The organism is Bacillus sp. OV166 (assembly GCF_900177675.1).
GTDB lineage: Bacteria > Bacillota > Bacilli > Bacillales > Cytobacillaceae > Neobacillus.
The window spans coordinates 4,479,996-4,710,681 of record NZ_FXWM01000001.1 but is presented as its reverse complement, the minus strand read 5'-3'; the positions used below and the strand labels follow the sequence as shown (position 1 = coordinate 4,710,681).

Annotated in this window: 228 protein-coding genes, 10 tRNA genes, 3 rRNA genes, 2 pseudogenes, 1 riboswitch and 1 other annotated feature (2 of these 245 only partly in view); of the genes and pseudogenes, 182 read left to right on the top strand and 61 right to left on the bottom strand. The window is 38.2% G+C overall.

What is annotated here, in order from left to right:
* The 8 genes from CCK98_RS23060 to CCK98_RS23025 form a co-directional block, all read left to right on the top strand.
* Positions 1 to 272, top strand: the 3' portion of a protein-coding gene (locus tag CCK98_RS23060; protein ID WP_088088710.1) for a BrxA/BrxB family bacilliredoxin. It extends 163 nt beyond the left edge of the window; only the last 272 of its 435 coding nucleotides appear in the window; its start codon lies off the left edge, out of view; its stop codon occupies positions 270 to 272.
* A gap of 161 nt (positions 273 to 433) precedes the next feature.
* Positions 434 to 1,027, top strand: a complete 594-nt coding sequence (locus CCK98_RS23055) for a YpjP family protein (RefSeq protein ID WP_088088709.1) — start codon at positions 434 to 436, stop codon at positions 1,025 to 1,027.
* A gap of 102 nt (positions 1,028 to 1,129) precedes the next feature.
* Complete coding sequence (locus CCK98_RS23050; RefSeq protein WP_088088708.1) at positions 1,130 to 1,711, top strand: TerD family protein; 582 nt, start codon at positions 1,130 to 1,132, stop codon at positions 1,709 to 1,711.
* Positions 1,712 to 1,918: 207 nt separating this feature from the next.
* A complete protein-coding gene (locus tag CCK98_RS23045) occupies positions 1,919 to 2,698 on the top strand; it encodes a TerC family protein (RefSeq protein ID WP_088088707.1) in 780 nt (259 codons plus the stop codon).
* Between the two features lie 76 nt (positions 2,699 to 2,774).
* Positions 2,775 to 3,962: an HpcH/HpaI aldolase/citrate lyase family protein gene (locus tag CCK98_RS23040; RefSeq protein ID WP_088088706.1), complete on the top strand. Its 1,188-nt coding sequence runs from the start codon at positions 2,775 to 2,777 to the stop codon at positions 3,960 to 3,962.
* Positions 3,913 to 5,289, top strand: coding sequence for a phosphoribosyltransferase family protein (locus CCK98_RS23035; RefSeq protein WP_179195907.1), 1,377 nt, complete (start codon positions 3,913 to 3,915; stop codon positions 5,287 to 5,289). The genes CCK98_RS23040 and CCK98_RS23035 overlap by 50 nt, the downstream gene beginning before the upstream one ends.
* The gene (locus tag CCK98_RS23030; protein WP_256942449.1) at positions 5,270 to 6,391 is read left to right on the top strand and encodes a cysteine protease StiP family protein; all 1,122 of its coding nucleotides are present in this window, start codon (positions 5,270 to 5,272) and stop codon (positions 6,389 to 6,391) included. The genes CCK98_RS23035 and CCK98_RS23030 overlap by 20 nt, the downstream gene beginning before the upstream one ends.
* Entirely contained in the window at positions 6,388 to 7,188 is an 801-nt protein-coding gene (locus tag CCK98_RS23025; protein WP_088088705.1) for a hypothetical protein, read from the top strand. The genes CCK98_RS23030 and CCK98_RS23025 overlap by 4 nt, the downstream gene beginning before the upstream one ends.
* A gap of 1 nt (position 7,189) precedes the next feature.
* On the opposite strand, the gene CCK98_RS23020 is transcribed toward CCK98_RS23025, so the two are convergent.
* Complete coding sequence (locus tag CCK98_RS23020) at positions 7,190 to 7,402, bottom strand: hypothetical protein (RefSeq protein ID WP_142292196.1); 213 nt, start codon at positions 7,400 to 7,402, stop codon at positions 7,190 to 7,192.
* Between the two features lie 241 nt (positions 7,403 to 7,643).
* On the opposite strand from CCK98_RS23020, the gene CCK98_RS23015 reads away from it, so the two are divergent.
* The 7 genes from CCK98_RS23015 (at position 7,644) to CCK98_RS22985 (ending at position 13,842) form a co-directional block, all read left to right on the top strand.
* On the top strand, positions 7,644 to 9,281 hold the full coding sequence (locus CCK98_RS23015; protein ID WP_088088703.1) for a YceG family protein: 1,638 nt from the start codon (positions 7,644 to 7,646) through the stop codon (positions 9,279 to 9,281).
* A 12-nt stretch (positions 9,282 to 9,293) separates the two neighbouring features.
* Positions 9,294 to 10,388, top strand: coding sequence for a toxic anion resistance protein (locus CCK98_RS23010; RefSeq protein WP_088090522.1), 1,095 nt, complete (start codon positions 9,294 to 9,296; stop codon positions 10,386 to 10,388).
* A 48-nt stretch (positions 10,389 to 10,436) separates the two neighbouring features.
* Positions 10,437 to 11,048 (top strand): TerD family protein, encoded by a 612-nt coding sequence (locus CCK98_RS23005; protein ID WP_088088702.1) that lies wholly within the window; start codon positions 10,437 to 10,439, stop codon positions 11,046 to 11,048.
* A gap of 34 nt (positions 11,049 to 11,082) precedes the next feature.
* Entirely contained in the window at positions 11,083 to 11,661 is a 579-nt protein-coding gene (locus tag CCK98_RS23000) for a TerD family protein (RefSeq protein ID WP_088088701.1), read from the top strand.
* Positions 11,662 to 11,800: 139 nt separating this feature from the next.
* On the top strand, positions 11,801 to 12,508 hold the full coding sequence (locus tag CCK98_RS22995; RefSeq protein WP_088088700.1) for a toxin: 708 nt from the start codon (positions 11,801 to 11,803) through the stop codon (positions 12,506 to 12,508).
* A 54-nt stretch (positions 12,509 to 12,562) separates the two neighbouring features.
* Complete coding sequence (locus CCK98_RS22990; RefSeq protein WP_088088699.1) at positions 12,563 to 13,357, top strand: thymidylate synthase; 795 nt, start codon at positions 12,563 to 12,565, stop codon at positions 13,355 to 13,357.
* Positions 13,354 to 13,842: a dihydrofolate reductase gene (locus CCK98_RS22985; protein WP_088088698.1), complete on the top strand. Its 489-nt coding sequence runs from the start codon at positions 13,354 to 13,356 to the stop codon at positions 13,840 to 13,842. Before CCK98_RS22990 ends, CCK98_RS22985 begins: the two co-directional genes overlap by 4 nt.
* Positions 13,843 to 13,913: 71 nt before the next feature.
* On the opposite strand, the gene CCK98_RS22980 is transcribed toward CCK98_RS22985, so the two are convergent.
* Positions 13,914 to 14,153 carry a hypothetical protein gene (locus tag CCK98_RS22980; RefSeq protein ID WP_088088697.1) on the bottom strand — a complete coding sequence of 80 codons (240 nt, stop codon included), beginning with the start codon at positions 14,151 to 14,153 and terminating at the stop codon, positions 13,914 to 13,916.
* A 315-nt stretch (positions 14,154 to 14,468) separates the two neighbouring features.
* Here CCK98_RS22980 and CCK98_RS22975 point away from each other — a divergent pair, with 315 nt between their 5' ends.
* From CCK98_RS22975 to CCK98_RS22930, 10 genes are all read left to right on the top strand, one after another.
* Positions 14,469 to 14,663 (top strand): twin-arginine translocase TatA/TatE family subunit, encoded by a 195-nt coding sequence (locus CCK98_RS22975; RefSeq protein ID WP_088088696.1) that lies wholly within the window; start codon positions 14,469 to 14,471, stop codon positions 14,661 to 14,663.
* Between the two features lie 170 nt (positions 14,664 to 14,833).
* On the top strand, positions 14,834 to 15,577 hold the full coding sequence (gene tatC, locus CCK98_RS22970; RefSeq protein ID WP_088088695.1) for a twin-arginine translocase subunit TatC: 744 nt from the start codon (positions 14,834 to 14,836) through the stop codon (positions 15,575 to 15,577).
* A 341-nt stretch (positions 15,578 to 15,918) separates the two neighbouring features.
* Positions 15,919 to 16,170, top strand: a complete 252-nt coding sequence (locus tag CCK98_RS22965) for a DUF2535 family protein (protein WP_088088694.1) — start codon at positions 15,919 to 15,921, stop codon at positions 16,168 to 16,170.
* A 135-nt stretch (positions 16,171 to 16,305) separates the two neighbouring features.
* Positions 16,306 to 17,148, top strand: coding sequence for a DegV family protein (locus CCK98_RS22960; RefSeq protein ID WP_088088693.1), 843 nt, complete (start codon positions 16,306 to 16,308; stop codon positions 17,146 to 17,148).
* A gap of 130 nt (positions 17,149 to 17,278) precedes the next feature.
* Positions 17,279 to 18,796 carry a spore germination protein gene (locus CCK98_RS22955; RefSeq protein WP_088088692.1) on the top strand — a complete coding sequence of 506 codons (1,518 nt, stop codon included), beginning with the start codon at positions 17,279 to 17,281 and terminating at the stop codon, positions 18,794 to 18,796.
* An 11-nt stretch (positions 18,797 to 18,807) separates the two neighbouring features.
* A complete protein-coding gene (locus CCK98_RS22950; RefSeq protein WP_088088691.1) occupies positions 18,808 to 19,929 on the top strand; it encodes a GerAB/ArcD/ProY family transporter in 1,122 nt (373 codons plus the stop codon).
* Positions 19,913 to 21,079, top strand: coding sequence for a Ger(x)C family spore germination protein (locus CCK98_RS22945; RefSeq protein WP_088088690.1), 1,167 nt, complete (start codon positions 19,913 to 19,915; stop codon positions 21,077 to 21,079). Before CCK98_RS22950 ends, CCK98_RS22945 begins: the two co-directional genes overlap by 17 nt.
* 82 nt (positions 21,080 to 21,161) lie before the next feature.
* Entirely contained in the window at positions 21,162 to 21,740 is a 579-nt protein-coding gene (locus CCK98_RS22940; protein ID WP_088090521.1) for an SCO family protein, read from the top strand.
* Between the two features lie 111 nt (positions 21,741 to 21,851).
* Positions 21,852 to 22,676, top strand: coding sequence for an SGNH/GDSL hydrolase family protein (locus tag CCK98_RS22935; RefSeq protein WP_088088689.1), 825 nt, complete (start codon positions 21,852 to 21,854; stop codon positions 22,674 to 22,676).
* Positions 22,677 to 23,255, top strand: a complete 579-nt coding sequence (locus CCK98_RS22930) for a YpmS family protein (protein WP_088088688.1) — start codon at positions 22,677 to 22,679, stop codon at positions 23,253 to 23,255.
* A gap of 29 nt (positions 23,256 to 23,284) precedes the next feature.
* Here CCK98_RS22930 and CCK98_RS22925 read toward each other — a convergent pair whose 3' ends face one another.
* Positions 23,285 to 24,037, bottom strand: a complete 753-nt coding sequence (locus CCK98_RS22925) for a DUF4397 domain-containing protein (protein ID WP_088088687.1) — start codon at positions 24,035 to 24,037, stop codon at positions 23,285 to 23,287.
* Positions 24,038 to 24,379: 342 nt separating this feature from the next.
* On the opposite strand from CCK98_RS22925, the gene rsgA reads away from it, so the two are divergent.
* The 3 genes from rsgA to msrB all read left to right on the top strand — a co-directional run bounded on the left by rsgA (position 24,380) and on the right by msrB (position 26,604).
* Positions 24,380 to 25,447: a ribosome small subunit-dependent GTPase A gene (rsgA, locus tag CCK98_RS22920; RefSeq protein ID WP_088088686.1), complete on the top strand. Its 1,068-nt coding sequence runs from the start codon at positions 24,380 to 24,382 to the stop codon at positions 25,445 to 25,447.
* 235 nt (positions 25,448 to 25,682) lie between these two features.
* Positions 25,683 to 26,174, top strand: a complete 492-nt coding sequence (gene msrA / locus CCK98_RS22915; protein WP_373408545.1) for a peptide-methionine (S)-S-oxide reductase MsrA — start codon at positions 25,683 to 25,685, stop codon at positions 26,172 to 26,174.
* Positions 26,164 to 26,604, top strand: coding sequence for a peptide-methionine (R)-S-oxide reductase MsrB (gene msrB, locus CCK98_RS22910; RefSeq protein ID WP_088088684.1), 441 nt, complete (start codon positions 26,164 to 26,166; stop codon positions 26,602 to 26,604). Before msrA ends, msrB begins: the two co-directional genes overlap by 11 nt.
* Positions 26,605 to 26,625: 21 nt before the next feature.
* Here the strand turns inward: msrB and CCK98_RS22905 are convergent, their stop codons facing one another.
* On the bottom strand, positions 26,626 to 27,216 hold the full coding sequence (locus CCK98_RS22905) for a DUF502 domain-containing protein (protein WP_088088683.1): 591 nt from the start codon (positions 27,214 to 27,216) through the stop codon (positions 26,626 to 26,628).
* A 117-nt stretch (positions 27,217 to 27,333) separates the two neighbouring features.
* Here CCK98_RS22905 and CCK98_RS35985 point away from each other — a divergent pair, with 117 nt between their 5' ends.
* Both CCK98_RS35985 and CCK98_RS22895 read left to right on the top strand, forming a co-directional pair.
* Entirely contained in the window at positions 27,334 to 27,486 is a 153-nt protein-coding gene (locus tag CCK98_RS35985) for a YjcZ family sporulation protein (RefSeq protein ID WP_088088682.1), read from the top strand.
* Positions 27,487 to 27,674: 188 nt separating this feature from the next.
* Positions 27,675 to 29,141 (top strand): NAD(P)/FAD-dependent oxidoreductase, encoded by a 1,467-nt coding sequence (locus CCK98_RS22895; RefSeq protein WP_088088681.1) that lies wholly within the window; start codon positions 27,675 to 27,677, stop codon positions 29,139 to 29,141.
* Positions 29,142 to 29,297: 156 nt separating this feature from the next.
* Here CCK98_RS22895 and CCK98_RS22890 read toward each other — a convergent pair whose 3' ends face one another.
* Entirely contained in the window at positions 29,298 to 30,659 is a 1,362-nt protein-coding gene (locus CCK98_RS22890) for a TrkH family potassium uptake protein (protein WP_088088680.1), read from the bottom strand.
* Positions 30,660 to 30,772: 113 nt separating this feature from the next.
* On the opposite strand from CCK98_RS22890, the gene CCK98_RS22885 reads away from it, so the two are divergent.
* The 10 genes from CCK98_RS22885 (at position 30,773) to CCK98_RS22840 (ending at position 40,268) form a co-directional block, all read left to right on the top strand.
* Positions 30,773 to 32,119, top strand: a complete 1,347-nt coding sequence (locus CCK98_RS22885) for an aspartate aminotransferase family protein (RefSeq protein ID WP_088088679.1) — start codon at positions 30,773 to 30,775, stop codon at positions 32,117 to 32,119.
* Positions 32,120 to 32,124: 5 nt separating this feature from the next.
* On the top strand, positions 32,125 to 32,817 hold the full coding sequence (locus tag CCK98_RS22880; protein ID WP_088088678.1) for a CoA transferase subunit A: 693 nt from the start codon (positions 32,125 to 32,127) through the stop codon (positions 32,815 to 32,817).
* Positions 32,802 to 33,467 (top strand): 3-oxoacid CoA-transferase subunit B, encoded by a 666-nt coding sequence (locus CCK98_RS22875; protein WP_088088677.1) that lies wholly within the window; start codon positions 32,802 to 32,804, stop codon positions 33,465 to 33,467. Before CCK98_RS22880 ends, CCK98_RS22875 begins: the two co-directional genes overlap by 16 nt.
* 30 nt (positions 33,468 to 33,497) lie before the next feature.
* Positions 33,498 to 34,766 (top strand): peptidase, encoded by a 1,269-nt coding sequence (locus CCK98_RS22870; protein WP_088088676.1) that lies wholly within the window; start codon positions 33,498 to 33,500, stop codon positions 34,764 to 34,766.
* Between the two features lie 141 nt (positions 34,767 to 34,907).
* Positions 34,908 to 35,762: a putative beta-lysine N-acetyltransferase gene (gene ablB, locus CCK98_RS22865; protein ID WP_088088675.1), complete on the top strand. Its 855-nt coding sequence runs from the start codon at positions 34,908 to 34,910 to the stop codon at positions 35,760 to 35,762.
* Between the two features lie 67 nt (positions 35,763 to 35,829).
* Positions 35,830 to 37,224 carry a sigma-54-dependent Fis family transcriptional regulator gene (locus CCK98_RS22860; protein WP_088088674.1) on the top strand — a complete coding sequence of 465 codons (1,395 nt, stop codon included), beginning with the start codon at positions 35,830 to 35,832 and terminating at the stop codon, positions 37,222 to 37,224.
* A 123-nt stretch (positions 37,225 to 37,347) separates the two neighbouring features.
* Positions 37,348 to 38,787 (top strand): lysine 2,3-aminomutase, encoded by a 1,440-nt coding sequence (gene ablA / locus CCK98_RS22855; RefSeq protein WP_088088673.1) that lies wholly within the window; start codon positions 37,348 to 37,350, stop codon positions 38,785 to 38,787.
* A gap of 11 nt (positions 38,788 to 38,798) precedes the next feature.
* Positions 38,799 to 39,083 carry a YokU family protein gene (locus CCK98_RS22850; RefSeq protein ID WP_088088672.1) on the top strand — a complete coding sequence of 95 codons (285 nt, stop codon included), beginning with the start codon at positions 38,799 to 38,801 and terminating at the stop codon, positions 39,081 to 39,083.
* 138 nt (positions 39,084 to 39,221) lie between these two features.
* Positions 39,222 to 39,446 carry a YozE family protein gene (locus CCK98_RS22845; protein ID WP_179196031.1) on the top strand — a complete coding sequence of 75 codons (225 nt, stop codon included), beginning with the start codon at positions 39,222 to 39,224 and terminating at the stop codon, positions 39,444 to 39,446.
* Between the two features lie 126 nt (positions 39,447 to 39,572).
* Entirely contained in the window at positions 39,573 to 40,268 is a 696-nt protein-coding gene (locus tag CCK98_RS22840; protein WP_088088670.1) for a hypothetical protein, read from the top strand.
* Between the two features lie 8 nt (positions 40,269 to 40,276).
* On the opposite strand, the gene CCK98_RS35600 is transcribed toward CCK98_RS22840, so the two are convergent.
* Positions 40,277 to 40,444, bottom strand: coding sequence for a hypothetical protein (locus tag CCK98_RS35600; RefSeq protein ID WP_179195906.1), 168 nt, complete (start codon positions 40,442 to 40,444; stop codon positions 40,277 to 40,279).
* Between the two features lie 194 nt (positions 40,445 to 40,638).
* Here CCK98_RS35600 and CCK98_RS22835 point away from each other — a divergent pair, with 194 nt between their 5' ends.
* The 4 genes from CCK98_RS22835 to CCK98_RS22815 all read left to right on the top strand — a co-directional run bounded on the left by CCK98_RS22835 (position 40,639) and on the right by CCK98_RS22815 (position 43,292).
* Positions 40,639 to 40,812 (top strand): YozD family protein, encoded by a 174-nt coding sequence (locus CCK98_RS22835; RefSeq protein ID WP_066256754.1) that lies wholly within the window; start codon positions 40,639 to 40,641, stop codon positions 40,810 to 40,812.
* Positions 40,813 to 41,212: 400 nt separating this feature from the next.
* Positions 41,213 to 42,010, top strand: coding sequence for a protein kinase (locus CCK98_RS22825; protein WP_088088668.1), 798 nt, complete (start codon positions 41,213 to 41,215; stop codon positions 42,008 to 42,010).
* A gap of 11 nt (positions 42,011 to 42,021) precedes the next feature.
* Positions 42,022 to 42,792 (top strand): sporulation protein, encoded by a 771-nt coding sequence (locus CCK98_RS22820; protein ID WP_088088667.1) that lies wholly within the window; start codon positions 42,022 to 42,024, stop codon positions 42,790 to 42,792.
* Positions 42,793 to 42,983: 191 nt separating this feature from the next.
* Entirely contained in the window at positions 42,984 to 43,292 is a 309-nt protein-coding gene (locus CCK98_RS22815; protein WP_088088666.1) for a YodL domain-containing protein, read from the top strand.
* Positions 43,293 to 43,332: 40 nt separating this feature from the next.
* On the opposite strand, the gene CCK98_RS36530 is transcribed toward CCK98_RS22815, so the two are convergent.
* Positions 43,333 to 43,461 carry a hypothetical protein gene (locus CCK98_RS36530; protein WP_088088665.1) on the bottom strand — a complete coding sequence of 43 codons (129 nt, stop codon included), beginning with the start codon at positions 43,459 to 43,461 and terminating at the stop codon, positions 43,333 to 43,335.
* Between the two features lie 152 nt (positions 43,462 to 43,613).
* Here CCK98_RS36530 and deoD point away from each other — a divergent pair, with 152 nt between their 5' ends.
* The 6 genes from deoD (at position 43,614) to CCK98_RS22780 (ending at position 50,597) form a co-directional block, all read left to right on the top strand.
* Positions 43,614 to 44,318: a purine-nucleoside phosphorylase gene (deoD, locus tag CCK98_RS22805; protein ID WP_088088664.1), complete on the top strand. Its 705-nt coding sequence runs from the start codon at positions 43,614 to 43,616 to the stop codon at positions 44,316 to 44,318.
* Between the two features lie 222 nt (positions 44,319 to 44,540).
* Complete coding sequence (locus CCK98_RS22800) at positions 44,541 to 46,733, top strand: cation-translocating P-type ATPase (protein WP_088088663.1); 2,193 nt, start codon at positions 44,541 to 44,543, stop codon at positions 46,731 to 46,733.
* A 21-nt stretch (positions 46,734 to 46,754) separates the two neighbouring features.
* Positions 46,755 to 46,961, top strand: a complete 207-nt coding sequence (gene copZ, locus CCK98_RS22795) for a copper chaperone CopZ (protein WP_088088662.1) — start codon at positions 46,755 to 46,757, stop codon at positions 46,959 to 46,961.
* Positions 46,962 to 47,188: 227 nt separating this feature from the next.
* Positions 47,189 to 48,700, top strand: a complete 1,512-nt coding sequence (locus CCK98_RS22790; protein ID WP_088088661.1) for a S41 family peptidase — start codon at positions 47,189 to 47,191, stop codon at positions 48,698 to 48,700.
* 75 nt (positions 48,701 to 48,775) lie between these two features.
* Complete coding sequence (locus CCK98_RS22785) at positions 48,776 to 49,690, top strand: GTP-binding protein (protein ID WP_088090520.1); 915 nt, start codon at positions 48,776 to 48,778, stop codon at positions 49,688 to 49,690.
* A gap of 85 nt (positions 49,691 to 49,775) precedes the next feature.
* Positions 49,776 to 50,597 (top strand): hypothetical protein, encoded by an 822-nt coding sequence (locus CCK98_RS22780; RefSeq protein WP_088088660.1) that lies wholly within the window; start codon positions 49,776 to 49,778, stop codon positions 50,595 to 50,597.
* A 64-nt stretch (positions 50,598 to 50,661) separates the two neighbouring features.
* On the opposite strand, the gene CCK98_RS22775 is transcribed toward CCK98_RS22780, so the two are convergent.
* Positions 50,662 to 50,907, bottom strand: coding sequence for a DNA alkylation repair protein (locus CCK98_RS22775; protein WP_088088659.1), 246 nt, complete (start codon positions 50,905 to 50,907; stop codon positions 50,662 to 50,664).
* Between the two features lie 99 nt (positions 50,908 to 51,006).
* Between CCK98_RS22775 and CCK98_RS22770 the strand changes: the two genes are divergently transcribed.
* Complete coding sequence (locus tag CCK98_RS22770) at positions 51,007 to 51,285, top strand: hypothetical protein (RefSeq protein ID WP_088088658.1); 279 nt, start codon at positions 51,007 to 51,009, stop codon at positions 51,283 to 51,285.
* A gap of 12 nt (positions 51,286 to 51,297) precedes the next feature.
* A complete protein-coding gene (locus CCK98_RS22765; RefSeq protein ID WP_088088657.1) occupies positions 51,298 to 51,756 on the top strand; it encodes a FixH family protein in 459 nt (152 codons plus the stop codon).
* A gap of 44 nt (positions 51,757 to 51,800) precedes the next feature.
* Here CCK98_RS22765 and CCK98_RS22760 read toward each other — a convergent pair whose 3' ends face one another.
* The gene (locus tag CCK98_RS22760; protein WP_306298960.1) at positions 51,801 to 52,286 is read right to left on the bottom strand and encodes an Hsp20/alpha crystallin family protein; all 486 of its coding nucleotides are present in this window, start codon (positions 52,284 to 52,286) and stop codon (positions 51,801 to 51,803) included.
* Positions 52,287 to 52,469: 183 nt separating this feature from the next.
* Between CCK98_RS22760 and CCK98_RS22755 the strand changes: the two genes are divergently transcribed.
* Together CCK98_RS22755 and CCK98_RS35595 are read left to right on the top strand one after the other, a co-directional pair.
* Positions 52,470 to 53,240, top strand: coding sequence for an SDR family oxidoreductase (locus CCK98_RS22755; protein WP_088088656.1), 771 nt, complete (start codon positions 52,470 to 52,472; stop codon positions 53,238 to 53,240).
* Between the two features lie 91 nt (positions 53,241 to 53,331).
* Positions 53,332 to 53,490, top strand: coding sequence for a hypothetical protein (locus CCK98_RS35595; protein WP_179195904.1), 159 nt, complete (start codon positions 53,332 to 53,334; stop codon positions 53,488 to 53,490).
* Positions 53,491 to 53,550: 60 nt separating this feature from the next.
* On the opposite strand, the gene CCK98_RS22750 is transcribed toward CCK98_RS35595, so the two are convergent.
* Positions 53,551 to 54,111 (bottom strand): GNAT family N-acetyltransferase, encoded by a 561-nt coding sequence (locus CCK98_RS22750; RefSeq protein ID WP_088088655.1) that lies wholly within the window; start codon positions 54,109 to 54,111, stop codon positions 53,551 to 53,553.
* Positions 54,112 to 54,414: 303 nt separating this feature from the next.
* Complete coding sequence (locus CCK98_RS22745) at positions 54,415 to 55,542, bottom strand: amidohydrolase (protein ID WP_088088654.1); 1,128 nt, start codon at positions 55,540 to 55,542, stop codon at positions 54,415 to 54,417.
* A 170-nt stretch (positions 55,543 to 55,712) separates the two neighbouring features.
* Here CCK98_RS22745 and CCK98_RS22740 point away from each other — a divergent pair, with 170 nt between their 5' ends.
* The 6 genes from CCK98_RS22740 to dapF all read left to right on the top strand — a co-directional run bounded on the left by CCK98_RS22740 (position 55,713) and on the right by dapF (position 59,968).
* On the top strand, positions 55,713 to 56,036 hold the full coding sequence (locus CCK98_RS22740) for a DUF4870 domain-containing protein (protein WP_088088653.1): 324 nt from the start codon (positions 55,713 to 55,715) through the stop codon (positions 56,034 to 56,036).
* 102 nt (positions 56,037 to 56,138) lie between these two features.
* Positions 56,139 to 56,336, top strand: coding sequence for a PLD nuclease N-terminal domain-containing protein (locus CCK98_RS22735; RefSeq protein WP_088088652.1), 198 nt, complete (start codon positions 56,139 to 56,141; stop codon positions 56,334 to 56,336).
* Entirely contained in the window at positions 56,336 to 57,244 is a 909-nt protein-coding gene (locus CCK98_RS22730) for an ABC transporter ATP-binding protein (RefSeq protein WP_088088651.1), read from the top strand. Before CCK98_RS22735 ends, CCK98_RS22730 begins: the two co-directional genes overlap by 1 nt.
* Positions 57,241 to 58,020 (top strand): ABC transporter permease, encoded by a 780-nt coding sequence (locus tag CCK98_RS22725; RefSeq protein WP_088088650.1) that lies wholly within the window; start codon positions 57,241 to 57,243, stop codon positions 58,018 to 58,020. The genes CCK98_RS22730 and CCK98_RS22725 overlap by 4 nt, the downstream gene beginning before the upstream one ends.
* 108 nt (positions 58,021 to 58,128) lie before the next feature.
* Positions 58,129 to 58,905 carry a hypothetical protein gene (locus CCK98_RS22720; RefSeq protein WP_088088649.1) on the top strand — a complete coding sequence of 259 codons (777 nt, stop codon included), beginning with the start codon at positions 58,129 to 58,131 and terminating at the stop codon, positions 58,903 to 58,905.
* Between the two features lie 79 nt (positions 58,906 to 58,984).
* Positions 58,985 to 59,968 (top strand): diaminopimelate epimerase, encoded by a 984-nt coding sequence (dapF, locus tag CCK98_RS22715; RefSeq protein ID WP_088088648.1) that lies wholly within the window; start codon positions 58,985 to 58,987, stop codon positions 59,966 to 59,968.
* 7 nt (positions 59,969 to 59,975) lie between these two features.
* Here the strand turns inward: dapF and CCK98_RS22710 are convergent, their stop codons facing one another.
* Positions 59,976 to 61,817, bottom strand: coding sequence for a DNA ligase D (locus CCK98_RS22710; RefSeq protein ID WP_088088647.1), 1,842 nt, complete (start codon positions 61,815 to 61,817; stop codon positions 59,976 to 59,978).
* Between the two features lie 131 nt (positions 61,818 to 61,948).
* On the opposite strand from CCK98_RS22710, the gene CCK98_RS22705 reads away from it, so the two are divergent.
* The 4 genes from CCK98_RS22705 (at position 61,949) to CCK98_RS22690 (ending at position 64,783) form a co-directional block, all read left to right on the top strand.
* Entirely contained in the window at positions 61,949 to 62,779 is an 831-nt protein-coding gene (locus CCK98_RS22705) for a Ku protein (RefSeq protein ID WP_088088646.1), read from the top strand.
* Positions 62,780 to 62,899: 120 nt separating this feature from the next.
* Entirely contained in the window at positions 62,900 to 63,865 is a 966-nt protein-coding gene (locus CCK98_RS22700) for a nucleoside hydrolase (RefSeq protein ID WP_088088645.1), read from the top strand.
* 325 nt (positions 63,866 to 64,190) lie between these two features.
* Positions 64,191 to 64,391, top strand: coding sequence for a cold-shock protein CspD (gene cspD, locus CCK98_RS22695; protein WP_088088644.1), 201 nt, complete (start codon positions 64,191 to 64,193; stop codon positions 64,389 to 64,391).
* A gap of 188 nt (positions 64,392 to 64,579) precedes the next feature.
* Positions 64,580 to 64,783: a cold-shock protein gene (locus CCK98_RS22690; RefSeq protein WP_179195903.1), complete on the top strand. Its 204-nt coding sequence runs from the start codon at positions 64,580 to 64,582 to the stop codon at positions 64,781 to 64,783.
* Between the two features lie 42 nt (positions 64,784 to 64,825).
* Here the strand turns inward: CCK98_RS22690 and CCK98_RS22685 are convergent, their stop codons facing one another.
* A complete protein-coding gene (locus CCK98_RS22685) occupies positions 64,826 to 65,119 on the bottom strand; it encodes a DUF6509 family protein (RefSeq protein ID WP_088090517.1) in 294 nt (97 codons plus the stop codon).
* A gap of 934 nt (positions 65,120 to 66,053) precedes the next feature.
* On the opposite strand from CCK98_RS22685, the gene CCK98_RS22680 reads away from it, so the two are divergent.
* Genes CCK98_RS22680 through CCK98_RS22670 form a run of 3 tightly spaced genes read left to right on the top strand, consistent with a single transcriptional unit; the run spans position 66,054 to position 69,593 of the window.
* Positions 66,054 to 66,806: a DeoR/GlpR family DNA-binding transcription regulator gene (locus tag CCK98_RS22680; protein WP_088088643.1), complete on the top strand. Its 753-nt coding sequence runs from the start codon at positions 66,054 to 66,056 to the stop codon at positions 66,804 to 66,806.
* Positions 66,803 to 67,717 carry a 1-phosphofructokinase gene (pfkB, locus tag CCK98_RS22675; RefSeq protein ID WP_088088642.1) on the top strand — a complete coding sequence of 305 codons (915 nt, stop codon included), beginning with the start codon at positions 66,803 to 66,805 and terminating at the stop codon, positions 67,715 to 67,717. Before CCK98_RS22680 ends, pfkB begins: the two co-directional genes overlap by 4 nt.
* A 13-nt stretch (positions 67,718 to 67,730) precedes the next feature.
* Complete coding sequence (locus CCK98_RS22670; protein ID WP_088088641.1) at positions 67,731 to 69,593, top strand: PTS fructose transporter subunit IIABC; 1,863 nt, start codon at positions 67,731 to 67,733, stop codon at positions 69,591 to 69,593.
* Positions 69,594 to 69,621: 28 nt separating this feature from the next.
* Here CCK98_RS22670 and CCK98_RS22665 read toward each other — a convergent pair whose 3' ends face one another.
* The gene (locus CCK98_RS22665) at positions 69,622 to 70,908 is read right to left on the bottom strand and encodes an MFS transporter (protein ID WP_088088640.1); all 1,287 of its coding nucleotides are present in this window, start codon (positions 70,906 to 70,908) and stop codon (positions 69,622 to 69,624) included.
* Between the two features lie 180 nt (positions 70,909 to 71,088).
* Positions 71,089 to 71,339: a binding site (T-box leader), on the top strand.
* A gap of 60 nt (positions 71,340 to 71,399) precedes the next feature.
* Here CCK98_RS22665 and trpE point away from each other — a divergent pair.
* The 8 genes from trpE to mnmH all read left to right on the top strand — a co-directional run bounded on the left by trpE (position 71,400) and on the right by mnmH (position 79,222).
* Positions 71,400 to 72,791, top strand: a complete 1,392-nt coding sequence (trpE, locus tag CCK98_RS22660; protein ID WP_088088639.1) for an anthranilate synthase component I — start codon at positions 71,400 to 71,402, stop codon at positions 72,789 to 72,791.
* Positions 72,788 to 73,399 (top strand): aminodeoxychorismate/anthranilate synthase component II, encoded by a 612-nt coding sequence (locus tag CCK98_RS22655; protein WP_088088638.1) that lies wholly within the window; start codon positions 72,788 to 72,790, stop codon positions 73,397 to 73,399. The genes trpE and CCK98_RS22655 overlap by 4 nt, the downstream gene beginning before the upstream one ends.
* Complete coding sequence (gene trpD / locus CCK98_RS22650; protein WP_088088637.1) at positions 73,371 to 74,399, top strand: anthranilate phosphoribosyltransferase; 1,029 nt, start codon at positions 73,371 to 73,373, stop codon at positions 74,397 to 74,399. The genes CCK98_RS22655 and trpD overlap by 29 nt, the downstream gene beginning before the upstream one ends.
* Positions 74,400 to 75,191, top strand: coding sequence for an indole-3-glycerol phosphate synthase TrpC (trpC, locus tag CCK98_RS22645; RefSeq protein WP_088088636.1), 792 nt, complete (start codon positions 74,400 to 74,402; stop codon positions 75,189 to 75,191).
* On the top strand, positions 75,188 to 75,805 hold the full coding sequence (locus CCK98_RS22640) for a phosphoribosylanthranilate isomerase (RefSeq protein WP_088088635.1): 618 nt from the start codon (positions 75,188 to 75,190) through the stop codon (positions 75,803 to 75,805). The genes trpC and CCK98_RS22640 overlap by 4 nt, the downstream gene beginning before the upstream one ends.
* A gap of 5 nt (positions 75,806 to 75,810) precedes the next feature.
* The gene (trpB, locus tag CCK98_RS22635; protein ID WP_088088634.1) at positions 75,811 to 77,010 is read left to right on the top strand and encodes a tryptophan synthase subunit beta; all 1,200 of its coding nucleotides are present in this window, start codon (positions 75,811 to 75,813) and stop codon (positions 77,008 to 77,010) included.
* 3 nt (positions 77,011 to 77,013) lie between these two features.
* Positions 77,014 to 77,799, top strand: coding sequence for a tryptophan synthase subunit alpha (gene trpA / locus CCK98_RS22630; protein ID WP_088088633.1), 786 nt, complete (start codon positions 77,014 to 77,016; stop codon positions 77,797 to 77,799).
* A gap of 343 nt (positions 77,800 to 78,142) precedes the next feature.
* Positions 78,143 to 79,222, top strand: coding sequence for a tRNA 2-selenouridine(34) synthase MnmH (gene mnmH, locus CCK98_RS22625; protein WP_088088632.1), 1,080 nt, complete (start codon positions 78,143 to 78,145; stop codon positions 79,220 to 79,222).
* A gap of 115 nt (positions 79,223 to 79,337) precedes the next feature.
* Here mnmH and sda read toward each other — a convergent pair whose 3' ends face one another.
* On the bottom strand, positions 79,338 to 79,472 hold the full coding sequence (sda, locus tag CCK98_RS22620; protein ID WP_088088631.1) for a sporulation histidine kinase inhibitor Sda: 135 nt from the start codon (positions 79,470 to 79,472) through the stop codon (positions 79,338 to 79,340).
* Positions 79,473 to 79,729: 257 nt separating this feature from the next.
* Here sda and CCK98_RS22615 point away from each other — a divergent pair, with 257 nt between their 5' ends.
* The gene (locus tag CCK98_RS22615) at positions 79,730 to 79,933 is read left to right on the top strand and encodes a DUF6501 family protein (protein WP_088088630.1); all 204 of its coding nucleotides are present in this window, start codon (positions 79,730 to 79,732) and stop codon (positions 79,931 to 79,933) included.
* An 87-nt stretch (positions 79,934 to 80,020) separates the two neighbouring features.
* Entirely contained in the window at positions 80,021 to 80,608 is a 588-nt protein-coding gene (locus tag CCK98_RS22610) for a GNAT family N-acetyltransferase (protein WP_088088629.1), read from the top strand.
* 55 nt (positions 80,609 to 80,663) lie between these two features.
* On the opposite strand, the gene CCK98_RS22605 is transcribed toward CCK98_RS22610, so the two are convergent.
* On the bottom strand, positions 80,664 to 81,257 hold the full coding sequence (locus tag CCK98_RS22605; protein WP_088088628.1) for a YhcN/YlaJ family sporulation lipoprotein: 594 nt from the start codon (positions 81,255 to 81,257) through the stop codon (positions 80,664 to 80,666).
* 118 nt (positions 81,258 to 81,375) lie between these two features.
* On the opposite strand from CCK98_RS22605, the gene crcB reads away from it, so the two are divergent.
* Together crcB and CCK98_RS22595 are read left to right on the top strand one after the other, a co-directional pair.
* Positions 81,376 to 81,768 (top strand): fluoride efflux transporter CrcB, encoded by a 393-nt coding sequence (crcB, locus tag CCK98_RS22600; protein ID WP_088088627.1) that lies wholly within the window; start codon positions 81,376 to 81,378, stop codon positions 81,766 to 81,768.
* Positions 81,765 to 82,115, top strand: a complete 351-nt coding sequence (locus CCK98_RS22595) for a CrcB family protein (RefSeq protein ID WP_088088626.1) — start codon at positions 81,765 to 81,767, stop codon at positions 82,113 to 82,115. The genes crcB and CCK98_RS22595 overlap by 4 nt, the downstream gene beginning before the upstream one ends.
* A 39-nt stretch (positions 82,116 to 82,154) precedes the next feature.
* Here CCK98_RS22595 and yidC read toward each other — a convergent pair whose 3' ends face one another.
* The 5 genes from yidC to CCK98_RS22570 form a co-directional block, all read right to left on the bottom strand.
* Positions 82,155 to 82,949: a membrane protein insertase YidC gene (gene yidC, locus CCK98_RS22590; protein ID WP_088088625.1), complete on the bottom strand. Its 795-nt coding sequence runs from the start codon at positions 82,947 to 82,949 to the stop codon at positions 82,155 to 82,157.
* Positions 82,950 to 82,979: 30 nt separating this feature from the next.
* On the bottom strand, positions 82,980 to 83,270 hold the full coding sequence (locus CCK98_RS22585; RefSeq protein ID WP_088088624.1) for a hypothetical protein: 291 nt from the start codon (positions 83,268 to 83,270) through the stop codon (positions 82,980 to 82,982).
* Between the two features lie 147 nt (positions 83,271 to 83,417).
* Complete coding sequence (gene pflA / locus CCK98_RS22580) at positions 83,418 to 84,167, bottom strand: pyruvate formate-lyase-activating protein (protein ID WP_088088623.1); 750 nt, start codon at positions 84,165 to 84,167, stop codon at positions 83,418 to 83,420.
* A 96-nt stretch (positions 84,168 to 84,263) separates the two neighbouring features.
* The gene (gene pflB, locus CCK98_RS22575; RefSeq protein WP_088088622.1) at positions 84,264 to 86,489 is read right to left on the bottom strand and encodes a formate C-acetyltransferase; all 2,226 of its coding nucleotides are present in this window, start codon (positions 86,487 to 86,489) and stop codon (positions 84,264 to 84,266) included.
* Positions 86,490 to 86,824: 335 nt separating this feature from the next.
* The gene (locus tag CCK98_RS22570) at positions 86,825 to 87,277 is read right to left on the bottom strand and encodes a cupredoxin domain-containing protein (protein WP_088088621.1); all 453 of its coding nucleotides are present in this window, start codon (positions 87,275 to 87,277) and stop codon (positions 86,825 to 86,827) included.
* Positions 87,278 to 87,569: 292 nt separating this feature from the next.
* Here CCK98_RS22570 and mprF point away from each other — a divergent pair, with 292 nt between their 5' ends.
* Positions 87,570 to 90,098: a bifunctional lysylphosphatidylglycerol flippase/synthetase MprF gene (mprF, locus tag CCK98_RS22565; protein ID WP_256942448.1), complete on the top strand. Its 2,529-nt coding sequence runs from the start codon at positions 87,570 to 87,572 to the stop codon at positions 90,096 to 90,098.
* Positions 90,099 to 90,243: 145 nt separating this feature from the next.
* Entirely contained in the window at positions 90,244 to 91,401 is a 1,158-nt protein-coding gene (locus tag CCK98_RS22560) for a D-alanyl-D-alanine carboxypeptidase family protein (RefSeq protein ID WP_088088619.1), read from the top strand.
* Between the two features lie 42 nt (positions 91,402 to 91,443).
* On the opposite strand, the gene modB is transcribed toward CCK98_RS22560, so the two are convergent.
* The 3 genes and pseudogenes from modB to CCK98_RS22545 form a co-directional block, all read right to left on the bottom strand.
* A complete protein-coding gene (gene modB / locus CCK98_RS22555) occupies positions 91,444 to 92,100 on the bottom strand; it encodes a molybdate ABC transporter permease subunit (RefSeq protein ID WP_179196030.1) in 657 nt (218 codons plus the stop codon).
* Between the two features lie 8 nt (positions 92,101 to 92,108).
* Positions 92,109 to 92,351: pseudogene (modA, locus tag CCK98_RS22550) on the bottom strand (molybdate ABC transporter substrate-binding protein); the annotation flags it as partial.
* Positions 92,352 to 92,470: 119 nt separating this feature from the next.
* Positions 92,471 to 92,713: a YkuS family protein gene (locus tag CCK98_RS22545; RefSeq protein WP_026563751.1), complete on the bottom strand. Its 243-nt coding sequence runs from the start codon at positions 92,711 to 92,713 to the stop codon at positions 92,471 to 92,473.
* A 102-nt stretch (positions 92,714 to 92,815) separates the two neighbouring features.
* Between CCK98_RS22545 and CCK98_RS22540 the strand changes: the two genes are divergently transcribed.
* Positions 92,816 to 92,947, top strand: a complete 132-nt coding sequence (locus CCK98_RS22540) for a YuzL family protein (RefSeq protein WP_088088616.1) — start codon at positions 92,816 to 92,818, stop codon at positions 92,945 to 92,947.
* 45 nt (positions 92,948 to 92,992) lie between these two features.
* Here the strand turns inward: CCK98_RS22540 and CCK98_RS22535 are convergent, their stop codons facing one another.
* Together CCK98_RS22535 and CCK98_RS22530 are read right to left on the bottom strand one after the other, a co-directional pair.
* Positions 92,993 to 94,612: an ABC-F family ATP-binding cassette domain-containing protein gene (locus tag CCK98_RS22535; protein WP_088088615.1), complete on the bottom strand. Its 1,620-nt coding sequence runs from the start codon at positions 94,610 to 94,612 to the stop codon at positions 92,993 to 92,995.
* 377 nt (positions 94,613 to 94,989) lie between these two features.
* Positions 94,990 to 95,592, bottom strand: a complete 603-nt coding sequence (locus tag CCK98_RS22530) for an SCO family protein (RefSeq protein WP_088088614.1) — start codon at positions 95,590 to 95,592, stop codon at positions 94,990 to 94,992.
* Between the two features lie 184 nt (positions 95,593 to 95,776).
* On the opposite strand from CCK98_RS22530, the gene CCK98_RS22525 reads away from it, so the two are divergent.
* The 3 genes from CCK98_RS22525 (at position 95,777) to CCK98_RS22515 (ending at position 98,504) form a co-directional block, all read left to right on the top strand.
* Positions 95,777 to 96,169, top strand: a complete 393-nt coding sequence (locus tag CCK98_RS22525) for a CidA/LrgA family protein (protein WP_088088613.1) — start codon at positions 95,777 to 95,779, stop codon at positions 96,167 to 96,169.
* Complete coding sequence (locus tag CCK98_RS22520; RefSeq protein ID WP_088088612.1) at positions 96,153 to 96,830, top strand: LrgB family protein; 678 nt, start codon at positions 96,153 to 96,155, stop codon at positions 96,828 to 96,830. Before CCK98_RS22525 ends, CCK98_RS22520 begins: the two co-directional genes overlap by 17 nt.
* 312 nt (positions 96,831 to 97,142) lie before the next feature.
* On the top strand, positions 97,143 to 98,504 hold the full coding sequence (locus CCK98_RS22515) for an IS1182 family transposase (RefSeq protein ID WP_088085959.1): 1,362 nt from the start codon (positions 97,143 to 97,145) through the stop codon (positions 98,502 to 98,504).
* A 158-nt stretch (positions 98,505 to 98,662) separates the two neighbouring features.
* On the opposite strand, the gene CCK98_RS35590 is transcribed toward CCK98_RS22515, so the two are convergent.
* Positions 98,663 to 98,806 (bottom strand): hypothetical protein, encoded by a 144-nt coding sequence (locus tag CCK98_RS35590; protein ID WP_088088611.1) that lies wholly within the window; start codon positions 98,804 to 98,806, stop codon positions 98,663 to 98,665.
* A gap of 47 nt (positions 98,807 to 98,853) precedes the next feature.
* On the opposite strand from CCK98_RS35590, the gene CCK98_RS22505 reads away from it, so the two are divergent.
* On the top strand, positions 98,854 to 99,072 hold the full coding sequence (locus CCK98_RS22505) for a cold-inducible protein YdjO-related protein (protein ID WP_251032777.1): 219 nt from the start codon (positions 98,854 to 98,856) through the stop codon (positions 99,070 to 99,072).
* Positions 99,073 to 99,120: 48 nt separating this feature from the next.
* Here the strand turns inward: CCK98_RS22505 and CCK98_RS22500 are convergent, their stop codons facing one another.
* From CCK98_RS22500 to yhfH, 3 genes are all read right to left on the bottom strand, one after another.
* Positions 99,121 to 99,369: a transcriptional regulator SplA domain-containing protein gene (locus CCK98_RS22500; protein WP_088088610.1), complete on the bottom strand. Its 249-nt coding sequence runs from the start codon at positions 99,367 to 99,369 to the stop codon at positions 99,121 to 99,123.
* A gap of 17 nt (positions 99,370 to 99,386) precedes the next feature.
* Positions 99,387 to 99,560, bottom strand: coding sequence for a hypothetical protein (locus CCK98_RS35585; protein ID WP_179195901.1), 174 nt, complete (start codon positions 99,558 to 99,560; stop codon positions 99,387 to 99,389).
* Between the two features lie 151 nt (positions 99,561 to 99,711).
* The gene (gene yhfH, locus CCK98_RS22495) at positions 99,712 to 99,846 is read right to left on the bottom strand and encodes a protein YhfH (RefSeq protein WP_088088609.1); all 135 of its coding nucleotides are present in this window, start codon (positions 99,844 to 99,846) and stop codon (positions 99,712 to 99,714) included.
* A 297-nt stretch (positions 99,847 to 100,143) separates the two neighbouring features.
* On the opposite strand from yhfH, the gene CCK98_RS22490 reads away from it, so the two are divergent.
* The 5 genes and pseudogenes from CCK98_RS22490 (at position 100,144) to CCK98_RS22465 (ending at position 108,258) form a co-directional block, all read left to right on the top strand.
* Positions 100,144 to 102,297 (top strand): PAS domain S-box protein, encoded by a 2,154-nt coding sequence (locus CCK98_RS22490; RefSeq protein WP_088088608.1) that lies wholly within the window; start codon positions 100,144 to 100,146, stop codon positions 102,295 to 102,297.
* Positions 102,298 to 102,445: 148 nt separating this feature from the next.
* On the top strand, positions 102,446 to 104,506 hold the full coding sequence (gene fdhF, locus CCK98_RS22480; RefSeq protein ID WP_256942447.1) for a formate dehydrogenase subunit alpha: 2,061 nt from the start codon (positions 102,446 to 102,448) through the stop codon (positions 104,504 to 104,506).
* Between the two features lie 578 nt (positions 104,507 to 105,084).
* Positions 105,085 to 105,876, top strand: a pseudogene (ltrA, locus tag CCK98_RS22475) (group II intron reverse transcriptase/maturase); the annotation flags it as partial.
* Positions 105,877 to 106,421: 545 nt separating this feature from the next.
* On the top strand, positions 106,422 to 107,666 hold the full coding sequence (gene ltrA, locus CCK98_RS22470) for a group II intron reverse transcriptase/maturase (RefSeq protein ID WP_088087260.1): 1,245 nt from the start codon (positions 106,422 to 106,424) through the stop codon (positions 107,664 to 107,666).
* A 139-nt stretch (positions 107,667 to 107,805) separates the two neighbouring features.
* On the top strand, positions 107,806 to 108,258 hold the full coding sequence (locus tag CCK98_RS22465; RefSeq protein WP_088090516.1) for a group II intron maturase-specific domain-containing protein: 453 nt from the start codon (positions 107,806 to 107,808) through the stop codon (positions 108,256 to 108,258).
* 329 nt (positions 108,259 to 108,587) lie between these two features.
* On the opposite strand, the gene CCK98_RS22460 is transcribed toward CCK98_RS22465, so the two are convergent.
* On the bottom strand, positions 108,588 to 109,889 hold the full coding sequence (locus CCK98_RS22460; RefSeq protein ID WP_088088604.1) for an MFS transporter: 1,302 nt from the start codon (positions 109,887 to 109,889) through the stop codon (positions 108,588 to 108,590).
* 223 nt (positions 109,890 to 110,112) lie between these two features.
* Positions 110,113 to 111,609 (bottom strand): NarK/NasA family nitrate transporter, encoded by a 1,497-nt coding sequence (locus CCK98_RS22455; RefSeq protein ID WP_088088603.1) that lies wholly within the window; start codon positions 111,607 to 111,609, stop codon positions 110,113 to 110,115.
* Positions 111,610 to 111,970: 361 nt separating this feature from the next.
* On the opposite strand from CCK98_RS22455, the gene CCK98_RS22450 reads away from it, so the two are divergent.
* The 3 genes from CCK98_RS22450 (at position 111,971) to CCK98_RS22440 (ending at position 115,211) form a co-directional block, all read left to right on the top strand.
* Positions 111,971 to 113,308, top strand: a complete 1,338-nt coding sequence (locus CCK98_RS22450) for a TrkH family potassium uptake protein (RefSeq protein ID WP_088088602.1) — start codon at positions 111,971 to 111,973, stop codon at positions 113,306 to 113,308.
* Positions 113,309 to 113,338: 30 nt separating this feature from the next.
* Positions 113,339 to 113,992, top strand: coding sequence for a TrkA family potassium uptake protein (locus CCK98_RS22445; RefSeq protein ID WP_088088601.1), 654 nt, complete (start codon positions 113,339 to 113,341; stop codon positions 113,990 to 113,992).
* A 70-nt stretch (positions 113,993 to 114,062) separates the two neighbouring features.
* Positions 114,063 to 115,211, top strand: a complete 1,149-nt coding sequence (locus CCK98_RS22440) for an acyl-CoA dehydrogenase family protein (protein ID WP_088088600.1) — start codon at positions 114,063 to 114,065, stop codon at positions 115,209 to 115,211.
* A 53-nt stretch (positions 115,212 to 115,264) separates the two neighbouring features.
* Here the strand turns inward: CCK98_RS22440 and CCK98_RS22435 are convergent, their stop codons facing one another.
* Together CCK98_RS22435 and CCK98_RS22430 are read right to left on the bottom strand one after the other, a co-directional pair.
* Complete coding sequence (locus tag CCK98_RS22435) at positions 115,265 to 115,444, bottom strand: H-type small acid-soluble spore protein (protein WP_088088599.1); 180 nt, start codon at positions 115,442 to 115,444, stop codon at positions 115,265 to 115,267.
* Between the two features lie 103 nt (positions 115,445 to 115,547).
* Positions 115,548 to 115,727 carry a hypothetical protein gene (locus CCK98_RS22430; protein ID WP_088088598.1) on the bottom strand — a complete coding sequence of 60 codons (180 nt, stop codon included), beginning with the start codon at positions 115,725 to 115,727 and terminating at the stop codon, positions 115,548 to 115,550.
* A gap of 517 nt (positions 115,728 to 116,244) precedes the next feature.
* On the opposite strand from CCK98_RS22430, the gene CCK98_RS22425 reads away from it, so the two are divergent.
* From CCK98_RS22425 to CCK98_RS22410, 3 genes are all read left to right on the top strand, one after another.
* On the top strand, positions 116,245 to 118,194 hold the full coding sequence (locus tag CCK98_RS22425) for an LTA synthase family protein (protein WP_088088597.1): 1,950 nt from the start codon (positions 116,245 to 116,247) through the stop codon (positions 118,192 to 118,194).
* A gap of 85 nt (positions 118,195 to 118,279) precedes the next feature.
* Positions 118,280 to 119,182, top strand: coding sequence for a thermonuclease family protein (locus tag CCK98_RS22420; RefSeq protein WP_088088596.1), 903 nt, complete (start codon positions 118,280 to 118,282; stop codon positions 119,180 to 119,182).
* A gap of 322 nt (positions 119,183 to 119,504) precedes the next feature.
* A complete protein-coding gene (locus CCK98_RS22410; RefSeq protein WP_088088594.1) occupies positions 119,505 to 120,017 on the top strand; it encodes an HD domain-containing protein in 513 nt (170 codons plus the stop codon).
* 228 nt (positions 120,018 to 120,245) lie between these two features.
* On the opposite strand, the gene CCK98_RS22405 is transcribed toward CCK98_RS22410, so the two are convergent.
* On the bottom strand, positions 120,246 to 120,722 hold the full coding sequence (locus tag CCK98_RS22405; protein ID WP_088088593.1) for a hypothetical protein: 477 nt from the start codon (positions 120,720 to 120,722) through the stop codon (positions 120,246 to 120,248).
* Between the two features lie 197 nt (positions 120,723 to 120,919).
* Between CCK98_RS22405 and CCK98_RS22400 the strand changes: the two genes are divergently transcribed.
* From CCK98_RS22400 to CCK98_RS22345, 13 genes are all read left to right on the top strand, one after another.
* Entirely contained in the window at positions 120,920 to 124,327 is a 3,408-nt protein-coding gene (locus CCK98_RS22400; RefSeq protein WP_088088592.1) for a hypothetical protein, read from the top strand.
* A gap of 215 nt (positions 124,328 to 124,542) precedes the next feature.
* Positions 124,543 to 125,721, top strand: coding sequence for a cation:proton antiporter (locus CCK98_RS22395; RefSeq protein WP_088088591.1), 1,179 nt, complete (start codon positions 124,543 to 124,545; stop codon positions 125,719 to 125,721).
* A 206-nt stretch (positions 125,722 to 125,927) separates the two neighbouring features.
* Positions 125,928 to 126,056, top strand: a complete 129-nt coding sequence (locus CCK98_RS36525) for a hypothetical protein (protein WP_256942446.1) — start codon at positions 125,928 to 125,930, stop codon at positions 126,054 to 126,056.
* Positions 126,057 to 126,301: 245 nt separating this feature from the next.
* The gene (locus tag CCK98_RS22390) at positions 126,302 to 127,300 is read left to right on the top strand and encodes an ABC transporter substrate-binding protein (RefSeq protein WP_088088590.1); all 999 of its coding nucleotides are present in this window, start codon (positions 126,302 to 126,304) and stop codon (positions 127,298 to 127,300) included.
* A 123-nt stretch (positions 127,301 to 127,423) separates the two neighbouring features.
* Entirely contained in the window at positions 127,424 to 128,455 is a 1,032-nt protein-coding gene (locus CCK98_RS22385; RefSeq protein ID WP_088088589.1) for an ABC transporter permease, read from the top strand.
* The gene (locus CCK98_RS22380) at positions 128,430 to 129,224 is read left to right on the top strand and encodes an ABC transporter ATP-binding protein (protein WP_088088588.1); all 795 of its coding nucleotides are present in this window, start codon (positions 128,430 to 128,432) and stop codon (positions 129,222 to 129,224) included. Before CCK98_RS22385 ends, CCK98_RS22380 begins: the two co-directional genes overlap by 26 nt.
* Before the next feature lie 251 nt (positions 129,225 to 129,475).
* Positions 129,476 to 130,591: a 4-hydroxyphenylpyruvate dioxygenase gene (gene hppD / locus CCK98_RS22375; protein ID WP_088088587.1), complete on the top strand. Its 1,116-nt coding sequence runs from the start codon at positions 129,476 to 129,478 to the stop codon at positions 130,589 to 130,591.
* 104 nt (positions 130,592 to 130,695) lie between these two features.
* Complete coding sequence (locus CCK98_RS22370) at positions 130,696 to 131,316, top strand: flavin reductase family protein (RefSeq protein WP_088090515.1); 621 nt, start codon at positions 130,696 to 130,698, stop codon at positions 131,314 to 131,316.
* A gap of 5 nt (positions 131,317 to 131,321) precedes the next feature.
* On the top strand, positions 131,322 to 132,251 hold the full coding sequence (locus tag CCK98_RS22365; protein WP_088090514.1) for a fumarylacetoacetate hydrolase family protein: 930 nt from the start codon (positions 131,322 to 131,324) through the stop codon (positions 132,249 to 132,251).
* A gap of 4 nt (positions 132,252 to 132,255) precedes the next feature.
* On the top strand, positions 132,256 to 133,413 hold the full coding sequence (locus tag CCK98_RS22360; RefSeq protein WP_088088586.1) for a homogentisate 1,2-dioxygenase: 1,158 nt from the start codon (positions 132,256 to 132,258) through the stop codon (positions 133,411 to 133,413).
* Between the two features lie 118 nt (positions 133,414 to 133,531).
* Entirely contained in the window at positions 133,532 to 134,146 is a 615-nt protein-coding gene (locus CCK98_RS22355; RefSeq protein WP_088088585.1) for a CoA pyrophosphatase, read from the top strand.
* Between the two features lie 90 nt (positions 134,147 to 134,236).
* Entirely contained in the window at positions 134,237 to 134,779 is a 543-nt protein-coding gene (locus tag CCK98_RS22350) for an NADPH-dependent FMN reductase (protein ID WP_088088584.1), read from the top strand.
* 165 nt (positions 134,780 to 134,944) lie between these two features.
* Positions 134,945 to 136,306: an aspartate kinase gene (locus CCK98_RS22345; RefSeq protein WP_088088583.1), complete on the top strand. Its 1,362-nt coding sequence runs from the start codon at positions 134,945 to 134,947 to the stop codon at positions 136,304 to 136,306.
* Positions 136,307 to 136,351: 45 nt separating this feature from the next.
* Here CCK98_RS22345 and CCK98_RS22340 read toward each other — a convergent pair whose 3' ends face one another.
* Positions 136,352 to 136,930, bottom strand: a complete 579-nt coding sequence (locus CCK98_RS22340) for a hypothetical protein (protein ID WP_088088582.1) — start codon at positions 136,928 to 136,930, stop codon at positions 136,352 to 136,354.
* Between the two features lie 13 nt (positions 136,931 to 136,943).
* Positions 136,944 to 137,519: a membrane-spanning protein gene (locus CCK98_RS22335; RefSeq protein WP_306298959.1), complete on the bottom strand. Its 576-nt coding sequence runs from the start codon at positions 137,517 to 137,519 to the stop codon at positions 136,944 to 136,946.
* Between the two features lie 182 nt (positions 137,520 to 137,701).
* On the opposite strand from CCK98_RS22335, the gene CCK98_RS22330 reads away from it, so the two are divergent.
* On the top strand, positions 137,702 to 138,319 hold the full coding sequence (locus CCK98_RS22330; protein WP_088090513.1) for a TrkA C-terminal domain-containing protein: 618 nt from the start codon (positions 137,702 to 137,704) through the stop codon (positions 138,317 to 138,319).
* 57 nt (positions 138,320 to 138,376) lie between these two features.
* Here CCK98_RS22330 and CCK98_RS22325 read toward each other — a convergent pair whose 3' ends face one another.
* Together CCK98_RS22325 and CCK98_RS22320 are read right to left on the bottom strand one after the other, a co-directional pair.
* Positions 138,377 to 139,933: a glycine betaine ABC transporter substrate-binding protein gene (locus tag CCK98_RS22325; RefSeq protein WP_088088580.1), complete on the bottom strand. Its 1,557-nt coding sequence runs from the start codon at positions 139,931 to 139,933 to the stop codon at positions 138,377 to 138,379.
* Positions 139,933 to 141,057: an ABC transporter ATP-binding protein gene (locus CCK98_RS22320; protein WP_088088579.1), complete on the bottom strand. Its 1,125-nt coding sequence runs from the start codon at positions 141,055 to 141,057 to the stop codon at positions 139,933 to 139,935. The genes CCK98_RS22325 and CCK98_RS22320 overlap by 1 nt, the downstream gene beginning before the upstream one ends.
* A gap of 168 nt (positions 141,058 to 141,225) precedes the next feature.
* On the opposite strand from CCK98_RS22320, the gene CCK98_RS22315 reads away from it, so the two are divergent.
* The 6 genes from CCK98_RS22315 to CCK98_RS22290 all read left to right on the top strand — a co-directional run bounded on the left by CCK98_RS22315 (position 141,226) and on the right by CCK98_RS22290 (position 146,524).
* Entirely contained in the window at positions 141,226 to 141,897 is a 672-nt protein-coding gene (locus CCK98_RS22315) for a response regulator transcription factor (protein WP_088088578.1), read from the top strand.
* 3 nt (positions 141,898 to 141,900) lie between these two features.
* A complete protein-coding gene (locus CCK98_RS22310; RefSeq protein ID WP_179195900.1) occupies positions 141,901 to 143,286 on the top strand; it encodes a HAMP domain-containing sensor histidine kinase in 1,386 nt (461 codons plus the stop codon).
* 72 nt (positions 143,287 to 143,358) lie between these two features.
* Positions 143,359 to 144,444 (top strand): ABC transporter permease, encoded by a 1,086-nt coding sequence (locus tag CCK98_RS22305; RefSeq protein WP_179195899.1) that lies wholly within the window; start codon positions 143,359 to 143,361, stop codon positions 144,442 to 144,444.
* A 2-nt stretch (positions 144,445 to 144,446) separates the two neighbouring features.
* Positions 144,447 to 145,139 carry an ABC transporter ATP-binding protein gene (locus tag CCK98_RS22300; protein ID WP_088088576.1) on the top strand — a complete coding sequence of 231 codons (693 nt, stop codon included), beginning with the start codon at positions 144,447 to 144,449 and terminating at the stop codon, positions 145,137 to 145,139.
* A gap of 135 nt (positions 145,140 to 145,274) precedes the next feature.
* On the top strand, positions 145,275 to 145,958 hold the full coding sequence (locus tag CCK98_RS22295) for a M50 family metallopeptidase (protein WP_088088575.1): 684 nt from the start codon (positions 145,275 to 145,277) through the stop codon (positions 145,956 to 145,958).
* Between the two features lie 80 nt (positions 145,959 to 146,038).
* A complete protein-coding gene (locus CCK98_RS22290) occupies positions 146,039 to 146,524 on the top strand; it encodes a nitroreductase (RefSeq protein ID WP_088088574.1) in 486 nt (161 codons plus the stop codon).
* 50 nt (positions 146,525 to 146,574) lie between these two features.
* Here CCK98_RS22290 and CCK98_RS22285 read toward each other — a convergent pair whose 3' ends face one another.
* Positions 146,575 to 147,546, bottom strand: coding sequence for a nitronate monooxygenase family protein (locus CCK98_RS22285; protein ID WP_179195898.1), 972 nt, complete (start codon positions 147,544 to 147,546; stop codon positions 146,575 to 146,577).
* Between the two features lie 209 nt (positions 147,547 to 147,755).
* Here CCK98_RS22285 and CCK98_RS22280 point away from each other — a divergent pair, with 209 nt between their 5' ends.
* Together CCK98_RS22280 and CCK98_RS22275 are read left to right on the top strand one after the other, a co-directional pair.
* Positions 147,756 to 149,000, top strand: a complete 1,245-nt coding sequence (locus CCK98_RS22280) for a DHH family phosphoesterase (RefSeq protein ID WP_088088572.1) — start codon at positions 147,756 to 147,758, stop codon at positions 148,998 to 149,000.
* Between the two features lie 293 nt (positions 149,001 to 149,293).
* Positions 149,294 to 150,283, top strand: coding sequence for an acyltransferase family protein (locus CCK98_RS22275; RefSeq protein WP_256942445.1), 990 nt, complete (start codon positions 149,294 to 149,296; stop codon positions 150,281 to 150,283).
* A gap of 92 nt (positions 150,284 to 150,375) precedes the next feature.
* On the opposite strand, the gene CCK98_RS22270 is transcribed toward CCK98_RS22275, so the two are convergent.
* Together CCK98_RS22270 and CCK98_RS22265 are read right to left on the bottom strand one after the other, a co-directional pair.
* Positions 150,376 to 150,897: a MerR family transcriptional regulator gene (locus CCK98_RS22270; protein WP_088088570.1), complete on the bottom strand. Its 522-nt coding sequence runs from the start codon at positions 150,895 to 150,897 to the stop codon at positions 150,376 to 150,378.
* A 102-nt stretch (positions 150,898 to 150,999) separates the two neighbouring features.
* On the bottom strand, positions 151,000 to 152,058 hold the full coding sequence (locus CCK98_RS22265) for a MerR family transcriptional regulator (protein ID WP_088088569.1): 1,059 nt from the start codon (positions 152,056 to 152,058) through the stop codon (positions 151,000 to 151,002).
* Between the two features lie 234 nt (positions 152,059 to 152,292).
* On the opposite strand from CCK98_RS22265, the gene CCK98_RS22260 reads away from it, so the two are divergent.
* Entirely contained in the window at positions 152,293 to 153,129 is an 837-nt protein-coding gene (locus CCK98_RS22260) for a DMT family transporter (RefSeq protein WP_088088568.1), read from the top strand.
* An 81-nt stretch (positions 153,130 to 153,210) separates the two neighbouring features.
* On the opposite strand, the gene CCK98_RS22255 is transcribed toward CCK98_RS22260, so the two are convergent.
* Entirely contained in the window at positions 153,211 to 153,999 is a 789-nt protein-coding gene (locus CCK98_RS22255; RefSeq protein ID WP_088088567.1) for an HAD family hydrolase, read from the bottom strand.
* Positions 154,000 to 154,259: 260 nt separating this feature from the next.
* Here CCK98_RS22255 and CCK98_RS22250 point away from each other — a divergent pair, with 260 nt between their 5' ends.
* The 4 genes from CCK98_RS22250 (at position 154,260) to CCK98_RS22235 (ending at position 157,996) form a co-directional block, all read left to right on the top strand.
* On the top strand, positions 154,260 to 154,994 hold the full coding sequence (locus tag CCK98_RS22250; RefSeq protein ID WP_088088566.1) for a polysaccharide deacetylase family protein: 735 nt from the start codon (positions 154,260 to 154,262) through the stop codon (positions 154,992 to 154,994).
* Positions 154,995 to 155,296: 302 nt separating this feature from the next.
* Positions 155,297 to 155,644 carry a hypothetical protein gene (locus CCK98_RS22245; protein ID WP_088088565.1) on the top strand — a complete coding sequence of 116 codons (348 nt, stop codon included), beginning with the start codon at positions 155,297 to 155,299 and terminating at the stop codon, positions 155,642 to 155,644.
* A gap of 262 nt (positions 155,645 to 155,906) precedes the next feature.
* The gene (locus tag CCK98_RS22240; RefSeq protein WP_088088564.1) at positions 155,907 to 157,409 is read left to right on the top strand and encodes an aminotransferase class V-fold PLP-dependent enzyme; all 1,503 of its coding nucleotides are present in this window, start codon (positions 155,907 to 155,909) and stop codon (positions 157,407 to 157,409) included.
* Positions 157,410 to 157,507: 98 nt separating this feature from the next.
* Positions 157,508 to 157,996: a L,D-transpeptidase family protein gene (locus tag CCK98_RS22235; RefSeq protein ID WP_088088563.1), complete on the top strand. Its 489-nt coding sequence runs from the start codon at positions 157,508 to 157,510 to the stop codon at positions 157,994 to 157,996.
* A gap of 42 nt (positions 157,997 to 158,038) precedes the next feature.
* Here CCK98_RS22235 and CCK98_RS22230 read toward each other — a convergent pair whose 3' ends face one another.
* Both CCK98_RS22230 and CCK98_RS22225 read right to left on the bottom strand, forming a co-directional pair.
* Positions 158,039 to 160,420 (bottom strand): immune inhibitor A domain-containing protein, encoded by a 2,382-nt coding sequence (locus CCK98_RS22230; protein ID WP_088088562.1) that lies wholly within the window; start codon positions 160,418 to 160,420, stop codon positions 158,039 to 158,041.
* 289 nt (positions 160,421 to 160,709) lie between these two features.
* A complete protein-coding gene (locus tag CCK98_RS22225) occupies positions 160,710 to 161,243 on the bottom strand; it encodes a YceI family protein (RefSeq protein WP_088088561.1) in 534 nt (177 codons plus the stop codon).
* 456 nt (positions 161,244 to 161,699) lie between these two features.
* Between CCK98_RS22225 and helD the strand changes: the two genes are divergently transcribed.
* Positions 161,700 to 164,042 carry an RNA polymerase recycling motor HelD gene (gene helD, locus CCK98_RS22220; RefSeq protein WP_088088560.1) on the top strand — a complete coding sequence of 781 codons (2,343 nt, stop codon included), beginning with the start codon at positions 161,700 to 161,702 and terminating at the stop codon, positions 164,040 to 164,042.
* A gap of 146 nt (positions 164,043 to 164,188) precedes the next feature.
* On the opposite strand, the gene CCK98_RS22215 is transcribed toward helD, so the two are convergent.
* On the bottom strand, positions 164,189 to 164,329 hold the full coding sequence (locus CCK98_RS22215) for a BA3454 family stress response protein (RefSeq protein ID WP_088088559.1): 141 nt from the start codon (positions 164,327 to 164,329) through the stop codon (positions 164,189 to 164,191).
* Between the two features lie 179 nt (positions 164,330 to 164,508).
* Here CCK98_RS22215 and CCK98_RS22210 point away from each other — a divergent pair, with 179 nt between their 5' ends.
* Positions 164,509 to 164,970 carry a GNAT family N-acetyltransferase gene (locus CCK98_RS22210; RefSeq protein ID WP_256942444.1) on the top strand — a complete coding sequence of 154 codons (462 nt, stop codon included), beginning with the start codon at positions 164,509 to 164,511 and terminating at the stop codon, positions 164,968 to 164,970.
* A gap of 20 nt (positions 164,971 to 164,990) precedes the next feature.
* On the opposite strand, the gene CCK98_RS22205 is transcribed toward CCK98_RS22210, so the two are convergent.
* Positions 164,991 to 165,221 carry a hypothetical protein gene (locus tag CCK98_RS22205; RefSeq protein ID WP_088088557.1) on the bottom strand — a complete coding sequence of 77 codons (231 nt, stop codon included), beginning with the start codon at positions 165,219 to 165,221 and terminating at the stop codon, positions 164,991 to 164,993.
* Positions 165,222 to 165,421: 200 nt separating this feature from the next.
* On the opposite strand from CCK98_RS22205, the gene CCK98_RS22200 reads away from it, so the two are divergent.
* Both CCK98_RS22200 and asnS read left to right on the top strand, forming a co-directional pair.
* Entirely contained in the window at positions 165,422 to 166,303 is an 882-nt protein-coding gene (locus CCK98_RS22200) for an alpha/beta hydrolase (RefSeq protein WP_088088556.1), read from the top strand.
* Positions 166,304 to 166,478: 175 nt separating this feature from the next.
* Positions 166,479 to 167,870, top strand: coding sequence for an asparagine--tRNA ligase (asnS, locus tag CCK98_RS22195; RefSeq protein WP_088088555.1), 1,392 nt, complete (start codon positions 166,479 to 166,481; stop codon positions 167,868 to 167,870).
* Between the two features lie 57 nt (positions 167,871 to 167,927).
* On the opposite strand, the gene CCK98_RS35580 is transcribed toward asnS, so the two are convergent.
* A complete protein-coding gene (locus CCK98_RS35580) occupies positions 167,928 to 168,101 on the bottom strand; it encodes a hypothetical protein (protein WP_179195897.1) in 174 nt (57 codons plus the stop codon).
* A 124-nt stretch (positions 168,102 to 168,225) separates the two neighbouring features.
* Between CCK98_RS35580 and CCK98_RS22190 the strand changes: the two genes are divergently transcribed.
* Positions 168,226 to 168,450 (top strand): helix-turn-helix transcriptional regulator, encoded by a 225-nt coding sequence (locus tag CCK98_RS22190; RefSeq protein ID WP_088088554.1) that lies wholly within the window; start codon positions 168,226 to 168,228, stop codon positions 168,448 to 168,450.
* A gap of 92 nt (positions 168,451 to 168,542) precedes the next feature.
* On the opposite strand, the gene CCK98_RS22185 is transcribed toward CCK98_RS22190, so the two are convergent.
* Positions 168,543 to 170,024 carry an amino acid permease gene (locus tag CCK98_RS22185; protein ID WP_088088553.1) on the bottom strand — a complete coding sequence of 494 codons (1,482 nt, stop codon included), beginning with the start codon at positions 170,022 to 170,024 and terminating at the stop codon, positions 168,543 to 168,545.
* A gap of 104 nt (positions 170,025 to 170,128) precedes the next feature.
* Positions 170,129 to 170,319: riboswitch (Lysine riboswitch) on the bottom strand.
* A 227-nt stretch (positions 170,320 to 170,546) separates the two neighbouring features.
* Between CCK98_RS22185 and CCK98_RS22180 the strand changes: the two genes are divergently transcribed.
* A complete protein-coding gene (locus tag CCK98_RS22180) occupies positions 170,547 to 171,359 on the top strand; it encodes a YitT family protein (protein ID WP_088088552.1) in 813 nt (270 codons plus the stop codon).
* Positions 171,360 to 171,424: 65 nt separating this feature from the next.
* Here the strand turns inward: CCK98_RS22180 and CCK98_RS22175 are convergent, their stop codons facing one another.
* Positions 171,425 to 171,784 (bottom strand): helix-turn-helix domain-containing protein, encoded by a 360-nt coding sequence (locus CCK98_RS22175; protein WP_256942443.1) that lies wholly within the window; start codon positions 171,782 to 171,784, stop codon positions 171,425 to 171,427.
* Between the two features lie 134 nt (positions 171,785 to 171,918).
* On the opposite strand from CCK98_RS22175, the gene CCK98_RS22170 reads away from it, so the two are divergent.
* Complete coding sequence (locus CCK98_RS22170; RefSeq protein ID WP_088088551.1) at positions 171,919 to 172,551, top strand: nitroreductase family protein; 633 nt, start codon at positions 171,919 to 171,921, stop codon at positions 172,549 to 172,551.
* 43 nt (positions 172,552 to 172,594) lie between these two features.
* On the opposite strand, the gene CCK98_RS22165 is transcribed toward CCK98_RS22170, so the two are convergent.
* Entirely contained in the window at positions 172,595 to 173,209 is a 615-nt protein-coding gene (locus tag CCK98_RS22165; protein WP_088090510.1) for a PH domain-containing protein, read from the bottom strand.
* A 237-nt stretch (positions 173,210 to 173,446) separates the two neighbouring features.
* Here CCK98_RS22165 and CCK98_RS22160 point away from each other — a divergent pair, with 237 nt between their 5' ends.
* Positions 173,447 to 174,439, top strand: coding sequence for a multidrug resistance efflux transporter family protein (locus tag CCK98_RS22160; RefSeq protein ID WP_088090509.1), 993 nt, complete (start codon positions 173,447 to 173,449; stop codon positions 174,437 to 174,439).
* 51 nt (positions 174,440 to 174,490) lie between these two features.
* On the opposite strand, the gene CCK98_RS22155 is transcribed toward CCK98_RS22160, so the two are convergent.
* From CCK98_RS22155 to CCK98_RS22140, 4 genes are all read right to left on the bottom strand, one after another.
* Positions 174,491 to 175,351 (bottom strand): DUF421 domain-containing protein, encoded by an 861-nt coding sequence (locus CCK98_RS22155; RefSeq protein WP_088088550.1) that lies wholly within the window; start codon positions 175,349 to 175,351, stop codon positions 174,491 to 174,493.
* Positions 175,352 to 175,371: 20 nt separating this feature from the next.
* The gene (locus CCK98_RS22150) at positions 175,372 to 175,578 is read right to left on the bottom strand and encodes a DUF1657 domain-containing protein (protein WP_088088549.1); all 207 of its coding nucleotides are present in this window, start codon (positions 175,576 to 175,578) and stop codon (positions 175,372 to 175,374) included.
* A 66-nt stretch (positions 175,579 to 175,644) separates the two neighbouring features.
* Positions 175,645 to 175,848 carry a DUF1657 domain-containing protein gene (locus CCK98_RS22145; RefSeq protein ID WP_088088548.1) on the bottom strand — a complete coding sequence of 68 codons (204 nt, stop codon included), beginning with the start codon at positions 175,846 to 175,848 and terminating at the stop codon, positions 175,645 to 175,647.
* Between the two features lie 130 nt (positions 175,849 to 175,978).
* Positions 175,979 to 177,232 (bottom strand): erythromycin esterase family protein, encoded by a 1,254-nt coding sequence (locus CCK98_RS22140; RefSeq protein ID WP_088088547.1) that lies wholly within the window; start codon positions 177,230 to 177,232, stop codon positions 175,979 to 175,981.
* 832 nt (positions 177,233 to 178,064) lie between these two features.
* Here CCK98_RS22140 and CCK98_RS22135 point away from each other — a divergent pair.
* Positions 178,065 to 178,934 carry a YitT family protein gene (locus CCK98_RS22135; protein ID WP_088090508.1) on the top strand — a complete coding sequence of 290 codons (870 nt, stop codon included), beginning with the start codon at positions 178,065 to 178,067 and terminating at the stop codon, positions 178,932 to 178,934.
* Positions 178,935 to 179,223: 289 nt separating this feature from the next.
* Here CCK98_RS22135 and CCK98_RS22130 read toward each other — a convergent pair whose 3' ends face one another.
* Both CCK98_RS22130 and CCK98_RS22125 read right to left on the bottom strand, forming a co-directional pair.
* On the bottom strand, positions 179,224 to 179,475 hold the full coding sequence (locus tag CCK98_RS22130; protein WP_088090507.1) for a sigma-G-dependent sporulation-specific acid-soluble spore protein CsgA: 252 nt from the start codon (positions 179,473 to 179,475) through the stop codon (positions 179,224 to 179,226).
* A 132-nt stretch (positions 179,476 to 179,607) separates the two neighbouring features.
* Positions 179,608 to 180,321 (bottom strand): class I SAM-dependent methyltransferase, encoded by a 714-nt coding sequence (locus tag CCK98_RS22125; protein ID WP_088088546.1) that lies wholly within the window; start codon positions 180,319 to 180,321, stop codon positions 179,608 to 179,610.
* A gap of 269 nt (positions 180,322 to 180,590) precedes the next feature.
* Here CCK98_RS22125 and CCK98_RS22120 point away from each other — a divergent pair, with 269 nt between their 5' ends.
* On the top strand, positions 180,591 to 180,863 hold the full coding sequence (locus CCK98_RS22120) for a hypothetical protein (protein ID WP_088088545.1): 273 nt from the start codon (positions 180,591 to 180,593) through the stop codon (positions 180,861 to 180,863).
* Between the two features lie 27 nt (positions 180,864 to 180,890).
* Here CCK98_RS22120 and CCK98_RS22115 read toward each other — a convergent pair whose 3' ends face one another.
* Complete coding sequence (locus tag CCK98_RS22115) at positions 180,891 to 181,772, bottom strand: VanW family protein (protein WP_088088544.1); 882 nt, start codon at positions 181,770 to 181,772, stop codon at positions 180,891 to 180,893.
* Positions 181,773 to 181,957: 185 nt separating this feature from the next.
* Here CCK98_RS22115 and CCK98_RS22110 point away from each other — a divergent pair, with 185 nt between their 5' ends.
* From CCK98_RS22110 to CCK98_RS22030, 17 genes are all read left to right on the top strand, one after another.
* Entirely contained in the window at positions 181,958 to 182,155 is a 198-nt protein-coding gene (locus CCK98_RS22110) for a hypothetical protein (protein ID WP_066256390.1), read from the top strand.
* Between the two features lie 231 nt (positions 182,156 to 182,386).
* The gene (locus CCK98_RS22105; protein ID WP_088088543.1) at positions 182,387 to 183,595 is read left to right on the top strand and encodes an acyl-CoA dehydrogenase family protein; all 1,209 of its coding nucleotides are present in this window, start codon (positions 182,387 to 182,389) and stop codon (positions 183,593 to 183,595) included.
* A 29-nt stretch (positions 183,596 to 183,624) separates the two neighbouring features.
* A complete protein-coding gene (locus CCK98_RS22100) occupies positions 183,625 to 184,377 on the top strand; it encodes an SDR family NAD(P)-dependent oxidoreductase (RefSeq protein WP_088088542.1) in 753 nt (250 codons plus the stop codon).
* Positions 184,378 to 184,441: 64 nt separating this feature from the next.
* Positions 184,442 to 186,073, top strand: coding sequence for a long-chain fatty acid--CoA ligase (locus CCK98_RS22095; protein WP_088088541.1), 1,632 nt, complete (start codon positions 184,442 to 184,444; stop codon positions 186,071 to 186,073).
* 113 nt (positions 186,074 to 186,186) lie between these two features.
* Positions 186,187 to 186,753 carry a TetR/AcrR family transcriptional regulator gene (locus tag CCK98_RS22090; protein WP_088088540.1) on the top strand — a complete coding sequence of 189 codons (567 nt, stop codon included), beginning with the start codon at positions 186,187 to 186,189 and terminating at the stop codon, positions 186,751 to 186,753.
* A 108-nt stretch (positions 186,754 to 186,861) separates the two neighbouring features.
* The gene (locus CCK98_RS22085; protein ID WP_088088539.1) at positions 186,862 to 187,938 is read left to right on the top strand and encodes a phosphotransferase family protein; all 1,077 of its coding nucleotides are present in this window, start codon (positions 186,862 to 186,864) and stop codon (positions 187,936 to 187,938) included.
* Between the two features lie 17 nt (positions 187,939 to 187,955).
* On the top strand, positions 187,956 to 188,693 hold the full coding sequence (locus tag CCK98_RS22080; RefSeq protein ID WP_088088538.1) for a 2-phosphosulfolactate phosphatase: 738 nt from the start codon (positions 187,956 to 187,958) through the stop codon (positions 188,691 to 188,693).
* Between the two features lie 128 nt (positions 188,694 to 188,821).
* Complete coding sequence (locus tag CCK98_RS22075) at positions 188,822 to 189,601, top strand: enoyl-CoA hydratase/isomerase family protein (RefSeq protein WP_088088537.1); 780 nt, start codon at positions 188,822 to 188,824, stop codon at positions 189,599 to 189,601.
* 12 nt (positions 189,602 to 189,613) lie between these two features.
* Entirely contained in the window at positions 189,614 to 190,588 is a 975-nt protein-coding gene (locus tag CCK98_RS22070) for an NADPH:quinone oxidoreductase family protein (protein ID WP_088088536.1), read from the top strand.
* Positions 190,589 to 190,773: 185 nt separating this feature from the next.
* Complete coding sequence (locus tag CCK98_RS22065; RefSeq protein ID WP_088088535.1) at positions 190,774 to 191,475, top strand: response regulator transcription factor; 702 nt, start codon at positions 190,774 to 190,776, stop codon at positions 191,473 to 191,475.
* Positions 191,465 to 192,871 (top strand): HAMP domain-containing sensor histidine kinase, encoded by a 1,407-nt coding sequence (locus tag CCK98_RS22060; RefSeq protein WP_088088534.1) that lies wholly within the window; start codon positions 191,465 to 191,467, stop codon positions 192,869 to 192,871. Before CCK98_RS22065 ends, CCK98_RS22060 begins: the two co-directional genes overlap by 11 nt.
* Positions 192,872 to 193,037: 166 nt before the next feature.
* Complete coding sequence (locus CCK98_RS22055; protein WP_088088533.1) at positions 193,038 to 194,480, top strand: S1C family serine protease; 1,443 nt, start codon at positions 193,038 to 193,040, stop codon at positions 194,478 to 194,480.
* Positions 194,481 to 194,501: 21 nt separating this feature from the next.
* Positions 194,502 to 195,389 (top strand): peptidylprolyl isomerase, encoded by an 888-nt coding sequence (locus tag CCK98_RS22050; protein ID WP_256942442.1) that lies wholly within the window; start codon positions 194,502 to 194,504, stop codon positions 195,387 to 195,389.
* A gap of 27 nt (positions 195,390 to 195,416) precedes the next feature.
* Positions 195,417 to 195,830, top strand: coding sequence for a hypothetical protein (locus tag CCK98_RS22045; RefSeq protein WP_088088532.1), 414 nt, complete (start codon positions 195,417 to 195,419; stop codon positions 195,828 to 195,830).
* Between the two features lie 254 nt (positions 195,831 to 196,084).
* On the top strand, positions 196,085 to 197,410 hold the full coding sequence (locus CCK98_RS22040; RefSeq protein WP_088088531.1) for a Na+/H+ antiporter NhaC family protein: 1,326 nt from the start codon (positions 196,085 to 196,087) through the stop codon (positions 197,408 to 197,410).
* Between the two features lie 122 nt (positions 197,411 to 197,532).
* On the top strand, positions 197,533 to 198,108 hold the full coding sequence (locus CCK98_RS22035) for a YitT family protein (protein WP_088088530.1): 576 nt from the start codon (positions 197,533 to 197,535) through the stop codon (positions 198,106 to 198,108).
* Positions 198,109 to 198,180: 72 nt separating this feature from the next.
* Positions 198,181 to 198,687, top strand: a complete 507-nt coding sequence (locus CCK98_RS22030; RefSeq protein ID WP_088088529.1) for a mismatch-specific DNA-glycosylase — start codon at positions 198,181 to 198,183, stop codon at positions 198,685 to 198,687.
* Between the two features lie 45 nt (positions 198,688 to 198,732).
* On the opposite strand, the gene CCK98_RS22025 is transcribed toward CCK98_RS22030, so the two are convergent.
* On the bottom strand, positions 198,733 to 200,598 hold the full coding sequence (locus CCK98_RS22025; RefSeq protein WP_088088528.1) for a prenyltransferase/squalene oxidase repeat-containing protein: 1,866 nt from the start codon (positions 200,596 to 200,598) through the stop codon (positions 198,733 to 198,735).
* A gap of 150 nt (positions 200,599 to 200,748) precedes the next feature.
* Between CCK98_RS22025 and CCK98_RS22020 the strand changes: the two genes are divergently transcribed.
* The 6 genes from CCK98_RS22020 to CCK98_RS21995 all read left to right on the top strand — a co-directional run bounded on the left by CCK98_RS22020 (position 200,749) and on the right by CCK98_RS21995 (position 205,546).
* On the top strand, positions 200,749 to 201,810 hold the full coding sequence (locus tag CCK98_RS22020) for a DUF2515 domain-containing protein (protein ID WP_088088527.1): 1,062 nt from the start codon (positions 200,749 to 200,751) through the stop codon (positions 201,808 to 201,810).
* A complete protein-coding gene (locus tag CCK98_RS22015; RefSeq protein ID WP_256942441.1) occupies positions 201,737 to 202,189 on the top strand; it encodes a CBO0543 family protein in 453 nt (150 codons plus the stop codon). The genes CCK98_RS22020 and CCK98_RS22015 overlap by 74 nt, the downstream gene beginning before the upstream one ends.
* Before the next feature lie 243 nt (positions 202,190 to 202,432).
* Complete coding sequence (locus tag CCK98_RS22010) at positions 202,433 to 202,873, top strand: peptidylprolyl isomerase (protein ID WP_088088526.1); 441 nt, start codon at positions 202,433 to 202,435, stop codon at positions 202,871 to 202,873.
* 95 nt (positions 202,874 to 202,968) lie between these two features.
* Positions 202,969 to 203,769 carry a divergent polysaccharide deacetylase family protein gene (locus tag CCK98_RS22005; protein ID WP_088088525.1) on the top strand — a complete coding sequence of 267 codons (801 nt, stop codon included), beginning with the start codon at positions 202,969 to 202,971 and terminating at the stop codon, positions 203,767 to 203,769.
* A gap of 146 nt (positions 203,770 to 203,915) precedes the next feature.
* Positions 203,916 to 204,668, top strand: coding sequence for an exodeoxyribonuclease III (locus CCK98_RS22000; protein ID WP_088088524.1), 753 nt, complete (start codon positions 203,916 to 203,918; stop codon positions 204,666 to 204,668).
* Positions 204,669 to 204,880: 212 nt separating this feature from the next.
* Positions 204,881 to 205,546 (top strand): class I SAM-dependent methyltransferase, encoded by a 666-nt coding sequence (locus tag CCK98_RS21995; protein WP_306298958.1) that lies wholly within the window; start codon positions 204,881 to 204,883, stop codon positions 205,544 to 205,546.
* Positions 205,547 to 205,597: 51 nt separating this feature from the next.
* Here CCK98_RS21995 and CCK98_RS36520 read toward each other — a convergent pair whose 3' ends face one another.
* Positions 205,598 to 205,723, bottom strand: coding sequence for a hypothetical protein (locus CCK98_RS36520; protein ID WP_256942440.1), 126 nt, complete (start codon positions 205,721 to 205,723; stop codon positions 205,598 to 205,600).
* Between the two features lie 604 nt (positions 205,724 to 206,327).
* Here CCK98_RS36520 and CCK98_RS21990 point away from each other — a divergent pair.
* The 21 genes from CCK98_RS21990 to CCK98_RS21890 all read left to right on the top strand — a co-directional run bounded on the left by CCK98_RS21990 (position 206,328) and on the right by CCK98_RS21890 (position 225,333).
* Positions 206,328 to 207,877 (top strand): 16S ribosomal RNA (locus CCK98_RS21990).
* A gap of 235 nt (positions 207,878 to 208,112) precedes the next feature.
* A 23S ribosomal RNA gene (locus CCK98_RS21985) occupies positions 208,113 to 211,048 on the top strand.
* Between the two features lie 200 nt (positions 211,049 to 211,248).
* Positions 211,249 to 211,365 (top strand): 5S ribosomal RNA (rrf, locus tag CCK98_RS21980).
* Together the 16S, 23S and 5S rRNA genes with 10 tRNA genes alongside form the textbook arrangement of a ribosomal RNA operon.
* A gap of 10 nt (positions 211,366 to 211,375) precedes the next feature.
* Positions 211,376 to 211,451, top strand: a tRNA-Val gene (locus CCK98_RS21975).
* Between the two features lie 15 nt (positions 211,452 to 211,466).
* Positions 211,467 to 211,551 (top strand) — tRNA-Leu (locus CCK98_RS21970).
* Between the two features lie 34 nt (positions 211,552 to 211,585).
* Positions 211,586 to 211,659 (top strand) — tRNA-Gly (locus tag CCK98_RS21965).
* A 6-nt stretch (positions 211,660 to 211,665) separates the two neighbouring features.
* A tRNA-Leu gene (locus CCK98_RS21960) sits at positions 211,666 to 211,754 on the top strand.
* A gap of 56 nt (positions 211,755 to 211,810) precedes the next feature.
* Positions 211,811 to 211,887, top strand: a tRNA-Pro gene (locus CCK98_RS21955).
* Positions 211,888 to 211,908: 21 nt separating this feature from the next.
* Positions 211,909 to 211,981 (top strand) — tRNA-Ala (locus CCK98_RS21950).
* A gap of 21 nt (positions 211,982 to 212,002) precedes the next feature.
* Positions 212,003 to 212,079: transfer RNA gene (locus tag CCK98_RS21945), tRNA-Met, on the top strand.
* Positions 212,080 to 212,109: 30 nt separating this feature from the next.
* Positions 212,110 to 212,202 (top strand) — tRNA-Ser (locus tag CCK98_RS21940).
* 21 nt (positions 212,203 to 212,223) lie between these two features.
* Positions 212,224 to 212,308: transfer RNA gene (locus CCK98_RS21935), tRNA-Tyr, on the top strand.
* A gap of 5 nt (positions 212,309 to 212,313) precedes the next feature.
* Positions 212,314 to 212,384, top strand: a tRNA-Trp gene (locus tag CCK98_RS21930).
* Between the two features lie 413 nt (positions 212,385 to 212,797).
* Positions 212,798 to 213,439: a helix-turn-helix transcriptional regulator gene (locus CCK98_RS21925; RefSeq protein ID WP_373408544.1), complete on the top strand. Its 642-nt coding sequence runs from the start codon at positions 212,798 to 212,800 to the stop codon at positions 213,437 to 213,439.
* Between the two features lie 17 nt (positions 213,440 to 213,456).
* On the top strand, positions 213,457 to 214,272 hold the full coding sequence (locus CCK98_RS21920) for a pyruvate, water dikinase regulatory protein (RefSeq protein WP_088088522.1): 816 nt from the start codon (positions 213,457 to 213,459) through the stop codon (positions 214,270 to 214,272).
* A gap of 2 nt (positions 214,273 to 214,274) precedes the next feature.
* A complete protein-coding gene (gene ppdK, locus CCK98_RS21915; protein ID WP_088088521.1) occupies positions 214,275 to 216,944 on the top strand; it encodes a pyruvate, phosphate dikinase in 2,670 nt (889 codons plus the stop codon).
* A gap of 114 nt (positions 216,945 to 217,058) precedes the next feature.
* Positions 217,059 to 217,250 (top strand): YbxH family protein, encoded by a 192-nt coding sequence (locus CCK98_RS21910; RefSeq protein WP_088088520.1) that lies wholly within the window; start codon positions 217,059 to 217,061, stop codon positions 217,248 to 217,250.
* Between the two features lie 78 nt (positions 217,251 to 217,328).
* Entirely contained in the window at positions 217,329 to 219,902 is a 2,574-nt protein-coding gene (locus CCK98_RS21905) for a DEAD/DEAH box helicase (protein ID WP_088088519.1), read from the top strand.
* A 119-nt stretch (positions 219,903 to 220,021) separates the two neighbouring features.
* Positions 220,022 to 221,365, top strand: coding sequence for a 3' terminal RNA ribose 2'-O-methyltransferase Hen1 (locus tag CCK98_RS21900; protein ID WP_088088518.1), 1,344 nt, complete (start codon positions 220,022 to 220,024; stop codon positions 221,363 to 221,365).
* A complete protein-coding gene (locus CCK98_RS21895) occupies positions 221,365 to 223,959 on the top strand; it encodes a polynucleotide kinase-phosphatase (RefSeq protein ID WP_218780188.1) in 2,595 nt (864 codons plus the stop codon). The genes CCK98_RS21900 and CCK98_RS21895 overlap by 1 nt, the downstream gene beginning before the upstream one ends.
* Positions 223,960 to 224,058: 99 nt before the next feature.
* Positions 224,059 to 225,333 carry a glycosyl hydrolase family 18 protein gene (locus CCK98_RS21890; RefSeq protein WP_088088516.1) on the top strand — a complete coding sequence of 425 codons (1,275 nt, stop codon included), beginning with the start codon at positions 224,059 to 224,061 and terminating at the stop codon, positions 225,331 to 225,333.
* A gap of 332 nt (positions 225,334 to 225,665) precedes the next feature.
* Here CCK98_RS21890 and CCK98_RS21885 read toward each other — a convergent pair whose 3' ends face one another.
* Positions 225,666 to 226,481, bottom strand: coding sequence for an IclR family transcriptional regulator (locus CCK98_RS21885; RefSeq protein ID WP_088088515.1), 816 nt, complete (start codon positions 226,479 to 226,481; stop codon positions 225,666 to 225,668).
* A gap of 230 nt (positions 226,482 to 226,711) precedes the next feature.
* Between CCK98_RS21885 and CCK98_RS21880 the strand changes: the two genes are divergently transcribed.
* The 4 genes from CCK98_RS21880 to CCK98_RS21865 all read left to right on the top strand — a co-directional run.
* Positions 226,712 to 227,905, top strand: coding sequence for a thiolase family protein (locus CCK98_RS21880; protein WP_088088514.1), 1,194 nt, complete (start codon positions 226,712 to 226,714; stop codon positions 227,903 to 227,905).
* 142 nt (positions 227,906 to 228,047) lie between these two features.
* Positions 228,048 to 228,920: a 3-hydroxyacyl-CoA dehydrogenase gene (locus CCK98_RS21875; protein ID WP_256942584.1), complete on the top strand. Its 873-nt coding sequence runs from the start codon at positions 228,048 to 228,050 to the stop codon at positions 228,918 to 228,920.
* 24 nt (positions 228,921 to 228,944) lie between these two features.
* A complete protein-coding gene (locus CCK98_RS21870) occupies positions 228,945 to 230,093 on the top strand; it encodes an acyl-CoA dehydrogenase family protein (protein ID WP_088090503.1) in 1,149 nt (382 codons plus the stop codon).
* Positions 230,094 to 230,120: 27 nt separating this feature from the next.
* Positions 230,121 to 230,686: the 5' portion of an electron transfer flavoprotein subunit beta/FixA family protein gene (locus CCK98_RS21865; RefSeq protein ID WP_088088513.1), read on the top strand. 199 nt of this gene lie beyond the right edge of the window; only the first 566 of its 765 coding nucleotides appear in the window; its start codon is at positions 230,121 to 230,123; the stop codon falls past the right edge of the window.

Below are 230,686 nucleotides of genomic sequence, written 5' to 3'. Positions count from 1 at the left end.
GTGCTGCTGGATTGGCTCGTCCTGCTGCAACGCAAGCGGTACTAAATAGCGAAAAAAAACCAAACCACCTAGTAACAGTTTTTGCTGGACAGGATAAAGAAGCCACTGCGAAAATGCGTGAGTATTTCGAAGGAATTGAACCATCATCACCATCAATGGCATTATTAAAAGATAAAAAAGTCGTTCATTTCATTCCTAGACACGATATTGAAGGAATGCCGATGGAAACAGTTATGCATAATTTACTTGGGGCATTTGAAGCCCACTGCTAATTAGGATGTCAGCCGACATCCTTTTTCTATGATTAAATTGTGATATTTAAACTGTTTTTTTCCATTTACAAGAAAAAAGAAGTATAATATTTTGTATAATAACTAATTTTAGAAAAAAATAGATGATACAAAATCTTGCTAAGAATAAGGTGAAATGAAAAATGAGCAATTGGCTTCGTAAAACGTTATTTGTATTAGTATCTGTTTTAACTTTTGGACTTGTTACCCCCACTCAATTAATCAATACGGTAAATGCAGAGAATCTCGCCGATCGTGATGCCTTCGAAGCGCCATCGACCGAAAGTCACTTTGGACAAATAAATACGTTTATTGAAGAATCAGAGTTTGATAAAGAAAAGTTTATTGAAGAATTAAAAAAGCAAGCAGAATTCCAGTCATATCAAAAATTTGGTCCAAAGATTAAACCAGTCATTGAAAATGAATTCCGAGAAATTATTTTACCAAATATCGAAACTGCACTTGAAGAAATTGCTGTCCAATTTCCTGAAGAAGATTTGAAAAATCTCACCATAACCGAACATCCTGGTACCGGCCTTTCTGAAAAAATCTTTAATATTAACAATCGCGCTATCGGTAAAGATATACTTCGATTTCATGTAAGACGAGATAATCCACCGCAAGCAGGCTACTGGTTCAATTTTCATTACCACACCTACCATGATAATTACCAGAGCCATCATGAGTTAGGGTCCATTTTTTGGGCTAAAAATACACCACCTAAATGGATGAGTTAATGTGAATTTGCTTATTGGCAGGAAAAAATTTTATTATAATAAATGAAACCTTTTTATGACAAACTCGTAAATAGACTATTACCTAAATTGGAGGAATGAAAAATGGCAGTAAGTTTATCAAAAGGTCAAAAAGTTGATTTAACAAAAACCAATCCTGGTTTAACAAATGTTGTGGTTGGATTAGGATGGGACACAAACAAATATGACGGTGGAAATGACTTTGATTTAGATTCATCTGTTTTCCTATTAGGAGAAAATGGAAAAGTTACGAATGAAAGTGACTTTATTTTCTATAATAATCCACAAGGAGCAAATGGAGCTGTGGTACATACCGGAGATAATCGCACAGGTGCTGGTGATGGTGATGATGAAGGCATTAAAGTAAGTCTTACTACTATTCCAGCCAATATTCAGCGGATTGCGTTTACAATTACAATTCATGATGCAGAAAGCAGAAATCAAAACTTTGGACAGGTTTCAAATGCCTATGCCCGCATTTACAATGAGGCAAACGGTGAAGAATTGATTCGCTATGATTTAGGTGAGGACTTCTCGATTGAAACAGCAATTGTTGTTGGTGAATTGTATCGCCACAATGGTGAATGGAAATTTAGTGCCATCGGTAGTGGTTATCAAGGCGGATTAGCTGCACTTGCAACTGACTTTGGACTATCTATAGGTTAATATTTCAAAATGAAGAGACCCAATCAATAATGGGTCTTTTTACAAAAGCTTTGTTAACAACATGTCTAGCTGCTGCGCCTAGGGGCTCTATGGTCTATAGCCAATCCGTCATGAAGGTTAAAGAACAACCTTCACGCCGGCTCGACTTATGCTTGTCGCCCCTGAACAAGGCGCTTCCGCTTTTCTATTCTAGGAGGAATTACTTTAATGTCAGTTTTGAATCATATCTTGGACACCTATGCGCAATTTTTTGATTTGAATATGTGGGGTCAAATATTGGCCGATCCAGTCAGCTGGGGACTTATTGGGACACTTATTATTTTAGAAGGATTACTTTCTGCCGATAATGCGCTTGTTTTAGCCGTTATGGTTAAACATTTGGAACCTAAAAAGCGTAAGAGAGCCTTGTTCTATGGTTTATTAGGAGCATATATATTCCGATTTATTGCGATTGGCATCGGAGTATATTTAATCAAGTTTTGGGTCATTAAAGCCCTTGGTGCCGCGTATCTTGCGTGGTTAGCGATTAAGTATTTCATCGATAAGTATAAAGGTGATGCTGGTCACGATGAAGAGGAAGCAGAAGGAATTAACCAAGGCGGCTTGCTAATACGCTTATTTGGTACCTTTTGGGGAACGGTAGCTGCCGTTGAATTAATGGATATTGCTTTCTCGGTTGACAGCGTTCTTGCGGCATTTGGGGTCAGCAATCAGGTATGGATTTTATTTGTAGGTGGGATCCTTGGCGTTTTAATGATGCGTGGCGTTGCCGGAGTTTTTCTTACACTAATTGATAGGATTCCTGAACTTGAAACTACCGCTTATATCTTAATCCTAATCATTTCTATTAAGATGGCACTTACCTTACCGTTATTCAACATCCATATTGAATCATTACATTTCTTTATTATTCTAGCCGTAACATTTGGAGCAACCTTTATTGTTCACTTCATGAATAAGAAAAAGGAAACTAGCAAAGAAAACTAAAAATTGTTGACTAAAAAGGGGAGCTGACGAGAGTCCGTCTCCTCTATTTTTTACCTTTAAAGAGGAGTAAATAGTTATGGAATTTTTTACATACTTTTACGAAAATGAAATTAAACGATTCTTCTTTCAAAAACCGCAGGCTTATACAAAATATTCTCACCGTGAACTACTGTCCTATGGTTTAGGCGCCACGCTTTATATGCCTGCCACACGCCCTAATATTCATCAAGAAATCCTCTCTAAGAAGCATGAAGGTTTAACGTCCCTTGTCATCGACTTAGAAGATGCTGTTGGTGATAACGAGGTAACTGATGCTGAGGCAATGCTTATCAGTGAATTATTAAAGTTATTTTTTGAATTAAATAAGGGCTTTTTGAGCTATACGGATCTACCACTTATGTTTATCCGAATCCGAAACCTAGAGCAGTTAAAACGGGTTACCGAACAATTAGGGGATGCAATAGGTCTGCTTACTGGGGTGGTGCTTCCAAAATTCAGTGCTGAAATTGGTGAAGAACTATTAATGGAAGTAAACCGATTACATACAAAGGAGCACCCATTTTATGCTATGCCGATTTTGGAGACAGCAAAGGTCATTCAAAAAGAAACGAGAATGGACGAATTAATGAGTATAAAGAATCTTCTTGATCGCTACAAGGACATTATTCTTAATGTTCGGATTGGGGCTACTGATTTTTGTGGATTATATGGAATTCGCCGTAGTGCGGATACTACCGTTTATGATATCGCTGTCTTAAGAGATTGCATTTCAGATATTATCAATGTCTTTCAACGCTTTGATAGTTCCTACGTTGTATCTGGTCCAGTTTGGGAGTATTTTTCTGCGAAAAAGAGAATGTTAAAGCCGCAGCTTAGGCAAACACCGTTCCGCGAACGGTACGGGGATGAAGGGTTGAAATGGAGAGCAAAATTAATCAATGAACATATGGATGGTTTAATCCAGGAAATCTTAATGGATATTGCAAACGGAATAACAGGAAAAACGATTATTCATCCTTCACATATCAAAGTAGTGCAAGCCCTAAATGTCGTTTCCTACGAGGAATTCATTGATGCTAGCAATATCATAAATGCGGCAAATGGGGATATTGGCGTTTTGAAAAGTAATTTTGCTAATAAAATGAATGAGATAAAACCTCATTATTACTGGGCAAAGAAAACCATTTTAAAATCACAGCTGTACGGGGTGTTACATGAAGAATTCACAACCATTGACCTTATCAAAAAAGAAGTATATGTATAATATCTTAGACTCGATTGAAACAGAGATAGAAGTTTCTGAAAATCCGTATGATTTGCCACTAGAAGAGTTATTTACAATGGCAGCCAGAATAAATAAGAAACGGTCGTTTTTGTTTGTAAGTAAAGTGCTCGGTAAACACTTACCAATTGATCCTAATAAGGGACTGCAAACTGGAGCACTTCTTGGTGCGAGATTCCTTGAAACGGTAAAGAAGATAAAATGTTTAGAAACTGAGAGTCTATTAACCTCCTTTAAAAATGGAGAATCATATCAGAGTAAGGCCTTTATCCCTGACAATATTCGTCCTGTAGTGATAGGATTTGCTGAAACCGCCACCTCACTTGGGCATGCTTTCTTTGATTGCTTTATATCAGCTGAATACTTTCATACCACTAGAGAAGAACTCGAACAGGAAAAACCAAAAATCACCTTTGAAGAAGAGCATTCCCATGCTACATCACATCGTTGTTTTATTCCGTTAGAAATGATACAAAATGAACGGGAAATCATCCTCGTTGATGATGAACTGACAACGGGTAAAACCGCTTTAAATATTATCCAATCGATCCATGCTAAATTCCCTAGACGTATTTATACCGTTGTTTCCATTTTGGATTGGCGTTCAGAAGAAAATCGATATGGCTTTAGCCGTCTTGAACAGGACCTGGGGATAAAAATCAATGTGGTAAGCCTTTTGGCCGGTACAGTACAGGTTAAACAGCATAATGATATGAATAATTGGTCAATAAAAGTGGAATCGAACAAGCGCGTCGAGTCCTCTGTCGAACGAATAGACCTATCACCTTTTTTTACCATGACCCTCTATTCAGCCAATAACCCGATGAATAAGTCAGCATTTATTAAAGAGACAGGTCGATTCGGCCTAAGCAGTACGGAAAATAGGAGTCTTCAACAGAAAGCCTCTGCAGCTGCGGCCGTTTTATACAATAAAAGGATTGGAAAAAGGACGCTTTGCCTAGGCACTGGAGAGTTTATGTATCTTCCGATGAAATTAGCTGCCGAAATGGGTAAAGGTGTTTATTATCAATCAACAACCCGAAGCCCGATTTTTATTGAAGACAAAGTAGGATACGGAGCGAGGTTTGGTGCGTCTTTTCCTAATCCTGAAGACCAAGATATTACCCACTTTTTTTACAATATTCCACCAGGATTCTACGATGAAATATTTATCTTTTTTGAAAGAACAGTAAAGTTAGAGAATCTTCAACCACTACTGAAAGAACTAAGTAAATTACAAATAAAGATGATTAGACTCGTCTTTTTTTCTGAATATCGAGGTGAACAAGTTGAAAACCACAATCAATAAACCGGCAAAAATCGGAAGCTATAATGCGGAGGATGTCCAATTCCTATTAAAGGATTTAAGTGATATTAAGCTAGAGGATTCGACTGAAAATCGGGAATTGATGGTTCAATCAGGTGTTCACTACAGCGAATCACTGCCAATAGAGTACCAGCCGCCAAAGGCGTATGTGGATTTATTTTGGGAAACCTTACAGGAATACAAACAAAAAGTTGCCCTATGTATTGGTGTTGTGGCTGAACAAATCTATCAATCTAAGGGTGATAGGGCCGTACTTGTTTCTCTGGCGCGTGCAGGAACGCCTGTGGGGATATTAATAAAAAGGTATATTCACATGAATTACCATGTATTATTGCCGCATTACAGTGTTTCAATTATCCGCGACAGAGGGATTGACGAAAATGCACTTCAATATATACTTAGACAACATCCAGAGGCTGATATTCAATTTGTTGATGGGTGGACAGGTAAAGGGGCAATTTCGCTTGAATTGACCAAAGCCTGTCATGATTATCAACAAAAATATGGGATAAACCTCGACGACACATTAGCAGTCATCGCAGATCCAGGATATTGCACCACTTTGTTCGGAACTCGCGAGGATTTTTTAATTCCTAGTGCATGTCTAAACTCAACTGTATCTGGGTTGGTGAGCAGGACGGTTTTAAATGATCAATATATCGGGAAGGATGAATTCCATGGAGCTAAGTATTACGAGGAATTGATTCCTGTTGATGTTTCCAATGAATATATTGATTTGATTAGCAATGAATTTGTAAACATTGCAGGCGAAGCGGCGGAGATGGCTACACATAAGGAAAATGAGAAAATAGAAACTGGATTCTTGGGGATGGAGGACGTCAAGCGAATTCAATCTGAGTTTGAAATTGAAAGTACCCATTATATCAAACCAGGAGTCGGAGAAACAACAAGAGTTTTGCTTCGCAGGGTTCCATGGAAGATACTAATGCGCGATCCGTCAAGTCCATTTGTCAAACATATTCTAATGCTTGCCGAAGAAAAGGGTGTAGACGTTGTACCATATCCAAATTTAAAGTATTTATGCTGCGGCTTAATCAAGTCGGTTAAGGGGATTAAAAAATGATCTTTGCATCTGACCTTGATCGTACATTGGTTTATTCGAAACGGGCTATAGAAGAACTAGGAGAACTAGATAAAACAGTCATAAAACCCGTTGAAAAAAAAGATAATAATTGGGTTGCCTATATGACAGAACGATCCTTTTTTGCTTTAAAAGAGCTATCACTATCTAGTCTTTTTGTTCCGGTTACAACGAGGACAACAGAGCAATTTAACCGTTTCTACATTTTTAAGGAGGACATACAACTAAAATATGCAATTACTTCAAATGGGGCCAATATTATTAATAATGGTGAAATAATGAAAGATTGGTCGACCTATATTTTTCAGCGTATAAACGCGGAATCGGTTCTACAAAATGAGTTGCTTGCGATTTTAAAAAGAGAAGGCTTTCAATTTGATGGGCAAATAAAGCAGGCGGAGAATTTATTTTTCTATTTCATCTTAAACAGTCTTCCACCTGCTTCAGATCGAAAAGCGATTAATGATTTGGCTGTATCAAATGGTTGGAGGATCTCCATACAGGGGAGAAAGCTCTACTTTATCCCTCTTGCGATCAGCAAAGGGGATGCACTTGAATTTATCTCTAAGCGAGAAGGTATGGAAGTCATTGCGGGTGCGGGGGACTCCGTACTAGATTGGGACTTTCTGAAAAACTGCCAATATCGATTTGTCCCAGCCCACGGTGAGCTTGCAAGGGTGTCAGGCACTAGTAATTTTACACTTACAAAAAATTATGGTATTAGTGCAGGGGATGAGATTACCCAACAATTTTTACAGCTGCAACAACTTATAGTTTAATCTATTTCACTTTTCGGTTAAAAACAAATAAGTATACGCAAGAAAATAAACTATAGCATCCAAAAAAGAATAGAATCGACATGGCTAGGGAATGCAATGTTGAAGAAAGCAGCATCGTAAAGATTAAGCTAAACACAAATAAATCTAGGTAAATAAAAACATCGGAAACCATCACTTCCATCACGGTATTTAATTCTTCCTGAATGTGTTCCATCCTAGGCCGCTTATATAAAAATCTCATTCGAGTCACCTACTTTAACGTCAGTACTCAAATAGTATGTAAGGACAAGGAAAAAGGTGAAAAATGAGGAAATGGTGAAAAAGACGAAACATTTTTTTATGACATTCGTATAAACAAATGAACCAATTAAATAACTATGATATGATGTTATGGAAACCTTACATAATTTTCTAGCGCTAGAAAAATAGCTTCTTTTTTGAGGAAGGGATTATGAATGCATCCATCATTAAATCAGCTAATCGCCCATCCAGTATCCCTTTCATATGAAAATTGGCACGCCTTGCTGAAAAAACCGCTGCCTGAACGGCCAAATTATTCATTAGAAAATGGAAAAATTCACATTGGGCAAGTACTTGGAAAGTTCCTTGGGATACCAATCGATACGGATACCTATTATAACCAGCTTTTTGATTATGTTAATAATGAGGAATGGAGACTTCATTTGCTAAGTGAGGAATCACTAGATAAAACAATTAACAACACTCACTTTCAATCCATTCAAAAAGTCATAAATATTAATCGTGAACAAAAGCTGTCCATCAACCGATTTACGGCTTTTCTAGATGGGGAACAGTTATTGTTGAAATCAAAGGTACCGGTAATCCATAGGAAGATAAGAGAAGCGATGATCGCAACACTGGAGTTGTACGCAAAACTTGAAAGGGACGGGCTAAAGAACCACGAGCTTAGGCGGGTGCTTGTTGACATTGTTAAATGGTCCATCAATCATTTACAGCCCGTTTTGGAAATGGCTGATCCACAAATCGAAATGCCTAAATTTTTGTGGTACGGCGAATTTAAGAAAAGCCACCAATATTTTTTATATTATTTAAGCAGGCTTGCCTGTGATATTGTTATTTTCCATCCAGAAGGTAAGGATATTTTAGAAGGTATGATGGAGGACCCAATCTTCTCGCATCAATTTCAAAATAAGCTGCCTGCGGAACCGTTACCTAAGGAAAAGCGCAGTCGTAAGGCAACGGTTGCATATAGGGCCTCAAAAGAAATTGAAACGATTTTAAACCAAGAGGGTTCAGGTCTTTACAAACCATGGCAATTAAGGGATTATACTCCGTCCTCGATTACATTAAAAACGACTTATGATGAACTATTTATTCTTGGGAAAGAAATGGCGATGGTAAGACCAGATTTTGAGGTGGGGAACGGACAAGTCAAAATACCTTCTATCTTTGCTAAAGTACAGGGTGTTAGTAAAAATCGCAAAGAGTACTGGGACCGTCTGCAATCACTCAGTGAATTAGAGCATAGTTTACTGATTCGCCGTTTGCCAATCACGATGACAAGCACAAGTGATTTTCGCTTTCATTATCGAAATGCCCTTGATAAGGATGGCTTTATTAATCCGGCTAATATGATGCAAGCACATTACTGGCCATATTCCTTTTTATCTTCTGGCTTACAAAAAGGAATCGCTAATGCCGTTAGGAGAATCTGTGAAAAACCAGGTTTAAAGCCCTTACCGAAGGAAAGTATAGAAGACGTAAAAATGTATTTATTTACACAGGCATTGTTTATGCCAAAACCCATCATTCAGTTAATCGAGAGATTTGACTACTCGCAACATATACCTAAATTAATCATTTACAATAATGAATTAGCAGGTATATTCTCAAGGTCAGATGCAGCACTTATCTTGCTATTAAATCAATTTGGTATTGATATCATCCTGTATAATCCTCCTGGGCATAATGATATTGAAAATTTCTTGGACGATCGTTTATTTGACAAGCATTGGCTTGAAGACGTTGTTTTTGATTTAGAATTTAAAGAACCGTCTATTTTTAAAAAAGGGCTTTTTCAAGGAATCTTAAAAAATTTAAGGGGAGATTAATAAGTGACTCTTATGCCGAATCCATCAAGCGGTTTAACGCCAGCAGGTACGGATGACATCCTAACAGAAACAAAAGTCTCTGACATTAAACTTGCACTTCGGAAAGAACCAGAAATTCAAAATTTAGCCCGTACGATTGATGAGCGTGACCAAATCCAGGTTTTAGAGTTTGGGAAGGAACCAGCCGTCCAAATTTCCCGTTTTTCGGATCAGATATTAAACAATATGAAGACTTCAAAAGTGGAGGATTCTGGTGAACTACTTAAACAACTGGGCCGGATTATGGATAAGTTTGATGCTAAGGACTTTCAAAAAACTTCAGGTGGATTTTTTGGTAAGCTCTTTAAAAAGGGTGAAAAGGTGGTCGAAAAGCTGTTCGGCAAATACCAAACCATGGGCTCCGAGATTGACAAGGTATACATAGAAATATCGAAATATCAGCATGAAATGGTTGATGCAACAAATATGCTCGAGCAAATGTATGAGCAAAATTATCAATTCTATTTAACGCTTGAAAAGTATATTGTTGCGGGTGAGATAAAAGTTGAGGAACTAAAAAATAATCAACTTCCCCAGCTTGAATCCCGAGCTGGAGCAGGTGATCAACTTGCCTCCATGCAATTGGACTCGCTGAAAAATGTCATTGAGTTATTAGAACAACGCATCTATGATCTAGAAATGGCCAAAATGGTCTCACTGCAGACTGCTCCGCAGATTCGTCTTTTGCAAAGAGGAAATACGAAACTGATTGGAAAAATCAATTCGGCATTTGTGACGACTATCCCGATTTTTAAAAATGGTCTGATTCAAGCGATGGCGGCGAAAAGACAAAAGCTGGTTGCTGATTCAATGAGTGAACTTGACCGCAGGACAAATGAAATGCTTCTGAAAAATGCGCAAAACATTTCCCAGCAAAGCACGGATATTGCTAGGCTTGCCGGAGGTCCAAGTATAAAAATCGAGACGATTGAAGAATCTTGGAATATTATCATCAAAGGCATGCAGGAAACAAGGGCTATCGAAGATGAAAATAAACGGATGCGGATTGAAGGCACCAAACGTTTAGAACAACTGCAAAATAACTTTAAACAGTTGAAACAATCTTAGTTAATAAATAGGTTTTGATTTACTAAATTTCTTATTGGGGTGATTGAATTGGCTATTAATTTACAAAAAGGGCAACGTGTTGATTTAACGAAGAGTAATCCAGGATTATCTAAAATCATGGTAGGTTTGGGCTGGGATCCAGTACAAAGCGGCGGTGGCGGCGGCTTATTCGGCGGTTTATTCAGCGGCGGTGGTGCAGCTAATATAGATTGTGATGCTTCCGTTATTATGCTTGGTGCAAACGACAAGCTCCAAAACAATAAGGACGTTATTTACTTTGGAAACTTAAAGAGCAATGACGGCAGTGTACAACACTCAGGTGATAATTTAACAGGTGACGGAGACGGTGATGACGAGCAGGTAATGATCGATTTAAGCAGAGTACCGTCCAATATACAGAAACTTGTTTTCGTTGTTAATATCTATGACTGTGTGAAGAGAAAGCAGCACTTTGGGATGATGAAAAATGCTTTTATCCGAGTCGTGAATCCTGGGAACAATCAAGAGCTCATCCATTATAATTTATCAGATAATTACAGCGGGCTAACATGCCTTGTGACTGGAGAAATTTATCGTCATGGCAATGACTGGAAGTTTGCGGCAATCGGCAGCGGTACAAATGCAGCCAGCCTTAGTGAAGTTGTTCGTTCCTTTAGTTAGGTAATTAAATAAAGTTCAAAAAGAGGTGATACGTTTGGGTATAAACTTAGCAAAGGGACAAAGAATTGATTTAACAAAAACGAACCCTGGGTTAACTAAGGTAATTGTTGGCCTCGGCTGGGATACGAATCGTTATCATGGTGGAAATGACTTTGACTTGGATGCATCCGCGTTTTTAACAGATGCGAATGGAAGAGTTATCCAGGATTCCGACTTTATTTTTTACAATAATTTGATTCACTCTTCAGGCTCTGTTGAACATACGGGTGATAATCGAACCGGAGAAGGCGACGGCGACGACGAGCAAATCAAGATTGACTTTAGTAAAGTTCCCACGCATGTGCATCGAATTGCGATTACGGTGACCATTCATGATGCGGACGCAAGATTCCAGAATTTCGGCCAAGTTTCTAATGCCTTTGTTCGCTTGGTTGACGAAGATACTAATAATGAGGTCTTAAGATTTGACCTTGGCGAGGATTTTTCGGTCGAAACAGCGGTTGTTATTTGTGAACTTTACCGCCACAACGGTGATTGGAAATTTAACGCGATCGGCAGTGGTTTTGCAGGTGGATTAGCCTCGCTTTGCCGAAATTATGGATTAGAAGTTTAAATTTATTAAAATTGTGAAGCTGCTGTATTCGGCAGCTTTTTTTCCTTTATTCCCCACTTTTGGCTTGTAAATTCAAATTAACTAACTAAATCCTATGTTATAATTCAATTAATATATTGAATTATTAGGGGATGATAATTTGCGTAAATCGGTAATTACTCTACTAATCGCTGGTTTATTTCTATCATCCATAAATACATCACAAGCTTCTTATGATGGTATTTTGCTTGGAGATTATCCTAGAAATTCGCTAATCTACCAATCTCTTAAAGATGATCGGTCAGTAGCACTTTTAGATCAAATAATTGTATTACCAAAGGAGCACTTTGATCAACAAGAAGCGGCTGCTATGATTTCCAGAATCAATTCTTTACCTTTCTCCCTTTTAAAAAAAATAAACAATCAGGGAATTACCCTGAAACTTTTTAATGGAAAGCTAACGGATAATCCCACTGCAAGGCAATTAGCTGGGCAGGTTCCGCGGGGTTATACATCTAACGTAACCTGGGATGATATCCCAGGGATTGGAGGATCGAAGGTGGTCCTTGTTAAGATTGGTTCCAGTGAATCAGGAAAGGGTCATAGTTCTGTAAATCTAGAATTACATGAGTTGGCCCATTCGATCGATCGCTATGTGTATGGGGAGATTAGTGGTTCCAAGGACTTTAAGAGCGTATGGGAAAAGGAACATGAACAATTATTTCCGGGAAACAGCTATTTTTTATATCCAGAAGAATATTTTGCAGAGACCTTCTCAATGTACTATTTAAATAATGAAACAAAAGAACTATTACGGAAGAAAGCACCAAAAACATTTGAATTTTTGAAACAGCTATCGCTTCACTAATTTGCCCTTGATTGTTAAAATAGATAAATATGTGCAGATAAGGGAGTGTCCACGGTGAAGCAATATTTAGAATTATGTAAGCATGTACTTGAAAATGGAAACATAAAGGGTGACCGAACTGGTACGGGTACAATTAGCACCTTCGGTTATCAAATGAGATTTAATTTGGCAAAAGGATTTCCACTCGTGACGACCAAAAAATTACATTTAAAATCGATTATCTATGAACTGCTTTGGTTTTTAAATGGGGATACGAATGTTCGGTATCTACAGGAAAACGGGGTCCGCATTTGGAATGAATGGGCAGACGAAAATGGGGAATTAGGTCCTGTCTATGGTCACCAATGGCGTTCTTGGACAGGTGCGGATGGAAAAACCGTTGACCAAATTACGGAGCTTATCAACCAGATTAAAACGAATCCTAACTCAAGAAGACTACTTGTCAATGCCTGGAATGTTGCTGAAGTAGATAATATGGCGTTACCGCCGTGCCACTGTATGTTCCAATTTTATGTGGCAGATGGGAAGCTGTCCTGCCAGCTTTACCAACGCTCAGCCGATGTATTTCTTGGCGTCCCGTTTAATATCGCATCCTATGCACTGCTAACAATGATGGTTGCCCAAGTGTGCAACTTGGAGCCAGGTGAATTTATCCATACCTTTGGTGATGTTCATATCTATCAAAACCATCTCGAACAAGTTAAGTTGCAAATGGAGAGAGAGCTGAGAGCATTGCCGACTCTTAAAATTAATCCCCAAGTCAAGGATATCTACTCTTTTGAGTATGAAGACTTTACATTAGAGGGATATGATCCACACCCTCACATTAAAGGAGTAGTGAGTGTATGATTTCCTTTATTGTCGCGATGGACGAAAATAGAGTAATAGGGAAAGATAATCAATTACCATGGCATTTGCCGGAGGATTTAAAATTCTTTAAGAGGGTGACGATGGGCCACCCAATTGCGATGGGAAGAAAAACGCATGAATCCATTGGTCGTGTCCTTCCTGGCAGAGAAAATATTGTGATCACCCGCCAGGTTAATTATCAGAGTGAAGATTGTACGGTTTTTTATTCCATTGAGGATTTTGTAAAGAAAAGCAAAAAGCAAAGCGAAGAAATCTTCGTCATTGGTGGAGCGGAAATATTTAACGAGACATTTGAGTTTGCGGATCGTCTATACATCACGCTTATTCATGAAAAATTTGCAGGAGATACGTTTTTTCCTGAATTTGATGGTAGCAAATGGGAACTAGTGTCTAGTGAAAAGGGCTTAATGGATGAGAAGAATCCGTACGATTATGAATTCAAAATATATGAAAGAAAATCGTAGCGCGGATTGATCAGGTTTGGACTCATAAAAATAAGCATCAGCGCATCGCTGGTGCTTTCTTTTGTTTGATATTAGAAATAGGATCCATTTAATTCGTAATCTGCTAATTTAGCAAGCATACCCCTAAATTCATGTGGATGGCAAAATTCTCTTTCGTTGAAATGTGTTTTAACCCAGCTTATTAATTCCAGTGGGCTATTAAAATATTCCCCGCTACGATCGCTTTTGCGAATGGTGTATCTTCCATTATCATCATCAAGTGTTACCTCAACAGGAAGAGCCCCATCATAACTGCAAAGTGAAAATTCCATCCTCATCACATCCTATCCTTATTATTTATCATTTTAAAAATTATATGTTAGTAATGAACCAATTATATTCAAATAAAAGAAAGTTTTCAAAATATTTTAATAATTCCTTAAACGCATTTAATCATTGACTTCGTTAGTTGTAATTGTTAAATTGTCATTAGTAATTAATAATGTGATACGAAAATGCTTTATTGTTTTACTTTTTCTAGATATTGTGAATTTACTATGAATTATTGCATATAACTAACTCAAAACGATTTTTCGGTACTATAATCATAGTAGATATAATACAACAATTAAAGGGGATGTAAATCCATGTTTTCTAATATCGGTATACCAGGATTGATTTTGATTTTAACACTTGCATTGATTATTTTTGGGCCTAAGAAACTTCCGGAAATTGGCCGCGCCTTCGGACAAACATTAAAAGAATTTAAAAAGTCAACCCGTGAACTAACAGACGATGTTATGAATGATATTGATGAAGAAAAGAAAAATTTGATTAAATAAGGTGTGAGATTTTAAGTCTTACACCTTTTTCTTCTCTAGGTTTAACCTATAAAAACGCATGAAAACTTGTTCATCTTATTAAAACAATGGCACTATTTCGTTTAGAGTCAACTCTATGAGCGATATATACGTGCACATCTTTAACCTTTTGAAATTGGCAGGGGAAGTACATGGAAGATAAAGAATTAAATTTAGTTGATCATTTAGAAGAACTACGTAAAAGAATTATTGTATCTGCACTTGCATTTGTAGTCTTTTTTATCGCCGGTTTTATTTATGTAGACGATATCTATAAATGGTTTGTTGGAAATACAAAACTGATGGTTCTCGGACCAAGTGATATAATGTGGATTTATTTCATGCTGGCAACTGTTGTAGCTGTGGCGGGTACTATTCCAGTTCTCGCTTTGCAAATTTGGCTATTTGTTAGACCAGCATTAAGACCGATAGAAAGAAGAATAACGATTTCTTATGTTCCGGCTTTATTTTTCTTGTTTATCATTGGTCTTGCCTTCGGCTATTTTATTATCTTTCCGATGGTTCTAGACTTTTTGGTGAATATGGGAAAAGATATGTTTGTCACAAACTTCACTGCCGAAAGATATTTTAGCTTTATCATGAATATGACCTTGCCATTCGGGGTACTGTTTGAGCTTCCAGTCGTCGTTATGTTTTTGACTTCACTTGGCATCATTAATCCGTTTGTTTTAGCAAAAATTCGTAAATATGCGTATTTCGTTCTGATTATTATTGCAATCGTTATTACACCTCCAGACTTTATGTCTGATTTTGTGGTAACCTTGCCACTCTTGCTCCTTTATGAAATCAGTATTAATTTATCGAAGTTTGTCTACCGCAAACGCTTGAAAAAGCTGCAGGAAGAAGACAAAGAAGATGAGGTAGTCGAAGCATAAATGGAATGCAAAAAGACCTTAAGGGTTAAATCCTTTAAGGTCTTTTTTTTGTTGAGTTACCAATATTCCCAACTTAATATCTAAAAGGTTCGATTATCGGAAAAGAAAAAGGCCAGTTATTATTGGAAACTCCACTGGGTTCAAAGCGATTGCTTTCTAGATTATCAGGAACTATGTTTCCTAGAATATGCTAAAAAAAGTGACTTATTTTTTCATGAACTACAACACATACTGTGGACTTTTAATTCATAAATATTTTTTAATCCATGCATAATTAGACACAATTCGTCGTGCAAAGAGTGTATAATATACTCAAACGGGTGAAAAAGAGGATTGATATTTTGTTATTCAAAAGCCTAGAGTTCAAAAATGTTGTTGGACAGAAGGTTAAAGTCATGGACATTCCTGTATTGGAGGAAGATAGCACTTATAAATTTATGATCCAAGTCCGTTTACAGACGTTTGTTACGTCGCTTTACAACGAAAAAAACTTGAAAAAATGCTACTCCTTTAAAGATTATTTGAAAAAGGTCATGAAGTGGCCAGATTATGAACAATTGTTTAAAGTTGGAGAATTAAAGAATAACGCTTAATGCCATTCGAGCACCGCAGGGTATCCCCCAGCGGTGCTCTTTTATTTTAAAAAGCACGAAAAGTGATGGATGTTATTCCTTTCAATAGTAGTTAACTGTATAATACATAGCAGTACTGTTAGGGAAGTGATTGTTATGAGCAAAATTAAAATTGTAACCGATTCAACAATGGACATGCCGCTAGAAATGGCCGAAAAACTGGGTATTGTGGTGGTGCCATTGTCCGTAACGATAAATGGTGAATCTTACTTAGACAGAGTGGAAATTGATGCAGCTGAATACATAGAAGTAATGAAAAAATCTGAGGAATTACCGAAAAGTTCCCAACCTTCTGCGGGTACTTTTCTTGAAGTTTACGATCGGCTTGGAGAAGAAGGCTATGAGGTATTATCAATCCATATGACAGGCAAAATGAGCGGGACAGTTCGATCTGCTGAGAGTGCAGCCCAAATGACGAAAACGAAAGTTACAGTCATTGACTCGATGTTTATCTCGATTGCCCTCCAGTTCCAGGTAAAGGAAGCAGCGGAAATGGCCTTGCAGGGTAAGAGCATGGACGAAATCCTTAACCGGCTTGAAAGGGTGCGCGAACATACAAAATTGTATATTATGATAGATACCCTTGAGAACATGGTGAAGGGTGGACGGATTGGTAAGGGAAAAGCCTTTATAGGTTCATTATTAAATATCAAGCCGATTGCCTCGCTTGAAGGCGCCGAATACAATCCCGTCGCCAAGGTTCGCAGCCATACACAGGTGGTTAAATATATGGCCAAGCAATTTGCGGAGGATGTCCAAGGAAAAACAATATGTGGTGCTGGCATTGTTCATGCGGAAGCATACGAATTATCCTCTAAACTAAAAAAGGCAATTACTGAATTAACCGGGTATAAAGATATTTCGATTGATTACACGGGTCCTACGATAAGCACTCACACTGGACCTGGGACAATTGCCCTCATGTATTATTTTGAATAAATTTATCAGACGAAGGGTGTCAGGCACCATGTGAAGTTTTCACATGGTGCCTGACACCCTTTATTTTCTTTTGGTTAATATTAGAGTTTTTGGTAAAGATAAAAAAAATTGAAGAGTTAAGGTGCTGCCAATGTTTAAGCGTAAGTCAGAGAATAAAAAGTCAGAAGATAAAAAACCGCATAGTTTGAATGTGGAAGACCTTAAATTAGAGCTACAAAATGAGATAGGTGCCTGTTCAGACCTTAATTTTCGGACTTTAAAAAAGAACGGGAAAATGATTGTTTTTTGCTTTTTAAGCAGCCTTATAGATAAAACTAGCTTTGATGAATTTGTCCTGTTACCAATTCAACAAAATACTCAAAGTGAATGGACCACCGAGAGTATTGCACAAATTTTGCCGATTGCCGAAATTTCTGCTGCCAATCAATTAAAAGAAATCGTTTCATCGTTAATAGAAGGAAAAGCATACATTTATGCTGATGGTGAGCCGTACGGGATCCTAGCAAATGTCGGGACAACTGTTGAAAGGTCCCTTGAAAAGGCAGAAACAGAGTCCCTTGTTTATGGTCCGAAGATTTCTTTTACAGAATCATTAATTGGAAATTTAAATATTATAAGGAGTAATTTGAAAGATCCACAATTGTGCATGGAAGATATCACGATCGGAAAAAGAGTAAAAACACCTGGTAAACTTGTCTACGTTAAGGATATCGTCGATGAAGACAATGTGAATACCTTTCGGCAAAGAATCTCGGAGTTAGAATATGATTACATTCCGGATACAACGGTACTTGGTCAGTTGATAGAGGATAATAGTTGGACGATTTTCCCACAAATTATGTCAACAGAACTACCGGACCGAGTCACCCTTTCATTAATGAGGGGGAGAGTTGCCGTATTGATGGACCGTTCTCCGTCTGCAATTTATGGTCCAACACCATTTCTTAGTTTTTTTGAATCAACCGAAGATGTTTACATGCGTTGGAATATGGGTTTTTTCTTAAGAATGCTGAGAATTGTTTCGATTTTTTTATCGGTCCTGTTGACGCCAGCCTATGTGGCTGTATTGTCTTATCATTATGAGGTCATTCCTTCAGCATTGCTTATTTCTCTTGGTCAATCTAGGGCGAATGTTCCTTTCCCACCAGTAATTGAAGCCCTTCTCTTAGAATTTGTCATCGAGCTATTAAGAGAAGCTGGAGCAAGACTGCCTACAAAAGTTGGTCAAACAATGGGTATTGTCGGTGGTATTGTTATCGGTCAGGCAGCGGTCCAAGCGGGCTTTACAAGTAATATCTTAATTATCATTATCGCACTAAGTGCCCTCGGCTCCTTTACTTCTCCCAGTTATATCATGGGTACTGCTGTTCGTATGATTCGTTTTCCAATTATCATTTTAGCAGGTATATGGGGGGGGATTGGAATTATGTTATCGTTTTGTTTTGTGCTCATTCACCTGTTGAAATTAACCACATTAGGCAGACCCTACCTTATGCCTGTCTATCCATTTAGGTGGAAGGACTTAGGATACAGTATTATCAAATTTCCGTCTCAATTTCTATCTTACAGGCCATTAACGAACCGTCCGGTAGACAACAAACTTTTTCCAAAACAAAAAGGTCGTGAAAAAAAGGATGTAGATGAATAGGAGCGGTCAGGATGAAAGTGAATTTACAGCCAAAGGAAGGATTATTGGTAAATGCATTCCTAGTCATGTTTTTTATAAACGCTACGCAAACTGGCGTCGGAATTGTCGGATTACCGAGGATTGTATTCTTGGCGGCAAAACATGATGCTTGGATATCTGTCTTTCTTGGGGGAGTATTATCAGCCTTTGTCTTAGCGATGATGGTTTTAATGCTTCAAAAATATGATAGTGCTGATTTATATGGAATCCAGGTAGATGTTTTTGGAAAATGGCTTGGGAATGCCATGAACATTTTTTATATACTCTATATGACCTTAAGTTTTTTTGTTGTCCTGATGAACTATGTTGAAATTATCCAAGTGTGGATTTTTCCAGATTTACCAACATGGCAAATCGCTCTTGCACTAATCCTTTTAACAACCTATGCCGTTAATGGCGGCATTCGTATCATTGTCGGGATTGCTTTTCTCTCGGTAATAGGGACAATTTGGTTGATGTTTATCTTAATCGTTCCGATGCAATATGCAGACCCTAAGAATCTGCTTCCTCTTTTAAATACTGATTTGAAGCATATTGTGAATGGTGTGTATAAAACATCCCTTTCGCTAATGGGCTTTGAACTACTTATGTTTTTATATCCATATGTGAAAGAGAAAAAAAAGGTCTTTCTGTACTCGCAAATAGGGAATTTTTTAACAACCATTCTTTTCACGTCGATTACAATGATATCCATTACATTCTTTGCTGAAAATGGATTAGCTCGGACTATTTGGCCTGTTTTATCAATGTTTAAAATCGTTAGGTTACCAAACTTAGAACGGTTTGAATTTATTGCTGTTTCTTTTTGGATGTTAGTCATCTTGCCAAACATGTGCTGTTATTTCTGGGCTGCATCTAAGGGATTTAAACGGATTATTAATTGGAAACAAAATCATGGGATATGGATCCTTGGCATCCTTGTTTGGGTGGGTTCATTCTTTATCAAAGCAAGGTATCAAATGAATGAACTGACTGATTTTGTTGGTAAACTCGGCTTTTTAACTGCCTTCTGTTATCCGGTACTCCTTTCAGTGCTCGTTTTGGTTAAAAAATGGTTCCTAAGGAGGAAGAAATCAAGTGCGGAAGCTTCATAATGGCAGACATAGACTATTGTTGGTTTGTTCGATAACGATGGTTATCAGTGCTGGTTGTGTTGAGCAAAAGCCTCTTGAAAAATTAGGGCTAATTACAACATCAGGGTACGATATGGAAGGGACAAATCAAATTAGAGGAACAGCAGTCGTTCAAAAATTTGATCCGATGACCCAATCCGCTACAAAAGTAATCACTTCTGTGGCAAAAACAAGCAAAGGATTAAGACAACAACAAAATCTTCAATCAAACCAAAAACTCGTTTCAGGACAGCTCCGTTCGGTTGTCTACAGTAGAGAGCTTGCCAAAAAAGGAATTATCCAGCTTGTCGACACGTTGAATCGTGATGCCGCCATTGGGAATATGGTCTATTTAACGATTGCTGATAAATCCGCTTCAGAAATTATGGAAATAGAAACTAATAATAAAGGGAGTTTAAACCTTGGTACATATATGTACAATTTAATTAAACAAAATGTGGAGGGTGAACAAATTATCTCCCCGACCCTGCATGAGTTTAACCATAATTATTATGACATTGGGAAGGACCCTGTTCTCCCAATCCTTAAAGTAAAGGATAAAGATGTTATTATTTCTGGGGTGGGTCTTTTTAAAGGTGACCGTTTAGTTGATGAATTAAGGCAAGGGGATCTTTTTTATTTGAAAGTATTAATTGATAAATATAAAGCTGGTACAAAAGAAATGGGGTATAAGACAGATCAATTAAAAAAAATCATTATAAAAAACGAAAATTACACTAAAAAACCAATATTCAGTAAAATATATGTCAGCATTGATAACATTCGAAGTAAGACTAAAATTGAAATAGTCGATAAAAAAAACCTCCGTTTTAGAGTGGATGTAGACTTAGATTCAAGGGTATTAGAAATGACAGAAGCCTTAGATTTAGGTAAACCAACTTCGGTAAAGTTTCTTGAAAAAAAGTTAGATGAGTCGATGAAAAAAAAAATAGAAAGTTTACTTCTTCATTTTAAGGAATTAGAAATAGACCCAGTCGGTCTTGGAAATGAATACGAAGCCCACTTAAGGGGCAAACCGATCACGCAGGAGGAGTGGGACCGAAAGTATAAGGATGTTACCTTTGATGTCCATGTAAAGAATACGATTGAACGAACGGGTGTTATCGATTAACAAGCCATTTCCTTTCATCTTCATCAAATCTTTGTTAAACTATTCACGATATGGAATAGAAAAAAAGGTTGCAGGTGATGGTATGAAAGCTCGGTTTTTAGTAGTGGTCTTAGTTCTTACAACACTCATTATGTCGGCATGTGGACAAAAAGAAATAGAAAATGCCGTCGACTGGCCAATTAAGGACTTTACAGCTACAAATCAAGACAATAAACCCTTTGGATTAAAGGATTTAAAGGGTAAGGTATGGATTTCAGACTTTATTTTTACAAGCTGTGCAGATGTTTGTCCGCCGATGACTTCTAACTTGACAAAATTACAAAAAATGGTCAAGGATGAAGGCTTGAAGAATGTTGAATTGGTCTCCTTCAGTGTCGATCCAGTTGTCGATACCCCTGAAGTATTAACCCGATATGGGGAACAATTCCAAGTAGATTTTAAAAATTGGACCTTTGTGACTGGATACTCGCAAGAGTTTATTGAAAACTTCGCCCTGAAAAATTATAAAGCACTTGTCAAAAAACCTATCGAGGGTAATCAAGTGATTCATGGGACCTCTATATATTTAGTAGACAAAGAAGGACATATTAAAAAATCCTATGATGGTTACAAGAATGTTCCCTTTGATGAAATAATTCATGATATGAAAGCATTACAATAGACCCTCGGACAGGTCTATTTTTTTTGGCAGGAATAGGATATAGTACATATTGTTTTGAATGATTCAAGCCGTGTTATAATAATTATAATCTAGAAGGCAGGTGAATTTAAGATGAAAAAGCTCTTCCCCCTTCTAATTCTCACGGTATTATTCCTATGTTCATGTAATCAAGTTAGCCAATGGGCGTTACATTCTGAAAAGAAAACTGCAGCACAGGCATTTGCACAAGTTCCTGCTGACTTCGTCCCCCGCAAATTAACAGTTTTATCAGCAGGCGATTCACTTACTCAAGGGGTAGGCGATAGTACAAACAAAGGCGGCTACTTGCCATATTTAGAATCAATGCTTGAAAAAGAAAAAGGTATAAAAGAAGTTGACTTCTATAATTATGGCGTAAAAGGTAATCGGACAACTCAACTTTTAAAACGATTGAAAACGCCAGAAATGAAAGCTGTGATACAAAAGGCAGATCTTGTTATTCTAACTATAGGTGGAAACGACATTATGAAAGTCGTCAAGGACAATATTGAAAACCTTCAACTTTCCACGTTTACCACCGAAAAAGAATCCTATCGAACTCATTTAAAGCAAATTATCGAGGTTATCATTAAGGAAAATCCCCATTCTCAGGTTGTATTAGTGGGGTTATATAATCCATTTTCTAAATGGTTTTCAGAAATTAAAGAGTTGGATGAGATTGTTGCTGATTGGAATAAGATTGGTCAAAGAGTGGTTGCTAATTACCCCAATGCCTATTTTGTCTCAATAGAAGACATGTTTTTAAATTCTAACGAAAATTTATTATTTACAGATAATTTTCATCCAAATGACAAAGGCTATGAGTTGATTGCGCAAAGGTTGAACAAGACATTAGAAGAACAAGTATTACCTGAATTGGACAAAACGCCATATATGGTCAATACAGAGGAGAATTAGATGAAAAACAAATGGAAAATCGGATTCCTGCTGTTGATAGGAATCAACCTTTTGTTCGCTATTGTTATGTTGTCGCTGGTAATGTTCCCGTCGGATGGCCGGCAAACGAGCAAATTGAATGTGCCAATGGGTGAACATGTTTCCTTCCATGTTAATTCAAATAAGAATGATTTAAATAAACTCATCAATCATTATTTAAAGGAAGAGGCCGCTGATTCACCGATTGATTATCGAATCATTTTGGGAGATGAGGTTGAATTATATGGTACCTTGCCCTTCTTTAGTGAGGAATTGAATATGAGGTTAACCTTCGAGCCTAAGGCACTTGAAAATGGTGATTTGGTTTTAAGACAGAAATCAATGACAATCGGCAGTTTACACCTCCCCATTTCGTACGTCCTAAATTTTATTAGCGAAAATTATAAGATTCCAAAGGGAGTCGACATAAGACCTACAGATAAAGTTATTTATGTTAATATGCAACAGTTAAAACAAAAAAGTGATATAAGAATAAAGGCAGATAAATTTGATTTAAAGAAGGATGATATTGCCTTTACGATTTTAGTACCAGTGAAATAGGCGCCTCATCACTAGGAGGCACCTGTTTTTTATTCCTTGATAGTGATGAATTGGAATTCTGGTTGACCATTGGCTAAGCCAATAAAAACAATTGTGTAGCTTTCATTTGCCATAAATTGAACCCTCGGCAGGGGTAGAAGTATGGTCCTACTGCCAGTGGCCCTTGCTTCCAAATCGACTGTCATCGGTGTTAACCCTAAATATTGGGTTGCCTGCTTATAAGAAACATTTGGGAAAATCACATCTCGTTCTTTGACTGCAATGTCTAGTGGCGAAGTATCTGGTGATAAGTGGATAAAGCGAACCTTCGATTCATTTCTTGGTACTGATGGTTGATTCTGAAACACGAGCAGGCGCAATTTCTTAACAGAGTCAATTGCAGCAAGTGTATAGGAATTTCCAGGTTCAACAGTTATCGTTTTATTTAAAACGCTGTCCACCATATTTCCCGTTCGGTAAATGTCAATATGATGTTTTCCAGCAGGTAATGACAGAACTGTACTTACTTCTTTAAATGGTAAGTCCCTTATCACTCGTTTCCCGTCTATATAAATATCAACGTTTGGGGAATCTGGGGAGGTGTGAAGGAAACGCACCTTCGCTTCTAATTGTATTGGTTGGGAATCTGTACGCATGAAGTTCATCGCTTTATTCATGTATTTTATATGTTTTAAATAATACTGCATGTGTAAGTTTGGAAATGAGTATTTATAAAATTGAGCTAACAAATCATACATCGCCGCTTTTTGAAGATAATCGGAATGAGTTCTTTTCTCGGTCATTTTATCAACTCCTATCTAATGGATTACACCATAATTTATTCAAGCTTAAATAGGTAGGTGTCTAACTTATATCGCAGTAATTTGGAAATTTTTCATTTTTTATTTACAAATGGGAATATTACACATATACTGATAACAAATATGATTGAAAGTGGGTGAAGTGCAATGGCAATTGAATCGATGAGTCCAAACCGTAATTTGAATATTGTTGTTTGCACAGCCCAAAGATTTTCCTGTTAGGGATCCTTTGTACCCTTTATTCCATTATGCGAATAAAACCATGGGCTGTGTGTGCCTATGGTTTTTATTATGAAAAAATAATGATTCGCTGGAGGAATAAAGATGAATTTAGTAGCAATGGGTTTAACTGAAACAGTAAAAAATGATTTTCATAAATTAAATACAAATGATGAGATGATTCTTGGCCGTGTGGCACTCGAGCACAAACGAATGTATAGGGTGTGGACAGAACAGGGTGAATTATTATGTGAGGTATCGGGCAGGTTTAGCTTCAATGCCCTTAACAGAGAGGACTTCCCAGCTGTAGGTGATTGGGTTGCTCTAATGCCGAGGAGTAACGAAGGAAAAGGCACCATTTTGGCCATCATGCCGCGAAAAAGTAAGTTCTCGCGAAAATCAGCTGGTCTTACCGCACAAGAGCAAATCATTGCGACCAATATCGACACTGTCTTTCTCGTAAATTCACTGAATGAGGATTTGAATCTAAGAAGAATCGAACGCTACCTTTTGCTTGCTTGGGAAAGTGGGGCAAACCCAGTTATTGTTTTAAGTAAGGCAGACCTTTGTCAGGATCTCGAAAATATGCTGGCTGAGGTTGAAGCGATTAGCCTTGGCGGAGTTCCAGTTATTGCAGTTAGTGCCGAAACGATGACTGGCTTTGAGGAACTAGAACCTTTCTTGAAGCCAGGAAAAACAATTGCCTTGCTTGGTTCTTCAGGGGTTGGGAAATCGACTTTAACGAATCGTCTCTTAGGAGAGGAGAAACAGCTAGTTCAGGATATTCGAATGGCAGATGATAAAGGGCGTCATACAACTACCCACCGTGAACTAATCCTTCTCCCGAATGGCAGTGTTTTGATTGATACGCCAGGAATGAGGGAACTGCAACTTTGGGAAAGCTCAGACGGTTTAACAGAGACCTTTTCAGAAATTGAAGAATTAGCTACCCAGTGTCGCTACCGAGATTGTCAGCATAAGAATGAGCCCGGCTGTGCTGTGGTGAAGGCAATTGAAGAAGGATTGATTGCGGCTGAGCGGCTGACAAGCTACAACAAGCTGCAAAAGGAGTTGGCGTTTATCGAAAGGAAAGCTGATAAACGTGCACAAGCAGAAGTTAAAAAACAATGGAAAAATATAAACAAACAGATGAAGCAGCGAAAGAGCTATTAAAATAGGAAAGGCTGAACAAGTTAGGTCGATGTCGACCGTGACTTGTTTAGCCTTTTATTATTGTCTAGCCCCAGGCCCAGCGTTAGAGGACTCTGCCCTTCTTTCAGTCAGGAGATTTTATTTTTCCTAAAACATTCTGTATACTCATACTCAAAGTGAAATAAAGTTAAAGGGGTGTGGGAACTTGGAAAAAACAAATCAAGTTGCAACGTTTGCTGGCGGCTGTTTTTGGTGTATGGTGAAACCATTTGATGAACAGCCCGGAATTAATAGCGTTACTTCAGGCTATACAGGGGGATCCGTAGAAAACCCGACATATCAACAAGTTTGTACGGATACTACTGGCCATTTTGAAGCCGTGCAAATCACCTATGATCCAGAGATTTTTCCTTATGAAAAACTATTGGAGTTATTTTGGCAGCAAATTGACCCTACCGACCCGGGCGGCCAATTCCATGATCGAGGGCAATCGTATCAAACGGCAATTTTCTACCATGATGAAACACAAAAAAGGCTTGCCGAACAGTCCAAGCAAGCATTACAAGAAAGCGGCCGTTTTACTAAACCGATTGTGACGCCGATCTTGCCAGCACAGACCTTTTATTCAGCCGAAGATTATCATCAGCAGTACTATAAAAAAAATCGGGCCCATTATGAATCCTATCATGTAGGCTCGGGTCGAGCAGGCTTTATTCAAAGTCATTGGGGGGAGAAAAATGAAAAATAAGGATGTAGAACAGCTAAAAAAGGAATTAACACCGATCCAGTATGAAGTCACACAAAATAATGGCACAGAACCTCCGTTTCGAAATGAATACTGGAATGAAACGAGAGAGGGGATTTATGTAGATCTTGTTTCTGGGAAGCCGCTGTTTAGTTCGTTGGATAAATTCGATGCCGGCTGCGGCTGGCCGAGCTTCACTAAACCGATTCAAGACGAAGAAGTGATTGAAAAAGGTGATTTCAGTCATTATATGACTCGGACAGAAGTAAGGAGTAAATCAGCTGATTCCCATTTAGGTCACGTCTTTAATGACGGACCAAACCCAACTGGATTGCGTTATTGTATCAACTCTGCCGCATTGCGGTTTATTCCAAAAGACGAGCTCGAAAAGCAAGGATACGGGGAATTCACGAAACTTTTCGGAGCAATATAAAAAGCCGCGATCGCGGCTTTTTTATTTTACCTTTTGTTTTGAACTTGACGTCATTCCGCCCGATAAGATAAATTTCATCGCTTCCTCGGGTTTGACGTCGATAATTTCTACTTGTTCCTTTGGTAGAAGAAAGGTAAACCCGGCCACCTGGAATGTTTGCGGGATATAGACAGCCACATGGTCCTTTAAAGGAGAATAAAATTCCTCTAATTGTTCAGAAGTAATAAATCCCAGACTGCGCATTTCTGTTCCTGGAATCACCACTAGAGCTACCTTGGAAAAGGACTTTTTCTCGCCAAGGAAGGATTGGACCGTGTCTTTAATTACGGAATAGATGGTCTTAACAACTGGAATCTTGTCTAAAAGAATATCGATCAAGCGTATGATTTTACCCGAAATATATTTCGTAGATAGCCACCCTAAAACAGTTATTAAGATGATGGTAGTTAGTAAGCCAATCCCAGGAATGTAGTCTTCCTTTAAATAAGGCTTTAGAGTGTTACCAAGTAAACCGTCTAAAAATAGAAACGTTTTGTAAATCACATAAATTACAAGGATGATAGGGACAATCGTTAAAATACCGTTAATAAAATTTTTCAAAATACCTTTCATGGTTTCACCTACAATTTTTATCATTGTATTTCATAATATAGGCGAATGCACATACGGGTCAAGTACCTACTACATAAAGTACAGTGTTAAGAAACAATTTCGTTAGGAGTGAAGTGTATGTATTACGGACATGGTGGATGTGGTTACCCTGCATACCCTGTAGGAGGTTGCGGTTACCCTGTAGGAGGTTGCGGAATCGGCAGTGGATTTGCGTTAATTGTCGTCCTGTTTATCTTATTGATTATTATCGGGGCAAGCTGGGGCTATTAATTTGATGAAAAAAAGGCTGACTCAAAACGAGTCAGCCGTTTCTTTTTATATAATTTTCTGATAAACGAGTGAAATCCGAACGATATAATATTTTTTAAAAGAATAGTTCGTATTTATTGTTGACGGAACGAAAATAGTCTGATATATTTACAAATGTTGAGTAAAACGACTTTGGAGGTAATTGGACAATGGATACGAGATATGATGTGATTGTAGTGGGTGCTGGCCCTGCAGGGATATTCGCCTGCTATGAACTGACACTAAAAATGCCGAACGCAAAGGTTCTATTAGTGGATAAAGGACATGATATTTATCGGAGAAATTGCCCGATTTTACAAAAGAAAATTGAAAAATGCCCACCGGCTGCGGGGAAAAAAGAATTTGCTGGGTGTCTGCCGGCATGTTCGATTACTAATGGTTTTGGTGGAGCTGGTGCTTATTCGGACGGGAAGTTTAATATCACAAGTGAATTTGGCGGCTGGATGACAGATTATCTTCCAGATTCACAGGTAGTTGAATTAATTCGTTATGTTGATGAAATCAATTTACAGCATGGGGCGACGAAAAGCATTACTGACCCATTAACAGATGAGGTAAAAGACATCGAACGCCGCGGCTATGCAGCTGGATTAAAGCTATTACGTGCGCAGGTACGACACCTTGGTACGGAACAAAATCTTGAAATCATGAAAAGTATCTACGAATACTTAAAGACAAAGATTGACATGTCATATAAAACAGAAGTAGTGGATTTAATAACTGAAAAAACACCAGATGGTCTTGTGGTGAAAGGTATTAATCTAAAAGGGGACCAAAATATTTATGCGGATAAGGTGGTCATTACACCAGGCCGAGATGGTTCTAAATGGCTTTCTGGTATCTTAAAATCGCGCAGATTACGCATGATAAGTAACCAAGTAGATATTGGTGTTCGTGTTGAAACTTCCAATATTGTCATGCAAGAAATCAATGAGCATTTGTATGAAGGGAAATTTATTTTTAATACATCCGTTGGGACAACTGTACGAACATTTTGCAGTAACCCATCTGGGCATGTGGTGGTTGAAAATCATTCCGGGATTATGCTTGCCAACGGACATGCCTACAAAGATCCGAAACTTGGCAGTCCGAACACAAACTTTGCCTTACTTGTTTCCCATACGTTTTCAGATCCATTTGATAAGCCGAATGAATATGCACATGAAATTTCCCGCCTAGCTAACAGCCTTTCAAATGGCGGTCTAATCGTCCAAAAATACGGAGATATTTTAAAGGGCAGAAGATCCACTTCAAAAAGGATTAAAGAAGGTTTCCTTGAGCCGACATTGAAAGAAGCTGTCCCAGGTGACCTTGGATTAGTTCTTCCTTATAATACATTAAAAAGCTTAATAGAAATGACCGAGGCGTTGAATCAGGTGACACCAGGTCTTGCTTCAGAGCATACCTTGTTCTACGGTGTTGAGGCTAAGTTCTATTCGGCACGACCACGCTTAAACGACCGATTTGAATCAGAAATCAGCGGACTTTATGTCGGTGGCGATGGAGCTGGGATTACTCGTGGTCTTGCGCAAGCAAGTGCATGCGGAGTCTGGATTGCTAGAGACATTATTCAAAAAAAAACAACTGAACGAAAACAAGAAACTGTACTTGTCTAACCCGCAAATTTTTGCGGGTTATTTTTTTATGGAAGGGGTCGATTTTTGAAAAAACCGAAAGATGAGTTCATGTGGACAGATTTCTGAAGAATCGGGCGTGACCTGTTCTCATGAGATCTCTAAGCGGACAATCTCCACTCCTGCAATTAATGACTTTTACCCAATCGTAACCTTTTCCTTAGGGTAGTTGAACTTTTCCTTGCTGCCTTTGCCTCTTAAGATAAGTAAACAGGTAACAATGCCTACTCTTCCAATAAACATCAGGATAATGATGAGTATTTGTCCAAAGGTAGTAAGTCTTGGTGTTAAACCCAACGATAATCCATTGGTGCCAAAAGCAGAAGAAACTTCGAATATAACCTCTATCACAGTGCCTTGTTCTGTAATCGATAGGATTAAAATGGAGAACAAACATAAAAATGCTCCGGTCGCGATCACGATAAATGATTTAAGGACATCCTCACTAAGCAGTTCACGTCTAAAGATTTTGATTGAGCTTTTTCCTTGTGCGTAAAATATGATCGCTAAAATAACGATGGCAAACGTGGTGGTTCGTATACCTCCGCTCGCACTGCTTGGAGAACCGCCAATAAACATTAAAATCGACAGGAAAAGTTGGTTGCTCGGAGTAAAATCATTGATATCCATTGTTGCTAATCCAGCACTTTTAGTTGTTACGGAATTAAATAAAGAGTAGAAAAAGGATTCATGCCAATTTTTATCAGAAAAAAAGTGTTGATTATCAAAACAGTAAATCAAAAATGCACCTACTATGGTAAGGAGAACAAACGTTATCGTGGTTAACTTAGTATATAAGGTGAAATGAAATTTCTTCCTTCTATTTAGGTTTAAAAAGAATTCAAAAACCTCAACCATCACGGGAAAGCCAATTGCCCCAACAATCATCAACAAAATTATTATCGTCTGAACAAAATAATCCTCACTATATGGACTAAGTGACGCATCTGTTAGATCGAATCCCGCATTGGTCGTAGCGCTGATGGATGAAAAAAATCCATGTTTAAAAGCAGACAATGGGCTTTCGAAATAGTTTAAAAAGCGAATCCCTAAGATAATTCCCCCCACAAATTCAAACGAAATAAAGATAATCAGGATCCGTTTTGCCAGGTGGACCAAACCAGCTAAGTTGGATTGATTTTGATCAATCATAATCAGTTGTCTTTCTTTTAATCCCACTTTTTTACCCAGCATAATCCATAGGAATGTACTTAAGGACATAACCCCTAAGCCTCCCAATTGCAGAATTAAGCATAAGAGAAAGATTCCAAAGTTACTAAAGGTATCCTTAATTGAAATGACACTTAAACCGGTTACACTGATCGCACTAGCGGAGGTAAACATTGCATCAATAAAACTTAGCGAAACATTTGGACGGTGAGCCATTGGGATTTTTAATAAAAGAGTAGAAACGATTAATGCGGATAAATAAAAAATAACGATTAATTGAATGGTTGAAATATCTTTCGTTTTTAACTTTATTTTTTTTATTGTGCTCATAGGATCCTTTCCTTCTGTAATTCTAAAAGTAATTTTATATTAATCATCTTAAAAAGTAAAAGTTCATACAATTTCTATAAGGCCTGCCTAATTTAATAAGGAAGTGTTTCCCTATGGATCATTCGTTTCTAATAAAACCAATACTCGATGACATTTACCCTGTGATTGACTACGGCAAAGGAATTTATTTATTTGATATGGATGGAAAAAGGTATTTAGATGCTGCTTCCGGCGCTGTAACTGCCAATATTGGTCATGGTGTAACAGAGATTATTGAAGCAATGAATGAACAAGCAAAAAAAGTTTCGTTTGTGTATCGCTCACAATTTACGAGTGATGCTGCTGAAAATTTAGCGAAAAAAATTGCAAACATGCTTTCAGGAGATCTCAATTGGTGTTTTTTCGTTAACAGCGGTTCTGAAGCTACTGAAACGGCCATGAAAATGGCGATTCAATATTGGCAGGAAAAGGGTGTTCAAACGAAAACCAAGGTTTTATCGAGATGGGTAAGCTACCACGGGATTACCCTAGGTGCGCTTTCGATGTCAGGTCATACTGGGAGGAGAGCAAGATTTGTTCCACTTTTAGAGGATTTCCCTGTCATTAATCCCCCGTATTGCTACCGTTGCCCTTATAACCTCGAGGCACCTAACTGTGGCTATTTATGTGCCCATGAGTTAGAGACAGCTATTAAGCGGATTGGCGCCGAACAAATCGCTGCTTTTATCGCAGAACCCGTCATCGGAGCTGCAGGCGGAGCAATTGCCCCACCAATAGATTACTACAAGGTCATAAAGAAAATCTGTGAGGATTATGACATTCTTTTTATCGCTGATGAAGTCATGACTGGCTGTGGCAGAACTGGCACAATGCTTGCGAGTGAACAGTGGGGAATCAATCCTGATATTGTCGCATTAGGAAAAGGGATGGGTGCAGGCTACGCATCGATTGCAGCTGCTATTGCAACCGAAAAAGTCATCGAGCCGATAATGGCAGGAACAAAGGTGGTCATGAGCGGCCATACCTTAAGTGCCAATCCACTGGCTTGTGCAACTGCCTTAGCCGTTCTCGAATATTTAGAACAAAACAATATTATTCAAGAGGTTGAAAGTAAAGGTGCCTATTTAAGAGCACAACTTGAAGGATTAAAACCACTTTTCACGTTTATTGGTGATATCCGCGGCAAAGGGCTGTTACTGGGAATAGAGTTTGTCCAGCAAGTAGAATCCAAAACACCCTACCCTAGAAACGTCCAGGTCACACAAAGGATTGTAGCTCTTGCAAAGGAAAAAGGACTGCTTGTTTATCCAGCTGGTGCTGGCATTGATGGGATAAACGGAGACTCTATTATTATTTCTCCTCCTCTTACTATCACTCAAAAAGAAATGGAGGAATTGGTCCACTTATTAAAAGAAACATTTGAAGATTTTTCTAACCATCTAAATGAAGGGAAGGGGTGATGTAAATGGAAAATCCATTCAGAAAAATTACAACCTTAGCAGCTGTTATGGAATATTTTCATGACGGAATGACATTGATGTTTGGCGGGTTTGGCGGGGTCGGCTCTCCGCCGGCATTAATCGATGGTATTCTTGAAAAAGGAGTTCGTAATATTACTTTAATTGGGAACGACACGGGATTCCCGCAAATTGGCATAGGGAAATTAGTCAGTCAACAAAGGGCAGCGAAAGTAATTGCTTCTCATATTGGCTCCAATCCCTTTGCTGGCCAGTTCATGCATGAGGGAAAGCTGGAGGTAGAGTTTTCACCGCAGGGAATATTAGCAGAAAGAATACGCGCGGGCGGTGTTGGCCTGCCAGCGATATTGTCAGATATCGGTACAGACAATGAAATGGTTACGAAAAACAAACCATTTTTTACTCTAGGAGATAAGAAGTTTCTTGTTGAAACAGCTTTAACGGCTGAGGTGTCGATTGTTTATGCGAAAAAGGCAGATGAGTATGGGAATTTAATTTATGACAAAAGTGCCCGCAATACAAATCCGCTCGTTGCTATGGCAGGGGATATCACGATAGCAGAAGTAGAGGAAATTGTCCCGCTTGGTAGTCTTGACCCCGATGCTATCATTACGCCAGGAGTGTTTGTAGATTATGTCATTCCATCTAAGGGGGTGAATTGGAAATGGGCATGGCAGTAGATATGAGAAATCAAATGGCTAAAAGGGCTGCAGAGGAAATTCAAACGGGAATGGTTGTCAACCTTGGAATCGGGATTCCCTCGCTCGTTCCGAACCATCTATCAACCGAGACAAAGGTGATGTTTCACGCTGAAAACGGCATTACCGGCATGGGACCGACCCCAATAATGGGAGAAGAAGATGAAAACTTGTGTAATGCAGGAGGATTTCCAGTCACCCTAAACTGGGGCGGATCTTACTGTGATAGTGGAATTTCTTTTGGAATGATTCGCCGGGGCAGAGTGGATATAACGATTTTAGGATCGCTAGAGGTCAGTAAAAAGGGCGACCTTGCTAACTGGATTGTCCCAGGAAAGAAGGTTCCAGGGATGGGCGGAGCGATGGAACTTGCTCAAAAAGCTAAGAAAGTCATTGTTGTCATGAATCATTGTGATAAACAAGGTAGGCCCAAAATTGTCACATCATGCACGTTACCATTAACATCGTCAGCCTGTGTCGACTTAATTATCACTGATCTAGCTGTTTTCAAGGTAACTGAGGAGGGTTTACTATTAACAGAATTGTTTGCCCCTTACAGTTTAGAAACTGTTGTCAACAAAACCGGGTGCGAATTTAAGATACGGGAAACTGTTCGTATGATTCCGTATTAAGCTGAATCATTTCTATAAGGAGTGAATCGTTTGGACAATAATGAAATACGCATAAAACAATGGATAAAAGAGAATCGAGCGCGAGGGGCAAGACTGTTACAAATTCTCGTCCGAGAAAACAGCACACGAGGAAACGAAAGTAGTACCCAGGCGATTATCATAGAAAAATGCAGACAGTTAGGATTAACACTCGATATTTGGGAAATCGGTGGTGATGAATTAAAATCCCACCCTGCTTATTGTTGTGACCGCCAGAACTTCGGCGGGAATCCTAACCTAGTAGCGGTGTTAAAAGGTACAGGCGGCGGCAAATCGATGATTTTAAATGGTCATATTGACGTGGTCCCAGTTGGTGATGAATTAAGCTGGAAACATGACCCATTTAGCGGGACCATTGAGTGTGGCAAGCTTTATGGAAGAGGCGCGACGGATATGAAGGGTGGGAATGCTGCCCTGTTAATGGCGATTGAGTCCTTGATAGCAAATGGTATCAAACTTAAAGGGGATGTTATTTTTCAAAGTGTCATTGAAGAAGAAAGCGGCGGAGCTGGTTCCCTAGCGGCCGTTCTTAGAGGTTACCAGGCGGATGGGGCCATTATTCCAGAACCGACCAATTTGAAGATATTCCCGAAGCAGCAGGGCTCAATGTGGTTTAGAATTACCGTAAAAGGCAAAGCAGCACACGGAGGAACCAGGTATAAAGGTGTAAGCGCAATTGAAAAAGCACTAGTAGTCATTCAAAGTTTACAACAGTTAGAGAACGATAGAAATGAGAGGATTACAGACCCTCTCTTTGAAAAAATCCCCATTCCTATTCCAATTAATATCGGAAAGCTTTCAAGCGGCGAATGGCCTTCTTCGGTGCCTGATACCGCAATTATTGAGGGGAGAATGGGAGTTTCTCCGGAAGAAACGATTCAATCAGCACAACTTGAAATGGAAACTTGTTTGAGAGAAATAAGTGAAAATGATGAGTGGCTCAGGGAAAATCCGCTTAGGATAGAATGGTTTGGCGGCAGGTGGCTGCCAGGAAGTCTTGAAAATGACCATCCTTTAATGAATGAATTGACAAAGAGTTTTATAGAAGTAAAGGGTAGTAGTCCTATCATCGAGGCAAGCCCTTGGGGAACAGACGGCGGTATCCTTTCTAATATTGGTAATACTCCCGTGGTCATTTTCGGTCCTGGGATAACAGAAACTGCACATGATGCAAATGAGCATATTGTACTTGAAGATATGTTTATCGCCAGTGAGATTATTGCCCTTACTTTATTAAAATGGTGTGAGGCGGCAGAGTAAACATCAGATTTTTTCCATTTATATATCTAAAGATTGCTATAATTGATTTATACCGACCTAGTGGGAATGTCTGGCTAATCTAGGCCAGACATTTTTTCGAGAATGCTAGAGAAATTATCATTTACCGATGGGGTGAACTCGATGAATCAAACGGCATCCACTATTTTTCTAGAGGAAAACGGCTATTTCCTTGAAATATATCTTGATCCATTTAATAAACGTATTCGTGTGGATGATTATCGTGGAAACACAAAATTGCTAATTGAACGAGCGGAAGAGCTCGCAGTAAAGCACAAGGCTGAAAAGTTAATTGTCAAGGTCAGAAGCGAGGATTTTATTAGTTTTTTGGAAAAGGGACTTCAGCCAGAGGCTGTTGTGGAACGTTATTTCCTTGGCTCAGATGCCCATTTTTTTTCAAAGTATTACACGTCAGACCGGAAGAAAAATGATCATTGGGTGATCGAAGACGGGATGGTCAACAGTATATATCAATTAGACACGTCCATTCAGAAAGGGTATCCACCAAAGGAATATGAATTACGAAAGGTCGACGAGGGCAGTGCTGTGGAACTTGCAGTACTGTACAGGCAAGTGTTTCAAATTTACCCAACCCCTTTGCATGAACCGGAATATTTAATAAAGACCATCAAGGATGGGACCATCTATTACGCTTTTTTCCTTCAAGGAAAAATAGTCAGTGCAGCTTCAGCCGAAGTGAATTCTTTTTATAAAAATGCAGAATTAACGGATTGTGCAACATTATCTGAACATCGGAAATATGGGCTTATGAAAATTATTCTTCAGGAACTTGAAGGTGAGTTGAAAAGGAAAGGAATCTTTTGTGCCTATTCGATTGCAAGATCGTTATCCTTTGGGATGAATGCTGTTTTATTTCAGCTGGGATATTCGTATCGGGGCAGGCTGATGAATAATTGCTTTATCTATGACAAGCTTGAAAATATGAATATGTGGGTAAAGAATCTGGCAAACTGCTAAAATTTCGGCTTACCGTGCCAATTTTTCGGCACCTTGTTAAATTGGAAAGGATGGGCAGGTGAATTAAATGGTTCCGTTAACCGCATTAACGCAAGAAGTTCTGACAGCCATTCTAAAAGGCATTGATGAAGGAATTCATGTAGTCAATACTGAGGGAAAGACAATTTTTTATAATGAAGTGGCAGCAAAGCACGATGGGATGGATGTGAAGGAAGTGCAGGGAAAGCATTTAATTGACGCATTTCCCTCCCTAACGGAAGAGTCCAGTACCTTACTAAAAGTAATTAAAACGGGACAGCCGATCTACAACCAAACACAGGTTTATATGAATTTGCACGGGACAAGAATTGATACCATCAATACAACCCTGCCAATCTTTCTCGGGGAAGAAATTATTGGAGCGGTTGAAATAGCGAAAGATTATTCCCGAATGAAACTACTTGCGGAACGACTATTAGATTTACAAAAGGGATTAAATAAAAACAGTAAAAAGAAGGTAAACATTCAAGTAAACTATACATTAAATGATCTATTGACGGTTAATCCACCATTTCAGAGCATCAAAAATGAGGCTAAGAAACTGGCGAAATCGGATTCTCCTATTCTCGTCTATGGCGAGTCAGGAACAGGGAAAGAATTATTTGTTCAAGGAGTGCATCATGAATCCCCTCGCTCATCTGAACCGTTTATTGCTCAAAATTGCGCTGCCATACCTGAAACACTGTTAGAAAGTATCCTGTTTGGTACGGCTAAAGGAAGCTATACAGGGGCAATAGACCGCAAAGGGTTATTTGAATTTGCGGATGGGGGAACGCTATTCCTTGATGAATTACATACGATGCCGATAGAACTTCAAGCGAAGCTATTACGGGTTTTGGAGGATGGAATGGTAAGAAGAGTTGGAAGTTCGCAAAGCGTTTCTGTAAATGTACGAGTAATTGCAGCCATGAATGTCAATCCAAACAAGGCCCTTCAAGAGCAAACACTTCGTGCGGACCTTTACTACCGATTAAATGTATTTACCTTTTCACTTATCCCTTTAAGAGAAAGAAAAGAAGATATTCTTTTTTTAGCAGATCATTTTATCAAGGAATTTAATCAAAAACTCTATAAAAATATTAGCGGTTATGAGAAGAAACTTGAGCTATTCTTGATGAATTATCAATGGCCTGGTAACGTAAGGGAACTGAAACATACGATTGAATACATGATGAATGTGTGTGAAGAAAAGCAGTTGAAGTATAAAGATTTACCAAGCATGTTAAGACATCTTCCAAGCACAACCACAATTAACAATGTCGTAATGGAAAGTCTATCATTAAGGAAAAATATTGAAACATTAGAGAAGGATCTAATTTTGAATGCCCTTGAATTATCTGAAGGGAACATTAACCAAGCAGCGAAGCTTTTAGAGATTCCTCGGCAAACCTTACAATATAAATTGAAAAAAATAATAGACTAAGCTGCCGAGTTTTCGGCGTTTTTTATTTGGCAAAAAGCTAAAAGAGTAAGTTCTAAGCCTTTTTATTACATTGGCACATATCTTGCATATTATTTTAGTGAAGCAAGATGGGAGGAACTTATAGTGAAACAATTTTTATATAAACCACAAAGGCATTGGAAAGATATAGAACTTTGGAAAGATGTTACTTCAGTGCAGTGGAACGATTGGCTTTGGCAACTAACGAATACGATCCGTACGTTAGATGATTTAAAAAAGGTGATCCATTTAACTCCAGATGAAGAGGAGGGTGTAAGAATTTCTACAAAAACCATCCCCTTAAATATCACACCATATTATGCTTCCTTAATGAACCCTGATGATCCACGTTGTCCGATCAGAATGCAGTCTGTGCCTATTTCGAAGGAGATTAATAAAACTAAATATGATCTTGAGGACCCATTATATGAAGATGAAGATTCACCTGTCCCTGGGTTAACGCACCGCTATCCAGACCGGGTCCTCTTTCTTGTTACCAATCAGTGTTCGATGTATTGCCGCTACTGTACAAGGCGACGTTTTTCAGGGCAAATTGGCATGGGTGTTCCGAAAAAGCAGCTTGATGCAGCTATTTCATATATCAGGCAAACCCCTCAGGTAAGAGATGTATTAATTTCTGGCGGGGACGGCCTGCTGATTAATGATACTATTTTGGAATATATCCTTAAAAACCTGAGGGAAATTGATCATGTTGAAATTATCCGGATTGGGACAAGAGCACCTGTTGTGTTCCCACAACGAATTACCGAAAACCTTTGTAATATCTTGAAAAAATATCATCCAATTTGGCTGAACACTCATTTTAATACTTCGATCGAAATTACCGAGGACTCAAAAAGGGCTTGTGAAATGCTTGCCAATGCTGGTGTTCCAGTAGGTAACCAGTCTGTTATCCTTGCAGGAATCAATGACAGTGTGCCAATCATGAAAAAACTAATGCATGATCTTGTCAAAATTCGCGTCCGGCCTTATTACATTTATCAATGTGATTTATCTGAAGGGATCGGTCATTTCAGGGCTCCTGTATCAAAAGGACTTGAAATTATCGAGGGGCTTCGCGGACATACTTCTGGTATTGCCGTACCGACCTTTGTCGTCGATGCACCAGGCGGAGGGGGTAAAATTGCCCTTCAGCCGAATTACTTGATCTCGCAAAGTCCAGAGAAAGTGGTCCTTCGGAATTTTGAAGGCGTAATCACCTCATACCCAGAGCCAGAAAATTATGTGCCTGGAAGGGCAGAGGGTTATTTTCTAGAGGTTTTCCCTGATATGGACGAGAAAAGGTCTCTTACAGGAATCTCAGGTATTATGAATGATCAACACTTTAACCTTGTTCCAGAGGGATTAACAAGGTTAAATCGCCGTAAGGATTATTACCAAGACCCGGCACACACGACGTTAAAGGATAGGCGCAGCAAACGGGATGAATTAAAGGATAAGAAATTTAAAGCATTGTCTCATAAAGAAGCAGGTAGTCAGGAAACAAAAAGGGATGGAACATCAGCCGAGACGTTGAAGGAATAGGAGGAGTGTAATTGGAAACCGTATGTGAATGGTGTTCAAGCACAAATGTAGAAAGAGTAACCACTTCAGTTTTTTGGGAGCTGCCAGATGGGACGCGAGCGATTGAAATCTCAGAAACCCCCACCTTTTCCTGCCCTGATTGTGCAATGATTTATCAAAGTGAACCAATTGTAAAAGAAATTGAGAATCAGTTGTATTTAATTGATTGTAAACTGATTGGAAAAGTGGTCAGCTTCGAAGAGTTAATGGCGGTTCCAAGGTTATTAAAGAAAAATTATTTTGACTTTTCATCATAATGAAAGCAGCCTCAATTGTAGGCTGCTTTTATGCTTTTTGGTATTTCTAATCGCTGGACGCTTACCATAGTATCCGTTATAGTATTTCATAAGAAATACATATAGAGTGAATCTGGATGAGGAAGGCGTTTATAAATGATTAAATCATTTTATCATTTTTTAATGAAATTTAGGCATCCTGCTCCAAAGGATGCTATTAGTGACTTTGCCAATCATGCCTATTTAGATCATAGTTTTCCGAAAACTTCCGAGGACTATCATGAGTTAAGTTCTTATCTAGAACTGAATGGTCAATACTTAGAATCAATGTCCGTTTTTGATGAGGCATGGCAGCAATATTTGATTACTGAAAGCAAAATATAGCACAATTTGATCGTCTCAGAAATGAGGCGATTTTTTCATTTTACAATTCACATGCGCTTTTATTTAAACTGCGCATATACTATTGTAATCAAAATTCACGACTTATTATTGAGAGGATGGGAGGAAATGGGAAATAGAAAAAAACCGAAGTATAAGATCGGTGATACGGTCGTGATTACAATCTATGGAACAGTTGGCAAGGTAACAGATGTAAAGTGGCTAGACGGGAAGTATGTATATGAAGTGAATAAAAGTGACGGATTATTCATTGAATCCGCCTTACAATTACTATCAGAATTCGATGGCGTTGTAATGGAACAAGAACAAATTGACATCGAATATAGTTTTTTCTTCGGCGATTTAGTTCAAGTAAGCGGTTATGGTGCAGACTTGTTTAAAGTTGTAGGCTTCCGTACAGAAATTTGGCGCTATAAAGAAGATGCCTGGGAAGATGTCATTTATGAGCTATCTAGGGTAAGTGATGGTGAATGGCTTGAAGCTGGTGAAGAAGAATTGACACTTGTTGCAGATGCTGAAAATGCTGACACATTTATTCAAAAACTGGGTCTCCTATACTTAGTGAATAAGCAGGAAAAGGCAGTCGATAATCCAAAAGTCCAGAACATTATTAGAAAAGCAGAATTCGAAGAAATTGAACGCAAAAAGGAAAAAAAGGAATTAATTGACAACTTATTGGACATATTTAATGATTACCGGATTTTATATGAAATGTTTCAGGATCAGGAATATTATCAAGTAATGCGTGTGATTCTTAGGAAATTAGAAAGTCTTGTCAGTAACGATGGCAAGAGTCACGTCTAAGAGAGAAGCTACCACTTTGAAATTTCAAATAGTAAATAAACAACAAACGGGATACCAGCCCATTTAATAAGAAAAAACATCACATCTAGAATCTTCTCAAATGTTTGGAGGGTGAGACCATCCTCCCGATTAACATCATTTATCCATGCCTCTAATTTTAATTGTAAATTTAACATCAGATCACCTCAGGAAAAGTTCTTTTCATTCATCCTATGCTTGTCCAATCCAAAAAAGACTTCATCTCTTATTGAAATTTAAAGGGTTAATAAATCCTCGTTCTCTTTGGAAATGGATATTCAGTTAGGTCCATAAAGTAAATAGCATGAAAAAGCCATGTACATCATACATTCTCTAAAAAGGGGGCGATGCTATGAGAGAAATTGAAGTATTTATTGATACTGAAGAGATTGCCGAATTTTTCTTTCATGAGCTTGTAAAAAGGGGATACGTTCCTAGTGAAGAAGAATTAGAGGAAATTGCAGACATAACTTTCGAATATTTAATTGAGAAGAGTATTATCGACGAAGAAGAAGAGGATGAATAAAAAATTAATTAATCAAATAGAAGGAAATAGTCTTTTCCTTTTAATATAGATTAATACAGAAGACGAGCATTCGGTGCTCGCTTTTTGTTGTGCTCGTTAAAAAAAACATTAGCCAGAGTACATTGGATCATCATCATATTTAATAAATTTCGCTAATCATGAAACCTTTATTTTTTCTAAACGTATGAATGTTTACGAAGCTAAGGAGGGGAAAGAATTGTTAAAAAAAATCCTTAAATTAATTTTCAAAAGTAAGCTTCAACATCACCATCAATATAGTTCTTCAAGTGATGCCTGGAAGAGAAGAAATCATTATAAGCACAACAACCTAGGACATCATCATTATAAAAAGAAGTATAAAAGTAGAAGTTTTTTTAGCAGCTAGCAAGGTGCCCTTCTCATGATAAAAAGAATTGCATTCCTATTTTCCAATTTATTTGAACAACTTTTCCCAAATGATAAGCTCATCGCTGATCGATACAAGGTCATTAGACATCTTGGAGCAGGTGGTTACGGTCATAGTTACTTGGTATATGATCTGGAATCGAAGCAAAAAAAGGTTCTAAAAGCCTTGCGACTCCATAAAAGATTAACGCAATCGGGTCGAATTGACTTTGAATATGAGAAAGAACTGTTAAGTTCGATTGAACATCCTGGTTTTCCAAGATATTTTGAGGGTGGTACCTTTAACAACATTCCTTACTACACAATGGAATTTATTGAGGGGATGAACTTTGAACAGCTTATTTTTGCTGAAGGAAAGAAAGTCACTGAAAAAGAAGCTTTTCAAATCGTCTATGAATTATTAAATCCGATTGAATATCTGCACAATCATAAAATAATCCACAGAGATATCCGAATCCCAAATGTCATTTCGGATGGTGCTAAGATTAGGCTAATTGATTTAGGGTTAGGAAGACATCTTAATTTTAAAACAGCAGTTCAGACAACAAAGGAAAAAAATATCCGTAAAGAGGTTAACTGCCAAGCGGATTTTTTTGGATTGGGACATTTTCTATTGTTTTTACTTTATTCAAATTTTACTTTTCCACAACACAAACAGGAAAAGAGCTGGGAAGAGGAATTGGAAATTTCGAACCAGGCCAAACACATAATTAGAAAGCTCTTACAGATTGAACCAGCATATGAAAACTGTGCCCAAATAAGAGCTGAAATAATAAATTTATACTTAATCTAGGGGGAGAAAAAATGTCTTTTTTTAACAAAGTATTTGCCAGCGTAGGAATTGGGTCAGCAGCAGTGGACACAAAGCTTGAAAAAGATACTTATATGCCGGGGGAGACTGTTAACGGTGTAGTTGAAATTAAAGGAGGCAAGATCGATCAGCAGGTTGATGAGATCTATCTCACCTTAAATACCACCTATTTAAGAGAGTCAGATGACAAAAAGTATACCGTCACCGCTGCGATCGAAAAGTTTCGATTAACTACTCCTTTTGTCATTCGTGCAAATGAGAAAAAAGACATTCCATTTTCCTTTCAACTTCCTTTTGATACGCCGCTTTCCATTGGCAGGTCAAAGATTTGGGTAACTACCGGTCTAGATATTAAAGGCGGTGTGGACCCAAGCGATAAAGATTATCTAAAAGTTGTCCCTAACCCACTTATGTCTGCTGTGTTTAATGCTATTGATAATTTAGGATTTAGGATTCGAGAAGCCGATTGTGAAGAAGCACCGCGGCGATTACGGGGACGTTTACCGTTTGTTCAAGAATTTGAGTTTGTACCTACTGCAGGATTATTTCGTGGCAGATTAGATGAACTAGAAGTAGTTTTTTTCCCTTCTGGAAATGGCATGCTTGATATCATGTTCCAAGTGGACCGTCGGGCAAGAGGGCTATCAGGATTGTTTTCAGAGGCAATGGGTGCAGATGAGACCAATGTACGCTTGTCAGTTTCAAATGCAGATATCCCGAATTTACAACAAAAAATTCAAAGTGTAATTCAACGATATTCATAAAATCCTGACAATAGGGCCATTTTGGTCCTATTGTTTTTATGTATATTGAAACGCTTGATTCGATAAAAATCATCTTTGCTGGATAAAAAAAGTGCAATTCGACAAAAAAATGGGATTTTCAAGAAGGAATCGACAATGTCCAACGCTAATTATTAGAATAAGCAATTAATTCTAATAATTGGAGGTATATGATGATCAAAGTATTAATAAAAAGAGCATGTACACTATATGATGTGACGATCTTTCAAACTCCAAAATACCGTGAAAATAAAGGGCATAAAGAGGTTTTTCGAACCACTATTCCAGCAAATAGCCGAGTGCAATGCTTAGAGGAAACTTTCAGCCGCTTTAATGTTACTGACAGAATCCCTGCAGATTATCAAGGCAGATTTCTCTCAACCGGGGATATTGTGTTAATTGACCAAGGCAGGGGAGGACAGCATTATTATCAATTAAAACCTGGTGGTTGGTTTCCTATTAACAGAATAGTTCTTCTGTAAACTAAAAACCTAAGGACAATATTCCTTAGGTTTTTTTAGCTCAGTGCTTTCTTCCACCAGTTGCATTGTGCTCTTTTGCATGTGCTTCATGTTCAGCCACAATGGCCTCAGCAGGGATGTGATTATTTTTCTTCGGTGAATTAGTGCGGCTTCGATGTTTTTTACCCATGAATGATCTCCCTCCAATCTTAAAAATAGCTTCCCACAAAATAATAAATTCATGTCTTTTTCATCGCAGAGTTTCTCATTAGAAATTGTTTATGATATATTGTCAATGAAACAGTTTTAATACGGCTGGAGTTATTGATTGGAGGAATATAGATGAGTGTACATATTGGTGCGAAGGAAAACGAAATTGCTGAAACAGTATTACTGCCAGGGGACCCGCTTCGCGCAAAATATATTGCAGAAACATTTCTAGAAGATGCAAAATGTTACAACGAAGTTCGAAATATGTTCGGGTTTACAGGAACGTATAAAGGAAAAAGAATTTCTGTACAAGGGACTGGAATGGGTGTTCCCTCCATCTCAATTTATATAAATGAACTTATGCAAAGCTATAATGTCCAAAATCTAATTCGTGTTGGAACATGTGGAGCCATTCAAAAAGATGTAAAGGTTCGTGATGTCATTTTGGCAATGACAAGCTCAACCGACTCAAATATGAATCGTTTAACGTTTGGTCATGTCGATTTTGCCCCTACAGCAAACTTTGATTTACTTCGTAAGGCATATGATGCAGGGGTGGCAAAAGGACTTAACTTGAAAGTAGGAAATATTTTTACAGCAGATTCATTCTATAATGATAACGCTGAACTTGAAAAATGGGCTAAATATCAAATCCTGGCGATCGAAATGGAGACCACAGCCCTTTATACATTAGCCGCTAAATTTGATCGGAGAGCACTTTCCGTTCTAACAGTTAGTGATCATATCTTAACAGGTGAAGAAACAACAGCCGAAGAAAGGCAATTAACCTTTAACGATATGATAGAAGTTGCTTTAGAAGCAGCGATAAAAGAATAATTAAAATGAGCCTTTTCCAAATTGGATGAGGCTTTTTATTTTAGTAATTAACAGGAACTCACTACCAAAATGGAGAATAAATAAAAAACAAAACTCCTCTGTGACAAAAATCATCGAAAGACGTTAAAATAAGGCTTAAATTAAATATAGTATTATTTTCGGTAAAAATTCTTTGACCAAATATACACTGCGGGGGTATAGTATATAAAAGAGGTGATCCAAATGAAAGAGCAGCTCAAATTAGACATTTCTGGAATGACCTGTGCAGCCTGTTCAACGAGAATCGAGAAAGTCCTCAATAAAATGGACAGTGTTGAGGCAAATGTCAATTTGGCAATGGAAAGTGCAGCTATTTCTTTCGATACAGAACTGGTTTCAAGTAATGATATTATTACTAAAATAGAAAATCTTGGTTATGAAGCAACAGAAAAGGTTCACAGGGATACCAAACAGCAGAATAAAGATGCAGAAATTAAACAAAAAAAACGTATATTTCTTCTGTCGGTAATTCTGGCAATACCGCTTCTATATACGATGCTTTCCCATTTGCCTGTTGATTTTGGTTTACCAATGCCACATTTTTTGATGAATCCATGGTTTCAATTACTATTGGCAACGCCTGTGCAATTCTATATAGGTGGTCAGTTTTATATGGGTGCTTTTAAGGCCCTGAAAAATAAAAGTGCTAATATGGATGTCCTTGTCTCGTTAGGAACATCAGCAGCATATTTTTATAGCTTAGCTGAAGGAATGAAAACAATTGGTAACACTAACTATATGCCACATCTATATTTTGAAACAAGTGCTGTACTGATTACTTTAATTCTATTAGGGAAATTATTTGAAACGATGGCCAAAGGGAAAACAACGCTTGCCATATCGAAGTTGTTAAGTCTCCAAGCAAAAGAAGCCACTGTACTAAGAGAAGGTAAGGAACTTCAAATTCCAATTGAGGAAGTGAAAGTTTCTGATTACTTATTGGTAAAGCCAGGGGAAAAAATTCCTGTCGATGGAATGGTAACCTTTGGGCAATCTTCTGTTGATGAAGCAATGATAACCGGTGAGTCAATTCCAGTGGAAAAATCTGTTGGGGACAATGTCATTGGTTCAACGATCAATAAGAATGGCACCCTGACCATAAAAGCAATGAAGATTGGCAAAGACACAGCACTTGCTGGAATAATTAAAATTGTCGAAGAAGCCCAGGGCAGCAAAGCCCCAATCCAACGGGTAGCAGATACAATTTCAGGTTATTTTGTGCCCGTTGTGGTTGCAATCTCAATGTTTACTTTTTTAATTTGGTATTTCTTTGTGAATCCTGGAGATTTCCCTTCCGCATTAGAAACAGCGATCGCTGTTCTTGTTATAGCTTGTCCATGTGCGTTAGGACTAGCCACTCCAACATCTATCATGGTTGGTACAGGTAAAGGAGCTGAAATGGGGATTCTTTTTAAAGGTGGAGAGCATTTAGAAGCAGCCCATAAAATTAATGCAATCGTCCTTGATAAAACCGGCACGATTACAAAAGGACATCCTACAGTAACAGATTTTATAGCTTATCAGGACGAGAAAAAAGTACTCCAATACCTCGTTTCAGCAGAAAAGTCTTCTGAACATCCACTTGCCGAAGCGATCGTAAAATATGGGATTGAAAAAAGATCAAGTACCCTGCCTGTCAAACGGTTTAAGGCAGTACCTGGTTATGGAATTGAAGCAAAAATAGGCAATGATGAAATATTTGTAGGCACCAGTAAACTTATGGCTCTAAAAAATATTCCCAGCATTACGGGAGACCAAGACCTAACCCGATTGGAGAACGAAGGGAAAACAGCTATGTTTATTGCCATAAATTCCACTATTATGGGTGTAGTTGCTGTTGCCGATACAGTAAAAGAGACAGCTAAAATGGCGGTTGAGCAATTAAACCAATTAGGAATTAAAGTGTTTATGTTAACTGGTGATAATGAACGTACGGCTAAAGCGATTGCGAATCAAGTCGGCATTTCTAATGTTATTGCAGAAGTCCTTCCCGAGGAAAAGGCCAATCATGTCAAAGAATTACAGCTGCAAGGTCTAAAAGTGGCCATGGTTGGCGATGGAATAAATGATGCTCCAGCCCTTGTCGTAGCTGATATAGGGATTGCAATCGGTACGGGTACTGATGTAGCGATTGAAGCGGCTGATATAACAATTCTTGGCGGGGAATTAACCTTGATTCCAAAGGCAATGGGTTTAAGTAAATTAACGATGCAAAATATTCGCCAAAACCTCTTTTGGGCGCTTGTTTATAATTCAGGGGGGATCCCAATTGCGGCACTTGGCTTGTTAGCCCCTTGGGTTGCTGGTGCAGCCATGGCGTTTAGTTCAGTATCAGTAGTGTCCAACGCCCTTCGTTTGAAGCGAGTGAAAATATAAATATAAAGTGAGGTAATTTTCATGGAGAAAACAACATTACAGGTTACAGGAATGACATGCGGACATTGTGAAAAGGCAGTGAAAACAGCCCTTCTCAATTTAGAAGGTGTAACAGAAGTTAATGTTTCATTAAAAGATGGCAAGGTTATGGTTGGTCATGATTTAAGCAAAGCCTCAGTTGGGAAGCTTAAAGAGGCCGTCGAAGATCAAGGTTATGATGTAGGATAAAAATAAACGGCACTTACCATTTGGTAGGTGCTTTTATTGTGAAAATTTATTTGTGATCTTATTATAATTTCATTAACTTTTCTTTGTTAATTTTATACGAAAGATGTTATTCTAATCACTAAGGGTTATTTTTTAAAAGTATCTGATAATAGCTTTTGAAAATTTAGAAATCCATCTAGCACCTAATAAGAAAATTTTCGCTGGATCATTTCTTATTTTTATGGTTAATGAAAGTGGTGAAGGATTTGAAAGACGAGAAAATAGAACAGATAAAAGCGGAAGAAGCAAACGTTGAACAAGAGCATGGATCAGCAAACAAATCAGGACACATTCGTTTAAAAAAATTCCATTTTATCATGCTGTTGTTTATGGTTGTGTTTCTATCTGCGGGAATTACAGCGTTTGCACTAGCATTTGGAGAAGAAAAGGTCGTTACAGTTGGAACAGAAAGACCAGAATTTGATAAACTCTATGAAGCATATGATACATTGAAAAGTGGTTATTTTAAGGATATTGATCAAAAAAAGGTCATTAATGGTGCAATAAATGGGATGGTGGAGTCGCTGGATGATCCCTATTCAGACTATATGAGTAATGAAGAAGCAGAAAGCTTTCATGGCAGCATTTCTTCATCTTTTGAAGGGATTGGCGCTGAAATTCAGGAAAAGGATGGGCACATCGTGATTGTGTCTCCCATAAAAGGATCTCCTGCGGAAAAAGCTGGCTTAAAACCAAATGACATGATCATGTCCGTAAATGGAAAAAGCCTCCAAGGGATGAATTCTACTCAAGCAGTAACACTGATTCGTGGGAAAAAGGGTACAAAGGTTGAGTTGTCTGTCCAACGCCCTGGTACAGCAGCTCCAATGACTGTGCCAATTATCCGTGATGAGATACCAATTGAAACTGTTTATGGTGAAATGGTGGGAGACGGGATTGCTAAAGTTCAAATTACGAGCTTTTCCAGTAATACGTCTAAGGAGCTAGTTGAGACCTTGAATGACTTGAATAAGAAAGGAATGAAGGGGCTAGTATTAGACTTGCGTCAAAATCCAGGAGGTTTATTGGACCAGGCCATCTCGATTTCGAGCATGTTCGTTCCAAAAGGGAAACTTATTTTAAAAGTAGAAGACCGAAATGGAAAGATTAAGGAATATCCTTCTCAAAATGAAGGGAACCCAAATCTTCCTTTGGTTGTTTTAATTGATAAAGGTAGTGCAAGTGCATCAGAAATACTTGCTGCAGCTGTAAAAGAATCTGCTGGTGTTAAGCTAGTCGGAGAGAAGTCTTTTGGTAAGGGAACAGTCCAGACTGCTTCTGACTTCAAGGATGGCTCAAATCTTAAATTCACCACGGCGAAATGGTTGACACCGAACGGGAATTGGATTCATAAAAAGGGGATAAATCCTGATGTAGCTGTAGCCCTGCCTGAATATGCAACTCTAACAATTATTAATCCCGATAAGGAACTGAAACTATCTACATCATCTACGGAAGTTCAAACTGCCCAAAAAATGCTCAAAGCGATTGGTTTTGATCCAGGTCGGACAGATGGATTTTTTGATCAAAAGACAAAAGATGCTGTTACTGCCTTCCAAAAAGCTCAAAAACTCCCAGTCAATGGTGTTTTAAAAGGTGATTCCACCATGAAACTAATGGAGTTATTAAGGGACAAAATAAAAACAAGTGATACACAAATGCAAGAGGCGATTAAAGTATTAAAGGGAACAATGAAATAAAAAAAGTAACCCGACTCCCCGGAGTTGGGTCATTTTTTTAGAGTACAATTAATGACCATTGGAAGGGAATTGAGGATGAAAAAAGCTGAGGTTTATATTTTATCAGGATTTTTGGGAAGCGGGAAAACCACCCTTTTAAAACGATTGTTAGAAGATGAACAAAGGTTAGGAAGAAAAACAGCTGTCATGATGAACGAACTAGGTAAGGTTTCCATAGACTCTGATGCAGTTGAGGGTGAGGATGTTTCCTTAAAAGAATTGTTAGGAGGATGTATTTGCTGCTCCATCCAAGACAAACTTGAAGCCCAGTTGCAAGGATTATTATTAGATGAAAAACCAGACGTGATATATATCGAAACAACCGGTGCTGCCCACCCTGTGGAGGTTTTAGATGCGATCCTTTCCCCATTGTTTGCAGATAAATTATTGATTAAAGGCATCCTAACAACAGTCGATGGCAAGAGATGGATGGAAAGAAAATCCTTAAGTCCCCAGCTCCAGCAATTGATTCTTGAGCAAGTAAGGCATGCTGACTTCATTATTATTAACAAAATGGATGAATTAAAAGAGAGTGAGCAAGCAAAGATAATATTCGAGATTCAATCCATTAATTCAAATGCAAGATGCCTTCTTACTAATTATTCACAGGTGTCAATTGAACAGCTGAGAAAGCTTTCTGTATCCTTTGAAAAGGAAAAGAAAGAGTCACAACGAGTAACTATAAATTTAACGACATTTGTTTATCAATTTAAAACTGCCATTAGCCATGCTGAATTTGAGAATTTCTTAAAACATTTACCAGATACAATTTACCGTATAAAGGGCTATGTTAAGTTTGATCATTCGAACCTGCCTTTTTTATTTCAGTTTTCTTATGGCATGCCGATTTATCTAAAAGAAGACATGAATATGCGATTAAACCTTGTGTTTATTGGTGAAGGTATAAATTGGAATGGGATTGAAACACAATTAAAAAATCTTGAAAAGTAAGAAAAATACCATGATTGAATGAATGATAATTTCCTCTTCAGGTAACTCTTTTAATGTAGCAAGTTTTTTGTAAAAGGAGGATACGATGAAGAGGGTAGTCATTTTTTTAATGTTAATTCATATCCTCCTAAATGGCCAAGGGGTAAAAGCAGCATCAACAATCAGCTATAAAATTGAGATGTTAAATTGGAAAGAAGTTAATCAAATCCTGCCAAAGTACACAAAATTTACGGTAATGGACGTGGAAACGGGAAGAAAGTTCAAGGTGCAACGACGAGCGGGAAGCCACCATGCGGATGTACAGCCATTAACCACAAAAGACACGAAGGTAATGAAAAGAATATACGGGGGTAAATGGAGTTGGAAACGCCGAGCTATTATTGTTATTCATAAGGATCAATGGATAGCGGGCTCGATGCATGGAATGCCGCATGGTGCTGGAGCATTAGCGAATAGCTTTCCAGGTCACTTTTGTATTCATTTTTATGGTAGTACCACTCATCGCACCAACTCAATGGACTTATCACATATGCTCATGGTTTTGAAGGCTTCTGGCAAATTAAATCAGTATTTAGGAAAGGCGAATCCCTATGAGGTCATAAATGCCTATGTTGCAGGATTGAAGCAGCAGGATGTCCAGATTACTTCCCAAGCTTCTTTACAAAAAATAAACTGGAAGCCTATTTTAGGGAATGTAGAAAGTGTTAGAATTTCTCGAATGGAGCTTTTGCCAGCAGAGGATTTAACCGAGGAAATTAGTTTAGATGTCCCCATCGAAATTGATTGGTTTATAAAAAACAGAGGCGGACAATCCTTTAGAGGGGATATTCATCTGGTAAGATTTTCACCAATTGATGCTTGGAAAGTGGATTCAAAGGATTTTCTAAAAGAAAATAATCTTCACTAAACAAAAAAACATCCTAATTACGGGACAACCCAATAATTAGGATGTTTTTATGTAAAGAAGAAGACTATATCGGCTGTTCGCCAAATTTGATAAACGTACGTTCATCCTCAATTAAACCACAGGCACCGCATTGGACTCGAATTTCTGGTCCATTGTAAGGGAGGTGGAAGGGTTCTAAATCATTTTCACCATATTCTCGGATTACTGCTCCCGATTGAGGGTCAAGTTTAACAGATTGGGAAACTTGTTGAATAACATTAAAGCGGCTCCGATTCGTTTTGCAATTTGGACATTTATAAGGGGTAGACATAAGGTTTCTCCTTTCTTTGACTTGTTAAATTGTATTTTTTGCAATAGTGTCAGTAAATATGTAACAATGCAAGTGTAGACATAAAAGGGGAGGGATTGTTTGTCGAAAGAAAGAGTGTCCTTCGATGAATTACTAGAGGAATATCGGCAGATTTGGAATAATCGTATACTAGAAACAGAAGGAAAAGGTAGTGAGGTGACTCTAGTTGAAGCGATAAAAAGAGAGCTTCAAGATGAAAACTCACACCCGAGGATCCGGAAAAACAAGTATGAGAAATACTATTCTGCAATCAAAAGAGTGATTAATTCTACGATTTCTCTAGAAGCCAAGCTATTGTTAATTAAAATTCATAATGAAGTAATGGAAGAATTAAGTTAGGAGAGAGGAACCTTGAAAAAGCTTTTCGTTTTTTTTGTGACTGTTCTATGTTTAAGTATTGTTATATCGTGCAGTAATAAAAAAGAACAAGCCGATAATCTACCGCAAATGGTAGAAGTAGAGTTATCTATTAACCCGGACCCAGGCAAAATGAATCAACCGATTTCATTTGAAGCGAAGGTTACTCAGGGGAATGATCAAGTGAAGGATGCTGAGGTTATTTTTGAGATCTGGCGTGCAAAGGATGACAAGCATGAAAAGGTAGAAATTAAGCATGCTGAAAAAGGAATATATCGCTTAGAAAGATCCTTCTCACAAGAAGGTACTTATTATATCATTTCTCACGTTACAGCAAGAGATATGCATAATATGCCTAAAAAAGAATTTACCATTGGGACCCCAAGTGCACCTGAGGATCCCAACACCAAAAACTCCATGGATGGTATGAAGATGGAAGATGAAGGTCATTAAATCTAAAGGACAGAAAAATTGGCTGTCCTTTACTCTAATGACGTTCATGAAATTTCAGTAACATCAATTTGAGAAAACTGCATATCAACATTTTTGGGGATTTTCACCTCAAGCATATGATCCTTGAAGGTAGCAGTTGCCCCCTTCTTTTTTACAATTGCAGGAAGGATGATCGTGTGTTTATCTTCATGTTGTGGAATATGCTCAACAATTAGTTGATTAGCTGTATGAAAAATACGGAGCTGTTTAACCCATTCCTCTTTTTTGATTGGAATTCTAACATACACAAAATCATGGGTCTCAAAGGCCGTTGAATTCAATATACTCCTCGTTGGCTCCTGCGGGGATACCGACGATTGGAAACCCTTAAACATCTCTTGAGGGTTCATCACACCTTTCATGTTAGCGGGCATGATTTTCCCCATAATATCCTGAACATAGTTATTGATTTCTTCAGGCTTCATTTTTGTTATCTTATCCTTCAAATCGTTATCAAAAGGAAATTTATCCCAAGGGAACAATGATCTCATCCTTTCCACCTTTTGTAGCTATCTTATCCTATGCCAATTTTTGCCCATTCGTTATTAAAATTTACATCCTTTACAGAGGAACAAGTTTTCACTATAGAGATGGAACTAAAATTTGCATAAATAATTGTTTCTTTTTAACATATAGTTAAGAGAGAAATTCTAAACATTGAGAGGTAATGATTTGTGAAAAAGAAAACGGCTTTGATTACGGGGGGAGCTTCGGGTATTGGCAAAAAAACTGCTTTATATCTCGCGGAAAATGGGTATCAGCTAGTCATTAACTATCGTAATAGTAAAGCAGAAGCTATTTCTTTAGCAAACCAATTGACTAAATATTATGGAACGCATAACATTGCGATTCAAGGTGATGTCTCGAACATGGAGGACTGTATCCGAATTGTCGATGAAGCCCTTGCTGTATTTTCAACCGTGGATGTTTTAGTTCATAATGCAGGTCCATACATACATGAAAGAAAGAAGCTGACAGACTATTCCTTCGATGAATGGAACTATATATTACAAGGGAACTTAAGTGCTGTATTTTATTTGTCAAACCTTATTATTCCTTCGATGCGAAACCAAAAATGGGGAAGAATTATTACAATCGGATATGACCGAGTCGAAACCGCACCAGGTTGGATATTTCGTTCTGCGTTTGCTGCGGCGAAGACAGGAGTAGCGTCACTTACACGAACAATTGCAATTGAAGAAGCAGAACATGGGATAACCGCTAATATGGTTTGTCCGGGTGATATAATAAATGAATGGAAAGACAGTAATATCGGGGATGCTATAGCTGCAATGGGTGATAGCCCTATTGGAAGGCAAGGAACAGGAGAAGATATTGCCAGAGTAATTGCCTTCCTTACGGATGAAAAATCCGATTTAATTACTGGGAGTATAATACCTGTCACAGGTGGACTAAACGTATTAGGTAAAGTACTTAAGAATTAGTATAATTTTTTGAACTATTTGATTTTCAGGAATGAAAACAGCTTCTTTTGTGGACAATAGAAAATAATCATCTATGAAAGGAGCAAAGAAAATGAGTTTTAACATGAACAGAATTAACCCTAATCAAACCCAAGTATTTTTTCATGATGGCCGCTTTGAAACATTGACGAATGAGGAATTAGATGAATTTTTGCTCCAAATGGGTCTTAATGACGTAAACGAAAGCATGGAACAAAATTTAACGGAATAATAAGAAGACTTCTTTCCTTGAAAACTAAATAAAAACAATCGGCGAGGGCCGATTGTTTTTTTATGCCTCCAGCAATTGTGAATCGTCTGATTGAACAGCACCGTTTCGCATAAGGTAAAAGGTGTATTGATCCTTTGGAATCTCATATAAATCATATACTTCACCATTAGCGTTTAATTGCTCATAAATAGATTTTCTACTTTCATTTGCTTTTATTACATAAGGAAGTTTTTCAGCAGCTTTTATTGAGCGAATATTAACCTTGCGGATTCGCATAAAAACTGTCTCAATTCCCGTTTCATAAAAAAGTTCTTGAAAAAAGGCATCCTTAGCCGGGCTATTATAACCCTTGCCATGGTAGGGCTTGCCAAGCCATGTTCCTAAAAAACCAGCGTTGTCCTCAATATCAAATAGATTAATTGTTCCGATAGGCGCTCCCCATTCATCGAGAATGGTCCGTGAAATTAATTCACCGCGTTCTTCGGATTCTATGGTTTGTTTTGTCATAAATAAAAATTCTTCATAAGAATCAGCTTTTTGGCGTACAAAAGGGAAGACATCAGGGTGCGTCATTAATTCGTACAATGTGTGGCTGTCATGAAGATCACGTTTTTTAAGCATGAAAATCCCTCCATTAGGGCATTCCGATCCCATGTCAAAAGAAGCGGTCCACCCTCGAAATTTTTTATAAAGTTACTAAAAAATTTCGGGGTGGGAATCGAACCCACTAGAACCAGTAAAACTGGTGGCGCACCATTTGCCTTCCCTATATCATTTTTTTGTTAACAAATTGTGTTCGTAAACCCCCAAAGTATTCAGGTCTAAAACATTTCACTTAGAGTATAATACAAGAAAAAAGCCAAAAAATAAATAGGTTTTTTGTGTATTTTTCGATAATATTTTTTACCAATTTTCAACATTAATCTATCTTTCTTGATAGATCATTTCACCGCCAATCATCGTCCACTTTGGCTTTGCTAAGTAATGGAATGGGTGATGGCTCCAAAGCACTAAATCTGCATCCTTACCCTCTTGGATACTTCCGACGGTATTGTCTATTTTTAAATTTTTGGCTGGTAATATGGTGATTCCTTCTAGTGCTTTTTGCTCGGATAATCCTTCTCGAACAGCAAGGCTCGCACAAATATTCAAGTATTGAATTGGTGTATAAGGATGGTCGGTAATAATTGATACTTCAACACCATGATTCGTCAGTTCTTGATAGGTTTTCCACGTTTTATTTTTTAATTCTACCTTGGATCTTCGTGTCAATGTAGGTCCTACAGAAACCTTTAAACCCATTCCAGATAATTCACTGGCTATTAAATGCCCTTCAGTACAGTGCTCAATACGTAAATCCAGATTAAACTCTTCTGCAAAACGAAGCGCTGAAATAATATCGTCCGCACGATGAGCATGAATTCTTACGGGAATTTCTCTTTTTAAGGCCTTCACGATAGGAGTAATTCTAGGCTCCTCGGGATTATCCGCATGGATGGCTTTGTAGAAGGCTTCTCTTAGCATCCCCATAATCCCCATCCGTGTAATGGAATCATTATTCCCATGGCTATGAATTCTTTTTGGATTTTCCCCTAGGGCTATTTTTAAGCCTGAAACTTCTTGAATAATCATTTTTTTTATATTTTTACCAGTAGTTTTAATGACTGAAGTTGTTCCGCCAATGACGTTGGCGCTTCCCGGCATGACATGGACAGTTGTAATGCCGCTTTTGACGGCATCAGAGAACGCTGGGTCCAATGGATAAACACCATCAATTGCCCGAATATGGGGCGTGAGGGCTTCGACTGTTTCATTTGCATCATTCCCAGCCCAGCCCGTTCCTTCATCATAAAGACCTAAGTGAGTATGAACATCAATAAAGCCCGGTAAAAGAAATAAATCCTCACAATCGATTATTTTTACTTTTAAGTCTGTCGTTAAATTTTTGCCTAATTTTTTAATTTTCCCTGCTTCAATTAGGACATCACAGTGATGGATTGGTTCTGATGAAATTGGATATACCGTTGCGTTTTTTAAAAGTATTTTTGTCATAATAAAACCTTTCTGCACGTTGATAATAGTTATTTTATCAATTTTACCAATTTACGTGCCTAGGGAGAAGTTTGACCCCATAAACTTTTTTAAAGATAACGAAACCTTTTAAAAGCACTGCCGTAAATATTAATGAATGTAAAAAATATATTCCAATGGGGGAATAGAAAATGGTTAATCAAGATGAAAGGTTGTTTGCTGCTGGTATTTATGTGTTAAGTATATTTTTCCCAGTTATCGCACCGCTAGTTATCTGGTTAATAAAAAAGGATGAGTCATCATTCATTGATTATCACGGCAGGGAATATTTTAACTTTTTGATTTCCTATACAGTTTACTTTTTTGTTAGCGGATTATTAACACTCATCTTAATTGGTTTTGTAGCACTAGCGATATTAGGCGTAATGCTCTTTGTATTCACCATTATTGCAGCAATCAAAGCCTTTGAAGGAAATGAATATCGATTTCCTTTAATTTTTAGGCTAATTAAATAATCTTGAGAAATAAACCCGGCAAAAAATTTGTCGGGTTATAAAGGGTTTTTTGGGATAAATGTTAAATAAAGTAATTTAGAAGAAACCAAGGGAGGGAAGTTCATGGATGCGCTGGTAAATAATCTACCTATAATAGCTCCAATCCTTATAATTCAACTAATATTAATAATCGTAGCGATTATTGATTTAGTACGAATCGAAAATACAAATGGGCCAAAATGGTTATGGGCACTCATTATATTATTCATTAACATTATTGGACCAATTCTTTATTTCGTGATTGGAAGGAAGAGTAACTGATGTCTCTTATCGAAATTAATCATTTAAAAAAGAGCTTTCAAGGGACGGAAGTGATTAAAGGGATTGATTTTCAATTAAGAAAAGGGAAATGCATCGCTCTTTTAGGTCCGAATGGGGCAGGGAAGACAACCACGTTAAAGATGCTTTCTGGTCTAATGGAACCGACGGAAGGGACGATCATTTTTACTGATGCAAAAAAAGGAGAGGACATCCGCAGATTAATCGGATACCTCCCGCAATTTCCAGTGTTTTACGAATGGATGTCGGGACTTGAATTTTTGGCCTATGCAGGCAGATTAGCTGGTTTGGGTCGTAAGGAAGCGAAGGAGCGTTCCTTAGAGCTTTTAAGATTGGTAGGAATATTGGATGCTAAAAATCGAAGGGTAGCAAAATATTCAGGCGGGATGAAACAGCGCCTAGGAATTGCCCAAGCCCTTATTCATCGTCCGCAGCTTATTATGCTTGATGAGCCCGTTTCTGCTTTGGACCCGATCGGAAGAAGAGAAGTATTGGATCTGCTTGAGGGGTTAAAAGAGGAAACCACTATTCTATTCTCCACCCATATTCTCAATGATGCGGAAGAAGTATGTGATGAGATTTTATTCTTGCATAATGGAAAAATTGTGGAATCAGGAACAATGGAAGAGCTTCGGGAACGACATCAACAGCCAAAAATCGATTTGTTTTTTAAAGGAAAGTCTGGAGAGTTTGCTGACATATTTTCTAATCATGAACTTACTCTCTCCACAAATGTAGAAGGGAATAGGGTTAGTGTTTTTGTATCGAACGTCGTACTTGCAAGACAGGCATTTCTGAGGTTGATTTCGGAACAAAACATGCCCCTAGAAAGATTTGAAATAAGCAGTATGACCCTTGAAGATGTGTTTATGATGGTGGTGGGGAAATGAGCCAGTGGCTGACATTGTTCCAAAAAGAAATATTAGAAATGTGGAGGAATTTCAAATGGATTTGGGTACCGATTACCTTTATATTATTAGGGGTGTCAAAACCAATAACAACATATTATACTCCGCAAATAATAAAATCATTTGGCGACTTGCCAGAAGGAGCTGTTATTGATATTCCCCCGCCAAGTGCAGCTGAGGTGTTCATACAAGCTCTAAGTCAATATTCATCACTAGGTGTATTAATTATCGTCCTATCAACAATGGGAATCATTGCTGCTGAAAGAAAAAGCGGGGTTGCTGCAATGATTTTAGTAAAACCTGTTTCTTATTTATCCTTTGTTACAGCTAAGTGGGCTGGTGGCATTTTATTATTGTGGTTCTCTCTTTTTATTGGCTCCATTGCAACTTGGTATTATACGGGAATTTTATTTGCCTGGATACCGGCAGGAGACCTTATCCAATCATTACTTCTATATGGACTTTGGCTTACTGTGGTTTTAACATTAACGGTCTTTTTCAGTGCTTCACTTATGACCCCAGGAATTGCCGGATTTCTATCTATAGCTATCGTTATTATATTCAATATAATCAGCAGTACGTTTTCTACTTGGCTGGAATGGAGCCCAGCCCAATTAACCAGCTATGCAAACGAGGTGCTATTGTCAAAGACAGTTCCTGAACAGGCACTCTCGACTAGTCTAATTGCATTCGCATGCATCATAGTCCTCCTAGGGTTTAGTGTAGTTATTTTTAGAAAAAAAGAGCTAGCCTCTTAACAAAGTCATATCATCCCTTCTTTTTGTTCTTTAATCGAAATCTCCTATCATTTTTTAGTCGAATAGTAAATAAACTAAGACTAGAGGAATTGATAAGGAGTTTTCTAGATGAAAATAAATGAATATTACCGGGATACGGCTCATTTGAACTTAAATGGTAGTATTGCTGCTCTGATTCCAGCTGTTATGATAGTTGCTGGCAATCTTTCTATTATTAAAAACAAAGAAATAATGATCTTAACTATACCTTTCCTGATTTATAGCTTGATTTGTTTTCAAATCTATCTTTTTAGAATTAGGCAGTCGATATCCATTGACAGAAATATGGCAAATTCAAAGCGCATTAGGGAGTCTTTATTTGAAACACAACATTTACTTGTCTTATTTCTGAACACAAACTCCCCACGCCTGCTACTCTATTTTCCTGACGGGCATCTAGCGGGGATGATTAAAAGGTTTCATAACCAGGGCTTAAAGAAGCTTAGGATTTCGAAAATTTATGCTCTCTATAATTTGGATAGCGAGGCCATCGGATATTTTAAGGTTACTGGCAAAAAGATTGAGGTATTTGACCATAAAAGGCATTATTTAGGCTGCTTTGAAAAAAGGAAACTAGATTGGAGAACAAAAAAGAAGGAATTACTAGATTCGAAGGGCAGGTTTATTGGTGCTGTAGAAGGGTCATCTACTTTTATGGATGAGCAAGTAATAAACAAAAATGACCTTCCGGACGGACGGCTTCGCAGGGGATGGATGCCGGTTGAATGGAGTCCACTGTTTCCAGAACCTAATACACCAGTCCTCTCACTAAGGGAGACTTTATCAGAGGAGGACAAGCTTCTCCGAATGTCATTTATTGTTAACGAATATTTTATCGAAAGATAGAAGTACCGACAGTTTCCCTCATGAACATTGAGTGATATGATAAATAAAACATGTTTATCAATTTTGTGGGGGTTTTACGATGCAAATCAATTTAATTAAAGGCCATGGTTCGGGAAATGACTTTCTAATAATCGACGAAAAATCGAATGGATATGCTTTTACGGAAAGTGAACGAGCGGACCTCGCAAAGTTATTATGTAACCGTCAATCCGATTTGGGTGCTGATGGGATTCTTTTCGTTATGCAAAGCGAAAACGCAGATGGTAGAATGCGTGTATTTAACTCTGACGGGTCAGAAGCTTCAATGTGTGGAAATGGACTGCGTCTTGTGGCTAGATATGTTTGCGAACATCTAGGGCGAAATAGCGCTGTGATCGAAACGATGAAAGCCAATCTGAAGGTAAGCAAACAAAACGACCTTTTACAAGATATCCACACCTACCAAGTGGAAATTTCACCGGTGCTGTTTGAATTAAAAGCCCTCCCATTAAATTTAAATAAACCAACTCTTTACAATGAAAGAATTGAAAAACTTTCAGGGGATTTAAGGTTCACAGCTCTTGCAGTACCGAATCCGCATTTAATCGCCATTGTTGAAGCGGAACAGCTCAAAGGTGACCTCCAAAAACAACTTAGTGAAAAGGTGAATGGTCCCAATAATTTGTTTCCTGACGGCGTCAATGTAAGTTTTGTTAAACACTTGCAACCTGGTTCAATTTATGTCAGAACCTTTGAACGTGGTGTTGGTTTTACGAATGCCTGTGGTACTGCAATGTCTGCCTCCACGCTAGTCACTTGTTTACAAGAATTAAATGAGTTCGAAAAAGTTGTTAATGTCTATAATAATGGTGGAAGAGTCCAGTGTGTAGTCCACGAAAGCGAGGGGAAATACACAATTGACTTGATCGGAAATGCTACCTATCTTTATAATGCGACAGTCAATGTTGATCTCGAGCAAAGAGCGTTTACTGTCACTTCGAAATCGGAATTGATGGAACAGACTTCTTATGAGAAGTTACAATCAGAAGCAAAAAGGTATCTCGAAGACGGTATAAAAGGATAGGGCCCTCCTATCCTTTTTTTGTGCCTTTTTTTAGGATCTCTAAGACAGGTGCAAACGCCTGGATTGATTTTGTTTGAAAGTAATTTGAAAAGGGATCACCTTGCTGGCGAATTCGCTTGATCGCATTTTCCATGTTAAACGATACTAGCTCGAGCTTTTCATTTACTTCCTCCCAATAAAGGGGGGTGGCAACACCTGCATGTTCGTTTCCTCGCATCGAATAGGGTGCAACAATCGTTTTTCCTTCGCTATGTTGCACATAGTCAACGTATAGCCTGTTCCCCCGCTTTTTTTTCATCCTCTCAATCGTGAAGGAGTCAGGATCCTTGGAAATTAAATACTCAGCGACAAAGCTTGTAAATAACCTGGTTTCATCGTAAGAATATTCATTTTCGGGTAGCGGGATGTAGATTTGCAGCCCCTTGTTCCCAGAGGTTTTAATAAAACCTATTAAATTTAATTGATCGAGGACTCCTTTGATTAGAAGTGCTGCTTTTATCGCCAATTGAAAGTGGCCGATGGAAGGCGGGTCTAAGTCAAAGACAATTTCACTGGGTCCCTTGCTATGAATGGTTTGAAATGGCACGTGAAACTCAATCGCTAATTGGTTACCAAGCCAAACGAGTGTTTTAAGATTATTGCAAAGAATATAGTCAATCCCCTCGGCTGAATGTGTCTGCACAAATTCAGGCGCATAATCTGGACAGTTTTTTTGATAGAATGCTTCTCCGAACATCCCGTGTGGAAAGCGGATGACTGTTAATAAGCGGTCTTTTAATAAAGGCAGCATATACGGTGATATTTCTCGTAAGTACAGGATATAATCGGCTTTCCGTATGGAAAGTTTTTCCCAAAGAGGTTTATCAGGATGGGTAATATCTAAGTCTTCTGGCAGGTTCTTTTGTGCAAAAATAAAACGATCGTATGTACATAAGGATGGTTCTAAATCAAAGCGAAACCTATCAAAATGGGGCTCACGCAGCTGATTTTCATAGAGTTCTAAATATTTTACTTCTATACAAATGGCAGGTTCAACAATAATCATTTGTGCATCTTCACGGAGCATATTTTGTTTAATTGTCTGTTGCAAAGCTTGTTTTTCCTCCGGTTTAAAGCCGAAAAGTACCTGGCCGATAGGATGGATCTTATTTTCCTTATAGACACTTATGTAAAAATAACCATTTGTTTTATCATAAGCATTAATAAAACAGCTTACATATTTCCAATTTTTATATTTCAACCATTGTAAGGAACGTTTTCCTTCTTCCCATAGACTATTCTTGTGTTTAGCAATAATTCCTTCCCCATCATTTAAAACAACTTTTTCCCATAACAAATCAAAATCATCATGAGCCTGGACAAGCTGAAGTAATTGTTCATCATAGGGGTCAGCCTCCAATTCCAATCCGATTTTTTGAAACAGTTTGATGAGTTCCTTCTTCCGTTTATGGAAAACAAGAGAATGTAATGCTTTTCCGGTCATCACAAGCACATCAAATATCATCAAGCGGCATGGAGACTTGCTAGCTTGTTCTATAATTTTTCGTTCCGATTTTAATCGGCCTCGGACTTGAATCATTGAGAAATTAGCTTTATGCGTGTTTTCTAATGAAACGAGCTCCCCATCTAATTGAAGAGGTATGTAGGGTTTGAATTGTTTTTCATGTTTTAACAAAAATTCCCTTATTTCTGGAAATTGGGAGAGAAGTGACTTTCCGTTCCTGCTAGTCAGTTTAATTCCTTGTGAATCCCATTCCAAAATAGCGCGAAATCCATCATATTTAACTTCATAGAACCAATCAGGATGAACTGGTAGATCAAATGTAAGACTTGGCAGCATCGGTTTCATCGTAATAATGTCCCTTCTTTTTTAGTTTATTTTGTTTAATTATCGTCGATTTCATCCTTTTCCAATTGTTTTTAGGAATGTGATTGTTTTGGTGACGTACAATATTAACAAAAAGATTGGAGAATTTAACGATGCATACGATGTGGAAGGGCAGTATTAGCTTTGGACTTGTAAACATTCCCATCAAGCTCCATACGGCGACAGAAGATAAAGATATAAAGCTCCGGACCCTGCATAACAAATGTCATGCCCCGATTAAATATGAAAAAGTTTGTTCTGTATGTGAGGAAGAAGTGAAGCCAGAGGATATCGTTAAGGCATATGAATATACAAAAGGGAAGTTTGTTGTCCTTGATAATGAAGAACTCGAAAAGTTAAGAAAAGAAAACGAAGAGAAAGCGGTCGAAATTATTGATTTTGTAAAAATGGAACAAATTGATCCGATCTATTATGATAGAAGCTACTATATGTCTCCCAGTGAGGGGGGCGGAAAAGCCTATTCCTTGCTTCGAAAGGCATTGATGGAGTCTCAAAAAGTTGGACTTGCCAAAATCATCATTCGATCAAAGGAGCAATTAGCCGTTATACGGGTATATGAAAATGTCTTAGTCATGGAAACAATTCATTATCCTGATGAAGTTCGTAAAGCCGGTGATGTACCTAGTGTACCTTCAGAAGACAAAGTGACGAAAAGAGAATTAGACACTGCTATCTTACTGATTGATCAATTAACAACAGATTTTGAGCCGGAAAAATACACTGATGAATATCGGACTGCATTGTTGGAATTGATTGAGTCTAAAAGAAGTGGACAAGAAACTGTATCAGCCGCAACGAAGGAAGTAGCGTCAAATGTCACTGACTTAATGGCAGCATTACAGGCATCAATTGATCGCACAAAACCCAAAAAAGCGGCAGCTCCTAGAAAGAAAGCAGCAACAAGAGTCAAAAAGGAAGCATAATCTAAGAAATTTGCTAACGACCGATTCGAATTCTCTCGGATCGGTTTTTCATGTTCTTTCAACCATTTTCTTTGCATAATTTTAATAAATATAGAAAATTGGAATAATGGAGGAGAGGCTATGGCTTATAATGTGCTCATGATTGCTGATCCTGGTATCGATGATTCGTTTGCCATCATGTATGCCTTGCTTAATCCGAAAATAAACCTAGTTGGTATTGTCAGTGGTTATGGAAATACACCGAAAGAAAAATCGGTTAAGAATACAGCCTACCTGTTAACTTTAGGTGGGAGAGAAGATATTCCAATCATAGCAGGTGCAGCAGGACCAATATCAGGTGAATCAATTGTGTTTTACCCTGAGATACATGGCAAAGAGGGATTAGGACCAATCAAGCCGCCAGATACGATCCAGAATGTAAAAGTTTATGATATTAACAAAATTCTTGAAATTGTTACTCAATATAAAGGAAACCTTGTGATTGTTTCTGTCGGAAGATTGACTGAGTTAGCATTGATGTTTATCTTATATGGGAATGACGCATTAAAGGGAGTAAACTCATTTTATATTATGGGAGGGGCTTTTTTGGTCCCTGGAAATATTTCTGCTGAAGCTGAGGCGAATTTTTATGTGGATCCAATTGCGGCAGATACCGTTATGGAAAAAGCTCATAATATTCATCTTTTTCCTCTAAACATAACGAATAAAGCACTCATTACTCCTGATATTATTGACTTTCTCAGCAAAAATAGCCCGACACCCTTTAAACCATTATTAAAACCAGCCTTTGATTATTACTATAAAGCCTATCAGAAGAATGTGCCTGGAATTAAAGGTGCACCACTACATGATGTGGTCCCGTTAATGGCATTAACGGAACCGGGTTTCGTAAAATATATCCCGAGAAGAGTAAGAGTGGAGGAATTTGGTAATGCCAAAGGCAAAAGCATCGCTGATTTTCGACCAAAACCTGATAAAGAACCGGTTAATACTCTTGATTACATTGGCATGGAAGCGGATTTACAGAAATTTGTCGTCAATTTCATGGAAATATTTTTACAAGGTAATTTCAAAAAAGAGCTATGAACTCAATTTGGGGTTCATTGCTCTTGGAATACAATTCACCCCCAAAGTAAAAAATCTGACTGCTGGTGAGTGATAGGAAACTATTATATTTTTAACTGATATATATTCTCTGAATTTCCTAGTTTTTGAAATTTTGTTGACTGAATAGCCGAAATGAGATAAAATAAAGGTACGCTTTTAAGTTAGTTAAATATTTATTGGTTTAAGTAGTCGTAACTGCACGAAAATGTGGGTGATGTCTATTGCCCAAACGTGTTAGTGCGTCTTTTTTATTTTTTTAAATGTAGGATAAATTAAAAGTGAACTATATTTTGGGGGTTTTTCCATGAACAACGGTAAAGTTAAATGGTTTAATGCAGAAAAAGGATTTGGATTTATTGAAGCTGAAGGCGGTCAAGACGTATTCGTACACTTCTCAGCTATCCAATCAGAAGGCTTCAAAACTTTAGAAGAGGGCCAATCAGTTTCTTTTGAAATCGTTGAAGGCGCTCGCGGACCACAAGCTTCTAACGTTAAAACAGTTTAATTCTTTTAAAAAAAGGTGATGCACCATGATTAAGCATCACCTTTTATATATATGATTTATGCACAATTAGAATGGTTTGAAAGTCAACAGGATACTGCTAAATGATGTATTTGATATTTTCCATATTATTTAGCTAGCAAACTAAGTATTTAAAAACAGTCATGCACTAATTACAAGGGGTGATCGTTTTGGCGTTTGGTAGAAAAAATGATGAGGAAATCAAATTAGAAGAAACTAAAATTTGGGTATGTAGTTCAGAGACTTGTAAATGCTGGATTCGCGACAATTTTAAAAGCACTGATGTGCCACTATGTCCGATCTGCAAAAGTGAAATGACTGAAAGTACTAAAGAATTGCAAGTAATTCACAATCATAGTAAGAATTTTATGTGATCAAATTGTCGGCAGGGAGGTTTCATTCTCCCTGCCTTTTTATTATTCTTTTGCGTTATCTTTACAATAGGCAAGGACCAGTTCTTCTTCATCCTCTTCCAGATCAAAGTCAAGCACCTTTTCGCTCCCTTGTTCATAAAGATAAAAGTTGGTTATTTTGTCACCATTTTCGTCGCTGACGAAAATGGCCCTTAGGCCAATTCCTTTATCCGAATAAAGCTCATCCTCTTCATCTACATCAAGATCTAAGAAAAACTCATATCGGTCACCTGATAATAAACCGAATGGATCTTCCAATTTTTCAACTGAGTGTCCAGTAATGTTCAAGTGTATCATCCTCTTCAAATTATTCATCCTAATTATTATACACATATTTAAATCAACAAGAAAAACTAGAAGTAGCACTGTTATTAATATTTTTCTCGAATAGTGTTAATTTTACATAATAATTTCAAATCAATTTGAAATAAATGTGAATAATTCCATAAATGGGATTATTATATTGCAAGAATAAGGTAAGATATATCTGTAAAAAAACAAATGGGTTTATAGGAAAAGTGAGTAACAGGTTATAAATATTCATGTGAATTGTTTCACAAGTAAGGAGAGAGAATTGATGACAACAACGACAGTGCCAATACATATTCAGTTACAGCCGTTTTTCTTATCAAGGAAAAAATTTTATAAGCTCCTCCATTTGCTATTTATGATGCCTGCTAATGGCAAGTTATTATTTGAAATACGAAAATGTACTCTATGTAAAGCCTGTTTTTCATTATGTTCGCAAAAAGTGTTTAGTATAAAGGACTCATTTTTAAAAAATTAAAAGCGAGAAGTGTGTAAACTGTACAGATTGTTCCAATATTTGTTTAGAAAATGCAGTTCAAATAATACCAGAAATAAAGAAAATAAGGGATACAGGCTAGCCTTTTCATACAAAAAAATGCATAGATTGTGGGCAGTCCTTTTCTACCTTTCAGTTTGCAAGAGAGAAATGTCCTCTATGTATTAATAGGGACCCTGAATGGTTAAGTCCGTATCAATAAAGAACATGCAAAAACCGCCAGAAATTTTTTCTGGCGGTTTTTATATTATTATAAACACGATAAAACGTCGAGTTTATTGAAAGAATATGTAAGGAATAGAAGAAAATTCAAATAACGTTCAAAATCATTCAATTTATGAATGATTTTGAAAGAAAATGATTGATTTTTGCAATCGTTTTCAGTATTATGTACTTAAGAAGAATAAAAAAATAGGTGGTGATGACTTGTTAACACCAGAACGTCATCGAATTATACTACAATTGTTAAAAGATAAAAATGTTATTAAAATCAATGAAATTATGGAGTTAACCGAGTCTTCGGAGTCAACAATTCGAAGAGACCTCTCTTTGCTAGAAGACCAAAAATTTCTAAAGAGGATCCATGGAGGTGCCTCAAGATTACAGGGGAAACTTCAAGAGCCAAGTATGATTGAGAAATCCTCCAAAAACCTTCAAGAAAAACGATTGGTTGCTCAATTTGCAGCGAATTTAGTGGAGGAAGGTGATTGTATTTATCTTGATGCTGGGTCCACTGTGATTGAAATGATTGAATTCCTGCCATTAAAGGAAATCGTTGTTGTCACGAATGGATTAATGCATTTAAAGCCACTATTAGAAAAAGGCATATCGACCTATTTAATTGGCGGTTTGGCGAAGTCGAATACAAATGCTTTCATCGGAAGGGGAGCCTTCGTAGGCTTAGACCTCTACCGTTTTGATAAATGTTTCATAGGTGTTAATGGCATCCATCCACAATTTGGATTTACAACTCCAGACCAGGAGGAAGCAATGGTGAAGCAAAAAGCAATGTCTCTTTCAAGAGAAACCTATGTTTTAGCAGATAATACAAAGTTTTCTGAAATCTCGTTTGCCAAAATTGCCGATATCCATGAAGCAACTATTATCACTAATGATGTAGATGACGAAACACAGAAGCAATACGTAAATAGAACAACTATAAAGGTAGTGACATCATGATATATACATTAACTTTAAACCCGTCAGTTGACTATATAGTCAAATTAGAGAGCTTTCAGATAGGAGAATTAAATCGAACAATAAATGAGGCGAAGTTTCCTGGTGGAAAAGGGATAAATGTCTCAACGGTATTAAACCAATTTGGTACCAAAAGTAAGGCACTTGGATTTATTGGTGGTTTTACTGGAGCTTATATTGAGCAATATCTTCATAATGAAAAAATTGATACAGACTTTGTTCAGGTTGATGAAGATACTCGAATCAATGTAAAGATTAAGACCAGTCAAGAGTCAGAAATTAATGCTATCGGTCCAAATATTTCAGAACAAAACTTCAAACTTCTTAAACAAAAAATTCACCAATTAGGAGCAGATGATCTATTAGTCCTAGCTGGAAGTATCCCCGCTAGCTTACCTAAAACAACCTATGAGGAATTAGTGAAAATTTGCAGTGAAAGTGGAGCAGAATTTGTTGTTGATGCTGAAGGTGATTTATTAAAAAAGGTTCTTCCTTATAACCCATTTTTAATCAAACCGAATCATCATGAACTGGGGGAATTATTTGACACCACCATTGCTAGCCCAGATGAAGTCATCCCATATGGAAAAAGACTCGTGGATATGGGAGCGAAAAATGTAATTATTTCTCTTGCAGGCGCAGGAGCGGTACTGATAAATAACGGAATGACACTTTTTGCGGAAGTTCCAAAAGGGAAAGTGAAAAATTCAGTTGGGGCAGGGGACTCCATGGTCGCTGGTTTCCTGGCTGCCTACGTGCGGACCAGAAATATTGAAGAAGCATTTCGTTACAGTGTGGCATCAGGTAGTGCAACAGCCTTTTCACTAGGTTTATGTACTAAGGAAAAAGTAGAAGAACTCCTTCCACAAGTTCATATAAAAGAGATTCGTTAAGGGAGAGAAAACCATGAAAATTACTGAATTGTTATCAAAAAATACGATTCTTTTAAATATTGAAGGCAATCAAAAAGAAGCCACGATTAATCAACTGGTTGATGTTCTTTTTAATGCGGGGAAAATATCGGATCGTACTGAATTTAAAGCAGCGATTCTAAAGCGTGAAGAGCAAAGTACAACTGGAATTGGGGATGGGATCGCAATCCCGCATGCTAAAACAAAAGTAGTGAAAGAAGCCGCTATTGTCTTTGGTAAATCAGCTGCAGGTGTTGATTATGAATCATTGGACGGTAAACCGGCACATCTATTTTTTATGATTGCTGCTCCAGATGGTGCGAATAATACACATTTAGAAGCATTAGCTCGACTCTCTGGTTTGTTAATGAAAGCGGAAGTCCGATACGATCTTCTAAAGGCAACCACTCCTGAAGAAATCATTGACACCATTAACCGAAATGATAAAGAAGAAAAACAAGAAACAGTAACAATAAGTAAAAAGAATTCAATTGTTGCTGTTACAGGATGTCCAACTGGTATTGCACATACCTATATGGCCGCCGACTCCTTAAAAGCAAAAGCAGCTGAAATGGGTGTAGATATTAAGGTTGAAACCAATGGCTCTGGCGGCGCAAAAAATGTCCTCACAAAAGAGGAAATTGAAAATGCAACAGCAGTCATTATTGCTGCAGATATCAATGTGGAAATGGAACGATTCAACGGCAAGCATGTCATTCAAGCAGCAGTAGCAGAAGGAATTCGTCGCCCAGAACAATTAATTGACAAAGCGCTAAAGCAGGATGCACCTATTTTTCGAGGAAATGGCGGACAAAGTGAAAACGGATCTGATCAAAAAGGGTCACGTACAGGCTTTTATAAGCACCTAATGAATGGTGTTTCCAACATGCTTCCGTTTGTTGTCGGCGGTGGAATTCTAATTGCAATTTGTTTTATGTTTGGTTATAACTCCTTTAAGCCTGACGATCCATCTTATAACCAAATCTCAGAAGCATTAATGACGATTGGCGGCGGCAACGCATTTGGGCTTATTGTACCTGTTCTTGCAGGATTTATTGCCCTTAGTATTGCAGACCGTCCAGGTTTTGCTCCAGGTATGGTAGGCGGTATGATGGCAGCAAGTGGCGGAGCAGGCTTCCTTGGAGGCTTAGTTGCGGGTTTTCTCGCTGGTTATGTTGTCCTTCTTCTGAAAAAAGTATTTGCCGGACTGCCTAGATCTTTAGAAGGTATTAAAAGTATCTTATTATACCCTCTTTTTGGAATTGCCATTACAGGATTCATTATGCTTTATGTAGTGAATAAACCAGTTGCCTGGCTTAATGGAACAATTGCGGATTGGTTGACAGGACTTGGAACGGGTAATGCTGTACTATTAGGGATTGTGCTTGGACTGATGATGTCCTTTGATATGGGTGGTCCAGTGAATAAAGCAGCCTATGTATTTGGAACAGGTTTATTAGCAAGTGGTGTTTATGAGCCGATGGCAGCGATTATGGCTGCTGGTATGGTGCCACCGCTAGCAATTGCTCTTGCAACGACATTCTTCAAAAATAAATTTAATGACCAAGACAGAGATGCTGGTAAAGCGTGTTATGTAATGGGCTTATCCTTCATTACCGAAGGGGCAATCCCATTTGCAGCAGCAGACCCATTGCGTGTCATTCCTTCCGTTATGGCAGGCTCAGCCATCGCAGGTGCACTTTCAATGGCGTTCGGAATTGGTCTCCGTGCACCACACGGTGGAATATTTGTAGTCCCATTGGTTGAAAATGGTGCCCTTCTTTACGCACTAGCTATTTTAGTTGGATCAGTTGTATCAGCACTATTAATCGGTTTCTTAAAAAAACCAGTGAAATAATTACAAAATGAAAGAGCTGAGGGATTCCTCAGCTCTTTTGTCCTTGTGCATTGGGTTTTATAGCCATTAATGCGACAAGTGCAGCAATGATACTTAGACTGCCTAAGAGGATAAAAATCCAATGGATCGCATGCTTTAATAACAATGCAATAATCGGAGGTCCAGCAGCAACTCCAATAAACCTCATGGAACTATAAATTGATGAAATGGTTCCTCTTTCTTCTTTTTCAACGCCTTCGGTAATTAAAGCGTCTAGACATGGAAGGCCTGCACCGATTCCAATTCCGCTAATAAGAAACATGGTAATCATGTACCAAAGCTTAATCGAAAACCATAGTGCACCAATGGATAAGGCTGTTGCGAGGATTCCGGCAAACGTGATCCATTTCATCAATATTTTATTTTTCTTAATCACCCTACCGCTTATAAACGATGATAGGCAAAGTGCTCCTAGTGGTAATGCAAGAAAAAATCCCTTTTTAATATCCTTAATGTTGTATTCTTTTTCAAAAATTTCCGAAAGATAAAATAAAATCCCAAAAAGGACTAGCATGAGTATTCCACCAATAAAAAAGATACCGTATAGCCAACGGCCCTTTTCAGTAAAGGTTTTTTTCACGTTAATGAAAAACTCTTTGAAAGGAATTGGTTTCTCGGTTGTTTTTGGACATTTGACCAGAAATATGATCAACACAACGGAAACGGCACAAAATACAGGGAATGAAAAAAACGGCAAAAACCATATGAATCCCGCTAGAAAAGCCCCTAAAATAGGACTTAATACTTTCCCAAACGTATTGGATGTTTCAATTAGACCCAAACAACAACTGACATCATCTTCGTTTTTAAACATATCACCAACCAATGGCATGACAATAGGAGCCGCACCTGCTGCTCCGACCCCTTGCAGTGCTCTGCCAGCTAAAATAATCCAATAGGCGTCATCAAGTTTCCATGAGGCAAATCCTGAAATTAAACCGCCAATTCCGGCGATGATGAGACTGGGGATAATAACCTTTTTTCGACCAATATGGTCTGATAGGTATCCTGCGACAGGTATTAAAAAAATGGCGACAATCGAATAAACAGTAATAATCATACTCGTTTGAAAAGATGTAATTGATAATTTTTTTTCCATTGAAGGTAGAACTGGTATTAACATTGAATTTCCCAATGTCATGACTAAAGGAATGGAAGACAGTGAGACGATTGCCCACTTTTGATTAGATATCTCATTGGACCGCTTTTGTCCGGCTGCAGATTGTTTCTTTTTTACAGCTTTTGGATTTTGGCTTAAATGTTCAATATGTTCCATTAATCTTCAATCCCGCCTTCATGATTTGCTACTATTACTATTCGCTTAATCACTTCAAAAAACCCTAGTTAGGGCATCCTTTAAATGGAAAAGGATTGATTTGAAATTTTCTAAATCTTTCACTTGACTTTCACTTGGAATTTGCGTAGGATAAAAGTCAAACAACACTAAAGTTTAATAATTAACTCGTTGAGCAAGAGGAGTACACTAATTTATTTCTTCCAAGAGAGTCGGGGTAGGTGGGAGCCCGATAAGAAAGGATTTGTGGAATGGACTTGTGAGAGGCATCTTGAAGTAAGAGTAGGGATGCACGGAACTCCACCGTTAAAAGGATAGGATATCGAACGGATTGTTCCGTATCTGAAGAGGAAGCAGGTTTTATCCACTGCTTCAAACGGAGGTGGCACCACGACCATAGAATCGTCCTCTATATGCGTAATTAATTGCGCATATAGAGGACGATTTTTTTTTATTTAGAAAGGAGTCGAAACATGATAATTAAACCTAGTTATATCATAAACGAGATCGAAGGAGACATGCTTACACCAATCTCCATATTACAAAAAATTAGCGGGAAAAAGAAGTTCTTATTGGAAAGTTCTCATAAGTACAATGACTCTGGGCGATATTCCTTTATTGGTGCAGACCCAGCTTTCGAACTTATTTCGAAGGGGGATAATAATGAGATTATTCAGCGGAATGGAGAAAAGAAAGTTTTAAAAGGCAACCCTCTCGAAATATTAAAAAAACTTATGCCGCCAATGAGCTATGAAGAGAAGTTTCCCTTTCCATTTATTGGAGGAGCGGTCGGGTACGTGGGGTATGACATTATCAGGCAATATGAAGTAATTGGGGATGAATATTCAAATGGAATGGAAATGCCGGATGTACACTTAATGTTTTATGAAGAAGTTATTGTCTTTGATCATCTTGAAGACAAGGTCTTGATTTGTGGTTGTCCTTTAGCCAAGGAGAGCGATAACGCTTTAATTGAAAAAAGAATCAATCAAAGGATAGAGGAGCTAAAACAGCCTACCTTCTACCCAGCAGAGGAGCCATTTTATTTCTCAGGGTTTGAATCCGAAACAAACAAAGAAGACTTTATCAAAAATGTAGAAATGGCGAAGGAGCATATTTTAGCAGGTGATATATTTCAAGTAGTCCTTTCGAGACGAATGAAATCAACATTTAACGGAGAACCATTATCGCTATATCGTAAACATCGTGCGAATAATCCTACTCCTTATATGTTTTATATTGATTTTGATGCTTATACCGTCATTGGATCATCCCCTGAAAGTTTAATTAAAACAAGAGCCAACACAGTTATTTCAAACCCAATTGCAGGGACCAAAAGACGTGGGAAAACAAACGATGAAGATTTGTTGATTGAAAAGGAATTAAAAAATGATGAAAAAGAACTTGCTGAGCATAAGATGCTTGTTGACCTCGGCAGAAATGATCTTGGCAAGATCTGCGATTTTGGTTCCGTTCAAGTAGATAAGTATATGGCGGTAGAAAAATACCGGCATGTGATGCATCTTGTCTCTGAAGTAAGCGGGCAGTTAAATGCTGATAAAACAGCAATAGATGCCCTCGCGGCCTGCCTGCCCGCTGGGACTGTTTCAGGAGCCCCGAAGGTTCGGGCAATGGAGATTATTAACTCCTTGGAAAAATCAAAACGAGGGTTATATTCAGGGGCTGTTGGTTATTTATCAGCAGACGGAAATATGGATTTTGCCCTTGCCATCCGAACGATGATTTTAAAAGAGGGTTCAGCATATATACAGGCAGGGGCTGGTATCGTTTATGACTCAAATCCAGAGTCCGAATATCAAGAGACAATAAATAAACTTAATTCTTTCTTGGAGGGTGAGAAATGATTTTACTGATTGATAATTTTGACTCGTTCACATTCAACCTTTATCAGTATCTAGGGGAATTAGGTGAACAAATTACGGTTTTACGAAATAACCAATTAAGCATAGACCAAATCAGAGATTTAAATCCTAAAGCCATTATTCTTTCCCCGGGACCAGGGAAGCCAGAGGATGCAGGAATTTGTATCGAGTTAATTCAAACGTTTTTTAATAAAATCCCTATTTTAGGAATCTGTCTCGGCCATCAAGCCATTGGTGCAGCTTTCGGTGGGGAGATTCACAGAGCTGCCCTTATCAAACATGGTAAAACATCATTGATTACACATCGGAGCGATGGATTATTTAACGGTCTTCCCAACCCATTAGAAGTGATGCGGTATCATTCATTAATTATTGAGAAGAGTAGTATTCCGGAGGAACTTGAGTGCATTGCTCATTCTGATGATGACCAGGAAATCATGGCCATAAAACATCGTCAATATCCCGTTTTCGGTCTTCAGTTTCATCCGGAATCGATTGGTACTCCATCAGGTAAACAAATCCTAAAAAACTTTTTAATTGAGATAGAGAGGATGAATAAAAGTGAAGAATTATTTACTCCAATTAGCTGAACGTGAATCATTTTCTGAAAACCAGATGAAAGAAGCCGTGCATTTCATTTTGGGTGAGGAGGTTTCCGAATCTGAAATTGCTGCCTTTTTAATGGGCTTGAAATCTAAAGGAGAAACAGTTGAAGAAATTACGGGGATTGTAAAAGCGATGAAGGCAAATACGCTGAAATTTAATGAGAAATTTTCAGGCGTTCTTGATAATTGTGGAACAGGTGGGGACGGATCCTCCAGTTTTAATGTGAGTACTACGTCTGCTTTTGTTATTGCTGGTGCTGGAATTCCTGTTGCCAAGCATGGCAATCGAAGTGTTTCGAGTAAAACGGGCAGTGCGGACGTGCTGGAATACTTAGGAATCCATTTAAATCTTTCCGCAGAAAGAACAGAAGAAATTCTTCAGGAAATAGGATTATCCTTCTTATTCGCACCAAACGTTCATCCAAAGTTAAAGAAAGTCATGACAGTTCGAAAACAATTGAAGATCCCAACCATTTTTAACTTTATCGGACCACTAACCAATCCGATTGAGTTGGACTATCAATTGTTGGGTGTATATCGGAGAGATTTATTGAATGTGTTTGCTGAAGTTCTTTTGAAGTTAGGACGTAAGCGGGCTATTGTTATTAATGGTGCAGGTTTCATGGATGAAGCATCACTTCAGGGGGAAAATTATTTAACCATTTTAGAAGATGGGAAAATTGCTAATCAATCATTCCTCCCAGAAGAAGTCAATCTCCCACAATATGATAACAGCTGTATTAAGGGTGGAGACTCAAAGGAAAATGCTGACATATTAATTAATGTGTTAAAAGGGGAAAAAGGTGCTTACCGTGATACGGTTTTACTTAATTCCGGACTAGGAATTTATACAGCAGGTAAAGCAAACTCCATTCAGGATGGGATCAATGTTGCGAAAGAAATCATTGATTCTGGTGCTGCTTATGAAAAATTAGCTACTTTGATTGAAAAATCTCAAGCAGCGGGTCAGAAAGAGGCGATATAAGTGGCAACAATCTTAGATAAAATCATTGACCAAAAGAAAAAAGAAGTTCTCTTCCTTCGAGAGGGAAACCAACTATTCGAAGGTACAAACCAGCCGAAAAGATCTTTAATTCAAAAACTGAAAACAGCAGAACAAATATCGATAATATCTGAATTTAAGCGAGCATCTCCTTCAAAAGGAATCATTAATAATCTGATTGATCCTTCCTTTCAGGCGGGGTTATATGAAGAATATGGCGCTTCTGCTATTTCTGTACTAACAGACCAAACCTTTTTTAAGGGCTCTTTCTCCGATTTAAGAGCTGTTCGGAGCAAGGTAAATCTGCCGATTCTCTGTAAAGACTTTATCATTGATGAAATGCAAATAAATCTTGCTTCTTCCAATGGGGCTGATATCATTTTACTTATTGTAGCTGCATTAGACGATCAGAGATTGGTTGAACTCCTTCAATATGCTAAGAACTTAGGCTTGGAGGTACTGGTGGAGGTTCATAATCAGAAGGAATTGGAGAGTGCACTTAAGACAGGTGCAAAGCTGATTGGAGTAAATAATCGCGACTTAAAAACCTTTCATGTTTCGCTTGAGGTGACAGAGACATTAGCTTCCATTGTAAAAAGCACTGGCGCGTATCTCATTAGTGAAAGCGGGATCCATCACCAAGAGGATGTAGCACGTGTTAGAAATGCAGGAGCGAATGGGATTTTAGTGGGAGAAGCATTAATGAAAAGTGCAAATGTGAAACAATCCTTTTTAGACTTTCGCTTGCCCCTTAATGAAGGTGTAAATAGATGAAAGTAAAAATTTGTGGAATTACTGATGTCGAAACAGGGGTTGCGGCGGCTCAATATGGTGCTGATGCTATTGGGTTTGTCTTTGCAGATAGTAAGCGCAGGATCTCGATTGAGAAAGCACGTGAGATAATTGCTAAGATACCTAAAGAGGTGTTTAAGATCGGTGTTTTTGTTAATGAAACAAAAGATGATATCGAAAGAATCGCTTCCACTGTGGGTCTGACACATATCCAATTACACGGAGATGAAACAGCATCATTCAGTGAATCGCTTTCCTTGCCTGTCATTAAGTCAATCAGTTTTCAAGGGAATGAAAGCTTAGAAGAATTGGCTGATTTTCCAAGTGACTTTATTTTACTCGACAGTCCCAAAGGAAAATATAGAGGCGGAAATGGAACGGTGTTTAATTGGAATGAGGTCAATCCTCACTTGATTAATAGCCAAAAAGTCATCCTAGCTGGTGGCTTGCATGCAGACAATGTTGAAGAAGCGATAAAAATTATTAGGCCATATATGGTGGATGTTAGCTCAGGGGTAGAAACCGATGGGAAAAAGGATTTAAAAAAGATTCAAACATTTATAGAAAAAGCCAAAAGCACACCTGTAGGGAGGTAAAGGGAATGAACACGTATACATTGCCAAATGAGAAAGGCCACTTCGGCATTTTCGGGGGAAGATTTGTCCCAGAAACATTAATGAAAGCAGTAATTGAACTTGGTGAAGCCTATGAAAGCGCCAAAAAGGATCCTTCCTTTCAAGCGGAAATTCGAAAATTGTTAAAAGACTATGTGGGTAGAGAAACCCCATTGTATTATGCAGATAACCTGACGAAACACGCGGGCGGGGCTAAGATTTTTCTAAAAAGAGAAGATTTAAACCATACTGGCGCCCATAAAATTAACAATGCGATTGGGCAGGCACTACTAGCGGTACGTATGGGAAAGAAGAAAATTGTAGCTGAAACCGGTGCAGGTCAGCATGGTGTAGCAACGGCAACCGTTTGTGCCTTATTAAATCTTGATTGTATCGTATTTATGGGTGAGGAGGACATCAAAAGGCAGGCACTAAATGTTTTTCGAATGGAATTGCTGGGTGCAAAGGTCGTCAGTGTTACATCTGGAAGTGCAACATTAAAAGATGCCGTAAACGAAGCCTTAAGATACTGGGTTGAAAATGTAGATGATACCCACTATCTATTAGGATCTGTAATGGGACCACATCCATTTCCGCAAATGGTCAGAGATTTTCAAAGTGTTATTGGTAAGGAAACAAAACAACAATTCCAATTAAGCGAAGGGGCGCTTCCGGATGCAGTGGTTGCCTGTATTGGCGGCGGGAGTAATGCGATGGGGATGTTCCATCCTTTTATCGAGGATGAAATGGTTAGTCTCTATGGCGTGGAAGCTGCTGGACAGGGTGTAGATACAGAGTATCATGCGGCTTCCTTAACAAAGGGAAGTCCAGGTGTACTACATGGCGCACTAATGTATCTATTACAAGATCAAGATGGTCAAGTTCAAGAAGCCCATTCCATCTCGGCAGGTCTTGATTACCCAGGCGTAGGACCGGAACACAGCTATTTGCATGACATTGGTCGAGCATCATATCAATCGATTACCGATAAAGAAGCACTGGAGGCATTTCAGCTCTTATCCAAGCTTGAAGGAATCATCCCAGCGCTAGAAAGCGCACACGCAATAGCCTTTGCAGTGAAGCTTGCCGCTGAAATGGACGATTCAAAAAAGATTGTAGTTTGCCTTTCAGGACGCGGAGATAAAGATGTAGATACCGTGAAAACACGGCTTAGAGAGGAGAGATAAGAAATGAACCGTTTTGAAAAAACTTTTACGGCATTAAAAGAAAATAATACAAAAGCTTTTGTTCCCTACATAATGGCCGGGGATGGTGGGCTAGAATGTTTGGTTGAACGTCTAACACTGTTGGAGAAATTTGGTGCAACCGCGATTGAAGTTGGGGTTCCGTTTTCAGACCCTGTGGCTGATGGACCAACTATTCAACGAGCTGGAATAAGGGCACTTGAAAATGGAACAACCTTAAAGGGGATTATTGCAGAACTAGGAAAAGCACGAAAGGATGTGTCAGTTCCAATCCTCATCATGACCTACTTAAATCCCATTTATTCCTATGGAATCGATGAATTTGTCCGAGATATTCGTCTTGCTGGTGTGGATGGATGTATTATTCCCGATTTGCCAATAGAAGAAGAGGAAATCATTACGCCACAACTTGAGAAAGCAGAAATTGAGTTGATTCGCCTCGTAACACTGACAACACCAATGGAGCGAATCAAAACGATTTCAAGCAAGGGCAAGGGATTTTTATACACGGTTACAATTAAGGGGATTACAGGGGTAAGAAATGAATATGATTCGGAATTGAATCAATTTTTAAAATCTGTAAAAGATGTAAGTCCAATTCCCGTCTTGGCTGGCTTCGGCATTTCAAATCAAGATCAAATAACTGACCTAACAAAATACTGTGATGGAGTTATTGTCGGCAGTAAAATTGTCGATTTATTTAATAGTGAAAATTTGCTCGAGATGGAACAGTTGATGTCAGTCTTCAAACCAAAATCAAAGATCGTATAGATAAAAAATCTACTCTCGATGGTGAGAGTAGACTTTTTAATAGTTAGTGTCATTTGTTACTGCGTGAACCCTCTAAAATTTATATAATTTAGTTTACGGAATTGTTATTGAAACTTTAACAGGTACACCATTTCACAAGTAGAAAAAATATTGACAACAAGCAGTAATTCCCAGCTTCTTGAAAGCTAGTGATAAATCCTGTATAATGGTGTTTATACTTTATTATGAAAATAAATTTCCATGATGTATACTTTTCTGAAACTTCCCGTTGTGGAAGTTTTGTTTGTTTTCATTAGATATGTTATTTTTCGGATAATATTACTTTTACAAGGAGCGTAGATTAATGAAGGACATGACGGTTGAAGAACTTTTTACGATAAAGAACCCAGTAATCATTGATATACGCTCACCGATCGAGTTTAAAGATGGTGCAATTCCGGGAGCAATCAATGTTCCCTTATTTACAAATGTGGAACGACAAGTAATCGGAACCATTTACAAACAAGAAGGGTCGGCAATTGCGAAATGGAAGGCAATGGAAATTGTCTCGCCTAAAATTCCTGAACTCCTTCAAACAATAAAAAAATACGTTTCAGACAATACGGAACTTATTATCCATTGCTGGCGTGGTGGAATGCGAAGTAAGGCAGTGGTTACGTTTTTAGAGTTTGCCGGAATTTATTCTTGGCGACTCGTTGGAGGTTATAAAGCATACCGCCACTATATTCTTGAACAATTGCCGACAATGCTTCCTAACAAAGCAATCGTCCTCCACGGACTGACCGGTGTTGGTAAAACAGAGGTCTTAAAGATATTGAAAAAGAAGGGATATCCGATCTTAGACCTTGAAGAGATGGCGGGCCATCGCGGTTCGATATTTGGAACGATTGGTCTTGGTGACGGTCATAACCAAAAAACATTTGACTCCCTTCTATTTAAAGGTCTTCAAGAAATAAAAGATGCTGATTATTTTCTGGTTGAAGCGGAAAGCAAAAGAATTGGAAAAGCTGTCCAAACTGAACAATTAATGGATAAAAAAATGCAAGGTATTAACGTCAATCTCAACACCCACATTGATCAACGGGTAAAGCATCTTGTCGCCGAGTATGTGCAGCCATACAAGGAAGAACACTGGTATTTCGAAAAGATTTCTGATGGTATTGAAAAGGTGTTAAGACGTGTTAAAGATCAAGACATTAAAAAATCGCTCATCCAAATGTTAACAGATCGTAATTATCCTGATTTGATTCGAATTTTACTTGAACATTATTATGATCCACGCTATGACCATGCAAAACAAGAGTATGAAGGGGAATTCTTTGAAATATCTGCAGATCACCCTGTTGATGCAGCAGACAAAATTGCTTCAAAACTTAATGGGTTAGGCTTTCGGCCTATTAGAGAGTTAAATAACCAACTTTAATTTAGATTATTTCCAATCGAGATCTTGAATAAATACATCCTGTAAGCTAAATGAAGATAATTTATTTATTGAAAAACCGCTGAATCCTTTCAGCGGTTTTTTCATGGGGTTTATGCTAACGATTTTTAAATGGTTTTAAACCACGCCGTTTGATTTCATCCTTTAAGATCTTAATCCATTCTTTTTCCTTGTCAGACTTTAATGCATCCCGATACGAAACAACCAATTGCTCATTACTCATAATTTTCATTTTTTATGAATGCCTCCTTGGTAAATGGATTGAATATTCAGTTTTTATAATTGTAATGGTTTACAGTCTGTTTGAGAACCCCAAATTAATAAAATTTGAAAAAAGTTCAAATTTCTTAAATTAATAACAGATAAAATTAGAATTGGTGAAAATAAAAAACTAATACTTTCGGAATTGACGCATGATATGGTTGCACAGGACCAGCCCGATTGATTATACTAGAAATTGGACATTGATCGAAAGGAACGGTGGCAACAATGATTCATCTATCATGGCGTGATCGTGAAACAGTAAAAAAAATAAAATGCGTTCACACGGATGCAAAAAAATACCTTGTCAATAACGCCTTAACTGCTGGGAAAATCTATGATGTGAAAAATGAGACAGAAGAATTTTATTACATTATTGACAATACCGGAAAAGTAGGCGGCTTCTACAAGGAATATTTCCAAGATGCATAGATAAACAGGACTGTGGAGCATAGCCCGCAGTCTTTTTATATGGAAAAAGTGGTAATGGTACGGTAAATGAAGGGGAGATATTAAATAATGGATAAATTATGGAACAACCTTTTTTCGTTACAAGGGGAAAATGTAAATTTGATTCCAATCAGTATGGACCATTTAGAGGGCTTATGGGAAGCGGCAAAACCAAATGAAATTTGGACGTATATGGCGACCAAGGTTCGATCGAAAAATGAAATGGAACAAATGATTAAAGCAGCATTGAAAGCTAGAGAAAATGGATCAGAATACACTTTCACCGTTGTAAATAACGAAAATCAAGTGATTGGCAGCACCCGATTCTTAGACATATCCCCGCGACATAAAAGTGCTGAAATTGGTTCGACATGGTATCACCCAGATGTATGGCGGACAAAGGTAAATACAGAATGTAAATTCCTGTTATTAACGCATGCCTTTGAAAATTGGAAACTGACGCGTGTTCAATTAAAAACAGACTCTCGAAATGAAAGGTCACAGCAAGCTATTGCTAGAATTGGAGCAGTAAAGGAAGGAATATTACGAAAAGATCGGATTATTTCCGATGGATACACCAGGGACACGGTCTTTTTTAGTATCCTTTGTCATGAATGGGACAATGTAAGAACAGAGCTTAAATTGAAACTGCAGTGAAGAGTAAGATGCCTGGTCAATTTGCCAGGCATTTTACTTCCCGTCCCACTTTATTTTACTTCGCATTAGGAAACACTCTGCGGATGGTATCGGAAAACTCATCGATAAAACCTGAAACCGGTCTTCCATTTCGAATATCTCTTGAATAAGTATTCATTCGATCATAAAAATCAGGGTTAACAGAAATATAAACATTGTCAATGTCCCGATCAACAGTTTTAACTGCTCGAGCAATCTTTTCTTTAATAGCTGAAGTCAATTCATTACGAGCTGAAACGTCCAATTTAGCCGCAACATAAGCATTATTATCGTTTATAATAACAGTTGCGTTGTCTACTTCTGTTAAGTTGACTACTTTATCAGCAGCTTTGTCCGCTACTCTAGTATTGGTTTGATTGCTTCCAACTTTGTTATAATTGCGTCCATTGGTAATAGTGTTATAATTTCTGTTGCGATCTAATTCCGGATCACTAGTATCTGCACTTGAAAGAGCTGGTCCGACCTGATTAGGGTTATTAAAATTCACTCTAGTTATTTCATTTGCATTTCGTTGCCGGGTTGCTACATCACCATCGATATTATTCTTTGCACAACCTGTTAAATAAAGACTCGAAACGAGGGTGGCAATGACGAATAAGCTGTTTCTCATGTTGTATTAACACTCCTTTGTCAAAGTACTACAATTAGGTTGCCATTTTTGTAAAAAACTATCCTAACCGGTTTAAGTTGATAATAATAAAAAGCAAAATGTTTAGGGGTGTGTGCTTTTGATATATTTCTTAGTTGGATTAGGCGGAGTCGTTGGAAGTTTGCTCCGCTATTTATTATCAGTTTTTGCTGTAGTGGTATGGGGGAAAGAATTTCCAATAGGAACCCTTTTAATAAATTTAACAGGTTCCTTTCTATTGGGTTTTATGACAAATCATTTTGTTAGTTCAAATAAGCTTCATCCGTATTTGTTTACCGCACTTACCACTGGTGTCATTGGTTCGTATACTACCTTTTCAACTTTTTCCTTTGAAACAGTTCATTTACTTGAAACAGGAAAATACATATTTGGCTTCCTTTATTTAATTGTTAGTTTATTTGGAGGTCTATTTTTGGCTAAGGCAGGAATGTTACTTAGTGAACAAGCAAAAAAATCGAGGAGAGTTATATGATTGAGATTATATTTGTTTCAATTGGTGGTTTTTTTGGAGCGATTAGCCGCTTTGCGATTAGCAGAAACCAAAATAAAACAGGCTTTCCCTCAGCTACCCTAACAGTCAATTTAATTGGTGCTTTTTTATTGGGGTTACTCCTCGGGCTGAATGTAAAAGGGTCATTATATTCCTTAATAGGTATTGGATTTATGGGGTCATTTACGACTTTTTCAACATTAATGCTTGAATCGGTAAATCTTAAAAAGGAAAAAAAGAAAAAGCTTTATTACAGCTATTTGCTAAGCAGTTTCACGATAGGAATCATACTTACCTTTTGTGGGCTATTGTTAGGAAGCTGGATCTAAAAAAAGAAGCATCAAAGGATGCTTCTTTTTTCAATCTGATTATTTTTGTTTGACTTGGACTTTTGGTGTTTTATTTATCTGATAAAGACTTTTGCTAATCATAGTTTGTACAATTAGGAATGTACCGCCAACTACCCAATAAAGAGGCAGGGCTGCTGGTGCATTAAAAGAAAACATGACAATCATTAATGGAGATAGCAATCCCATGTATTTCATTTGGTCTTGCTGTGCTGTTGGCATATTGGACTGGGAAACTTTAAACTGGAAGTAGTAAATAACCCCGGCAATGATTGTAATAATAATGTCTGGATTTCCGAGACTAAACCATAAAAACTCGTGGGTTTTAATTTCTTCAGAACCGCGAATCGCATAATAGAAGCCAGTTAGAATAGGCATTTGAATGAGCATTGGCAAACAGCCCATATTTAATGGGTTTACCCCGTGCTTTTTATAAAGGCCCATCATTTCCGCTTGTAGTTCTTGCTTTTTCTTAGGATCCTTTTCAGTTTTCATCTTTGCTTGAATAACGTCCATTTCGGGTTTTAATACATCCATCTTTTCCTTCATACCCATTTGATTTTTATACTGCCTAAGCATTAACGGCATTAACGCTAGTCTGATAACTATTGTAACAATAATTATGGCCAAACCATAGTTTCCGTTAAAGAATTCAGCAACGGAATGGATAGATATAGAAAAAGGATTGACAACATAATGTTGAAAAAATCCAGTATTGTTAGTTCCTTTTTGTGTTTGAGATGAACAAGCCGATAGTAATAATGTTATTAAGCCAAGCAGTGAGAATAATAGTAGTGAAGATCGTTTTGTTTTCATATTTCCTCCTAGAATGTTGTAAATAAATTGTTAAGTATAGAGGAAGGAAATAGGCTCTTCAGTATCATCCTGAGAATATTCTTTTCTACGAAAATATATAACAATTCTTTTCAGAATATAGCTTCCATTTAAACAACTTTTCTTACGGTAAAATGCCAATGGGTGAATAATTTCTGTTCTTGCTTGATTAGATAAGGAGCCAAGAAAAGAATATTCCACACTCCAAGCCCATAAGAATTTTAAAGTAATTCCTAAATAAATACTGACGTAAAGGGCGTTTAGGGCATTGATATCTGAAATATCTATAAGCAATTGAAACAAAAATTATCACCTCACTTAATTGTCAATGATATGAGTATATAGTAGAAAGAGTAAAGAATCAATTTTATAATTGCGATTATACCATATTTTGAAGACATTACTAATTGGACTAATAAGTTCTTAAAAAAACACTGATTCAGAAGTGAATCAGTGTCCAATCGGTGCCTTCCAGCTTGCAGTTATCAATTTATAAGCAAACTCGACTTTTTCCTCTGAAGGTGGTTCGACAGAGTTAAGTTGATATTCAAGTCCTAGAGCTTCCCACTTATAAACACCGAGCTTGTGATACGGCAGGATTTCAATCTTTTGCACATTTTTAAGCGTTCCGATAAATTCACCGAGTTTTTCCAGATCTTCAGGATCATCCGTAACCGTAGGGACAAGCACATGGCGTACCCAAACCGGAACTTGATGGTCTGATAAAAATGTTGCAAATTCAAGGATATGAACATTGGCCATGCCAGTTAGCTGGATATGCTTTTTTCGGTTAATATGCTTCAAATCGAGAAGGATTAAGTCAGTATACTGTAAGAGTTCTTCAAGCTGTTCAATAAAAAGCTTGGAATGGGAGAAACAGCCACCAGAGGAATCGATGGTAGTATGAATCCCTTTCTTTTTGCATTCCTTGAACAATTCTATTAAGAAAGGAATTTGCAACAGTGGTTCTCCACCGCTTACTGTAATACCGCCACCCGACGATTGAATGAAGGGGAGGTAAGACATTAGATCATCCATGATATCGGAAACAGCCATTTCTTTGCCGCTGCCGATTTCCCAAGTATCAGCATTATGGCAAAACTGGCACCTTAATAGACAGCCTTGTGTAAAAATTACATATCGGATCCCTGGTCCGTCGACTGTCCCTAATGTTTCGATTGAATGAATATTTCCGTTCATGATGATGATCCCCCTTTAATTTAATAGGAGCCCGATATAAAGGGCTCCTGGTATTGAACTAGTTCTCTGATTCCAGCGCCTAGCAGCGCTTCCGCTTTATAATGATTCGTGGAAAGTACGATTAATAACGTCTAATTGCTGTTCTTTTGTTAATTTAATAAAGTTTACTGCATAACCAGATACACGGATTGTTAATTGTGGATAAAGCTCTGGGTGTTCCATTGCATCAATTAATGTTTCTCTATTAAAGACGTTAACATTTAAGTGATGACCTGATTTGATAGCATATCCATCTAGGATGGATACTAGGTTGCGCACTTGGCTTTCTTCTTCTTTACCTAAAGCTTTAGGCACAATTGAGAAGGTATTTGAAATTCCATCCATTGCATAATTGTAAGGAAGTTTTGCAACAGAAGAAAGGGAAGCTAATGTTCCTTTTGTGTCACGTCCATGCATTGGGTTAGCACCTGGTGCAAATGGTTCTCCCATACGACGGCCATCAGGTGTGTTACCAGTTTTCTTTCCATATACCACATTTGATGTAATCGTCAAGATTGAAAGTGTATGAACTGAGTCACGGTAAGTTTGGTGCTTGCGAAGCTTTTTCATAAAGGTTTTAAGAACTTCAACAGCAATCGCATCAACACGGTCATCGTTGTTTCCGTATTTAGGGAAGTCTCCATTCGTTTCAAAATCAACCGCAAGACCATTTTCATCACGGATTACCTTTACTTCACCATATTTAATGGCACTAAGTGAATCAGCAACAACGGATAGGCCAGCAATACCAGTTGCCATCGTACGAAGGATCTTGGTATCATGTAACGCCATTTCAATTCTTTCATAGCTGTACTTATCATGCATATAGTGAATTACATTTAATGTGTTAATATAAAGTCCAGCAAGCCATTCCATCATAAGATCAAATTTTTGCATGACTTCTTCATAATTTAATACTTCAGAAGTAATTGGCTGATATTGTGGTCCAACTTGGATTTTTAATTTTTCATCAACGCCGCCGTTAATGGAGTAAAGAAGTGCTTTTGCTAGGTTTGCACGAGCTCCGAAGAATTGCATTTGCTTACCAATTTCCATAGCGGATACACAGCAGGCAATTCCATAGTCATCGCCATATTCTGGACGCATAATATCATCGTTTTCATATTGAATGGAGCTAGTTTTGATTGACATTTTTGCGCAATACTTTTTAAAGTTCTCAGGTAACTGCGGTGACCATAAAACCGTTAAGTTTGGTTCTGGTGCGGCACCTAAATTATCTAATGTATGAAGGAAACGGAAGGAGTTCTTCGTTACAAGAGAACGACCATCATTTGCCATACCGCCAATTGACTCAGTTACCCATGTAGGGTCACCGCTGAATAATTCATTATAATCTGGTGTCCGTGCAAATTTAACGAGACGAAGTTTCATAATAAAATGGTCAACAATTTCTTGTACAGCTTCTTCAGTTAATGTACCGTTTTGTATGTCTCTTTCTACGTAAATATCTAAGAACGTTGATACACGACCAAGGCTCATCGCAGCACCATTTTGTTCCTTGATCGCTGCTAAGTAACCAAAATACACAAACTGGAATGCTTCAGCAGCATTTTTAGCAGGCTGGCTAATATCAAATCCATAGCTGTTTGCCATTTCCTTCAGTTCTTTTAACGCACGAATTTGTTCAGCGAGTTCTTCGCGAAGACGCATGTTATCTTCAGTCATTACTTTGCTTGTGTTCTTTTGATCCTTGTGCTTTTCTTGGATTAAGAAATCAACACCATAAAGGGCAACCCTACGGTAATCACCGATAATACGACCGCGGCCATATGCATCAGGAAGTCCAGTAATGATTGCAGCTTTACGTGCAAGCATCATTTCATCGGTATAGGCATCGAAGACACCTTGGTTGTGAGTTTTACGGAACTCAGTAAAGAATTTTTCAATTTCAGGGTTTAATTCGTAACCATAAGCCTCACAAGTCGCTTTCGCCATGCGAATGCCGCCAAATGGCTGCATAGAACGATTATAAGGTTTATCAGTTTGTACACCAACTATTTTTTCAAGATCTTCATTAAGATATCCAGGACCATGGGAAGTAATAGTAGAAACGGTTTCTGTGTCCATATCCAATACTCCGCCATTTTCACGCTCTTGCTTTGTTAATTCCATTACTTGATCCCAAAGTTTAGTGGTTGCTGCAGTTGGACCTGCTAAGAAAGAGTCATCTCCTTCAAAAGGAGTAAAGTTTTTTAGGATAAAATCGCGAACGTTAACTTCTTTTGACCATGCACCTTTGGTAAATCCATTCCATTGTTCCATCATATTTCACCTCATATTTTTTATAAAATCTATATAACAGTTTTTGTATTTACTTTATGAATAGAGTATAACAGATATATTGTGAAAAAAGGTACGCATATTAGTAACTAATTGTTAAGGTTTTGTGAAGTCTGATTTAAAGGGATATTTTTCATTATCCTAGGCAGATTCTTTCTGACATTTAGATTAAAAAATAAAAACTGTACTATAATTATTAAGGGTAACAGATAAACTGTTATATAGAAAAAATCCAATAATAACAAGGTGTCAATAGTATTAATTATTAAAACAGAACTACAATTGGAATAAAAAAAGCAGGAGAAAGATCTCCTGCGTTAATCTACCACAATATAAGCAATCATTGGGCCATTTTGTGACCGATCTGAATGAACCTCACAAATCAATCGATAGGTACCCTCTTTTTCAAACTGGAGCGGAACAATGGTTTCTTCTCCTTTTCTCACTATCCCTTTTATTTTTGTTCCTTCTATATAAAAAGGATGCTCTTCACCGTTAATCCCATTAATGAATAACCTTACTTTTTCGTCTTTTTCTAAGAAAACTGTACCAGGATCCCAGCGGTAAGCCTCCATTTCTTTTCCGTTTTTCATTTTTGTACTGAATTCCGCAGTAACCATGTGAATTTCACGGATATTTGCTTTTCCTTGCTGATTAAAAACAGTTGTATCTCCAGCTTTTAATATGAACCATGCCGATAGCGAAACAAGTACAACACCAATAGCTGCAAAAAATAGTAGTGTTTCCTTTTTAAATACTACAAATTTCATTTGGTACCCCCCTCGTATATTTGTCCTACTTTATTCATATGCCTATTAGGTGAGTAAACTTGTCTCTTTTTTATTATTTTTGTACTCTCTTTGATAAATAAATCTCTTTACTCTTGGTTCACTATCAATGGTTGAACATTTAAAAAAATGTCTACAATGAGTATTAATACCCAGCAATGTGAGGAAATATTTCTTTGTTTTTCCTATAGAAAAGTTTATAGTAAAATCAGGAATTAAAAGAACACATGCGGAGACTAGGTTGAATTAGCTGAAAAATTAGGTGGTTAGCTTGTTGGGGATTCGAAAAGAAAAGATTTTAAAAATCGCTAAATTTATTTTCCCGTTGTTACTGTTAATCTTTGCAATTATTGAAATAAAAAAATTCACCCAAAACTTAAATATACAGTTACTGAAGGATGAACTAAATCAGCTTAATATCGGGCTTCTTCTATTAATAATAGCAATCACCTTTGTCGCTGTTTTACCAATGTTGCTTTATGATGTGATATTAGTCAGGATATTAAAATTGAAAGTCCCAATTCGGGATCTTTTGGAACAATCATTCATTGCGAATTCCTTTTCAAATTTAATTGGCTTCGGTGGATTAATAGGGGGAATGTTAAGGACGTACTTCTTTCATAAGCTCGAACAGGACAAGCGAAGGCTTTTGGGGGTTATTGCTTCTGTATCCTTATTTTATTTAACAGGGGTATCAGTTTTATCATGGATCGTTATAATAAAGCATCGAAATTTTCCACTGTTTGTTGATACAAGATGGCTCTATTTTGCTGTTCTTGGGGTCGGTTTATACTTACCGCTTTTTATAATCATCCATATGATTAAATCAAATAAGGGCAGTCAGTCACTATTAAGTACAAATATTACTTTGAAGCTTATCTTGGTTTCAATTATCGAATGGCTCGCGGTATTTTTTGCAATTTTGATCTTATGCAGGATTTTAGGGATTTCAATTACTGCAGACAGTCTATTTCCTGTCTATATTGTAGCTGCTTGTGCAGGCATCATAAGTATGATTCCAGGAGGGCTAGGGTCCTTTGATTTAGTGTTTATTTGGGGGATGCAAGAGTTATTTATTCCCGAAGAAAAAGTGCTTGTTTTGCTTTTATTTTATCGGATTGGGTATTATTTTTTACCATTCCTTTTAAGCCTTGTATTCTTTGTTAAGCTTTATTGGGAAAAATGGAACCAAACCTGGAATGATCTTCCTAAAGCTGTTGTCCAAGGATTTAGTCATGTCTTGTTAACGATGCTTGTTTTTTTATCAGGTTTAATCTTGCTTTTATCTGCAAGTATCCCTGGAATTATGTCCAGACTAAAGGTAGCCCAGGAGCTTTTATCGTTTCCAATCATTAACGTATCACACCAATTATCGGTGGCTGCAGGGTTTTTGTTACTAGGATTATCTCGAGGAATTGAATATAGTGTGAAGAGAGCGTATGAGTTGACAATGTTCGCCCTAATTCTAGCGGCACTATTCTCTATTTTTAAAGGGATTGATTATGAGGAAGCGATATTTTTAATTATTGTTGCCCTTTTACTACGGATGTCAAAAGGTCAATTTTATCGTGAGAGTTATGTACTGACATGGGGAAAAACGATCTTTGATATTACGATTATTCTAATGATTACTGCAATGTATCTCTTAATAGGGTATGCAAACCTGCCGATCTCAAAAATAGAAATCCCTTCCAAGCTTTTGCCTTATGTAATTGTCGATTATCGGGATTTATTTACGAGTGCTGTTATAGGACTTGTCATTGCTTTATTAATACTTATGTTTGGCTATTTAATCAGTTTGCCTAAAAAGTGGTCATTGGAGAGGTCCAATGGTCGAGATAAAGAAATTATTGCTCATTTAACCAAGTATCAAGGAAAGGTACTTTCCCATTTAATTTTTTTACATGACAAATTAATCTTTTGGAACAGTAAAAAGAATGTTTTATTATCCTATCAACAATATGCAGACAAGTTAGTTATTCTCGGCGACCCGATTGGGGAAAAAAACGAATTATCTAATGCAATTGAGGAATTTCAGGAAATAGCCGATTTACATGGTTTTACTCCTGTTTTTTATCAGGTAAGTGATGATATGCTTCCGTATCTCCACGGCCATGGCTTTGCTTTTTTTAAATTGGGTGAAGAGGCGTTTGTTGATCTGAAGAATTTTTCCCTTTCAGGAAACAAAATGAAGGGCTTACGGACATTAAGAAATAAATTTGCGCGAGCAAACTATTCTTTTGAAGTAGTTGACCCTCCATTTTCACCAGGGCTGGTGGAAGAACTTAGAGAAATATCTAATGAGTGGCTTCTAGGGCGAACTGAGAAGGGTTTTTCTTTGGGGTTCTTTGATGAAGAATATTTAAATAAGGCGCCGATTGCCATTTTAAAAGATGAAAATATGCAAACACTTGGCTTTATGAGCATTATGTATGTTTACGATGACTATCAGACGATATCTGTTGATTTAATGAGATTTAGACCCGAAGTATCATCAGGTACTGTTGATTATCTTTTCCTCTGTTTATTTGATTGGGCAAAGGAACAAGGGTACGGCCGCTTTAATATGGGGATGGCCCCACTTGCGAATGTAGGATTATCAAGGTTTTCTTTTCTAGGCGAGAAAATTGCTGCTCAAATTTTCCTGCACGGACACTTTATTTATCATTTCCAAGGTCTGAGAAAATTTAAGCAGAAATATACAAACATTTGGGAGCCTAAATACTTGGCTTACCGCAGAAAATCGTCATTACCATTAATAATGGCTCAAATAACTTTATTGATATCAAAAAAAAGAAATTAGAACTATTACCGGCGGATGATACCTGCCGGCTTTTCTTTTTCCTATAATAGATCTTTAATTAATAATTTCTATTTTGAAACTATTATTTTGCAAAACTATCTGGTAATATTAATTTGGAAATAATGTAAAAGTTGGGTGTTATCTATTGAAAAAGTTAATATCGTTAATTATTTTTATCCTACTTATTTGTTCTAACCATTTAAACACCTTTGCGGCAATAAATGGTCCGATAGAACTGAAAAGTAAGGGGGCTGTTCTGTTAGATTCAGATACAGGTGCTATTCTCTTTGCGAAAAATGCCAATCAAAGAATGTACCCTGCAAGTCTAACGAAAATAGCAACTGCAATCTATGCAATTGAAAAGGGAAACTTGGACAGCATCGTAACTGTTAGTGGTAATGCAGTTAGACAAGATGGAACAAGGGTATATTTAGATGAAGGGGAAAAGATCCCTTTAAAAAAATTGATCCAAGGCATGCTAATTAATTCCGGAAATGATGCAGCTGTAGCAATTGCGGAACATTTAGATGGAAGTGTCGAACAGTTTGCTGTTCATTTGAATGGGTATTTAAAATCAACGATTGGCGTCAAGAACACACATTTTATCAATCCCAACGGTTTGTTTGATAAAAACCACTATACGACAGCAATGGATTTAGCAATAATAACTAATTATGCAATTAAGAATCCCATTTTTGCTGACATCTTTGGAACAAAAGTCCTCAAATGGGAGGGGCAATCTTGGAAAACGAATATCCTAACCCACCACCGCATGCTTAAAGGAGAGTTAGCTTATCCAGGAATAACAGGCGGCAAAACAGGGTATACAAGTGAGGCAAAACAAACTCTGGCTACTACAGCTAGAAATGCCAAATTAGGGTTGACAGCAGTCGTTTTAAATTCTGAACAACAAAGAGAGAAATATGATGATACAGCCCGTTTGTTTGATTATGGTTTTAAGAACTTTCAGCATTCAATATTAAAGCAAGATGAAATTTACAAAAAGGATAATAAAGAATTTTGTCCTGAAATGGACACCCTGATCACTGAATCAATAAATGGTACAATTAAAGAGGTAAATACTGAGGGGAAACTATCGATAAAAAATACTAACGGGCAAGTGGTTCAGTTAGTACCATTAAAATATAAAGAGCCAATTCCGGAGAAGGTTACAATTAAAAGCGATAAAATTAGTGTTAAGAAACAACAGGTTTCCCATTTGAATGCGATATATGGGATCATTATCATCGCATTTGCGGGAATTTTTATAGGTGTAAGGAAGAAATTCATAAAAAAATACTAATCTTATCATAAAAGCCATGGAAAGGATGAAACCTTTTCATGGCTATTTTTGTGTTACATTGGTAGCAAGTAACATTAAGGATGAGATAATAATCATCGATATGACAAGGAGCCAGGCTAATTTCATGTTCCCAGATTCCATGGCTATATAAATGGCGGTGGGAGCAGTTTGTGTTTTTCCGGGAATATTGCCCGCGAACATGAAGGTTGCTCCGAATTCACCTAGTGCTCTTGCAAAACTAAGAATAAGGCCCGTAATAATTGATTTTGTAGATAATGGCAGGGTTACAAGTAAAAATACATTCAGTTCGTTTGCACCATCAACTCTTGCTGCTTCTTCTATTCCCTTATCAACAGCTTGAAAACCAATCTTTACCGTTTGGTACATTAAGGGAAAAGCAACAATGGTTGAAGCAATCACTGCAGCAAAAGGTGTAAAAATAATGGAACTATCAAATAGTTTATTTATTATTGATCCAACCGGACTATTCCCACCAAAAAAGAATATCAGTAAAAATCCGATCACTGTAGGGGGCAATACGATTGGAAGCAACAGAAAAATTTCAATGAGCATTTTTCCCCTAAAGAGTCCTTTGGATAGTAATCTAGCTAATAAGATTCCAAACACAAACACTAAGGTAACAGAAATAGACGCAACCTTTAGCGATAAAATAATGGGGGACCAGAATTCACTTTGCATCAAAAAGATCAATCCAATACTTTAAAACCATATTTTTTAAATATCGCTCGTGCCGTAGGAGTTTGTAAATAATCATAAAATAGAGAAACCTCTTTCTTGTTAACAGATGACTTTATAATACCTGCAGAATAAATAATTGGTTCGTGAGAATGTTCCTCAGCGACAGTAATAACTTTTACTTTATCAGATCCTTTTAGATCTGTCATATAGACGATGCCAGCATCAACACTTTTCGTCTCCACATAGGTAATTCGTCCTTTTAAACATCTTCATTCCTAAATCATTATAGCAAATTGATTTAATCATAAAAGATTAGAAACAAAAAAAAGACTAAAGTAGTAAATCCTTTAGTCTTTGAAAAATAACCTGATTATTGTAGTCTACTTTCGACTTGTTGACATACTTCATCAGCAGACAGGCCGTTTGCGTCTATAACTGATCCTTTTGTAAAGGTATCCTGCATACCCATTACATTAGAATCTAGTCCTGTAACCACACAGCAATCACAATTCTGAGCATCCGACTCTTGCTTTAATTCGATCACATCATGTCCTTTTTCACGTAAAGCCTGTTGAACTTGTGCAAGAGATTGTTCCACACCAATTTTTGCCATACAAAACACCTCCTCCTCTAAATTATCTTGCCTAACTTTACCGTAATTATTCGGAATAAGTAGCTATAATCATCCAAAAACTAATAGGGGAGGTGTACAAAAATGGGAAAACGTAAAAAGGATCCATCGACAATCGGGTTGACTTCCCCGCAAGTAGAAGGTCAGGGAACAACTACAACCGAAACAGGTTCACGGACTGAACCATCATCAAGCAGAAAACAGAAAAAAAGCTAAACAAGCAGGCACCCATGTTACAAACCGTGGGTGCCGTCTAATTATTTATTGGTACATCTGTGCAACTTGCTTCTGAATCTCATCATTTTCAAGGTATTCATCATAGCTCATTTGCTTATCTACTAAGCCTTTTGGTGTTAATTCGAAAATTCGATTGGCGATTGTTTGGATAAATTGATGGTCATGGGACGCAAAAAGCAACGAGCCCTTAAAGTTAATTAGACCATTATTAAGAGCCGTAATCGATTCTAAGTCTAAATGGTTAGTTGGTTCATCAAGAAGGAGAACATTCGCACCATTTAACATCATTTTAGAAAGCATACAGCGAACTTTTTCTCCCCCGGAAAGGACACTTGCTTTTTTCAGAACTTCTTCACCAGAGAAAAGCATTCTTCCTAAAAATCCACGTAAAAAGCTCTCGCTGTCATCTTTAGGTGAGAATTGACGAAGCCAATCCACTAGGTTTAAGTCACTGTTTTCAAAATACTCGGAGTTATCCTTCGGGAAATACGCTTGAGAAGTAGTAATTCCCCATTTAAAGGTACCACTATCTGCTTCCATTTCGCCCATTAGAATTTTAAACAGTACCGTCTTAGCAGCTTCATTTGTTCCAACAAGAGCAATTTTATCACCCTTATTGACAATAAAATTAACGTTATCAAGAACCTTTACACCATCAATGGTTTTTGTTAATCCTTCAACGCGTAACAAATCATTCCCAATTTCTCGGTCTGGAGTAAAGCCAACAAAAGGATACCGGCGAGATGAAGGTCTAATGTCATCAAGCGTAATTTTATCCAGTAGCTTCTTACGAGAAGTAGCTTGTTTAGATTTCGAGGCATTGGCACTAAAGCGTGCAATAAAGGCTTGTAATTCCTTGATTTTTTCTTCCTTCTTTTTATTAGCGTCTGAAGTTAATCTTGTAGCTAATTGACTTGATTCATACCAGAAATCATAGTTACCAACATAAACTTGAATTTTCCCAAAATCTAAGTCGGCGATATGAGTACAAACCTTATTAAGGAAATGACGGTCATGGGAAACAACAATAACAGTGTTTTCAAAGTTAATTAAGAAGTCTTCCAACCATTGAATGGCTTTGATGTCCAAGTGGTTTGTAGGCTCATCGAGAAGTAAAACGTCTGGTCTGCCAAACAAAGCTTGTGCAAGCAGCACTTTCACTTTTTCTGACCCAGTTATTTCAGCCATTTTCTTATAATGAAGGTCCTCACCAATGCCAAGTCCTTTTAGAAGAATAGCTGCTTCTGGTTCTGCTTCCCAACCGTTTAATTCGGCAAATTCACCCTCAAGCTCAGCAGCCTTCATACCGTCTTCATCCGTGAAGTTTTCCTTCATATAGATAGCGTCTTTTTCCTGCATAACTTGGTAAAGTCTCGTATGACCCATAATGACAGTCTTTAATACTTCGTATTCTTCATATTCAAAATGGTTCTGTTTTAACACAGCCATCCGTTCGTTAGGTCCGAGCTGAACAGTTCCTGTTTGTGCTTCAATTTCACCAGATAGAATTTTTAAAAAGGTTGATTTTCCGGCACCATTTGCACCAATTAGTCCGTAGCAGTTACCAGGATTAAATTTAATGTTTACATCTTCGAATAATTTCCGGTCTCCATATCTTAAACCTACGTTACTTACAGTAATCATATTTAAAACATCCTCCAAGAACAAAATATCTACTGATTATACCATTAAAATAGTAGAAGAGCGAATTCTTTCAGATGAAGTTCTTTTTAAAAGAAAAATTTTCTAAAAAAATTTCTCCAATTTCACACTTTATTCATATTTTTGATGTAGAATTGGGATATGAAGCAAGTAAAAGAAGGTGTGAGAAATATGGCGAAGAATCAACTGACTGAACTCGTTAACAAGTTAAAAAAGGCCGGTATAAAAGCGAGTTTAACAAAACCAAAGTCTAATTACCTATTGTCTTTACAGCAAATAAAAAAATACCCTTCATCCGTGAATTAAAGAAAAAAGTAATAAAAAGCGATTAATCCCAAGTGGACTAATCGCTTTTTTGTTTAGTCTAATTTATCCATTACTGTGTCATAAACTTCTTTTTTATTAAAGTCTTTTCCCATTGGAAACTTGTCGATGAATTTATTGTTTTCATCAACCAGGAAGGTAAAGGTTGAATGGATGAATTGACCATTGCCAGGATCTTTAAATTGAAATTGCATCGCATCCGCAACCTTTTTCATTTCTTGGCGGTCCCTTTTTATGTTTTGCTTGTCTCCTGTTAAGAATAACCATTGTTTGTTATTCTCTATCTCAAACCCCTGCATATAACTAGTTAATATCAAGGGAGTATCTCGATATGGATCGATGGTAATTGTTAAAAATTCAATATCCTTACCAAAAACGCCAATCTTTTCAAAATCTTTTTTCAGGTCAATCATTTTTTCGGTGGTTGTTGGACAAATATCAGGACAATGAGTGTAGATGAATTCAACAAGTTTTAATTTGGTATGATCCTTACCAAAATTATATGAATCACCGTTTTGGTCTATCAAGGTAACTTCTGCAGGTATTTTTGCATTTGCATCGCGAATGAGAAAGAAAGAAATTCCTGCTGCAATCCCAATAAACACAGTAAGACTGCATATTAAATAGATCTTTTTCATATGTATCCCTCCTACCATTAAGATAAAGAAGTTATTCGAAAAAAGATATGGATATTTTGTGAACAAAAGTTAATGCAAATTTAAAGTGATTCCTTTATACTGTAGTATTATTGATTATATTTTTTAAAAAATATAGAATATTGCTGATTGTACTTTTTATTCCAGAGAAAAGGAGGGGGATTTAGTGAAAAAAGTGCTGACATTTTCTAGTCAAATATTGATATTAATTGTGATTTATCAGATTGGAAATCAAATTGCACGAATTCTTCATTTGCAAATTCCAGGAAATGTTATCGGTATACTACTCCTTTTAGTTTTACTCTGGAAAGGTGTAATAAAAGTCGAACAAATAGACGTAGCGGCCACATGGTTATTAAAACATTTAAGCTTTTTTTTCATTCCTATTGCCGTAGGATTAATGACATTGGGGCCCATCTTCATACATAAGGGCGTCATTATCTTATTTGTCCTTGTAACAAGTGCTTTTATTGGACTTTTATCGGCAGGTAAAGCCACCCAATCAGTGATTATGAAAAAAGAAAAGGTGAAAGTGAATTATCATGATCACAGTTTATAGTATTTTCCTAACAATTGCTGTCTATAAACTATCTCGTTGGTTTGGCCAAAAGTATTCCTCCCCTTTAACAAGCCCAGTATTTTTAAGTACATTCATCATTATTATCCTATTAGTAGGATCACATATTACTTATCGTGAATATATTCCTGCTAAAAAAATTATGACTTACCTGCTCGGTCCAGCAACAGTAGCCTTAGCAGTGCCAATCTATAAGAATCGGAATTTGATTGCAAAGTATAGGGTTGCTGCTTGCGTTGGACTTTTAATTGGGACATTTACAACGATTACCACTGCCCTAGTTATTGCTAAAAGCTTCTATTTCTCTAAAATGCTACTTCTTTCGTTAACGATAAAGTCAGTTACGGTCCCAGTTGCAACAGAAATTGGGAAAATAATTAAAGCTAATGTATCACTCATTGTTGCTTTTGTTATACTTACTGGAATGATTGGAGCTATGTTTGGTCCAAAGCTTCTGACTATATTTAAAATTCATCATCCTTTTGCTCGAGGCTTATCAATCGGGACCATAGCACATGGAATTGGCACAGCTGAAGCAGTCAAGGAGGGAGAAATCCAGGGAGCTGTTGCTGGAGCAGCAATGGGAATTGCCGCCTTATTAATTTCGTTTATCGTACCATATCTAATTCCTTATTTCCTATAGAAAAACTAAAGCCTTCCATTTAAATAGGAAGGCTTCAGACTGTCGACAAATCCGAAAAACTTGGGTTTGCCGGCAGTCTTTTTTATGTCTTTGTTAAATTGTTTGTTGATTTGCGCTCCAGGCGCTTCGCTTTCCGCGGGCGTAGCGGGGAGCCTCCTCGGCGCTTAAGCGCCTGCGGGGTCTCCCCTGCTCCGTACTCCCGCAGGAGTCTTCGCGCCTTCCGCTCCAATCAACAAGTTTTAAAATCAATAATGACCTTTAAATCAGTCCTTTGTATAATTAAGATACAGACATATAGATGAGGTGGATGAAATGCTAACTAAAAATACACAGATGAATCGTGATCAAATAGAAATGATAGCTTTAGAACAAGTTGTACCCGCGAACCACTTGGTTCGTAAGATAGAAGCTGCTATTGATTTTTCATTTATCTATTCACTTGTCCAAGATATGTACTCATCTGAACGGGGACGTCCGAGTATTGACCCTGTGGTATTGATAAAGATGGCTTTCATTCAATATACCTTCGGTATTCGCTCTATGCGTCAAACCATTGCAGAAATCGAAACGAATATGGCATATCGTTGGTTTCTCGGCTTTGGTTTTTATGATAAGGTACCTCACTTTTCAACGTTTGGTAAAAACTACGAGCGACGCTTTAAGGATACTGATTTATTTGAACAGATATTCTATCGTATTTTAAAGGAAGCCTCAGAAAAGAAATTGATTAGTAGCGAGCACGTATTTATTGATTCTACACATGTTAAAGCTAGTGCAAATAAGCGTAAATTTGAAAAGAAAGTAGTTCGAAAGGAATCGAAGGTTTATGAAACACGTCTACAAGAAGAGATTAATAAAGACCGGGATGATCACGGAAAAAAGCCATTTCCTCCAGATAAATTTGAAAAAGAAGAATTAAAGGAAATTAAAGAAAGTACCACTGACCCAGAAAGTGGTTATTACGTAAAGGATGAGCGAACGAAACAGTTCGCATATTCATTTCATGCGGCTTCGGATCGAAATGGTTTTGTTTTGGGTGCAATTGTAACCCCGGGGAATATCCATGATAGCGTCATTTTCGAGCCACTACTTGAGAAGGTCATTGAAAAACACGGGAAACCTGAAGCTGTTGCTGCTGATGCTGGATACAAAACACCTGCTATTGCTCAATTCGTAATTGAAAATGATATGACTCCTGCATTACCATATACACGACCTCGTACGAAGGACGGTTATATGAAAAAACATGAGTATATTTATGATGAATACTACGATTGTTATATCTGTCCGCAAGGACAAATACTGAAATATGCAACGACGACGAAGAATGGAAAGCGTCAATACTTCTCTAATCCGTTTGAGTGCCAAAATTGTCCTTTACTTTCAGAATGCACGCAGAGTAAAGAACATAAAAAATTGATTGAGCGACATGTTTGGGAACATTACATAGAAGAAGCCGATCATCTTCGTCACACACAAGAAAATAAAAGCATTTACGCAAGACGTAAAGAAACGATTGAACGGGTCTTTGCGGATGCTAAGGAAAAGCATGGTATGCGTTGGACAACCTTAAGAGGCTTAAAAAAATTGTCCATGCAAGCGATGCTTACTTTTGCTGCCATGAACTTGAAAAAGATGGCCAGCTGGACGTGGAAAGGTCCAGAATTGGCGTAATAATAGTCAAAGGTAGGTCTAAATTTTGCTCTTATGAGCAAAAATCCAATAAAAAGGCATCCGAATGGGCTCATTCGAATGCCTTTTGTCTACAATCTGAAGCCTTCCATTTAAATAGGAAGGCTTTAGTTTTTTCATAATTTAAATAGAAAAAATCTCTACTTTTCTTTTTTATTATCAAGGTACATTCCAGCAAGTAACTTCTTGACTTCATTATAACTTAAGCCAGATTGGCTATTTAACCTCTTAACTTCTTCGATATCCGTTCCAACGATTGTGTATTGGTTTTTATTTGTAAACATTATTTTTCCAACTCCTATGGATTTTATGGAAATGAAAAGCCGCTTTTTTGTGCATACTAATAAAAAAGGAGGCGGTTCCCATTTTTTACGGTAAAAGAGCTAAAGAAGAAGAAATTGAAACAATCTTGGTTGATACTGAAATCTATTCTTGTATAGATGAAGCGTGTATAGGTTGGATGAGAAAAGATTTTGTGGCAGATGACTTACTCTGCCCAATGTGTGGCAATGAAATGCTACAGGAGATGAGAGAACTTCCGCAAATTTAAGAAATTATATATTTGTAAAGACTGTCATAGATAAATGACAGTCTTTTCTTATTCACCAAAATCAAAAAAATGTGTATCATATGCCTTTTTTGCTGCATCAGAGCTGCTAAAAAGTGCATCATCCTCTTCAAGGTCAAGAAATTTCTCATTAAGATATAACGCTAAGTTATCAGGGTTATTTGGATGTTGGACAATTTCGGCGGCTTTAATATTTGCGGCAGTTAGAAAAGTAGGATTCCGATAAATAATATAAACTTCATCACCCGGTTTAGCATTAGCAATTTCAATCATTCCCATATAATTTAACCGCCTTTCTATAGATTTTCATTTTGCTGTTGAATCTCATCTCCGCTAATTAAAGTGTTGGCTTCTTCAAGATTTCTAAGTTCATCCACTGAATCACCTGAAACAGTTTTCGTACGACCAGCAAAAGTTTCTTTTAGAGGGTCACTTGTTCGTTCAGTTCGAGAATTATCCTTTTTAAACATTCAATTCAACTCCTTATCTTAAGGGTTTGCTTCCCTAAAAGGGATTATGCCTTCCTAATTCTCTCCAAAACGGAAATAAATTGAATACAGTAGATACCATTCATGATTAATATCAAAAAAAACTCTCCAAAAATGGAGAGTTTTTTTTGAACTATTCCTCTTTTTTAGCTAAACAGCGGTCACATTCCATAAAGTAACTTTCTGCTTGTTCCTCCATGTGCTGACCACACTCTGAACATTCCTTTTTTTGCAAAGTACGAAAAAACTCAACTGGACTCATTAACATAATAAAAATCCCCCTTTATTAATACAGTTTATTTTAATTGCTCTTGTTATAGTACAGTATAGCCGAAATAAATTAAAATGTGTAGACTTATTTTTAAAAAATCAGCCCTTTTTTTAAAAATAAGTCTTTTATCATAAGAATTAATTTATTCCTTTTTTCTTGTTTTAAATGAACGGTTATTTATCGGTTAAAATAAAGGGAAATAACAATCTTCGATATTTATTCCTTCCATAACATTACGATTTACATTACAATCATAGTAGAAAAGCAATATAGAAACTGGGGAGATGCTGGTAAATGATTGCAATGATCGGGACTTTTCAACCTTATTTCATTATTATTGCCATTGGATTAACCATCATGGCATCATATACAGCATTAGATATGTTTACCTTAATTAAGTCGTCTGAAAAAAATAAGAGGCTCCTGTTTTTGGGTGGAACATTATCTATGGGAATCGGGATTTGGATCATGAACTTTATCGGACTCATTTCAGAAGATACAAATCGGTTCGCAAGTTATCAAATTCCACTTACGATTCTTTCAATGGTTATTGGGATTGCTTTTACAGGAATGGCTTTCCTTTCATTTTATGGAAAACAAATTAAATATTATCATTTAATCGTGGGCAGTGTATTTCTAACCTTTGCAGTAATTGCCATACAGGTAATCGGATTATATGCAATGAATGTAAATATTAAATTTAATTTCCTCTTGCTTGTTTTTTCAGGACTTTTAATCTTTGGTTCCTTTTTATTTTCTTTATGGATTCTTTTTTCTTCAAAAAGTTATACCCAAAGTAATCAGGTTTGGTTAAAACCAATTAGTGCAATCATTATGTCATTAGCAATTATCGAAGGTCATTTTCTTTTAAGGAGAGCCTCATTTACGACAACAAAGGTTCTTGGGGGATCTAGTTCTGATAGTTCCTTTATTATTTATTTGGTATTATTCGTGTCTATATTAATTATCGGTGGACTAATCTTATCGAGTACATTAATTAGTAAACAATTAGTGGCAACCGATACAAACTTAAAAGACATCAAAGCTGCACTGGATGCTTCAACCATTGTTGCGATTACAAATCCAGTTGGAACAATCATTTTTGTAAATGATAAATTTGAAGAAATTTCTAAATATAAAAAGGAAGAGATTATCGGTCAGAACCATCGAATAATAAATTCTGGCTATCATTCTAAAGAGTTTTTCAAAGACCTATGGCGTACGATACAAGCTGGACAAATATGGCGCGGGGAAATTCGTAATAAAGCAAAGGATGGGACGCTTTATTGGGTTGATACTACCATTGTTCCTTTTTTGAATAAAAAAGGTAAACCTGTGCAATATATTGCAATACGTTCAGATATTTCTGACCGCAAAAAGGCGGAAGAGCATCTTAAGGAAACAATTAAAGAGAATATTGATATTAAATTTGCGCTTGATCAATCATCAATTGTCGCATTTACAGATGCAAAAGGAATCATCACCAGTGTAAATGACAAGTTCTGTGAGATATCTAAATATAATCGAGAAGAACTCCTGGGGAAAGACCACAATATTCTAAATTCTGGTTACCACTCAAAGGACTTTTTCAAAAATCTTTGGAAAACCATTGGTTCTGGAAATGTCTGGAAGGGAGAGATCAGAAATAAAGCTAAAGATGGAACTTATTATTGGGTGGACACAACCATTGTTCCATTTATTAATGGTCAAGGAAAGCCATACCAATACCTTGCAATTCGCAATGATATAACAGAGCGGAAGAAAACAGAAGAGGTCCTCCATCGCCAGGATAAGCTCGCGGCTGTTGGACAATTGGCTGCAGGTGTTGCTCATGAAATCCGGAATCCACTAACCTCGATGAAAGGGTACGCGGAATTCTTGCAGTTAGACGAAAAAGATCCGGAGCGAATGGAGTTTTTGAGTATCATTCTAGATGAAATTGAACGGGTTAATACGATTGTTGAGGACTTTATGGTATTGGCAAAACCAAAGGCAGTGGAATTGGAAGAAAAAAATGTTGTTCCTGTTATTAAGAATGTTGTCTCCTTGCTTGAATTCGAAGCGAGAAAGAAAAATGTTCTTTTGACCTTTGATTGTAACCATGAAATTATTCAAATTGAATGTGATGAGAATCGCTTAAAGCAGGTATTTCTGAATTTCATTAAAAACGGAATTGAAGCTATGCCTAATGGTGGCGAATTACATGTTAAAACAATCATACATGATAATAATGTCCAAATTTCTATTCAAGACACAGGAGTAGGAATATCCAAAGAAAAATTAAAGAAACTAGGAGAACCTTTTTACACAACCAAGAAGAATGGTAACGGCTTAGGCTTAATGGTTAGTTTCAAAATTATTGAAAGCCATAATGGTAAGGTTTTTGTGGAAAGTGAACCTAATAAAGGAACAACTTTTAATATCTTATTACCGGCAAAAATTGCCTGAAAGCGGGGGGATCTAATCTCTCGTTTTTTTTTTATCCAAAATTTTCATTCAAGAAAAAGACAAATATTCTTTGAAAAAGAAATCCACAATCTTACTAAATAGATTAATATGGTAATAGAGGTATTAATGTTTTTATAGGGGAGTGAAAATGGTGGGAGAAGCAAATTTTGTTAAAACGATCTGCGGTTATTGTGGTACTGGATGTGGCTTAGTCCTTGAAGTACAAGACAACAAAATCATGAAAATCCGCGGTGACAAAGAAGCACCAGTGAACAAAGGGCAAACATGTGTAAAAGGCGCATTTGCCTATGAATACGTACATGCAAAAAATAGATTAACATCTCCACTAATCCGTAAAGCAGGAAAGCTAGTTGAAACCACTTGGGATGAAGCATATCAATTCATTGCTAGTCAATTATCCAACATAAAAACTACGTGGGGTCCAGACTCGATATCCATGTTCGCTTGCGCGAGAAATACAAACGAATCCAATTTTGTAACTCAAAAATTTATGAGGGCGGTCATTAATAGTAACAATATTGATGGCTGTAACCGTACTTGACACGCCTCTAGCGTTGCCGGTCTGGCAACTGTTTTTGGAAGCGGTTCACCGACTAATACACTAGATGATATTGATCGAGCAGAAGTGTTACTTTTGATGGGTTCAAATACAACAGAAGCACACCCCATTATTGCAAATCGTATGAAAAAAGCTGCAAAATCTGGTTTGAAAATAATTGTCATAGATCCAAGGAAAATAGATATGGTAAAATCTTCCCATCGCCATTTGCAATTAAATGTGGGCTCAGATATTGCTCTTATCAATGCTTTCATTAGAGTCATCTTAAAAGAAGGTTTATACAGTCCGGAGTTTGTCCAACAGGTTACGCTTGATTTCGAGAAGTTAGAAAAGCAAGTCGAGCCTTTTACGCTGGAATACGCTGCATCGATTACCGGTTTAAATGCAGAAGACATTGCTGCAACTGCAAGAGAGTACGCCACTTCAAACGGTTCGATGATTGCGTACACGCTCGGGATTACGGAGCATCACTGTGGTGTAAATAATGTATTTGATATAGCAAATCTTGCATTATTAACTGGGAATATCGGTAAACCAGGCTCTGGTGTCATGCCGCTTCGAGGTCAGAATAATGTTCAAGGTGCAGGTGATATGGGCTGTTTGCCAAACCAATTAACAGGTGGTATGAGCATAGTAAATCGTGATTCCCGGGCGCGGTTTGAAAAGGAATGGAATGTTGAACTAAACCCAAGAGTGGGTGACACACAAACGAGAACTTTTGATCGGATCGAGTCGGGTGAATTAAAGGCACTTTATGTCATTGGTGAAAACCCGCTCCTTGCTGATGTTCATATGAATCATACACAAACATTGTTTGAAAAGCTTGATTTATTAATTGTTCAAGATATTTTCTTAACGGAAACAGCAAGAATGGCTGATGTTGTTTTACCAGCACGTTCATGGGGTGAGGTGGATGGAACATATACCAACACCGACCGGAGAGTTCAAAGAGTTCGCAAAGCGGTAGAACCACACCCAAATGTGAAAGAAGACTGGGAAATCCTATGTGACCTTTCTACGATTATGGGCTATCCAATTCACTATAACAACAGTGAAGAAATCTGGGATGAAGTTAGAAAACTAGCTTGGGAGATGTACGGGGGCATATCGTATGAAAGACTTGAAAAAGAGTATGGTATTCATTATCCTTGCCCAGATGAAAACCATCCAGGTACACTTATCTTGCACGAGAGGTTCCACCAAATGGAGTCGACATCAATAAAGTCATCATTTGTACCGGTAGATTATACTGCACCATTGGAACTCCCTGATGCTGAATATCCATTTACACTAACAACAGGAAGACGTTATGAATCTTACAATACACATTCTCAGACGCGTCATTATGCCGCTGGAGTTAAATTAAAACAAACAGAAGAAACTGTTGATATTCATCCAAACGATGCTGCAGCTTTAGGTATAACAGATGGTGAAGTGGTAAAGGTTCGCTCGAGAAGAGGAGAACTACAGGTAAAGGCGAAGATTACCGAACAAGTAGTCCCAGGGCTCGTTTTTATGAGCTTCCACTGGAGTGAAACACCGACCAATGTCTTAACCTTAAATGAGTTTGATCCTATTTCAGGAACAGCCGAATATAAGGCTTGTGCTGTTGCAATATCGAGGATATAGAGAATTTATTTAAAGACGCAGTTTAATGACTGCGTTTTTTTATTTTGCGTGCCCAGCAAGCCGTTAATTGCTAATTGGTGAAAGTCCAATCTGAGTAAGTACCAAGGCGCTCAGTAGCTGACAGGCAACTGGTGAAGAAATTCTAAGGTTGAAGCCCTGTGACAAAGTAACTCTCTAGCAGAGTGCGAGCAAACTAACAGGTTGTAACATAAAGTGAATCCTGCCGTCTCGTCAAAGGAACCCACTCTTGGTGGCAAAAGAGAAGTCGAGCCTTGATAATATGGGCGAAGACCATGGAAGGTGTGAAGAACTTGGAACAGCAGCACCGAAGAATCTCTCGGGGTAAGGGGAACGACATGTTAGGAAAGTAAATAACGGAACTGGGGATACCCTCCTCGTCACTTTCTTACAAAAGTAAAGCAGAAACCTATAAGTGTACACGAAATGGTGGATGGATGAGAGGGAGTCGGAGGGGGTCATAGTACCAAAGATGGCAATGACAACATAACATTGTCTAGGGAAGGACGGCAAAAGCCAGTACCCTACTTCGTTCATATGTTGGAAGGAGGTAAGAGTGAGTGAATGCCAAGAAAATGGCTAACTACACCAATAATGCAAAAGCTCAAGAACTCTGGAAGACGTTATATCTTTGTGCCAAGGAAAACACTGGTCGCAAATTTCATGCATTATATGACAAAATCTATCGTCCTGACATTCTATGGGAAGCGTGGCAACGTGTGAAACGAAAGAAAGGCAGTGGAGGCGTAGATGGACAGTCGATTGTAAATATCGTCGAGGAATATGGAGAGAAGAAATTCTTGAACGAACTCTACCTAGAGTTGAAAGAGAATAGATATCATCCCAATCCAGTCCTAAGAACCTACATACCAAAGGATGACGGAAAGAAGCGTCCATTAGGTATTCCCACCATTAAAGATCGAGTTGCGCAAATGGCAACCAAGATGGTTATTGAACCTATTTTTGAAGCAGACTTTCATGAATGCTCATTTGGTTTTCGTCCTAAACGTAATGCCCATCAAGCCATGGCAAAGATACGAAAAGCGAGTAAGAAATGTTTTTGGGTAGTCGACGTCGATATCCAAGGATATTTTGATAACATCAACCAAGAGAAATTGATAAAGTTGGTCGAGCAACGTATTAGTGACCGAAGAGTCATAAAGCTAATTCGTAAGTGGCTGAAGGCAGGCATTATGGAGGAAGGTAAAATAAGAAATCCGATTAATGGAACACCGCAAGGTGGTGTTATCTCCCCACTGTTAGCAAATATCTATTTAAACACAATGGATAAGATTTGGGAGAAGCGATTTAATCACCTAGGTGAATTAGTCAGATATGCGGATGACTGTGTGCCACGAAAACTGGCGAGGTGTGCCTGAAAGGCACAATCAACTAGTTGTGCTGCACTCAAGATGAGAGTAGGCCTCTCGCAATCGCTATACAGGTAGAGGTTGCAAACCACCTTAAGGTGCTTTAGTCAAAAGCTATGGTATTGAGCGTTAAGGAAAAGGCAGAGCAAGACTTTGTCAGGTACGTATTAAGGAGACGAAAACCATTGAACCGCTGAGGAAGTATCGAAAGCGTAGTGATGTCATCAAAACTGAGGGGGAGTCGTTAACTCAGGATTAGTTCGGAGGGAACCTGTTTACTGTCCGTTCGGTGACCGGTATAAAGGCGGCGTGAACTTAATACAGGCTTGAGTGTGGAACGTGGGAACCTACGACATGGATGCCAAGGGAGAAATTCAAGTGGATGCACCACAAGAATCAGAGTACCAATGCCATGTATAGGGGCGGAATAACCCGTAGTAGTAATGAAACCTCCTAACGGAGGAGGAGCAAAGGGGTTATGTTATTCAGTTTTATGACCAAGTCAACCATTTAAATGGGAGGAACTTATGAATAAAACAAAGTCGTTTGCGATATCCAAAAAGGTAGTTTATGAAGCCTTTCTAAGAGTAAAAGCAAATAAAGGGTCAGCCGGTATTGATGAAGAGTCGATTGAAGAATTCGAAATGAATCTAAAAGATAATCTCTACAAACTATGGAACAGAATGTCCTCAGGAAGCTACTTTCCTCCAGCAGTAAAAGCTGTAGAAATACCGAAGAAAGGTGGCGGTACTAGGACACTAGGGATCCCAACTGTTGAAGATAGAATTGCACAAATGGTCGTGAAGTTGTACTTTGAACCCTCGGTGGAACCTTTCTTTCACAAGGATTCGTACGGTTATAGACCCAATAAAAGTGCAATTCAAGCATTAGAGATAACCCGTAAAAGGTGCTGGAAATACAACTGGGTTCTAGAATTCGATATAAAAGGACTATTCGACAACATTGACCAAGGTTTACTAATGAAAGCAGTGGAAAAGCACACAAGTAATAAATGGGTAAAACTCTATATTAATAGATGGCTAAAGGCACCTTTTCAAACAAAAGAAGGGATAGTAGAACGGACTTCTGGTACACCGCAAGGTGGAGTTATAAGTCCAGTTCTAGCAAATCTATTTCTTCATTACACATTTGATAAGTGGATGACTATAAACCATACAAATAATCCTTTTGCGAGATATGCAGATGACGCAGTTATCCACTGCGAATCAGAAGCTGAGGCAACAGAATTGCTTATATCACTTAACAAAAGGATGAAGGAATGTAAACTGGAACTACATCCAACCAAAACACGAATTGTGTATTGTAAAGATGCAGATAGGAAAGAAAATCACGAAAATATTTCGTTCGATTTTCTTGGATATACGTTCAGACCAAGACGTTCCAAAAACAGATGGGGAAAGCATTTTATTAATTTTACACCAGCGATTAGTAATAAGTCTAAGAAATCAATTCGGCAAAAAGTAAGGGACTGGAAGCTACAGTTAAAAGCCGAAAAGGACCTTACGGACCTATCAAATATGTTTAACTCACAGATTATAGGGTGGATTAATTACTATGGCAAGTTCTACAAATCTGAAATGTACTCAACATTAAGACACATCAATAAAGCCTTAATAATGTGGGCAAGGAAGAAATACAAAAGGTTAGCTCGTCACAAGAAAAGAGCTGAATACTTATTAGGTAGAATTGCAAAACAGATTCCAAAACTATTTAAACATTGGGAAATAGGTATCAAGCCTACGGCTGAATAATGGGAGCCGGATGAGCTGAGAGGTTCACGTCCGGTTCTGAGAGGGGCTACTGGGGAGGTTCCAGTGGCCTACTTGCCTCGTCATCATGTGCAAAACCAAACAACAAGCACTTGAAAGCATTAGAGTTATTCAAGCAATAATGGGGAAACTTGACCTCTCAATTAATCGAGATAAATCAAGATTGGTTCACCTCTGGGATGATATAGAGGGTTTTGATTTCTTAGGGTTTCATAATCGCAAGTTTCCAATCCGCAGGAAAGGCGGACACACACTGTTTGTCATGTCACATATACCGAAAAAGAACGCAATGAAGAAAATGCGAGGAAAGATTAAGGCCTACACAGAGCCAAGGGCAAAATTGTACTTGGATATTCATGATTTGGTGAAGGGATTAAACAAGAAACTACAAGGTTTCAAGAACTACTATCTCATATCACCTAAAGCAAAGAAATGGCTTAATCGGATTGACTGGTATGTGTTAGAACGCCTTACATTATTCTATAACAAGAAAAGAAATAGGCATAAGAAACATGGGAATTTAACAGACGTAAGGAATGAGATTGGTCATATATTGGTGAAATTGGCTAGTTAGTCTCTGTAACGCCAAAGAAAGAAGAACGTCGGAAAGCCGTATGAGGGAAAACTTCACGTACGGTTTGATGAGGAGGAACTGAAAGTAAAAGAGATAGCCGAAAGGCTATCCCTCTGAAATCAGTTTCTTACTCTACTCAAAAGGCTGTGTTAAAGGTTGATTTTTCAAGCCAAGTTGATTGGAGAGGAAGGGGCGAAGACTCCTGCGGGAGGACGGGGCAGGGGAGACCCCACAGGCGCTTAGCGCCGAGGAGGCTCCCCCGAACCGCCTGGAGCGGAAATCAACAGCCAAGTTTAACACAGCCTTTTACATAAAAAAACAAGCCGGATTTATCCGACTTGTTGTGTAAATGATTTAGCTGCTGTAGCTTTTCTTTGATAGAAATACCAGTTGAGTCCAAATGCCACTACATAAAAAGCAATAAAGAAGTAAAAAGCTGTAACAGGAGTGCCTGTCGCCTTAACTGACCATCCGAAAAGCTTTGGAATAAAGAATGATCCGTAGGCTGCAAATGCCGCTGAAAACCCAATTACAGGTGCTGCTTCTTTAGGAATAAAAAGGTTCGGAATCATTTGGAAAGTCGAGCCTGAACCAATACCAGATGCAACGAACAGAATTAAGAAGGATAATAAGAATCCAGCAAATTGTTTTCCATTTAGGAAATAAATAACTCCTGCAGCGCCAATTCCCATGATGACTAAAACATAGGCAGTTACCTTTGCACCCCCAAGTTTGTCTCCCATCCAACCACCAACAGGTCGTGCCGCAGCGGCAACTAATGCACCAAGAAAGGCAAGTGATATATGCTCAGGGAATTGTGATCTTAATAAAAGCGGAAATGCCGCTGAATAACCAATGAATGAACCAAATGTTGCTACATAAAGAGCTGTCATAATCCAAGTGTGTTTCCGTTTTACAATCACAAATTGTTCCGCAACTGATTGCTTTGCACCTGGTACATTATCCATCTTAAACATTGCTAAAACTGTCAAGATGACAATAGGAATCACCCAAATAAATGCTGCGTTCTGTAACCAAACTTCCTGACCATTTGCCAAAACTTGTTTACCGCCAACTAATGCAAACGTTCCTGAGGTAACAATTAATGGTGTAACGAATTGAACGACAGATACACCCATGTTTCCTAAACCACCATTAATACCAAGTGCTGTCCCTTTTTCCTTTTTCGGAAAGAAGAAGCTAATATTTGCTGACGAAGATGAGAAATTACCGCCGCCTAGTCCGCAAAGAGCTGCAAGCAATAACATGATAGAAAATGGTGTTTCTGGATTTTGGACTGCAAAGCCAATACCAATCGCTGGAATTGCTAAGATTGCTGTTGAAATTACTGTCCAGTTTTTTCCGCCAATGGAACCGACAGCAAATGTATAAACAAAGCGAAGTGTCGCACCAACTAGACCAGGAACTGCTGCAAGTGTAAATAATTGTTCTTCAGTGAAATGGAAACCGATGTCGTTAAGTCTAACGGCAACGACTGACCAAATCTGCCAAACGATAAAAGCAATCATCAATGATGGTACTGATATCCACAGATTTCGTCTTGCATGTTTTTTTCCTTCAGCGTTCCAAAATTTTTCGTCCTCAGGATTCCAATAATTAATTCGGGCCATGATATTTTCCCCCTTATTTTTTTCAATTAATAATTTACTGGTATGGTGTTTCTTGTTGTAATCACTATAAAACAATTGCAAATGTAATTTTGTGACGTACGTCACAAAAACAGTGAATGAACTGTGAACTTAAGGAAGTTGACAAAAAGTTGTAATAATTTATAACTGGTGAACGAAAAAAAGAGATCTTCCATGTGGAAGATCTCCTTTTGTTCTGCCTTTTTTAGGATTTTTCGTTATCTTCATAGAACATCCCTACAAAGTTTTTTGTTTCACCTACGTCATCTTTAATGGCTGTAATAGTTAGCCATTCTCTGTAAATTTCATTGTTTTTGCGTTTGTTCCAAATATAACCTTCCCAAACCCCGTTGGTTTTTAAACTGAACCACATTTTTTTGTAAAACTCGTTGTCATGTTCACCGGATTGAAGAACGCTTGGGGTTTTACCAATTACCTCTGCTTGACTATAACCGGTGATTTTTGTGAATGCGGGATTAACACTTTGAATAATTCCATTAACATCGGTTACACAAATACCATCTAAGGCATGGTTTACAATCTTGGCAGAAATATCCAACTTATCTTGATAATATAGCCATACTACGATAACCAGACTTGCTAAAGAAAATTCAGATAGGGACATAAACCCAATCGCATAATGACCAGTCCAACCAAAGAGAATCGTGAGAATGATTGGCGGGAAAAAACCACCCAGTCCTCCCATGGCAGAAACAATTCCATTCACAATACCCGCTTGATTGGAAAAATATAAAGGGACTAGTTTAAAGATAGCGCCATTTCCAAGTCCCGCAAAGAAAGCAACTAATAAGCAACCAAAGGAATAAATCGGCAGTGATGGAGTAAATGACAAAAGAAATCCTGCAAAAGTTAGGCTAAAGAACACAGCCATTAAAATAAGAAAAGGATTAACTTTATCGCCTAACCATCCACCTATGGGTCGAAAAAAGGTTGCCAAAGCAATAAAACCTGCTGTCCGAAGTCCTGCATCGACTTTATCTAATTCAAAGTGATTAACTAAAAACGATGGTAAGTAAATGGTGAAAGCAACGAAGGAACCAAACGTGATAAAATAAAATAAACTTAGAAACCAAAGTTTTGGATTTTTATATACCTCTTTGATTTGTTCAAGTAAGGAAATGTGAACTTTTCGTTCCTTTTTGTCCCCAAATATAAAATTTAAAAGCGCAAAGATTAATACAATAATCAGGAAGATTTTAATGGCGTTTCTCCATCCATAGGCGGTAGCAAGTACGGGTGCGGAAAAGGATGTAATAGCCGTACCAATATTTCCTGCTCCGTAAATTCCGTTAATAAACCCATGCTTTGTTTTTTCATAATACTTGGGAAGGGAGGTAACACCGATGGAAAAGACAGCACCGCCAATCCCTAGTAAAAATCCTCCTAAGATTAAAGTTAATAAGGAATTAGCATAGCTTAACAATGCAATTGGTATGAGCAGTATAATAAAGCTGATTGTAAATAAAATTCGAGCGCCATAGCGATTGGTACAGTACCCTATCGGAACTCGAAGCAGTGAACCGAGGATAACAGGGACCGCCGTAGCCCAGGCAATTTGAGATGAAGAAAGTTGGATATCTACTTTAATAAACGGCATTAGTGATGATATCAGTACCCAAACCATAAAACCTGCTACCAGACTTCCAGTTTGTATAAATAGTTGTTTTGACCCTTGTTTCATTACAATCCCCCTTCAATTCCCATGCTATTTTATTATTTCGTCAAAAAGTCGTTATATATTAAGAAAGAGTGTTTATGAACATGGATAATTTTACTTCTTGTATTATAGAACAACACTTAGTCAATCAACAGTGAGTTATGACACACATTTGACACACTCATGGTAAAAATTTTTCTAAGGTGTACCAATTCACATCTTTAATTTACATGCTTTGTTCGTAGTTGTATATTTTTCCTGTATTATAGATTTACGAATATTTAAAATAGAGGCATGAACAAGGAGAAAAAAATTAAGATCATAGATAACACATGATTATTAATTGATTGTTAAAAATAACATCAAAGTGGTAAGGGAGAAAACTATGTTGCGCAAAAAAATAATTCTAGATCCTCCTAAGATTCTTGTTCTAGGTTTTGGTTTGATCATATTACTAGGAACATTTCTACTAACCATGCCGGTTTCGACTACAAATGGGCAAGGTCTGTCTTTTTTAAACGCCCTGTTCACTGCAACCTCTGCAACATGCGTAACAGGTTTAGTTGTCGTAGATACCGGGACCACATTTACAATATTCGGTCAAGTGGTTATTTTATGTATGATTCAAGTCGGTGGACTTGGATTTATGACGTTTGCAACGTTTTTTGCCTTCCTATTAGGGAAGAAAATATCTTTAAAAGAAAGGCTTCTACTTCAAGAATCATTAAATAATTTATCAATGGAGGGGATTGTACGGCTAGTAAGACGAATTTTAATTTTTACAGCGGTGATTGAGATAATTGGTGCTGTGCTTTTATCTTTCCGTTTTTCCTTTGACATGCCGATAGGAAAAGCGATTTATTATGGAATTTTCCATTCAATTTCCAACTTTAACAATGCGGGATTTGACTTAATGGGGGAGTTTCATAGTTTAACGAGTTATGTGAACGATCCAACAGTTACGTTGACCGTTAGTGCATTAATTATCTTAGGTGGGATCGGCTTTATCGTTATGAACGAACTTTTTGAATATCGTGTTTTAAAACGGCTATCATTACATACAAAGATTGTCTTAATGACCAGCAGCGTTTTAATAGTAGTAGGTACAGTTGGTATATTCCTGCTTGAATATTCCAATGGTTTAACGCTAAAACCATTGTCGTTTTCAGGGAAAATCCTAGGGTCATTATTCCAATCTGTTACGGCAAGAACAGCGGGGGCTAACACATTAAATATTGGTGATCTAACTCAAACATCTTTATTATTAATTGTGTTACTCATGTTTGTTGGTGCATCGCCTGGGTCGACAGGCGGGGGGATCAAAACCACCACTTTTACAACGCTCATTGGAGCTGTTTGGTCACAAATTCGCGGGAAAGAGGATGTTATTTTTTACCGTCAGCGGATTGAATATGAAACGATTTATAAAGCATTAACCGTCACATTTAGTGGGTTATTTCTCGTCATGATAATGACACTTATTCTAACCATTTCAGAACACGGACAAGATTTGTTAACAATAGTATTTGAGGTAACTTCTGCCTTTGCAACAGTCGGGCTATCGATGGGATTGACACCAGAATTATCATCACTTGGCAAGGCATTAATAATTTTTACTATGTTTGCTGGCAGGGTAGGACCATTAACTATTGCTTATGCGGTGACAATACGCAGAAAACCTGATGCATTCCGGTATCCGAAGGGAAAAATCACGATTGGGTAGTTTTTAACACCAAGGAGGTACAAGGAGACAGTGGCTAATCAATATGCAGTGATTGGATTAGGTAGGTTTGGACTAAGTATTGCCAATAAGTTATATGAATCTGGGCAGGAAGTGCTTGGAGTGGATGTGAATGAGGAACGAGTTGAAGAATCCCATCCATTCGTTACTCATTCCGTGATTGCCGATTCAACCGAAGCTGAGGCATTAAAATCGATTGGGATCCGTAATTTTGATACAGTTATTGTAGCAATCGGAAACGATATTCAGGCAAGTATTCTATCTGTTTTATTATTGAAGGAACTTGGTGTAAAAAAGGTGATTGCCAAAGCATTAAATAAACTACATGGTCAAGTATTAAAAAAGGTTGGGGCAGACTGGGTCGTCTTTCCTGAGCGAGATATGGGAATTCGAGTCGCCCATCAGCTGTTATCACCTAATGTGTTAAATTTTATTGAGATATCGAAGGATTATAGTGTAGAGGAAGTAAAAATCCCCGATAGGATGATGGAAAAAACCTTAAGGGAGCTAGATTTAAGGGCAAAGTTTAATTTGAGCGTCATCGCGATTCGGCATGAAGATGAAATTAACATTTCACCATCTCCTGATGAAAAAATTAATTACGGTGATGTTCTAGTAGTAATCGGTGAAAACCGCGATTTGGAAAAATTCGCTAATTTAGAATAAGAAACAAACCCCTGGTATATAGACTAGGGGTTTGAATGATTTTTTGTTAATGGGATAGGAGAGATGAGAGATGAACTTTCAAGAAAAAGATACATTGGAAGAACGAATAGAGTTAATGAGACTACTTTCAAAACAATTCCTATTACGAGCACCTCAGATAGATATAGAAGGTAGTTTCCCGTTTGCAAATATTCAGGATCTGAAAAATACAGGTTATACGGCATTAACTGTTCCCTCAAGGCATGGTGGAGAGGATATCTCACTTTATGAACTTATTCGACTACAAGAAACGATTGCGGAAGGTGACGGGGCAACAGCACTTTCGATTGGATGGCATATGGGAATTATTATGAATCTAAATGAAAAAAGCTCTTGGGATGAGTCGATCTTTAAGTATCTATGTAAACAAGTGAAAAATGGAGCATTAATAAATAGTGCTCAAAGTGAACCAAAGACTGGTAGTCCTACACGAGGCGGCAGACCGGAAACTACTGCAGAAAAAAGTCAGAATGGCTGGGTTATTAAAGGGAGAAAAACATTTACTACCATGTCACCCGTCCTAGATTACTTTATAGTTAGTGCAACAATCAAAGAGACCAATGAAGTAGCCAATTTTCTAATTCCACGATCTACAAAAGGAGTGGTTATTGAGGAAACTTGGGACAGTATCGCGTTAAGAGGAACAGGGAGTCATGACTTAATTTTGGATAATTGTTTGGTAGATGATGAATATCTTGTGGAAAAGTTTAGTTCGAACGGAAAAAGAGCGAATGGATGGCTACTTCATATTCCAGCATGTTATCTGGGCATAGCAAAAGCGGCCCAAAGATATGCTATTCAATTTGCTAAAGAATATTCTCCGAATAGTATTGTCGGACCAATTATCGATTTACCAAATGTTCAGCAAAAACTTGGAGAGATTGAGTTGAAATTAATGCAGTCCGAGTATTTCTTATATGGGGTTGCAAAACAGTGGGATTATTCAAACGATCAAGCTAGGGAAAAAATGGGGGCTGCTTTAGGTGCAGCAAAATTAACCGTTACCAATAACGCAATCGAAGTTGTTGATTTAGCAATGCGAATCGTAGGTGCAAAAAGTCTTTCATTGAAAAATCCGTTACAGCGGTATTATCGAGATGTAAGAGCAGGCCTTCATAATCCACCAATGGATGACATGACGATACAATTACTTGCCAAGGATAGTATATTAAACCACTAACAAAATTTGGATGAGTAAAGACCATCTTTTCAATGAAAAGATGGTCGAAAAAATTATTCTTCGATAAGTTCTCCGATTTCTACAACTGAACGTTCTTCTAATGGGCCTCGTAAATGTACTGTTGCTGTCTGTCCATCTTCATTTAATTGGTCAATCCAAACCGATGTACCATTATATTTTACTTCTATATCTGCAGATGATGACAAAATTTGTTTTACACGGTTAATATTCATTATATCCACTCCTATAAAATAGTCATTTAAAGATCTTCATTTCATTCCAATAAAATACATTTGCAACCGCTTTCTTCTATTATATAATTGGCATTAAAAATTCTTAAGGGTAGTTGATATGTATACCATTGATAGTTCCTGGCTCGTCATCATCACCCAAGCTATTAAGATAATTTTCAAGCTCGACTTGGAGATCTTTTGGAGCGCCAGGCTTTAAGTGCCAATTTCCTGGTTCATCAACAAAATATGGGCTTTTTGTAAATTCAGGCCTAATTCTGGGCATCGTATTCTCCTTTTAAAATTTTTCTACATTCCTCTGTGTATATGCTATCCAATGTTTAAGGAGTTCATTCAAGTAATCTTTCTATTTACCGTCAGTTAAAGATAAGTCTAAATTCATATTGCTCCTTCATACGTTCGGGTTTATGATATGTAGAAATGATGACTCAAGGATTGTTCCGACTAAGATATAATTTATGGAAGAATAGAAAATCTAACAAGAAAAAAATTTGAAACTAAATAAAACTTATTTCGTCTTATATTATTGAAGATTGAAAACAGTCATGTCCCAAAGAGAACGGACATAAAAATAAAAGGTATATCTCAATTTTTAAGGAATGCCCAAGCTGTTGAAGGTAATGATTTTGCTTGCCCGAGATGGCGGGGAAAAGTGTAGAATGTTGTAGAAAAGTATAGATAAAAATAGCAAGATTTATGTTTTTATTTTTTAAAGAAATGTGATATAGTGATTGAGGTTCGTTTACCGAAGCTTAATTGGTAAGTGAGAGGAGAATTTAAAGATGAATAAAATTAGACTACCAAAAACATTAACCAATAGTCATATTACATTCTTTATAGCGGCCGTTATATTATTTTGGATCAAAACCTATGCTGCATATCAAATTGAATTTAACTTAGGTATTGAAAATAGCCTACAGAAGTTTTTGCTTTTAATAAATCCATTAAGTTCAGCACTTTTCTTCTTTGGATTTGCCCTGCTTTTTAAAAAGCATTCAAAATTGATTATGATATTAACAAATTTTCTATTATCATTCTTATTGTATGCAAATATTGCCTATTATCGCTTTTTTAATGATTTCATTACGGTTCCGGTTCTAATGCAAACCAAAACAAATGCTGGTCAACTTGGCGACAGTGCACTTTCATTAATGTCTCCGTTTGACATTTTTTATTTTACAGATATGTTTATTTTAATCGCGTTAGCATTAACCGTATTCAAAAAAGTTACGGTAACGAACAGAAAGACCTTTAAGATTGTTCTATTATTTTCAATTACTACTTTTCTATTTAATTTAGGTTTAGCAGAAAAGGATCGTCCGCAGTTACTTTCACGTTCTTTTGACCGAAATTATTTAGTAAAATATCTTGGAGCGTATAACTTTACCATTTATGACGTCATCCAAAATATAAAATCATCAAGTCAGCGGGCTTTAGCGGATAGCAGTGATATTACAGATGTTGAGAACTATCGTAAAGCAAACTATGCTGCACCAAATCCAAAATATTTTGGTAAAGCAAAAGGTATGAACGTAGTTTATATTTCGATGGAATCTTTTCAAAGCTTTATGATTGATTATAAAATGCCTAACGGACAAGAAGTAACACCATTTTTGAATTCATTAGCACATGACAATAATACCTTCTATTTTGATAATTTCTATCATCAAACAGGACAAGGGAAAACATCGGATGCCGAATTTCTAATGGAAAATTCATTATATCCAATGGCACAAGGTGCTGTTTTTGTTAACAAAGCCCAGAACACTTATCAAGCTATGCCTTCTATTCTAAAAGGACAGGGATATAGTTCTGCTGTGTTACACGGGAACTATAAGACGTTCTGGAATCGAAATGTTATCTATAAAGCATTTGGATACGATCAATTCTTTGATGCAGAATACTACAGCATGTCAGATGAAAATACAAAAAACTATGGAATGAAAGATAAACCTTTCTTTAAAGAATCTATTCCATTACTTGAAAGCTTAAAGCAGCCGTTCTATACAAAGTTCATTTCACTATCTAATCATTTCCCATTTGAAATGGATCCGGAAGATACTGATTTTCCTGCTGGGGATTACGGTGATACGGTTGTAAACCAATATTTCCAATCTGCAAACTATATGGATCAGGCATTTGAGCAATTCTTTAATGATTTAAAAGCTAATGGTATGTATGACAATACAATAATTGTCATGTATGGTGACCATTACGGAATATCTGAGAACCATAATGATGCAATGGCGAAGGTTATGGGTGTGGACGAAATTACACCTGCAATCAATGCAAAATTACAGCGTGTACCATTATTTATTCACGTACCTGGTGTAAAGGGTGGAATTCAACACCAAGTTGGCGGGGAAGTCGATGTTCGTCCAACAGTGCTCCATTTATTAGGTATTGATACGAAAGATTATATGGAATTTGGTTCAGATTTACTTTCTAAACAACACCGTAATTGGGCATTATTCAGAAACGGTGACTTTGTAACATCTGAGTCTATCCAAATTAATGAAAAATGTTACTCCTCTTTAACAGGTGAGTTATTAGAAGATAGTACTACATGTAAGGATGTAGATAGCAAAGTTAATACAGAGCTAAATATGTCCGATGAAATAGTTTACAAAGACCTGCTGCGGTTCTATAAGCCAGAAGGATATACACCGATCAATCCTAACGATTATGAATATCTAGGACCAAAAGTTGATAAAGTAACAGAAGAAAAGTAACCAGGTCAAAGAGAGAGGAGCATTAACTTCTCTCTTTTTATTTTGTTACAATAGATAAAGTAAATAATTTAAAGGGGCACTATCTATGAACAACAGAATTCTCCAATTAATAATATCGTTTATCGTAATTATTCCTATCATTCTCTCAGGGTGTTCTAGCAGCGAACCATCTATACAGAAAAGTGACTCTAAAACTTCCTCTGTTGTAAAAAACAATGAAGTTCATACGAATGAAACGAGCGATCCAAAGACACCTTCACTCTCTCAAACAGAAGTACCTCCATCGAAAACCGGTAATAAGAAATTACTTCCCGCAACTATCGTCAAGAATGTCGATGGTGATACTATTAATGTTAACCTTAATGGGAAGATAGAAAAGGTAAGAATGCTCTGTGTGGATACACCTGAGACACATCATCCCCGCTTAGGGGTACAGCCATTTGGACCAGAAGCCTCCGAGTATACAAAGGAAATTCTCTCCGTTGGTACTAAAGTTGAAATTGAACCTGGAATTGGAGACGGACGTGATAAATATGGGCGCCTACTTGCCTATATTTATGTTAATGGAAAAATGTTTAATGAAATGCTGTTGGAAAAAGGCCTTGCTCGTGTGGCCTATATTTATGCTCCGAACACCCAATATGTTGATGAATTTTATGCGATTCAAAAGAAAGCACAAGAAAAAGGTATAGGAATCTGGTCGATTGAAAATTATGCTCAAGAGGATGGGTATAATACTGAAAATGTCAAAGAAACGGAAGAAACAGGTACAAATTCAAAAGCATCTTCAGGGAACAACTATCAAAATAACCCAAGTGATGATCAAGAATCAAACTTAGATTGTAAAGGGAAGATCAAAGGGAATGCAAATTCTCATATCTATCATGTACCCGGCGGTAGTTTTTACGACTCCACCACCGACAACATCGTTTGGTTTTGTTCAGAAAAAGAAGCGCAGGATGAAGGGTACAGAAAGTCAAAACGCTAATATCATTTGTTTAAAAGAAGCGGCGGGCCCTCGAATGCCTTCTGTTTTTTTTATAATATGCTGTGTTAAAGGTCATTGTTGATTTTTATAGCCAAGTTGATTGGAGCGGAAGGCGTGAAGACTCCTGCGGGAGGACGGGGCAGGGGAGACCCCGCAGGCTCTTAGCGCCGAGGAGGCTCCCCGGACCGCCCGCGGAAAGCGAAGCGCTGGAGCGGAAAACAACAGCCAAGTTTAACATAGCCATATAAAAAAATAGCCATGTACCATTTGTTATCATATAATAAATGAAATATATTATTTTGAAAAAGTTAGGAGAGATCGCATGAGAGACGTTACCTTATTGAATATATTTGAACATCATATTGCCCAAAAATATTTGAACCGTTCTGGTCTTGCCCATGCGATTGCTGTAGCCTACCATGCCTTTCAATTAGGGAAGGAGCATCAACTGGATGTTGACATTGCTGCAAAAGCAGGGCTCCTCCATGACATGGGGCATTATACATGGTATAAAAATGGAAAATGGGATTATGACTTATACAAGCAAAATGACATTCACCCAATTAAAGGGGCTGAGCGGGCTCACAAGCTCCTGATTCGTCTTGGTGAAAATCCAATCAAAGCTAAGACGATTGCACTTGCCATTTTATTTCATACTGACTCCTTTCTACCATCAAACGATATCGTTCGGACACCATTACAACAAATTGTTAAATGGGCCGACGAAAAGGATGAGGAAGAAGGCGGCATGCACCATTACAGAACCATTGAATATGAACGTGCAAAACAAAGCATTATCCGCCTAGACGAATGGATCGACAAAAAAGGTGAATAAAGAAAAGGCGGTGCAAATGCACCGCCTTTGTTTAAAGATAAGAAAGTATAAATTTCGACCTTGAAAATTGTCCAGCTCCAGCGCCCTAGCGGCTAGTATCCTTCGCTTTCCGCCCTACGATAAGTCAACATCGAATCACCTTCGGCTCTTCGTGTTTCCTTTATCTCAGTTGGAGCGCTCCAGGCCATACGCCGCTGAACAGGACGCTTGCGCTTTTCTTAAATCAAATTACTTCCTTTTAAAGCCTTCTTCTTGCAAAAACGCCTCAGCTTCCTCATAGGTATCAAAGGTAGCATCAAGGTTTAACCCATAATAGATATTCCAGGATTCATTTTCTTCAACTAGAATCAGGGCATTATTTTCACTATCCACCCAGCGCTCCTCTTTTGAATCTCCAATAATGGCTTCTTCAGCAGCCGTTTTTTCGACTGATGATAGGGATTGAATTGTCTGTTTTAACAATTTACGGAGTTGTTCTTCGGAGAACTCACGTATATTGACCATTCCTTTTTCATCTGTATCATAATTGTCCAACTGTCCAGCATAAACAAATCCATTCCCATTTGGGTGTAAGTGATAAACAATGTTCTTCTTATCAGAGATACTGCCTTCGAACTGAAAATTGACTCGTCCAAGTGAAACATTCTTTCGTTCCAACTCTGAAAATGATTCGATAATCGCTAATTTTTCATTATATGTAAGCATAGTTTCCTCCGTCTATTTAAGTAAATCCTCTTACATCATACAGATATTTTACCCAAACGTAAAATCTTTTAAAAAAGTGTTGCATAGTAACATGTTTTTTTGAGAATATATTGAAAATATTTAGTAATGGTGTAAAATTACACTATAGAGGAAAATTTTGTATGATCGCCATTTTGGTATGATTGTGGGGAGATTTCATGGATTCGAATATAAGAGAAGAGCAGAGGAAAATTTTTAGAAAAGAGTTATTCACTTTACGTGAAGAAGGGTATCTTTCTGAGGCAATTGTCGACACGGTAGCAAGGGCACATTATCAATATCATATGGATTTATTAGAATTGGAGGCAAAACCCCCATCCACTGAAAATAATACGCCAATTAAAAAAGCTGCACCGCCAAAACCGCAAAAAGTGAAAAAAACGTTAACACCAGAAGAAATCCGTGAAAGGAATATTACCTGGTTATTAAACATTGGGGTAATCTTTTTATTAATTGGTGGATTGTTTGTTGCAACGAGTAATTGGGAATCAATGACAAGTTTCATGAAAAGTGGATCAATAGCAATTGTTGCCTTATTATTTTACGGTATTGCTTTTTTAACGAAGAAAATATTAAAAATTGAAAAGACGGCCTTTGCCTTCATTGTTCTTGGAAGTTTGTTTTTGCCAATTTTTATCCTATCGCTTGGATGGTTTGGGTTATTAGGACCATATTTATCAATATCCGGGGAGGGACGTTACCTACTCGGAACGCTCGGGAGTTTGCTGCCAATAATTGTTTACTATGTATTTGCAAAGAACTTAGTTTCTAGATTATTTGTTTGGTTTACCTATGTCTCGATAAGCATAGGAACTGCCTTTCTCTTAGCCAGCTTCCATCTGAAAATTGATTTCTTTTACCTAGGTTTGATGGTTTTTAATGCTATCTTTATTTTTGTATATCATCAGTTGAAACACAAGGAATCATTCAAATTATTTACGTATGAATTTATTCCGTACGTCCAAGTAAATCTTGTTCTTTGTACCTTATTTATGCTTTTTTTATACGATAATGAGGTCTTATACAGCTTCAACCTGCTGTTAACAGCGATTATTTATTTATCAATGATGTATGTGAGCGGTCGAAAAGAATATCATTTCATATTTAGTGCCATGATCGTTTATGGTGCCTATCAATTAATTGAGCATAGCTTCCTCGATAGTTTTGGGGCGATTGTTTATGCATTAATTGGATTTGGGATTGTATTCGTTCCAAAGGCAATGGATGATAAATTCACATTAAATAAAGTCTTCCAATATACAAGTGCAGTAATCTCAGGTTTAGCGTTTATTTACATTAGCCTGGAAGGAATTCTCCTTCGTGCAGGCAATCCATCGATTGTGCTTATGATTGCTTATTTTATCATTGCAGTTAACTTTATTTATTTATCCTCTCAAGGTTCTAGACGATTATTTCCTTATTTAAGCGCAGTTTTTGCAGCTTCTGGCATTTATGAAACGATTGCATTAGTAAGCCAGCCTTTCGAGATGGTCAATTTTTCTCTTCAGTTGTCTTTAGCAGGTTTTATCCTATATTTTGGGTTAGGCATTGAGCTACTTTCAAAGTACGTAAAGATCATTCAGACTGCCTCCAGAGATGTCGGCTTATCGATAATGGTGCTTGCAATTTTGTCTGCAATTTCTTGGTTATTATGGTGGGAACTAGGCGTTATGTTATTACTATTGGTGGTTGCTGCCTTTCTACTGAATAAGAAGGAAACACGGATTTATCTTCAGGAAGCCGCTTTATGGAGTATTCCTGGTTTACTTGGTCTTTCCATCGTAGCTTTTGGAGAAGAAATTAATACAAATTTTTCTGTTTATCTTAATGAATATGGTTATGCAATAAATTTTGCGGCTGGGGCAATCATGGTTTTATTATGTAGTTTTGTATGGAAAAAAGTTGGGGAAAAGGAATTAGGTAGTATATCGTTATATACCTCACAGGTACTCTATACATTTGCCATTTTCCATGCTTTGCTAAGTCCGATTAACCATTTATGGGTTCAGCCGCTTGTTTTGTTGGTTGGAATCGCCATGTATTTTTATTTATATAAAAAAGTTGGGACGAAGTGGGTTCCTTTTATTGTAAGTATCTCAGTACTGCTTACGTATTTTTCTATTATCCAAGCTATTACGCTTAAATTTTCATTAAGTCATACAATTAATTCACTAATTGCTTCAACAAGTGCAGTGGTCATGCTTCTAATCGCTTATCTCAATCAGAAAAATGACTTGAATCTTTCCATTGCCTTTGCATGGGTTGGACACAGCATTTATCCACTAGTGCTATTCTTCACATGGTTTGCATATCAGACAGACTCGATTTATAGCTTTATCTTGGCAGTGTTTGTATATGCTTTTAGTACAAAGTTTACTAAGGTAGAATGGAAGATAAAAGTTTTTCTTTATGGGAGCTTTACGTCCCTCTACTTTATTGTTTCAACTGGGTTAGATCAATTAAACAATCGATATTTTGGAAACTATGAGTTCCCAATCACTAGCGGTTTCATTCTTCTATTTGCATTTTTCGCTAAGGATGAATTTAAGAAACGGACAGCTTATTATTTCGTGCCATTTTCAACAATCGGAATTGTGTTTACATTAATTACCTATCCGTTTGATTTGCTGCCGTATCTTGTCACGCTTGCCTATATTGTTGGGACACTGTTTTATATGCATAAAATCAAATGGGATCTTCTAGGGGTCATCCCATTACTCTTAGCATTTATTGCAACGATTGAATACTCTTATCTTGGTGAATTAGATGAACTCGATAAAATGATTCTGTTTGGCGGCTTAGGGATTGTTCTTTTGATTATTGGCCAATTCGTTTATAAAAAGCTAGTTGAATATGGACCGAACATTCAGCAAACAAAATTCGATGGATTTACCCTAGTTTCATTCATGTTTTTCGCTTTTATGTACAGTTTCGAGAATCAATACATCTGGTGTCAGGCACTGCCAGGATTGCTTATTTCAGCTTCCTTTTTGCTGCAAAGGAAAAGGGTGCCTGCCAGGTTCTCTGTCCTTTTGACAATACTTGGTGGAGCCTATTTGTTACAACCATACTATTCCATAATCGCTATGCTTCATATTCCGTCATTATGGGAACGTGAAGTGATTGTCCTTCCGTTTATAATTCTAATCATTTTCATTCGACGTTGTTTAAAGGGAAGATATTCTGATATAACGAAGGCAGTTCAATGGGGAGTCCTAATAATCGTATCCCTATTATTAATCCAAGATGGTTTAGCAAGCAACACGATTTATGATGCAATCATTCTAGGAACACTTTCATTGGTAGCGATGATGGCAGGTATGTTCCTGCAAATTAAATCCTATTTCTTTGTTGGGGCTGGTGTATTATTATTAAATGTCTTCCTGCAAACTAGACCATACTGGGGGAATATGCCCTGGTGGTTCTATTTATTAATTGCTGGTCTTATCTTGATTACCGTAGCAAGCTTTAATGAATGGAATAAGCAAAAAGTAAATAAAGGTGAATCGACCTTTATTACCAGTTTCAAGGAAAAAGTAGTTGATAAAATGAAAAAGTGGGACTAAAGGGGAAAGACGACTGCAATTAATTTCCATTGAATAAAAACATAATGTTAGTTATAATAGTAATAATTAAAAAAATTATTTATTGTTTTTGGAGGAGCCTGTCACCAAGGGATATCTATGTCCCGTGGTTGACAGGCTTTTTTTGTTTTCTCCCAAAAAGGGTCTGATTTTTTTTAAGCAGACCCTTTAATTTTTTACGAAGGAAAGGTGATTGTATGGAATTAATTTTTGAATTAGCGATTATTTTATTTGCATCTAAGATTGCTGGGGATATTTGCGTTAAATTAGGTCAGCCCTCGGTTCTAGGGAAGTTGTTAATAGGGGTTATTTTAGGTCCAGCTGTGTTAGGCCTCGTTTCAGATACGAAAACATTGGCAGACCTAAGCCAAATTGGTGTCATTTTGTTAATGTTTATAGCAGGCATGGAGACTGATTTAAATGAATTTAAACGCACGTGGAAGGCATCAACCTTCGTTGGAATCAGTGGGATCATTGTTCCTTTAGTTTCAGGTTACTTAGCAGGAATTTTGATGAATATGACAACATTTGAAGCCTTATTTTTAGGATTATTACTTTCTGCAACAAGTGTAAGTATTTCCGTTCAAGCACTTAAAGAGTTAAATAAGATGAAATCTAAAGAAGGGACCGCGATTTTAGGGGCTGCCGTCATTGATGATGTTCTTGTGATTATCGCCCTGGCCTTTTTAATGAGTATGGCCGGTGGAGAAGTGAATTTAAGCATGATGATTATTAAAAAGGTCCTCTTTTTCATGGTTGCGATTTTAGTAGCTTGGAAGGTGGTTCCATGGGTTTTAAAGAAATTTGCTCCATTAAAGGTCACAGAGCCGCTCGTCACGGGTGCATTAATCATTTGCTTCCTGTTTGCCTATGCAGCTGAAATAACAGGTGTTGCGGCGATTATAGGGGCGTACATTGCTGGGGTTGCTATTAGTCAAACAGAATATAAACTTAAAATATTTGAGAAAGTGGAAACGATCAGCTATTCCATTTTTGTACCTATATTTTTTACCTCGATAGGGGTGGCAGTAAGCTTTGACGGAATATCGAAAAATTTCGGGCTAATTATCGGTTTTAGCATCCTAGCCATTTTAACCAAGTTAATCGGTGCTGCAATGGGAGCAAAAATGGCTCGTTTTTCCTGGAAGAGTTCACTTGGAATTGGAGCTGCTATGGTTTCACGTGGAGAAGTTGCCTTAATTATTGCTTCGATTGGTTTGGAGACAAAATTAATCAGTCAGGAATTATTTGCTGTTTTAGTGGTAGTAGTACTAGTTACTACCATCGTTACACCCCCAATGATGAAGTATTTTTTCAGTGAAGGTAATAAACAAACAGAAATGAAAAAAACAGTATTTAGTAAAGTGGAAATTTAGTTAATAAAATCCAGCCAAATTATTGGCTGGATTTACCTTTTTACGAAAAATTAGTGAAATATATCATACTTTCACTATTTATAAACAAATAAGTAATAGTACTTTTCATATTTTTTTGATTGATTTGAGAAAGTACCCCCATTATTTTGGTGGAATAGTCGAATTATCTATCAAACAAAAAACTTACTAAATTCAGGAGGTTAGAAATGGGAACCGTGATCATTGATATCGACAAATTACTAGAAGCAACGTCAAATCTAACATCTGAGAAAAGCAACAATAAAATGAAAAAAGTTGAAATTGACCTCTTACTTGAAAATACCCGTGATTGGTAAAAATAATATTATCCAGATAGTTTTCTAGAATGCCTTCCATTTAAAAGAAGGCATTTTTTGTTGTTTAAAAAGAAAATAAAGTTTTTTAATAATGTCAAGAATTCCTATTAATTTATGCTGCTTTAAAGCGAAAAAATATTTTACGCATTTCTATTGCTTTTCGTGCAAAAAAATACTAGAATAATTTTTAATATATTAAATTTTATGAAAATTAGTATTTTATTATTTAAGGGGGATTTAGCTAGATGAAGAAAAAAGTTAAAGCATTGTCGATTGCCTTAGCAGGAATGATGTTGCTTGCAGGCTGCGGAAGTAAAGAAAAAGCAGGGGGTTCTGAAAAAGAAGGAGCGGATAAGGAGTTCAAAGTTGGAATTACCCAGTTTGCCCCACACCCATCTCTAGACGCTGCGACAGAAGGCTTTAAAAAAGCCTTAAAGGATAAAGGGATTAAGGTAAGCTATGATGAACAAAATGCTCAGGCAGATATGAACAACACTCAAACAATTGCCAATAATTTTGTCGGTGACAAAGTGGATTTAATTTTTGCTAATGCCACTCCAAGTGCAACGGCAGCATTGAATGCAACAAAGGATATTCCGATTATCTTTACATCGGTGACAGATCCTGTAGGTGCAGGTTTGGTAGAGGCTTTTGATAAACCAGGGAAAAACATTACGGGTACAACCGATAACCATCCAGAAGCAACGAAAAAAACAATTAGCTTTATAACAGACGAAGTGAAAGCAAAAAATATTGGTGTGATCTATAACTCTGGTGAACAAAATTCAGTGGTTCAGGTGAAAGAAGTTAAGAAAATTGCTGAAGAGAAGGGTGCTAAACTTGTTGAAGTATCTGTTTCAACTACAGCAGAAGTGAAGCAGGCAGCTGAATCATTAGTTGGCCGTGTTGATGCGATTTATGTTCCAACTGACAATACCGTAGTTACTGCTCTTGATACGGTTATTGCCGTTGCAAACAGCAAAAAAATTCCACTTTTCGTTGGTGAACTTGATTCCATGAAAAAAGGAGCCGTTGCTGCCAGCGGGTTCAGCTATTTCGATCTTGGCTATCAATCTGGTTTAATGGCTGCTGATATTTTAAGCGGGAAGAAGAAGGTATCTGAAATTCCAGTAGAACTTCCAAACAGCTTAAAACTTGTCATTAATACGAAGGCTGCTGAAGCTCAAGGCTTAACAGTAAATGAAGCTTGGAAAAGTTTAGGCGAGTTTTTCGAAGGTAAATAAAATAATATTGATCATGAATGGAGCCTTCGTTTGAAGGCTCCATCCATGAACCAAACATTAGCTTGAAAATAGGTTATTGCATCTTAGAAGCAGGCTTAATGATTTAAAGAAAGGATGATCTCAATGTTTACAGCCATATTTGGATCATTTGAAGCAGGTATTATCTATGCGATTATGGCACTAGGCGTCTATCTTTCCTTTCGTATTCTGGATTTTCCAGATTTAACGGTGGATGGGAGTTTTGTGACGGGGGCAGCAATTTCAGCTGTAATGATTGCGAATGGAACCGATCCATTTTTAGCAACAATCATGGCGTTATTCGCCGGTTTTGCAGCTGGATGTATGACAGGTCTTCTCCATACATTTGGAAAGATTAATAACTTGCTATCCGGAATTTTAATGATGATTGCACTTTATTCAATAAATCTTCGAATCATGGGACGCTCAAATATCCCATTATTAAATACAGATACAGCTTTTACGAAAATTAGTGAATTTTTTGAAAAGACAGGAATTGATTCATTTTTAAATAACATTCTCTCCATGGTGGGTCTTGGCGACAGCTTGCCGGAAACATGGGGAATTCTTATTTTTATGATTATCGTAACATTTGTGATTAAATTCTTTACCGATCTGTTTTTGAAAACCGAAATAGGGCTTGCCGTCAGGGCTACGGGAGATAATAAACGGATGATTCGCAGCCTTTCTGCTAATACCAACCTCCTTGTTGTGCTTGGCTTAGGTCTTTCAAATGCTCTTGTAGCTTTCTCAGGTGCTCTGATCGCCCAGCAAGGTGGATTTGCAGATGTGGGTATGGGGATTGGGATGATTGTGATTGGTCTAGCCTCCGTTATTATTGGTGAAGCCTTATTTGGTACAAAAACGATTGCTAGGACCACTCTCGCTGTTATTGGCGGATCGATTATTTATCGAATTGTTGTTACCTTAGCATTACGAGTGGATTTCTTGGATCCTGGTGATATGAAGCTGATTACTGCTCTCATTGTTATTCTTGCTCTTACTACTCCAAAGATTATTGAAAGTTCCAAAGAGAGAAAGCGGAAAGCCCGCAGAAGATCTGAGAGATCAAACATCATGCAGACTTCTGGCCAAGTGAAGGGGGACAATCATGTTACAATTAAATCAGATTCATAAGATATTTAATGAAGGGACACCTGATGAAAAAATCGCCATTGATCATGTGAACCTAACCCTTCAGCCTGGTGATTTCGTAACGGTAATTGGCAGTAACGGGGCGGGGAAATCAACCTTAATGAATATCATTTCAGGTGTATTAATCCCGGATGTAGGGGAAGTACAGATTGGCGAAAAAAATGTCACTAATATGTCAGAGTTTAAACGGTCAAAAATGATCGGACGTGTTTTTCAGGATCCAATGGCCGGTACGGCTCCAAGTATGACGATTGAAGAAAATCTTGCCATGGCTTATTCTCGGAATAAAATGAGAACACTTCGACAAGGAGTTACAAAAAAGCGACGTGATTATTTTCGTGAGGTATTGGAATCCCTGCATCTGGGCCTCGAGAACCGCCTAAGTGCAAAGGTAGGCTTGTTATCCGGGGGAGAACGTCAAGCACTATCCCTGTTAATGGCTACCTTCACAGAGCCTTCCATCCTCCTTCTTGATGAACATACGGCAGCACTTGACCCATCAAGAGCGGAATTAATTACGAACTTAACGAGAGAAATTGTCGACAAATATAAACTGACCACATTAATGGTTACTCATAACATGCAGCAAGCCATTGATTTAGGCAATCGATTAATCATGATGGATAAGGGCCAAATTATTTTAGAGGTCAATGAGGAAAATAAGAAACAATTAACAATTGAAGGTTTACTTATGGAGTTTAAAAGGATACGTGGGGTACAAATGTCAAGTGATCGTGCCATTCTTTCCTAATGGGAAAAAATTTTTTTTGAGTGTCTATTTTAGATTTGCTTTTATAAAAAGTATTTCCAATATCATTAAAGGAGAAACTGCCTGTTTTGGGCAAGTTTCTTTTTGTATTTTGGGAAATAATTCAAAGATATCTAAATTACTTTAGTACAAAAAAGCGTTATTGCTTTACTTCCCATCCTTGAAAGGACAAGATTCTTTCATTTAGAATTAATTCAGAATATTATTACTTTTAAACTAATGGGGGTTTCTAAATGAAAGAAAATAGAGTAAGGGCAGACCAATTGGTTGATGATTTTTTCCCCGTTCGAGATGTTGATTATATTGAAATTTATACAGGGAATGCCAAGCAGGCATGTCACTTTTTTTGCACTGCCTTTGGATTTCAACCAGTAGCTTACGCAGGTCTTGAAACTGGCAATCGTGAAACCGCTTCCTTCTGTTTAAAGCAACGGAATATTCGCCTCGTCTTAACAGGCTCCTATACCGAAGACAGTGAAGTTTCCCAATTTGTAAAAAAACACGGTGACGGTGTGAAGGACATATCCCTGTTAGTCGATAATGTCGAGAAAGCTTTTGAAGAGGCAGTGAAAAGAGGTGCCATTGTGATTGCTGCCCCATCTGAAATCAAGGATGAAGCAGGTGTGATTAAAAAAGCCGTTCTTGGTACATATGGGGATACCATCCATACGTTAATTGAACGGAAAAATTATCAAGGGGCATTTTTACCCGGATATGTCGCATACTCGGCGCCACTTCCGATTAAAGATGCCGGGTTAATTGGGATCGATCATGTAGTGGGTAACGTGGAGAGGATGGAGGAGTGGGTCGAATATTACGCTAAGGTAATGGGCTTTAAGGAAATGAAACATTTCTCTGACAAGGACATCACGACGGAATACTCAGCTCTAATGTCAAAGGTCATGCATAACGGAGGGCGGATTAAATTCCCTATCAATGAACCGGCGGTCGGAAAACGCAAATCACAAATTCAGGAATATCTAGAATTCTACAATGGTCCGGGTGTCCAGCATTTGGCGATATTAACAGAAGATATTGTATCAACTGTCGCTATTTTAAAGGAGAACGGGGTAGAATTCCTGAATACTCCACCAGCATATTATGAATCCTTAGGTGAACGCATCGGTAAAATTGATGAAGAAATTGAAAAGCTTCGCGAACTAAATATTTTAGTAGACCGTGATGATGAGGGGTATTTACTGCAAATTTTTACAAAACCAATCGTAGACCGTCCGACATTATTTGTTGAAATTATTCAACGAAAAGGGGCACGTGGTTTTGGTGAAGGAAACTTTAAAGCTTTATTTGAGTCAATTGAACGGGAGCAGGAAAGACGAGGAAATCTCTAATATAAATAGCAAGGGTTTAAAGGGGCAAAAGTATAGAGTGGAGTTGGAAAAGGGAGAGATATTACTCCCTTTTTTTAAAAGTTAACCTGTAAGGGGTGAATGTTATAGAGATCTCGCCAAAAACACTGGAATGGAGAGAGGCATATAAACTATTAGTTGGTTCCATCCTTCCCCGTCCAATTGCCTTTGTTTCGACCATAGATGGAAATGGGACTGCTAATGCAGCACCATTTAGTTTTTTTACAGCGATTTGTGCGGACCCCATGCTCATCTGTTTTTCACCGATGAGAAGAGGAACGGATGGGGCTAAGAAAGATACTCTTGTAAATATAGAAAGCACAGGTCAATTTGTCATTAATATTGTGAGTTTTAGTATTGCTGAGCAAATGAATGACTGTGCGATTGAATTCAGCCCGGATATCGACGAAATAGCAGAAGTGGGTTTAACCAAAGAACCAAGTATAGAAGTGAGTGTGCCGCGTATCAAGGAATCTCTCGTCCATTTAGAATGTGAACTAGAGCAGGTATTACATTTTGGTGATAAGCCTGGGGCAGGGAGCCTTGTGATTGGAAAAGTGGTTCATGTCCATGTCAATGATGAACTATTTAATAAAGGGCGAATTGATAGTGCCAAGTTGAAGCCAATTGGACGGATGGCTGGGAACATCTATACTGACCCGTTAGCTAAAATGTTTGAAATGGATCGAAAAATGGAGAAAAGGTGAGTGTCGTGAAATTCGTTACTTTTGAAAAAATGGATGGGACAATCCGAGCAGGCTGGTTACTTGACCAAGACCATGCCATTGATATGTATGAGGCATCAGGCGGGGGGCTGCCAAGTAATCTATTAGCTTTTCTTGAAAATAGTGCCACCAATCTGGAAACAGTGGCTAGTTTAACCCCATTTACAAAGGGACAAAAAGGCGTTTATCCATTGAATCAACTTTGTTTAAAGGCACCACTACCTATTCCGAGGAGTTTTCGTGATTTTTATGCATTTGAGCAGCATGTGAAAACAGCGAGGGAGAATAGGGGCCTCGAGATGATTCCAGAATGGTACGAAATCCCTGTCTTTTACTTTTCCAATCATCTTGCAATTAAGGGACCAGGAGAGGAAATAATCAAGCCTGTAAATTGTAACTGGCTTGATTATGAACTGGAGATCGCATGCATTATTGGCAAAGAAGGAAGAAATATTTCCGCAGATGAGGCAGATAAGTATATTTTTGGCTATTGTATTTTAAATGATTGGAGCGCAAGAGACCTACAAAGGAAGGAAATGAAGGTTGGACTGGGGCCCGCAAAGGGGAAGGATTTCTCGACATCGATTGGACCGTGGATTGTCACAAAAGATGAGTTAGAACCATTTAAATTAGGGAAGGGCTTCAATCTTTCGATGAAAGCCCGTGTCAATGGGGTTCTTCTTTCCAAGGGGAATATGAAAGACTTATATTATTCCTTTGCTGAGATGATTGAGAGGGCTTCTGCTGGCGTGACTTTATACCCTGGAGAGATGATTGGTTCAGGAACAGTTGGTACAGGATGTATTCTTGAGCTTGGAGACAAGGTCCATCGCTGGTTAATGCCTGATGATCAAGTCGAATTAGAGATTGATCATCTTGGAGTGTTACAGAATGAAATAATCGCTGAAGAGAGGTGAGAAGATGTATTACCGTCAAATGGGTAAGATTCCTCACAAACGGCATACGATGTTTAAAAAGGAAGATGGGAGTCTTTACAGAGAGCAGGTAATGGGGACTCGTGGATTCTCTGGAACCCAATCTATTTTGTATCATCAATATATGCCTACAGAAGTGGTGAAGGCAGAAATGGTCGGCAACTACTTACCCGAATATGAAGACCAGCAGCCGCTCAAACACCGCCACTTTTTTACAAGTAAAGTAGCAAATAAAGGGGACGCTTTAAATGCACGGGAATATATTTTGGGGAATCAAGATTTATTAATTGGAACGGCCAATGTGACGATGGCGATGCCAAGTTTTTATCGGAATGGTGATGGCGATGAAATGCTTTTTATCCACTATGGCTCAGGAAAACTAGAAACAATGTTTGGGAACCTTTCTTACAGTCCAGGTGATTATCTTATTATTCCGATTGGTTCCATTTACCGTGTGATCCCGAACGAAAATGAAGAAACGAAAATGTTGTTTGTTGAATCCTTCAGCCAAATAACAACACCAAGACGATATCGAAATGAATATGGTCAACTTTTAGAGCATAGCCCATTTTGTGAAAGAGACCTTCGTGGACCGGAAGAATTGACGACATTTGATGAAAAGGGTGAATTTGAAGTTTTAACGAAATCAAGAGGGAAGATATCCTCGCATATTATAGGACATCATCCACTTGATGTTGTGGGTTGGGATGGATATTTATATCCATGGGCCTTTAACATCGAGGATTTTGAACCAATCACAGGAAGAGTCCATCAGCCGCCACCCGTCCATCAAACCTTTGAAGGTAATAATTTTGTCGTTTGCTCATTTGTCCCGAGGCTATATGATTATCATCCAGAATCGATTCCTGCTCCCTATTATCATAGTAACGTTAACAGTGATGAACTTCTTTATTATGTGGAAGGAAATTTTATGAGTCGTAAAGGAGTACAGGAGGGTTCCATCACGCTTCATCCAGGCGGGATCCCACATGGACCTCATCCTGGAAAAACGGAAGCGAGTATTGGAAAAAAGGAAACGCTTGAACTGGCCGTTATGATCGACACCTTTCATCCTCTAAAAATTGTAAAAACCGCACAAAAAATAGAAGATGCCAACTATATGTATTCTTGGTATGAAAAGTAGGATTAATGGTTTTTCCAGAACAATCCAACGTAATACTAGTTGGATTGTTTTTTCAATCTAAGGTAAAAAGTGGTATGGTAGTAATAAGAAAAAATTGTAAATGAATAGAGGTGAAATCATGGAACTGGAATCAATAGTAACTAAATTAAAAAGCCATATTCCTAAAATTCTTGGAAGTGAGAAATTTTCAAAATATGCTGTCATGGTACCACTCATTGAAAAAGAGGATGAAATTCACGTGTTGTTAGAGGTTCGTTCCCTAGAACTAAGGAGGCAGCCTGGAGAAATATGTTTTCCAGGGGGGAGAATTGACGCACAGGATATAGATGAAAAAGATGCAGCTATCCGAGAAACGGTTGAGGAATTAGGAATTAACAAAGAGCAAATAGCAGACATTAACCCACTAGATTATATGATTTCACCATTTGGAATGATTATCTATCCTTTTGTTGGATACATTAAACATCCGAATAGGATCGTTCCAAATCCATCAGAAGTCGGGGAGATTTTTACAGTACCGCTATCTTTTTTTATAAATAATGAGCCAGAGATATATCATATTGAATTTAGGCCAGAACCTGAAGAGAATTTTCCCTTTGACCTAATTGTCGGCGGGGAGAATTATAATTGGCGGACTCGAGGGGTCGATGAATATTTCTACCGGTATCAAGGAAAAGTAATTTGGGGATTAACCGCTAAGATTCTCTCCCATTTTATTGAACTTATTCGTTAGTATCTATAAGAGCATATCCTTGGTTATTTTAAGAAACAATGATTATAGTTATATTGCAGCTTGAAATTCAAGGATAAGGAGTGTATTTTTATGAAAATCGTAGCAATTGTTGGCAGTAATAGAAAGCAATCTATTAATAAAAAGCTGGTAGAATTACTGAAGGAACGTTATCTCGAAAAAGTTGAAATTGAGATATTACCGATCGAAGGCCTTCCAATGTACAACCAGGATGATGAGTTAACACCAGCAGAAGTTGTGATTCATATCAAAAAAATAGTGGCAGCAAGTGATGGTGTATTAATTGCCACTCCAGAATATAATCATGCCATTCCTGCATTTTTGAAAAATGCACTTGATTGGTTTTCGCGAGTGGATAAAGTAATGATGAAAAAACCAGTAATGATTGTTGGCGCCACACCAGGTGTTCTTGGAACGGTAAGAGCACAGGTTAATCTTAGACAAATATTAGCTGCTATGGGAGCATTAACGCTTCCTGGAAATGAAGTATTTATCAATGCTGTCCATGAAAAAGTGGATGAAGCCGGGAAATTAACACATGAACCTACACTTGGATTCCTAGATACTGTGATGAATAACTTTATCGATTGGGTGGAAAAAACAAAACATTTGTAAACGAACATCTAAAACAGTGGATTTCGAGCGGAAATCTACTGTTTTTTTTAATCTCATTGTCCACTGGTGGTGTACAAATGTCTTTGTGTAAAAGAAATAACTTGATTATTTTCTGAATATCGTTAAAATTAAAATTATATTTTTAGATATTAGGGAGATGTAGGGATGAAGGTCGTAAAGTTTGGCGGGTCCTCGTTAGCATCCGGAAAACAAATTGAGAAGGTATTTAAGATAGTTGTTTCAGATTCCGAGCGGAAGGTAGTTGTAGTATCTGCGCCAGGAAAAAGGTTTTCGGAAGATAACAAGGTGACTGATTTATTAATTGAATGTGGAGAGTTATGTTTGCAAAATAAAAATCCAAGGGAAAAATTTGATGCAGTCATCGATAGATATTCCACTATCGCCGAAGAATTATCCCTACCTTTAGAAATTATTAACGAAATTCATGACGATTTAACAAAGAGGTTGAGTAGCGACAAAACAAAACCGGATCGGTTTCTGGATTTATTAAAAGCGAGCGGTGAGGATAATCACGCCAAATTGGTAGCGGCTTATTTCCAGGAGCAGGGGGTTGAGGCCTATTATGTTGACCCTAAAGAAGCCGGTCTCCTCGTCAGTGATGAGCCTGGCAATGCTCAAGCACTACCAGAAGCCTATAGTCAGTTATATTCGCTGCACGAGCGTTCTGGGATTTTAATTTTCCCTGGATTCTTTGGATATAGCAAACAAGGAGAGGTTTTTACCTTTTCGCGAAGTGGGTCCGATATAACTGGTTCAATCCTTGCAAATGCACTGAAAGCAGACTTATATGAGAACTTTACGGATGTAGATGCTGTTTATTCTGTGAACCCTTCGATCGTAAGAAAGCCGAAGGAAATAAAGGAACTGACCTACCGTGAAATGCGCGAACTTTCATATGCAGGATTTACCGTCTTACATGATGAAGCACTTGTTCCAGCATTCAGAGCGGGAATACCTGTTCAAATCAAAAATACAAACAATCCAAGTGCAGCAGGAACGAGGATTGTTTATGAGCGAGACAATACGAATGGGCCTGTTATTGGAATTGCAAGTGATCAAGGTTTTTGTAGTATATATGTAAGCAAATACTTAATGAATAGAGAGGTAGGTTTTGGCCGCAAGCTTTTAAGTATCTTAGAGGACTTCGGACTATCCTATGAACATACGCCTTCTGGAATTGATGATGTTTCTGTTATCCTCCGTGAAAATCAAATGGATGCAGAAACAGAAAAGGCGATTAAAGAACGGATTGAAACTGAATTACATGCCGATCAAGTGAAATTTGAACATAGCCTAGCTCTCATTATGGTTGTCGGAGAGGGCATGCGCCATAATGTAGGAACAATGGCAAGAGCCTCCAAAGCATTGGCGAAAGCTCGTATTAATATCGAAATGATTAACCAAGGTTCATCTGAGGTGAGCATGATGTTTGGGGTTAAAGTAGTAGATGAAAAAAGAGCGGTTCAAGCACTTTATGAGGAATTTTTTGTCGCAGTAACGGTTTAATTTTAAGCATAGTAAAAAGGTACGTCAAAAACGATGTACCTTTTTCTATCGCTCCTTTTTTAACTTAATCCTTGTTCGAATCCCAGCCCACATTGCAATAACCAGTCCGCCAATTGTATCAGCAATTAAATCCGTCATCGTATCTTTATTTCCGCCGCCTTGTAAGGTCATATCAAAAAATTGGTCAGAGCTAAATTCATAAATTTCCCATAGTACTCCACCGAATGCTGCAAAGGATAACGTAAATAAAAATACAAACCACGGCGATATCTTATCTCCCGCATTTCGATGTACCAATCTTTCATATAAAGCAATTCCAGAAAAAGCAAGGATGGCTCCACTGACCACATGCATAAAGGTGTCCCACCAACCGAGTCCATACCAGCCTAATATGGAACCGAGATATTGTGAACCGACTAAGAAAATTAAATAAGAAATGACAATGGGCAAATTGAATTGGAGTTTAGTAAATAAGGCCAATAATAACGGGACTGCTCCACAAACAATTCCTCCAATGGCAACTGTTCCTTTAAAGGTTACATCGTTTGAAAAGTAGTAGACGGCTAATGCTGCCATAAAAATGACATAGATTAAACTGAAAATGATGACAAGCTTTCGATTCATAAATTTCCTCCTCTCATACTTTAGGCTTTCGCACAAAGGCGTAAAAGGAGACCAGGAGTCCCCCCGCAAATCCACAGAGTAAGTCATACATTGTATCTTTATTTCCGCCTCTTTGCATGGTGTGAGTAAACGTTTGATCCCCCACAAACTCATAGATCTCCCAAAGTGCACTTGCTAGGACTGAGAGTGAAAGAACAAAAAGAAATAAAATCCATCTTGAAGCATCATTCCGCACATCTTTCGGGATGAATAATTTAAATAAAGTTATACCAACAAAAGCTACATACATACCCTTTAAAATATGAATGGTAGAGTCCCACCATTTATAATGAAGGTAAAAACTCGCGATCGATCCTAAAAATAATGTACAGAAAATAAACATATAATAGCCGATTATAATTGGGAGGTTAAATGGATTCTTTTTCTTAAATATTAGTAGGAGGGGCAATCCACTCACAAGAATGCCGCCAAGTGCTACTTGCCATCTCGAGGAATCCCCTTTAATAAGGTAATAAACAAATAAGGCAGACATTAATAAAATAAAAACAACACTTAAAAGGATAATTACTTTCCGTTTCAAATACTTCACCCCAGTAAACAAGATTCCTTACAATTATGTCCAATAAATACAAATGAAATCATGGAAAGTTAAACTGAGTGGAAATGAAATATTTGTTCTCGCATATACACATGGAAAAGAGTATATTTGATAAGTAGCGATTACTATAATTATGTACAGACTCAGGTAAAGAATAGATGGCGGAGGAAGCTATGCAAAAGGCACAAATACCAACTTACGAGCGAATTGCGATAGATTTAGCAAATAGAATCTACGATGGGAAATTTAAGGTAGGGGAAAAGATTCATGGCAGATCCACGTTAGCAAGTGAGTACAAGGTTTCTCCTGAAACTGTTAGAAGAGCGATTAAGATTCTAGAGGATGTCGAGATTGTCCAATCCACTAAAGGTAGTGGAATCGTCATATCTTCTCGGGAAAATGCCTATAAATATATTCAACGGTTTTCCAACATCGCAAGTATTAAAGATCTTGAGAAACAAATGAACTCACTGATTTCTGAAAGAGACAAGCTGGATGAGCAGCTGTTTGACACGCTTAGAAAAATCATGGACTACTCTGGAAAGCTTCGTCACACGAACCCATTGGCGCCAATCGAGGTAGAAGTTTTTCCAGGCTGTATTCATATAGGACAAACTATTTCGGAATTGAAGTTTTGGCAAAATACCGGGGGAACCGTGATTGGCATGAAACGGAAAGGTGAATTAATTATCTCACCGGGACCTTATGCGGTAATTCTTGAAGGGGATGTCCTGCTTATCATAGGTGCTGAAGAAACTCATGACCGGGTGCTACACTTTATGGAAGAGTAAAAAGGGTATGAAATATGCGGAAAAGCCGGTTTAGAAGACCGGCTTTTCCTTTTGTAATTATTCTAATAATCCTTCTGTTTCCAAAAATTCTTTTGCGACTTTGGCAGGTGACTGTTTGAGACTGTCGACCTTATAGTTGAGTTCGCGCATTTTTTCATCCGTCAACTTACCAGATAAAGAATTAATAACTTTTCTTAATTCTGGATGTTCTTTTAATGTTTCTTCTTTTAACATTGGTACGGCATAGTAAGGAGGGAAGAAGTTTTTATCATCCTCTAATACCTTCAATTTAAACTCTTCAAGTAACCCGTCCGTCGAAAAGGCATCGATGACATCACTTTTATGGTTGTTTAATGCAGTATAACGTAACCCGCCGTCAATGGCTTTTACGTCTTTAAATTTCAAATTATACTTTTGGGAAAGTCCGATTAATCCGTCCTCGCGATTTGGAAATTCGATCGTCGGACCCATGGTTAATTCCGAGCTTACCTTTGCTAAATCAGAGATCGTCTTTAAACCATATTTTTTTGCGGTGTCTTGACGAATTGCTAAGGCATAGGTGTTATTAAATCCAAGCGGTTTTAACAATTCAAAACCATATTTTTGCTTAAATTCCTTCTGGACAATATCGTAGACGATGTCCGGATCACTCTGTGGCTTCTTCTTTAAGATATTAATTAATCCTGTCCCCGTATATTCAACATACATGTCAATGTCCCCATTTTTAAGGGCACTGAAGGCAACCTGACTACCACCAAGATTTAGTTTTCTTTCTACTTGAATATCAGTCTTATTTTCTATTAAATCAGCGAGCATATTACCTAATATCATTTGTTCGCTGAAATTTTTTGAACCAATTACAATTTTATCCTTTGCGTTTGCCTTTGAATAAGCAGTAAAAGTCCCTGCAATGATTAACAAAATACAGGCCATACTAATCATTATTTTTTTAGTGGTTTTACCAGTCTTTTTTGCTGATCTTTGCTTGCTTGTATAAGAAAGTGAGGATTCGAGTTTTCCGACAATAAAATCAATGAGAAGTGCAAGAATACAGGCTGGAATAGCTCCGGCCAAAATCATATAATTGTCAACTGTTTGCACACCAGAAAATACGAGATACCCAAGTCCGCCTGCACCGATGAAGGCTGCAATGGTCATTAATCCAACAGCGGTAACCGCTGAAATTCTGATACCCGCCATAATCATCGGGAAGGCTAGTGGTAACTGAACCTTTCTCATCGTTTGACTCTTGGTCAGACCGATACCTCTGGCGGCTTCCAGAATGTCTCCATCAATATTCGTTAAACCAGTGTAAGTGTTTTTAACGATGGGAAGCAGCGAATATAGAACGACCATGATAATCGCTGGGGTACTGCCGATTCCAACGAATGGGATGAGAAATCCAAGTAATGCCAAACTCGGTACAGCTTGAATCACATTCGTAGTTCCAATAATAGGTTTTGAGAGCTTTGGTTCTCTTGAAATTAATATACCGAGCGGAATCCCAATTATAATCGCTACTAATACAGAAATCACACTTAAGTAAAGATGCTGGCCAAGTAAACTTAAAATCTGCTCATAGTTTGTGGTTAAATAGTTCCAAAATCCACTCATTAAAAGGCCACCTCCAAATCAATTAGTTGGCTGCTTAATGCAGATAGAATACTACTTCTTGTAATGAGACCAATTAATTGGTTATGACTATTCACAACAGGTACATAACCGATTTTATGTTCATTCATTGTAGCTAACACAGAAATTAAATTGGCACCCTGTGAAACGGAAAGAACATTTTGTTCCATAATCATTTCAATCGACGTCGTTCGATTTAACAACTGGATGCTTTTTAATGTCACTAAACCCTTAAGGACATTATGTTTGTCAGTAACTATTAGGCTGTCTACCTTATGGTCCTTCATAATCTCAATGGCCTGAAGTACGGTTCGCCTTGCGGTAATTTTTACTGGGTTAGGAATCATAATATCCTCGGCCATTAATAATTCAGGATTATTCCAAACTCTTCTTTTTCCAATAAATTCTTCAACAAAGTCATTAGCAGGATTTTTAAGAATGTTTTCAGGCGTATCATATTGGAGAATATCACCATCTTTTAGAATGCAAATCTTATCTGCTATTTTAATAGCTTCGTCCATATCGTGGGTGACGAAAATAATCGTCTTGTTTAATTCCTTTTGCATCTGGAAGAGTTCATCTTGAAGGGAGCTTCTTGTGACTGGATCTAAGGCGCTAAATGGTTCATCCATTAAAATGATATCGGAGTTTGTTGAGAAGGCTCTTGCCACGCCAATTCTTTGCTGTTGTCCCCCGCTCAATTCCTTCGGAAAACGATGTAAGAACTCCTTAGGGTCTAAGCCGACCAACTCTAGCAATTCACCTGTTTTTTGGGCAATCGCAGTGGGATCTTCACCCTTTAGCTTTGGAATCAATTCTAAATTTTCCTTAATGGACATATGTGGAAATAAACCAGTATTTTGAATGACATAGCCAATGTTTCTGCGGAGCTCAATCGGATTTATGGTCGAGATGTCCGTCCCATTTACATAAATTTTTCCTGAAGTTGGCTGAATCAATTTATTAATCATTTTCAGTAAAGTGGTTTTCCCACAGCCACTTGGTCCGATAAAAACAACTAACTGTCCAGCCTCAATTTCTAATGAAAAAGGATTAATAATTGTTTTTGTTCGATACTTCTTAACAATGTTTTTAAATTCTATCAATTCCATTCCCCCCTAAAATTAATATGTCTTGTGTTAATGCAACAACTTAATGTTAACATAAAAGTTGTTGGTTTGTCTAATTACCTAATCGGTTATTCTTTCCAAAACAATATCCTTTAAGTAGAATAAGGTGAAGAAAATATGTTTAAAAAGTGAGTAGGTGTTAGTTTGAAGACTATTTTAATTGTTGATGATGATGTGTTCATCCGCAATCTTGTTAAAGATTTGCTAATGAGAGAAGGATTTAAAGTAATTGCATCGGAAAATGGGTTGACGGCACTTGATGTATTAAATAATCAGTTTTGTGATTTAGCGATAGTGGATATTATGATGCCTGTCATGGACGGCTACCATTTAACCACTGAAATTCGGAAACAGTATGATATTCCGATCATCTTACTAACAGCCAAAAGTCAAATTGAAGACAAAGAAAAGGGATTTGAATCAGGAACTGATGATTATTTAATTAAACCGTTTGAACCAAAAGAGTTGATTTTCAGGGTGAATGCATTATTAAGAAGATATGGGAAAACGGGTGAAGCCAATATTAAGATTGGGTCCTTGTACATAAACAAAAAAAGCTATGAGGTAAAAATCAATAACAAGACCTTCATTCTTCCATTAAAGGAATTTGAACTTTTAACTTTTCTATCTACACATCCAAACCAAGTATTTAGCCGTGGTCATCTAATTGAAAAAATTTGGGGTCTTGATTTTGAAGGTGATGAAAGAACGGTAGACGTCCATATAAAACGATTGCGCGAAAGATTTTCGAATTTCACCGAGGAATTTGCCATCAAAACGATTAGAGGGGTAGGTTATTCCCTGGAGGTTCAATAAATAATGATTATAAAATCTTTGTATAGTAAATTCGCCTTCATTACGATTATGATCATGGTCGTCAGCGGGATTATTTCATTTTTTCTGTCCAATGCTTATTACCAAATCAAATTGAAACAGCAAAATGACGAGAAAATCATGAATTTTGCTAATGAAATAGCAGGCTTTGCAAGTAAGCACCCTTTGATTAGTTTACAGGATTATCTTGACCATATCGGGGCAATCGGTTACCAAATTCTTTTGGTTAATAATGAAGGGAATAAGGAGTATTTTGGCTCTTCCTTTCGAGAAAAGAATTTACCTGAGGGTATTCCTGAAAAAGTATTGCATGGCGAGGTATACCATGGGATTCGTTCTTTTCCTCATAAAACCTTTGTAACTGGCTTTTTTGCAAATGAATTAAAGAATACAGTCGGTATTGCTTTTGAGTATAAAAGTAAAAAATATGCCATGTTTATCAGGCCAGATATTAAGCTTATGTTTAATGAGATGCATATTCTTTTCGGATGGATGCTAATCATATCTATTTTATTAAGCATTCTATTTGTTCTAATTAGTACCAAATATTTAGTCAATCCGATTAGAAAGCTTAATAAGGCAACAAGAGAAATTGCAGAAGGCAATTTTTCAATTAAACTGGATATTGACCGAAGCGATGAGTTAGGAAATTTAGCGATCAGTTTTACTAGGATGTCCCAGAAATTAGCCAAAGTAGATACGTTACGAAAAGAACTAATGACTAATATTTCTCATGATATCCAATCACCACTAGCCAATATAAAAGGCTATCTCGCTTTATTGGAGAATAGTGAAAAAAGTGATCAAGAGAAACAACAATATCTTCGTGTTGTTCATTCCGAAGTAAACCGACTATCCAGTTTGACCAAACAATTGCTGCTTTTATCCACGATTGAAGGTAAAAAAGATTTAATGGAAGTTAGCTCGGTTAATATCGCAGAACAACTCAAAGCCGTTATTCATCAATATGAATGGAGTATTCTAGATAAAGAAATTATGCTGAGTTATTCTCTTACGGATGCCGCGGTTAAAGGGGATCGAGCTTTACTATATTCTGTTTGGGAAAATCTGTTGACAAATGCGATTAAGTATAATCAAGAAAACGGTACAATTGATATAAAATTGTCTGAATTGGAGTTAGAAGTTGTAATAGTTATTAAAGATTCTGGCGTGGGCTTAAATCAGCAGGAAATTGAAAGGATATTTGACCGTTTTTACCGCGCGGATGCCTCTAGAGCACGTTCAGTTGAAGGGACGGGGTTAGGTTTGTCCATCGTCAAGTCCATCGTTGATATGCATCAAGGGAAAATAGATTTAACTAGTGAAAAAGGGAAAGGAACTACTTTTACCATCATCCTACCTAAATTGTAAAATGAAGTTCATCATCCGTTCATATTCAAACAGTATTCTGTTTATGAAATGAAAGGGAAGGTGAATTTTTTTATGTACTTTGTACCGATTAAGGAAATGACATTTTTTAAAGTAAGATATTTATTAATCAGCTTTATCTTATTTTTTGTTGCGATTCTTGTCTTCGTCATCAGTGGGCTTGCGAATGGCTTGTCAATGAATAACGCTTCTTCGATCATTAATATGCCAGCAGACTCCTTTTATCTGCAAGAAAGTGCTGAGGGACGAATTGACCGGTCCCATTTAACAATAGATATAGAGAAATTGACAGCAACAAGTGACCTACAGCCAATTGGTGTTCAAATGGGAGCCATTTCTAAAATTAACTCCGAGGATAAATTAGATATTACATTTATGGCAATAAAACCAGGCAGCTTTTTAGAGCCGGATGGAAGGGACGGAAAGAGTTTAGAAACGGGCGGGGAAAATTCTGTCTTACTAGACCACTCGCTATCTGGAACTATTAAGATAGGAACAATCGTAAAAGATGCACGGAGCGGCATCATCTTAAAAGTTGTAGGATTTCTTGAAGATCAAACCTTTAGCCATACACCAGTTGCGCTTATTTCCCTTGATACATGGAAGGAAATCTCTGGCGGCTTAGATAAAACTGAATTTAACGGTATTGCAATAAATAAAGCTAATTCAAGTTTGAAAGAGGATGTTTCTAGGATAGTTAAAAATGGGGAATGGGTTGAAAAGGAACAGGTGGTTAAAGGTATACCTGGGTATACAGCTGAACAAAATTCGCTGTACATGATGCTTTCGTTTTTAATTGTAATCGCAGTTTTTGTTTTAGCCGCATTCTTTTATATAATGACCATTCAAAAAACGGCCCAATTTGGCATCCTAAAAGCCATTGGTGCAAAATCAAGTCAATTGGTCAAATCGACTATCTTTCAGGTCATTATATTAACCATTGTTAGTATCGTAGGTGCTGTTGCCTTTACAAAGGGTTTTACGGAGATTCTTCCGGATGAGATACCGTTTATTTTTGATTTGGTACAGATTGCTAAATTCTCAGGAATATTATTCCTTGTGTCGATTTTCGGTTCATTATTATCTATTTTTAATATAGTGAAAGCAGATCCAATACAAGCAATGGGGAGGTTAGAATAACCATGGTAATCGAACCCTTAGTTCTAGAACATGTGGAAAAATCATTTAAAGATGGCGATAAGGAAAATCACATCGTGAGAAACTTATCATTTCGTTTGAAAAAGGGCGAGGTCGTTGCCATTATTGGACCTTCCGGATCTGGAAAGTCAACGTTTTTATCAATTGCCGGTGCCTTACAGTCTCCTGATAAAGGAAAGGTAATCGTAAATGGGACCAATATAACCTCCTTCAGTGACACAGAAAAAGCAAATATAAGGTTGAATCATCTAGGCTATATTTTTCAAACTTCAAATTTAGTTCCTTATTTGAAGGTGGAAGACCAGTTAAGCCTTGTGTTAAAAATGGCCAATCAATGGACGAATGAAAGCAAAAGGAAAATAAACGAAGTATTAATGGCAGTCGGCATGGAACATCGTACCAAGTTTTATCCACACCAATTGTCAGGCGGGGAAAAACAAAGGGTGGCAATTGCCAGAGCATTTATTAATGATCCTGAAATCATTTTAGCTGATGAACCAACAGCGAGTTTGGATTCCAGTCGGAGCATGGCTATTATCGAACTCATTTCAAAAATCGTAAAGGAACAAAATAAATCATCCATTATTGTCACTCATGATGAACAGATTCTCCCGTTATGTGATCGGATTTATCGAATGAAGGATGGACAACTAGTTGAAGTTGAAAAAAGAGGTTAATTGAAGCAGCTAGCAATCTAAGTGATTGCTAGTTTTTTTAATTGAGCCATCCAGAGTTGAAATTTGTAATAGTGATAATAAAACGTGATAAAATGAAGTTAGCAAATAATTTAAAAAAAGAGGAGAATTTATATTTTGAGCTTTGTTCGAGACAAATTCAGTGCGAAGTTTTTCCTTTTCCTCGTGTTTGCTTTTCTGTTGATACATGTGCCATTGCTAGGAAACTATGTCAAAGTCATTAATACCCTTATACATGAATCAGGTCATGCTTTGATTGCTCTTTTTGGGGGTAATGTAGAAAGAATATCTTTATTTATGAATTCCGAAGGGGCTACATATAGTCATCAGTCTTCTTGGTTGGGAAGCTTCATTACTAGCCTTGGTGGATATACCTTTGCCTCCTTTATGGCATTTGTCTCATTTTTACTAATTGGAAAGAAAAAGCAGATTGTGTTGATTGATATATTGCTAGGTTTTATCGGTTTGAATCTTATTTTTTGGGTAAGGAATCCTTACGGGTTGTTTTGGTTATGCTCATTCGCCGTTGCATTTCTGTTTTTACTCATAAAAGGGAGTCAAAACTTTAGAGATAATTTATTACTTTTGATTGCGTCGATCTTATTAGTGGATTCCGTACAAAGTGCTTATGAAATATTATTTATCAGTATATTTCAACCTCAATCAGCAGGGGATGCTGCAAATCTTGCGCGGATCACAGGTTTTATTCCTGCTCCTATTTGGGGGATTTTCTTCTTTGTTCAATCATTATGGTTTTGCTATTACGGCTTAAAACGTGGTTATTATAAACTGGGGAATTAAAACTTTTACGTACAAAATATTGGGAGAGACATAAGTTATTACGATGGGTTTCGATATGAATATAAAAGGGGAGTTATTGATTGAATATTATTGATTTAATTAAAACTCGGCGCAACATAAAAAAATTCAAACCTGATGAAATTGACAAAAATTTACTTCACTCATGGCTAGAGGCCGCTGCCATGGCACCCAATCACCGCATGACAGAACCTTGGGAGATTTACTTTCTTGGAACAGAGACAAGAGAAAAGTTAAATCATAAAACAAATTTTGGAAACGCATCGATCGTATTGATGATTTTATCAAAGCACGGGGCGACATCCTTAGAAACAGTGGAAAATGCGCTGGCAACTGCGTGCTTTATCCAAAATTTTAATTTAGCGGCATGGGCAGAAGGAGTTGGGACCTTTTGGTCATCGATTGGCATTACGCCCAAAAACAGGGCAATTCTTGGTGTTCAGGATGGCTATGATATTATAGGCGTTCTGGGAGTAGGCTATCCTGATGTAATCCCAGAGCCAAAGCCACGTACACCGATTCAGAACAAATTCAGAAATTTACCATAACAGGAACAGGGAAGAGCCAACCGTATTTACGGTTGGCTCTTTTAAATAAGCTAGATAGCCTGATTGTATTCTAATGTAAGATTATCAATGATTGTTTGAACGGGAAGAATATCTTTGATTTCTCCAACTCTAGCCCCTGCAAAAACAAGGCCATTTTCAGCATCACCATTCATGGATACCAAAAGAGAATCCATGGTGCAAAAGCGGTAAGAACAATTCTTTAAGCAATCAATGCATTTAGCGATTTTTAGCTTATCTGTTCCACTAATTAATTTTGCAAAATTATTATTAATGGCTCTTCCGTGAAGACCAACGGTTGTTTTTACCAAAACCAAATCTTCTTTACCTGCATCAACATATTTTTGTTTAAAAGCTAATGGAGCATCACATTCCTCGCTGGCTACAAAGCGTGTTCCCATTTGTACACCAGACGCACCCATTGCAAGTGCTTTTGCAATATCGCCGCCAGTCATGATTCCTCCTGCCGCAATAACGGGGATAGAAACCGCTTCAACGATTTCTGGGAGGATATCAAACATTGGGCGGTCTGTTCCAAGATGTCCTCCTGCTTCAAAGCCTTCAACGACAACTGCTGCTGCTCCCAGTCGTTCGGAGATCCTGGCTAATTTAGCAGTCGAGACTATAGAGATAACAGGAATACCTGCTTCTCTTCCCCATGCGTACATATCTCGTGAGATTCCAGCTCCAGAAATAATAAAGTCAACTTTTTCTTCTAGAGCTGCTTTCATTTTTTCAGCAAAGTCATTCATCGCGAATAGAACATTTACACCAATGTATCCAGCATCTTTGATCAGACTTTTAGCCTTTCTTATATGTGTTCTCATTTCATCAGTTGAGATCCCTGTTCCAGATATAATCCCAATCCCGCCTGCATTTGCGACAGCTGAAGCCAATTTGCTAAGAGAAATACCGACACCCATTCCGCCTTGCATGATTGGAACCTGAGGTCTTATATGGCCTATTTTAAGTTGTGGAAAGTTCAAATTATAACCCCGTTTCATTGTTTGTATTAGAAACTTCCCATGCATCATACCATGTCATTTTTAATATGTCTGTGATTACTATCACCAGGTCATAATGGTAGGTGGTATTATTTTCTATATGATAAAATAGAGGTTAATGTTAAATCATAACTAGGTTAATTTGCATAAAAAATTTGCTGAAACCAAACGATACGTTATGAAGCGAAAAATGGATGGTGGTAGATAGGATGATTATTTTTACGGATATTGATCTTGATGGTCTTGGTTGTGGACTTATTGCGAAACTAGCATTTGCAGACAAGGCCAATATATTTTACTGTTCTTATCGAAATTTAAATCAAAGAGTGGAAGCAGTTATTAAAAACCCTGAGAATAATAATGTGGAAATCTACATTACTGATTTGGCTGTAAATGAGCAGGTCGAGAAAAAACTCGAGGAGCGGTTCCAAAAGGGAAAACCAGTTCAAATGATCGATCATCATGTGACTGCTTTGCATTTTAATCAATACAAATGGGGGAGCGTAATTCCTGAGTATGAGACGGGAAAAAAGTCTTGTGCAACTTCTTTATTTTATGATTACCTAATTGAACACAAAATGATGGAACGAAATAAAGCACTTGAAGAATTTATCGAATTAGTACGTCAATATGACACTTGGGAGTGGGCTGAAAATAATAATTTAACAGCCAAACGATTAAATGATTTGTTCTATATTATGAGTCGTGAACTGTTTGAGGAGGAAATGTTAAAAAGGTTGTCTGAAAATAAAGATTCATTTACATTAACCGACACGGAACATATGCTGCTTGATATCGAGGAACAAAAAATCCATCGTTACATCCATTCGAAAAGTAGACAACTGGTGCAAACTTTTATTGATGATTACTGTGTTGGGATTGTTCATGCCGAACAATATTTATCAGAGCTAGGAAATGAATTAAATAATTTATATCCTCATTTGGATATGATTGTCCTACTGAATATGGGTGGAAAGAAGATGGGATTTCGAACCATTCATGATGAAATAAATGTAGCCGAATATGCAAAAAAGTACGGAGGTGGAGGGCATCCGAAAGCCTCTGGATCGGAAATGACAAGGGAAGCGTTTGAAAAGTTTGTAATAAATGTTTTTGAAATGATTCCACTTAAACCAGATGCAGATCGGAATGAATTTAATGTTAAGGATTCACAGGTTGGAACATCCTATCAGAACCCGCTTGGAGAAAGTTCATATATCATTCCATGTGGAGATGGCTATTTTTCTATAGTACATAACAAGAAGAAATTGGAGCAGTCTTTCTCTGTATTCGCGGATGCAGAACGGTATTTAAAAAGAAATTATTCTTCTTGGCTTCGAAGCGACCATGAATATCTTTATCACGTTTCAAAAGCTCTTCGGATCTCACAAGATGAATTAAGAGGGAATTATCAGGAAATCATCAGGAACCATCTTGTAGATATTACTTTATGAATTAGTAAAAGCCATTCCTTAACGAAAAAAGGAGTGGCTTTTGTGTTTTTTTCATAACCTTCCGATTTAAGGGGTAATTAAGATTGAAGTGGTAATTTAATCGTAGGTATATGAGATTATTATTTCGAAATCGTAATAACCATGCAACAAAAAGTCAATTTATTTATATATTCCTGTAATGATCATTTGTTATGATTGTTTAACGACAAAGAGAATTGGTCGTGGGAATTACTTGGTAGGGGTTTGAATAAATATTAATATACCTTTTTGATTGAATTAACCTATGGGGTGATATGATGGCTTCAACTTCAAAAAGGAGTAAATATTTTGATAATGCAAAATTTATATTGATTTTTCTCGTCGTTTTTGGGCATCTGATAAGTCCATTAAAGGAACATGATGGGATCCTTTTCACTTTATATACAGTTATTTTTCTATTCCATATGCCCGCTTTTATCCTAATCTCTGGATACTTCGCGAAAGGTTATAAAAAGAAAGGCTACTTTATAAAGTCTATTAAGAAGATATTACTTCCTTATTTTATTTTTCAGATGATCTATTCCATTTATTATTATTTAAATGGGCAGGAAAAAAATATAGAATTTGATTTTTTACATCCTCATTGGTCGCTTTGGTTTTTGATGAGTTTGTTTTTTTGGAATTTACTTCTATATCTCTTTGCAAGGTTAAGATGGAGTGGCTTTTTTATTGCCATTGTCTTGGGAATTGCGATTGGTTTTGTTGATCACGCGGGTAGTTTTTTAAGCCTATCAAGAACATTTGTATTTTTCCCCTATTTCCTTTTGGGGTTTTTACTAAATGGTGATCAGTTAAAGAAAGTAATTCGAGCCAGATATTCACTTCCAGTTGGTATAATAATTATTATCGGGACTTATATTTTCTTTGGGTTCAGTTTCCCTCAAGATGCTGTGCCATGGCTTCTGGGCGATACATCATATGCAAATATGGGGGAAAAAGAGTTGGCCGATGGGCTGTTGCGAGGACTTCAATATGGGCTGACATTAATAGTTGTATTTGGGTTTTTAGCATTAATACCTTCCAATCAATTTAAAGTAACGAAAATTGGTGAAAGAACTTTATATGTCTATTTGCTTCATGGATTTATTATTAAATCGCTCCAGGAGATTCTTCCAAATAAAAGTATCATCTCCATTTCAGGAAATTATCTTTTACTTTGCGTTCTTTCCTTTATGATCTGTATCGTTCTAGGAAGTTATTTAATTAAAAAATATACTCAACCGCTTGTCGAATTTAAAGTTTAAATGAATGGTAGTGAGTTGTGAATGAAAGCCGAACTAGCTTGACCAGTTCGGCTATTTTTTGTGCATTAAAATTAGAAATAAATTCATACAAACTAAAACCCAAACAATGAGCTGACAATATTTTTCTTTTTTCTTTTGACTTTACTATGATCAAATACAAGTGGTTCTTCCATTTGCGAGGTCATTTTTAGTTCGTTCATTTGTTTTTGAAGTTGTTCTACCTGCTGCGATAAATCTTTTACAAGATGTTGCAAATCCTCTAGTTCACGGCGATGCTGAAGGAGTTGATAGGAAGCAACCGAATCTGCTTTTGAATTTATATTACTTTCCAATTCACTGACTTTTGAATATAACTTTTCTAGTGCTTGATTGTCATTTACCGCTTTAACAGCACCTTTTCGAGGATTTTTTTTCTCTTTTAATGGGACTATTTCTTGGATTAGTGTCCCGTTTTGGAGCTGTTCGTGTATTTTTTTTAATAGTTCTATATCCTCGTTACTAAAATGGTAATGACCACGCTCATTTCTTTCCATTGGAAGTTCAAGCTGTTTTACCCAGCGCTGAATAGTACTTGTAGATACTCCTAATAATTTTGCTACTTCACTTGTATTCATTTCGAATCCCTCCATTGATAAAATAAACCGCAATCCACGAGTGACGAAATTATTTTTTTTTGTCTTTAAAAGGGAGTCGTTCTAATCGAAGAAAACTTTGTATTAAGTCCAGAATTTCCACCATTTCTTTTCTTTTGTAGCTGCCACATGTCTATAACTGTTAAGCATTTGTTGAAAGGCTAATTCTCTTTGCGAAATTTCATGTCGGTACTGATTACGCTCTTCAAGGAAAAATTCACGTTCTTTTGACATTGCCTCTGTTAGACTTGAGATTTCGTTATTAGTAACATCCACATAGTGGGATAGTTCTTCGGAAGTTTCCGACAACTGCTTGGAAAGTGTATGAATTTCTTGAGAAGTCTCTATAGAAACGTTAGCAATGTTGTTGGAGAGGTACTGTAATGAGTCAGCTGATAGTTCAGAGGCTTTTTCAAGTGTCTCTGATAACTCCTGAATCTCAGCTCTTGTGTTAGCGGATGATTTATATATCGAGTTAGATAATGATTTAACTGTGGTATAGGTTCCATTCCTTATTTCCTTTTTTACTTCATCTAGTACTTCTCTTCGAACAACCGTCCGGATTTCATCTTTTACGTCGCTTAAGAAATTTTGCTTGTACGTATCCATTGCCTCGAAAAACTGATGTGCATCTATAGCGTCTTGTATGGTTATCGGTTTGGCTGTGTCAGAAATGACCTCTAATGAGACCATAGGTGATTCTTTTATATCCAGATTTTCAATGGCCTTGAGTGAAACAGCGAGTGATTCTGGGACATCCTGATTTTCAATGAACGCTTGTGAAACTGCGAATGATTCTGAGACATTCTGATTTTCAATGAACGCTTGTGAAACTGCGAATGATTCTGAGACATCCGGATTTTCAATGAACGCTTGTGAAACTTCGGAGGATTGGGGTACATCTTCACTTTCAGGGTGAAGTTTTTTTTGCATCCATTCCCTGATTGTTTCCTTACTTAACTTTTTTTCATATAGTTGTTTAATTTCAATTAGCTGCTCAATCTCCCTATCTGTACATATTCTTGCCCCTTGCTTTGAACGAGGAATTTCTAGTAAATCAACTAAATCCTTTTCCCAATGTCGTATGGTGCCTGGTGTTGTATTTATTTTTTTTGCTACTTCTTTTAAGGTATAGGTCTTCATATAAAAATCATTCCTTTCTATTTATCTCGGAAATAATTCATCTTTGTGTTAGTAATTCACCATTCGGTAGCACATTTTCCTGCTAGATGACAAAAGCTATCAAAACAAGACGGAAAGAATGAAATAACAACAATATTTTGCAAATTGAGCATCTATTACAAAAAAATGATTGAGCAGAGTAGAAATGAGGTTTAATATATGGAGTGGAATTGATGTAGAAAGAAGGATCTCAACATGTGGATTGCAGCGGCCTTTGTTACTATGGTTTGTTTTGGGACTAATAATACTATTTTCAAGTGGAGCACGGAGAAGAAAGTGTCGAAAGTACATATTCAGTTCTTCTTCTATTTTGTAGCATTTCTATTAACTTTGGGATTTGCTTTTGTAAACGGGAGAGTCCACTTGAATCTTATCACCATTTTACTTGGAGCTTTTATTGGAATATTAAATGCAAACGGTAATATCCAAATGTCAAAGGCCTTTGAAAAGGGCCCTGCTAGTTTGACATCGCCATTAGTAGGAACAAATACAATATTTCCAATCGTATGTGCTGGCGTTCTTTTTCATGAACATATCACAGTGATTCAATGGGTAGGAATCATAATTATGCTTGGCTCAGCCATGGCCATACAGTATTCATCTGGTAATAATAGAGGAATAAATTATTTCCCTTGGATGATTCGCGTTGGGCTTGCGATATTTTCTTTTGGTTTACTAGGGGTTTTAATGAAAACTACATCCTATTTGCAAATAAATTCATTAGATATCCTCATTGCCATGTATGGCGGGGGGAGTGTCTATTTAGCAATTTGCAGTATCTTGAAAAAAGAAAAGTGGCAGAGGTCAGAAGCCAATGTGGGATCCATTGTGGGACTAATTAGCATTTTAGGATATAGCAGTTATTTCTATGCCCTTAATTCTGGAATGGCAAGTATCGTGTTTCCAATTGTAAGTTTAAATTGTCTAGTAGTGGTTCTAGCTGGGTTTTTACTATTTAAAGAAAAATTAAAAAGATATCAAGTGATCGGTGTATTCACTGCTCTACTTGGGATAATTTTCACAAAGATATAAAGCGCAAAAAAGTGCAGAGTGTTTCAAGCTAAATTGAAATGCTCTGCACTTTTTATTTGGCACCATAATTTATCACCTATCTCAATTCACCAACCCAAGCATTTTCAACCCATTATAAATTCCAGAATCAGTAACCTTGGTGGTTCTATGCTTTGTGTATTTAAAAAGGTCTGGATAGCCGTTACCCATAGCAAAGCTTTCGCCCACGTTTTGAAGCATTTCCTTATCATTCATTCCATCTCCAAATGCAATCGAACTTTCCTTATTGATGCCTAGCCGCTTCAAAACTGCTTGAACTCCATAGCCTTTGTTCACTCTGTCCCTGATTACATCATAGCAATGACGCATTCCCTCGACATTGACTTGGGATAAATGGATTCCCTCTTCATTATTGTAAAGGACAGGGTCATCTTTTTTTAGATTGACTAGTGTCATCCCTAAGATCGAACTATTGACTGAAGGAGAATAAGGTTCATTTTTATGTAAGTGGAATTTGTGCATAAACTCCGTTGTGATCCCAGAATCCACATTGGTAAAAACGTTCTTATTATTCGTATACAGGACCACTTCATGCTGGTTATCCTTAGCAATCTCTAAGAAATTCATAACTGTAGAGCTCTTCATAGGCTCTTGGAATATATCTTCACCTTTATAAATGGCATATGCACCGTTATAACCAATGAATGAGTGAATATTTAACTCTTTTGCGAGTTCATCTAATTCATGTAGTGGCCTTCCTGTAGCTAAGAAAACTTCCAAGCCCTGAGCCTGAACCTGTGAAATGGCCTTTTTTGTTGAATCTTCAATCGTACCATCTGGTCTCAGTAATGTTCCATCGATATCCAAAAATAAAACTTTATAATTGGTCATGAATGTAGCTCCTTTTTTGAAGAATGTTGTTTTTAGTCTACCACTTTTAGTTAAAGGAAGTCACATTAAATAGAATCGTTTAATCAATTAATAGCGACAGTAATTCCATTAGGGGATAATTAGTTTCATGGCGTTTTTGTAATTCGATTGGATTTTTAATAAACGGAAAACGGTGCCGTCCGCAGCTTTTTTAATGAAATATTATTTTGGAGGAATAATAGGGGGGAGATAAATATAAAACGCAAAAAGTGAGGAATTTTATGAAAAAGATTTTATTACTATTCTTATCTCTTCTCATTTTAGGTCTTCCCAAAAGCGTCTATGCTGAGCAAAAGATTCCTATATTAATTTATCATTCCATCGATCAATTTAACGGTATTGGATCCAAGGAGTTATATGTAACTCCAGAAAATTTTGAGAAACAAATGGCATATTTAAGAGACCATGGTTATACCTTATTAACTTTCGAGCGTTGGAAGGATATTAAAACTGTTCAAAGGCCAATCTTTATCACCTTTGATGATGGTTACAAAAATAATCTTAATGCCTATTCGATTTTTCAAAAACTCACAACAGATAGTTTTCATCCAGCAGGTACCTTTTTTGTGATTTCTGATTTCGTAGGAAGGGCAAACCGATTGTCTAAAGCAGATTTAAAAATGTTAGCAGATTCAGGATTAATATCTATTCAGTCACATACAGCTACACATCCAGATTTAATCAAAGAGGAAAACTTAAAATATGAACTAAAAGAATCGAAAGAAAAAATTCAGCAAATAACAGGTAAAGCTGTTATTGCTCTAGCGTACCCCTATGGGAATACGAATGAACATGTGGTGGCGGAAGCGAAAAAGTATTATCGGTATGGACTGACTACAACGCCAGGCCCATTTTCAATGACAGGCTTTAAAAACGAGCTTTACTATTTACCTCGAATGTATATAAAATATTCAACTACACTCGATGATTTTGAAAAAGCAGTGAAGGTAGATTAATATAAAAAACGATTACTTACTGAGGTAATCGTTTTTTTTTTGACTAAAATTGGGTAGTGCAAAGAAGTATTAACCATAATGTTACATATATAGTTGTTCGATATGAATATTCTATATGTAGGGGGGAGTATTCTATGATAACAACAATTAGTGTGTGGACCAAATTACTCGGGTGATTGAGAAGAAAGACTCAAAAAAATAGCTATTGAAAAGACAATGTAAACTGGGCGAAATCTCTATGTAATCAAACAACGTTATAATAGTGTAAACATAATCGAGACTGTATTAGGGCGGGTGTTTATATGGAAGAGACAATGGTAAAATCCTACTTACAAAAATCACTAGATGAATGGAAAGATGATATTTCACTAGTCTTAACTGAAATTGCAAATGAATATGATGAAGTGGCACAGGAATTAAAGGTTTATTCTTACAAATATGGGATTACCAAGCAAGTAATTCAATCGACAGTAAATGAGGAAATTATTGATAAAATTCGTGACATGTACCATAAACCATTTGAAGAAAGCTATAACCAACTGAAAGAATACATAAAAGACCTAGAGGAAAAAAGGCGAGTTTTTCAAATGTTTATTCAAAAAATTGAAGAAGTAACAAGGAAAGAATCAGCGAAAATTACTACATATTAGTAAGTAATTTCATCCCCCTATAACTCAAAAGCAGCCTTATCAATTGATGAGGCTGCTTTTTTATTTGAAAAAAAGCATATTCGTATGAATTATGTAAGATGTTTGTCTGATGATGTAAACATTAAACAATTTAACTAAGTTGTAGAAATACCAGAAGAGCAGCCCTGATAGGAGGCTGTTCTTTTTAGATTTCGTTAAAGAAACCGTGCTGTAGATTCCTGCATATATTAATAACAGATTTATATTGTGAGGTGTGAAACAAATGATCACCGCTAATATTGGAAGTAAAACCTATCGGATCCCGGATAACCTTGAAGAATATTTTCAACCGTTTCGCTCACAGGTGATTGGGATAAATCAAGAATTTGCTTCCCCCTACGGGAAAAAGAAAATAATTTATGCGGACTGGACAGCAAGCGGCCGACTTTATCGACCCATCGAACAGAAGATTTCTGAGGTTTTTGGTCCTTTTATGGCAAATACACATACAGAATCGAATATAACCAGCTTGATGATGACGGGAATATATAAACAATCTAGAAAAATTATTAAGGAACATGTGAATGCTGACGCGAACGATGCTTTGATTCTAGATGGATTTGGAATGACCTCTGTCATGAATAAGTTTCAGAGATTATTAGGAATTAGAGTTCATGAACAGTGGAAAGGGCGGCTGCATCTTTCCGAAAATGAGCGGCCGGTCATTTTTTTAACACATATGGAACATCACTCTAACCAAACATCCTGGCTCGAGACACTGGGGGATGTAGTTTTATTAAGTCCTGATCAGGATGGTGGAGTGGACATTACCCAGCTTGTTCAACAGCTGAATCAATATAAGAATAGGAAAATGAAGATTGGTTCGTTTACAGCATGCTCCAATGTAACAGGGATTCAAACCCCATACCATCAATTAGCCAAAATCATGCACCAACATGACGGTATCTGTTTAGTGGATTTTGCAGCTGCGGCTCCTTATGTAACCATCAATATGCACCCAAAGGATCCTTTGGAAAAACTTGATGCCGTCTTTTTCTCTCCTCATAAGTTTTTAGGGGGACCGGGAACTAGTGGGGTTTTGGTTTTTGATACAAGATTGTATGTTAATCATGTTCCAGATCATCCCGGGGGCGGGACTGTGACCTGGACGAATCCATGGGGCGAGCACAAATATTATTCCGACATTGAGCTGCGTGAAGATGGAGGGACACCAGGAATATTACAAGCCATTCGGACCGCACTATGTTTGAATTTGAAGAATCAAATGGGTGTGGACAATATATTAACAAGAGAGAAGGAACAGTTAAATATTTTATTACCTAGATTAGTAGAGATTCCCGGTCTTCATTTATTAGATGGTCATAAAAAAGATCGTCTGGGTATTGTTTCGTTTTATATTGAGAATATCCACTATAATTTAATCGTCCGCCTGCTTAATGACCGGTTTGGGATTCAAGTAAGAGGTGGATGCTCCTGTGCTGGGACCTACGGGCATTATCTTCTTCACATTGATAAACCTTCTTCTAAGCATATTTCTGAACAGATTAATCAGGGAGATCTGTCGGAGAAACCAGGGTGGGTTCGTTTCTCATTACATCCGATTATGACTAACGAAGAAATTCTATTGTTTGTAAATGCCATAAGAGAAATTACTTTTAAGATTAACGAATGGAAAAATGATTATCGATATGATAAGTCAAGCAATGATTACTTTTTTGTGAACCACGTAAGAGAGGATATGGCCCCACTTTTTAGATTGGATTAATGTTGATCCAGCTAGAATAGCTGCTATCAGTACCTTTTCTAAATAAGGCAACCATAAACGTGTATGGGCATATGCTATCAGAAGAAAGGTGGGATCATATGATTCATATAGTTAAGCGTGGTGAAACGCTGGGTATTATTTCTGCTGATTATCGCGTTAGCCTCCAACGCCTATATGCTGCCAATCCTGGGGTCGGGCATTTACAAGTGGGCCAAAAAATTCAAATTCCGGGTCTGCCAGAGCCTTCAACTATACCCTTTACCATTCAAATATCTGTTGGAAAACGAAGACTAACATTATACAACAATGGAAGGCTAGTTAAAATTTTTCCGATCGCAGTCGGGAAGATGCTGACGGATACTCCGACTGGTGATTTCGTGATTGTAAATCGGCAGTATAATCCCGGTGGTCCATTTGGTGTTTTGTGGCTTTCACTTTCCAAACAAGGGTACGGGATTCACGGCACAAACAATCCAAGTTCAATTGGAAAAGCGGTGTCACACGGTTGTGTGAGAATGTACAATCGGGATGTATTGCAGCTGGCTGATATGGTACCCAATGGAACTAGAGTTACTATTCGTCCCTAAAAAAGTCCCACCTTCTAAAGTAAGAAGGTGGGACTCATTTAATTATTTATAGATTACGATTGATCCTACTGATTTATCTTTGGCTTGTCCGTTTACACGAACCTTAAGTCCGAAGTTACCAATATTACGACCAGCATCTGGCATAAAAGTATTTAAGAACGAGTTATTGTCATCAAATAGTGATACAGCTGGTTGGCTTGGGAAGTTTATCGTGTAAGTTGGGTAAGCAATGTCTATTCCAGAAGTAGGATTTAGCCCGAATGCAGCATCTGCAACTTGGAAACGGGAAATCGCTTCAACACCAGTGCTTAATTTTATACTCTTCGCAACGTGAGAATCGACAACTCCTAAGAAACCATCACCTGGGTGAATACCTGTCCAGTTATCTGTATAGCTGTCATCGACATACCATACGACTAAACCACCATCATAGCTCATTAAAGAATTGCCGCGCTTAATATGTGCGAGACCTTCATCAACGCCTTTATGGTTTCGCCATTCTAGTAAATAATAATGGTTTGTAAGTTTATTACCATCCATTTTTGTAAATCCATTTAATGCAAATGGAGATGTAGTTTTTTCTCCACCATCTTCTAATAATGTTTGGCCATCTGCAACCACTTTGATATTATCTGCAAAGAATCCGACAAACGAGCTGCCCCAATCTGTTGCATAGCGGAGGCGAACTTTGATTTTTTGACCCGCATAACTTGATAGGTCAAAAGACTGTGGCTCCCAACCATCGGATTTACCAGTAAAGCCAGGCATAGAAGTTAAGATTGTAGGATATCCTTCGGATACTACATCCGAACGAGTATGGTCATTCCCTAGTGATTTCCAAGTAGCCCCATTATCTTTTGAAACTTGAGCAAAAGCAAAATCCCATTGTTCTTCAATATCGTACCAAGCATCAAATGTTAACATAGCTGAAGATTTTCCTGTTAAATCAACGTCTGATACCATACTTGAATCCATCTCATCGGCTTGGCCACCCCAATATTCAAAACTTCCAGCTGCAGGAGTGTTGACAGGAGTTTTCTTTTTAGGTAAATTAACTCGAATCGCTTGGTTGTTTTGCCCGAGTGGTGAATTCGCTTGATCAAGTAAGAACTGTGTTCCTTTTGTGGAGACTTCTTCCCAGTTTACAGCTGTAGGGGCAGTCCATTTTCCACCTAATGTAGATTGGAAGTATTGCTTTGCCCAAGGAGAGAAGCCTGTTGGTTCTGAACCTGGGATTTTTCCTGCCCATGATCCAGCTGACATAATGGACCAGTATTCGACAGCCTCACCTTGGCCAGTGTAAGCGGTATCATATTCATCCGGAAGACCTAAATCATGGCCATATTCGTGGGCAAAAACACCTGTTGCACCATCTTCTGGCATCATGGTGTAGTCATAGAAACCAGGTACTCCTTTTCCAACCCCATCTGGATCAACTAGAGCAGCTGAACGGTGAGACCAAATGGCATTATCACCTTGTGATCCGCCACCTGCCTCTTGACCCATACCTGCGTGGATAATTTGCAGGTGGTCAACTAATCCATCTGACTCCCAGAAATCACCATCACCATCTAAATCATGAGGATCTTCTAAATCATAATCCTCAAGCGGGATATGGGCAGCTTTTGCAGCATCATAAACATCTTTAACTAACTTTTTGGAACCGCCTGGTGTAACGTTGTCATGACCGCCAGTTGTTTTATCAGCTCCGTAAAATTCTGCAGTTCCAGGAACCTTAAGCCAACCATACGCTTGTCCATTTATCGTATAGGTTCCTCCAGATTGCTGTTCATAATATTGCTTTTGAGAAACAAATTGTTCACCATTTGGACCTTTTACTCCGTTTTTTCCAAAAATCATATCTTCATAGTGTTCGAGAGTATAATCAGTGTAATAGTTGTCCGTTTCACCACGTTGGATACTGTTATGTGGTAGATTAGAGTATTCAACTGTTAAGGTTAATAATTTGCCTTGCTTTTGAACTCCAGGTGAATTTCCTTCTTTAACTGGATCTGGATTTCCTTTTAACTGTCCATTTTTGTTACCATTTCCTTTTAAAAGACCGTTATTGAAGTCTTTAAATTTCCTTTGTTTTTCTGCATCCCCGGCTTTTACTTTTGCAGCTAAAGGGTCAGATGTCTTTACTTTATCCTCTTTACCCTTCAATTCTAAGTACTTATGTAACGCTTTTTGCTTTTCAGCAGAAGATGCTCCCTTTGATATAACACCACGTTTAATAAGTGCATCTAGTAATTTATCTTCATTTACGACCGATAGGTCTAGTGACCCATAAGAATTTGAAACCGTTGTTGGACTTTTTGCTAGAACTCCACCCGATGTACTAGCATAGTTGCCCGGAAAACCGGCAAACAATGTACCAGCCATTATTGCGGTGGATAGACCTGTTTTTAATAGTTTCTTCATAAAACTCCCCCTAATTTTTTTGGCTTGCTAGTAAATAATATTTCGAAAATTGAAATAAAACAATAGGATTATTTCCTTAATTTTCTGTTAATTCAGATAAGTTATAGTTCTTTTGAATTATTTTTTCGACAGCGATTTTAATTTTTTTGAAAAAGTTTATATCATATATGAAAATAGCCGACTAGACTAATCTTTTAATTTACAATGGGTGTATTCTATTAAAAAAATAAGGCGTGAATTCGATGTGAATTCACGCCTGAAATAAATTAATGTGTTTGATTTATATTAATTACTCAGCTTTAGCTCCTTGAATTTGTAGGTTGATTTTTACTTTGTCAGCAACAAGGACGCCGCCAGTTTCAAGTGCCGCATTCCAAACTAGGCCATACTCAGAACGATTGATCGTACCTTCTGCACTAAATCCAACCTTTTCATTTCCCCATGGATCTTTTCCTTGACCTTCGAAAGTAACTGCAAATGTTTCAGGTTTTGATACACCACGTAGTGTTAAATCACCAGTAACATTGTATTCGCCGTCATCTGTTTTTTCAATTTTAGTAGAGCGGAAAGTCATTGTTGGGTGATTAGCTACATCAAAGAAATCTGCAGAAACCAAGTGTCCATCACGGTCTTGATTTCGAGTGTCTACACTTGCAGTATCAACTGAAAATTCAATGCTTGCAGTTGTTAAATCGGTTGGATCTGCATCAATCGTTGCGTCAAACTTGTTGAAAGTTCCTTTCACGTTTGCGATCATCATGTGACGAACAGAAAAATCTACACTGCTGTGTGATGCATCAAGAGCCCATTTAGTTTTTGTCATTTTATTTCTCCTCCAGTATGTTTGTTTAATTTATTTATCTCGAAATCAAAATAACTTAATTCAAGATAAATTATATGTTGTAAGCAAACATATTGTCAATTAGATTTTATAAATTTTTTTTGAATTTTTTCCAATACTATCTATATAAGTATTTAGGATTGGACGAATTAAATAATTCAAAGAGAATGTATTTAAGTTTGCGGATCACTGGAAGATGGATAGGAAGAAAATTGAGGATTACATAAAATAAGATAGGACAATAAAAAAAAACGCCCCTGAAGGCGTTTGTTAATGGCATAGAAAAATCTCCTTGAAAATGTAGGAGGGGCATGATAAGATGATATTTGGCATAAATATTTAATGATGTAGTTAATTAAAAACTACCTATTATAACATTAACACAATTTTATTCGATTGTCAACAAATGACCAATACATTTATCTGGGGAGTGGTTTGATGAGCGATTTACAGAGCAAAGGTTTGAAAATGGAACAAAGAAGAGTGACCACGGTTATAAATGAAATCGATAAAAAGATAAATAAATTAAAGCTAAATGCTGGAAAGGTAAGTTCAGATGTTCTCGAGATCCGTAAAGAATTTTGGGAAGATGTAACCGTCAATATGGATGAACCTGATGATATGATAGAAACAGCAGCGAGTATCAAACAACAGGCCGAACTGCTCTCAGAACGTGAGCGGACCCATAGACATTTGGATAAACATCTCAATACACTATCAAGATTAAAGTATTCCCCATACTTTGGACGGATTGATTTTTTAGAAAACGGGGAAGAAGCAGAGGACCGGGTATACCTAGGAATTGCATCGTTAATGGATGAACAGGATGAAAATTTTTTGATTTATGACTGGCGTGCCCCTATATCTAGCCTTTATTATGACTATTCACCTGGTCCTGCCAGATATAGAACCCCTGAAGGAATGATTGAAGGGGAAATGAACTTAAAACGTCAATTTATTATTAGGGCTTCAGAAATTAAAGGGATGTTTGATACAGGGGTAACCATTGGAGATGAAATGCTTCAGGAGGTTCTTGGAAACAACGCGAGTACGAAAATGAAAAGCATTGTTGCTACTATTCAACGAGAGCAAAATGAAATTATTCGCAATGAGCGGGCGAAAATTATGATCGTCCAAGGTGTAGCAGGAAGTGGAAAAACTTCTGCTGCCCTGCAACGGGTTGCTTACTTGCTCTACCGTTATCGAGGGACATTGAATTCAGAAAATATTATGCTTTTTTCACCTAACCCTTTGTTTAATAGCTATGTAGCAACGGTTTTACCAGAGTTAGGTGAAGAAAATATGCAGCAATCCACCTTTCAGGAATATTTACATTCTCGATTAGGTAAAGAATTTAATGTGGAAGACGCCTTTACGCAAATGGAATATTTGTTAAGTGAGAATGATGATGAAAAGGAATATAAACTTAGAGTTGAAGGAATTCGTTTTAAAGCAAGTCTTGAATATAAAAATATAATTGATCGATATGCGCATGGATTAACGAAAAGGGGTCTAATTTTTAGGGATTTAATATTTAGAGGAGATGTATTGATTTCTAAAAAGGAGATCCATGATTATTTTTATTCACTAGAAGAAAGCCTTAGCATACCCAACCGTATGCAGCTTGTAAAGGAATGGCTTTTAAGAGATTTAAAGCGGAAGGTTAGACAAGAGCGTTCGAGAAGCTGGGTGGAGGAAGAAGTACAATTTCTCGATAAAGAAGCCTTTATGGAGGCCTTCAAAAAACTTCAGGAAAAAAATCAATTTTCGGAAAATACATTTGATGATTTTGAGCAGGAGCAAAAACTCCTTGCTGAAATGGTCATAAAAGAAAAGTTCAGACCATTATTTGCGCGAGTAAAAAGTTTGCGGTTTATTGATTCACCTAAGATTTATCACCAGCTTTTTAAGCAAGCTGAAAATATGGATGAACGCTTACCTGTTGATTGGGACCAAATTTGCAGGAAGACAGTGAAGAAATTAAAGGATATGGAAATTCCTTATGAAGATGCCACACCATATGTATATCTCCAGGATTTAATTGAAGGTCGTAAGTCCAAATCTACTATTCGTCATATTTTTATTGATGAAGCACAGGATTACTCACCCTTCCAGTTTGCTTTTATACAAAAGCTATTTCCTTTTAGCAAAATGACTTTACTCGGTGATTTTAATCAAGCGATATTTTCTGGTGCCACTGGTGCGGAAACGGTTTTATCTGACCTAAATATCTCGGGAGAGACAATAGAGTCGTTTGTCCTTACAAAAACCTATCGATCGACAAAAGAGATTGTTAACTTTACCAGTGCGTTGATTGAGGGTGGAAAAAATATTGAACCCTTTAACCGCACGGGCAGGAAGCCGTTAGTTACTGAAATAGAAACCGATGAAATTACGCGAACAATAATCAAAACAATTAAAGATTTTCAAGATGATGGGCATCGGACCATTGCTGTAATCTGCAGGACAGCCGATGAGAGCAAAAGGGCCTTTGAAGCGCTCAAGAACGAGGTATCGCTCCATCTAATTGAAAAAGGAACGATTTCGTATGAGAAAGGAATTCTCGTTATTCCTTCCTATCTTGCGAAAGGAATTGAATTTGACGCCGTTATTTTGTACGATTGTTCTCAATATAAAAAAGAAAGTGAACGCAAATTATTTTATACCGTCTGCACAAGGGCCATGCATGAACTTCACATGAACGCAACATCTGGGATTAGTCCGCTAATGGAAGTTGCTCCTAAAGATACCTACACACTTGTAAAACCAAGTAAATGCTAATGAAAAAGAAGCTGTATGTCTCGATGACCTGAGCACACAGCTTCTTTAAGTTTAGGCTATGTCAAAAGTACTATGCATTTGCGCCAAATTCATAACCTAACTAGAAAAAATTAAAAAACAGCCGAATCCATTCCAGCTGTTCTTTGCTATATTATTTTTTTCCATTGTTTTTGAACTTGTTCTAAAGCAAGTTGGAATATTTCATCATCGGATGTTTCCCGATTAGCAATGACATTCGTTAAATAGCTTTTTCCTTCGAAAGTTACTGTTACTTCTACTTGTACCATAATTAATCTCCATTTCTATGTTTAAATTATTAGTAAAAAGTGTAGTCATAAATTACACAACGATTCAGTGTATTAAGTTATTTAAATAATTATGACGATATTTTTTCGACAAATGTTACTAAAACTTTTAGTTTTGATATAATTGTTTTATAAAAACAATAGGGAGGTAAATAAATTCAATGCATTTTGAAGAGGTAACAAAAGAAACATTGTTTATTGCACTCGAAATGATAAACTCGAATCCAGAATATAATATTTTTGAAAATGGCAAAGAGGCAAGAACACTTGCTGACATGGAAGAAGAATTCTTAAATCCTAATACTAACAGTGCATTTATAAAGCTCGATGACACCTATATTGGAATAATTGACTACTTATTAGAAAATCCGAAGGACCATTACCCCTGGCTTGGTCTTTTACTGCTTCATAGTGATTATCAAGGTTATGGTTTCGGTGCACAAGCTTTTGCAGTATACGAACATGAGATGCTTAAACGAGGTATGAAGTGTGTTAGAATTGGTATCTTAAAAGAAAATAAAAAGGCTCAACGCTTTTGGGAATCATTAGGATTTATCTATTATAGTACTGCAACAACACAAAAGGGAACTGGTATTTTATGTTATGAAAAACAAATTGGATAAAAACCCCAAGCTAGAGTTCATTATATTTCTTGATACATAAATTGCTCAGCAAAAAGTTGAACTTGATCTTTATCGATCTTATTTTTTTTCAATAACGATTCAGCGATGACCAGATTGGCTTGAATAGATATATTTCTTTTTAAATCACGAATGGACACATCTCCATTCAATAATTGGATAGCTTTTTCTCTAATGCCTTGATTCGTAGATGACTTGTATAAAAGGTAGGCAATACATGTGATCTTGTCCACATCAAACACTCCTCTTAAATCAAGTATAAACATTTTTTTACTATTTCGACGATAAGCAACGTTTTTCCTGCTATTATTCTGAAAATTTTAAAAAACTTAAGGAAGATTGTACGGAAAAGAGATTCATGGATTTTATGTGTTCTATTAATCTGAAAATTCAAATAAATTATTAAAAAGAATCTTCGCGGGGGCGGTAAAGAATGTTTGATTACGAAGTAGAAACAAGAGCAGGTTTTGAGGTGATGTCATCTATTTCAAAAGAAGGTTATTCTATTTATGATGTTAATTATGAAAGCCCTTTCAACAGGAAGGTGCCTGCCTTTCTTTTTATTCCTAACAAGGGAGGACCATTTCCAGCTGTCATTTTTATGCACCCTAGTCAAGGAAATAGAAAAACATTTTTTCATGAAGCAAAATTGCTTGCAACAAAAGGTTATATTTCACTCCTAATTGAAGTGCCGTTTTTCGGTGGGGAAGGTCTAACGGATGATCTTGATAGAAAAAAATTCACAAAAAAAATTGAAGCCTTAGCGGATATTCAAAAATACATTCATACTGTTATGGATATTAGAATGGGAGTTACACTGCTTAGTAAGCTAACGATTGTAGATGAAACTCGTATGGCTTTTGTTGGCCATGGTTTTGGAGCGTCCTGGGGCGGGGTAATTTCAGGAATTGATTCGCTCATTAAAACTTTTGTCTTAATATCAGGGTATGGGGAGGCTTCAGAGTGGCAACTGACTAGTGAACATCCAGTCGCAGCCATCATTCGCAGCTTTTTACCGCCTGAAAGATTTGAATATTTTATTTCAAGTCTTAGAAAATTAGATGCCATCCACTATGTAAAAAATGCTGCGCCGGCATCAATACTCTTCCAATTTGCCAAAAATGACGAATTTATTGAACGAGGCCATGCTGCGACTTTTTATTCTGCTGCAAGTTCTCCCAAAAGAATCAACTGGTATGATACCGATCATCTATTTACCAATTGCAAAGAAGCCTTACTTGACCGCCAAGAATGGCTTTCTGCCCATTTTTGTGCTCAAAATGACACGTTTTCAAAAGAATCTACAAAAAACTAAAATAAATCTCTTTCATACCGGAAATTTTGTTGAAAATTGCTTATTTGATATGGTATTTTATATAATATTGAAGGGATAAAAGAAATACGATGATAGTACGGTGGAATTTTACCTTTCGTCCCAAAAGGGATGGAAGGTTTTTTACTTTTTTACATAAGATTTAGGAGGAAAACCAATGAAACAGGCCTTAATCAAGGATTTGTACAGAAATACGGAAAGTTACATTGAACAAAAAGTCCAGTTATCTGGATGGATTCGTACGATTCGCGACTCCAAAACTTTTGGGTTCATTGAATTAAATGATGGCAGCTTTTTTAAAGGGGTACAGATTGTATTTGATGAGCAATTAGAGAACTTTAAGGATATTGCAAAGTTACCAATTAGTTCATCCATTAGGATTGAAGGAGACTTTATTTATACTCCTCAAGCGAAGCAGCCCTTTGAAATTAAAGCAACTAATATCGTGATTGAAGGTTCGTCAAATGTAGATTATCCCTTACAAAAGAAAAAGCATTCGTTTGAATATTTAAGAACTATTTCCCATTTAAGACCAAGAACCAATACGTTTTCAGCTGTTTTTCGTGTGAGATCACTTGCTTCCTATGCATTGCATAAATTCTTCCAAGATAAAGGTTTTGTCTATGTTCACTCACCAATTATTACCGGCAGTGATACAGAAGGTGCAGGAGAAATGTTCCGAGTGACAACACTAGATATGGACAATCCTCCAAAAAATGAAGAAGGCAAAACAGATTTAACCAAGGATTTCTTTAACAAGGAAACTAATTTGACTGTTAGCGGACAGCTTTCGGCTGAGGCGTTTGCCTTGGCTTTCCGGAATGTCTATACCTTCGGCCCAACTTTTAGAGCAGAGAACTCTAACACTGCACGACATGCAGCGGAATTTTGGATGGTAGAACCGGAACTTGCCTTTGCTGAGCTTCCAGATATCATGGACTTGGCTGAAGAAATGGTAAAATCTGTGATAGGCTATGTACTTGAACAAGCCCCTGAAGAAATGAATTTCTTTAACAGCTTTATCGAAAAGGGTTTATTGGATCGTCTAAATAATGCTTACACAGCAGACTTTGGCCGTGTGACATATACCGAAGCCATTGATATATTAAGGGAGTCCGAAGAAACTTTTGCCTATCCGGTAGAGTGGGGGCTTGACCTGCAAACCGAGCATGAACGTTATTTAAGTGAAACAGTATTCAAACGCCCAGTATTTGTAACAGACTATCCAAAAGAAATTAAAGCTTTCTATATGAGATTAAATGAAGACAACAAAACAGTAGCGGCAACTGATTTACTTGTGCCAGGAATTGGTGAATTGATTGGCGGCAGCCAGCGTGAAGAACGCGAAGAAATTTTGGCTGGTAAAATTAATGATCTTGGTATGAATGAAGAAGATTATTGGTGGTACCTTGAATTAAGAAAATATGGTGGTACGAAACATTCTGGTTATGGTATTGGTTTTGAGCGGTTAATTATGTACTTAACTGGAATGACTAATATTAGAGATGTCATTCCATTCCCGAGAACAACAGGAAATGCCGAGTTTTAAAACAAATTTAAAAAGGAGAAAGCTGATTCACAGAATCGGCCTTCTCCTTTTTATTTATTAAAGAACCTTTAATTCCTCTTCAAAAAAGAATGTTTCTGGATGTTCCTTAACGATATAAGAATATCTTTTCATGTTTTTAACATATTGTGATTTTAAAATTGTGACGACCTCGCCAGTTTCTTTAATGTTAACTGACTGTCCGTTTTTGTACAGATTGTTTGAGTTTTTCATGTTTCACACTCCTTTACCTATTCCTAATTAAGTATAACATAAGCCAAGATGGAAAGGGGGAAACCCTTCTTCCTTTCAATTATGAACTTAATGTGTTATGCTTTTAAAAAAGTGAGGTGTCATTTTGACAAATTATAAAGCAAAAAAAAGTAACCTCAAAGATTTATTATCAAAAAACGGCATGGACCTGGAAAGTTTGGAACGGAATACAAGTATTCCTCAAACTCAGCTCAACGACTACTTGTCCAAAAAAGTGATGAACTTAAATACTGCGATGACAATTTCAAGAGAATTAAATTGCTCTATTGAAGACTTATACATTTGGTCATCTGAGGAAAAGAAAGCGTAATACTTAAAAACAGGCTCTTCAATTGAGTCTGTTTTTTTATTGGTTTAAGAAAATAGCACGCGAAAATTTTCGCGTGCTATTTTCTAAACAAACTAATTTCTTAAATCACACTTTTCTAAAGGTATAAACTTAGTTTTCTTTGTAAATTTATATCCTAGCCATACAATAAGGAATAATGGCAGTCCGATATATGAAACAAAAACACCATTCCAATCGATTTGGTCACCCGTGAATGCGGAATAATTTTGTCCTAAGACAACAAACCCGCAAACGGCAAACGCGAAGAGCGGACCAAAAGGGAAGAATTTTGATTTATATGGTAACAAGCTAAGGTCCTTACCTTGGGCGACAAATGCTTTACGGAATCGATAATGACATACTGCAATACCGAGCCATGCGATAAAGCCGGACATTCCAGAAGCGTTTAACAACCATACATAAACCGTTCCATCCCCAAAGAAGGAAGCAAGAAATGCGAGTGTTCCCACTAAGGTTGTTGCAATTAAGGCATTGACTGGAACACCTTTTTTGTTTAATTTACCAAGGAATTTCGGTGCTTTGCCTTGACGGGCCAAATCCCAAAGCATCCGAGTGGATGCATACATTCCTGAATTTCCTGCCGATAATACAGCTGTAAGAATAACAGCATTCATGATTGAAGCGGCGAAAGCGATGCCAGCCTTTTGAAAAACCAGCGTAAATGGACTAACGGTTATATCCCCATTTGCTAAATTCCCGTTTGTATATGGAATAAGCAGTCCGATTACTAGTATAGCCAATACATAGAATAATAAAATACGCCAGAAAACTTGTTTCACTGCACGAGGAATAGCTTTCTTTGGATCCTCCGTTTCACCAGCAGCAACACCTAAAAGCTCTGTTCCTTGGAAGGAGAAGCCTGCAGCCATAAAGATTCCCATCATGGACATAAAGCCGCCGTGGAATGGAGCATCACCAACAGTGAAGTTTTTGAAGCCGATTGCTTCATTACCCATGATGCCGAAGATCATTAAAGTACCAGTAACGATAAAAATAATAACTGTAACAACTTTAATTAAGGAAAACCAATATTCTGCTTCTCCGAATCCTTTAACAGAAAGATAGTTTAATAGAAACATAATTACTAAAAAGATGCCGCTCCAAATGAATGAAGGAGTATGTGGAAACCAGAATTTCATAATCATTGTTACAGCAGCTAATTCGGCAGCAATCGTAATTGCCCAGTTATACCAATAGTTCCAGCCTAGGGCAAAACCAAGGGAAGGATCGACAAATTTGGTTGCATACGTACTAAAGCTTCCGGCAACTGGCATATAGGCACCCATTTCTGCTAAGCCCTGCATCAAAAAGTAAACCATAATACCAATAACAAGGTAGGAAAGGATTGCCCCGCCGGGTCCCGCACTATGGATAGCGCCACCGCTAGCTAGAAAAAGTCCAGTGCCAATCGTCCCGCCAAGGGAAATCATTGTGAGGTGACGGGATTTTAAACTTCGTTTTAATTCGGTTGGATCCTGTTGTAGTGTTAAGTCACTAGTATATTCACTCTCTTTTAATACTCTTGCTGTTTGCATTGTCTTGACTCCTCTTTTTCTAATTTTTTCGAGAAGGAGTTTGGAATAAAAAAATGCCATCGAAGAAGTATCGATGGCATTGTAAATACCCCGCATCATACCTTCCGAAAGATAGCTCAACACGCTTAGCTGGTAGGTTTAAGCGTGACAGTTCTGTTCCTATTTGGAGACAGCCCCAGCATGCTTTTTCAGAGATGAAAGCACACTTCGGCAGCTTTTCCTTTCAAACGGAGTCAAGGATGTCTCTCTCATCTCGTCCGCTTTACTGATAAAAACCGCGACCTCTACCTCATCGGTTTGATGAGGATTTATCATATAATAATATATTACTAAAGTATAAATATTATTATAGAATTGTCAATAATATATTATTCCAAAAATGAGAAGTCTTTATTCAATCAATTAGAATAAACAGATAATTGAGTTTCTTTTTAATAAATTATTTAATTTACTTTATAAGAGAGAATCGGTATTATTTTTAAATAGAATTAATTGCCTGTTTTTCATAGGAGGATTTTTACCATGCAGATTGTTGGAATGATTTCGGGATCTCTCATTGTTGTGGTTGCCTTTAACCTTTTCTTAATCCCTCATGAAGTGTTAAGCAGTGGATTGAGCGGAATTTCTATGATTTTAGGGATGATCTCGCCTGTTAATACAGGGGTGGCAAATTTCCTGCTGAATTTTCCGTTATTGATTATTGGTTATAAAATGTTAGGGAAAAGATTTATCGTGAATTCCATCTTTGCTGTAATAATTATATCAATTGGCCTTTATTTAATTCCCGTTCATGCCATTGCCGATGATAGAATTCTCTCCTCAATTTTCGGCGGTGCTTTAACCGGGTTAGGTGTCGGAATAGTTTTTCGCTGTTCTGGATCGACCGGGGGATTTGATATTATTGGCATGATTGTGGCGAGAAAAAGAGATTTTCCGATTGGTGTTTTACTTTCAGGCATGAATGCAGTCGTCATCTTGATCAGTGGATTTTTATTTGATTGGGATTCTGCTCTTTATACCTTGGTTTCCATTTTTGTTACAGGTAAAGTGGTGGATGCAATTTATACAGATCATGCTAAATTAACTTTAATGATCATTACAGATAAGGGCGAAGAAATGAGAGCTCATTTACTGACAAATTTGTATCGTGGCTTGACAATTATGGATGGGGTTGGCGGCTACTCAAATCACCAACGGAACGTGATGATAACGGTAATTTCCAGATACGAACTTAATGAAGTTAAAAACTTAATTACAGAAGTTGATCCATCAGCATTTGTCAATATAACCGAAACAATTGAAGTCATGGGGCTGTTTCATCGGCCAAGTCCATAAAAACAAAAAAGGTTTGCATCTATACAATAGAGCAAGCCTTTTTTTTGTGAGATAGTTACCCAGCATCATAGGGATTTCCCGCGTTTTTTTACCCATTTCATTAGCACATGAATAACCTCATCAAGTTCTTTACCAGTTGGAGTCAATTCATATTCCACTTTTTTTGGAGAGGTAGTAATGACGTTTTTGACAATCAATCCCTCATTTTCTAAATCACGTAAGCGTTCGGTTAAGAGACGATCAGAAATTCCTGGAATAGATGATATTATTTCATGGTACCGCTTCGGTCCTTCCATAAGCGTATAAATAACAGAACCCATCCAACGTTTGCCAATAAATTCGATAGCCTTATGAAAGTTAATACATATATGTTTAATTTCCTCTGCAGAATGAGACATACAATCTTGGTGGTTAGGTTCACTCATATAAAATCCCTCTTTTTTACTATTCTAACTGTATAATACCATATTTGAATTACTTGACGATAGGTACTTACTAATAGTAAGATGACTAAGAACTTACTTTTAGTAAGTTAAAAATTCACAGGGGGAAATCTCTCATGCAAACCACATTAATAAAAAGTTTATCTGAAGTGATAAAAGAACGTCACTCTGTCAGAAAATATGATTCAACATACAATATTTCTCAAGAAGAAATTAAAGATATGCTAAAAGAAGCGACACTAGCACCATCCTCTAGTAATCTTCAACCATGGCGTTTTATTGTTATTCAAGATCCGGAGGCGAAAAAGGAACTAAGAGCAATCGCCAACAATCAAGAGCAAGTAGAAACAGCGTCTGCAGTTATTGCAGTATTAGGCGATAAGGAAATGTTTAAAAGTGTGGAAAAAGTCTATCGAAGTGCATACGAGGCTGGTTTGATGGACGAAGCTAATATGAATCGATTAATAGAGGGTACAAATAAAACATACCCACTTGCTCCAGAAGATGTCTTGAAAAATATTGCCTCATTTGATGCTGGTTTAGTATCGATGCAGTTGATGTTAATTGCAAAAGGCAGAGGGTATGACACCGTTCCAATGGGTGGCTTTGATAAAGATAAATTCGTGAAAATGTTCAATGTCTCCGATCGACTTTTCCCAATTGTGTTGATTTCACTAGGGAAGGCGGCAGCACCTGCTTTCAATACAACACGTTTACCATTGGAGGATGTATTAATAGATTATAGATAAAAAAGTAGGCGCATGATAATTTTTCATGCGCCTACTTAATTTTTTAGTTATTAATATACTTTTCAAACACATAGCCGAAATCTTTTACTATATATTGTTTTTTGCTATCTTCTAACCACTGAAAGGCTGCTTGATTAAGCATTTTGAATTGAACAACCAAGTTGCTGTCTGCACTTGTCACACGACCGAGAGTAGTGGAGGCGACATCAAGGCTTTGTTTAGCAAACTGAAGCGAAATTTCATTTTCATGTGAGATTTCTGAAATTTTGATTAAGGCTTTATATAAATCCTTAACTTCTTCAATATGTTTCTTATGAACGTCGATGGAGAAAGGAACTGAGCCGATTTTAAATTTTATTTCTACATCAAGGTCAACGGTTCCGGCCGTTTCGAGTTTTACCTCTGAGATTCTATTTGTTGCATAACTATAGCGGTGGAGCATTCGCTTTTTGCTGGTTGCACTTGTCCCATCTAAATGGATAAGGGCGTTGTTTGTAAAACAGTATTCATCAGACTTTGATTTGATGAGAAAATAAATTTTCTCATTGTCTTCATGCATGACATAATCATCTGCGTCCACCTTATCGTAATTTTCCGGCTTAATGACAGAACCAACATCACTTAATCCCAAAATATCCGCGGCTACTTTTCCAAACATTGGTATCAACCTCACTTTTTTAAAATCATTCCATCCATTTTTACGAATGGGGGACAATAAAGTTTCATCCTTATCCCAAAAACTTTATGCTTTAAAAAATGGTAGTATGCACCTGATTACTAAAAACAAATTAACAACAAGTAATGAAAAGAGGGAAACTACTTGATGGTTTCCCTCTTTTCATGGAAAATACACTATGTACATATTAAAAATAGATACAGAAAGGATAGAGGAACCATGCGGCCCATAATTTTAGGCATCCTTGCGGCTTTCTTTTTTGCATTTACATTTATCCTCAACCGATCGATGGATCAGGCTGGGGGTAGTTGGATTTGGAGTGCATCATTAAGGTATTTCTTTATGGTTCCATTTCTTTTCACAATTGTGATGGGAAGAAAAAATCTTAGACCATTACTTGTGGAAATGAAAAATCGACCTGGCGGCTGGTTTATATGGAGCACGGTGGGCTTCGGCTTATTTTATGGTCCGATTTGTTTTTCGGCTGCCTATGCCCCAGGCTGGCTCATTGCAGCCACATGGCAGGTCACAATTATCTCAGGTTCCTTGCTGGCCCCACTTTTTTACGAAATGGTTATGACTGATAATGGACCAATCCAGAAAAAGGGGAGAATTCCATTTAAAGGTTTAGGGATGTCATTGATCATCCTCCTAGGAATTATTCTGATGCAATTGGAACAGGCAAATCACATATCGAATTCTGCAATAGCCTTAGGCGTCCTTCCGGTGCTAATCGCTTCATTTGCCTATCCGCTTGGAAACAGAAAAATGATGGATATTTGCGGGGGGCGTCTTGATGTCTTTCAAAGGGTATTAGGGATGACATTAGCGAGTCTGCCATTGTGGGTTGTTTTATCTGTTTATGGTTTATATACTGTTGGTCCACCAAGCAAAGGACAAATAGTCCAATCAGGCCTTGTTGCGGTAACCTCAGGAGTGATTGCAACCATTCTATTTTTTAAAGCAACGGATCTTGTTAGAGGAAATATGCAAAAGCTTGCTGCCGTAGAGGCCACGCAATCAATAGAGGTCTTATTTGCAGTAATAGGAGAATTGTTAATTTTGAATACTGTTTTCCCAACTGAATTATCCTGGTTAGGTATGGTATTGGTTATGGTCGGAATGATCCTGCACAGCTTTTTTTCGCATAAAAGTAATCCAAAAAATCATCGTAGTGAAAGTCCTGAAAAAACTGTGCCTAGAAATGTTTGATCCTTATCAATTTAAATTGATAAGGATTTTTTTCGTAGTTCCTGACCTTTTTTAACCGTTTAAATAAGGACTAAGCTTGTCAATTGTTTCTTGTACCCTTACTGAATTTCTCTTGTACATTGCTTTTGATTTATCACAATCTGTCTCAAGAGAAAAGATCTCTAAATCAGCCTGAACTTTTTTTAGTGTAGCCAGGAGTAATGGACGTTGAGCGGGTGCTGGCACTTCAATTTTATCATCATATAGATCGACCGTTAGCTCTCCATAGGAATCGACTTGCCCTATGAAGACATTATCAAGAGTCACATCTAGTTTTTCTAACTCTGTATAAAGCCAGCCTCTGCCTTTTCCGGAACATCTTAATGATTCATCAATGATATTCCCGTCCATAATGACTGTTTGTGGTTCTTTTTCTTTCGCCATTTTCATTTGTAAATCTTTAGGTGTCAAAGGACGATTTTCTGTTTTTAAAAGTGTGCTTAAATTTCCACGAGGTTCCAACACAGCAAATTCTACGTCTGCAATCCTAAAAATATCCTTTTGTCGAAGTAACGCAGAAAGTTCGTCTATCGAATATTTTTCTTTTTTTAGATTATTTTCTAGGACCTTCCCATCTTTAATGACGACGGTTCCTTTACCTTCAGCAAAATCACGAAAACCTTTACTCTTTAGAGAGACAAAGTCAACGAGGAAAGTTACCAAGAAGAAAATGAGGACTGCTAACATTCCATGCCATACATTTGCTTCTAGTCCAGTAACTACTTCACCGGCAATACTTCCAATGGTAATTCCTGCAACATATTCAAAGAAAGAGAGCTCAGAGATTTGTTTCTTTCCAAGTATTTTTGTTGTAATAAATAAAAGTCCCAAAAAAATTAATGAACGAGTTATGATAAAAATCCAATCTGGCATTAGTTTCTCACCTCAAAATTTTATGAACCCATATATTGGGGTTCATGTCGTTCAAGTTCCAAAACACGGTATTGTAGATCCTTCTTTACCTCTTCAATCGTTAGTGTAGCTTCATGAAAAATAGCTTGAGCGTCTTTATCGAGTGAATTTAAGGCGAAGGAAGACAATTGTGCTTCGATTCCCTTAATAGTAGAGAGACATTGCTTGACATTAGAAGCGATTGTCACAAATTTAACTTCCTTTCATAAGAAAATCAAAAAGGGGTTGGCAGAATCGCCAACCTAAAACTGCTTTTATTGATTGTATTGTGGTTCTTCATTCAAAATTTCTTGAAGACGTGGTTCTAAACTATCAAGAACCGACTGGGTTTGTTGGGCTGCTTGTTGATAAAGCTGCTTTGCATTTTGGTTATCAGTTGCTAATGCGAATCCTTCAAAACTTGCCTGTGCACTTTTTAGTCCAGCTAATGCTTGTTTTACCTGAGTTCCTACTGTCATTACATAATCCTTCTTTCGTGATATAAAATGAAATTACAAAAATAGTATGTGGATTATTCGGGTGGATATGTATTTAATGTTTTTTTTACTTAATTCTTAATTTCCCTGAAACTTTATCTGGAAAATCACATTAGACAAGAATATTTTCTAGAACTAGCGGGTGCAACGCATTTGATTTATCAATAAAAATAAATCCATCATATCGCAGCCCCATTTTCGATGGGACGTAATTACCATATTGTTCGTATTCCGGCCGGTAAACCACACCAATTGCTCTATGCCCAATCGTTGTTGTAAATTCATGACGGTTCTGATCAGTAAATATCAAATATTTATTTACAGCCCCTGTCTTATGCATAAGTGATTCCCAGCTTCCGAGTTGGGCGGGAGGTACCTCCGTTTTTTGAAAGTCAACTCCCCATTCGGTGGAGGCAATTACCGTCCCGCTATATGTACCAAACCCGACAATAAAAACATTTTTGGCACCGTTTTCTTCTCTAATTAATTGTCCTACATTCACCATTCCTTCATCCTTCATATCAGTTGCCCGGGCATCACCTACATGTGTATTATGCTCCCATATGATTACCTTTGCGTCATCACCATGAAATCTTCGTACTGAGTTGAGTGCTTCGACCATATGCCTGTCTCGAACATTCCATGACTTAGAATCACTAGTGACCATTGTCCGATAATATTCCTCTGCATTTGCAGTAACAATGGCATTTACCTCCATATTCAAGCTGCTTTCCTGATCGTCATCGAATTTCCATTTGTTTTTCCGGATGGATGCGAGAAGTTCAAGTGCTTCCTTCGTACAATTCTCAGAGAGGTATCCGGCTGAAACAGCATAGGATTCATGATTGCGATTAAAGGGCTCAAAGCAAGAAAATGCATTTTTGGCCTCCTTAAGGCTGGGAGAATTGGTCCTTTCTAAATAATGAACAATTTCATCCATACTTTCCCAAAGACTATACACATCCAAACCATAAAAACCGACTTTTTGGGCTCTGTTATTATGGTGATTATAGTCTTTTAACCATTCAATGAGCCCAATGATTTCTTGGTTTGCCCACATCCAGGTTGGCCATCTATTAAAATCCTCGAGCACCTCTCTAATGTCTTGTGATGATTGGTTAAATCCTTTAATGTATCGATTGATGCTTTGGCAGGAAGGCCAATCGCCTTCAACGGCAATAAAAGAAAACCCTTTTTCCTTGATTAGTCTTTTTGTTAACTCTGCTCGAAGTGTATAAAACTCTGAAGTGCCGTGAGAAGATTCACCCAGTAGGACGAAACTTTTATCACCAATAGCGGCTATTAATGGGTCAAGATCATCAATTGTTTCAAAAGGTTGTGCATAAGTATTAATAGCTTTAATCATAGGTTAGAGCATTCCTTTCCTTTAGGATTCAATTTCCTATAATATCCCCTGTATTTCATTAACCTAAATACCCAATAATTCACATTTTTGACACAAGTAGTCCGTAAATTCAAAAAATTCCGTGTTATAATTTAGTTGTAAAGGATAGAAAAAAGTTAACAACTTAGGAGGCTCAACCATACGTGTTCGTTCCGTTCGTGAACGAGTAGTAAGGTATAAGGTTATTCCATTACAAGCATTTGGAAGGTGGAGCGATTGTCACACTCCTATGGAAAGGCTAAATCCTAAAACTAAATCCTTTCATAATAGGTATCTATGTATTCCATAGCAACCTTATCAAAGGAAAAAGTTAAAGATTTATCGATATGAAATAATATTGAATCTTTTCCAAAAAGAATGAATTGCCAAGAAGCCTAGAAACCCAAATGTTGGAATAATGAGTCTCAGTCTGTGTCAAACCGAGAATTTGTTTCTTTTAGGAATTTGAATTCCATTAATTCCATGTGAATTAATTCCTTCAACGGAACAAACACTCATCGGGGATAGGTAAAGGTTTCCATTTAGATTGATAAGATCGCTAAAAGGGAACTTCATTTAATTATCTATCAGCTGATGTCATGGTTGGGTCCCCTAAGGTGTTAATAAAATTAAGGAGTTACTTCACTAGTTGAAGTAGCTTCTTTTTCATTCTGGGAGTATAGAAATAAAAAAGCATTTTATTATAAATAGTACTGATCATTCGTTATAATAAAGGTAGGAAATTATTTTTGAAAGGGGCAAGATAATGTCGGGAACACAAGAATTAAATTTAATTCAACAGCAGGAAGCGATTATGGCGAAAATTCAACATCGGAGATTAACAAAGAGAAAGATCCTGCAACGCATTTTATTAATCACTCTAGGTGCCACCCTGATGGCTGTGGGCTTAGAAATATTCCTCGTCCCCAACAATGTAATTGATGGTGGAATCACTGGGATTTCCATTATGCTTTCGTATGTTACAGGTTGGAAATTAGGGATATTCCTCTTTATTCTTAATATACCTTTTTTCTTTATTGGGTATAAACAAATAGGGAAAACCTTCGCATTATCAACCCTTTATGGAATTATCATCCTTTCTATTGGGACTTCATTACTCCATCCAGTCCCAGCGTTCACACAGGATATTCTCCTTGCAACAGTTTTTGGAGGAATTGTGCTAGGTATAGGGGTAGGCATAGTGATTCGCTACGGTGGGTCATTGGACGGTACCGAAATTTTAGCGATTCTTTTTAATAATAAGCTTCCTTTTTCCGTCGGAGAAATTATTATGTTCTTTAATCTTTTTATCCTCGGGTGTGCCGGTTTTGTGTTTACGTGGGACCGTGCAATGTATTCGCTTATTGCCTATTTTGTTGCTTACAAAACGATTGATATTACCATTACTGGCCTTGATGAATCTAAATCTGTTTGGATCATTAGTGACAATGCTAAGCAAATTGGGGATGCTATCATGAATCGTCTAGGTCGAGGTGTCACATATATCAATGGTGAGGGCGCATATTCAGGTGATGATAAAAAAGTCATCTTTTGCGTTATCAATCGTCTTGAAGAAGCAAAATTGAAGGAGATTGTTACTGAAAATGATGACAGTGCCTTTCTAGCTGTTGCGGATATCGCTGAGGTACGTGGAGGCAGATTTAAGAAAAAAGACATCCATTAGAAGCGGGGAAACCTCGGCTTCTTTTTTGCGGAACTTTGTCTTTATAGTAGAAATTGGACGTAAATTGGCAATTTGTCGTTATGGGGCTAATATGGGGGAAAATCACGATTAGTTTGGTGTGTTTCTTGTATTTTCATGTCGGTTAATGCTGAAATTCCTGAGTTGACGAATGGTACTTTTGTCGTACCTTGCGCTTACCTCGGAAATAATTTTGCAAAAAATGAATTATTTCCAAAAAAAATGGCAGGAGCTTTACCTTTCCTGCCATTTTTTTTATAAAGTAAATTTCTCAGAATAAAAGCTCAAACACTTCATTTAGCTCGTGAGCCCTTTTTTCATCTTGCTCTTCTTTTGCATAGTTAATTTCTTTCGGCAGCATTCTATTTAAAAATGCAATTTCTTTTTGGTTCAAATCTCGAACAAAGGATCCTTCGGAGGCATAATGACCTTCCGATAGTTTGCGGTAAATATGCCTGCCTTCGGAATGGTCATCTGTGTAATTTGACAAAGTTTCTCTTAAGTAGCCCAAAGTTTTATCCAAGGTTTTCACCTATCCTTTCACCACATATTTTTCAACGAGATTTCTTTAATATACATGCGAAAGTTAGGAAATAGGAGGCCAGTAAAAAAGCCTCTGATAAACACACTTAAGAGAGAGGCTTGTAATAAACAATTAAGATTTCGAACAAGTGATGATTCGATAGCTTAAAATATCCTGGTATTTTAAGACAATATTTCCATGCTCATTTAATATTTGGAAAAGTTCAGGTTCAAAATTTTTGGAGAAATTGAACTCTGCTGTATTATTCCCAAGACTGATAGCGGTGTTTTCGATTTTTAGAACAATATCTTGGAATCCTGTTTTCTCTAATAACTTTCTCCAATCATCCTCCATTAATAATGAATCTAAAGCATAAAATTTCATGATTTCAGCTTCTTCATCCTGACTTAGCTTTGTGTTTATCGTCATTTCGTTTGCAATAAAACGTCCACCTTTTTTTAAGACTCGATAAAATTCTCTTAGTGCAGTCGGTTTATTAACAAAAGCTAAAACGGATTCAGATAAAATAAAGTCAAAGCTATTGTCTTTAAAGGGAAGTTTCTCAACAGACCCTGGGATTAATTGAATGGGTAAATTTAATGATTGAAAGCGCCTTCTTGCCTTATCTATCATGATTGGATTGATTTCAAGTCCTACTACCATTGCCTTATATTGCTGATATAAATATGCCGCTGTTTGTCCAGTGCCGCAGCCTGCATCTAAAATGCGGGATTTGTTTGTAATGTTTTCACCAGACAGTATGTTTTTTGTTAATGGAATACCCCCTGGATGGGCCCCACCCACGCCAAATTTGGCCAAGAAGTCAATATAGGTTAAACCTCCCATAAATAAAGACACCACCTCAATGATCTTTTAGCATTTTATGATAACTATTGGAGAGTGGTTCTTTCTAAAATAGTGATCCGAAAAAACAAGTAACAATAGAAATATTATGTAAACAAATAATTGACCATTAAAACATTTATCACTCAAAAACTTACCAGCAAATAACAAATTATGTTCAGTTTCCTTCTAATATTTTAAGCGATTACGCGCAAAATAATAAAATGGAAGGGGGAGATTCCTTTCCATTTCAACATGAAGGAGTGCTATGGATGAAAAATATAAAAGTTCAGCCGTTTTTCAATATGTTTGGAAGAAAACGAAAAAGTAGAGGAGCTATGTGGGCATCTCTATTAGGCATTGGTATAAGTGCTGCTGTTTTTGGAGTGACAAAGGGAAAACGTAAGGACCTTGCACTTCCTTTTCAAAATATGGTAAAAAACTTTACACCAAAAACAAATCTTAATTTAATGGATAATCATGCGATAACAGAATTTTCGGAAGAACTTTTGATGAGTGCATTAAATAAAGATAAAAAACGGTAAAAAAAGTCCGCATATTGCGGACTTTTTTTAATATGGGGGATTAGGAATTTTCCTTGGTGAGTAGCTAATATTCTCGGAAGAATAAACTGTTATGATTAACAAATTTCCTAGTGTCCGTGCTCTGATTAATATTGGTTGGTTATAGTTATTTTTAAATTCAAAATCGGGACCATACCAACTTACTGTTGCGTCTCGTCCAGGAGGAATATAGGGAACTTTTCTGGTATGAGAAAAACGCTCCAGAATCTTGATACCAGCATTGTCAATCGCATTATAGAGAGTGGAGGAGACCTGGCAAATACCTCCGCCAATGTCTTCTGAGAACTCTCCCTTCACAATAACAGGAGCCCGCTGGTAACCTTTGGCAGCTGTTCGTTTACCTACCACTTTATTAAAAGAAAATTTTTCACCAGGAAAAACAACATGATTATTTATGGCCAATGTTGCTAACTGAATATTGTTAGACCTTTTTTTGTTGCGAGAATTAAAAGAAGTGACATAGCGCCCAATTCGCAAGCTGCGAATTTCACCAAGTAATTCACTATCCACCTTTGGATAAACAGTAAGAATAGGTAATTCCAAATTTTTCTTTCTAGAACCAAAAAAATAGGCAAAGAATTGTTCAGTAAAGGCCTGTCGATGGATTCGAGAACCTGGTCGTTCGGGTATAATAACCCCAAACTGATCTAGGCTGGCGTTTTCAGGTGCAACAGAAAATTGTTTATCCAGTTGGTCTAAAAACTGATTGAATTTTTGAGAATTTAATAATGGCAAACCAGTTTGAGTTAGAGCAAAATCTTCTCGATTCATAGTGGCCACGGTTTGACCATCCTTAGTAATAGCTAACCTATCGGGTGAATTTCCCTGTTGGACCATAAGAAAAATTCCCAATATCAAAGTCTTAAACATAACCAGCAACCCCCCTTATAATAATATTAGTCGAACTATGCAAAATCATGTAACAACAAATAAACAGTTATCCAAATTTTTTATTTTTACTGAAAAGAATGTAGAAATATAGTATATTTATAGATGATAACAATAGAATAGAAAAGTGCTAGCAGATTGTTAGCGGATAAATAGGAGTGTTTATCTTGGCTGAAAACGAAAGAATTCAATTAAACGTAAGAATTACGAAGGAAACTTCCTTGCTGTTGGACGAAATTGTTGAGTATTATCAGCAAGGATTGAAGCTGGGTAGAATTTATAAAGGAGATGTACTAACAGATATTATCGAAAAATCGCATGAAGTAATGAATAAACAGAAAAGATCATTTACTAAAAGGTTTTAATAAACCAAGGTCAGGAAATGTCTGATGCAGGATGACGGTATTGGTTTGACTTTTCTTGACCCACTCTTTTTCATAACTGGATCAGATAATTTTTTAAAATTTGTTCTATTAGACTCCCCACAATACTAAATGTTATAGAATATTTAGAAATTAATTTGAATATTTAATATTTACAGGTATAATTAAAAGTACAACATACCAACTGGTTAGTATGGGGAAGGGGTGGAAATATTGGATTTTTCATATTCTCAAAGAGTGAAAGAGTTGCAGGAAAAATTAACGGCCTTTATGGAAGCAAATGTTTATCCCAATGAGCGTATTTACGAGCAGCAACTAAATGAACAAGAAAGCCGTTGGAGTGCGGTGCCGCCGATTATGGAGGAACTGAAGGAAAAAGCAAAGGCGGAAGGGCTCTGGAACTTATTTTTACCAGAAAGTGAATTGGGTGCCGAATTAACTAATCAGGAATATGCTCCTTTATGTGAAATTATGGGAAGGTCTCTTATAGGTCCAGAGGTATTTAACTGTAGTGCGCCTGACACGGGAAACATGGAAGTTATCGTACGCTATGGGACAGATAAGCATAAAGAACAATGGTTAAGACCGTTGTTAGCAGGTGAAATTCGTTCGTGTTTTTCGATGACTGAACCTGCGGTTGCTTCATCGGATGCTACCAATATCGAAGCAAGGATCGAAAGAGATGGTGATAAGTACGTCATAAATGGTCGGAAGTGGTGGTCATCAGGTGCAGGTGATCCTCGTTGCAAGATTGCGATTGTTATGGGGAAAACAGATCCGTCTGCCAACCGTCATGAACAACAGTCGATGATTCTCGTCCCACTTGATTCCCCAGGTGTGAAAATTGAACGGATGCTCCCTGTATTCGGCTATGATCATGCCCCGCATGGACACGGAGAAATTACCTATGAAAATGTGCGCGTACCGGTCGAAAATATCCTTTGGGGAGAAGGGAAAGGGTTCGCAATTGCGCAAGGGAGATTAGGGCCTGGAAGAATACATCATTGTATGAGATTAATTGGCGCAGCTGAGCGAGCGCTTGAGGAATTATGTAAGCGCGTTCAGGAACGGACTGCTTTTGGAAAACTATTAGCACAGCAAGGGGTAATTGGTGAATGGATTGCAGATTCTAGGATCGAAATTGAACAGGCAAGACTGCTTACCTTAAAAGCTGCATTTATGATGGATACGATTGGCAATAAAGAAGCAAAAGCAGAGATTGCTATGATTAAAGTAGTCGCACCATCAATGGCATTACGTGTGCTTGACCGCGCCATTCAAGCAATGGGTGCTGCAGGAGTTTCAAACGATTTTACACTTGCTGCCCAATGGGCAAACGCAAGAACATTAAGATTAGCAGATGGACCTGATGAAGTCCATCGTGCACAGGTTGCCAAGCTAGAATTGAGAAAATATCAATAGAATTTAAACTTGAAGAAGGGCTGAGAACTGTGAGATTACTAGGGAAAACAGCAATAATTACGGGCGGAGGGGGCGGTATTGGCCGCTCCACCGCGCTCCGCTTTGCAAAAGAAGGAGCAAGGGTTGCCGTAGCAGATATCGATTCCGCAATTGGGGAAGAAACAGTTCGTTTAATAAAAGAAGAGGGCGGTGAAGCAATATTTGTCAAAACAGATGTAACCGATTCTAAACAAATAAAGGCATTAATTAACACCACCACCAGCACATTTGGCGCTTTACATATCTTGTTCAACAATGCTGGTGTCGGTAATTCCGAAGTACGTAGTGTTGATTTATCTGAAGAGGAATGGGATTGGGTAATTGACATTAATTTAAAGGGTGTTTTCCTTGGAATAAAATACGCAGTACCTGAATTTATTAAAGCGGGAGGCGGAGCAATTATTAACACATCTAGTTTGCTCGGCTTAAAAGGACAGAAATATGTGTCTGCATACAATGCATCTAAAGCTGGGGTTGTCATGTTGACACAAAATGCATCCCTTGAATATGGGAAATACAATATCAGGGTCAATGCGATTGCACCAGGTGTAATTGACACGCCAATTATTGATCATTGGAAACAGGATGAGCGAAAATGGCCAATTATTTCACGAGCAAATGCACTAAGAAGAATTGGGACTCCAGATGAGGTTGCAAATGCGGTGTTATTTTTAGCTTCAGATGAAGCGTCTTTTATTACAGGTACAACCCTGTCTGTTGACGGAGGCGGCTTAGCATTTTAGATGCTCTATAGTAAATGGTAAAAAATCATTAGTGAGTTTATAACGCATTTTGGGAGGAAAATCGATGAGTGGTAAGAAAGCCTGGTTAGCCCATTATCCTGAAAGTATCGAAACAAATGTGACGATTCCAAATAAGCCTTTAGGACAAATTCTTCAGGAGACCACGGAAAAATATCCTGATAATAATGCTCTATCCTTTTATGGAAGGAAATTTTCTTATCAGCAATTAAACTCGCTAGTTCATAACTTTACATCTGCTTTGCAGCAAAATCAGGTTCAAAAAGGCGACCGAGTTGCGATTATGCTCCCGAACTGTCCGCAATATGTTATTTCCTACTACGGAATTCTTACGACTGGGGCGATTGTTACCCAAGTGAATCCAATGTCAGTCGAACGAGAGCTTGAGTATATACTGAAGGACTCCGGAGCGGAAACCATTGTAGTCCTCGATGCCTTCTATCCAAGGCTGAAAAGTGTTCAAGAACTTACCAACCTAAAGAATATCATTGTTGTCAGCATCCAGCCTTCAGGACATGAATTTGCCCCGGACTTAAGCTTTGAAAGCTTCTTATCGGAAAGTAACGGAAGCGTCCTCCCGATTGAAATGGACCCTCTGCATGATGTAGCCGTCCTACAATATACTGGTGGCACAACAGGAAGATCGAAAGGTGCGATGCTGACGCACCGAAATGTTCTTGCAAACGTGATTCAGTGTTACGAGTTCTTTAAAGAAGAAATGGAAATCGGAAACGAGCGTTTTCTAACGGTCATTCCACTCTTCCATGTTTTCGGGATGAGTTCTTGTATGAACTTTTCGATTTTTACAGCTTCTGAATCGATCATGCTTCCTCGGTTTGAATTAGAGGAAGTATTAAACACGATCAAAAATGAACAGCCTACTGTTTTTCCAGGTGTCCCAACCATGTATGTAGCGATTACAAGCCATCCTCGTGCCGAAGAATACGGGATTAACAGTATTAAAACGTGTAACAGCGGAAGCGCGCCAATGCCACTTGAACTGCTCCGCAACTTTGAAATGAAGACAAGTTCTAAAATCTTAGAAGGTTATGGGTTATCAGAAGCCTCACCGACCACCCATTGCAACCCGCCATTTTCAGTACGCAAACCTGGCAGCGTTGGGATTGGCGTCCCATCCACTGAATACAAAATAGTGGATTTAGCAACTGGGACCGAAGAAGTGCCTGTTGGTGAGCTAGGCGAGGTTATTATTAAAGGACCTCAGATTATGAAGGGATATTGGAATATGCCGGAAGAAACAGCGAACACCCTCCGTGATGGCTGGTTATACACGGGTGATATTGCGAAGGTGGACGAAGATGGATATCTATACATCGTGGATCGCAAAAAAGATTTAATCATTGCCAGTGGATTCAATGTCTATCCTCGTGATATTGAAGAAGTCCTTTACGAACATCCAGCTGTACAAGAGGCGGTCTGTATTGGAGTTCTCGATCCGTACCGAGGAGAAGATGTGAAAGCCGTCATAGTACAAAAGGCTGGCAAAACCGTAACAGAAGAAGAAATAATCCAATATTGTAAACAAAACTTGGCAGCCTATAAAGTACCGCACAATGTCGAATTCCGCGATCAACTTCCAAAAACAAATGTTGGAAAAATTCTCCGTCGTGCCTTAAGGGACGAAGTGAAAAATAAAGAAAAGCTTATAGACAGTTGAAAATGTTTCCGAAAATAGTATAGATAGTAGAAATCCTCGTTTGTGCTTATAGGGGTCTTATAGATTATGATATAATTCTCAATAGACATTTTTACAGAATGCGAGGACATAATGTGAAGGAAAAAATTACAGCACAAAGCATCCGGCTTTTTGAAAAAAAAGGATTCACCGAGACGTCAATTCAAGACGTTGTGGATTCTCTTGGTGTGACAAAGGGTACATTCTACTATTACTTTTCGAGTAAGGAAGAATTGCTGATGGATATCCACCTCGGATATATAGATGGATTACTTTTTTACCAGGAGCAGATATTAAAAGATGCTTCGAAGTCTTGTAAGGAAAAATTATTTGAGATTGTTAATATGCTTATTACAAGTATTTCCAGTCAAGGAGCGGCTGCAAAAATTTTCTTTAGAGAAATAAATAATTTAAGTTCAGAGCATATTGAATTAATTGTTCAAAAAAGAGATCAATTCCGTCTCAATATAGAAGTCCTGATTCGGACAGGAGTAGAAAAAGGTGAGTTCCGGCCCGAGTTAGATGTGCAGATTATTACAATGGGGATTCTTGGCATAACCAATTGGAGCTACCAATGGTTTAACCCCAACGGAAGGGTCTCTGACCGGGAAGTTGCAGAGATTTTTGTCGAAATGATTTTAAAGGGAATCCAAGTCAATTGAAGAAAGAATTGGGAAGAGGGTTTTTATGGAAATTACCCTCTCTTTTTTCAAAGTGAATACCAACTGGTCAGTATTGTTTGAATTTTCAGAATTGAAAGGTGGAATCTGATGCCACACCAAATGAGTAAAGATACAATCCCTGTCCGAAAAGGGGAGGAATTGAACCTTCCTGTCCTTGAAAAGTTTTTACAAGAAAACATCGAAAAATTGCCAAGTGGTCCGCTTGAAATCTTACAATTTTCTGCAGGGCATTCTAATTTAACCTATCAAATAAAAAAGGGCAGTTGGGAAGCTGTACTAAGACGCCCTCCTCTAGGACCTGTAGCACCGAAGGCTCATGATATGGAAAGGGAATTTCAAATTCTTTCAGAGTTGCATCCATTATTTTCAGTTGCTCCAAAGCCAATCCTTTTTTCTAATAATGAGTCGATCGTTGGCAGTCCCTTTTTCCTAATGGAAAGAAAGAATGGTCTTGTAATTGACACGTTTTTCCCTGATGGAGTTACAGTATCTGAAAATCACTGTCGGCACCTTTCGGAGGTAATGGTCAATAAACTTGTAGAATTGCATGCAATCAACTACAGACAGACGGGTCTTGCTGAAATCAGCAAGCCGGACGGGTTTATGGAAAGGCAGGTACATGGCTGGATTGGACGATATGAACGGGCGAAAACGGAGGAAATTGCTGTCGTTGAACTATTAAAACGATGGCTGGTAGAACAGACACCCAAAAAACACGAAGCGACGATCATACATTATGACTATAAATTCAATAATGCCATGTTTTCTGAGGATCTAACCGATATGGTTGGCCTGTTTGATTGGGAGATGACCACGGTAGGCGACCCGCTGGCAGACCTTGGGGTGGCCATGGGTTATTGGAATCAACGCGATGATTCTGAACTTTTGATTAAGGGGTTAGGTAAGGCGCCGATCACGGCTGTCCATGATGGATTTTTAACAAGGAATGAATGTATCGATCTTTATTCGAAAAAAAGCGGCCGGGATGTTTCTAACTTTAACTTTTATTTAACGTTTGCTTATTTTAAACTTGCTGTCATTGGTCAACAAATTTACTACCGCTATAAAAAAGGGCAAACCACTGATACACGATTTGCCAATTTTAATTATTTTGTAAAAAATTTAATTCTGCATGCAGCGAATGTTGCGGATGAAAGGGTTTAAAAGGGAGCTGGGTGCGAATGAATAAGATTCATCTTCTGATGAAGAAAGAAGACATCCGAGAAGAGAAAATTGCAGATGGAAATAAAATCGCGGTCGTCTTAGATATACTACTGGCAACAACCACAATTGTTTCAGCCTTAAAGGATGGCGCAAAGGAAGTCATACCAGTTTTGCATAGCAAGGAAGCAATCGAACTTGCAAATCAGTACCAACAGGATGAATGTATTCTGGCTGGAGAACTAGATGCCAAACCGCTTGACGGGTTTGTTTATCCTAGTCCAACGTTAATCAGGGAATCCATTAATGGAAAAACGTTAATTTTATCCACCACAAACGGCACTGTGGCGTTAAGAAAATCATCTTCGGTGAATAAAGTATACATTGCATCTATGCTCAATAATCCTGCTGTTGCTAGTTCTCTTCAGAAAGTTAGTGAGGATCAAACCATTCTAATTATTTGTTCCGGAAATTCCGGGGAAATGAGTTTAGAAGATTTTTATGGTGCCGGCCACTTAATAGATTGTTTATTGAAAAATAGTGAATATGAATTAACAGATGCAGCGAAAACGGCCTTATATTTCTACCGGGGTCAAAAGGATGACTACGAGATTCTGCTAGATTCTTATGTTGGAAAACTTCTAGATAAATATAATCAACATGCTGACTTAAGGGTGGCTTCATCAAAAGGGATAACTTCGATTGTACCTATATTAAAAGATGGAAAAGTCGTAGTCGAAACAATCTACTCTATATAAAGGGATACAGAGATCGATGAGGTTTTCACAAACAATTGCATTAATAACGGGGCAGGAAGCGGAATTTGCAGGGCGACAGCTTTTTGGTTTTCAAAAGATTACGAACCTAAACTGAAAGGAAGATGAATATGAGCCAAGGACATTTATTAATTGAAAAACTAGGTCCGGTGTTGTCTTTGACATTAAACCGTCCAGAAAGCCTAAATGCGTTTAGCCCCGAGATGATTTTCGGACTAAAGGATGCGCTTACTAACGCCCAAATGGATGAAGATATACAGGTGATTGTTATATCTGGAGCCGGTCGTTCCTTTAGTGCAGGCGGCGACGTCAAAACAATGGGGCAGGCAGACTCTAATCAAGTGTACGAGCATATCGGCAAGCTCAATGAGCTCATTTTATTGATGAAAGAAACCGAAAAGCCGATTATCGCCACTGTCCACGGTTTTGCCGCTGGGGCAGGGTTTAATTTGGCTCTGGCCTGTGATCTTATAGTAGCAGCGGAGGACAGTAAATTTGCCCTAAGCTTTTCACAGGTGGGTTTAATATCTGACGGGGGCGGCTCCTATTTACTTCCGAGATTAATTGGTCCGCATTTAGCGAAACAATTTTTCTTCACAGCAGAACCAATCCCTGCAGAGCGTCTTTATCAACTAGGGGTGATTAATTATTTAGTTCCAATAGAAAAGCTTCAAGAAGAAACTACGAAATTTGCCTTAAGATTGGGGCATGGTCCTGGCAAAGCGTTTGGAAAACAAAAGAAATTAATTGATCAATCGTTTACATCCACACTGGAGGAAATCCTCGAGCAGGAGCGGTTGATACAGACGTTAATGGTGCAAACAGCTGACCACAAAGAAGGAATTACCGCTTTTAAGGAAAAAAGAAAACCAGCATTTAAAGGGAAATAGGAGATGAAAGTGATGAAAGCAGTTCGATTAAAAGAATATGGTGGACCAGAAGTATTGAATCTAGTGGATATTGAAAAACCGGTTCAAACCGGTCATGAAGTTCTAATTGAAATAAAAGCGATTGGTGTTAACTACGCGGATACTGCACGGAGGGAAGGACAATATGTCGTAAAAACGCCGCTGCCTTTCATTCCTGGTGCTGAGATTGCGGGAGTGGTTGCTGCAGTTGGAGATCAAGTCACAAAAGTTAAGCCTGGTACAAGAATTGTCACCTTAATCGAATCAGGGGGCTACGCTGAATATGCGCTAGCAGATGAGCGTTCACTGATTCCGATTCCTGAACAATTAGATTTCCAAAATGCCGTTGCCCTTCCATTGCAAGGCTTAAGTGCTTATCATATTTTAAAAACAATGGCTCGTTTAGAAAAGGGAGAAAGCGTCCTTGTGCATGCAGCTGCAGGCGGGGTAGGAACAATTGCAGTTCAGCTAGCGAAATTGTTTGGGGCAGGAAAGGTCATTGCTACAGCAAGTTCAGCTGAAAAATTGGCGTTAGCACAAGAAATGGGCGCAGACGTACTAATTAACTATACAGAGCCAGACTGGGAACAGCAGGTTCTTGAAGCCACTGGCGGCAAAGGGGTAAATGTTGCGCTTGAAATGGTGGGCGGGGATGTTTTTAATAAAACCGTCAAATGTCTCGCCACATTTGGCCGCCTTGTTGTGTTTGGCGCTGCAAGCGGTGAGCAAAGCCGCTTCTACCCGTCATCACTGATGGCTAGAAATCAATCAGTTATCGGCTTTTTCTTACCGCAGATTATGAGGAAACCAGAATTACTGCAGCCAAGCTTAGTAGAGTTACTTACATACCTCGGTGCAGGAAAATTAAAGCTGACCATTGGCGGGGTATTCCCATTAGAGGATGCAGCAAAGGTCCATACTCTGCTGCAATCGCGAAAAACACAAGGGAAATTAATTTTAGTGCCGTAATGTTAAATAAATGTATGAAAGAGGTCTTGAAGTGATTCAAGCCTCTTTTTCTGTGGAGATATTAATAAAATATGAACAAACTATTAATTAGTAGAGAACAATTGTTTTTATGGTTGATATGCTTAAAATTTGAGATAAACTAAATAAATAGAACAATATAGGTTGCATGAGGAGCTGATCTAATTTTGAGAATATTAGTGATTGAAGATAATAAAAGTGTTTGCTCAATGATCGAAATGTTTTTTGCCAAAGAAGGCATTGATGGAGAGTTTGTCAATGATGGCCTTGAGGGATATAACCGCATTAAGGAAGGGACATGGGATGCTCTCATTATTGATTGGATGCTTCCGGGAATGGATGGAGTAACGATCTGCCGTAAAATCCGGCAAGAAAATTTTACTGTTCCAATCATTATGTTAACAGCAAAGGATAGTGAGTCAGACCAAGTGCTCGGACTTGAGATGGGAGCTGATGATTATGTGACCAAGCCATTCAGTCCGCTGACATTGATGGCGAGAATTAAGGCAGTTACACGCCGCTTCCAAACACAGGTGCCAAAAGAAAGTGACGATTTCCTACAAACTGAACACTTTAAGGTAAGTAAAAATACGAGAGAAGTGATTGTGGACGGAACACCGGTGACAAACTTAACACCGAAGGAGTTTGATTTACTTTTCTATATGGTTGAACACCCCCGTCAAGTGTTTTCAAGAGAGCAGTTACTTGAACGGGTTTGGGGCTATCAGTACTACGGTGATGAACGTACAGTTGATGTCCATATCAAACGGCTGAGGAAAAAAGTCGAAACAAGCTTACAGCCATTCTTCCATACGGTATGGGGGGTAGGGTATAAGTTTGATGAGTCAATCAAAGCGGATGAAGTTTAGATATATTTACCAACAGTTTTTTAGTCATATCAGTATCATTATTGTTGCTTTTTTGGTGTTAAGTCTTTTATTTGCCCATTATGTTGAAAATCTGGTTTATGAGAATAAAGCAAACGAGCTCATTTCTTACGGGAAGTCTATCATGTCAGAGATTGAACAAAGGCCACAAGCGACGGAGTCCATCATTAATCGATATAGCTCCGTATTAGCGACCAGAAAAATGAGCTTTAGTATGTTCGATCAATATGGAAAATTATACGCCGTTGGAAAACAGGGTCCAGCTATTGGGGGGTTATCTGACAAGGATTGGGATAAGATTTCTAAAGGGCGTACCCTTGTGGTTAATAGCGATTTTAAAAGGTTCGGTCAAGAAGGTGTTACCTTTGTTGTATTACCATATCTTGATAACGGGAACTTTATTGGCGGCATTTTATTAACCTCTCCGATTAGCGGCTCAAGTGCGATGATTCAACGTGTCAATCAGTTTATTTTGTATACCATTCTTATTGCTCTTATAGTGTCCTTTCTAATGAGTTGGTTTTTATCGAGGATTCATGTTAACCGGATTAAGCATCTACGTGAAGCAACCTCCCTTGTCTCTGCTGGGAATTATCAAGTACACGTTTCTTCGTCCAATTTTGATGAAATTGGTGAATTAGCAAACGATTTTAATCATATGGTCGATAAAATTAATACATCGATGGAGGAAATTGAAAGTCTGGAAAATAGACGAAGGCAATTTTTGTCTGATGTTTCCCATGAAATGCGGACGCCTCTTACGACAATTAGTGGTGTAATCGAAGGTTTGAAAAATGACATGATTCCGGAAGAAGATAAAGAGCGTGGAATCAACTTAGTTAGCCAAGAAGCGAAAAGACTCATTCGCCTAGTCAATGAAAACTTGGATTATGACAAAATTCGCTCCAACCAGATTCAGTTATTTAGGGAAGACATTCAGCTCGTAGAGTTACTAGAAATTATTCAGGAACAATTAATGCCTCAAGCAGAGGATAAAAATAATCGGATAGTTATTGACGCGGCACCGGAAGTCATGGTTAATGCAGATTATGACCGTCTGATCCAAATATTAATTAATATTACCAAAAATAGCATTCAATTTACCACGAACGGGACCATTTGGCTGCGTGGAAGAACAGAGGAGAACTCAACCATTATCGAAGTAGAAGACACGGGAATTGGTATTGAACCGAATGATATCGAAAACATCTGGCGTCGTTTCTATAAAGCTGATATTTCCAGAACCAGTAACCCCTATGGTGAATTTGGGTTAGGTCTTTCAATCGTAAAGCAATTGGTTCTACTGCATAATGGAGAAATTAATGTTTTCAGTGAAGAAGGACAAGGAACAAAATTTGTGATTCGACTTCAAAAATAAGCGGGAGTATTAAGAAGCTGCGGACTGATGCCTGCAGCTTTTTTGTGCAGTTGCGATTATATTTCTTGGATATTTCCAAAAGCCGTTATAGTTTGTTAATAATTTCTTAAGATTTGTCAGTTAAAGTAAAGACAAGTTAGAAAATCCTTAAAGGAGATTGAGTGAGATGGAATTAAAAAATGAAAATGAATTCGAAAAAAATCAACCTAATTCATCTGAGATGACTGAAAATACAAAAGCTGAGGAACAAGCAGCGGATACAATCAATTTCAGCCATACCGAAGAAAATTCGCATGCTGTCGATGCGACCGTAACAGTGGAGACGAAGGATTTTGTCAATCATGGGGAACAAGAAGAACCAACCGAATTCGACCCTACCACAGAAGCGACGTTACCTCTAGAAATGGATCAAACGCGCACGACTAGCCAAGTGGATCAAAAGTATAAGAAAAAACGGAATGTAAGAGGATTTGCCTCCACACTTGCCGCTGGGGTAATTGGGTCTGTATTGACATTAGCGATTCTGCCACATACAGACTACATAAAAAATCATTTTCCGAAGGTGGAGAATCAAGGGGCAATAAGTTCACAACAAGGAACATCTGTCAAAGCAGTGGTGGCTCAGCCAACAGCCGCATCTTCTAATTCGATTGCGGATACGGTTGAAAAGGTATCAAAAGCCATTGTAGGGATCGTTAATTATCAACAACAAGAGAATAATTTATATGGAAACCCTAACTCATCACAAAGTGTGGAAAGCGGATCTGGCTCGGGAGTTATTTTTCAAAAAAATAATGGCACGGCGTATATTGTCACCAATAACCACGTAGTAGAAGGGGCCTCGAAACTTGAAGTATCTTTGTTTGACGGTGAAAAGGCGACCGCAGAAGTTGTTGGCACAGATGCCTTAACGGATCTTGCGGTCTTAAAAATTGACGCTAAATACGTGACGGCAACTGCTGATTTTGGTAATTCATCCACACTCCGCCCTGGCGACCAAGTTTATGCGATTGGAAACCCGCTCGGACTCGATCTCTCAAGGACAGTCACGCAAGGTATAGTCAGTGCAACGAACCGAAGCATTGCTATCACAACATCAGCAGGAAATTGGGAAACCAATGTCATTCAAACAGATGCAGCGATCAATCCAGGGAACAGTGGTGGTGCGTTAATTAACCCACAAGGGCAAGTGATTGGGATCAATAGTTTGAAAATTTCTGAGAGTGGTGTAGAAGGATTAGGCTTTGCGATTCCTAGTAATGACCTCATTCCAATTGTGAATCAATTAATTAAAAGCGGTAAAATTGACCGTCCATATCTTGGGGTAGGACTTGCAGATCTTGATCAAGTGCCACAAATGTACTGGCAAAACATGCCGAATAACACAACAAAAGGTGTTATGCTGACAAACATTGAGCCTAATTCAGCAGCTGCAAAAGCTGGGCTTCAAGTAAAGGATATTATTGTCTCTATGAATGGAACGGAGATTTCCAGTTCTTCAGATTTAAGAAAATATTTATATACAAAAGTTAGCAAAGGCGCTGAAATAAAATTTGGTGTTTACCGCGACGGAAAACAAATGACGATAATTGTAAAACTGTCGGAATAAGGGGAGGGAGTAGCTAGAAGAATGTCCTTATTAATGCAAAATAAAAAAACTTTTCTGGTCATACTAGTGTTATTAATTACGATGGGTATCTCGCTAAGTTTCGCCCTAAAGAAGGATGAGACGGTCGCAAAGTTTAATGGTGAAGCAATTAGCAAAGACGATCTTTATAGTGAAATGGTCGAACAGTATGGTGCTGCTACAGTTGATAAAATAATTGGCGATAAAATTGTGGCTGCTGAGGCTAAAAAACAAAAAGTAAATATTACTAACAGTATCCTGAATAAAGAGGTTGAAAAACTGAAAGCCTCTTATGGCGGCGAAGAAGCATTTAAACAGGCGCTTGAAAGCAACAATACTACTTTGGCCTTTCTTAAACAAGATCTAAAAAATTATTTGACCATCAAACAATTACTGGAGCCTCAAATAGAAATTACCGAGGAGGAAATGAAAACCTATTTTGATGAAAATAAGGATTCGTTTGCCGAAGCAGAGCAAATTAAAGCAAGTCATATTCTGGTTGCCGATGAAAAAACGGCTAATGAGGTCAAACAAAAGCTCAACGATGGCGGAGATTTTGCGGAGTTAGCCAAAAATTATTCCACTGATGATAGCACGAAGGATTCAGGCGGTGACCTTGGATATTTTGCCAAAGGGACAATGGTCACTGAATTTGAAGATGTGGCCTTTGGACTGGCAGTGGACCAAGTAAGTAAGCCAGTAAAGACTGAATATGGCTATCATATTATTAAATTGGAGGCTAAAAAGAAGGCAAAAGAAGCAAATTATAATGACAGTAAGGAAGAAATTAAAGAGACTTTAGTTGATCAGAAAATCGATTCTGAGTACTCAACCTGGCTAGAGAACAAGAAGAAGAGCTATGATATTGAAAATACATTAGAAGAAGTTTAACCCTACGATCAAGAGGTGAATAGCAAGATGAATCGGGTCGGGAAATATGCAGCAAACGATACAGTGGATGATCTTGAGTTGATGAATATGGTCTTTGAACTCCCTGAAAAGGATAAAATGATTATGTGGTCTGAAGGCTATATTGATCTTGTGATTGAGAAATTACCTGAATATGCCCGAGATGTTTTGGAGAATCGCAAAGAAAAGTGGGAGGATACGAAAGCATATTACCAAATGAAGATTGAAGATATTATTAACCAGGAAGAGTTTAAATTGAAACAAATGGGCGAACGGAAGGAGTTCGCCCTTTTCGTCATGAAGCGATATCCAGAATATCAATCGTTACTTTTTTTAATCTATGATGGGAATCTAAAGGAGGATGATTTTAGAAAGTTTGTCTACCGAAAAAGGCTCGGTTCACGTAAAAAGTACCTTCATTAAGCGGGTTGGCTAGATAAAGTGACAAGTTGGCGGAATGATCGTCAGGTCGTTTGACCAAGTAATAAAACAACCCTGCGGTTTCCGCTAATTCTTGTTATTCGTAAAATCTATATCACCAACCCACTTTTAACTTTGCGTAACAATGGAGCCGTCTATTTGCGGTTTCTTTTTATTTTGGTGGCAAGCTATTGCTTTTCGGAAGGGGCATTTTTCCTTATAATAAGAGATGTTTCTTAATTAAAGGGTGGGTTCGTATGGATATTAATTTTTCTTTAAAGCAAGTGTTGCTCCTTCTAATCGTTACTTTGACAGGGGTGGTTTGGTCAGTTATCTTTCATCACCCACTTGTGGCAGGGTTTTTTCCAGGCTACCTCATGCTTGTTTGGTTAGCAAAGAAAAAAGATATATCGATAAAACAAATACTACATATTAGTATTTTGGGTGTGAATAAAACGAGAATTGTCATCTTAATTCTTTTCTTGGTTAGTTTCTTGCTGCCATCTTGGTACTTATCAGGTACCATTCAGCAAATGGTGAAAATCGCCTTGCATTTTATCATACCAAATCATTTTTTTGTCTTATCGTTTCTTTGCGCAATGGTATTCTCGATGCTACTTGGAACGACTGTTGGGACATTGAGTGCGATTGGTATACCTATTATTGGGACGGCAATCGTTCTTCACCTTCCTGTTGAAATGGTAGCTGGCGCATTGGTTTCAGGAGCGTTTGTAGGCGATCGGACCTCGCCGTTTTCAAGTGCCCATCAACTTTTGTCACATACGGTTGAATTGCCGGTGAAAAGACAATGGAATGCGATGTTTGTCACCACGCTTTTGGCTATTATTTTATGCTTTTGCTTTTATGGAATGGCTGACTATCTGATCTCTGAAACAACTGCTTCAAATTCCCAACCACTAAGTTTGCATGAAATTTCAGTGATTAAATTAATCCCGCCAATCATCTTAATCGTATTTGTCCTTTTACAGTTTAGTATCATTTATGCTTTCTTAACTAGTATTCTATCAGCTTCGGTGATTGCATTATTCGGTGGAATTTCATATACAAAACTCGGTTTTTCTTTGTGGGGTGGCATTGATGGGCTTGGGGGAGGATTCCTTCATATGTATGAATTGCTCCTATTTTTAGCCTTGGCAGGGGCATATAATGGCCTTTTAGAAGAAATGAATGTCATTCAGCCTTATTTAGATAAATGGTTACAATCATCTCGATCTCTGACTGGTGACACCCTTAAAACGCTTTTGGCGACATTTTTGATCACTTTAATAGCAGCAAATCAAACCCTGCCCATTATTCTAACAGGGAGATCCTTCCTTCCTCATTGGTCTAGTAACTATGGAAAAGAAGAGCTAGCTAGAGTGATGGGGGATTCGACGATGCTGTTTCCGGGAATAGTCCCGTGGAGTGTTCTCGCCATCATGTGCAGCACGATCGTTGGTATACCGATCATGGATTATCTGCCATTTGCGCTATTTTTATGGATTTTACCCATTTTAACGATATTAGTTTCCTTAGTAAAACAAGTCCGAAAATCCAAACCAAATCGAACATCGATTGCTTAAAAAACGGAGTCTTTTGCGTCTCCGTATTTTCGGTTTTTGGGGTTAAAAGAGAATCCCTTTGAATGAAGTACCACTATCTTTCATATTAGTGGTAGTAAAGAACTTGGACAAGGGATGATCACATGCTGAAAAAATTGGCTATAATCGGATTTGGGAGCACCATGATTGGGATTGGCATTAACGGGTTTATCCTTCCTTTGCATTTAATTAATGGAGGATTTTTAGGTATTAGCCTGTTGTTAAAATATATATGGGGTTTTAAAACCGGAATCACGTTCATCTTTCTTAATATCCCCGTTTATATGTTCGCCTTTAAATCTGACCCCATTTATTTTATCAATGGTGTAATAGGAGCGCTTTGTACCGGTCTTATGATTGAATTATTCATGCCTTTAAATGGAATATTTCATCTACCCATCCTTAGTAGTGTTATTGTAGGAGCAGTGATTATTGGGAGTGGGGTTGGGGTAATGCTAAGAAATCATATTAGTCCAGGGGGTATGGACCTGGTAGCACTGATCATTGCCAAATGGTCAAAAGTGAATGTTGGCGTCATTATGTTTGCGATGGATGCCGTTATCATTATTACCGGCCTCTTTCTCCTTCAGGATGTGAAACTTTTTTATTCGCTGATTATCGTAGCGATTGTTGGACTACTAGCAAGTCTGATTACCACTATTTCCATTGACCGGAACTAAATAAAGTAAATATTACATAACGTTGGAACAATTGGTAAATCTAAGAAGGCTAGGTAAATAAGGAGATTTATTATGAAACCCATCAGTGATCATCTCAAGGGAAATTTAAAGGTTTTATTTGTTGGCTTTAATCCAAGCATTCGCTCAAGTGAACTGGGGCATCATTATGCTAATCCCAACAATCGTTTTTGGAGGATCTTGTATGAAGCGGGGATAACGCCGAGGAAATATGAAGCAATTGAAGATGCGAAACTTTTAGATTTAGGATATGGGTTTACAAATATCGTTCAAAGGCCGACAAAGGCAGCGGATGAAATTACGAAAGAGGAGTACGTGGAGGGAAGAGAAATCTTAAAGAAAAAGGTCGAACAGTTAATGCCGCAGGTAGTTTGCTTTGTTGGAAAGGGAGTTTACCAGCAATACAGTGGTTTAAAAGTGATTCAGTGGGGGAAGCAACCCAACGGATTTGTACCTGGAGTGGTTGATTTCGTTGCACCTTCTTCAAGTGGTCTGGTTCGAATGAAAATGGAGGAAATTGTTGATATCTATAAAGGGCTTGTCCCGTTCCTAACACAATAAAACATCGACGGAAATTAAACTAATGCCGTCGATGTTTTGTTTTTTTTACGACTCGAATTTTTTATGATAATGTGACATAGCCATGAGAGGGAAAATGTAGCGATAGCTGTGATAGTGAATGTAAAAACCACCGGCAATCCCTTGACCTTTTGGATAATTAGTGGTCCAATCTTGTTTTTCAAGTGACGCTAATAAATAGGAAATCCCCTTTCGAATCTGTGTGGTTGGTTTTTCTGAAGTGGTTAGCAGGGTATCGAGTGCCCAAGCTGTGTGCGTTAAGGTACTTGCTCGTAATGGCACATATGCTTTTTCGCTATCACTATGGCATGACTCTCCCCAGCCGCCATCCTCATTTTGAATCCCTTGTATCCAATTCACAGCCTTTTGGATTGCTGTATGACTAGTAGGGACCCCTGCGGCTAATAAACCAGTTACTGCTCCCCAAGTTCCGTATAAATAACAAATCCCCCATCTTCCATACCAAGAACCATCCTTCAGTTGATTTTTCAAAAGCCAGTTGACCCCTTTATTGATCGCTTTGTGGTCTCTTGATAAATTCGTGTAATTCCCCAAAAATTCTAAGGTTCGCCCTGTGATGTCTGCACAAGAGGGATCTGTTAGTAAAAATTCACCCTTTTCAATTGGGAGGAACTCGAATAATTTTGTATCGATGTTCTTTTCAAACGCTGCCCAGCCTCCATCGTCATTTTGCATGGATAAAAGCCAATCCAGACCTCGGTCCCAAGCATGTCTTTCATGCAGAACATTTCTTGAAATAGCTCGGAGCGAGGCAGTTGTATCATCAACATCCGGATTCATCGTATTTACATCGGAAAACCCCCAGCCACCGGGCATTGTCTTTGGATTATGAATTACCCAATCCCCGAATTTATGATGCTGATGGTCTAACAGGTAACGATTGGCCTTCATGACCATTGGATCGTCTGCTAAAACACCAGCTGACTGGAGGGCATAACCAATCAATGAAGTATTCCAGACATTCGCTGTCGTGTACTGCATATGGGGGCTCCCGTTGATATCGCATTTCATTGCAATCAAACCTTTCACGGCCTTTGATATCACCGGATCCGTTTTCTTATATCCTAGGGAGAGTAGGGCAAAAATCATTAAAAAGGTACTACTGTAGTAATTGTAAAAGGTGCCATCTGGTTCAAGGTGGTCCAACATATATTTTTTGGCCCGTTCTATCGCCAGCTGATGGAGCTGCTCGGGTAGACCCATTAATCTTTTAACTCCCTCCTCGATAAATGACAACAAGGAACGATATTCTGAGGATCGAAACCAAGGTTTTTCCTGATTGCGGTGTAGATGTAGTTCTGAAAGATTAGGGCTTTGCTTTGTCTTAATAAAAAACTTTTTGTCGGCGAGAAGAATAATCGGAGTAAGATTGGCTCTGCCATTGACAGAAAAGGAATAGAAATTAATCGGAAAGTAGTGTGGCAAGAGTAAGAATTCAACCCGAAGAGGAGAAAAATCTGGCCATATATATTGACCGGTTAAAGAAAGCATCACTTTTGTAAAGATACTAACTTCCTCTAAGCCGCCCTTGGAGACAATAAATCTTTTCGCAGCCCGCAATCGTTTGTCATCCTTCTTAACATACCCCGAATATAACAAGGCGTAGTAAGCTTCCACGGTCGCGCTGAGGTTCCCTTCGCCTTCATCATAATAAAGCTTCCATACTCCATTTGCACCCTGTTTACTAAAGATCCTCGAAACCAAGCCTTGAATTAATTCTTCATCATTTAATTCCAATGTCCGCAATAAAATGATCATATAGGCATCTGTTGACTGTCCTGTTTCAAAGGGGTAATTCCAAGATCCATCGGGAGATTGGTCTTTCCGAAGCTTCTTAATAATCCAATCGATGCCTTTTTTTGTATTGCTCATAAGTAAGTACTCATTCCTCTCCCAGAAAATTATTCTCATTCATACATATTCCATAGGTGGAAGGAGAATACGCAAAGGAGGTAATGTGCCATATTTTTTAAGAGAAATCGCGAGAAGTCACCACTTGAATATATAAGGGAAGAATTAAAAATGAAGGGAAAACAATCAAGTTTGCCGCCAAAAATAACGAGTGGGGAAGCGAGCCTTTTAGAACAAATAAAGACTGAGACAAAGGAGCATAACATAAATAATGTCACTAGAACGAAGGCATACCTTGACTTTTACCTTCACTTCCCTGAAATCCATTGGGCATTTCTCGGGCATATGGTCTCCCGGAATGGGGGCTGGAATATGACCGACCTGAAAGGAGAATTTCTCACTCGTTTACTCTCGAAAAAAGAAAGAGAAACTTTTTTTGCTTTTTTAGAGCGTGGGAATTGGCTTATTTTCCAAGACGTCTATCCGCAATTTTTGTTGTATAGGGAAAGCTTAAAGCAACATAAACCGTTATTTCATTTAAGTTCTTATCTAAATATTTCTACCTTTATGGAAACGATTTGGAATCACTTTTGGCTTCATCAAGAAACCTATATTCTTGCCATTGCGTTGATAATAAATGAACAGAGTTATTTGGAAAAAAGAGTGGTTCAGAATCCACTTTTTCAAAAAGGAGTGTTAAGTAAATTTGAATTTATTCTCCAGGACTTGCTTTCTTTTAACCATATCCTCTTTCCCTATGGAAAAAGAAACCTTGCTGGGCAAACACTTCATCAGTTTGAGTCATTGAATGAACGAATTTTACTTGGAAAAAGATTATATGATGTCCTTTTTAAAAAAAAGGAGCGTTTAAAACTAGTCTTGGAATGGGCTAAAACCCATCCTCATTCAGGCTCCAGAAAGGATTACTGGCCGCATATTTTTAATAGCATCAACGAGGGAATACCTGGCTTTGCCTATCAAACCCGCTTAAAGGCCTGTCAGCTCCGGCCGCGAGCAAGGAAAATTTATAGTCCAGCCCTTGAATACGCTTGGAAGAATGTAAGTCAAACGGAGGCTGAAAAAGGGGACTGGTTTGAAGATGAACGTGTTGTGGATTATTTAATGGATGACAATGAAAAAATTGACGGGGAGATTAAAAATGAATACTGTAAAACACTTGAACGACTCGAGCTCGCTGCCATCGCCAAAAAAGCCATATCGATTTTGGACTAACCCATCTCTTGCAGCAGTATTTTTGGCTTCCTTGCTCGCTACGTATTTAGATCTTTTTTTCGTTGGGAAACACATATATCGGTTCCCCTTGAGGCCGATGCCAACTATTTTCTCCATTAATATTGTATTTACACTCGTGGTGCTCCCGGTGTTGGTTTTCGCCTTTCTTCGGGTTATGGACCAAGTGAATAAATGGGGAAAACTAGGCCTGATCGTCTTTATTAGTCTTTTGATGCCCATTCTTGAAAAATTAACGGAAGTGTTTGGCTGGTTTGAACACTCTGAGAACTGGTCACATCTCTATACGTTCTTTGGTTACCTGTTATTTTTAACGATTATTTATTCTTTCTACACTTGGATGGCTATACGAAAAGGCTAACATACAAAAAGCCGAGACTTTCGTCTCGGCTTTCGTGATGCAACAGATTGTTACACCTTGCCCCTTCCGTCCGTACAGTGGTTAAGTGTCCCGCAACAAGCGAATGTTCGGAAGGGGTACTATTATATTACCACAACCATAGGAGAAATATTACTGAAAGGAAGAAATTTGGTGTTTCAAACTTTCATTTCTTTTTTGAAAAGTGTATGATAAAAATGATTTTTACATAAAGGAGTGTTTTCAATGGCGAAAAAAGGTCATTTTTTGATGGAAAACGGAGAAAAAATTGAATTTGATTTATATCCAGAAGCAGCACCAGGGACAGTTGAGAATTTTGAATCATTGGTTAACAAAGGATTTTACAATGGATTAACATTCCACCGAGTTATTCCTGGATTTGTAAGTCAAGGAGGCTGTCCTGAAGGTCGTGGAACTGGTGGACCTGGTTACACAATTAAATGTGAAACAGAAGGGAATCCTCACAAACATGTACCTGGTGCATTATCCATGGCACATGCAGGCAAAAACACTGGAGGAAGCCAATTCTTTATCGTTCATGAATCACAGCCGCATCTAAACGGTGTTCATACCGTGTTTGGACAAGTGACTTCTGGGCTTGAAACTGCAAAATCCATGCGCAATGGTGATAAAATGGTAGAAGTAAAGGTATATGATCAAGAATAAATAACTCAGGAGGGCTCTTGCAGCTCTCTTTTTTTTGTCTAATTTATAATCACTTAGGGCAAATTAACCTCTAAGATCAAAGTTGGGGGTCATTTATGAAAAAGTTTATTTATATGCTTATTCCATTCATGGTATTTTCATTTCAACAACCGGCATCGGCCGAAAAAAATGAACCCAAAGAACTAAAGGCTGCGATTATCATTGATGATTTCGGCGGTGGAACAGGTGGAGTGCGTGACTTCCTTGAAGGAGAAATTCCGATTACTGCTGCAGTCATGCCGTTTACAGAAAACTCGACAGAACATGCGGAATGGGCCCATAAAAATGGCATCGAAGTAATGATTCATTTATCCATGGAACCGAAAAGAGGTAAAAGATCTTGGCTTGGGCCAAGACCAATTACGAATGACCTTTCACCAGCCGAAGTAAGACAAATTGTAGAGGACGCGATAAAAGATGTTCCGTATGCTGTAGGCATCAATAACCATATGGGCTCACTTGCGGTGGAAAATAAAGAAATAGTTCGTGCAATTGTTGAGGTTGCTAAGGAAAGAAGATTATTTATTATCGATAGTGCCACTAGTCCAAATACGAAATTTCCCGAAATAGCCAAAGAGCTGGGTGTACCCATCCTTAAAAGAGATGTATTTCTAGACGACATATCCTCCTCAGCGCATGTTCGAAAACAAATGATTAGACTAGCGAAGGTAACTGAAATAAAAGGTACAGGTATTGCTATTGGGCATGTAGGTATAACCGGAAAAGTATGTTCGATTGGTGTCTTTCAGTCGGTGGACGAATTTAATAAACGAAAAATAAAAATAGTCTCTGTTTCCAAGCTGTTTTCCGGCAAATTACCTGAAAAGTATTTTATACCATATAAAAAAGGCAGCTGAGTGAAGTCACCCCGCATAAGTCGGACTAATAATCCACCTTATGAGGGGTTTTTCAAATTTCTTTCCCAAATCCTCCTTAACTGATAAAATGTCTCCTATCAAACACTAATAAATAACCAGTTAGCAAGGGAGAAGGAATCGTTAACATGAAACTAGTATCTTGGAATGTCAATGGCCTTAGGGCATGCGTTAAAAAAGGTTTTTTGGATTATTTTAATGAAGTGGATGCAGACATTTTTTGTGTGCAGGAAACAAAGCTGCAAGAAGGTCAAATTAGTCTTGAATTGGCTGGGTATCACCAATATTGGAATTATGCAATCAAGAAAGGCTACTCCGGTACAGCGGTGTTTACTAAGAACAAACCGCTTTCTGTTCGATATGGGGTAGGAGCTGATGAGACTGAAGGGGAAGGAAGAATTCTTACATTAGAGTTTGACGATTTTTTCTTAGTTAATGTCTATACCCCTAATTCACAAAGAGATTTAGCGAGAATCAACTATCGTTTGGACTGGGAGGATCGTATTCTTCAGCACTTGAAAGAATTAGATGAACTGAAACCCGTCGTCTTATGCGGGGATTTGAATGTCGCCCATCAGGAAATTGACCTGCGAAATCCAAAATCCAATAAGGGGAATTCCGGGTTTACGGAAGAAGAACGGGGGAAAATGACCTCTCTACTTGCTGAAGGCTTTGTTGACAGCTACCGTCATTTTAATCCGGAGCAGGAAGGTGCTTATACGTGGTGGTCCTACATGGCAAAAGTTAGGGAAAAAAATATTGGCTGGCGGATTGATTACTTTATTGTTTCCGAAAGATTGCGGGAACGCCTCAAGAATGTGGATATTCATTGCAATGTGATGGGGAGTGACCACTGCCCGGTAATTCTTGAAATGGATTGATAAATTCAATTAGTTTTTCTTATTGTAAAACATAAAATACCTGTCATTTTCTATATAAAGTAACTGCATTATAGTAATTATATAGAAGTCACGGAGGGGGAAATGACATGGATATCAAAAAGGATGTACAACAACAGTTTGGAAAAAGTGCAGATTCCTATGTTAGTAGTACAATCCACAAAGATGGCAATGACTTATAAAAGCTTTTAGAAATGGCGATGACGACCGGTGAAGAAGAATTATTGGATGTTGCCACGGGCGGCGGTCATACTGCCAATGCTTTTGCATCTTGTGTAAAAAAAGTAACGGCAGTAGATTTGACACCAGAAATGTTAGCCGCAGCTCAAAATTATATCATAGATAATGGACATCAAAATGTAGAGTTTATAATAGGGGATGCAGAAGTTCTTCCCTTTTCTGAGGGAGTATTTGATATTGTAACTTGCCGAATTGCTCCACATCATTTTCCAAATGTAAATAAGTTTGTGGATGAAGTCCACCGCGTTCTCAAGCCATCAGGTCAGTTTTTACTTGATGATAATGTCGTTCCAGAAGAAGAGGAATATGATCTATTTTATAATACCAACGAAAAATGGCGGGATTACAGTCATTTCCGGGCTTGGAAGAAGAGTGAATGGCTCCGGATGCTTGAAATTTCCGGTTTTGAAATTTTTGAATGGCATCGCTTTGAAAAAACCTTTCATTACGAACCATGGTGTAATCGCATGAACTTACCTGAAGATGAAAAGGATAAATTAACTCAATTCATTCTTAGTGCATCCCCGAAAGTAAAAGAGAAATTTAAAATTATCATAAAAGATAATCAAATTATCTCTTTCGTCGGGGAAGCCGTCATTTTAAGAGCAATAAAAAGGTAAAAAACCCTTTGCATAAAGAGAATATTTCTCCTTTTGCAAAGGGTTTTCGAATTAAACATCGTTAAGTGCGGTTCCAATCACATCAAATTCAGGCAATTTCTCATCCAAAGCCGATTGATTTTGCTCTTGTTCCACAGGAGTAACCAATCCACTTTCATCGTCTTTTTTCATACTCAATTTATAGTCATCTCCTTTATGATAAGAACGGAATACTAAAGTATTTTTTCCTATTAATTCTTATCTAAACCTATTTAATAATCTTTTCTGATTTTCCCATTACAAAGTGCTATTTAATTAATAGGCTATGTTAAAGTGGCTATGTTAAAGATCATTGTTGATTTTGGCACATGTTGATTGCAGCGGAAGGCGCGAAGTCTCCTGCGGGAGACCCCGCAGGCGCTTAGCGCCGAGGAGGCTCCCCGGACCGCCCGCGGAAAGCGAAGCGCCTGAAGCGGAAATCAACAGCCAAGTTTTTAACACAGCCTATTTATAAAAAATCGAAAAGAAATGGTTGACGAATTAGTGATGGGGTAGTATGATATTCATTGTCGCTGCTACGGAATAACTAGTTTAAGAGATGTAAGAAATTATTTCGAATGAAGTTGACATTAAAAAAGTGATATGCTAGAATAATAAAAGTCGCTAATCGCTTGATTGGGTGACAAACAAGAATAATAGATTTGTTCTTTGAAAACTAAACAAACAAAATCGTGCAAACAAACAAAAACTTTTAGTTTCAATTACGAAACTAAGCCAACGTAACAAAATGAGCTAATCAACTTTCTTGGAGAGTTTGATCCTGGCTCAGGACGAACGCTGGCGGCGTGCCTAATACATGCAAGTCGAGCGGATCTTTAGGAGCTTGCTCCTGTTGATTAGCGGCGGACGGGTGAGTAACACGTGGGCAACCTGCCTGTAAGTCTGGGATAACACCGGGAAACCGGTGCTAATACCGGATAATCCTTTTCCTCTCATGAGGAAAAGCTGAAAGTCGGTTTCGGCTGACACTTACAGATGGGCCCGCGGCGCATTAGCTAGTTGGTGAGGTAACGGCTCACCAAGGCGACGATGCGTAGCCGACCTGAGAGGGTGATCGGCCACACTGGGACTGAGACACGGCCCAGACTCCTACGGGAGGCAGCAGTAGGGAATCTTCCACAATGGACGAAAGTCTGATGGAGCAACGCCGCGTGAGCGATGAAGGCCTTCGGGTCGTAAAGCTCTGTTGTTAGGGAAGAACAAGTACCGGAGTAACTGCCGGTACCTTGACGGTACCTAACCAGAAAGCCACGGCTAACTACGTGCCAGCAGCCGCGGTAATACGTAGGTGGCAAGCGTTGTCCGGAATTATTGGGCGTAAAGCGCGCGCAGGCGGTCCTTTAAGTCTGATGTGAAAGCCCACGGCTCAACCGTGGAGGGTCATTGGAAACTGGGGGACTTGAGTGCAGAAGAGGAAAGCGGAATTCCACGTGTAGCGGTGAAATGCGTAGAGATGTGGAGGAACACCAGTGGCGAAGGCGGCTTTCTGGTCTGTAACTGACGCTGAGGCGCGAAAGCGTGGGGAGCAAACAGGATTAGATACCCTGGTAGTCCACGCCGTAAACGATGAGTGCTAAGTGTTAGGGGGTTTCCGCCCCTTAGTGCTGCAGCTAACGCATTAAGCACTCCGCCTGGGGAGTACGGCCGCAAGGCTGAAACTCAAAGGAATTGACGGGGGCCCGCACAAGCGGTGGAGCATGTGGTTTAATTCGAAGCAACGCGAAGAACCTTACCAGGTCTTGACATCCTCTGACACTCCTAGAGATAGGATTTTCCCCTTCGGGGGACAGAGTGACAGGTGGTGCATGGTTGTCGTCAGCTCGTGTCGTGAGATGTTGGGTTAAGTCCCGCAACGAGCGCAACCCTTGATCTTAGTTGCCAGCATTCAGTTGGGCACTCTAAGGTGACTGCCGGTGACAAACCGGAGGAAGGTGGGGATGACGTCAAATCATCATGCCCCTTATGACCTGGGCTACACACGTGCTACAATGGATGGTACAAAGGGCTGCAAGACCGCGAGGTTTAGCCAATCCCATAAAACCATTCTCAGTTCGGATTGCAGGCTGCAACTCGCCTGCATGAAGCCGGAATCGCTAGTAATCGCGGATCAGCATGCCGCGGTGAATACGTTCCCGGGCCTTGTACACACCGCCCGTCACACCACGAGAGTTTGTAACACCCGAAGTCGGTGGGGTAACCGTAAGGAGCCAGCCGCCTAAGGTGGGACAGATGATTGGGGTGAAGTCGTAACAAGGTAGCCGTATCGGAAGGTGCGGCTGGATCACCTCCTTTCTAAGGATAAAGCTGGACCTGTGAGCCAGACAAAACAGTTTGTTTGATACACGTATTTTGTTTGTTTAGTTTTGAGAGTGCAATTCTCTCAAAGCTTTTTTTAATCGTTCTTTGAAAACTAGATAATCGTAATGAAGAAGTCAATGTAAGAACCGAGTCAATAGGAAAAATGAAGTTCAATTTTTCCCTGCCATTTTAGTTTTCTCTCTTATATAAGTAAGAGAATAACCTTTTAGGTTAAGTTAGAAAGGGCGCACGGTGAATGCCTTGGCACTAGGAGCCGATGAAGGACGGGACTAACACCGATATGCTTCGGGGAGCTGTAAGTAAGCTTTGATCCGGAGATTTCCGAATGGGGGAACCCACTGTTCGTAATGGAACAGTATCTTTACCTGAATACATAGGGTATGGAAGGCATACCCGGGGAACTGAAACATCTAAGTACCCGGAGGAAGAGAAAGCAAACGCGATTCCCTGAGTAGCGGCGAGCGAAACGGGACATAGCCCAAACCAAGAGGCTTGCCTCTTGGGGTTGTAGGACACTCAACATGGAGTTACAAAGGAACGAGGTAGATGAAGCGACCTGGAAAGGTCCGTCATAGAAGGTAAAAACCCTGTAGTCGAAACTTCGTTCCCTCCTGAGTGGATCCTGAGTACGGCCGGACACGAGAAATCCGGTCGGAAGCAGGGAGGACCATCTCCCAAGGCTAAATACTCCCTAGTGACCGATAGTGAACCAGTACCGTGAGGGAAAGGTGAAAAGCACCCCGGAAGGGGAGTGAAATAGTTCCTGAAACCGTGTGCCTACAAGTAGTTAGAGCCCGTTAATGGGTGATAGCGTGCCTTTTGTAGAATGAACCGGCGAGTTACGATCCCATGCAAGGTTAAGTTGAAGAGACGGAGCCGCAGCGAAAGCGAGTCTGAATAGGGCGTATGAGTATGTGGTCGTAGACCCGAAACCAGGTGATCTACCCATGTCCAGGGTGAAGTCCAGGTAACACTGGATGGAGGCCCGAACCCACGCACGTTGAAAAGTGCGGGGATGAGGTGTGGGTAGCGGAGAAATTCCAATCGAACTTGGAGATAGCTGGTTCTCTCCGAAATAGCTTTAGGGCTAGCCTCACGTAGTAAGAGTCTTGGAGGTAGAGCACTGTTTGGACTAGGGGCCCTCATCGGGTTACCGAATTCAGACAAACTCCGAATGCCAAAGACTTATCCGTGGGAGTCAGACTGCGAGTGATAAGATCCGTAGTCAAAAGGGAAACAGCCCAGACCACCAGCTAAGGTCCCAAAGTATACGTTAAGTGGAAAAGGATGTGGAGTTGTTTAGACAACCAGGATGTTGGCTTAGAAGCAGCCACCATTTAAAGAGTGCGTAATAGCTCACTGGTCGAATGACTCTGCGCCGAAAATGTACCGGGGCTAAACGTATCACCGAAGCTGTGGACTGACATCTTAGATGTCAGTGGTAGGAGAGCGTTCTAAGGGCGTTGAAGCTAGACCGTAAGGACTGGTGGAGCGCTTAGAAGTGAGAATGCCGGTATGAGTAGCGAAAGATGAGTGAGAATCTCATCCACCGAATGCCTAAGGTTTCCTGAGGAAGGCTCGTCCGCTCAGGGTTAGTCGGGACCTAAGCCGAGGCCGAAAGGCGTAGGCGATGGACAACAGGTTGATATTCCTGTACCACCTCTTTATCGTTTGAGCAATGGGGGGACGCAGGAGGATAGGGTAAGCGCGCTGTTGGATATGCGCGTCTAAGCAGTTAGGCTGAGAAGTAGGCAAATCCGCTTCTCGCATAAGGCTGAGCTGTGATAGCGAGGGAAATTTAGTACCGAAGTTCCTGATTCCACACTGCCAAGAAAAGCCTCTAGCGAGATAAAAGGTGCCCGTACCGCAAACCGACACAGGTAGGCGAGGAGAGAATCCTAAGGTGAGCGAGAGAACTCTCGTTAAGGAACTCGGCAAAATGACCCCGTAACTTCGGGAGAAGGGGTGCTTTTTGAGGTGAATAGCCTCGAAGAGCCGCAGTGAATAGGCCCAGGCGACTGTTTAGCAAAAACACAGGTCTCTGCGAAGCCGCAAGGCGAAGTATAGGGGCTGACGCCTGCCCGGTGCTGGAAGGTTAAGAGGAGGGGTTAGCGCAAGCGAAGCTCTGAATCGAAGCCCCAGTAAACGGCGGCCGTAACTATAACGGTCCTAAGGTAGCGAAATTCCTTGTCGGGTAAGTTCCGACCCGCACGAAAGGCGTAACGATCTGGGCACTGTCTCAACGAGAGACTCGGTGAAATTATAGTACCTGTGAAGATGCAGGTTACCCGCGACAGGACGGAAAGACCCCGTGGAGCTTTACTGTAGCCTGATATTGAATTTTGGTACAGCTTGTACAGGATAGGTAGGAGCCTGAGAAGCCGGAGCGCTAGCTTCGGTGGAGGCGTCGGTGGGATACTACCCTGGCTGTATTGAAATTCTAACCCGCACCTCTGATCGGGGTGGGAGACAGTGTCAGGTGGGCAGTTTGACTGGGGCGGTCGCCTCCTAAAGAGTAACGGAGGCGCCCAAAGGTTCCCTCAGAATGGTTGGAAATCATTCGCAGAGTGTAAAGGCACAAGGGAGCTTGACTGCGAGACCTACAAGTCGAGCAGGGACGAAAGTCGGGCTTAGTGATCCGGTGGTTCCGCATGGAAGGGCCATCGCTCAACGGATAAAAGCTACCCCGGGGATAACAGGCTTATCTCCCCCAAGAGTCCACATCGACGGGGAGGTTTGGCACCTCGATGTCGGCTCATCGCATCCTGGGGCTGTAGTCGGTCCCAAGGGTTGGGCTGTTCGCCCATTAAAGCGGTACGCGAGCTGGGTTCAGAACGTCGTGAGACAGTTCGGTCCCTATCCGTCGTGGGCGCAGGAAATTTGAGAGGAGCTGTCCTTAGTACGAGAGGACCGGGATGGACGCACCGCTGGTGTACCAGTTGTTCTGCCAAGGGCATCGCTGGGTAGCTATGTGCGGACGGGATAAGTGCTGAAAGCATCTAAGCATGAAGCCCCCCTCAAGATGAGATTTCCCATAGCGCAAGCTAGTAAGAACCCTGAAAGATGATCAGGTTGATAGGTCAGAGGTGGAAGCGTGGTAACATGTGGAGCTGACTGATACTAATCGTTCGAGGACTTAACCAATACGAAAAGCGAAGGCGACTGTTCAACTTCGACAGACGTTGGAGAGCTGGCACTGCAAATCCTGGTTTTGGATTTGGAGGGACAGATCGAAACGGCCGAGAAGTTAGGAGCCGCAGCTGGACAATTTTTAAGGCACACTCATTTTTACAAACTTCTTCTGCATTATCTAGTTTTGAGGGAATGATACCTCAACAAAATAGTCTGGCAGCAATGGCGAGAAGGTCACACCCGTTCCCATACCGAACACGGAAGTTAAGCTTCTCAGCGCCGATGGTAGTTGGGACACGCGTCCCTGTGAGAGTAGGACGTTGCCAGGCTGTATTATATGGAGGATTAGCTCAGCTGGGAGAGCATCTGCCTTACAAGCAGAGGGTCGGCGGTTCGAGCCCGTCATCCTCCACCATCTTATTTTTACTATGCGGGTGTGGCGGAATTGGCAGACGCACCAGACTTAGGATCTGGCGCCGCAAGGCGTGGGGGTTCGACTCCCTTCACCCGCACCATAGTTTTTTGCGTTAGAAAAAAACATCCAAATAAGCGGAAGTAGTTCAGTGGTAGAACATCACCTTGCCAAGGTGGGGGTCGCGGGTTCGAATCCGTCTTCCGCTCCAAACAGTGCCGGGGTGGCGGAACTGGCAGACGCACAGGACTTAAAATCCTGCGGTAGGTGACTACCGTACCGGTTCGATTCCGGTCCTCGGCACCATGTTTTATAGAAGGTAAATTAACTCATCAAATATAGCGCCCAGTGCGTCATATTATCGGGAAGTAGCTCAGCTTGGTAGAGCACTTGGTTTGGGACCAAGGGGTCGCAGGTTCGAATCCTGTCTTCCCGACCATTCTTTATTGCAAAATATTTTGGGGTCTTAGCTCAGCTGGGAGAGCGCCTGCTTTGCACGCAGGAGGTCAGGGGTTCGATCCCCCTAGACTCCACCTTAATAATATAATTTTTTTGGCGGTGTAGCTCAGCTGGCTAGAGCGCTCGGTTCATACCCGAAAGGTCGGGGGTTCGACTCCCTTCGCCGCTACCAAATTACTATTAGATGATTTTCTTTTTCCATGGAGGAATACCCAAGTTTGGCTGAAGGGATCGGTCTTGAAAACCGACAGGCGGGTAACACCGCGCGGGGGTTCGAATCCCTCTTCCTCCTCCAGTTTTATTATTTTTTATATGTGGAGGGGTAGCGAAGTGGCTAAACGCGGCGGACTGTAAATCCGCTCCCTCCGGGTTCGGCGGTTCGAATCCGTCCCCCTCCACCATGTTTAGGGGCATAGTTTAAAGGTAGAACTAAGGTCTCCAAAACCTTCAGTGTGGGTTCAATTCCTACTGCCCCTGTCAAAAAGGCATAAAAAAATTCCAAGTATATACTTGGAATTTTTTTGTGCCTTTTTTTATATTTCCACTTTTTTATTGTCTCTGCTAGTTTATGCTTGTTCCTTCAACCCATGGTGTGCTCAATGAACACACCATGAGGACAAATTTTGTATTGTGTATAGCATTTTTGTCTTCATGAACAGCTCAACACCTTATGAAGACAAGAATGGCTTTCTTTTTGGACCCCCTTTCTCGTCGATAACGGCGGGGTTTCTTATTTATTTTAAAAAAATAGTTTAATATTTTGTAAAAATATATAAAACTTATTGTTTCGGTTTATAACATAATGTAATATACTATATATAAATAAGTATAACACATATACAATGAATCTATTGAATATAACATATTTAATGTAGAATAAGGGGGTGGTAATTATTAAATTATCTAAACGTCAGGATGAAATCCTCCAGATTGTTAAACAAAACGGTCCCATTACAGGAAAAGACATTGCTGAGAAACTTTCATTAACTAGAGCTGCACTAAGACCCGATCTTGCCATATTAACGATGTCAGGTAACTTAGATGCAAGGCCACGAGTAGGTTATTTTTTTAATGAAAGCTTTGAAGCAAAGCAACAGGCTAAAAGGTTTATCCACCAAAAGGTAACGGATTATAAAGCCCATCCGATTGTCGTTGAGAAATCAACCTCCGTGTATGATGCGATCGTGCAGCTCTTTTTAGAGGACGTGGGCACACTTTATGCGGTTGATACAAAAGGACATCTAGCCGGGGTTGTTTCCCGTAAGGATTTGCTCAGAGCATCACTAGGAAATCAAAATCTAAATGAATTGCCTGTCAGTGTCATCATGACTAGAATGCCAAATATTATTACAATTAATCCTGAAGAGACTTTGCTCGAAGCAGCCAAGAAGATGATCCATAATCACATTGACTCCTTACCAGTTGTTAAGGAAATAGAGGAGCAAAAAAGTACATATTTGCTGGTAGGAAGAATTACCAAAACCACCATAACGCGGGCCTATTTAGAAATCATGGAAAACAAATCAAACTAAGGAGAGTGGCTGCCATTTTGGTACAGAAAGAAGTTGTGTATGTTGTATCTGACTCAGTAGGAGAAACTGCTGAGTTTGTAGTAAAAGCAGTGGCAACACAATTTAATGGCGGGCAGATAGAAATTCGCCGTAATTCCTATGTGGATGACTTTGAAGATATTGAAGATATCATTTTACTAGCAAAAAAGGGACGTACGATTATTGCCTATACGATCGTTATTCCATCATTAAAAGAGTATTTAGATCGACGTGCAAAAGAAGAGAGCATTTTTGCTGTAGATTTACTAAGTCCGTTGATGAATGCTTTTGAAACAAGCTTCAATAAACAGCCGCATCATCGACCTGGATTGATGAGAAAATTGGACGAAGAATACTTCAGGAAAATTGAAGCAATTGAATTTGCTGTTAAGTATGATGATGGACGTGACCCGAGAGGAATCATAAAGGCGGATATTGTTCTAGTCGGAATCTCACGTACATCGAAGACCCCTTTGTCTATGTACTTAGCACATAAACGCTTTAAAGTGGCCAATGTTCCTTTGGTTCCAGAGGTGCCGCCGCCAGATGAATTATTTGAAATACCCCGTAAGAATTGTATTGGATTAATAATATCACCAGATAAATTAAATGAAATTCGCAAGGAACGTCTAAAGGCTTTAGGGTTAGCCTCACAGGCTAACTATGCAAGCTTTGGGCGAATTCTTGAGGAACTTGATCATGCTGAAAAAGTAATGAAGCGCTTAGGCTGTCCTGTTATTGATGTATCAAATAAAGCTGTTGAAGAAACAGCTGGCTTAATTTTAGACGTTTTAAAAAAAGAGAGGAGCTACTAATAATGGAAAAATTCGTTTATTTATTTCATGAAGGCAATGGCAATATGAAGGGGTTACTTGGGGGAAAAGGGGCAAACCTAGCGGAAATGACGCGTATTGGTCTTCCGGTTCCGTATGGTTTTACAATCACTACACAGGCTTGCAATGCATTCTATGAAGCTAGCAAAACCATTCCAACCTTTGTTGAAGTCCAGACTTTAGAGGCTCTTACCCGTCTTGAAGAAAAAATGGGCAAAAAGCTTGGCGACCCAAAAAATCCTTTGCTCGTTTCCGTACGTTCTGGTTCTGTTTTCTCCATGCCTGGCATGATGGATACCATCTTGAATCTTGGAATGAATGATGAAACCGTTATCGGAGTAGCAGAATTAACCAATAATCCACGGTTTGCTTATGATTCCTACCGTCGTTTCATACAAATGTTTAGTAATGTTGTACTAGATATCGATACCTACTATTTTGAACAATTATTAGAAGAAATACGCGAGGAAAAAGGCTATTCCTCTGACCCAGAAATGAGTGCTGATGACTGGAAAGAAGTGATTATTGGCTATAAAGGTATAGTCAAAAAGCATAAACGAAAGGATTTTCCGCAAGATCCAAAAGAGCAGCTATTCCTTGCGATTCATGCAGTCTTTAACTCTTGGAATAATCAGCGTGCGATAGTCTACCGTCGCCTTAACAAAATTGCTGACCATTTAGGAACAGCTGTAAATATTCAAAGTATGGTGTTTGGCAACATGGGGAATGATTCAGGCACAGGTGTAGCATTCACAAGAAATCCATCGACTGGTGAGCATGTCCTTTACGGTGAATACTTAATCAATGCCCAAGGGGAAGATGTGGTGGCAGGGATTCGTACTCCACAGCCAATCGCTACTTTAAAAGATGAAATGCCAGGAGTATATAAGCAATTCACTGATACTTGCAAGCGCTTGGAACAGCATTACGAAGAAATGCAAGATATCGAATTTACGGTTGAAGGTGGTAAGTTATTTATCCTGCAAACCCGTAATGGAAAAAGAACGGCGCAGGCAGCGATTCGAATCGCCGTGGAAATGGTTGAAGAAGGAATCATTGATAAAAAGACGGCCTTGCTACGTGTTGACCCGGAACAATTAGATCAACTGCTGCATCGCCGGATTGACGACAAATTTGAGAAGAGAGTTTTAGCAAAAGGCTTGCCAGCATCACCAGGTGCAGCTACAGGTCAAGTTGTTTTTGATGCCGATGAAGCAGAGCAATTAAATAATGATGGAAAAAAAGTAATTCTTGTTCGTCCTGAAACCACTCCAGATGATATCCATGGTATCGTTGCATCGCAAGCAATATTGACAAGCCGAGGCGGCATGACAAGCCACGCTGCAGTTGTCGCGCGTGGTATGGGGAAAGCGTGTATTTGCGGATGTGAAGCATTAAAGATAGATATGAAAGCTAAACAATTTACAATTGGTGATACAGTTATTAATTATGGAGATATCATAACGATTGATGGCTCTACGGGTGAAATTATGCTTGGGGAGATTCCTATGATTGACCCAGAACTATCGGATGAGTTCCAAATGTTGCTTGCATGGGCAGACCAAGAGCGTAAATTAGGGGTCCGTGCCAATGCAGATAACCCAGAAGATGCAAAAAAAGCATTTGAATTTGGTGCAGGCGGAATTGGCTTATGCCGTACTGAACATATGTTTATGGATTTAAAACGGATTCCAACCGTGCAAAAAATGATTCTAGCTGAAACTTATAATGAGAGAATGGAAGCTTTGAACCTGTTATTGCCCATGCAGCAAGGGGACTTTGAAGGAATCTTCGAAGCTATGCAAGGATTACCTGTCACTATCCGTTTACTAGATCCACCCTTACATGAATTCTTACCGGATAAAGAGGAACTGTTAGTGGAAGTAACGAAGCTTCAGATTTTAGATCCACAATCACCAGAATTGAAGAAAAAAGAGCAATTGCTGAAAAAGGTCCGCCAATTAGATGAGTTTAATCCTATGCTTGGCCACCGTGGCTGCCGCCTTGGGATGATTTACCCAGAAATTTATGAAATGCAAGCAAAAGCCATTTTCTATGCAGCCGCTAATCTCGCGGACCAAGGCATCGAAGTACATCCAGAAATCATGATTCCTTTGGTCGGTCATGTGAATGAATTAAAGGATATGCGTAAATTGGTGATCGATGCGGCATTACTCGTCCAGGAGGAAACTGGAAAAAGCTTCAAGTACACGATTGGAACCATGATTGAAATTCCTCGTGCTGCTTTAACTGCAGATAAAATTGCCGAGGAAGCTGATTTCTTTTCGTTTGGGACAAATGATTTAACACAAACAACATTTGGTTACAGCCGTGATGATGCGGAAGGCAAGTTCCTGCAAGCTTACATTGAAAATAAAGTGCTTCCGGATAATCCGTTTGCTGTCCTTGATCAAGAAGGCGTAGGTAAGCTTGTTGAAACAGGGGTGAAGCTTGGCCGTGGAACAAAACCGTCATTAAAAACAGGTATTTGCGGTGAGCATGGCGGCGAAAAGAGCTCGATTGATTTCTGCTACAAAACCGGCTTAGACTATGTCAGTTGTTCACCATACCGTGTACCACTAGCACGTTTAGCAGCAGCTCAAGCAACCATTCGTCATGAACAAAATAAACAAGAAGTATTTACAACAGCATAAAGGAAAAAAGAGGGATGTGTGCAGTATGCACCATCCCTCTTTATAATGATGTAATTGGATAGACGCCTATATTATGCAAATACTATAAAAAAATTATTTTAAAGGAGACTTACAATGGGGGCTATTGAACGCAGCGGTTATCGATTTGTACCAGAATTTAGTGTTATTCAACAAAATGGGGCCATACATGTGTATAATCAAGAGAACTTTATTGAAGAGATTAAATTCCAGTTTTCTGGGAAGTTTCCTGAACTGGATCAAATCGAAGACCTGGTTGATCAATATTGCAACCAGCATCAACTTTAAAACCGAATGCTTGTTCGGTTTTTTGTTTTGTGATAGAATGGATATTATAAACCATTTTATAGAAATGGAGGGAATTCCATGAATAAATTAACCACTATATACCCCCAAGCGATAGAACATACAAAATTGAAAGTGTATGAAGATATGAACCATTATTTCGAAACGAAGGAAACACGACCAACCTTTGAACAATACCTCACTGACAGAAGTCATTATGTTGAGCAAATTTGGACCAATGTTTGGCTGAATAAGTCCACCAATGATGTTCCAAGGAATGAAAAAAAGCAATATTTAACTGATAAAGGCTTCGAGGTACAGGGAATCGACAAAAAACTAATCAATAAGTTATTTAGGGATGAAATGAGAACCTATCATGTCTTTGATACGAGGGGGTGGGTTCATGAAACATTTTTAGGTAAAGAAGAAGAGTGGGAGAAACAGTATCAAGAGGCGAAGGTTAATTTTATAAAACGAGAAGAACAAAAACAGCTCGAAGAACAGAAGCAATTGATTAGAAGTGAGATTGAAGATGTCGCTGTTGGAATCTTGGAAGAACAATATGAGCTGCTTTATTTATATGTTCGTTACTTCGTTGCCATACAACTAGTGGCTGACCTACAAAATAATGTAAAGTTTCAATCGGTTGATACCTTTGCATTAGAAGAAAAATTAGTGGATGAAGGTCATTTTAACCCCTCAGCCTATACAACTGTTGCTACCTTTTTTGAAGAATTGACAGGGGATATCCATAAAACTTTGAATTGGGGCAGGAGTTTTTATGAATATCAAACCTATTTTTTCGTTTATGAAAGCTTAATTGCAGACTATTTGTCTGAGCTTATTCCGGAAAAAATATTAGAGCAGCTTTCTGAAAAACTTAAGGATGATTTTCATGAAACCTTTCTTGAGAAACTGTCGCCGTCCTTCGTAAAGGGCAGCATTGCTCAGATTCTTTATGATGTCGAGGGTTATTTTATTGAGGATATCCAAGCTGAATACCTGTCGGACTTAATACGTTTGGCAGAAATTCCTTTTGATGCAATGGTTCATAAAGAAATTTTTGAAAAAGACTTCCAAGCGCGCGAGCAAAAACAAAAAGAAGCGCAAGAAGAACTCGAGCGGAAAAAAGCAGAAGAAGAGCGGGTGATGAAGGAAATCTTTGCAACGGAATACGACCCTTCGTTACAACGTCAGGTCCGTTATGTCTTGCACATCGGCGAAACCAATACAGGGAAAACCCATCATGCACTAGAAAGAATGAAAGATGCTTATAGCGGGTTATATTTAGCGCCGCTTCGATTATTAGCACTTGAGGTATTTGATAAATTAAACGCTGAGGGGACGCCGTGTTCATTAAAAACTGGAGAAGAGGAAAAAATCACCCCAGGTGCAAATCATATTTCCTGCACCGTGGAAATGTTTCACGAAAAAGAGTTTTATGAAATAATCGTAATTGATGAAGCACAAATGATTACCGATAAAGATCGTGGTTTTTCCTGGTATAAGGCAATCACGAAAGCTAATGCAGAGGAAGTACATATCATAGGAAGCAGGAATTCAAAAACCATGCTGCTCCAGCTTTTAGGTAATTCCAATATCGAAGTTCATGAATACAGCCGTGATACTCCTCTTGAGGTTGAAACGAAGGAGTTTCATATTAAACACATTAAAAAAGGCGATGCGCTGATTTGTTTTTCACGAAGGCGTGTTCTTGAAACCGCCTCACGCCTGCAAAATGACGGACATACTGTCAGCATGATCTACGGCAGCATGCCGCCAGAAACAAGAAAAAAGCAAATTCAGCAATTCAACTCTGGAAAAACAAAAGTCATCGTTGCTACAGATGCGATTGGAATGGGCTTAAATCTGCCGATTCGACGGATTGTTTTTTTAGAAAATGATAAGTTTGATGGGACTAGACGAAGACTGCTGACATCACAAGAAGTGAAGCAAATTGCTGGACGTGCAGGTCGAAAAGGTATTTACAATATTGGCAAAGTGGCCTTTACTAGTGATATCAGAAAAATGAGAAACTTGCTATTGCAGGAGGATGAGCCTGTTCATACATTTGCAATTGCACCAACCAATTCAGTTTTTGAACGCTTTCAACGGTATTATCACGACTTAGGTACATTTTTTGAATTATGGGGGAAATTTGAAAGTCCAAACGGAACGAAAAAAGCTTCCCTTGCAGAGGAAAAGTCGTTATATCAAATGGTAGCAGGTACTGAAATTGAAGCACGATTATCCTTAATGGACCTTTATGGATTTTTACATCTGCCTTTTTCAAAAAATGAGCCAGTATTAACGAAGCAATGGGAAGAAAAAATGTATGCCATTATCCATGGGAGAGAACTCCCAGAACCGATTGTAAAGGAACGAAGCTTGGAGGAATTAGAACTCAGTTACAAAGCAATTGGGCTCCATCTTTTATTTTTATATCGATTAGGGGAGAGAACGACAGCAATCTATTGGGAGCGGCTAAGAGAAGAGGTCAGCGATAAAGTGCAGGACCGCTTAAAAACGGATATAAATAAATTTGTTAAAAAATGCAAAACCTGCGGAAAGAAGCTGCCATGGGATCATTCGTTTCCGACTTGTGAGGCTTGTTATGCAGCGAAGACTAGAAGATATCGATATGATGAATATTAAGAATAACCCGGTGTTCTAACCATAGGAAACCGGGTTATTCTTCAATTAAAACCAAATTAATGTAAATATGTTAAAATAAAACTCTGATAATTCGTCCCATGAAAGTGAAGTGAAAAAGAATGCAACTATCATTAACAGTAAGAGGCCCTGGTGTTGAATCGGTTTCTTACCTTATAGCTAAAAATCCGAATAACCTATATGAGCGTGGAGAGAAAGGGTTGACTGTCCGTCTGGTCTACCCGACTTTTTCAAGCGAGGAAGTACAGTTTTTAATCTATGTTAAAACGGATCCAATTGACCTTGTGAAAAACTCACCGGATTCTTTTGATATTACCCATTACATAAATGACCGCGAGTTTGCGGCAAGCAGTATTTTTGTTTCCTCGATTCGTAAAGCGTTGGGGACTGCACTGAATGGGAAACCAGCAGAGGAATATTCTTCATGGGTCCAGCATTCCTTTGAAATGGAATTAACCTTTGGGCCGATTGTTACTGATTTGAGCAATAGGGAACTTGAAGCGTTATTTGCTCCAATGGGTTACACCATCAAGATGGAATACGGGGAAAGTTTTATTCGCGGAAAAAGCTCTGCCCGATTTATTACCTTGTTAGGGAAACAAACGCTCCAGAATGCACTTAAACATATTTCGATTTTAATCCCCGTTATTGATAACTATAAGCATTATTTTATTGACGAAAGAGAATTGGAAAAGTTGGACCGCTACGGGGAAGGATGGTTAGAGGAACATCCACAAAAGGCGCTGATTTTAAAACGTTCGTTACGGTTCCAAAAGATGATTTCACAGTCAAGATTCTATGAAAAAGAGACAAAAGCCGAGGAGAAGTATGAACCTCCGAAAATCCGTTTAAATGACATTCGTTACGAAGTGATTATTAAATATATTGAGGCCCTGCCACAAAAAGCCACCATTGTTGACTTTGGTGCTGGTGAAGGGAAGTTATCTGTTCAGCTGGGATTTATTAAAGGGGTGCAAGAGATACTTTCTGTTGAACCATCGAATAAAGCTCGGTTAAAGGCATTGGGACGATTCGACTATGCAAAGGAGAAACGTGGATTTGTAGAACCCAAGTCCTTAGCAGGATCGTTATTTTACTATGATGAACGGTTGAGTAACAAGGATGTCATGGTTTTATGTGAAGTGATTGAACATATTGATGAATACAGGATAGCAAGGGTATTCGAGACGATTTTTAAAGACTATCGACCAGAAGTGTTGATCGTGACCACGCCAAACCAAGAATACAATGTTGTCTATGATATGAATGAGGAAATGAGACACCATGATCATCGCTTTGAATGGACAAGGGCTCAGCTTCGCCAAAAAGTGGAAGCTTTGACAAAAATCTATCCATACCAAGTAAGTTATCAAGGCATTGGTGAAGAAAACCAACAATACGGGCATCCTACTCAAATGGTCATTTTCAGAAGGGAGGAGGGATGATGGCGAAAATTAATTTGCCTCATGCGGGTATCGTCCTACTTGTAGGCCCGTCCAATTCGGGTAAAACGACTTTAATAAATCAATTAATTCAAGAACAACAGATTTATGCATCGGAAGTAGTAAGTTCCGATCAGTTTCGTGTTTTAGTTAGCGATATTGAATTTATTGATTGGAATCGGCGACCTAAATATGAAGCAGATGCTCTTTTTAATGAATACCAACAAATTTCAAAAGAAGCTTTTGAAGCGATGGATTATATCATTGCCAAACGTTGCCGTCTCAATAAATTAACCTTTATCGATGCTACTCATTTACGTGATTATGAGCGTGAAAAATACCTGCAAATGGCAAAGAGATATCATGTTCCGGCCATTGCAATCGTGCTGAATTTGGCAGAAACTGAATTACTCAGACGTGACTTAGTGAGGGATTTTCCAAGAGGTAAAAACCGTATCAAGCAGCAATACCAACATTTCAAGAAAACGCTTCGCTCCATTAAAAAGGAGGGCTTTCGGCGCTTCTACATATTCGGTGAAGAAGAATTGCAGGTCTTAAATGTGAACCGTCTTGGTAATCCATTACTAATTGATGTTGGCAATGGCATTGATTTTATTGGGGACATTCACGGTTGCTTTGAAGAGTTTAGAGAAATTTTGTCAAAGCTTGGTTATATCGAAAATGAAGAGGGTTATTTTATCCATCCAGAAGGGCGGAAAATCCTTTCCCTTGGGGATGTGATGAGTAGGGGACCTCGTTCGATCGAGACGCTGCAATTTTTTCAAAAGCATGTGGCAGCAGGACTTGCCTATATGATTGACAGTAATCATGGTTGGAAAATCGCCCGCTGGCTTGATGGTAAGGATGTAAAGCTTGCTCATGGTGATGAAAATGTAAAGACTGAATTTGATGAGTATGAAAGTAAATTTGGTAAAGATTTGGCCGATCGTTTAAAGGAACAAATAAGAGACATGTTGTTAGAAGCAAAATCACATTACATTATCCAGAATAATGGAGTCAACGTCGCTGTTGCAGTCCATGCAGGAATCAAGGACCATTATATCGGCAAACAATCGCCGCGCATTTCCGATTTCTGTCGGTACGGAGACTCGGATGGCCTCGACGAAAACGGCAAACCCGTCCGAAAAGATTGGTCAATTGCTCATCAGTCCAGCGAACTTATTCTTTGGGGGCATGATCCTAGAACGCATCCATTATTGGTTAATAACACCCTCAATATTGACCAAGGAGTTGTTTTTGGTGGCAACCTAACGGCATATTGTTTTCCGGAAAGGAAGTTTGTTTCTGTCAAAGCGAAAGCAGATTATGCAAATGTGTCGGACAATCCATTAAAGGTATTGGAAAGTAAAAGGCTTGCACCGCCCAATATCGCAAAATTTTTAGAAGGATATTCGGTATTAACGGAACTGTATGGGGAGATTGCAATTTATGCGGATAGTACGAAATCAGCACTGGATGACCTTTCCCATTACACACTGCCGCTTGAGGAGATTGTTTATCTTCCGCCGACGATGAGCCCGACACCGAAACCATCGAGTTTAGCAGGATACTTAGAGCATCCGATCGAAGCATTTGAATACTATCAGGCGAATGGTGTTGATACGATGGTTGTCGAGAAAAAGCATATGGGCAGCCGTGGTATTTTATTGCTTTTTAAAAATAAAGAAATTGCTAAAGATTATATAGGCAGGGAAACATTAGGTTCGATATACACGCGGACTGGCCGGGCCTTTTTCAAAAATGAACTGGAAGAACAAATATTACAAGAATTAAATATTGACTTGAGTGGTTATTTTGAAAAATACAACACTGATTTTGTCCTGATGGACGCTGAGATCCTTCCGTGGAATCTAAAAGCAAAAGAATTAATTATGAATCAATATGCTCATGTTGGTGAGATGGCATTGCTTGATCGCAGTAAATTACAGGAGCAGTTGAAAAAAGCTTTGGATAACGGTAAGGATGTTTCAAGTTGGCTCGAGGAAACGAGTGAAAAGATACGCAATGCCCAAGTGTTTAACGAAGTGTATCAAAAGTATTGCTGGGAAACGGAAGGTTTAGCGGGAATTGAAATTGCTCCTTTTCACACACTTGCCCACAGTAATGAAACCTTTTTCGATAAACCTCACACGTGGCATATGGAGAAAAATAAAGAATTTAGCGTCCTTTCGGATTTGTTCATGGAAACGGAGTATCGAATTGTTAACGATGAAGACTCCATGAAATCGGCCATCGAATGGTGGGAAGAAATGACGGAGGATGGACATGAAGGCTTTGTTGTCAAACCGGAGTCTTATGTGGCACGATATAAAGGTAAGCTTCTCCAGCCGGCCATTAAAGTAAGAGGTAGAAAATATTTGCATATCATCTACGGTATCGATTATTTACAACCAGAAAATCTTTCCCGTCTTAAGCAGCGAAATGCAGGTAAGAAACAACGCAATGCCTTAAAGGAATTTGCCTTAGGTGTGGAAGCGGTGAATCGTTTTGTTAGAAAAGAGTCACTGGAGCGCTACCATGAATGTGTGTTAGCTGTCCTGGCGCTGGAATCGGATCCGATTGACCCGCGACTATAGGTATAGGAAGACGAACTTGTCAGTCGGCAAGTTTGTTTTTCTATGTGTAATAACTTATCAGCTTTCGCCCATATGATAGTAATGAAGGAGTGTGAGAAAATGGCTGTTCATGTTGTTATCGCAGGTGAAAATTTGTGGGCGATATCCACGAGGTATGGGGTTTCAATTCAAACGATTGTAGAGCTAAATGGGTTACCTTCAGCAAGTTCCATCGTCCCGGGTCTTGCACTTTATCTACCGGATATCTTGCCTCCACTCCGCTACTATCAAATTAAAGCAGGCGATCACATCTGGCAGCTGGCTAAACAATTTAGGGTCGATCCTTCCGTTATTCTCGCTGCAAATCCAGGGATTAATCCCAACATGCTCGTAATCGGCCAAATCATAAATGTTCCCACTCCAATAAGACTATCTCTCGAAACACTAGGGTTTTTAGTACCATCATCTGAAAGTGCAAACCTTGCCACAATTAATAGTTTAGCTAACCAATTAACCTATTTAGCGATTGTCGCTTATTCGTTTACAGAGGAAGGCTATGCGTTTAATGTGAGCGAGGATGCAGCCCTGGTTGCAAGAAGTAATCAATTGAAGATCATCCCATTATTGATGGTCCGAAATCTTGCCGGAAATGATTTCAGCGCGGAGTTGGCAGGGCGTGTCCTGGAAAATCCAACCTATAGGGGAAATTTGGTAGCTAGCTTGGTCAACTTAACCAGGCAAAGAGGGTTCGGTGGCGTCAGTATCGATTTTGAATTTATTCCACCGGCTAGACGAAATGATTTCAATTTATTTTTAACAGAATTAAAGCGCAGCTTAGACGGGCTTATTTTACAAGTAAATGTTCACGCCAAAACAGCTGATATTCCAACGAATCGAATCATTGGTGCTTATGATTATGCGTCGATTGGCAAAGTGGCTGATATCGTGGCGGTGATGACCATGGATTATGGCTACCCGGGGGGTCCACCGGATCCGATTGCCCCGATTCCGTGGCTGGAGCAAGTGATTCAATACTCGGTGACACAAATTAATTCACGTAAACTGCAAATCGCCGTGGCGTTATATGGGTATGACAAGGTTGTTGGTACGAATGCAACCCAAGCCTTTTCGGTACTTGCTGCTCAAAATAAAGCGATATCACTGCCTGAGAACATCGAGTTTGATATCACGGATATGGCACCTTGGTTTCGCTACTGGCAGGGTAATGTGGAGCATGTGGTATGGTTTGAAGATATTAGGAGTTTTATAGAAAAGTATAGGTTAATTGATATGTATCAATTAGCTGGGACGACTTTTTGGCAAATAAGTTTGCCGGCACCGCAAAATTGGGTATATCTTAGTAAAAATATCAACGTGGTGAAGAGATTCGTATAAAATTACACGGTAGTTGGCAGGGGGTTTTTGCTTTTGTGCCATTTTAGGGAGTTTTGTGCAATTTCGGGATTAGTGCAACTCAGAACAAAAAAACACAAAAGGAAAGAATGACTATTTTTCATAGTGTCCTTTCCTATATAAGCAAAACTATTGAAAGTGAGAAAATCGACATGAGTAGAGAATATGTCTTTGAAAATGTGTTATCATCAAGGAATTTCCTAGAGTTAAAGTGTTAGACAATATGTAGTTAAAGCTGAGGAAAGGAACTGTAAATGCGTTAATTTCGAACTACAGATACTGGTGATCCAGATTGTGTACAGTGTATTAAGGTTTTAAAATTTTTTATATAAGGGTTCCCTTCCTCCAATTACTTCCATAATCCTTCTTGATGCTTCTTTGAGTTTATCTCCACAGAAAGAAATATGATCTTCACTAATCTTTGAAGCAAAGCCGATACAGGCAATAACCATTGTTATATTGCCATATGGGTTAAAAATAGGTGCTGCAACACCGAAAACATCTGGTGTATGCTCTTCATAGCTTACTGCATATCCCTTTCGTTTAACCTCGTTTAAACTTTCCTGAAATGTTTCAAAATCTGTAATGGATTTATCAGTAAATTGTTTAAAATTAACCTTTTGAATAATTTCTTTCGTTCTTTCTTCCTCAAGAAATGCTAAGTAACACTTACCAAAAGAAGCGCTGGTTACCGGGAAATGCTGTCCTAATTTTACTGTCACTTGAACAGGGTTATCCGGCAGATCAAGTTCCTCTTTGGCAACATACATTAATCGATCATTGGATAAAGGTTCAAGTAAAACACTTGTTAGTCTTGTTTCTTCGCATACCCACTTGAGGTATGGTTTAGCAAGCTTGAGGTAATCGGTAAACTCGGAAGCTCTAGAGCCTAAGATGATAAGATATGGACCAAGGTTATACTGTTTAGAATCCTCATCGTAAGAGACATAGCGATAATGATTTAATAATTTTAGAATTCTATGACAAGTACTTTTATTTATTGATAAATTCTTAGAGATTTGTGACAGGGAACGTTCCTTACTTTTATAACGACTTAAATATTCCAGAATTTTAATGGATGCCTCTAGAGCAGGAACCTCTGATTTTTCCTTTTCATTTTGTTTTTGCATGAGCAAGCTCCTATTCAAAATTCCTGTTCACTTTACAGGTGTAAGTTGGGTTAAATTATAATTGTCACCATACTGTTTGTCAATATTGATAATTTTCTAAAAATTCTATTGACTTATGAAGTAGATGGATAGTATTATTGTTCCAAGGAAGGTATGGTGTTCCTGATACGGAACAAAATTGGTAGTAAAAGCTCATTCCTAAATGGTCAAAAGTAAGAGGAGGATGAAAATTGAGAAATGTTGTCATTATTGATGCAGTACGTACTGCGGTGGGACGTATTGGAGGCAGCTTGAAGGATGTAGAAGCAGACTTCCTTGCCGCAAAAGTCATCGAAGAAATTGTATCACGAACAGGAATTGACAAAAATGAAGTGGAAGAGGTGATTTTGGGACAGGCCAAACAAAGTGCGGATTCCCCTAATCTTGCCCGATTGGCTCTTTTGCGTGCAGGGCTTCCGGTTGAGGTCCCAGGTTATACCGTTCACAGACAATGCGGTTCAGGACTTCAGGCCATAAATAATGCAGCCATGCAAATTATGAGCGGGTTATCAGATGTAATCATAGCCGGCGGCGCCGAATCGATGAGCACAGCACCCTATTATATAAGAAAAGCTCGCTATGGATACGGTTCAGGAAATGGAGAGATTGTCGATCCTAATACGGAAAGCCAACCGCGTTCCCAGCCAATTGAGATCTATGGGAATATCACCATGGGATATACAGCGGAAAATTTAGCTGAGCAGTATAAAATATCGAGAAAGGAACAGGATGAATTTGCCTTTCGCAGTCAGGAACTTGCACAAAAAGCAATACAGAATGAGCGGTTTCAAAAGGAAATCGTTCCTTATGAAGTCAAGCAACGAAAAGAAGTAAAGACTTTTAAGATCGATGAGCACCCGCGATTAACCAGTTTGGAAAATATGGGGAATTTGAAACCGGTGTTTAAAGTAAACGGTACAGTAACTGCGGGAAATAGCAGCGGGCGTAACGATGGGGCTTCTGCCGTTTTAATGATGTCGGAGGACGCCGCACACAAGTATGGTTTTAAACCAAAAGCAAAAATTATTGCTCAAGCTGTTTCAGGCGTTTCTCCGGAAATTATGGGGATTGGTCCAGTTCAGGCTACGAAGAAAGCGCTATCTATGGCAGGGCTCTCTTTAAATGATATCGGTTTAATTGAATTGAATGAAGCCTTTGCGGCTCAGGCTCTTGCTGTGATAAAGGAACTTAATTTGGATTTGGAAAGAGTAAATGTAAATGGCGGGGCCATTGCATTAGGTCATCCTCTTGGGGCTACAGGTGCCATTCTAATGACAAAACTATTGCACGAAATGGAACGAAGAGAAGAAAAATATGGATTAGTCACACTCTGTATTGGCGGGGGTCAAGGGATTACAACGATCGTGGAAAATATGCAAGTTTAGTGTCAATTAAATAGAAGTGGAAAGATTAGTAGAAAAAATGCAAGACCGAGATTATAAGAGGAGTTAGGTTAAATTTTTTTTGGAATTATCGTTCCGTATACGGTATAAATATTCCGCATATGAAAATACAAAAAAATATCAGATACTTGGAGGTCTTAGAATGATTAATCATATCACAGTGATTGGCGGTGGCACTATGGGACGAGGTATCGCTTATACCGCTGCATTAGCTGGGTTTGAAGTAACTTTACAAGACATATCTAACGAAGCGATTGAAAACGCAAGAGAATATATCGAAACTTTGTTAAATAAAAACCTGGAAAAAGGATACGTCCAATTTGAACAAGGGGCTGATGCAAAGAAAAATCTTTCTTATACCACTGAGCTGGCAGAAGCCGTAAGTCAAACCGACTTTGTCATCGAAGCGGCCTTAGAAATTATGGAGCTGAAAATCAATATCTTTAAGCAACTAGATGAGTTGGCACCAGCACACGCTATCCTGGCTACAAATACATCAACAATGAGTCCGACCGAAATTGCAGCCGCAACGGGAAGGCCTGATCAATGTGTCGCAATGCACTTCTTTAACCCGGTTCATCGTATGAAATTAATCGAGGTTATTCGAGGATTGGATACATCTGATGCGACAGTAGAAGTGGTCAAACAAGTAGCGGAAAAGCTGGGGAAAGAAACAGTTGAAGTCAATGAGTTTCCTGGTTTTGTAACAAGCCGAATGAATTGTCTAATTGGAAATGAAGCTATGAACATGCTAATGGAAGGAGTGGCTTCAGCCGAAGACATTGATAAAGCTCTTAAGTATGGTTTAAATCATCCGATGGGTCCACTTGAATTGGCAGATCTTGTAGGATTGGACAGCCGCTTACGAAATATGGAATATCTGTATCATCAATTAGGAGAAAAGTATCGTCCATCCCCTTTGCTTGTGAAATATGTTAAAGCAGGGCGATTAGGAAGGAAATCAGGCCGGGGATTTTTTGATTACACTAATAAATAATAAAGTGGAAGGAAAGTGGAGATTATGAATTTTCAATTATCAGAAGATATTAATTTTTTAAAACAAAGTATTCGTGACTTTGTTGATGGCGAAGTGGATCCGCTTGCAATGGAAATTGAAGAAAAGGATGAAATTCCTGAAAAAATTATGAACATGTCTAAGGAAATGGGCTTGTTTGGATTAAGCATCCCGGAAGAATACGGCGGAACGGGAATAGGAATGGTTGGCAAGTGTGCGATTTACGAGGAATTAGGCAGAACACATAATGGATATACCACCGTCATCGGTGCCCATACAGGGATCGGTTCTGTTGGGATCGTAGAGATGGGAAATGAAGAACAAAAGCGAAAATATTTGCCCTCAATGGCAAGAGGGGAAATGATCGGTGCCTTTGCTTTGACAGAACCTAGTGCAGGTTCACATGCAACGAACCTGAAAACAACCGCGGTAAGAAAAGGAGATAAATATATCTTAAATGGGAGCAAACATTACATTACAAATGCGCCTATCGCGGATGTCTTTACGGTTATGGCAGTAACAGATCCATCGAAGGGAGCAAAAGGAATTACCTCCTTTATCGTAGAGAAAGACTTTCCTGGGTTCACAGTAGGAAAAAACGAAAAGAAAATGGGTCTTCACGGATCCCATTCCGCTGAAATTTTCTTTGAAGATTGTGAAGTCCCTGTAGAAAATGTGCTTGGTCAAGAGGGACAAGGATATGTCAACGCTTTGAAAATTCTTGCCAATGGCCGGGCGGGGCTTGCAGCAAGAAACCTAGGTTCTTGCGATAAGCTTTTAGAGATGTCTATTCAACATGCAAATACAAGAATTCAATTTGGTAAACCGATTTTTGAACAACAAATTATTCAACATTATTTGGCTGACATGGCTCTTGATACAGAAGCCTTAAGAAGCATGACCTACCGAGTTGCATGGATGGTAGACCAAGAGATGAAGGTCATTAAGGAAGCGGCCATGGTAAAACTGCTCGGTTCCGAGGTTTATAATCGTGTCGCAGATAAAGCCGTGCAGATTCACGGAGGAATTGGTTATATTGCTGAATTCCCTGTGGAACGTTTCTATCGGGATGCAAGAATAACCAAGATTTATGAAGGAACATCCGAAATCCAAAAAAATATTATTGCAGCGCAGTTAAAACGGGAATATCTCTAAATTTGTAGAATAGGAGGATTTCAGAATATGAATATTTTAGTTTTAGTGAAACAGACCTTTGATACGGAAGAGAAAATTGTGATCCAAAATGGTCAAATTAGTGAAGAAAATGTAGAGTTTATCCTTAATCCGTACGATGAGTATGCAGTTGAAGAAGCCGTCAAAATCAAGGAAGATTCAGGGGCAGAAATAACTGTATTAACGGTTGGGTCGACTCGATCAGAGAGCGTTTTGAGAACAGCACTTGCTATGGGAGCAGACAAAGGGATTATCGTTGAATTAGAGGAAGAGGCAGACGAGTATGCCATCGCCAAAATCATTAAAGCAGCAATTAAAGGGCAGGAGTACGATATAGTGCTCGGTGGAAATATGGCGGTAGATTCCGGATCCGGCCAAGTCGCCATTCGGGTGGCTGAAGAATTAGGTATCCCTCAAGTCTCTACGATAACCAAACTCTCTCTTGATGGCAGTAAGGCAATCATTGAACGTGATATAGAGGGAGACGTAGAAGTTATTGAAGTGAATCTCCCATTCCTGGCAACAGCTCAACAAGGATTAAACGAGCCGCGTTATCCTTCCCTTCCAGGGATTAT

Excerpts from the sequence above, each read along its gene's own strand:
- CCK98_RS23055 (WP_088088709.1), top strand. The coding sequence starts at position 434 with ATGAGCAATTGGCTTCGTAAAACGTTATTTGTATTAGTATCTGTTTTA.
- CCK98_RS23050 (WP_088088708.1), top strand. The coding sequence starts at position 1,130 with ATGGCAGTAAGTTTATCAAAAGGTCAAAAAGTTGATTTAACAAAAACC.
- CCK98_RS23045 (WP_088088707.1), top strand. The coding sequence starts at position 1,919 with ATGTCAGTTTTGAATCATATCTTGGACACCTATGCGCAATTTTTTGAT.
- CCK98_RS23040 (WP_088088706.1), top strand. The coding sequence starts at position 2,775 with ATGGAATTTTTTACATACTTTTACGAAAATGAAATTAAACGATTCTTC.
- CCK98_RS23035 (WP_179195907.1), top strand. The coding sequence starts at position 3,913 with ATGAAGAATTCACAACCATTGACCTTATCAAAAAAGAAGTATATGTAT.
- CCK98_RS23025 (WP_088088705.1), top strand. The coding sequence starts at position 6,388 with ATGATCTTTGCATCTGACCTTGATCGTACATTGGTTTATTCGAAACGG.
- CCK98_RS23020 (WP_142292196.1), bottom strand. The coding sequence starts at position 7,402 with ATGGAACACATTCAGGAAGAATTAAATACCGTGATGGAAGTGATGGTT.
- CCK98_RS23015 (WP_088088703.1), top strand. The coding sequence starts at position 7,644 with ATGCATCCATCATTAAATCAGCTAATCGCCCATCCAGTATCCCTTTCA.
- CCK98_RS23010 (WP_088090522.1), top strand. The coding sequence starts at position 9,294 with ATGCCGAATCCATCAAGCGGTTTAACGCCAGCAGGTACGGATGACATC.
- CCK98_RS22985 (WP_088088698.1), top strand. The coding sequence starts at position 13,354 with ATGATTTCCTTTATTGTCGCGATGGACGAAAATAGAGTAATAGGGAAA.
- CCK98_RS22980 (WP_088088697.1), bottom strand. The coding sequence starts at position 14,153 with ATGGAATTTTCACTTTGCAGTTATGATGGGGCTCTTCCTGTTGAGGTA.
- CCK98_RS22975 (WP_088088696.1), top strand. The coding sequence starts at position 14,469 with ATGTTTTCTAATATCGGTATACCAGGATTGATTTTGATTTTAACACTT.
- tatC (WP_088088695.1), top strand. The coding sequence starts at position 14,834 with ATGGAAGATAAAGAATTAAATTTAGTTGATCATTTAGAAGAACTACGT.
- CCK98_RS22960 (WP_088088693.1), top strand. The coding sequence starts at position 16,306 with ATGAGCAAAATTAAAATTGTAACCGATTCAACAATGGACATGCCGCTA.
- CCK98_RS22955 (WP_088088692.1), top strand. The coding sequence starts at position 17,279 with ATGTTTAAGCGTAAGTCAGAGAATAAAAAGTCAGAAGATAAAAAACCG.
- CCK98_RS22950 (WP_088088691.1), top strand. The coding sequence starts at position 18,808 with ATGAAAGTGAATTTACAGCCAAAGGAAGGATTATTGGTAAATGCATTC.
- CCK98_RS22940 (WP_088090521.1), top strand. The coding sequence starts at position 21,162 with ATGAAAGCTCGGTTTTTAGTAGTGGTCTTAGTTCTTACAACACTCATT.
- CCK98_RS22935 (WP_088088689.1), top strand. The coding sequence starts at position 21,852 with ATGAAAAAGCTCTTCCCCCTTCTAATTCTCACGGTATTATTCCTATGT.
- CCK98_RS22930 (WP_088088688.1), top strand. The coding sequence starts at position 22,677 with ATGAAAAACAAATGGAAAATCGGATTCCTGCTGTTGATAGGAATCAAC.
- CCK98_RS22925 (WP_088088687.1), bottom strand. The coding sequence starts at position 24,037 with ATGACCGAGAAAAGAACTCATTCCGATTATCTTCAAAAAGCGGCGATG.
- rsgA (WP_088088686.1), top strand. The coding sequence starts at position 24,380 with ATGAATTTAGTAGCAATGGGTTTAACTGAAACAGTAAAAAATGATTTT.
- msrA (WP_373408545.1), top strand. The coding sequence starts at position 25,683 with ATGGTGAAACCATTTGATGAACAGCCCGGAATTAATAGCGTTACTTCA.
- msrB (WP_088088684.1), top strand. The coding sequence starts at position 26,164 with ATGAAAAATAAGGATGTAGAACAGCTAAAAAAGGAATTAACACCGATC.
- CCK98_RS22905 (WP_088088683.1), bottom strand. The coding sequence starts at position 27,216 with ATGAAAGGTATTTTGAAAAATTTTATTAACGGTATTTTAACGATTGTC.
- CCK98_RS35985 (WP_088088682.1), top strand. The coding sequence starts at position 27,334 with ATGTATTACGGACATGGTGGATGTGGTTACCCTGCATACCCTGTAGGA.
- CCK98_RS22895 (WP_088088681.1), top strand. The coding sequence starts at position 27,675 with ATGGATACGAGATATGATGTGATTGTAGTGGGTGCTGGCCCTGCAGGG.
- CCK98_RS22890 (WP_088088680.1), bottom strand. The coding sequence starts at position 30,659 with ATGAGCACAATAAAAAAAATAAAGTTAAAAACGAAAGATATTTCAACC.
- CCK98_RS22885 (WP_088088679.1), top strand. The coding sequence starts at position 30,773 with ATGGATCATTCGTTTCTAATAAAACCAATACTCGATGACATTTACCCT.
- CCK98_RS22880 (WP_088088678.1), top strand. The coding sequence starts at position 32,125 with ATGGAAAATCCATTCAGAAAAATTACAACCTTAGCAGCTGTTATGGAA.
- CCK98_RS22875 (WP_088088677.1), top strand. The coding sequence starts at position 32,802 with ATGGGCATGGCAGTAGATATGAGAAATCAAATGGCTAAAAGGGCTGCA.
- ablB (WP_088088675.1), top strand. The coding sequence starts at position 34,908 with ATGAATCAAACGGCATCCACTATTTTTCTAGAGGAAAACGGCTATTTC.
- CCK98_RS22860 (WP_088088674.1), top strand. The coding sequence starts at position 35,830 with ATGGTTCCGTTAACCGCATTAACGCAAGAAGTTCTGACAGCCATTCTA.
- CCK98_RS22840 (WP_088088670.1), top strand. The coding sequence starts at position 39,573 with ATGGGAAATAGAAAAAAACCGAAGTATAAGATCGGTGATACGGTCGTG.
- CCK98_RS35600 (WP_179195906.1), bottom strand. The coding sequence starts at position 40,444 with ATGTTAAATTTACAATTAAAATTAGAGGCATGGATAAATGATGTTAAT.
- CCK98_RS22835 (WP_066256754.1), top strand. The coding sequence starts at position 40,639 with ATGAGAGAAATTGAAGTATTTATTGATACTGAAGAGATTGCCGAATTT.
- CCK98_RS22825 (WP_088088668.1), top strand. The coding sequence starts at position 41,213 with ATGATAAAAAGAATTGCATTCCTATTTTCCAATTTATTTGAACAACTT.
- CCK98_RS22820 (WP_088088667.1), top strand. The coding sequence starts at position 42,022 with ATGTCTTTTTTTAACAAAGTATTTGCCAGCGTAGGAATTGGGTCAGCA.
- CCK98_RS22815 (WP_088088666.1), top strand. The coding sequence starts at position 42,984 with ATGATCAAAGTATTAATAAAAAGAGCATGTACACTATATGATGTGACG.
- CCK98_RS36530 (WP_088088665.1), bottom strand. The coding sequence starts at position 43,461 with ATGGGTAAAAAACATCGAAGCCGCACTAATTCACCGAAGAAAAATAAT.
- deoD (WP_088088664.1), top strand. The coding sequence starts at position 43,614 with ATGAGTGTACATATTGGTGCGAAGGAAAACGAAATTGCTGAAACAGTA.
- CCK98_RS22800 (WP_088088663.1), top strand. The coding sequence starts at position 44,541 with ATGAAAGAGCAGCTCAAATTAGACATTTCTGGAATGACCTGTGCAGCC.
- copZ (WP_088088662.1), top strand. The coding sequence starts at position 46,755 with ATGGAGAAAACAACATTACAGGTTACAGGAATGACATGCGGACATTGT.
- CCK98_RS22790 (WP_088088661.1), top strand. The coding sequence starts at position 47,189 with ATGAAAGTGGTGAAGGATTTGAAAGACGAGAAAATAGAACAGATAAAA.
- CCK98_RS22785 (WP_088090520.1), top strand. The coding sequence starts at position 48,776 with ATGAAAAAAGCTGAGGTTTATATTTTATCAGGATTTTTGGGAAGCGGG.
- CCK98_RS22780 (WP_088088660.1), top strand. The coding sequence starts at position 49,776 with ATGAAGAGGGTAGTCATTTTTTTAATGTTAATTCATATCCTCCTAAAT.
- CCK98_RS22775 (WP_088088659.1), bottom strand. The coding sequence starts at position 50,907 with ATGTCTACCCCTTATAAATGTCCAAATTGCAAAACGAATCGGAGCCGC.
- CCK98_RS22760 (WP_306298960.1), bottom strand. The coding sequence starts at position 52,286 with ATGAGATCATTGTTCCCTTGGGATAAATTTCCTTTTGATAACGATTTG.
- CCK98_RS35595 (WP_179195904.1), top strand. The coding sequence starts at position 53,332 with ATGAGTTTTAACATGAACAGAATTAACCCTAATCAAACCCAAGTATTT.
- CCK98_RS22750 (WP_088088655.1), bottom strand. The coding sequence starts at position 54,111 with ATGCTTAAAAAACGTGATCTTCATGACAGCCACACATTGTACGAATTA.
- CCK98_RS22745 (WP_088088654.1), bottom strand. The coding sequence starts at position 55,542 with ATGACAAAAATACTTTTAAAAAACGCAACGGTATATCCAATTTCATCA.
- CCK98_RS22740 (WP_088088653.1), top strand. The coding sequence starts at position 55,713 with ATGGTTAATCAAGATGAAAGGTTGTTTGCTGCTGGTATTTATGTGTTA.
- CCK98_RS22735 (WP_088088652.1), top strand. The coding sequence starts at position 56,139 with ATGGATGCGCTGGTAAATAATCTACCTATAATAGCTCCAATCCTTATA.
- CCK98_RS22730 (WP_088088651.1), top strand. The coding sequence starts at position 56,336 with ATGTCTCTTATCGAAATTAATCATTTAAAAAAGAGCTTTCAAGGGACG.
- CCK98_RS22725 (WP_088088650.1), top strand. The coding sequence starts at position 57,241 with ATGAGCCAGTGGCTGACATTGTTCCAAAAAGAAATATTAGAAATGTGG.
- CCK98_RS22720 (WP_088088649.1), top strand. The coding sequence starts at position 58,129 with ATGAAAATAAATGAATATTACCGGGATACGGCTCATTTGAACTTAAAT.
- dapF (WP_088088648.1), top strand. The coding sequence starts at position 58,985 with ATGCAAATCAATTTAATTAAAGGCCATGGTTCGGGAAATGACTTTCTA.
- CCK98_RS22710 (WP_088088647.1), bottom strand. The coding sequence starts at position 61,817 with ATGAAACCGATGCTGCCAAGTCTTACATTTGATCTACCAGTTCATCCT.
- CCK98_RS22705 (WP_088088646.1), top strand. The coding sequence starts at position 61,949 with ATGCATACGATGTGGAAGGGCAGTATTAGCTTTGGACTTGTAAACATT.
- CCK98_RS22700 (WP_088088645.1), top strand. The coding sequence starts at position 62,900 with ATGGCTTATAATGTGCTCATGATTGCTGATCCTGGTATCGATGATTCG.
- cspD (WP_088088644.1), top strand. The coding sequence starts at position 64,191 with ATGAACAACGGTAAAGTTAAATGGTTTAATGCAGAAAAAGGATTTGGA.
- CCK98_RS22685 (WP_088090517.1), bottom strand. The coding sequence starts at position 65,119 with ATGATACACTTGAACATTACTGGACACTCAGTTGAAAAATTGGAAGAT.
- pfkB (WP_088088642.1), top strand. The coding sequence starts at position 66,803 with ATGATATATACATTAACTTTAAACCCGTCAGTTGACTATATAGTCAAA.
- CCK98_RS22670 (WP_088088641.1), top strand. The coding sequence starts at position 67,731 with ATGAAAATTACTGAATTGTTATCAAAAAATACGATTCTTTTAAATATT.
- CCK98_RS22665 (WP_088088640.1), bottom strand. The coding sequence starts at position 70,908 with ATGGAACATATTGAACATTTAAGCCAAAATCCAAAAGCTGTAAAAAAG.
- trpE (WP_088088639.1), top strand. The coding sequence starts at position 71,400 with ATGATAATTAAACCTAGTTATATCATAAACGAGATCGAAGGAGACATG.
- CCK98_RS22655 (WP_088088638.1), top strand. The coding sequence starts at position 72,788 with ATGATTTTACTGATTGATAATTTTGACTCGTTCACATTCAACCTTTAT.
- CCK98_RS22640 (WP_088088635.1), top strand. The coding sequence starts at position 75,188 with ATGAAAGTAAAAATTTGTGGAATTACTGATGTCGAAACAGGGGTTGCG.
- trpB (WP_088088634.1), top strand. The coding sequence starts at position 75,811 with ATGAACACGTATACATTGCCAAATGAGAAAGGCCACTTCGGCATTTTC.
- trpA (WP_088088633.1), top strand. The coding sequence starts at position 77,014 with ATGAACCGTTTTGAAAAAACTTTTACGGCATTAAAAGAAAATAATACA.
- mnmH (WP_088088632.1), top strand. The coding sequence starts at position 78,143 with ATGAAGGACATGACGGTTGAAGAACTTTTTACGATAAAGAACCCAGTA.
- sda (WP_088088631.1), bottom strand. The coding sequence starts at position 79,472 with ATGAAAATTATGAGTAATGAGCAATTGGTTGTTTCGTATCGGGATGCA.
- CCK98_RS22615 (WP_088088630.1), top strand. The coding sequence starts at position 79,730 with ATGATTCATCTATCATGGCGTGATCGTGAAACAGTAAAAAAAATAAAA.
- CCK98_RS22610 (WP_088088629.1), top strand. The coding sequence starts at position 80,021 with ATGGATAAATTATGGAACAACCTTTTTTCGTTACAAGGGGAAAATGTA.
- CCK98_RS22605 (WP_088088628.1), bottom strand. The coding sequence starts at position 81,257 with ATGAGAAACAGCTTATTCGTCATTGCCACCCTCGTTTCGAGTCTTTAT.
- CCK98_RS22595 (WP_088088626.1), top strand. The coding sequence starts at position 81,765 with ATGATTGAGATTATATTTGTTTCAATTGGTGGTTTTTTTGGAGCGATT.
- yidC (WP_088088625.1), bottom strand. The coding sequence starts at position 82,949 with ATGAAAACAAAACGATCTTCACTACTATTATTCTCACTGCTTGGCTTA.
- pflA (WP_088088623.1), bottom strand. The coding sequence starts at position 84,167 with ATGAACGGAAATATTCATTCAATCGAAACATTAGGGACAGTCGACGGA.
- pflB (WP_088088622.1), bottom strand. The coding sequence starts at position 86,489 with ATGGAACAATGGAATGGATTTACCAAAGGTGCATGGTCAAAAGAAGTT.
- CCK98_RS22570 (WP_088088621.1), bottom strand. The coding sequence starts at position 87,277 with ATGAAATTTGTAGTATTTAAAAAGGAAACACTACTATTTTTTGCAGCT.
- modB (WP_179196030.1), bottom strand. The coding sequence starts at position 92,100 with ATGCAAAGTGAATTCTGGTCCCCCATTATTTTATCGCTAAAGGTTGCG.
- CCK98_RS22545 (WP_026563751.1), bottom strand. The coding sequence starts at position 92,713 with ATGGCAAAAATTGGTGTGGAACAATCTCTTGCACAAGTTCAACAGGCT.
- CCK98_RS22540 (WP_088088616.1), top strand. The coding sequence starts at position 92,816 with ATGGGAAAACGTAAAAAGGATCCATCGACAATCGGGTTGACTTCCCCG.
- CCK98_RS22535 (WP_088088615.1), bottom strand. The coding sequence starts at position 94,612 with ATGATTACTGTAAGTAACGTAGGTTTAAGATATGGAGACCGGAAATTA.
- CCK98_RS22530 (WP_088088614.1), bottom strand. The coding sequence starts at position 95,592 with ATGAAAAAGATCTATTTAATATGCAGTCTTACTGTGTTTATTGGGATT.
- CCK98_RS22520 (WP_088088612.1), top strand. The coding sequence starts at position 96,153 with ATGATCACAGTTTATAGTATTTTCCTAACAATTGCTGTCTATAAACTA.
- CCK98_RS22515 (WP_088085959.1), top strand. The coding sequence starts at position 97,143 with ATGCTAACTAAAAATACACAGATGAATCGTGATCAAATAGAAATGATA.
- CCK98_RS35590 (WP_088088611.1), bottom strand. The coding sequence starts at position 98,806 with ATGTTTACAAATAAAAACCAATACACAATCGTTGGAACGGATATCGAA.
- CCK98_RS22500 (WP_088088610.1), bottom strand. The coding sequence starts at position 99,369 with ATGGGAATGATTGAAATTGCTAATGCTAAACCGGGTGATGAAGTTTAT.
- CCK98_RS35585 (WP_179195901.1), bottom strand. The coding sequence starts at position 99,560 with ATGTTTAAAAAGGATAATTCTCGAACTGAACGAACAAGTGACCCTCTA.
- yhfH (WP_088088609.1), bottom strand. The coding sequence starts at position 99,846 with ATGTTAATGAGTCCAGTTGAGTTTTTTCGTACTTTGCAAAAAAAGGAA.
- CCK98_RS22490 (WP_088088608.1), top strand. The coding sequence starts at position 100,144 with ATGATTGCAATGATCGGGACTTTTCAACCTTATTTCATTATTATTGCC.
- ltrA (WP_088087260.1), top strand. The coding sequence starts at position 106,422 with ATGAATAAAACAAAGTCGTTTGCGATATCCAAAAAGGTAGTTTATGAA.
- CCK98_RS22465 (WP_088090516.1), top strand. The coding sequence starts at position 107,806 with ATGGGGAAACTTGACCTCTCAATTAATCGAGATAAATCAAGATTGGTT.
- CCK98_RS22460 (WP_088088604.1), bottom strand. The coding sequence starts at position 109,889 with ATGGCCCGAATTAATTATTGGAATCCTGAGGACGAAAAATTTTGGAAC.
- CCK98_RS22455 (WP_088088603.1), bottom strand. The coding sequence starts at position 111,609 with ATGAAACAAGGGTCAAAACAACTATTTATACAAACTGGAAGTCTGGTA.
- CCK98_RS22450 (WP_088088602.1), top strand. The coding sequence starts at position 111,971 with ATGTTGCGCAAAAAAATAATTCTAGATCCTCCTAAGATTCTTGTTCTA.
- CCK98_RS22440 (WP_088088600.1), top strand. The coding sequence starts at position 114,063 with ATGAACTTTCAAGAAAAAGATACATTGGAAGAACGAATAGAGTTAATG.
- CCK98_RS22435 (WP_088088599.1), bottom strand. The coding sequence starts at position 115,444 with ATGAATATTAACCGTGTAAAACAAATTTTGTCATCATCTGCAGATATA.
- CCK98_RS22430 (WP_088088598.1), bottom strand. The coding sequence starts at position 115,727 with ATGCCCAGAATTAGGCCTGAATTTACAAAAAGCCCATATTTTGTTGAT.
- CCK98_RS22425 (WP_088088597.1), top strand. The coding sequence starts at position 116,245 with ATGAATAAAATTAGACTACCAAAAACATTAACCAATAGTCATATTACA.
- CCK98_RS22420 (WP_088088596.1), top strand. The coding sequence starts at position 118,280 with ATGAACAACAGAATTCTCCAATTAATAATATCGTTTATCGTAATTATT.
- CCK98_RS22410 (WP_088088594.1), top strand. The coding sequence starts at position 119,505 with ATGAGAGACGTTACCTTATTGAATATATTTGAACATCATATTGCCCAA.
- CCK98_RS22405 (WP_088088593.1), bottom strand. The coding sequence starts at position 120,722 with ATGCTTACATATAATGAAAAATTAGCGATTATCGAATCATTTTCAGAG.
- CCK98_RS22400 (WP_088088592.1), top strand. The coding sequence starts at position 120,920 with ATGGATTCGAATATAAGAGAAGAGCAGAGGAAAATTTTTAGAAAAGAG.
- CCK98_RS22395 (WP_088088591.1), top strand. The coding sequence starts at position 124,543 with ATGGAATTAATTTTTGAATTAGCGATTATTTTATTTGCATCTAAGATT.
- CCK98_RS36525 (WP_256942446.1), top strand. The coding sequence starts at position 125,928 with ATGGGAACCGTGATCATTGATATCGACAAATTACTAGAAGCAACGTCA.
- CCK98_RS22390 (WP_088088590.1), top strand. The coding sequence starts at position 126,302 with ATGAAGAAAAAAGTTAAAGCATTGTCGATTGCCTTAGCAGGAATGATG.
- CCK98_RS22385 (WP_088088589.1), top strand. The coding sequence starts at position 127,424 with ATGTTTACAGCCATATTTGGATCATTTGAAGCAGGTATTATCTATGCG.
- CCK98_RS22380 (WP_088088588.1), top strand. The coding sequence starts at position 128,430 with ATGTTACAATTAAATCAGATTCATAAGATATTTAATGAAGGGACACCT.
- hppD (WP_088088587.1), top strand. The coding sequence starts at position 129,476 with ATGAAAGAAAATAGAGTAAGGGCAGACCAATTGGTTGATGATTTTTTC.
- CCK98_RS22360 (WP_088088586.1), top strand. The coding sequence starts at position 132,256 with ATGTATTACCGTCAAATGGGTAAGATTCCTCACAAACGGCATACGATG.
- CCK98_RS22355 (WP_088088585.1), top strand. The coding sequence starts at position 133,532 with ATGGAACTGGAATCAATAGTAACTAAATTAAAAAGCCATATTCCTAAA.
- CCK98_RS22350 (WP_088088584.1), top strand. The coding sequence starts at position 134,237 with ATGAAAATCGTAGCAATTGTTGGCAGTAATAGAAAGCAATCTATTAAT.
- CCK98_RS22345 (WP_088088583.1), top strand. The coding sequence starts at position 134,945 with ATGAAGGTCGTAAAGTTTGGCGGGTCCTCGTTAGCATCCGGAAAACAA.
- CCK98_RS22340 (WP_088088582.1), bottom strand. The coding sequence starts at position 136,930 with ATGAATCGAAAGCTTGTCATCATTTTCAGTTTAATCTATGTCATTTTT.
- CCK98_RS22330 (WP_088090513.1), top strand. The coding sequence starts at position 137,702 with ATGCAAAAGGCACAAATACCAACTTACGAGCGAATTGCGATAGATTTA.
- CCK98_RS22325 (WP_088088580.1), bottom strand. The coding sequence starts at position 139,933 with ATGAGTGGATTTTGGAACTATTTAACCACAAACTATGAGCAGATTTTA.
- CCK98_RS22310 (WP_179195900.1), top strand. The coding sequence starts at position 141,901 with ATGATTATAAAATCTTTGTATAGTAAATTCGCCTTCATTACGATTATG.
- CCK98_RS22305 (WP_179195899.1), top strand. The coding sequence starts at position 143,359 with ATGTACTTTGTACCGATTAAGGAAATGACATTTTTTAAAGTAAGATAT.
- CCK98_RS22300 (WP_088088576.1), top strand. The coding sequence starts at position 144,447 with ATGGTAATCGAACCCTTAGTTCTAGAACATGTGGAAAAATCATTTAAA.
- CCK98_RS22285 (WP_179195898.1), bottom strand. The coding sequence starts at position 147,546 with ATGAAACGGGGTTATAATTTGAACTTTCCACAACTTAAAATAGGCCAT.
- CCK98_RS22280 (WP_088088572.1), top strand. The coding sequence starts at position 147,756 with ATGATTATTTTTACGGATATTGATCTTGATGGTCTTGGTTGTGGACTT.
- CCK98_RS22275 (WP_256942445.1), top strand. The coding sequence starts at position 149,294 with ATGATGGCTTCAACTTCAAAAAGGAGTAAATATTTTGATAATGCAAAA.
- CCK98_RS22270 (WP_088088570.1), bottom strand. The coding sequence starts at position 150,897 with ATGAATACAAGTGAAGTAGCAAAATTATTAGGAGTATCTACAAGTACT.
- CCK98_RS22265 (WP_088088569.1), bottom strand. The coding sequence starts at position 152,058 with ATGAAGACCTATACCTTAAAAGAAGTAGCAAAAAAAATAAATACAACA.
- CCK98_RS22260 (WP_088088568.1), top strand. The coding sequence starts at position 152,293 with ATGTGGATTGCAGCGGCCTTTGTTACTATGGTTTGTTTTGGGACTAAT.
- CCK98_RS22255 (WP_088088567.1), bottom strand. The coding sequence starts at position 153,999 with ATGACCAATTATAAAGTTTTATTTTTGGATATCGATGGAACATTACTG.
- CCK98_RS22250 (WP_088088566.1), top strand. The coding sequence starts at position 154,260 with ATGAAAAAGATTTTATTACTATTCTTATCTCTTCTCATTTTAGGTCTT.
- CCK98_RS22245 (WP_088088565.1), top strand. The coding sequence starts at position 155,297 with ATGGAAGAGACAATGGTAAAATCCTACTTACAAAAATCACTAGATGAA.
- CCK98_RS22240 (WP_088088564.1), top strand. The coding sequence starts at position 155,907 with ATGATCACCGCTAATATTGGAAGTAAAACCTATCGGATCCCGGATAAC.
- CCK98_RS22235 (WP_088088563.1), top strand. The coding sequence starts at position 157,508 with ATGATTCATATAGTTAAGCGTGGTGAAACGCTGGGTATTATTTCTGCT.
- CCK98_RS22230 (WP_088088562.1), bottom strand. The coding sequence starts at position 160,420 with ATGAAGAAACTATTAAAAACAGGTCTATCCACCGCAATAATGGCTGGT.
- CCK98_RS22225 (WP_088088561.1), bottom strand. The coding sequence starts at position 161,243 with ATGACAAAAACTAAATGGGCTCTTGATGCATCACACAGCAGTGTAGAT.
- helD (WP_088088560.1), top strand. The coding sequence starts at position 161,700 with ATGAGCGATTTACAGAGCAAAGGTTTGAAAATGGAACAAAGAAGAGTG.
- CCK98_RS22215 (WP_088088559.1), bottom strand. The coding sequence starts at position 164,329 with ATGGTACAAGTAGAAGTAACAGTAACTTTCGAAGGAAAAAGCTATTTA.
- CCK98_RS22210 (WP_256942444.1), top strand. The coding sequence starts at position 164,509 with ATGCATTTTGAAGAGGTAACAAAAGAAACATTGTTTATTGCACTCGAA.
- CCK98_RS22200 (WP_088088556.1), top strand. The coding sequence starts at position 165,422 with ATGTTTGATTACGAAGTAGAAACAAGAGCAGGTTTTGAGGTGATGTCA.
- asnS (WP_088088555.1), top strand. The coding sequence starts at position 166,479 with ATGAAACAGGCCTTAATCAAGGATTTGTACAGAAATACGGAAAGTTAC.
- CCK98_RS35580 (WP_179195897.1), bottom strand. The coding sequence starts at position 168,101 with ATGAAAAACTCAAACAATCTGTACAAAAACGGACAGTCAGTTAACATT.
- CCK98_RS22185 (WP_088088553.1), bottom strand. The coding sequence starts at position 170,024 with ATGCAAACAGCAAGAGTATTAAAAGAGAGTGAATATACTAGTGACTTA.
- CCK98_RS22180 (WP_088088552.1), top strand. The coding sequence starts at position 170,547 with ATGCAGATTGTTGGAATGATTTCGGGATCTCTCATTGTTGTGGTTGCC.
- CCK98_RS22175 (WP_256942443.1), bottom strand. The coding sequence starts at position 171,784 with ATGAGTGAACCTAACCACCAAGATTGTATGTCTCATTCTGCAGAGGAA.
- CCK98_RS22170 (WP_088088551.1), top strand. The coding sequence starts at position 171,919 with ATGCAAACCACATTAATAAAAAGTTTATCTGAAGTGATAAAAGAACGT.
- CCK98_RS22165 (WP_088090510.1), bottom strand. The coding sequence starts at position 173,209 with ATGTTTGGAAAAGTAGCCGCGGATATTTTGGGATTAAGTGATGTTGGT.
- CCK98_RS22160 (WP_088090509.1), top strand. The coding sequence starts at position 173,447 with ATGCGGCCCATAATTTTAGGCATCCTTGCGGCTTTCTTTTTTGCATTT.
- CCK98_RS22155 (WP_088088550.1), bottom strand. The coding sequence starts at position 175,351 with ATGCCAGATTGGATTTTTATCATAACTCGTTCATTAATTTTTTTGGGA.
- CCK98_RS22145 (WP_088088548.1), bottom strand. The coding sequence starts at position 175,848 with ATGACAGTAGGAACTCAGGTAAAACAAGCATTAGCTGGACTAAAAAGT.
- CCK98_RS22140 (WP_088088547.1), bottom strand. The coding sequence starts at position 177,232 with ATGATTAAAGCTATTAATACTTATGCACAACCTTTTGAAACAATTGAT.
- CCK98_RS22135 (WP_088090508.1), top strand. The coding sequence starts at position 178,065 with ATGGCGAAAATTCAACATCGGAGATTAACAAAGAGAAAGATCCTGCAA.
- CCK98_RS22125 (WP_088088546.1), bottom strand. The coding sequence starts at position 180,321 with ATGGGAGGTTTAACCTATATTGACTTCTTGGCCAAATTTGGCGTGGGT.
- CCK98_RS22120 (WP_088088545.1), top strand. The coding sequence starts at position 180,591 with ATGAAAAATATAAAAGTTCAGCCGTTTTTCAATATGTTTGGAAGAAAA.
- CCK98_RS22115 (WP_088088544.1), bottom strand. The coding sequence starts at position 181,772 with ATGTTTAAGACTTTGATATTGGGAATTTTTCTTATGGTCCAACAGGGA.
- CCK98_RS22095 (WP_088088541.1), top strand. The coding sequence starts at position 184,442 with ATGAGTGGTAAGAAAGCCTGGTTAGCCCATTATCCTGAAAGTATCGAA.
- CCK98_RS22085 (WP_088088539.1), top strand. The coding sequence starts at position 186,862 with ATGCCACACCAAATGAGTAAAGATACAATCCCTGTCCGAAAAGGGGAG.
- CCK98_RS22080 (WP_088088538.1), top strand. The coding sequence starts at position 187,956 with ATGAATAAGATTCATCTTCTGATGAAGAAAGAAGACATCCGAGAAGAG.
- CCK98_RS22075 (WP_088088537.1), top strand. The coding sequence starts at position 188,822 with ATGAGCCAAGGACATTTATTAATTGAAAAACTAGGTCCGGTGTTGTCT.
- CCK98_RS22070 (WP_088088536.1), top strand. The coding sequence starts at position 189,614 with ATGAAAGCAGTTCGATTAAAAGAATATGGTGGACCAGAAGTATTGAAT.
- CCK98_RS22060 (WP_088088534.1), top strand. The coding sequence starts at position 191,465 with ATGAAGTTTAGATATATTTACCAACAGTTTTTTAGTCATATCAGTATC.
- CCK98_RS22055 (WP_088088533.1), top strand. The coding sequence starts at position 193,038 with ATGGAATTAAAAAATGAAAATGAATTCGAAAAAAATCAACCTAATTCA.
- CCK98_RS22050 (WP_256942442.1), top strand. The coding sequence starts at position 194,502 with ATGTCCTTATTAATGCAAAATAAAAAAACTTTTCTGGTCATACTAGTG.
- CCK98_RS22045 (WP_088088532.1), top strand. The coding sequence starts at position 195,417 with ATGAATCGGGTCGGGAAATATGCAGCAAACGATACAGTGGATGATCTT.
- CCK98_RS22040 (WP_088088531.1), top strand. The coding sequence starts at position 196,085 with ATGGATATTAATTTTTCTTTAAAGCAAGTGTTGCTCCTTCTAATCGTT.
- CCK98_RS22035 (WP_088088530.1), top strand. The coding sequence starts at position 197,533 with ATGCTGAAAAAATTGGCTATAATCGGATTTGGGAGCACCATGATTGGG.
- CCK98_RS22030 (WP_088088529.1), top strand. The coding sequence starts at position 198,181 with ATGAAACCCATCAGTGATCATCTCAAGGGAAATTTAAAGGTTTTATTT.
- CCK98_RS22025 (WP_088088528.1), bottom strand. The coding sequence starts at position 200,598 with ATGAGCAATACAAAAAAAGGCATCGATTGGATTATTAAGAAGCTTCGG.
- CCK98_RS22020 (WP_088088527.1), top strand. The coding sequence starts at position 200,749 with ATGAAGGGAAAACAATCAAGTTTGCCGCCAAAAATAACGAGTGGGGAA.
- CCK98_RS22015 (WP_256942441.1), top strand. The coding sequence starts at position 201,737 with ATGAATACTGTAAAACACTTGAACGACTCGAGCTCGCTGCCATCGCCA.
- CCK98_RS22010 (WP_088088526.1), top strand. The coding sequence starts at position 202,433 with ATGGCGAAAAAAGGTCATTTTTTGATGGAAAACGGAGAAAAAATTGAA.
- CCK98_RS22005 (WP_088088525.1), top strand. The coding sequence starts at position 202,969 with ATGAAAAAGTTTATTTATATGCTTATTCCATTCATGGTATTTTCATTT.
- CCK98_RS22000 (WP_088088524.1), top strand. The coding sequence starts at position 203,916 with ATGAAACTAGTATCTTGGAATGTCAATGGCCTTAGGGCATGCGTTAAA.
- CCK98_RS21995 (WP_306298958.1), top strand. The coding sequence starts at position 204,881 with ATGGCGATGACGACCGGTGAAGAAGAATTATTGGATGTTGCCACGGGC.
- ppdK (WP_088088521.1), top strand. The coding sequence starts at position 214,275 with ATGGAAAAATTCGTTTATTTATTTCATGAAGGCAATGGCAATATGAAG.
- CCK98_RS21910 (WP_088088520.1), top strand. The coding sequence starts at position 217,059 with ATGGGGGCTATTGAACGCAGCGGTTATCGATTTGTACCAGAATTTAGT.
- CCK98_RS21905 (WP_088088519.1), top strand. The coding sequence starts at position 217,329 with ATGAATAAATTAACCACTATATACCCCCAAGCGATAGAACATACAAAA.
- CCK98_RS21900 (WP_088088518.1), top strand. The coding sequence starts at position 220,022 with ATGCAACTATCATTAACAGTAAGAGGCCCTGGTGTTGAATCGGTTTCT.
- CCK98_RS21895 (WP_218780188.1), top strand. The coding sequence starts at position 221,365 with ATGGCGAAAATTAATTTGCCTCATGCGGGTATCGTCCTACTTGTAGGC.
- CCK98_RS21890 (WP_088088516.1), top strand. The coding sequence starts at position 224,059 with ATGGCTGTTCATGTTGTTATCGCAGGTGAAAATTTGTGGGCGATATCC.
- CCK98_RS21885 (WP_088088515.1), bottom strand. The coding sequence starts at position 226,481 with ATGCAAAAACAAAATGAAAAGGAAAAATCAGAGGTTCCTGCTCTAGAG.
- CCK98_RS21870 (WP_088090503.1), top strand. The coding sequence starts at position 228,945 with ATGAATTTTCAATTATCAGAAGATATTAATTTTTTAAAACAAAGTATT.